The sequence below is a fragment of the Bradyrhizobium amphicarpaeae genome, from assembly GCF_002266435.3.
Lineage (GTDB): Bacteria > Pseudomonadota > Alphaproteobacteria > Rhizobiales > Xanthobacteraceae > Bradyrhizobium > Bradyrhizobium amphicarpaeae.
In genome coordinates, this window is the sequence record NZ_CP029426.2 from 3455793 (window position 1) to 3680800 (window position 225008).

At 64.4% G+C, this 225008-nt stretch carries 218 protein-coding genes, 5 tRNA genes and 2 pseudogenes (2 of these 225 cut by a window edge); 142 read left to right on the plus strand and 83 right to left on the minus strand.

All coding sequences use genetic code 11. The features are described from left to right. Window positions 1-798: the 5' portion of a LytTR family DNA-binding domain-containing protein gene (locus tag CIT40_RS15935; RefSeq protein ID WP_094896896.1), read on the minus strand. Its footprint begins 153 nt before the window's first position; only the first 798 of its 951 coding nucleotides appear in the window; it begins with the start codon at window positions 796-798; the stop codon falls past the left edge of the window. Between the two features lie 44 nt (window positions 799-842). Between CIT40_RS15935 and CIT40_RS15940 the strand changes: the two genes are divergently transcribed. The 9 genes from CIT40_RS15940 to CIT40_RS15980 all read left to right on the plus strand — a co-directional run bounded on the left by CIT40_RS15940 (window position 843) and on the right by CIT40_RS15980 (window position 9808). After that, complete coding sequence (locus tag CIT40_RS15940; RefSeq protein ID WP_094896897.1) at window positions 843-2039, plus strand: acyltransferase family protein; 1197 nt, start codon at window positions 843-845, stop codon at window positions 2037-2039. A gap of 51 nt (window positions 2040-2090) precedes the next feature. Next, the gene (locus CIT40_RS15945; RefSeq protein ID WP_094896898.1) at window positions 2091-3230 is read left to right on the plus strand and encodes a cysteine desulfurase family protein; all 1140 of its coding nucleotides are present in this window, start codon (window positions 2091-2093) and stop codon (window positions 3228-3230) included. Window positions 3231-3355: 125 nt separating this feature from the next. Then, window positions 3356-4852 (plus strand): Fe-S cluster assembly protein SufB, encoded by a 1497-nt coding sequence (sufB, locus tag CIT40_RS15950; protein WP_094896899.1) that lies wholly within the window; start codon window positions 3356-3358, stop codon window positions 4850-4852. A 132-nt stretch (window positions 4853-4984) separates the two neighbouring features. Continuing rightward, window positions 4985-5737 carry a Fe-S cluster assembly ATPase SufC gene (sufC, locus tag CIT40_RS15955; RefSeq protein ID WP_094896900.1) on the plus strand — a complete coding sequence of 251 codons (753 nt, stop codon included), beginning with the start codon at window positions 4985-4987 and terminating at the stop codon, window positions 5735-5737. Between the two features lie 11 nt (window positions 5738-5748). Continuing rightward, window positions 5749-7053 carry a Fe-S cluster assembly protein SufD gene (gene sufD / locus CIT40_RS15960; protein ID WP_094896901.1) on the plus strand — a complete coding sequence of 435 codons (1305 nt, stop codon included), beginning with the start codon at window positions 5749-5751 and terminating at the stop codon, window positions 7051-7053. Then, window positions 7050-8297: a cysteine desulfurase gene (locus CIT40_RS15965; RefSeq protein ID WP_094896902.1), complete on the plus strand. Its 1248-nt coding sequence runs from the start codon at window positions 7050-7052 to the stop codon at window positions 8295-8297. Before sufD ends, CIT40_RS15965 begins: the two co-directional genes overlap by 4 nt. Continuing rightward, a complete protein-coding gene (locus tag CIT40_RS15970; protein ID WP_018323035.1) occupies window positions 8294-8665 on the plus strand; it encodes an SUF system Fe-S cluster assembly protein in 372 nt (123 codons plus the stop codon). The genes CIT40_RS15965 and CIT40_RS15970 overlap by 4 nt, the downstream gene beginning before the upstream one ends. A 63-nt stretch (window positions 8666-8728) precedes the next feature. After that, window positions 8729-9139 (plus strand): HesB/IscA family protein, encoded by a 411-nt coding sequence (locus CIT40_RS15975; RefSeq protein ID WP_094896903.1) that lies wholly within the window; start codon window positions 8729-8731, stop codon window positions 9137-9139. 189 nt (window positions 9140-9328) lie between these two features. After that, window positions 9329-9808: a TfoX/Sxy family protein gene (locus tag CIT40_RS15980; RefSeq protein ID WP_094896904.1), complete on the plus strand. Its 480-nt coding sequence runs from the start codon at window positions 9329-9331 to the stop codon at window positions 9806-9808. A gap of 54 nt (window positions 9809-9862) precedes the next feature. Here the strand turns inward: CIT40_RS15980 and fabA are convergent, their stop codons facing one another. The 4 genes from fabA to CIT40_RS16000 form a co-directional block, all read right to left on the minus strand. Further along, a complete protein-coding gene (gene fabA / locus CIT40_RS15985; RefSeq protein ID WP_094896905.1) occupies window positions 9863-10393 on the minus strand; it encodes a bifunctional 3-hydroxydecanoyl-ACP dehydratase/trans-2-decenoyl-ACP isomerase in 531 nt (176 codons plus the stop codon). 97 nt (window positions 10394-10490) lie between these two features. Continuing rightward, window positions 10491-11558, minus strand: coding sequence for a GGDEF domain-containing protein (locus tag CIT40_RS15990; protein ID WP_094896906.1), 1068 nt, complete (start codon window positions 11556-11558; stop codon window positions 10491-10493). A gap of 167 nt (window positions 11559-11725) precedes the next feature. Then, window positions 11726-13261, minus strand: a complete 1536-nt coding sequence (locus CIT40_RS15995) for a DEAD/DEAH box helicase (protein WP_094896907.1) — start codon at window positions 13259-13261, stop codon at window positions 11726-11728. Between the two features lie 297 nt (window positions 13262-13558). After that, window positions 13559-14518, minus strand: coding sequence for a helix-turn-helix transcriptional regulator (locus CIT40_RS16000; RefSeq protein ID WP_094896908.1), 960 nt, complete (start codon window positions 14516-14518; stop codon window positions 13559-13561). A 206-nt stretch (window positions 14519-14724) separates the two neighbouring features. On the opposite strand from CIT40_RS16000, the gene CIT40_RS16005 reads away from it, so the two are divergent. The 3 genes from CIT40_RS16005 (at window position 14725) to CIT40_RS16015 (ending at window position 19661) form a co-directional block, all read left to right on the plus strand. Beyond that, complete coding sequence (locus CIT40_RS16005) at window positions 14725-16239, plus strand: caspase family protein (RefSeq protein ID WP_094896909.1); 1515 nt, start codon at window positions 14725-14727, stop codon at window positions 16237-16239. A gap of 1231 nt (window positions 16240-17470) precedes the next feature. Then, window positions 17471-18718 (plus strand): FAD-dependent oxidoreductase, encoded by a 1248-nt coding sequence (locus tag CIT40_RS16010; protein WP_094896911.1) that lies wholly within the window; start codon window positions 17471-17473, stop codon window positions 18716-18718. A gap of 178 nt (window positions 18719-18896) precedes the next feature. Further along, a complete protein-coding gene (locus CIT40_RS16015) occupies window positions 18897-19661 on the plus strand; it encodes an outer membrane protein (RefSeq protein ID WP_094896912.1) in 765 nt (254 codons plus the stop codon). Window positions 19662-19772: 111 nt separating this feature from the next. Here CIT40_RS16015 and CIT40_RS16020 read toward each other — a convergent pair whose 3' ends face one another. The 4 genes from CIT40_RS16020 to parE all read right to left on the minus strand — a co-directional run bounded on the left by CIT40_RS16020 (window position 19773) and on the right by parE (window position 24333). Next, window positions 19773-20543 (minus strand): SDR family NAD(P)-dependent oxidoreductase, encoded by a 771-nt coding sequence (locus CIT40_RS16020; RefSeq protein WP_094896913.1) that lies wholly within the window; start codon window positions 20541-20543, stop codon window positions 19773-19775. Window positions 20544-20564: 21 nt separating this feature from the next. Beyond that, a complete protein-coding gene (locus CIT40_RS16025; protein ID WP_028144810.1) occupies window positions 20565-20750 on the minus strand; it encodes a hypothetical protein in 186 nt (61 codons plus the stop codon). Window positions 20751-21074: 324 nt separating this feature from the next. Further along, window positions 21075-21857 (minus strand): outer membrane protein, encoded by a 783-nt coding sequence (locus tag CIT40_RS16030; protein ID WP_094896914.1) that lies wholly within the window; start codon window positions 21855-21857, stop codon window positions 21075-21077. A 430-nt stretch (window positions 21858-22287) separates the two neighbouring features. Further along, entirely contained in the window at window positions 22288-24333 is a 2046-nt protein-coding gene (gene parE, locus CIT40_RS16035) for a DNA topoisomerase IV subunit B (protein ID WP_094896915.1), read from the minus strand. 272 nt (window positions 24334-24605) lie between these two features. Between parE and CIT40_RS16040 the strand changes: the two genes are divergently transcribed. The 5 genes from CIT40_RS16040 (at window position 24606) to CIT40_RS16060 (ending at window position 28757) form a co-directional block, all read left to right on the plus strand. Then, entirely contained in the window at window positions 24606-25136 is a 531-nt protein-coding gene (locus CIT40_RS16040; RefSeq protein ID WP_094896916.1) for a DedA family protein, read from the plus strand. Window positions 25137-25359: 223 nt separating this feature from the next. Continuing rightward, on the plus strand, window positions 25360-26025 hold the full coding sequence (locus tag CIT40_RS16045) for an FMN-binding negative transcriptional regulator (protein WP_094896917.1): 666 nt from the start codon (window positions 25360-25362) through the stop codon (window positions 26023-26025). Further along, window positions 26022-27002 (plus strand): N-acetyl-gamma-glutamyl-phosphate reductase, encoded by a 981-nt coding sequence (argC, locus tag CIT40_RS16050; protein ID WP_094896918.1) that lies wholly within the window; start codon window positions 26022-26024, stop codon window positions 27000-27002. Before CIT40_RS16045 ends, argC (CIT40_RS16050) begins: the two co-directional genes overlap by 4 nt. Before the next feature lie 100 nt (window positions 27003-27102). Beyond that, on the plus strand, window positions 27103-28149 hold the full coding sequence (gene argC / locus CIT40_RS16055; RefSeq protein WP_094896919.1) for an N-acetyl-gamma-glutamyl-phosphate reductase: 1047 nt from the start codon (window positions 27103-27105) through the stop codon (window positions 28147-28149). Between the two features lie 14 nt (window positions 28150-28163). Then, the gene (locus tag CIT40_RS16060) at window positions 28164-28757 is read left to right on the plus strand and encodes a class I SAM-dependent methyltransferase (protein WP_094896920.1); all 594 of its coding nucleotides are present in this window, start codon (window positions 28164-28166) and stop codon (window positions 28755-28757) included. Between the two features lie 11 nt (window positions 28758-28768). Here the strand turns inward: CIT40_RS16060 and CIT40_RS16065 are convergent, their stop codons facing one another. Then, window positions 28769-29167: an MAPEG family protein gene (locus tag CIT40_RS16065; RefSeq protein WP_094896921.1), complete on the minus strand. Its 399-nt coding sequence runs from the start codon at window positions 29165-29167 to the stop codon at window positions 28769-28771. Window positions 29168-29231: 64 nt separating this feature from the next. Further along, window positions 29232-31040, minus strand: coding sequence for a PHA/PHB synthase family protein (locus tag CIT40_RS16070; RefSeq protein ID WP_162307513.1), 1809 nt, complete (start codon window positions 31038-31040; stop codon window positions 29232-29234). A gap of 253 nt (window positions 31041-31293) precedes the next feature. Here CIT40_RS16070 and CIT40_RS16075 point away from each other — a divergent pair, with 253 nt between their 5' ends. From CIT40_RS16075 to glpX, 4 genes are all read left to right on the plus strand, one after another. Continuing rightward, window positions 31294-31569, plus strand: a complete 276-nt coding sequence (locus tag CIT40_RS16075; RefSeq protein ID WP_094896923.1) for a hypothetical protein — start codon at window positions 31294-31296, stop codon at window positions 31567-31569. A 216-nt stretch (window positions 31570-31785) separates the two neighbouring features. Further along, entirely contained in the window at window positions 31786-33006 is a 1221-nt protein-coding gene (locus tag CIT40_RS16080; RefSeq protein ID WP_094896924.1) for an LL-diaminopimelate aminotransferase, read from the plus strand. A 29-nt stretch (window positions 33007-33035) separates the two neighbouring features. Continuing rightward, entirely contained in the window at window positions 33036-34352 is a 1317-nt protein-coding gene (locus CIT40_RS16085) for a homoserine dehydrogenase (protein ID WP_094896925.1), read from the plus strand. A 94-nt stretch (window positions 34353-34446) separates the two neighbouring features. Next, window positions 34447-35448 (plus strand): class II fructose-bisphosphatase, encoded by a 1002-nt coding sequence (gene glpX / locus CIT40_RS16090; RefSeq protein WP_094896926.1) that lies wholly within the window; start codon window positions 34447-34449, stop codon window positions 35446-35448. Between the two features lie 75 nt (window positions 35449-35523). On the opposite strand, the gene CIT40_RS16095 is transcribed toward glpX, so the two are convergent. Beyond that, a complete protein-coding gene (locus CIT40_RS16095; protein ID WP_334265255.1) occupies window positions 35524-36774 on the minus strand; it encodes a hypothetical protein in 1251 nt (416 codons plus the stop codon). Window positions 36775-36878: 104 nt separating this feature from the next. Here CIT40_RS16095 and CIT40_RS16100 point away from each other — a divergent pair, with 104 nt between their 5' ends. Next, complete coding sequence (locus tag CIT40_RS16100) at window positions 36879-37607, plus strand: haloacid dehalogenase type II (RefSeq protein WP_094896928.1); 729 nt, start codon at window positions 36879-36881, stop codon at window positions 37605-37607. An 85-nt stretch (window positions 37608-37692) separates the two neighbouring features. Beyond that, window positions 37693-38106: an ASCH domain-containing protein gene (locus CIT40_RS16105; protein WP_094896929.1), complete on the plus strand. Its 414-nt coding sequence runs from the start codon at window positions 37693-37695 to the stop codon at window positions 38104-38106. Between the two features lie 114 nt (window positions 38107-38220). On the opposite strand, the gene CIT40_RS16110 is transcribed toward CIT40_RS16105, so the two are convergent. Together CIT40_RS16110 and CIT40_RS16115 are read right to left on the minus strand one after the other, a co-directional pair. Continuing rightward, window positions 38221-39192 carry an MBL fold metallo-hydrolase gene (locus tag CIT40_RS16110; RefSeq protein ID WP_094896930.1) on the minus strand — a complete coding sequence of 324 codons (972 nt, stop codon included), beginning with the start codon at window positions 39190-39192 and terminating at the stop codon, window positions 38221-38223. A gap of 162 nt (window positions 39193-39354) precedes the next feature. After that, on the minus strand, window positions 39355-40020 hold the full coding sequence (locus tag CIT40_RS16115) for a GntR family transcriptional regulator (protein ID WP_193550920.1): 666 nt from the start codon (window positions 40018-40020) through the stop codon (window positions 39355-39357). A gap of 118 nt (window positions 40021-40138) precedes the next feature. On the opposite strand from CIT40_RS16115, the gene CIT40_RS16120 reads away from it, so the two are divergent. From CIT40_RS16120 to CIT40_RS16145, 6 genes are all read left to right on the plus strand, one after another. Next, on the plus strand, window positions 40139-40933 hold the full coding sequence (locus CIT40_RS16120; RefSeq protein WP_094896932.1) for an enoyl-CoA hydratase/isomerase family protein: 795 nt from the start codon (window positions 40139-40141) through the stop codon (window positions 40931-40933). Window positions 40934-40942: 9 nt separating this feature from the next. Then, window positions 40943-42202 carry a CaiB/BaiF CoA transferase family protein gene (locus tag CIT40_RS16125; protein ID WP_094896933.1) on the plus strand — a complete coding sequence of 420 codons (1260 nt, stop codon included), beginning with the start codon at window positions 40943-40945 and terminating at the stop codon, window positions 42200-42202. 51 nt (window positions 42203-42253) lie between these two features. Continuing rightward, window positions 42254-43246, plus strand: a complete 993-nt coding sequence (locus tag CIT40_RS16130) for a Bug family tripartite tricarboxylate transporter substrate binding protein (RefSeq protein WP_094896934.1) — start codon at window positions 42254-42256, stop codon at window positions 43244-43246. Window positions 43247-43423: 177 nt separating this feature from the next. Further along, window positions 43424-43906: a tripartite tricarboxylate transporter TctB family protein gene (locus tag CIT40_RS16135; RefSeq protein WP_094896935.1), complete on the plus strand. Its 483-nt coding sequence runs from the start codon at window positions 43424-43426 to the stop codon at window positions 43904-43906. Window positions 43907-43917: 11 nt separating this feature from the next. Continuing rightward, window positions 43918-45450, plus strand: coding sequence for a tripartite tricarboxylate transporter permease (locus CIT40_RS16140; RefSeq protein WP_094896936.1), 1533 nt, complete (start codon window positions 43918-43920; stop codon window positions 45448-45450). Further along, window positions 45447-46451 (plus strand): 4-hydroxythreonine-4-phosphate dehydrogenase PdxA, encoded by a 1005-nt coding sequence (locus tag CIT40_RS16145; RefSeq protein ID WP_094896937.1) that lies wholly within the window; start codon window positions 45447-45449, stop codon window positions 46449-46451. The genes CIT40_RS16140 and CIT40_RS16145 overlap by 4 nt, the downstream gene beginning before the upstream one ends. A 56-nt stretch (window positions 46452-46507) precedes the next feature. On the opposite strand, the gene CIT40_RS16150 is transcribed toward CIT40_RS16145, so the two are convergent. Then, window positions 46508-47251 carry an SDR family oxidoreductase gene (locus CIT40_RS16150; protein ID WP_094896938.1) on the minus strand — a complete coding sequence of 248 codons (744 nt, stop codon included), beginning with the start codon at window positions 47249-47251 and terminating at the stop codon, window positions 46508-46510. A 353-nt stretch (window positions 47252-47604) separates the two neighbouring features. Continuing rightward, the gene (locus CIT40_RS16155; protein WP_094896939.1) at window positions 47605-48681 is read right to left on the minus strand and encodes a methyl-accepting chemotaxis protein; all 1077 of its coding nucleotides are present in this window, start codon (window positions 48679-48681) and stop codon (window positions 47605-47607) included. A 277-nt stretch (window positions 48682-48958) separates the two neighbouring features. On the opposite strand from CIT40_RS16155, the gene recJ reads away from it, so the two are divergent. The 3 genes from recJ to CIT40_RS16170 all read left to right on the plus strand — a co-directional run bounded on the left by recJ (window position 48959) and on the right by CIT40_RS16170 (window position 52595). Beyond that, a complete protein-coding gene (gene recJ / locus CIT40_RS16160) occupies window positions 48959-50800 on the plus strand; it encodes a single-stranded-DNA-specific exonuclease RecJ (protein WP_094896940.1) in 1842 nt (613 codons plus the stop codon). 91 nt (window positions 50801-50891) lie between these two features. After that, window positions 50892-51701, plus strand: coding sequence for an SDR family NAD(P)-dependent oxidoreductase (locus CIT40_RS16165; protein WP_162307514.1), 810 nt, complete (start codon window positions 50892-50894; stop codon window positions 51699-51701). 96 nt (window positions 51702-51797) lie between these two features. Continuing rightward, the gene (locus CIT40_RS16170) at window positions 51798-52595 is read left to right on the plus strand and encodes an aldolase (protein WP_094896942.1); all 798 of its coding nucleotides are present in this window, start codon (window positions 51798-51800) and stop codon (window positions 52593-52595) included. 103 nt (window positions 52596-52698) lie between these two features. On the opposite strand, the gene CIT40_RS16175 is transcribed toward CIT40_RS16170, so the two are convergent. Then, window positions 52699-53928 (minus strand): lytic murein transglycosylase, encoded by a 1230-nt coding sequence (locus CIT40_RS16175; RefSeq protein WP_094896943.1) that lies wholly within the window; start codon window positions 53926-53928, stop codon window positions 52699-52701. A gap of 124 nt (window positions 53929-54052) precedes the next feature. Between CIT40_RS16175 and CIT40_RS16180 the strand changes: the two genes are divergently transcribed. The 3 genes from CIT40_RS16180 to CIT40_RS16190 all read left to right on the plus strand — a co-directional run bounded on the left by CIT40_RS16180 (window position 54053) and on the right by CIT40_RS16190 (window position 54888). Beyond that, entirely contained in the window at window positions 54053-54307 is a 255-nt protein-coding gene (locus CIT40_RS16180) for a hypothetical protein (RefSeq protein ID WP_094896944.1), read from the plus strand. Window positions 54308-54366: 59 nt separating this feature from the next. Further along, window positions 54367-54618: a hypothetical protein gene (locus tag CIT40_RS16185; protein WP_094896945.1), complete on the plus strand. Its 252-nt coding sequence runs from the start codon at window positions 54367-54369 to the stop codon at window positions 54616-54618. 84 nt (window positions 54619-54702) lie between these two features. Beyond that, on the plus strand, window positions 54703-54888 hold the full coding sequence (locus CIT40_RS16190; protein WP_094896946.1) for a hypothetical protein: 186 nt from the start codon (window positions 54703-54705) through the stop codon (window positions 54886-54888). Between the two features lie 7 nt (window positions 54889-54895). On the opposite strand, the gene CIT40_RS16195 is transcribed toward CIT40_RS16190, so the two are convergent. Beyond that, complete coding sequence (locus tag CIT40_RS16195; protein WP_094896947.1) at window positions 54896-55417, minus strand: MarR family winged helix-turn-helix transcriptional regulator; 522 nt, start codon at window positions 55415-55417, stop codon at window positions 54896-54898. A 53-nt stretch (window positions 55418-55470) separates the two neighbouring features. Here CIT40_RS16195 and CIT40_RS16200 point away from each other — a divergent pair, with 53 nt between their 5' ends. Together CIT40_RS16200 and CIT40_RS16205 are read left to right on the plus strand one after the other, a co-directional pair. Then, on the plus strand, window positions 55471-55950 hold the full coding sequence (locus CIT40_RS16200; protein ID WP_094896948.1) for a carboxymuconolactone decarboxylase family protein: 480 nt from the start codon (window positions 55471-55473) through the stop codon (window positions 55948-55950). A 21-nt stretch (window positions 55951-55971) separates the two neighbouring features. Next, a complete protein-coding gene (locus tag CIT40_RS16205; RefSeq protein ID WP_094896949.1) occupies window positions 55972-56475 on the plus strand; it encodes a cupin domain-containing protein in 504 nt (167 codons plus the stop codon). Between the two features lie 10 nt (window positions 56476-56485). Here the strand turns inward: CIT40_RS16205 and CIT40_RS16210 are convergent, their stop codons facing one another. The 3 genes from CIT40_RS16210 to efp all read right to left on the minus strand — a co-directional run bounded on the left by CIT40_RS16210 (window position 56486) and on the right by efp (window position 59776). After that, window positions 56486-57469, minus strand: coding sequence for a DUF808 domain-containing protein (locus CIT40_RS16210; protein WP_094897093.1), 984 nt, complete (start codon window positions 57467-57469; stop codon window positions 56486-56488). A gap of 85 nt (window positions 57470-57554) precedes the next feature. Then, window positions 57555-59177, minus strand: coding sequence for a peptidoglycan DD-metalloendopeptidase family protein (locus CIT40_RS16215; RefSeq protein ID WP_094896950.1), 1623 nt, complete (start codon window positions 59175-59177; stop codon window positions 57555-57557). 32 nt (window positions 59178-59209) lie between these two features. Continuing rightward, window positions 59210-59776, minus strand: coding sequence for an elongation factor P (gene efp / locus CIT40_RS16220; protein WP_028161298.1), 567 nt, complete (start codon window positions 59774-59776; stop codon window positions 59210-59212). A gap of 162 nt (window positions 59777-59938) precedes the next feature. On the opposite strand from efp, the gene epmA reads away from it, so the two are divergent. From epmA to CIT40_RS16235, 3 genes are read left to right on the plus strand one after another with little or no spacing between them, the layout of a single operon-like run. Then, on the plus strand, window positions 59939-61003 hold the full coding sequence (epmA, locus tag CIT40_RS16225; protein WP_094896951.1) for an EF-P lysine aminoacylase EpmA: 1065 nt from the start codon (window positions 59939-59941) through the stop codon (window positions 61001-61003). Next, complete coding sequence (locus CIT40_RS16230) at window positions 61000-62094, plus strand: lysine-2,3-aminomutase-like protein (RefSeq protein WP_094896952.1); 1095 nt, start codon at window positions 61000-61002, stop codon at window positions 62092-62094. Before epmA ends, CIT40_RS16230 begins: the two co-directional genes overlap by 4 nt. 43 nt (window positions 62095-62137) lie before the next feature. Continuing rightward, on the plus strand, window positions 62138-62398 hold the full coding sequence (locus tag CIT40_RS16235; protein ID WP_094896953.1) for a hypothetical protein: 261 nt from the start codon (window positions 62138-62140) through the stop codon (window positions 62396-62398). Between the two features lie 54 nt (window positions 62399-62452). Here the strand turns inward: CIT40_RS16235 and CIT40_RS16240 are convergent, their stop codons facing one another. The 6 genes from CIT40_RS16240 to CIT40_RS16265 all read right to left on the minus strand — a co-directional run bounded on the left by CIT40_RS16240 (window position 62453) and on the right by CIT40_RS16265 (window position 67883). Further along, window positions 62453-63538 (minus strand): 3-deoxy-7-phosphoheptulonate synthase, encoded by a 1086-nt coding sequence (locus CIT40_RS16240; protein WP_094896954.1) that lies wholly within the window; start codon window positions 63536-63538, stop codon window positions 62453-62455. Between the two features lie 233 nt (window positions 63539-63771). Beyond that, window positions 63772-64350 (minus strand): HdeD family acid-resistance protein, encoded by a 579-nt coding sequence (locus tag CIT40_RS16245; protein ID WP_094896955.1) that lies wholly within the window; start codon window positions 64348-64350, stop codon window positions 63772-63774. 69 nt (window positions 64351-64419) lie between these two features. Continuing rightward, window positions 64420-65460 (minus strand): PrsW family glutamic-type intramembrane protease, encoded by a 1041-nt coding sequence (locus CIT40_RS16250; protein ID WP_094896956.1) that lies wholly within the window; start codon window positions 65458-65460, stop codon window positions 64420-64422. Window positions 65461-65954: 494 nt separating this feature from the next. Next, window positions 65955-66212: a hypothetical protein gene (locus CIT40_RS16255; protein WP_162307863.1), complete on the minus strand. Its 258-nt coding sequence runs from the start codon at window positions 66210-66212 to the stop codon at window positions 65955-65957. Window positions 66213-66365: 153 nt separating this feature from the next. Next, window positions 66366-66992, minus strand: coding sequence for a PilZ domain-containing protein (locus CIT40_RS16260; protein ID WP_094896957.1), 627 nt, complete (start codon window positions 66990-66992; stop codon window positions 66366-66368). Window positions 66993-67208: 216 nt separating this feature from the next. Beyond that, the gene (locus tag CIT40_RS16265; protein ID WP_162307515.1) at window positions 67209-67883 is read right to left on the minus strand and encodes a hypothetical protein; all 675 of its coding nucleotides are present in this window, start codon (window positions 67881-67883) and stop codon (window positions 67209-67211) included. Between the two features lie 96 nt (window positions 67884-67979). On the opposite strand from CIT40_RS16265, the gene CIT40_RS16270 reads away from it, so the two are divergent. The 3 genes from CIT40_RS16270 (at window position 67980) to CIT40_RS16280 (ending at window position 71373) form a co-directional block, all read left to right on the plus strand. Then, window positions 67980-68261 (plus strand): hypothetical protein, encoded by a 282-nt coding sequence (locus CIT40_RS16270; protein WP_148667203.1) that lies wholly within the window; start codon window positions 67980-67982, stop codon window positions 68259-68261. Continuing rightward, window positions 68258-69703: a glycosyltransferase gene (locus CIT40_RS16275; protein WP_167443395.1), complete on the plus strand. Its 1446-nt coding sequence runs from the start codon at window positions 68258-68260 to the stop codon at window positions 69701-69703. Before CIT40_RS16270 ends, CIT40_RS16275 begins: the two co-directional genes overlap by 4 nt. 62 nt (window positions 69704-69765) lie before the next feature. Further along, window positions 69766-71373, plus strand: a complete 1608-nt coding sequence (locus CIT40_RS16280) for a hypothetical protein (protein WP_148667204.1) — start codon at window positions 69766-69768, stop codon at window positions 71371-71373. A gap of 16 nt (window positions 71374-71389) precedes the next feature. Here the strand turns inward: CIT40_RS16280 and CIT40_RS16285 are convergent. After that, window positions 71390-71464 (minus strand) — tRNA-Glu (locus CIT40_RS16285). A gap of 223 nt (window positions 71465-71687) precedes the next feature. On the opposite strand from CIT40_RS16285, the gene CIT40_RS16290 reads away from it, so the two are divergent. The 3 genes and pseudogenes from CIT40_RS16290 (at window position 71688) to CIT40_RS16300 (ending at window position 72418) form a co-directional block, all read left to right on the plus strand. Continuing rightward, window positions 71688-71942: a PilZ domain-containing protein gene (locus CIT40_RS16290; RefSeq protein ID WP_094896960.1), complete on the plus strand. Its 255-nt coding sequence runs from the start codon at window positions 71688-71690 to the stop codon at window positions 71940-71942. Window positions 71943-71998: 56 nt separating this feature from the next. Next, window positions 71999-72245, plus strand: a pseudogene (locus CIT40_RS16295) (hypothetical protein). 5 nt (window positions 72246-72250) lie between these two features. Continuing rightward, complete coding sequence (locus CIT40_RS16300; protein WP_094896961.1) at window positions 72251-72418, plus strand: hypothetical protein; 168 nt, start codon at window positions 72251-72253, stop codon at window positions 72416-72418. 126 nt (window positions 72419-72544) lie between these two features. Here the strand turns inward: CIT40_RS16300 and CIT40_RS16305 are convergent, their stop codons facing one another. Beyond that, complete coding sequence (locus tag CIT40_RS16305; protein WP_094896962.1) at window positions 72545-73183, minus strand: glutathione S-transferase family protein; 639 nt, start codon at window positions 73181-73183, stop codon at window positions 72545-72547. Between the two features lie 143 nt (window positions 73184-73326). Here CIT40_RS16305 and CIT40_RS16310 point away from each other — a divergent pair, with 143 nt between their 5' ends. Further along, the gene (locus CIT40_RS16310; RefSeq protein ID WP_162307304.1) at window positions 73327-73536 is read left to right on the plus strand and encodes a hypothetical protein; all 210 of its coding nucleotides are present in this window, start codon (window positions 73327-73329) and stop codon (window positions 73534-73536) included. A gap of 35 nt (window positions 73537-73571) precedes the next feature. On the opposite strand, the gene CIT40_RS16315 is transcribed toward CIT40_RS16310, so the two are convergent. Beyond that, a complete protein-coding gene (locus CIT40_RS16315) occupies window positions 73572-74024 on the minus strand; it encodes a VOC family protein (RefSeq protein ID WP_094896963.1) in 453 nt (150 codons plus the stop codon). A 181-nt stretch (window positions 74025-74205) separates the two neighbouring features. Further along, window positions 74206-74817 (minus strand): Rossmann-fold NAD(P)-binding domain-containing protein, encoded by a 612-nt coding sequence (locus tag CIT40_RS16320; protein ID WP_244611983.1) that lies wholly within the window; start codon window positions 74815-74817, stop codon window positions 74206-74208. 278 nt (window positions 74818-75095) lie between these two features. Here CIT40_RS16320 and CIT40_RS16325 point away from each other — a divergent pair, with 278 nt between their 5' ends. Together CIT40_RS16325 and CIT40_RS16330 are read left to right on the plus strand one after the other, a co-directional pair. Then, a complete protein-coding gene (locus CIT40_RS16325) occupies window positions 75096-75296 on the plus strand; it encodes a hypothetical protein (protein ID WP_094896965.1) in 201 nt (66 codons plus the stop codon). Beyond that, window positions 75296-75559, plus strand: coding sequence for a hypothetical protein (locus tag CIT40_RS16330; RefSeq protein ID WP_094896966.1), 264 nt, complete (start codon window positions 75296-75298; stop codon window positions 75557-75559). Before CIT40_RS16325 ends, CIT40_RS16330 begins: the two co-directional genes overlap by 1 nt. 45 nt (window positions 75560-75604) lie before the next feature. On the opposite strand, the gene CIT40_RS16335 is transcribed toward CIT40_RS16330, so the two are convergent. Together CIT40_RS16335 and CIT40_RS16340 are read right to left on the minus strand one after the other, a co-directional pair. After that, window positions 75605-75757 carry a hypothetical protein gene (locus CIT40_RS16335; protein ID WP_155525995.1) on the minus strand — a complete coding sequence of 51 codons (153 nt, stop codon included), beginning with the start codon at window positions 75755-75757 and terminating at the stop codon, window positions 75605-75607. A 58-nt stretch (window positions 75758-75815) separates the two neighbouring features. Then, on the minus strand, window positions 75816-76007 hold the full coding sequence (locus tag CIT40_RS16340) for a DUF3072 domain-containing protein (protein WP_094896967.1): 192 nt from the start codon (window positions 76005-76007) through the stop codon (window positions 75816-75818). Between the two features lie 98 nt (window positions 76008-76105). On the opposite strand from CIT40_RS16340, the gene CIT40_RS16345 reads away from it, so the two are divergent. From CIT40_RS16345 to CIT40_RS16355, 3 genes are all read left to right on the plus strand, one after another. After that, window positions 76106-76339: a hypothetical protein gene (locus tag CIT40_RS16345; protein ID WP_094896968.1), complete on the plus strand. Its 234-nt coding sequence runs from the start codon at window positions 76106-76108 to the stop codon at window positions 76337-76339. Then, window positions 76333-76560: a hypothetical protein gene (locus tag CIT40_RS16350; protein ID WP_094896969.1), complete on the plus strand. Its 228-nt coding sequence runs from the start codon at window positions 76333-76335 to the stop codon at window positions 76558-76560. The genes CIT40_RS16345 and CIT40_RS16350 overlap by 7 nt, the downstream gene beginning before the upstream one ends. A 180-nt stretch (window positions 76561-76740) precedes the next feature. Then, on the plus strand, window positions 76741-76950 hold the full coding sequence (locus CIT40_RS16355; protein ID WP_162307516.1) for a DUF2934 domain-containing protein: 210 nt from the start codon (window positions 76741-76743) through the stop codon (window positions 76948-76950). A gap of 117 nt (window positions 76951-77067) precedes the next feature. Here the strand turns inward: CIT40_RS16355 and CIT40_RS16360 are convergent, their stop codons facing one another. From CIT40_RS16360 to CIT40_RS16370, 3 genes are all read right to left on the minus strand, one after another. Further along, window positions 77068-77340 (minus strand): hypothetical protein, encoded by a 273-nt coding sequence (locus CIT40_RS16360; protein ID WP_094896971.1) that lies wholly within the window; start codon window positions 77338-77340, stop codon window positions 77068-77070. Window positions 77341-77563: 223 nt separating this feature from the next. Further along, on the minus strand, window positions 77564-77866 hold the full coding sequence (locus CIT40_RS16365; RefSeq protein ID WP_094896972.1) for a hypothetical protein: 303 nt from the start codon (window positions 77864-77866) through the stop codon (window positions 77564-77566). Window positions 77867-77978: 112 nt separating this feature from the next. Beyond that, a complete protein-coding gene (locus CIT40_RS16370) occupies window positions 77979-78470 on the minus strand; it encodes a hypothetical protein (RefSeq protein ID WP_094896973.1) in 492 nt (163 codons plus the stop codon). 352 nt (window positions 78471-78822) lie between these two features. Here CIT40_RS16370 and CIT40_RS16375 point away from each other — a divergent pair, with 352 nt between their 5' ends. The 3 genes from CIT40_RS16375 (at window position 78823) to CIT40_RS16385 (ending at window position 80933) form a co-directional block, all read left to right on the plus strand. Continuing rightward, a complete protein-coding gene (locus tag CIT40_RS16375) occupies window positions 78823-79119 on the plus strand; it encodes an HU family DNA-binding protein (RefSeq protein WP_094896974.1) in 297 nt (98 codons plus the stop codon). 451 nt (window positions 79120-79570) lie between these two features. Continuing rightward, a complete protein-coding gene (locus CIT40_RS16380; RefSeq protein ID WP_167443351.1) occupies window positions 79571-79708 on the plus strand; it encodes a hypothetical protein in 138 nt (45 codons plus the stop codon). 1027 nt (window positions 79709-80735) lie between these two features. After that, window positions 80736-80933, plus strand: coding sequence for a hypothetical protein (locus CIT40_RS16385; RefSeq protein ID WP_094896975.1), 198 nt, complete (start codon window positions 80736-80738; stop codon window positions 80931-80933). On the opposite strand, the gene CIT40_RS16390 is transcribed toward CIT40_RS16385, so the two are convergent. Beyond that, a complete protein-coding gene (locus tag CIT40_RS16390) occupies window positions 80930-81055 on the minus strand; it encodes a hypothetical protein (protein ID WP_283810108.1) in 126 nt (41 codons plus the stop codon). The two genes, CIT40_RS16385 and CIT40_RS16390, sit on opposite strands and share 4 nt — an antisense overlap. 71 nt (window positions 81056-81126) lie before the next feature. Continuing rightward, window positions 81127-81357 carry a hypothetical protein gene (locus tag CIT40_RS16395; protein WP_094896976.1) on the minus strand — a complete coding sequence of 77 codons (231 nt, stop codon included), beginning with the start codon at window positions 81355-81357 and terminating at the stop codon, window positions 81127-81129. 280 nt (window positions 81358-81637) lie between these two features. On the opposite strand from CIT40_RS16395, the gene CIT40_RS16400 reads away from it, so the two are divergent. Further along, window positions 81638-81931: a hypothetical protein gene (locus tag CIT40_RS16400; RefSeq protein ID WP_094897100.1), complete on the plus strand. Its 294-nt coding sequence runs from the start codon at window positions 81638-81640 to the stop codon at window positions 81929-81931. A 66-nt stretch (window positions 81932-81997) separates the two neighbouring features. Here the strand turns inward: CIT40_RS16400 and CIT40_RS16405 are convergent, their stop codons facing one another. Continuing rightward, the gene (locus tag CIT40_RS16405) at window positions 81998-82162 is read right to left on the minus strand and encodes a hypothetical protein (RefSeq protein ID WP_167443352.1); all 165 of its coding nucleotides are present in this window, start codon (window positions 82160-82162) and stop codon (window positions 81998-82000) included. 239 nt (window positions 82163-82401) lie between these two features. Between CIT40_RS16405 and CIT40_RS16410 the strand changes: the two genes are divergently transcribed. From CIT40_RS16410 to CIT40_RS16425, 4 genes are all read left to right on the plus strand, one after another. Continuing rightward, entirely contained in the window at window positions 82402-83163 is a 762-nt protein-coding gene (locus CIT40_RS16410; RefSeq protein ID WP_162307517.1) for a Sir2 family NAD-dependent protein deacetylase, read from the plus strand. Between the two features lie 198 nt (window positions 83164-83361). Beyond that, window positions 83362-84024, plus strand: coding sequence for a cold-shock protein (locus tag CIT40_RS16415; RefSeq protein WP_162307518.1), 663 nt, complete (start codon window positions 83362-83364; stop codon window positions 84022-84024). 135 nt (window positions 84025-84159) lie between these two features. Beyond that, window positions 84160-84645 carry a DUF192 domain-containing protein gene (locus CIT40_RS16420; protein WP_094896978.1) on the plus strand — a complete coding sequence of 162 codons (486 nt, stop codon included), beginning with the start codon at window positions 84160-84162 and terminating at the stop codon, window positions 84643-84645. 95 nt (window positions 84646-84740) lie between these two features. Next, window positions 84741-84817: transfer RNA gene (locus CIT40_RS16425), tRNA-Pro, on the plus strand. A gap of 283 nt (window positions 84818-85100) precedes the next feature. On the opposite strand, the gene CIT40_RS16430 is transcribed toward CIT40_RS16425, so the two are convergent. Beyond that, window positions 85101-85256, minus strand: a complete 156-nt coding sequence (locus CIT40_RS16430) for a hypothetical protein (RefSeq protein WP_167443353.1) — start codon at window positions 85254-85256, stop codon at window positions 85101-85103. 318 nt (window positions 85257-85574) lie between these two features. Here CIT40_RS16430 and CIT40_RS16435 point away from each other — a divergent pair, with 318 nt between their 5' ends. Then, complete coding sequence (locus CIT40_RS16435; protein ID WP_018323121.1) at window positions 85575-85769, plus strand: hypothetical protein; 195 nt, start codon at window positions 85575-85577, stop codon at window positions 85767-85769. Between the two features lie 91 nt (window positions 85770-85860). Here CIT40_RS16435 and CIT40_RS16440 read toward each other — a convergent pair whose 3' ends face one another. Both CIT40_RS16440 and CIT40_RS16445 read right to left on the minus strand, forming a co-directional pair. Beyond that, complete coding sequence (locus CIT40_RS16440) at window positions 85861-86259, minus strand: translational machinery protein (protein WP_094896979.1); 399 nt, start codon at window positions 86257-86259, stop codon at window positions 85861-85863. 167 nt (window positions 86260-86426) lie between these two features. Next, window positions 86427-87602, minus strand: a complete 1176-nt coding sequence (locus tag CIT40_RS16445) for an OpgC domain-containing protein (protein ID WP_094896980.1) — start codon at window positions 87600-87602, stop codon at window positions 86427-86429. A 253-nt stretch (window positions 87603-87855) separates the two neighbouring features. Here CIT40_RS16445 and CIT40_RS16450 point away from each other — a divergent pair, with 253 nt between their 5' ends. The 4 genes from CIT40_RS16450 to CIT40_RS16465 all read left to right on the plus strand — a co-directional run bounded on the left by CIT40_RS16450 (window position 87856) and on the right by CIT40_RS16465 (window position 90550). Further along, window positions 87856-88161, plus strand: coding sequence for an ETC complex I subunit (locus tag CIT40_RS16450; RefSeq protein ID WP_014495449.1), 306 nt, complete (start codon window positions 87856-87858; stop codon window positions 88159-88161). Window positions 88162-88456: 295 nt separating this feature from the next. Then, window positions 88457-88993, plus strand: a complete 537-nt coding sequence (locus CIT40_RS16455) for a TetR/AcrR family transcriptional regulator (RefSeq protein ID WP_244612006.1) — start codon at window positions 88457-88459, stop codon at window positions 88991-88993. 71 nt (window positions 88994-89064) lie between these two features. Next, window positions 89065-89925, plus strand: a complete 861-nt coding sequence (locus CIT40_RS16460) for a DMT family transporter (RefSeq protein ID WP_094896982.1) — start codon at window positions 89065-89067, stop codon at window positions 89923-89925. Between the two features lie 133 nt (window positions 89926-90058). After that, window positions 90059-90550: an Lrp/AsnC family transcriptional regulator gene (locus tag CIT40_RS16465; RefSeq protein ID WP_094896983.1), complete on the plus strand. Its 492-nt coding sequence runs from the start codon at window positions 90059-90061 to the stop codon at window positions 90548-90550. A gap of 4 nt (window positions 90551-90554) precedes the next feature. Here the strand turns inward: CIT40_RS16465 and CIT40_RS16470 are convergent, their stop codons facing one another. Next, a complete protein-coding gene (locus tag CIT40_RS16470; RefSeq protein WP_094896984.1) occupies window positions 90555-91583 on the minus strand; it encodes an AraC family transcriptional regulator in 1029 nt (342 codons plus the stop codon). Window positions 91584-91705: 122 nt separating this feature from the next. Between CIT40_RS16470 and CIT40_RS16475 the strand changes: the two genes are divergently transcribed. Genes CIT40_RS16475 through CIT40_RS16490 form a run of 4 tightly spaced genes read left to right on the plus strand, consistent with a single transcriptional unit; the run spans window position 91706 to window position 97437 of the window. After that, complete coding sequence (locus tag CIT40_RS16475) at window positions 91706-92878, plus strand: isovaleryl-CoA dehydrogenase (RefSeq protein WP_162307519.1); 1173 nt, start codon at window positions 91706-91708, stop codon at window positions 92876-92878. A gap of 24 nt (window positions 92879-92902) precedes the next feature. Continuing rightward, window positions 92903-94507 carry a carboxyl transferase domain-containing protein gene (locus CIT40_RS16480; protein WP_094896985.1) on the plus strand — a complete coding sequence of 535 codons (1605 nt, stop codon included), beginning with the start codon at window positions 92903-92905 and terminating at the stop codon, window positions 94505-94507. A gap of 4 nt (window positions 94508-94511) precedes the next feature. Further along, entirely contained in the window at window positions 94512-96515 is a 2004-nt protein-coding gene (locus tag CIT40_RS16485; protein ID WP_162307520.1) for an acetyl/propionyl/methylcrotonyl-CoA carboxylase subunit alpha, read from the plus strand. 1 nt (window position 96516) lies between these two features. Then, window positions 96517-97437: a hydroxymethylglutaryl-CoA lyase gene (locus CIT40_RS16490; protein WP_094896987.1), complete on the plus strand. Its 921-nt coding sequence runs from the start codon at window positions 96517-96519 to the stop codon at window positions 97435-97437. A 102-nt stretch (window positions 97438-97539) separates the two neighbouring features. Here CIT40_RS16490 and CIT40_RS16495 read toward each other — a convergent pair whose 3' ends face one another. Genes CIT40_RS16495 through CIT40_RS16505 form a run of 3 tightly spaced genes read right to left on the minus strand, consistent with a single transcriptional unit; the run spans window position 97540 to window position 100468 of the window. Further along, on the minus strand, window positions 97540-98898 hold the full coding sequence (locus tag CIT40_RS16495; protein WP_094896988.1) for a TRAP transporter large permease: 1359 nt from the start codon (window positions 98896-98898) through the stop codon (window positions 97540-97542). Further along, entirely contained in the window at window positions 98895-99449 is a 555-nt protein-coding gene (locus CIT40_RS16500; protein ID WP_094896989.1) for a TRAP transporter small permease, read from the minus strand. Before CIT40_RS16500 ends, CIT40_RS16495 begins: the two co-directional genes overlap by 4 nt. Next, entirely contained in the window at window positions 99446-100468 is a 1023-nt protein-coding gene (locus CIT40_RS16505; protein WP_094896990.1) for a TRAP transporter substrate-binding protein, read from the minus strand. The genes CIT40_RS16500 and CIT40_RS16505 overlap by 4 nt, the downstream gene beginning before the upstream one ends. Before the next feature lie 336 nt (window positions 100469-100804). On the opposite strand from CIT40_RS16505, the gene CIT40_RS16510 reads away from it, so the two are divergent. Then, the gene (locus tag CIT40_RS16510) at window positions 100805-101050 is read left to right on the plus strand and encodes a pentapeptide MXKDX repeat protein (protein WP_094896991.1); all 246 of its coding nucleotides are present in this window, start codon (window positions 100805-100807) and stop codon (window positions 101048-101050) included. Between the two features lie 126 nt (window positions 101051-101176). Here CIT40_RS16510 and CIT40_RS16515 read toward each other — a convergent pair whose 3' ends face one another. Beyond that, window positions 101177-101524 carry a DUF6481 family protein gene (locus tag CIT40_RS16515; protein WP_094896992.1) on the minus strand — a complete coding sequence of 116 codons (348 nt, stop codon included), beginning with the start codon at window positions 101522-101524 and terminating at the stop codon, window positions 101177-101179. Between the two features lie 266 nt (window positions 101525-101790). Here CIT40_RS16515 and CIT40_RS16520 point away from each other — a divergent pair, with 266 nt between their 5' ends. From CIT40_RS16520 to CIT40_RS16530, 3 genes are all read left to right on the plus strand, one after another. After that, window positions 101791-102027, plus strand: coding sequence for a hypothetical protein (locus CIT40_RS16520; RefSeq protein WP_094896993.1), 237 nt, complete (start codon window positions 101791-101793; stop codon window positions 102025-102027). An 81-nt stretch (window positions 102028-102108) separates the two neighbouring features. Then, entirely contained in the window at window positions 102109-102339 is a 231-nt protein-coding gene (locus CIT40_RS16525; protein ID WP_094896994.1) for a hypothetical protein, read from the plus strand. Window positions 102340-102513: 174 nt separating this feature from the next. Further along, complete coding sequence (locus tag CIT40_RS16530) at window positions 102514-103290, plus strand: hypothetical protein (RefSeq protein ID WP_094896995.1); 777 nt, start codon at window positions 102514-102516, stop codon at window positions 103288-103290. A 348-nt stretch (window positions 103291-103638) separates the two neighbouring features. On the opposite strand, the gene CIT40_RS16535 is transcribed toward CIT40_RS16530, so the two are convergent. Beyond that, window positions 103639-103797 (minus strand): hypothetical protein, encoded by a 159-nt coding sequence (locus CIT40_RS16535; protein WP_094897113.1) that lies wholly within the window; start codon window positions 103795-103797, stop codon window positions 103639-103641. A 260-nt stretch (window positions 103798-104057) separates the two neighbouring features. Here CIT40_RS16535 and CIT40_RS16540 point away from each other — a divergent pair, with 260 nt between their 5' ends. After that, entirely contained in the window at window positions 104058-104207 is a 150-nt protein-coding gene (locus CIT40_RS16540) for a hypothetical protein (protein ID WP_167443354.1), read from the plus strand. A gap of 294 nt (window positions 104208-104501) precedes the next feature. Beyond that, the gene (locus CIT40_RS16545) at window positions 104502-104720 is read left to right on the plus strand and encodes a hypothetical protein (protein WP_094896996.1); all 219 of its coding nucleotides are present in this window, start codon (window positions 104502-104504) and stop codon (window positions 104718-104720) included. A gap of 124 nt (window positions 104721-104844) precedes the next feature. Here the strand turns inward: CIT40_RS16545 and CIT40_RS16550 are convergent. From CIT40_RS16550 to CIT40_RS16560, 3 genes and pseudogenes are all read right to left on the minus strand, one after another. After that, window positions 104845-105044: pseudogene (locus tag CIT40_RS16550) on the minus strand (DUF2171 domain-containing protein). A 136-nt stretch (window positions 105045-105180) separates the two neighbouring features. Then, on the minus strand, window positions 105181-105408 hold the full coding sequence (locus CIT40_RS16555; RefSeq protein WP_094896997.1) for a hypothetical protein: 228 nt from the start codon (window positions 105406-105408) through the stop codon (window positions 105181-105183). A gap of 139 nt (window positions 105409-105547) precedes the next feature. Beyond that, window positions 105548-105624 (minus strand) — tRNA-Arg (locus CIT40_RS16560). A 404-nt stretch (window positions 105625-106028) separates the two neighbouring features. Here CIT40_RS16560 and CIT40_RS16565 point away from each other — a divergent pair. The 6 genes from CIT40_RS16565 to CIT40_RS16590 all read left to right on the plus strand — a co-directional run bounded on the left by CIT40_RS16565 (window position 106029) and on the right by CIT40_RS16590 (window position 117190). After that, a complete protein-coding gene (locus CIT40_RS16565; protein ID WP_094897117.1) occupies window positions 106029-111233 on the plus strand; it encodes an alpha-2-macroglobulin family protein in 5205 nt (1734 codons plus the stop codon). Window positions 111234-111260: 27 nt separating this feature from the next. After that, a complete protein-coding gene (gene pbpC / locus CIT40_RS16570) occupies window positions 111261-113399 on the plus strand; it encodes a penicillin-binding protein 1C (RefSeq protein ID WP_244611984.1) in 2139 nt (712 codons plus the stop codon). A gap of 50 nt (window positions 113400-113449) precedes the next feature. After that, a complete protein-coding gene (locus CIT40_RS16575) occupies window positions 113450-115192 on the plus strand; it encodes an ArnT family glycosyltransferase (RefSeq protein ID WP_094896998.1) in 1743 nt (580 codons plus the stop codon). 1 nt (window position 115193) lies between these two features. Next, on the plus strand, window positions 115194-116039 hold the full coding sequence (locus tag CIT40_RS16580) for a phosphatase PAP2 family protein (RefSeq protein WP_094896999.1): 846 nt from the start codon (window positions 115194-115196) through the stop codon (window positions 116037-116039). Between the two features lie 84 nt (window positions 116040-116123). Then, window positions 116124-116855, plus strand: coding sequence for a glycosyltransferase family 2 protein (locus CIT40_RS16585; protein WP_094897000.1), 732 nt, complete (start codon window positions 116124-116126; stop codon window positions 116853-116855). Continuing rightward, window positions 116852-117190 carry a lipid-A-disaccharide synthase N-terminal domain-containing protein gene (locus tag CIT40_RS16590; protein WP_063194420.1) on the plus strand — a complete coding sequence of 113 codons (339 nt, stop codon included), beginning with the start codon at window positions 116852-116854 and terminating at the stop codon, window positions 117188-117190. Before CIT40_RS16585 ends, CIT40_RS16590 begins: the two co-directional genes overlap by 4 nt. A gap of 9 nt (window positions 117191-117199) precedes the next feature. Here CIT40_RS16590 and CIT40_RS16595 read toward each other — a convergent pair whose 3' ends face one another. Continuing rightward, on the minus strand, window positions 117200-118891 hold the full coding sequence (locus CIT40_RS16595) for a Na/Pi cotransporter family protein (protein WP_094897001.1): 1692 nt from the start codon (window positions 118889-118891) through the stop codon (window positions 117200-117202). A 155-nt stretch (window positions 118892-119046) separates the two neighbouring features. After that, complete coding sequence (metC, locus tag CIT40_RS16600) at window positions 119047-120231, minus strand: cystathionine beta-lyase (RefSeq protein ID WP_094897002.1); 1185 nt, start codon at window positions 120229-120231, stop codon at window positions 119047-119049. 386 nt (window positions 120232-120617) lie between these two features. On the opposite strand from metC, the gene CIT40_RS16605 reads away from it, so the two are divergent. The 8 genes from CIT40_RS16605 (at window position 120618) to CIT40_RS16640 (ending at window position 132756) form a co-directional block, all read left to right on the plus strand. After that, entirely contained in the window at window positions 120618-121634 is a 1017-nt protein-coding gene (locus tag CIT40_RS16605; protein WP_094897003.1) for an amino acid ABC transporter substrate-binding protein, read from the plus strand. A 25-nt stretch (window positions 121635-121659) separates the two neighbouring features. Then, entirely contained in the window at window positions 121660-122865 is a 1206-nt protein-coding gene (locus tag CIT40_RS16610; protein ID WP_094897004.1) for an amino acid ABC transporter permease, read from the plus strand. Beyond that, window positions 122862-124382: an amino acid ABC transporter permease gene (locus CIT40_RS16615; protein WP_094897005.1), complete on the plus strand. Its 1521-nt coding sequence runs from the start codon at window positions 122862-122864 to the stop codon at window positions 124380-124382. The genes CIT40_RS16610 and CIT40_RS16615 overlap by 4 nt, the downstream gene beginning before the upstream one ends. Window positions 124383-124393: 11 nt before the next feature. Next, the gene (locus CIT40_RS16620) at window positions 124394-125131 is read left to right on the plus strand and encodes an amino acid ABC transporter ATP-binding protein (RefSeq protein WP_094897006.1); all 738 of its coding nucleotides are present in this window, start codon (window positions 124394-124396) and stop codon (window positions 125129-125131) included. Between the two features lie 99 nt (window positions 125132-125230). After that, window positions 125231-127471, plus strand: a complete 2241-nt coding sequence (locus CIT40_RS16625) for an O-linked N-acetylglucosamine transferase, SPINDLY family protein (protein WP_162307522.1) — start codon at window positions 125231-125233, stop codon at window positions 127469-127471. 112 nt (window positions 127472-127583) lie between these two features. Continuing rightward, window positions 127584-129848: an O-linked N-acetylglucosamine transferase, SPINDLY family protein gene (locus CIT40_RS16630; RefSeq protein ID WP_162307523.1), complete on the plus strand. Its 2265-nt coding sequence runs from the start codon at window positions 127584-127586 to the stop codon at window positions 129846-129848. A 105-nt stretch (window positions 129849-129953) separates the two neighbouring features. Further along, window positions 129954-132191, plus strand: a complete 2238-nt coding sequence (locus CIT40_RS16635; RefSeq protein WP_109862226.1) for an O-linked N-acetylglucosamine transferase family protein — start codon at window positions 129954-129956, stop codon at window positions 132189-132191. A gap of 136 nt (window positions 132192-132327) precedes the next feature. Continuing rightward, window positions 132328-132756, plus strand: coding sequence for a DUF805 domain-containing protein (locus CIT40_RS16640; RefSeq protein ID WP_193550921.1), 429 nt, complete (start codon window positions 132328-132330; stop codon window positions 132754-132756). Between the two features lie 31 nt (window positions 132757-132787). On the opposite strand, the gene CIT40_RS16645 is transcribed toward CIT40_RS16640, so the two are convergent. Continuing rightward, window positions 132788-133822 carry a cysteine synthase A gene (locus tag CIT40_RS16645; RefSeq protein WP_094897008.1) on the minus strand — a complete coding sequence of 345 codons (1035 nt, stop codon included), beginning with the start codon at window positions 133820-133822 and terminating at the stop codon, window positions 132788-132790. Between the two features lie 731 nt (window positions 133823-134553). Here CIT40_RS16645 and CIT40_RS16650 point away from each other — a divergent pair. From CIT40_RS16650 to CIT40_RS16690, 9 genes are all read left to right on the plus strand, one after another. Next, window positions 134554-136038 carry an efflux transporter outer membrane subunit gene (locus CIT40_RS16650; RefSeq protein WP_094897009.1) on the plus strand — a complete coding sequence of 495 codons (1485 nt, stop codon included), beginning with the start codon at window positions 134554-134556 and terminating at the stop codon, window positions 136036-136038. Further along, complete coding sequence (locus CIT40_RS16655) at window positions 136028-137425, plus strand: efflux RND transporter periplasmic adaptor subunit (protein WP_094897010.1); 1398 nt, start codon at window positions 136028-136030, stop codon at window positions 137423-137425. The genes CIT40_RS16650 and CIT40_RS16655 overlap by 11 nt, the downstream gene beginning before the upstream one ends. 37 nt (window positions 137426-137462) lie before the next feature. After that, window positions 137463-140612 (plus strand): efflux RND transporter permease subunit, encoded by a 3150-nt coding sequence (locus tag CIT40_RS16660; protein ID WP_094897011.1) that lies wholly within the window; start codon window positions 137463-137465, stop codon window positions 140610-140612. Further along, on the plus strand, window positions 140612-143716 hold the full coding sequence (locus CIT40_RS16665; RefSeq protein WP_094897012.1) for an efflux RND transporter permease subunit: 3105 nt from the start codon (window positions 140612-140614) through the stop codon (window positions 143714-143716). Before CIT40_RS16660 ends, CIT40_RS16665 begins: the two co-directional genes overlap by 1 nt. A 37-nt stretch (window positions 143717-143753) precedes the next feature. Further along, complete coding sequence (locus tag CIT40_RS16670; RefSeq protein ID WP_094897013.1) at window positions 143754-144488, plus strand: tRNA-uridine aminocarboxypropyltransferase; 735 nt, start codon at window positions 143754-143756, stop codon at window positions 144486-144488. Window positions 144489-144630: 142 nt separating this feature from the next. After that, on the plus strand, window positions 144631-145404 hold the full coding sequence (locus CIT40_RS16675) for an ABC transporter permease (protein WP_244611985.1): 774 nt from the start codon (window positions 144631-144633) through the stop codon (window positions 145402-145404). Between the two features lie 7 nt (window positions 145405-145411). After that, the gene (locus tag CIT40_RS16680; RefSeq protein WP_094897014.1) at window positions 145412-146173 is read left to right on the plus strand and encodes an ABC transporter ATP-binding protein; all 762 of its coding nucleotides are present in this window, start codon (window positions 145412-145414) and stop codon (window positions 146171-146173) included. Between the two features lie 97 nt (window positions 146174-146270). After that, a tRNA-Cys gene (locus tag CIT40_RS16685) sits at window positions 146271-146344 on the plus strand. Between the two features lie 189 nt (window positions 146345-146533). Next, window positions 146534-146680 (plus strand): hypothetical protein, encoded by a 147-nt coding sequence (locus CIT40_RS16690; RefSeq protein ID WP_167443355.1) that lies wholly within the window; start codon window positions 146534-146536, stop codon window positions 146678-146680. A gap of 81 nt (window positions 146681-146761) precedes the next feature. On the opposite strand, the gene CIT40_RS16695 is transcribed toward CIT40_RS16690, so the two are convergent. Beyond that, complete coding sequence (locus CIT40_RS16695; RefSeq protein ID WP_094897015.1) at window positions 146762-146959, minus strand: hypothetical protein; 198 nt, start codon at window positions 146957-146959, stop codon at window positions 146762-146764. Window positions 146960-147219: 260 nt separating this feature from the next. Between CIT40_RS16695 and CIT40_RS16700 the strand changes: the two genes are divergently transcribed. The 6 genes from CIT40_RS16700 (at window position 147220) to CIT40_RS16725 (ending at window position 154684) form a co-directional block, all read left to right on the plus strand. Next, entirely contained in the window at window positions 147220-147480 is a 261-nt protein-coding gene (locus CIT40_RS16700) for a hypothetical protein (RefSeq protein ID WP_015686208.1), read from the plus strand. A 405-nt stretch (window positions 147481-147885) separates the two neighbouring features. Beyond that, complete coding sequence (locus CIT40_RS16705; RefSeq protein WP_094897016.1) at window positions 147886-148803, plus strand: ABC transporter substrate-binding protein; 918 nt, start codon at window positions 147886-147888, stop codon at window positions 148801-148803. A gap of 107 nt (window positions 148804-148910) precedes the next feature. Further along, on the plus strand, window positions 148911-150533 hold the full coding sequence (locus CIT40_RS16710; protein WP_094897017.1) for an amino acid ABC transporter permease/ATP-binding protein: 1623 nt from the start codon (window positions 148911-148913) through the stop codon (window positions 150531-150533). A gap of 43 nt (window positions 150534-150576) precedes the next feature. Continuing rightward, window positions 150577-151818, plus strand: coding sequence for an acetamidase/formamidase family protein (locus CIT40_RS16715; protein WP_094897018.1), 1242 nt, complete (start codon window positions 150577-150579; stop codon window positions 151816-151818). Between the two features lie 134 nt (window positions 151819-151952). Continuing rightward, a complete protein-coding gene (locus CIT40_RS16720) occupies window positions 151953-154286 on the plus strand; it encodes an acetamidase/formamidase family protein (protein WP_162307524.1) in 2334 nt (777 codons plus the stop codon). A 14-nt stretch (window positions 154287-154300) separates the two neighbouring features. Continuing rightward, window positions 154301-154684: a RidA family protein gene (locus tag CIT40_RS16725; RefSeq protein ID WP_094897020.1), complete on the plus strand. Its 384-nt coding sequence runs from the start codon at window positions 154301-154303 to the stop codon at window positions 154682-154684. A gap of 51 nt (window positions 154685-154735) precedes the next feature. Here the strand turns inward: CIT40_RS16725 and CIT40_RS16730 are convergent, their stop codons facing one another. The 5 genes from CIT40_RS16730 to CIT40_RS16745 form a co-directional block, all read right to left on the minus strand. Continuing rightward, the gene (locus tag CIT40_RS16730; RefSeq protein ID WP_109862227.1) at window positions 154736-155287 is read right to left on the minus strand and encodes an NUDIX hydrolase; all 552 of its coding nucleotides are present in this window, start codon (window positions 155285-155287) and stop codon (window positions 154736-154738) included. Next, entirely contained in the window at window positions 155274-155903 is a 630-nt protein-coding gene (locus tag CIT40_RS16735; RefSeq protein WP_162307525.1) for a histidine phosphatase family protein, read from the minus strand. Before CIT40_RS16735 ends, CIT40_RS16730 begins: the two co-directional genes overlap by 14 nt. Beyond that, entirely contained in the window at window positions 155900-156544 is a 645-nt protein-coding gene (locus CIT40_RS32925; protein WP_094897022.1) for a NeuD/PglB/VioB family sugar acetyltransferase, read from the minus strand. The genes CIT40_RS16735 and CIT40_RS32925 overlap by 4 nt, the downstream gene beginning before the upstream one ends. A 9-nt stretch (window positions 156545-156553) precedes the next feature. Beyond that, complete coding sequence (locus tag CIT40_RS16740) at window positions 156554-156988, minus strand: hypothetical protein (protein WP_094897023.1); 435 nt, start codon at window positions 156986-156988, stop codon at window positions 156554-156556. Between the two features lie 299 nt (window positions 156989-157287). After that, complete coding sequence (locus tag CIT40_RS16745) at window positions 157288-157779, minus strand: NUDIX hydrolase (protein WP_094897024.1); 492 nt, start codon at window positions 157777-157779, stop codon at window positions 157288-157290. A gap of 1040 nt (window positions 157780-158819) precedes the next feature. Here CIT40_RS16745 and CIT40_RS16750 point away from each other — a divergent pair. The 10 genes from CIT40_RS16750 to CIT40_RS16795 all read left to right on the plus strand — a co-directional run bounded on the left by CIT40_RS16750 (window position 158820) and on the right by CIT40_RS16795 (window position 170012). Continuing rightward, window positions 158820-159983 carry a PspA/IM30 family protein gene (locus tag CIT40_RS16750; protein ID WP_094897025.1) on the plus strand — a complete coding sequence of 388 codons (1164 nt, stop codon included), beginning with the start codon at window positions 158820-158822 and terminating at the stop codon, window positions 159981-159983. 10 nt (window positions 159984-159993) lie between these two features. Further along, window positions 159994-160656, plus strand: a complete 663-nt coding sequence (locus CIT40_RS16755) for an OB-fold-containig protein (RefSeq protein ID WP_094897026.1) — start codon at window positions 159994-159996, stop codon at window positions 160654-160656. Window positions 160657-160675: 19 nt separating this feature from the next. Further along, on the plus strand, window positions 160676-162370 hold the full coding sequence (locus CIT40_RS16760; protein ID WP_094897027.1) for a flotillin family protein: 1695 nt from the start codon (window positions 160676-160678) through the stop codon (window positions 162368-162370). A gap of 207 nt (window positions 162371-162577) precedes the next feature. After that, a complete protein-coding gene (locus CIT40_RS16765) occupies window positions 162578-162946 on the plus strand; it encodes a hypothetical protein (RefSeq protein WP_094897028.1) in 369 nt (122 codons plus the stop codon). A 136-nt stretch (window positions 162947-163082) separates the two neighbouring features. Next, a tRNA-Asn gene (locus CIT40_RS16770) sits at window positions 163083-163157 on the plus strand. A 217-nt stretch (window positions 163158-163374) separates the two neighbouring features. Beyond that, window positions 163375-163548: a hypothetical protein gene (locus tag CIT40_RS16775; protein ID WP_094897029.1), complete on the plus strand. Its 174-nt coding sequence runs from the start codon at window positions 163375-163377 to the stop codon at window positions 163546-163548. 137 nt (window positions 163549-163685) lie between these two features. Then, complete coding sequence (locus tag CIT40_RS16780) at window positions 163686-164348, plus strand: protein-L-isoaspartate O-methyltransferase family protein (RefSeq protein ID WP_094897030.1); 663 nt, start codon at window positions 163686-163688, stop codon at window positions 164346-164348. Window positions 164349-164554: 206 nt separating this feature from the next. Further along, on the plus strand, window positions 164555-165940 hold the full coding sequence (locus CIT40_RS16785) for a TolC family outer membrane protein (RefSeq protein ID WP_094897031.1): 1386 nt from the start codon (window positions 164555-164557) through the stop codon (window positions 165938-165940). Window positions 165941-166243: 303 nt separating this feature from the next. Then, window positions 166244-167011 (plus strand): PopZ family protein, encoded by a 768-nt coding sequence (locus CIT40_RS16790; RefSeq protein WP_162307526.1) that lies wholly within the window; start codon window positions 166244-166246, stop codon window positions 167009-167011. A gap of 124 nt (window positions 167012-167135) precedes the next feature. Further along, on the plus strand, window positions 167136-170012 hold the full coding sequence (locus tag CIT40_RS16795; protein ID WP_094897033.1) for a valine--tRNA ligase: 2877 nt from the start codon (window positions 167136-167138) through the stop codon (window positions 170010-170012). A gap of 2 nt (window positions 170013-170014) precedes the next feature. Here CIT40_RS16795 and CIT40_RS16800 read toward each other — a convergent pair whose 3' ends face one another. Then, window positions 170015-170617 (minus strand): DNA-3-methyladenine glycosylase, encoded by a 603-nt coding sequence (locus CIT40_RS16800; RefSeq protein WP_094897034.1) that lies wholly within the window; start codon window positions 170615-170617, stop codon window positions 170015-170017. A 130-nt stretch (window positions 170618-170747) separates the two neighbouring features. Here CIT40_RS16800 and lipA point away from each other — a divergent pair, with 130 nt between their 5' ends. Next, window positions 170748-171704, plus strand: a complete 957-nt coding sequence (gene lipA, locus CIT40_RS16805; protein ID WP_094897035.1) for a lipoyl synthase — start codon at window positions 170748-170750, stop codon at window positions 171702-171704. Window positions 171705-171722: 18 nt separating this feature from the next. Continuing rightward, on the plus strand, window positions 171723-172202 hold the full coding sequence (locus CIT40_RS16810; protein WP_094897036.1) for a type II toxin-antitoxin system RatA family toxin: 480 nt from the start codon (window positions 171723-171725) through the stop codon (window positions 172200-172202). A 160-nt stretch (window positions 172203-172362) separates the two neighbouring features. Here the strand turns inward: CIT40_RS16810 and CIT40_RS16815 are convergent, their stop codons facing one another. From CIT40_RS16815 to CIT40_RS16840, 6 genes are read right to left on the minus strand one after another with little or no spacing between them, the layout of a single operon-like run. Further along, a complete protein-coding gene (locus CIT40_RS16815; protein ID WP_162307527.1) occupies window positions 172363-173178 on the minus strand; it encodes a c-type cytochrome in 816 nt (271 codons plus the stop codon). Continuing rightward, window positions 173178-174800: a b(o/a)3-type cytochrome-c oxidase subunit 1 gene (locus CIT40_RS16820; RefSeq protein ID WP_094897038.1), complete on the minus strand. Its 1623-nt coding sequence runs from the start codon at window positions 174798-174800 to the stop codon at window positions 173178-173180. The genes CIT40_RS16815 and CIT40_RS16820 overlap by 1 nt, the downstream gene beginning before the upstream one ends. Next, a complete protein-coding gene (locus tag CIT40_RS16825) occupies window positions 174787-175353 on the minus strand; it encodes a cupredoxin domain-containing protein (protein WP_094897039.1) in 567 nt (188 codons plus the stop codon). Before CIT40_RS16825 ends, CIT40_RS16820 begins: the two co-directional genes overlap by 14 nt. Then, on the minus strand, window positions 175350-175526 hold the full coding sequence (locus CIT40_RS16830) for a hypothetical protein (protein ID WP_167443356.1): 177 nt from the start codon (window positions 175524-175526) through the stop codon (window positions 175350-175352). The genes CIT40_RS16825 and CIT40_RS16830 overlap by 4 nt, the downstream gene beginning before the upstream one ends. 8 nt (window positions 175527-175534) lie before the next feature. Continuing rightward, entirely contained in the window at window positions 175535-176788 is a 1254-nt protein-coding gene (locus tag CIT40_RS16835; protein WP_094897040.1) for a c-type cytochrome, read from the minus strand. An 8-nt stretch (window positions 176789-176796) separates the two neighbouring features. After that, on the minus strand, window positions 176797-177504 hold the full coding sequence (locus CIT40_RS16840; RefSeq protein ID WP_094897041.1) for a c-type cytochrome: 708 nt from the start codon (window positions 177502-177504) through the stop codon (window positions 176797-176799). A 355-nt stretch (window positions 177505-177859) separates the two neighbouring features. On the opposite strand from CIT40_RS16840, the gene CIT40_RS16845 reads away from it, so the two are divergent. Continuing rightward, on the plus strand, window positions 177860-178639 hold the full coding sequence (locus tag CIT40_RS16845; RefSeq protein ID WP_094897042.1) for a mechanosensitive ion channel family protein: 780 nt from the start codon (window positions 177860-177862) through the stop codon (window positions 178637-178639). A 5-nt stretch (window positions 178640-178644) separates the two neighbouring features. Here CIT40_RS16845 and CIT40_RS16850 read toward each other — a convergent pair whose 3' ends face one another. Both CIT40_RS16850 and CIT40_RS16855 read right to left on the minus strand, forming a co-directional pair. Beyond that, a complete protein-coding gene (locus tag CIT40_RS16850) occupies window positions 178645-179256 on the minus strand; it encodes a CinA family protein (RefSeq protein WP_094897043.1) in 612 nt (203 codons plus the stop codon). 4 nt (window positions 179257-179260) lie between these two features. After that, window positions 179261-180442 carry a bifunctional 2-C-methyl-D-erythritol 4-phosphate cytidylyltransferase/2-C-methyl-D-erythritol 2,4-cyclodiphosphate synthase gene (locus tag CIT40_RS16855; RefSeq protein WP_094897044.1) on the minus strand — a complete coding sequence of 394 codons (1182 nt, stop codon included), beginning with the start codon at window positions 180440-180442 and terminating at the stop codon, window positions 179261-179263. Window positions 180443-180725: 283 nt separating this feature from the next. Between CIT40_RS16855 and dusB the strand changes: the two genes are divergently transcribed. From dusB to ntrC, 3 genes are read left to right on the plus strand one after another with little or no spacing between them, the layout of a single operon-like run. Then, on the plus strand, window positions 180726-181727 hold the full coding sequence (gene dusB, locus CIT40_RS16860; RefSeq protein WP_094897138.1) for a tRNA dihydrouridine synthase DusB: 1002 nt from the start codon (window positions 180726-180728) through the stop codon (window positions 181725-181727). After that, window positions 181724-182899 (plus strand): two-component system sensor histidine kinase NtrB, encoded by a 1176-nt coding sequence (locus CIT40_RS16865; RefSeq protein WP_094897141.1) that lies wholly within the window; start codon window positions 181724-181726, stop codon window positions 182897-182899. The genes dusB and CIT40_RS16865 overlap by 4 nt, the downstream gene beginning before the upstream one ends. A 9-nt stretch (window positions 182900-182908) precedes the next feature. Beyond that, on the plus strand, window positions 182909-184351 hold the full coding sequence (gene ntrC / locus CIT40_RS16870) for a nitrogen regulation protein NR(I) (RefSeq protein WP_028144677.1): 1443 nt from the start codon (window positions 182909-182911) through the stop codon (window positions 184349-184351). A gap of 187 nt (window positions 184352-184538) precedes the next feature. Here the strand turns inward: ntrC and CIT40_RS16875 are convergent, their stop codons facing one another. Beyond that, complete coding sequence (locus CIT40_RS16875; RefSeq protein WP_155525996.1) at window positions 184539-184685, minus strand: hypothetical protein; 147 nt, start codon at window positions 184683-184685, stop codon at window positions 184539-184541. Between the two features lie 195 nt (window positions 184686-184880). Between CIT40_RS16875 and CIT40_RS16880 the strand changes: the two genes are divergently transcribed. The 4 genes from CIT40_RS16880 (at window position 184881) to hflX (ending at window position 190576) form a co-directional block, all read left to right on the plus strand. Beyond that, window positions 184881-187298, plus strand: a complete 2418-nt coding sequence (locus CIT40_RS16880) for a sensor histidine kinase (protein ID WP_162307528.1) — start codon at window positions 184881-184883, stop codon at window positions 187296-187298. A 17-nt stretch (window positions 187299-187315) separates the two neighbouring features. Further along, window positions 187316-188686 (plus strand): nitrogen assimilation response regulator NtrX, encoded by a 1371-nt coding sequence (ntrX, locus tag CIT40_RS16885; protein WP_094897047.1) that lies wholly within the window; start codon window positions 187316-187318, stop codon window positions 188684-188686. A 247-nt stretch (window positions 188687-188933) separates the two neighbouring features. Further along, window positions 188934-189182 carry an RNA chaperone Hfq gene (hfq, locus tag CIT40_RS16890; RefSeq protein WP_007591126.1) on the plus strand — a complete coding sequence of 83 codons (249 nt, stop codon included), beginning with the start codon at window positions 188934-188936 and terminating at the stop codon, window positions 189180-189182. An 11-nt stretch (window positions 189183-189193) separates the two neighbouring features. Beyond that, the gene (hflX, locus tag CIT40_RS16895) at window positions 189194-190576 is read left to right on the plus strand and encodes a GTPase HflX (RefSeq protein WP_162307529.1); all 1383 of its coding nucleotides are present in this window, start codon (window positions 189194-189196) and stop codon (window positions 190574-190576) included. A gap of 80 nt (window positions 190577-190656) precedes the next feature. Here hflX and mazG read toward each other — a convergent pair whose 3' ends face one another. Beyond that, entirely contained in the window at window positions 190657-191493 is an 837-nt protein-coding gene (mazG, locus tag CIT40_RS16900; RefSeq protein WP_094897051.1) for a nucleoside triphosphate pyrophosphohydrolase, read from the minus strand. 126 nt (window positions 191494-191619) lie between these two features. Here mazG and queC point away from each other — a divergent pair, with 126 nt between their 5' ends. Beyond that, window positions 191620-192333: a 7-cyano-7-deazaguanine synthase QueC gene (gene queC / locus CIT40_RS16905; protein ID WP_094897052.1), complete on the plus strand. Its 714-nt coding sequence runs from the start codon at window positions 191620-191622 to the stop codon at window positions 192331-192333. Between the two features lie 1374 nt (window positions 192334-193707). Here queC and CIT40_RS16910 read toward each other — a convergent pair. The 3 genes from CIT40_RS16910 to nthA are packed head-to-tail and all read right to left on the minus strand — an operon-like array spanning window position 193708 to window position 195376. Beyond that, window positions 193708-194085 carry a nitrile hydratase accessory protein gene (locus tag CIT40_RS16910; protein ID WP_162307530.1) on the minus strand — a complete coding sequence of 126 codons (378 nt, stop codon included), beginning with the start codon at window positions 194083-194085 and terminating at the stop codon, window positions 193708-193710. Next, window positions 194085-194744 carry a nitrile hydratase subunit beta gene (nthB, locus tag CIT40_RS16915; protein WP_094897058.1) on the minus strand — a complete coding sequence of 220 codons (660 nt, stop codon included), beginning with the start codon at window positions 194742-194744 and terminating at the stop codon, window positions 194085-194087. Before nthB ends, CIT40_RS16910 begins: the two co-directional genes overlap by 1 nt. Continuing rightward, window positions 194741-195376: a nitrile hydratase subunit alpha gene (nthA, locus tag CIT40_RS16920; protein WP_094897059.1), complete on the minus strand. Its 636-nt coding sequence runs from the start codon at window positions 195374-195376 to the stop codon at window positions 194741-194743. The genes nthB and nthA overlap by 4 nt, the downstream gene beginning before the upstream one ends. A gap of 121 nt (window positions 195377-195497) precedes the next feature. Between nthA and CIT40_RS16925 the strand changes: the two genes are divergently transcribed. From CIT40_RS16925 to CIT40_RS16955, 7 genes are all read left to right on the plus strand, one after another. Then, window positions 195498-196304 carry an enoyl-CoA hydratase/isomerase family protein gene (locus CIT40_RS16925; RefSeq protein WP_094897143.1) on the plus strand — a complete coding sequence of 269 codons (807 nt, stop codon included), beginning with the start codon at window positions 195498-195500 and terminating at the stop codon, window positions 196302-196304. A 110-nt stretch (window positions 196305-196414) separates the two neighbouring features. Next, entirely contained in the window at window positions 196415-197887 is a 1473-nt protein-coding gene (locus tag CIT40_RS16930) for a DASS family sodium-coupled anion symporter (protein WP_094897060.1), read from the plus strand. 233 nt (window positions 197888-198120) lie between these two features. Further along, window positions 198121-199245 (plus strand): methionine ABC transporter ATP-binding protein, encoded by a 1125-nt coding sequence (locus CIT40_RS16935; protein ID WP_162307531.1) that lies wholly within the window; start codon window positions 198121-198123, stop codon window positions 199243-199245. Continuing rightward, the gene (locus CIT40_RS16940; RefSeq protein ID WP_094890254.1) at window positions 199235-199900 is read left to right on the plus strand and encodes a methionine ABC transporter permease; all 666 of its coding nucleotides are present in this window, start codon (window positions 199235-199237) and stop codon (window positions 199898-199900) included. The genes CIT40_RS16935 and CIT40_RS16940 overlap by 11 nt, the downstream gene beginning before the upstream one ends. A 247-nt stretch (window positions 199901-200147) precedes the next feature. After that, window positions 200148-202388 carry a TonB-dependent siderophore receptor gene (locus CIT40_RS16945; RefSeq protein ID WP_479686349.1) on the plus strand — a complete coding sequence of 747 codons (2241 nt, stop codon included), beginning with the start codon at window positions 200148-200150 and terminating at the stop codon, window positions 202386-202388. Window positions 202389-202398: 10 nt separating this feature from the next. Beyond that, window positions 202399-203688 carry a siderophore utilization protein FsrB gene (fsrB, locus tag CIT40_RS16950; protein WP_094890256.1) on the plus strand — a complete coding sequence of 430 codons (1290 nt, stop codon included), beginning with the start codon at window positions 202399-202401 and terminating at the stop codon, window positions 203686-203688. Window positions 203689-203775: 87 nt separating this feature from the next. Further along, the gene (locus CIT40_RS16955; RefSeq protein ID WP_094890257.1) at window positions 203776-204591 is read left to right on the plus strand and encodes a hypothetical protein; all 816 of its coding nucleotides are present in this window, start codon (window positions 203776-203778) and stop codon (window positions 204589-204591) included. Here the strand turns inward: CIT40_RS16955 and CIT40_RS16960 are convergent. Genes CIT40_RS16960 through CIT40_RS16970 form a run of 3 tightly spaced genes read right to left on the minus strand, consistent with a single transcriptional unit; the run spans window position 204583 to window position 207356 of the window. Then, window positions 204583-205482, minus strand: a complete 900-nt coding sequence (locus tag CIT40_RS16960; protein ID WP_094890258.1) for an SMP-30/gluconolactonase/LRE family protein — start codon at window positions 205480-205482, stop codon at window positions 204583-204585. The genes CIT40_RS16955 and CIT40_RS16960 overlap by 9 nt on opposite strands. Then, window positions 205479-206648, minus strand: coding sequence for a M24 family metallopeptidase (locus tag CIT40_RS16965; RefSeq protein ID WP_094890259.1), 1170 nt, complete (start codon window positions 206646-206648; stop codon window positions 205479-205481). The genes CIT40_RS16960 and CIT40_RS16965 overlap by 4 nt, the downstream gene beginning before the upstream one ends. Window positions 206649-206696: 48 nt before the next feature. Continuing rightward, window positions 206697-207356, minus strand: a complete 660-nt coding sequence (locus CIT40_RS16970; protein ID WP_094890260.1) for a GntR family transcriptional regulator — start codon at window positions 207354-207356, stop codon at window positions 206697-206699. 224 nt (window positions 207357-207580) lie between these two features. Between CIT40_RS16970 and CIT40_RS16975 the strand changes: the two genes are divergently transcribed. The 10 genes from CIT40_RS16975 to CIT40_RS17020 all read left to right on the plus strand — a co-directional run bounded on the left by CIT40_RS16975 (window position 207581) and on the right by CIT40_RS17020 (window position 219299). Beyond that, entirely contained in the window at window positions 207581-208600 is a 1020-nt protein-coding gene (locus CIT40_RS16975; RefSeq protein ID WP_094890319.1) for a TRAP transporter substrate-binding protein, read from the plus strand. A 72-nt stretch (window positions 208601-208672) separates the two neighbouring features. Then, window positions 208673-209182, plus strand: coding sequence for a TRAP transporter small permease (locus CIT40_RS16980; protein ID WP_094890261.1), 510 nt, complete (start codon window positions 208673-208675; stop codon window positions 209180-209182). 55 nt (window positions 209183-209237) lie between these two features. Beyond that, window positions 209238-210518 carry a TRAP transporter large permease gene (locus CIT40_RS16985; RefSeq protein ID WP_094890262.1) on the plus strand — a complete coding sequence of 427 codons (1281 nt, stop codon included), beginning with the start codon at window positions 209238-209240 and terminating at the stop codon, window positions 210516-210518. A gap of 29 nt (window positions 210519-210547) precedes the next feature. After that, window positions 210548-211042 (plus strand): type II 3-dehydroquinate dehydratase, encoded by a 495-nt coding sequence (locus CIT40_RS16990; RefSeq protein WP_094890263.1) that lies wholly within the window; start codon window positions 210548-210550, stop codon window positions 211040-211042. 16 nt (window positions 211043-211058) lie between these two features. Continuing rightward, window positions 211059-211715, plus strand: coding sequence for a hypothetical protein (locus tag CIT40_RS16995; protein ID WP_094890264.1), 657 nt, complete (start codon window positions 211059-211061; stop codon window positions 211713-211715). Beyond that, window positions 211715-212533, plus strand: a complete 819-nt coding sequence (locus CIT40_RS17000; RefSeq protein WP_094890265.1) for a sugar phosphate isomerase/epimerase family protein — start codon at window positions 211715-211717, stop codon at window positions 212531-212533. Before CIT40_RS16995 ends, CIT40_RS17000 begins: the two co-directional genes overlap by 1 nt. Window positions 212534-212549: 16 nt before the next feature. Next, entirely contained in the window at window positions 212550-214292 is a 1743-nt protein-coding gene (locus tag CIT40_RS17005) for an FAD-dependent oxidoreductase (protein WP_094890266.1), read from the plus strand. Window positions 214293-214691: 399 nt separating this feature from the next. Continuing rightward, window positions 214692-215723 (plus strand): TRAP transporter substrate-binding protein, encoded by a 1032-nt coding sequence (locus CIT40_RS17010; protein WP_094890267.1) that lies wholly within the window; start codon window positions 214692-214694, stop codon window positions 215721-215723. Between the two features lie 15 nt (window positions 215724-215738). Continuing rightward, complete coding sequence (locus CIT40_RS17015; RefSeq protein WP_094890268.1) at window positions 215739-217628, plus strand: TRAP transporter large permease; 1890 nt, start codon at window positions 215739-215741, stop codon at window positions 217626-217628. Window positions 217629-217649: 21 nt separating this feature from the next. After that, window positions 217650-219299 (plus strand): acyl-CoA synthetase, encoded by a 1650-nt coding sequence (locus CIT40_RS17020; RefSeq protein ID WP_162307532.1) that lies wholly within the window; start codon window positions 217650-217652, stop codon window positions 219297-219299. 55 nt (window positions 219300-219354) lie between these two features. On the opposite strand, the gene CIT40_RS17025 is transcribed toward CIT40_RS17020, so the two are convergent. The 6 genes from CIT40_RS17025 to CIT40_RS17050 all read right to left on the minus strand — a co-directional run. Then, complete coding sequence (locus tag CIT40_RS17025; protein WP_094890270.1) at window positions 219355-220332, minus strand: TRAP transporter substrate-binding protein; 978 nt, start codon at window positions 220330-220332, stop codon at window positions 219355-219357. A 32-nt stretch (window positions 220333-220364) separates the two neighbouring features. After that, entirely contained in the window at window positions 220365-221678 is a 1314-nt protein-coding gene (locus tag CIT40_RS17030) for a TRAP transporter large permease (RefSeq protein WP_094890271.1), read from the minus strand. Between the two features lie 2 nt (window positions 221679-221680). Then, window positions 221681-222310 (minus strand): TRAP transporter small permease, encoded by a 630-nt coding sequence (locus CIT40_RS17035; protein WP_094890272.1) that lies wholly within the window; start codon window positions 222308-222310, stop codon window positions 221681-221683. Between the two features lie 129 nt (window positions 222311-222439). Continuing rightward, a complete protein-coding gene (locus CIT40_RS17040) occupies window positions 222440-223237 on the minus strand; it encodes an MBL fold metallo-hydrolase (RefSeq protein ID WP_094890273.1) in 798 nt (265 codons plus the stop codon). Window positions 223238-223250: 13 nt separating this feature from the next. Next, window positions 223251-224027, minus strand: a complete 777-nt coding sequence (locus CIT40_RS17045; protein ID WP_094890274.1) for a TatD family hydrolase — start codon at window positions 224025-224027, stop codon at window positions 223251-223253. Window positions 224028-224232: 205 nt separating this feature from the next. Beyond that, window positions 224233-225008 carry the 3' end of a hybrid sensor histidine kinase/response regulator gene (locus tag CIT40_RS17050; RefSeq protein ID WP_094890275.1) on the minus strand. 1279 nt of this gene lie beyond the right edge of the window, so only the last 776 of its 2055 coding nucleotides appear in the window; its start codon lies beyond the right edge, outside the window — the gene reads right to left on this strand; it ends in the stop codon at window positions 224233-224235.

Below are 225008 nucleotides of genomic sequence, written 5' to 3' on the forward strand. Positions count from 1 at the left end.
CCGGTGAACGCGTACGATGGCGAATCGGGCGAGTTCGTTTTCGGTCGCGGCAAGCGTGCCGCGGATCAGGTGCTGGGTGCCGCTGGCGAGGCTGTATTCGATGTAGTTGCCGGCGGAGGCAACCCACAGAATATCACGCGGTGCAACGCGAATGCGGGTGGTTCCGTCCCGGAGCCAGATCAGATCGGGAGATGGCTGCTCCTGCGGGCCGGTTGGCTTGGCGTGGGCTTCTCGCACGGCCTTGCGCAGTTCGCGGCGGCTGTCGATCAGCCAAAGCGTTGCCCCGATCAGCAATGAGGTCACCGCGTCCTTCCGAAACTCGTACAGAACTGACGCCACCGAGAAATGGAAGTCGTAAGCACTGCCCGCCAGCCAGAGCACTGACTTCCGCAAGCCCACCATGCCGGCGATGTGAAGGGCCGAGAAACCGAGCAGGGCGGCCGCACCGATTCCGATCGTCGCCGCCAGGTTTGTCGTCCGGCGCATGCGCCGGACTGACAGCATCAAGCCCGGCACCAGTACCAGGATCACGAGGATGCTGGTCATCTCCCAGAACATGCGCCGGCCGATGTCATAGCCGTCACCGCGCCAGGCGGCGTCCTGGGCGCCGGATAGTGCATTGACGATGCCACTGGCGAACGCGATGGCGGCGATCGCAGCGAACAAGGCCCAGTCGCCGCTGATCCCGCGAACCCCACCGCTCGTCCCCGAAGACGACGCCTTGTCCCCTGGCACCTGGTTCCGATCCCAAACCGTCTCGACGAACTCCGCTTCCGGAGCATTTTGGCGGTCAGCCATGGCGCCAAAACCGCTGATGTCGTCTCGTCAAGGAGCAGAAACCCATGTCAACTCCACAGCAAGCATCCAACCCGGAACGACGCATCGATCTGGATTGGGTGCGGATATTAGCCTTTGGGCTCCTGATCTTCTACCATGTCGGCATGCTCTACGTGTCCTGGGGATTTCACATCAAGAGCGAGCACCGGCTGACCTGGCTCGAGCCGGTGATGCTGGTGCTCAATCCCTGGCGCTTGTCGCTGCTGTTCCTGGTCTCCGGGGTCGCCAGCCGTTTCATGCTGGACAAGTATCGGCTCACAACCTTTGCCCGCGCGCGATCGACGCGGCTGCTGATCCCGCTGATCTTCGGCATGCTCGTGATCGTGCCGCCGCAGTCCTACCTCCAGATCGTCGAAAGCGTTGGTTACCCGGCAGGTTTCGTCGATTTCTATGTCCGCCACTATCTGGCGTTCAGCTCGGAATTCTGTCCAAGCCCCTGCATCGTACTGCCGACGTGGAACCATCTCTGGTTCGTGGTCTATCTCTGGGTCTACACGATGGCCCTGGTTGGCGTGCTGTGCTTGTGGCCAGAGGCAGCGGATTGGATCGGCGAGCGGTTGACGGCCGCGCTCGCCAGGCGATGGCTGCTGGTGTTGCCGTGCCTGTTGTTTGCAGCCTGGCGGCTATTTCTGTCGCCGGCCTTTCCGTCGACGCATGCGCTGTTCGGCGACTGGTACAACCACGCGGACTACGCGACCGCGTTCCTGATCGGCTTCCTGCTCGCACGCGAGGGCGGCTTCTGGCGCGACATCGAGCGGCAACGGTGGATGGCGTTGATGCTCGCAATCGTTTGCTTCACCGCCTTCATCCTCGTTTATGCCGGCTTGTTCCCGCGGTCGCCGGTGCTGAGATGGTTCGCCGGCTCGGCCTATGGCTGCTATCAATGGATCACGATGGTGGCGGTGCTCGGATTTGCGCGGCGCCATTTGACGGCCGATGATGGTCCCTTACGCCGCTATCTGACCGATGCGATCTTTCCCTATTACATCGTGCATCAGACCGCGATCATCGTGATCGCGCACGCGCTGCGGGGGAGTGGCCTGCCTGCCGGAAGCGAGGCCGCCATCGTGATCGGCGGCACCGCTCTTACCTGTCTGGTCAGCTACGAGGTCGCGCGGCGCATCGGCTGGTTGCGTCCGCTATTCGGACTGCGGCCGGTGTCCCGTTCAACGGCCGGGATCGCGCAGCAACAGCCGGCCTGATGTGCGGCGGCTCCCGATTGGCGCGATGGGGAAAGGTGCTAAGAGGGCGCTATGCCGAGCCGCGTCTACCTCGACTGGAATGCGACCACACCGCTGCGCCCCGAGGCGCGGGCTGCGATGCTGGCTGCCTGGGAGCTGATCGGCAATCCGTCCTCGGTCCATGCCGAGGGGCGGGAGGCGCGGCGGCTGGTCGAGGACGCCCGTGCCGTACTGGCGGCGGCCGTGGGCGCGCTGCCGCGGAACGTCGTCTTCACCTCGTCCGGAACCGAGGCCAATACGCTGGCGCTGTCGCCGGGTCTGCGCCGCCCGTCCGGAGAGCCGGCGCGGCGGCTCCTGGTCTCCGCGGTCGAGCATCCTTCGGTGCTGGCCGGTGGCCGTTTCCCGCCGGATGACGTCGGCCAGATCCGGGTCACGCGCTCCGGCGTCGTTGATCTCGATCACCTCCGAGACCTGCTTGCGGGTGGCCGGCCGGCTCTGGTCTCGATCATGGCGGCCAACAACGAGACCGGCGCGCTCCAGCCGGTCGCTGAGGCGGCGCGGATCGTCCACGAGGCCGGGGGCCTCCTGCACGTCGATGCGATCCAGGCGCTTGGGAAAATTCCAATCGAAATCAATGCGATGGGTGCGGATCTTGCGACTTTTTCTGCACATAAGGTCGGTGGCCCCAAGGGCGTCGGCGCCCTGATCGTGGCGGAGGGACTGACGGGATTGGAGCCTTTGCTGCGGGGAGGCGGCCAGGAGCTGAACCGGCGCGCGGGAACCGAGAATGTTGCGGGAATTGCCGGCTTTGGCGCCGTGATGAAGGCTGCGCTTCAGACTCTTTCGGAAGATGCGGAGCGGATGACAAGTCTCAGAGATCGCTTGGCAAATGGCATTCGCGCGATTGCCGGCGCGACCATCTTCTCGGATGAGGTGGAGCGGTTGCCAAATACCGTCCTGTTCACCGCGCGAGGCCTCAAGGCCGAGACCGCCGTGATCGGCTTCGACCTCGAAGGCATCGCAGTCTCCTCGGGTTCGGCCTGTTCCTCGGGCAAGGTCCAGCCGTCCCACGTGCTGTCGGCCATGGGGTACGATCCTGTCGTGGCCCAGGGAGCGGTGCGCCTCAGTCTGGGCTGGTCCACGGAACCGGATGACATCAACAGGGCGTTAGAGGCTTGGCGAAAGCTCGGTAATACCCTACTTAGAGCGTAGGCGACGAAACACGGCTTGAACGGTTCTAAGCCCGTGCTTTCCGCCAAAAAACATCGTAATAGACATCGTAATACTCGTCCGAGTTTGATCCACCGCGGTCCTTGAAACCGCGAGCGGAGGATAGAATGCCAGCCGTCCAAGAGACGGTCGAGCGCGTCAAGCGCATCGACGTCGACCAGTATCGTTATGGGTTCGAGACCCTGATCGAGTCCGACAAGGCCCCGAAGGGGCTGTCGGAAGACACCGTCAAGTTCATCTCGCAGAAGAAGAACGAACCCGCCTGGATGCTCGAATGGCGGCTGGAGGCCTATCGGCGCTGGCTGACCATGACCGAGCCGACTTGGGCGCGGGTCGATTATCCCAAGATCGACTTCCAGGATCTCTATTACTATTCGGCGCCGAAGCCGAAGAAGACGGTCTCTTCGCTGGACGAGATCGATCCTGAGATCCTCAAGACCTACGAGAAGCTCGGCATTCCCCTGCGCGAGGTCGCGATGCTGGAAGGCGTCGAGCCCAAGCCCGGCGAGCAAGACCCGAACCGTCGCAAGATCGCGGTCGACGCCGTCTTCGATTCGGTCTCGGTTGCGACCACCTTCAAGGCGGAGCTGAAGAAGGCCGGCGTGATCTTCATGCCGATCTCGGAGGCCATCCGCGAGCATCCCGAACTGGTGCAGAAATATCTGGGCTCGGTGGTGCCGACCTCGGACAATTTCTACGCGACGCTGAATTCGGCGGTGTTCTCCGACGGCTCGTTCGTCTACGTGCCGCCGGGCGTGCGCTGCCCGATGGAGCTGTCGACCTATTTCCGCATCAACGAGCGCAACACCGGCCAGTTCGAGCGCACGCTGATCATCGCCGACAAGGGCGCCTACGTCTCCTATCTCGAAGGCTGCACCGCGCCGCAGCGCGACGAGAACCAGCTGCATGCCGCCGTGGTCGAGCTGGTCGCGCATGACGACGCCGAGATCAAATATTCGACGGTGCAGAACTGGTATCCCGGCAATTCGGAAGGCAAGGGCGGCATCTACAATTTCGTCACCAAGCGTGGCGATTGCCGCGGCAACAATTCCAAGATTTCATGGACCCAGGTCGAGACGGGTTCGGCGATCACCTGGAAATATCCGAGCTGCATTCTCCGCGGAGATAACTCCCGCGGCGAGTTCTATTCGATCGCGATCTCGAATGGCTATCAGCAGGTCGATAGCGGCACCAAGATGATCCATCTCGGCAAGAACACGTCGAGCCGCATCATCTCCAAGGGCATCGCCGCCGGCAAGTCGCAGAACACCTATCGCGGCCTGGTGACGGCGCACCGGAAGGCGACCGGCGCGCGCAACTTCACGGCCTGCGACTCGCTGCTGATCGGTGACAAATGCGGCGCGCACACCGTGCCGTACATCGAGGCCAAAAACTCGTCGGCAACGTTCGAGCACGAGGCGACGACGTCAAAAATCTCCGAGGACGTGCTGTTCTACTGCGTCCAGCGCGGTCTTTCGCAGGAAGAGGCGGTCGGCCTCGTCGTCAACGGCTTCGTCAAGGACGTGCTGCAACAGCTGCCGATGGAATTCGCGGTGGAAGCGCAGAAGCTGATCTCGATCTCGCTTGAAGGCAGCGTGGGTTAGCTCCGACCTCATCCTGAGGAGGCCGCGCAAGCGGTCGTCTCGAAGGATGGTTACGGAAAGATTGTTGGCCTCAATCCTTCGCGATGCGCCTTCGGCGCTCCCTGGGATGAGGGGATAGATGGAAAAACATCAATGGCTTTGCTTGAAGTGAAAGACCTCAAGGTTCGTGTCGAGGAGCGTGAGATCCTCCACGGGCTGAATCTGACCGTGAACGAGGGCGAGATCCACGCCATCATGGGGCCGAACGGCTCCGGCAAGTCGACGCTCTCGCACGTCATTGCCGGCAAGCCCGGCTACGAGGTCACCGACGGCCAGATCCTGTTTCGGGGCGAGGACCTGCTGGAGATGTCGCCGGATATGCGTGCGGCCAAGGGCGTGTTTCTGGCGTTCCAGTATCCGGTCGAAATTCCCGGCGTCGCCACCATGAACTTCCTGCGCACGGCGCTGAACGCGCAGCGCAAGGCGCGCGGCGAGAGCGAGTATTCGACGCCGGACTTCCTCAAGAAGGTCCGCGAGGTCTCGAAGTCGCTGAACATTCCGCAGGACATGCTCAAGCGCGGTGTCAATGTCGGGTTCTCCGGCGGCGAGAAGAAGCGCAACGAGGTGCTGCAGATGGCGCTGTTCGAGCCCAGCCTGTGCATCCTCGACGAGATGGATTCCGGCCTCGACATCGACGCGCTGCGCATCGCCGCCGACGGCGTCAATGCGCTGCATTCGCCCAAGCGCGCGATGGTCGTCATCACCCATTATCAGCGGCTGCTCAACTACATCGTGCCCGACATCGTGCACGTGATGTCGAAGGGCCGTGTCGTGAAGAGCGGCGGCAAGGAACTGGCGCTGGAGCTGGAAGCGTCCGGCTACGCCCAGTTCGAGGATGCCGCGTAAGGAATTTTGCGATGAACGTTGCTGTGGCAAAGACCGGAAAGGGCCGCGCGGTGAGCGATCTCTTCACCAGCGCCGAGGGCCGCCTGCCGGGTTCGCCGGCGGTTGTTGCGGTGCGCCGCGAGGCGTTCGAGACCTATGAGCGTCTCGGCCTGCCGCACCGCCGGATCGAGGAGTGGAAATACACCGATCTGCGTGCGTTGGTCGGCGAAGTGCTGCCGCTGGCGGCCAGTCCCGATGCAGCCGCGCTGAAGCGCGCCGCCGAGGCAGTGAAGGTGCATGCGATCGCAGGTGCCCGCAAGCTGGTGCTGGTCGACGGCGTGTTCGCAGCCGACCTCTCCGACGTGAAGGCGCTTACTGCCGAGACAGGCTTCAGAACGCTGCGGGAGACGCTGGAGAAGGACGCAGGCCTGCTGAAGACCGCGGCCACCGATGCCGTGATCGCGCTGAACGCGGCGATGGCGACAGATGGCGTGGTGCTGTCGATTGCCGACGGCGCGCAGCTGTCCGCTCCGATCCAGATCATCCATATCGCGACCGCGGCATCGGCTTCGGCCTTCACCAGGTCGCAGATCGCGGTCGGGAAGGGCGCGCGCGCCACCATCGTCGAGACCTTTGTCGCGGCGGGTGCCAGCGCCTACCAGGTCAACGACGCCGTGCTCGTCTCGGTCGGGGACGATTCCGACGTCGCGCATATTCGTTTGATGGACGATGCGCCTGATGCCGTGAACGTGACCTCGCACTTCGTCACCGTCGGCGCCAATGTGAGGTTCAGGTTCTTCAACATGACCACCGGCGCTGCGGTGAGCCGTCTGCAGGGCTTCATCAAGATGGCGGGTGAGGGCAGCGAGCTCTCGGCCAACGGCGTCAACCTGTTGCAGAAGACCGAGCATGGCGACACGACGCTGGTGGTCGACCATGCCGTTCCGAACTGCGTCAGCCGCGAGATCTTCCGCGCGGTGATCGACGATCGCGCTCATTCGGTGTTCCAGGGCCGCATCATCGTTCGCCCCGACGCGCAGAAGACCGACGGCAAGATGATGACCCGCGCGCTGCTGCTCTCGGACGAGGCCGAGGCCGACAACAAGCCCGAGCTCGAGATCTTCGCCGACGACGTCTCCTGCGGCCACGGCGCTACCGCCGGCGCGCTCGATGACAGCCTGTTGTTCTATCTGAAGGCGCGCGGCCTGCCGGAGAAGCAGGCCCAGGCGCTGCTGATCCAGGCCTTCGTGGGCGAGGCGATCGAGCAGATCGCCGATGACGGCTTGCGCGAGCATGTGATCGGCATCGCCGAGCGCTGGCTGGAGCGCCGCCAATGAGCACGCATCCGGCAGTCAAGAACGGCACCTACGACGTCGCGCGCGTGCGCCAGGATTTTCCGGCGCTTAGCCTGCAGGTCTACGGCAAGAATCTGGTGTATCTCGACAACGCCGCTTCGGCTCAGAAGCCGAGTGCCGTGCTCGACCGCATGACGCAAGCCTATACGAGCGAATACGCCAACGTGCATCGCGGCCTGCATTACCTCGCCAATGCCGCGACCGAAGCCTACGAGGGCGGTCGCACCAAGGTGGCGCAGTTCATCAACGCGCCCCGCACGGAAGAAGTGATCTTCACCCGCAACGCGACCGAGGCGATCAATCTGGTCGCCTCGTCCTGGGGCGGGCCGAACATCAAAGAGGGCGACGAGATCGTCCTCTCGATCATGGAGCACCATTCCAACATCGTGCCCTGGCATTTCCTCAGGGAACGTCAGGGTGCCGTGATCAAATGGGCGCCGGTCGACGACGAGGGCAATTTCCTCATCGAGGAGTTCGAGAAGCTGCTGACGGCGAAGACCAAGCTGGTCGCGATCACGCAGATGTCGAACGCGCTCGGCACCATCGTGCCGGTCAAGGAGGTCGTGAAGATCGCGCACGCCCGCGGCATTCCCGTGCTGGTCGACGGCAGTCAGGGTGCGGTGCATCTGCCCGTCGACGTCCAGGACATCGGATGCGACTTCTACGTCTTCACCGGCCACAAGGTGTATGGCCCGACCGGCATCGGCGTGCTCTGGGCCAAGTACGACCACCTCGTCGCGATGCGGCCCTTCAATGGCGGCGGCGAGATGATCCGCGAGGTTTCGCGCGAGATCGTTACCTATGGCGATCCCCCGCACAAATTCGAGGCGGGCACGCCCGCGATCGTCGAGGCGGTCGGCCTCGGCGCTGCCATCGACTACGTCAATTCGATCGGCAAGGAACGCATCGCCGCACACGAGCACGACCTCACCACCTATGCCCAGGAGAAGCTGCGCGAGATCAACTCGCTGCGGCTGATCGGCACCGCTCGGGGCAAAGGTCCGGTGATCTCGTTCGAGCTGAAGGGCGCGCATGCCCATGACGTCGCCACCGTGATCGACCGCCAGGGCATCGCGGTGCGCGCCGGCACCCATTGCGTGATGCCGCTTTTAGAGCGGTTCAACGTCACGGCCACATGCCGGGCGTCGTTCGGCATGTATAATACACGGGAAGAAGTCGATCATCTGGCACAGGCGCTGTTGAAGGCGCGGGATTTGTTCGCATGAGTGACACGGCCGAAATCAAAGCTAGTCCAATGGAAACCCATTCGGCGCTGCCGCCGGAGGAAACCGAGCGTCTCACAACCGAGATCATCGCCGGTCTGAAGACCGTGTTCGACCCGGAAATCCCCGCCGACATCTACGAGCTCGGCCTGATCTACAAGGTCGAGATCAAGGACGACCGCTCCGTCGACGTCCAGATGACGCTGACGACGCCGAACTGCCCGGCCGCCGGCGAGCTGCCGACCATGGTCGAGAACGCGGTCGCCAGCGTTCCCGGCGTCGGCGTGGTCGACGTCAAGGTCGTCTGGGAGCCGCCGTGGTCGCCCGAGCGCATGAGCGACGAGGCCCGCCTCGTCCTCAACATGTGGTGACGCGTAACGCTTGCTTTGAATCCTCGGCATTGAATTCGCGCCGCAACGGACCACATCATTGACATGACCCAGATATCGTCAGGCTCGACACCAGCATCCCCCCCGAAGCCGCGGCGGCCGCGCCCGCAGGTGATGCGGCTGACAGACGCTGCCGCCCAGCGCATCAGCGAACTGACGAGCCGCGCGGACTCCGAGATCGTGGGCCTGCGGGTTGGCGTGAAGAACGGCGGCTGCGCCGGTCAGTCCTACACGGTCGAATACGCCCATGACGTCCGCCCGACCGACGAGGTCGTCGAGGACAAGGGCGTCAAGATCCTGGTCGACCCCAAGGCCGTGTTGTTTCTGCTCGGCACCGAGATGGACTACAAGGCCGACAAGATGCAGGCCCAGTTCGTCTTCAACAATCCCAACCAGATCTCCGCCTGCGGCTGCGGCGAGTCGGTCGAGCTGCGCCCGGCCAAGATCGACGGGTAGCGTCTCCCCCAATACTCTCGTGTCCCGGACGCGCTGCAGCGCTCTTGCGCTGCTGCGCAGAGCCGGGACCCACGCTATAGTCGTCGGTGCAGAAATCTGGGCCCCGGCTCAGCAGCGCCATAGCGTGGCGAAGACGCGCGTAAACGCGCTTACGCCACGCTGCGCTGCGTCCGGGGCACGAGGGTGCCCATGGACCGCGAATTCCTGACCGACCTGTTCGCCGATTTCGGCCCCGTCACTATCCGGAAGATGTTCTCGGGCTATGGCATCTCAGCCGACGGCATCAATTTCGCGCTCGCCTTGCGGGCCGGCCTGTTCTTTCGGGCCGACGAGATGACGATCCCGGACTTCGAAACCGAAGGCTCGAAACCATTCCAGTATTCGACCCGCGCCAAGACCGTGGTGGTCAACTCCTATTGGGAGCTGCCTGCGCGCCTGTTCGACGATTCCGAGGATTTCGTGCAGTGGGCGAGGGCGGCGCTCGCGGCCGCCCAGCGCGCCAAGGTGAAGACGCGGCCGAAGGGGAAGAAGGTCGCGAAGAAGAAGGTCGCGCCGAAGAAGTCTCTTGCGAAGAAGGCTGCCAAGACGACGGAGCGCAGGGTGGGCAAAGCGACTTGTCCGCCAGAGCGCGAAGAGCGACGGCGGAAGCGTGACCACCGTTCGAAATAGTCATGACGACATCGTGGGCACGGCGTTTTGCGCCTTTGCCCGCCCTACGAGCGTTCAATCCACGGCCTTCGTCAGGCCCACTCTCATGTCTTTGGCCGTGAACACGCAGACGCCGTCCGCGAGCACACGGCCGTCGGCAATTCCGAGTACCAGCTTGCCGCGCCGGACCATACGCATGGCGACCTCGTAGCGCACGTGCCGCGTCCCCGGCGTGACCACTCCGGTAACCTCTACCTCGCCGACGCCGATCGCCCGGCCCTTGCCGGGTGAGCCCGACCAGCCGAGCCAGTAACCGACCATCTGCCACATCGCATCCAGCCCCAGCGTTGGTGGCATCACTGCGTCGCCGCGGTAGTGGCAATCGAAGAACCATTGAGAAGGCGCAATATCCAACTTGCCAACGATATGGCCCTTGCCGAACTCACCGCCGTCCAGGCTGATGTCCGTGATGCGGTCCATCATCAGCATCGGCGGCGCCGGCAATTGCGCATTGCCCGGCCCGAAATAGCCGCCGTCGCTCGATCTCAGCAGTTCGTCCCTGGTGTAGGACGGTTGCGGCGTGTGGAAATCGTGGGGATTGGGCACGACGACAATTCCTCGGTGCTCGCAGTCTGGCGGCGCGGAGGATGTCGGTCGTCAGGTTGGAATGTCAAGCGCAGCCGTCCGGCATGCCGCAACCGCGTCACGCCACGCGGCTGTGGGTCTCGACCGCGTATTCCGGATCGGCCTCGCAGATCACGCGGTTGCGGCCGTTGCGCTTGGCGGCGTAGAGGCAGGCATCGGCGCGCTCGATCAGCGCATCGGTGTCGTCGCCCGGCTTGAGCATGGAGACGCCGACGGAGATGGTGACGCGGCCGAGGATCTCGCCGGTGGACTTCTTCTTCAATTCCTTCGCCATCACCGCGCGGCGGATGTGGTCGGCCACAGTGAGGGCCTGGCGCAGGGCGGTGTTGGGCAGCACGACCGCGAATTCCTCGCCGCCATAGCGCGCGGTGATATCCTGGCCCTTGATGGTCTGCTTCAGCGAAAGGCCGACGAGCCGGAGCACCTGGTCGCCGGTGAGATGGCCGTAGGAATCGTTGAACGACTTGAAGTGATCGATGTCGAACAGCAGCAGCGACAGCGGCTCGCCCGAGGCAAGCGCGCTCTGCACCGCCATGTCGATCATGCGGTCGAAATATTTGCGGTTGCCGAGTCCTGTGAGCGGATCGGTCAGGCTTTCGGCGCGGATCGCCTCCAGGCTCTGCTGGAGATTGCTGATCTCGTTCTTCGACAGCGTCAGCCGATCTTCCAGCGCCTTGTTGGTCTCGCGCATCTCGCTGGTCGAACGCAGCAGCGTTTCGACGATCGACTTGATCTGCTCGCGGCTCTTGGCCGAGGCCAGTTGCTGGGTGGCGCCCGACAGGCTGGCATCGTAGGAGCCGGTCACGCCGAGTGCGTCGCTCAAGACCTTCATCACGTCGTCGATCTCGCCGATGACGCGCGCGCCGACCTTGTCGATGCGGTCGGTGGTCTTGATGTGGGAGAGGTAGGTTTCGTAGATCTGCTCGAGATCGCCTTCGGTCAGTTTGCCGCTGCGCGCCAGCGTCTCGTTGACGATCTTGTTGAGCGGCGCGTTGTAGCCGGTGGCGTAGACGTACCAAATTTCATACGTGCGGGGAATTGCGGTCTGCCGCAGCGATCGGATCTGACCGAGCGCTACCTCGGCGAACGCCATCGTGCGTTCATGTTCGTCGAGAACCTTGACCACAGAACATACCCCACAGCGGTCGAGGTGCGCCATCGACCGCAGCAATGCTTAAATTATGTTCGTAGGCTAACGGACGATCGTGAACACCCCGTAAATATACGTCCATGGATGCTTCTAAAAAATTGTGCAGCGGCTTTGCTCAACCGAAACCTGGGGCGCCTTGCGCCTCAGGCTCCGGCGGGGGAGCGAACCGGCCGCAGCAGAAACGCCGGCAGATGCGAGTGATCGCCGGGCTCGCTGTCGGCCTCGCGCTGGCGGCGGGGCTCGGGCCGGCCGATCGACGGCACATGCGACGGATTGGCCGGCTGGCGCGCGCCATGACGCGGCTCGGACGATTGTCGGGCTTCCCGCGGGGGCCTCGGCTCGCGTGCAGGCCTCGCCTCGGGGGCGGGCCGCGCTTCGGCCGACGGCGTTGTCTCGGAAGCGTGCCTCGCTTCGCCACGCGGTTCGCGCGGCTCGTGGCTGCGCTCACGGTCGCGACCGCCGCGCTGCGGCTTGCCGCGTCCGCCACGTGAACGCTCGCGGCCGCGCGACTCGCGCGGGCGATCACTATGTTCGCCAGTGTCGGCACTCACTGCGTAGTCGCCTTCGGCGCGCGGAATGCTCTGGCCGATCAGCTTCTCGATCGCCACCATCGACTTCTGGTCGAGCGGCGTCACCAGCGAGATCGCGGTGCCGGTGCGACCGGCGCGGCCGGTGCGGCCGACGCGATGGACGTAATCGTCGGGATGGTGGGGAACGTCGAAATTGAAGACGTGGCTGACTTCGGGGATGTCGAGGCCACGGGCGGCGACGTCGGAGGCGACCAGCAGAGGCAGCTCACCCTTGCGGAACTGTTCGAGCGCCGCCGTGCGGGCCGACTGGTCCATGTCGCCGTGCAGCGCGCCGACACTGAAACCGTGCTTCTGCAGCGATTTGTGAACGATCGCGACCTCGCGCTTGCGATTGCAGAAGATGATCGCGTTCTGGAGATCCTTGGCCTCGCGCAGCAGGCGTCGCAGCAATTCGCGCTTCTCATGCGCTTCGCGCCCGGCCGGGACCTGACACTGCGTGACGGTCACGGCGGTGGTAGCGGGCTTGGAAACTTCGACCTTCTGCGGGTTGTGCAGGAAGGTCTCAGTGATGCGCCGGATTTCCGGCGGCATGGTCGCGGTGAAGAACAGGGTCTGCCGCGTGAAGGGGACGAGCTTGCAGACGCGTTCGATGTCGGGGATGAAGCCCATGTCCAGCATGCGGTCGGCTTCGTCGATGACGAGCAACTCGACGCCGGTGAGGAGCAAACCGCCGCGCTCGGTATGGTCGAGCAGGCGGCCGGGGGTGGCGATCAGCACGTCGACGCCACGCGTCAGCTTGGCATCCTGGTCGCCGAAGGAAACGCCGCCGATCAGGAGGGCGACGTTGAGTTTCTGGCCGGCGCCGTAGCGGTCGAAGTTTTCCTTGACCTGCGCCGCGAGCTCGCGGGTCGGCTCGAGGATCAGCGTGCGCGGCATGCGTGCGCGGGCGCGACCCTTTTCGAGGATGGTGAGCATCGGCAGCACGAAGGCCGCGGTCTTGCCGGTGCCGGTCTGGGCGATTCCGAGCACGTCCTTGCGTGCGAGGACGTGGGGGATCGCCTGTTCCTGAATGGGGGTGGGGGTGGTGTAGCCGGTGGCCGCGACTGCGGCGAGGACTTTTTCGGATAGTCCGAGATCTGAAAAGGACATTGAGCCTCTGGTCGAAACCGCCGTTCGGAATCGAGGGTAATAAGGCTGTCGCGTTCCACCCCGAAACGGCGCGCTCTCAAAGAAGCTGGGGGTGCTGACTCACGCGAACAAAGCGCCAGGCTCAGGAATCGCTCTTCGATACCGAGCCGCGTCGACCCGGAACATAGGCGGGAATCGGCCAAAGTCAATGGAGCGGCGCGGGAAGGTCCTAAAAAACCTGAGGTTTTACCAAATAGCGGGCGCGGCTGGGTTTTTCCGCCCAGCCGCACGCCCAGGCCGGGGCCGCCAAAATGGCGGCTAATGCCCATCCGAGCCCCGCGCCCGGAAGTCACCGGGGGCCATGCCATAGGCGGCATTGAAGACCCGGTAATAGGTCGCGAGGCTCTCGAAGCCACAGGAGGTGGCGATGTCGGCGATCAGCCGCTCCGGTGCCTCCCGCATCAGGCGGCGGCTCTGCTTCAGGCGTTCGTCGGTCACGGTCTGCGAGAAGGTCTTCGCCGCGGTCTCGAACAGCATGTGCAGGTGGCGCACGGACACGCCGAGCTGGTCGGCCACCATCGTCGGCGCCAGATCCGGGTTTTGCAGGTGGCCCGCGATCAGGCGCCGGGCCTGCGAGAGGCGGGCGGTCCGCAGCGCAGCCTGTCCGCGCCGGCTGCCGGGCCTGACGATGCCGCGCTCGATCAGCGCCAGATGGGCCAAAGCCTGGACGAGCGAGGTCGCATCGACGGCGCTACCATCAGCGGCCTCATCGAGATCGGCAAAGCAGGCGCCGAGCAGCGGCGCCAGGCTGGGATCGCTGAAGGTCCGGGGCGCCAACTCGCGCATGCGCCTGTCCTGCGTCGGAATGCTGCCGAGCGGGATCTTCAGGATCCGCAAGTGGAAGCCTCCGGCGCCGAGCGGCGCGGTGCGGTAGGGTAGGTCGGTATGGCTGGTGGCGAAACTGCCGTTGGCGATCGCGAAGTCGTTTCCGCGCATGCCGCCGAACCAGCCGCCGCTGCCGAGCTGCTGGTAGACGCAGATGCTTTCGCCGGGTGCGTCGGCGATGTCGGAGCTGCTGCGTTCGACCGTATATTGCGAGGCCTTCAGCTCGACGAGGCCAGCGCCGCCGAGCTGGCGCAGCGAGAACTCGCCGAAGAAATCCCCGCGCCGTTCGCGCTCGAGTTCGGCGGTAACGCCGAACAAACCCTTGGAGCGCACCTCGCGCCAATAATCGAAGCGATCCTTCGGCTCCACCTCTTCGGTACACCAGCGGTACACGGCAGCCCCCTCGCTTCCAGTGCGTTGCCCGATGCCAAAGAAAGAGCAGATTCCAGCGCAATCTGCCATAGGCAGATCGTGGAACCGGGGCCCGGGCGCTTGAACCCTCGCTACGTCTGGGCCGACTATCACACAGCGGCAGGGGGGCCAATGAACTGCCGTTCGAGGGAAGCGGCGTGGCGCCGTTCTGCAACGGGAATTTTGCGATGACGCGTCGGCTTTTTGGAATTTTGGCGGCCCTTGGCCTGGCGGCGAGCCTGAGCGGCTTCGTCGCGCCCGCCCATGCCGAGAAACGTGTCGCGCTCGTCGTAGGCAACAACGATTACAGGAACGTCCCGAAGCTGCTCAAGGCGGTCAACGACGCCCGCACCATGGGCGATACGCTGAAGCAGCTCGGCTTCTCGGTGATGGTCGCCGAGAACCAGAGCCGGCAGCAATTCTCCGAGACCCTGCTTGCCTTCGACAAGGCGATCGAGCCCGGCGACACCGCGTTCTTCTTCTACGCCGGCCACGGCTTCGAGATCGCGGGCCAGAACTATTTGCTGCCGACCGACGTGCCGGCGGCGACCGAAGGTCAGGAAGAGCTGGTGCGCGACGCCTCGATCCTGGCTGACCGCATCGTCGAGCGCCTCCAGAACAAGAAGGCGCGGACTTCGATCCTCGTGTTCGACGCCTGTCGCAACAACCCGTTCGAGCGCAAGGGAACCCGCGCAGTCGCCGGTGGCGGCGGGCTTGCTCCGATGGTGCAGTTGCCCGAAGGCGTGTTCTCGGTGTTTTCGGCCGGTCCCCGCCAGACTGCGCTCGACCGCCTCTCCAACGACGACGCCAATCCCAATTCGGTGTTCACGCGCACTTTCGCCAAGGAGTTGCTGCAACCCGGCGAGAACCTCGTGCAGGTGGCGCAGCGCACCCGCCGTCTCGTCAGCGCGATGGCCGACACCGTCAAGCACAGGCAAGTGCCGGTCTATTTCGACCAGATGGTTGACGACGTCTTCCTCAGCGGCACGGCGAAAGATGCCGTCGCGCGGCCGGCCGATCCGCCGCCGCAGAAACTCGCGGCGCTGCCGCCGGTGTCGGTGCCGCAAATGCCGAAGGAAGAATCCATCAACGCGCCGATCGCGAGCTTCTCGCGGCACAATGGCGGCTGGAGCGTCGTGTTCTCCTTTGCCGACCCGACGCTCGGCATTTCCTGGCGCATGGCCGGCAAGGGCGATTTCCGCGAGACCGGCTTCATCGACACGCTCGATCCGCGCACGCGCAAGCGGATGCCGAACCCGTCGATCGAATTGCCGCCGGATGCTGCGGCAGGCACCATCGAGGTTCGCTATGTCGATCAGTCCGGGGACATGCAGGGGCCGTTCCCGATCCGGTTCGATCCCGAGGCCGCACTGATCCGGGACCAGCGCAAGATCCTCGACATGACCGCGACGAGCTGGCTGTCGTTCCGCGAGTTCAACGGACTGCTGGTCTACTACACGCACCTCGTGTCCTATCGCTGCGCCATTCGCGAGGTGCGCATCGGCATCGACAGCGCCGTGCCCAACCAGGTGCTGAAGATGCCCGCTTGCGACATGCGCGATCCCAGTGCGATCACCGCCGGCATGCCGCTCTACATGAAGCTCGCGCCAAGCACGCAGTCCATCTCGGTGGAACTGACCTATCGCGACGGCAGCGTCTCCGAGATCAAGAGTTTTCGGGCCGCGAACCGCAGCAACAATTGAGGCCGTGTTGATCGGGCGGGGCGTGACGGGGTGGACGAAGTTTAATCGGACAAGCCAGGGGTGGAAGTGTTAGAGGCGGGGATGATAAAATTCATTATCGTCGCGCTGCTCACGACGCTTCCGGCATTGGCGCAAACTACTCCAATCCCCACGCCGCCAGTCACCGACAGGGAACGCGTCCAGGCGGACCGTGCGAAAGCCGCCGAGGATGAAAAAGTGGCTCCGGCCGCGCGTCCGTGGGATCGCGACGCGGACGGCAAGCGTCCGTGGGAACGGAAGTCGTCAAAGCCCTGAGCCGAGCAAAGAGCCGTTCGCCGCAGGCGAAAGGAACAACTCCTCGGTCACCTGGATTGTCCACCAAACCAGGGAGACGATCCATGATACGCAAGTCCATCCTCGTAGCCTTCGCATGCGCTGCGCTTTCGACGACCGCTTTTGCTCAGGGAGGCGGTGGCGGAGGAGGTGGTGGTGGTGCGGGTGGCGGCGCCGGCGCGGGATCCGCGGCCAGTTCGGGTGCGGGAACAGGCACGTCATCCAGCAGCGCCAATTCGGGGCCGTCGGCTCCGTCGGGGATGGGGACCCATGGCACCACCACGGGGGCCAACGTCAACACCAACAACAGCCAGAACAATCCGAACGTTCAGTCGCCGACTGCGAATGGTACGTCCCCGACAGCCGCGCAAGCTGAGCGGAACGCTGGGGTCGGTCATGCGCCCAACGGGCTGCCGATCGGCAGCCCGGGCACCGGGACCAGCAATGAGGATCAGAAATAGTTTGGCATCCGTTCATGAAAGGCCCGCAGTGCGGGCCTTTCTGTCTCCGCGACGGCCTGTCTCGGGGCGGCCGGCGGCCTGACGCGCACGGCAGATGCAGGTGGCTCCTGCCGCAGACAACGCTAGGCACCCGGCTCTAAACCCGCGGCTCGCTCTCTTCCGCATCGCGGCTTCGGCGCGTGCGCAGATAGACGAGCGCGATATTGATGGCCAGCCAGGCTGCCACACATGTCAGCAACCATGCCACGTTGAACATTCCCTCTCATGCTCTTCTTGGTCGTATATCCCATAACAACCCGGAGCCCCCGTTTATTCCCGGGACGCGAAGGGCCGGCGTGATCCGGGCTGCCGGCCGGTCCGAACATGGCGCATCCAGATTCAGGCTCAGCCCGGCCGGAATCGGCGTTATATTGCCCGCCATATCTTGACCGATACTCGCATCGCGGATCGTGGCTGCCATGACCACCGACCGACAACCGAACCGGACGAAAAAAGTCCGCTGCTGCATCGTCGGCGGCGGCCCCGCCGGGATGATGCTCGGCTATCTCCTGGGGCGCGCCGGCATCGAGGTCGTGGTGCTGGAGAAGCATGCCGATTTTTTCCGCGATTTCCGCGGCGATACCGTGCATCCCTCGACGCTTGAAGTGATGGACGAGCTCGGCCTGATCGACGGCTTCCTGAAGCTGCCGCATCAGCGCCTGCAGAAGATGGACGGCCTGTTCGGCGGCACGCCGGTGCGCATCGCCGATCTTTCCCGGCTCCACACCAAATACCCCTTCATCGCCTTCATGCCGCAATGGGACTTTCTGAATTTCCTGCGCGAGGCCGGCCGGCGCTTTACCTCGCTCGAGGTGATGATGAGCACCGAGGCGGTCGATGTGATCCGCCGCGGCGAGACGATCGCCGGGGTGCGGGCGAAAACGCCTGACGGCATCGTCGACATCGAAGCCGATCTCACTATCGCCTGCGACGGCCGGCATTCGACGGTGCGCGAGCGTGCGGGCCTCGGCGTCGAGGAGATCGGCGCCCCGATGGACGTGCTGTGGTTTCGCGCCGGCCGCAGACCCGACGAAACGGAAAACGTGTTCGCGCGCGTCGAGCCCGGCAAGATGATGATCACGTTCGATCGCGGCGACTATTGGCAATGCGCCTATGTCATCGCCAAGGGACAGTATCAGGCGGTGAAGGCGAGGGGCCTGCAGGCGCTGCTCGACGACGTCGTACGCATGGCGCCGATGCTGAAGGGCGGCATCGCCGACGTGAAGAGCTTCGACGACGTCAAGCTGCTGACCGTCGCCATCAACCGCATGGCCCGCTGGACGCGGCCGGGCCTGCTCTGCATCGGCGATGCCGCGCATGCGATGTCGCCGGTCGGCGGCGTCGGCGTCAATCTCGCCGTGCAGGACGCGGTCGCGACCGCCAATCTCCTGGCGGACAAGCTGCAGCGCGGCTGCCCGTCCGAGAACGATCTCGATGCCGTACGCCGTCGCCGCGAGTTCCCGGTGAAGATGACGCAGCGGATGCAGGTGGTCGTGCAGAACAGGATCATCAGCGGCGCCCTGCAGGGGAACGACCGGCCGCTCCAAGTGCCGCTGATCGTGCGCCTGATCACCGCGCTACCGTGGCTGCAGGGCATTCCGGCGCGCCTGCTTGCGCTCGGCGTGCGGCCCGAGCATGTGCATTCGAAGGCTGCGCCGGCATCGTAGCGCTGCAATTCGGTAGGGATAACGTCGCGTTAAATCGCGCATGCGGCGTTGCGCGCGTGCAACAGCGCCGACGGATTTGCGGGCCAGTGCGTGCCATGCGCCGCGTTAACTCTGTTGATTCGAATTTTAGTAACACCCGTCTGTGACCGTGCGTGCATCAAAGGACACGGGGTGTACCATGCGTAACAAGTTGATTGCCGCCTTTGCCTGCACGACAGCTCTGGTTTCGACCGGCGCGGCCTCCGCCGCCGATCTCGGCGCGCGCTACACGAAGGCGCCCGCCTACGTGGAGCCGCTGTTCAACTGGACCGGCTTCTATGTCGGCGGCCACATCGGCGGCGCGTGGACCAACGAGCAGTTCATCAACAACGGGATCGGCGCGCCGTTCGGCGATCTCGTCCCGGGCCAGGGCTATCGTCAGCGCAGCGCAGGCATCATGGGCGGCGCCCAGATCGGCTACAACTGGCAGGCCAACAACTACGTGTTCGGCATGGAAGGCACGATCTCCGGCCTCGACAACAAGGGCTCGTTCACGAACACCGCGTTCGGTGCAGGGGACGACGTGTTCTCCTGGCGCGCCAACGTGCTCGCGACCGTGGTCGGCCGCGCCGGCTTCGCCGTGCAGAACAACCTCTTCTACATCAAGGGTGGCTATGCCGGCGTGAACAATCGTCTCTCGGTGACCGACACGGTTGGTCCGGCGACGGGCTCCGGCGGTCAGACTCACTGGGCCAACGGCTGGACCGTCGGCGCCGGCTGGGAATACGGCGTCACCCGCAACTGGATCGTCGGCCTCGAATACAATTACGCGGCCTTCGGCAGCCAGACCTATCAGCTCGGCGGCACCTCAGGGAATTACACCTTCGATGCCAAGCCGCGCGACATTCAATGGGCCGTCGTGCGCGCGAGCTACAAGTTCGACGCCCCGACCATCCGTTACTGAGCAAGTCGACCGCAACGCGACCAACGATCAAAAAAAGCACTGCCAAAATTCAAAGCCCCGGACTTGTCCGGGGCTTCTTTTTTGCGTCGTCGGATCTCGTGCGGTCCGGCCTCAGGCCATCACCGAGAAGCCGCCATCGACGGGGATCGCGGTGCCCGTGACGAAGTTCGATGCGGGCGATGCCAGGAACACGGCGATGCCGGCGAAATCGTCGATGTCGCCCCAGCGCCCCGCAGGCGTGCGCGCCAGCACCCGCTCGTGCAATCCCGATACCTGTTGCCGCGCGCCGCGGGTGAGGTCGGTGTCGATCCAGCCCGGCAGGATCGCATTGACCTGGATGTTGTCGGGCGCCCAGGCATTGGCGCAGGCCCGCGTGTACTGCACGATGCCGCCCTTGCTCGCAGCATAGGCGGTGGCGAAGCTCGCGCCGAAGATCGACATCATCGAGCCGATGTTGATCACCTTGCCGTTGCCTGACGCCTTCAAGGCCGGGTAGGCGAGCTTGGAGCACAGGAAGGCGCTGGTGAGGTTGGTTTGGATCACCGTGTTCCACTCGTCGAGTTCGAGCTCGTGCGGCGGCTTGCGGATGCTCATGCCGGCGTTGTTGACGAGGATGTCGATGCGGCCGAGATCCTTCACCACGCGCGCGATCATGGCCTCGATTGCTGCCTTGTCGGTGACGTCGGTCGCAACCGCGATCGCCTTGATGCCGCGCTGCCTGAGATCTTCGACTGCTGCCTTGGACTTGGCTTCGTTGCGTCCGACCACGGCGATGTCGGCGCCGGCATCGGCAAGGCCGCGCGCCATCCCGAGCCCGATGCCACCATTACCTCCCGTGACGATCGCGACCTTGCCGCGGAGATCGAACCGGCTGGATGTCATGCTTGTATTCCCTGGTTTCTTTTATTGGTTGCTCTGCCAGATCAGCACCAGCCCGAAGCCGGCCATGGCGGCGCCATAGCCGGCCCAATGCAGCTGGTTGACCATGAAGCTCGATCGCGGCCAGGGAACCGTACCCGTGCCCTGTCCGATCCAGAGCAGCCCGACGGCGAGGGCAAACAGGCCTGCTACAAGCAGAAATCTGCGCATGCATTCCTCCCCGTCGGTCCGCTTCCCTCGCGACTCGCGGCATGAACGATTGCCGTGGCCACGAAAGCTTGGGGCGCACAGTAACCGCAGCTTCGGTTCGGATACAATGGCGCGGCCGGCAGAGGCCAACGCGGCGAAGCCCGGCGCATGTCGCGATACGCGGGCGCGCGATCACCGAATTCTGGTGAGTGACCGATGTCCGGCTCGCCGCTGCGTATGGCGCCGAAATCGAGCTTAGGTCGTCGACCAATCCATAACGAAAAAGCCCCGGCGATGGCCGGGGCTTTGACGTCTGAACTTGCGTTCGGATCAGTCCTTGGTCGCTCAGTACTTGGCGACGACCGGACCGGTCCAGTTGAAGCGGTAGACCAGCGAGGTCGAGATCGTCTGGTTCCAGCTGTTGGCGCGGATGTCGCGGCCGACCAGGGCGTTGGTGCCGTCGAACAGCTCGTTCTGGGTCTTGGTGTTGTAGAAGGCCGAACGATACTCGGTCTTCATGAACCAGCCGGGCGAGGAGACGCCGAAGATGTTCAGGCTGTTCTCGACGCCGCCACCGACGAACCAACCATTGCGGTTGTAGCTGTTCAAGTGGATGCCAGCCGGAGTGCCCACAACGTTCGTAAAGTTGGTCTGGCCGAAGTGAGCGCCGGAGTAACCGCCGTTGACGTAGGAGAGAACGTTCGGGGCAACCAACCAGCCGAGGCGAACACCAGCGGCCCAGGAGGTTTCAAGCTTCTGGTTGCCGGTGAGGCCGCCGATCGGATCCTGAATGGTGGCGCGGAGGCTGCCGAACTGACCGTCAGCGAACACGCCGGCGACCCAGGTGCCGCTGAACTGCCAGTCGTAACCGGCGCCGACCGTGCCGAACCAACCGGAGCCACCCTGGCGCTGGTCGATCGTCAGCGCGGTGTTGGTTCCCGTGGTCTGGACGTGCTGGTCGGCGTTGGAGAGGCCACCGCCGCCGCCGCCGAACACGTAGAAGCCGGTCCAGTTGGCGACGGGCGCCGGCATGGGGGCCTTCACGTAGGGACGGGCACCGAGATCAGCGGCCGAGGCCGAACCGGTCATCGCGGCAACCGCGGTCAGAGCGAGCAAAATCTTCTTCATGTCAAAATCCCCAACCTTGGTCTGTGTAGCAGGCGCGAGCGCACTGGAGTTCGTGTCAACTGATGCCCGGACTATAGACGTTTCCTGCCGAAATGCTGTTGCCGGGCAAGCACAGTCGCCGGAAAACGCCGGTGCGCGGGTATTTCGGCGGCAATTGCCGAAATCTGAAATAATTGCATATAATCAATAACTTGATCGGATTCCCCAATTTCAAATTCGGGTAGGATTTCGTTAGGAAATTCGACCTTGTCCGAAATAGAGGCAGCCGTGCCTCGGCTTGAGCGCCGTGAGTCGTTGGCCGAGTCGCAGCGACGGCCCTGCGAGTCGCTCAATGCCATGCCGGCCGCGGCGACGTTGTCGCGCCCCCTGAACGCAAAAGAGCCCCGGCTTTTCGCCGGGGCTCTCGACGGAGCGCTACTGCGCCGCAGACTCAGACGTCCAGCAGCTCGTCGCTGGCGAATTCGGCCTTGTCCGTGATGAAGGCGAATCGCGCCTCGGCCTTGGTACCCATCAGGCGCTCCACCGAATCCGCGGTGGTATCGCGGTCGTCGGCGAGCAGCACCACCTTGAGCAGCGTGCGCTTGGCTGGATCCATCGTGGTCTCCTTGAGCTGCGCCGGCATCATCTCGCCGAGGCCTTTGAAGCGGTTCACCTCGACCTTGGCGTTGGCATTGAACGCGCTCTTGATCAGCGCTTCCTTGTGCTTGTCGTCGCGCGCGTAGACCGACTTGGTGCCGTGGGTGAGCTTGTAGAGCGGCGGCACCGCGAGGAAGAGGTGGCCTTCGTCGATCAGCCGCGGCATCTGCCGGTAGAAGAAGGTGATCAGGAGCGAGGCGATGTGGGCGCCGTCGACGTCGGCGTCGGTCATGATGATGATGCGTTGATAGCGCAGATCCTCTTCGCGGTATTGCAGGAGCTGGCCGCAGCCGATCGCCTGCACGAGGTCGGAGAGCTGCGCGTTCGCCGTCAGCTTGTCCTTGCCGGCGGAGGCGACGTTGAGGATCTTGCCGCGCAACGGCAGCACCGCTTGCGTCTTGCGATCACGCGCCTGCTTGGCACTGCCGCCGGCCGAGTCGCCTTCGACGATGAAGAGTTCGGAGCCGTCGGTGCCGGCGTCGGTGCAGTCGGCGAGCTTGCCGGGCAGGCGCAGCTTCTTGCCGGCGGTTTTCCGCGCGGTCTCTTTCTCCTGCCGCCGCCGCAGCCGTTCCTCGGCGCGGTCGATCACGAAATCGAGCAGCCTGTTGGCCATGTTCGGATTGCCCGACAGCCAATGGTCGAACGGATCCTTCATCGCCTGTTCGACGATGCGCTGCGCTTCCGCCGTTGCGAGACGATCCTTGGTCTGGCCCTGGAATTCGGGCTCGCGCACGAACACCGAGAGCATCACGGCGGCACCGACCATCACGTCCTCCGACGTAATGGAGGAAGCGCGCTTGCCCTGGCCGACGCGCTCGGCGTGATCCTTCAGGCCGCGCAGCAGCGCGCTGCGCAGGCCGGATTCGTGCGTGCCGCCATCGGGTGTCGGGACGGTATTGGTGTAGGAGGACAGGAAGCCGTCGGCATCCGCGGTCCATGCCACCGCCCATTCGCAGGCGCCATGGGCGCCGTTGCGGCCCGACTTGCCGGAGAAGATATCCGGGTGCACCAGCGTGTCGGCGTGGATTGCAGCCGCAAGATAGTCCTTGAGGCCGCCGGGGAAGTGGAACGTGGCTTCGGCCGGTACGTCCTCGATGCCCTTGAGCAGCTCGGGCGCGCAATTCCAGCGGATCTCGACGCCGCCGAACAGGTACGCCTTCGAGCGCGTCATCTTGAACAGACGCTGCGGCTTGAACGCAGCCTTGGCGCCGAAGATGTCGGTATCGGGCTTGAAGCGGACCCGCGTGCCGCGGCGGTTGTTGATCTTGCCGAGGTCCTCGAGCTTGCCCTTCGGGTGGCCCCGCTCGAACGTCATCCGGTAAAGCTTCTGGCTGCGCGCGACCTCGACCTCGAGCAGCGAGGAGAGGGCATTCACCACGGAGATGCCGACGCCGTGCAGGCCGCCCGAGGTCTCGTAGACCTTGCTGTCGAACTTGCCGCCCGAATGCAGCGTACACATGATGACTTCGAGCGCCGACTTTTTCGGGAACTTCGGATGCGGATCGATCGGGATGCCGCGGCCATTGTCGGTGACCGTGAGGAAACCATCCGCGGAGAGCTCGACACCGATGAAGGTCGCGTGTCCGGCCAGCGCCTCGTCCATCGAGTTGTCGATGACTTCGGCGAACAGATGATGCAGCGCCTTCTCGTCGGTGCCGCCGATATACATGCCGGGCCGCCGCCGCACCGGTTCCAGGCCTTCGAGCACCTCGATGTCGGCCGCGGTGTAGTCAGCTTCGCCGCCGGTTCCGCGCGGCGCCGCCTTGGGGGCGCCGCGGGGTTTCGGCTCGTCGCCACCGAAAAAATCGTCTTTTGCTTTTGGCTTCAACTGCTTGGACATATATCTTGATACGCTTTGAGGGCCGCATCAGCGGCGAATCGGTTGGGCCGACTATGCCACTTCTGACTTGGAAAGGTTACCGCGAGGCGGGCCGGGCGGCGTGGTTGGAAGCCAATCCCGGCGAATTTACGCCGCAGGCCCTGCAATTGCCGGCAATTTGACCGGTTGTCCGGGCCCAGCCGAGTTTTGTGACTTGATGTCACACAAGCCCTTGGCTTACCAGTCTTTTTCATCGAGCAGCACCTTGAGACGGGGCGGGAAGGCTTTTTTAGATGGAGCAGTTTGCGCACGCCCTGGCCGATTTCGTGCGCGCTCACCAGGCCTGGGCCGCTCCGATCGTGTTCGTGCTCGCCTTCGGGGAGTCGCTGGCCTTCATCTCGCTGCTGATCCCGGCCTGGGGCGCGCTGGTCGCGATCGGTGCGCTGATCGGGGTGAGCGGCATCAGCTTCTATCCGGTCTGGATCGCTGGCGGCCTCGGCGCGGCGCTGGGCGACTGGGTCTCGTACTGGTTCGGCTACCGCTACAAGGAGAAGGTCGCCCAGATGTGGCCGCTCTCGCGCTATCCGGAACTGCTGCCCAGAGGCGAGGCCTTCGTGCGCAGCTGGGGCATCCCCAGCATCTTCATCGGCCGCTTCTTCGGCCCCTTGCGTGCTTCGGTGCCGCTGGCGGCCGGCATCTTCGAGATGCCTTATTGGAGCTTCCAGGCCGCCAATTTCGTCTCGGCCCTGATCTGGTCGGCCGTGCTCCTGCTGTTCGGCGACGTGCTGGCCAAGATCATGGAATGGATCTGGCGGGTGATCTGACGCCGAAACCTTGACGAAAGCCTGATCTAGCCTTATAGCCGCGCGCCATGATCAACGCCGCGACCATCCTGTTCGCCCGTCGCCGCCGCCGCAGTCTTGCGGTTTGGGCGGTCGATCGCGTTTGAGATCATCGTCTTTGCCGCTGGATCCGATCCGCGGCATTCTCTCTCCTGTCAGCGCGATCTGATCCGGCGGCCCCCAAAGAGGCTAGCAGGAGACCACGATGTACACGCCACCCTTTTTCAAGCAGGACCGCGCCGCGAGCCTGAAATTCGCCGAAGAGCGCGGCTTCGGCACCATGTGTGCCTTTGACGGCAAGAAGCCGGTGGCTTCGCCGCTGCCGTTCTATCTGACCTACGCCGCCGACGGCACGCCGCAGGCTGCCTTTCATGTCGCCCGTCACAATCCGCTGCTAAAGCTCGCAAGCGGCGATGCGTCCTGGCTGCTCGCGGTCAACGGCCCCGATGCCTATGTCTCGCCGGACTGGTATGTCTCGCCGGACCAGGTGCCGACCTGGCTCTACCAGTCGGTGCATCTGAGCGGGCCGGTGCGGATGTTGTCGGATGACGAGCTGGCGGTGCAGATCGACACGCTCAGCGACAAGTTCGAGAACTGGCTGTTGCCGAAGACGCCGTGGACGTCGGACAAGATGACGGCCGGACGGCTCGAGGCGATGAAGAAGGCGATCGTGGGCCTGGTTATGAATGTTGAGGAGGTCGAAGGCAGCTTCAAGCTCAACCAGCACAAATCCGACGCCGACTATACGGCGATCGCCAATGCGCTCAGTGCCGGCGATGCCGACGCCAGGCAGATCTCACATTTGATGCGGCAGGCAAGGCCGCAGGTTTTCGCAGACGACACGAACATGCTCGAAGGGAGCGCGCCATGAGCCTCGCTGACATCAAACAGGCCCCGAAGGGCGCTGCCACCAACCCCGCAACCGTCTTCGTCGACGGCGGCTCCGGCACCACCGGTCTCGGCATCAACGAGCGACTGAAGCACCAGAAAGACGTCGTCGTGAAGACGATCCCTGACGACAAGCGCAAGGACCCCGCTGCCAAGAAGGCGCTGATGGAGGAGGTGGACCTCGTCATCCTCTGCCTGCCCGACGATGCCGCCAAGGAGACGGTCGCGCTGGTCGACAGCATGGGCGGCTCGGGCCCGAAGGTGCTCGACGCCTCGACCGCCTACCGCGTCGCGCCCGATTGGGCCTACGGCTTTCCGGAACTGACGCCGGACCAGGCCGGCAAGATCAAGGCGGCGAAGAAGGTCTCCAATCCCGGTTGCTATCCGACCGGCGCGATCGCGCTGCTGCGGCCGATCGTCGATGCCGGCCTGCTGCCATCAGACTATCCCGTCACCGTCAACGCGGTGAGCGGCTATTCCGGCGGCGGCAAGTCGATGATCGCAAGCTTCGAAGACGGCAGTGCGCCGTCCTTCGAGCTCTACGGCCTCGGCTTCGAGCACAAGCATCTGCCGGAGATGCAGCTCTATTCGAACCTGACGCGGCGGCCGATCTTCGTTCCGTCGGTCGGCAACTACCGGCAGGGCATGCTGGTCTCGGTGCCGCTGCAACTCGACACGCTGCCCGGCAAGCCCGGCGGTGCCGATCTCCAGGCTGCGCTCGCCAAACGCTACGACGGCTCGAAATACGTCAAGGCGATGCCGCTGCAGAACGAAGCATCGAAGGGCGGGCGGATCGAGCCGGAAGCGCTGAACGAGACCAACATGCTCGAGCTCTACGTCTTCGCCAGCGACAAATATCACCAGGCGGTGCTGGTCGCCCGGCTCGACAATCTCGGCAAGGGTGCCTCCGGTGCAGCCGTGCAGAACATGCGGCTGATGCTGGGGCTGGCAGAGGAGTAGCTGATCGAACGTTGCTCGCGGCGCCAACCCGTTGGACGGCGCGATGCTACGATTTTCTGCCCCGGCAAGACCGATCAATGACGCCTAAAAGGGACGCGTGATGAGCTCGAAGAAGATCGGCATTCTCGGCGCCTCCGGTTACACCGGGGCGGACGCAGTGCGCCTGTTGGCGCGGCATCCGAATGCCGAGATCGTCGCGCTGACCGCCAACACCCACGCCGGCAAGTCGATGGGCGACGTGTTTCCGCATTTCTTCATGCTGGACCTGCCGACACTCGTTGACTGGGAAAAGGTCGACTGGAGCAAGCTCGATGCGGTGTTCTGCGGGCTGCCGCACGGCACCACCCAGGAAATCATCGCCGCTGTCCTCAAGGCAAATCCTGAAATCAAGGTGCTCGACATGTCCGCCGATTTCAGGCTGCGGGACAAGGACACCTATGCGCAATGGTACGGCCATGAGCACCGGGCGCTCGAGCTCCAGGGAGAAGCGGTCTATGGACTGACCGAATTCTATCGCGAGCAGATCACATCGGCGCGGCTGGTCGCCTGTCCCGGCTGCTATCCCACGGCGGCGCTGCTCGCGCTGGTGCCGCTGGCGAAAGCCGGACTGATCGACGTCGACGACATCATCATCGACGCGAAATCGGGCGTGACCGGCGCCGGCCGCGGGCTGAAACAGAATACGTTGTTCAGCGAGGCGGGCGAGGGGCTGTCGCCCTATTCGGTCGGAACCCACCGGCACGCGCCCGAGATCGAGCAGGAGCTCGGCGTCGCCGCAGGCTCCGCGGTGACGATCAACTTCACGCCGCATCTCATTCCGATGGCGCGCGGCGAACTCTGCACGTCCTACGTCAAGCTCACCGGCGCGACGCCGGACGATCTGCGAGCCGCGCTGGAACGGGCCTATGCCAACGAGCCCTTCGTGCATGTCGCGCGGAAGGGCGTGCTGCCGCAGACCCAGAATGTACGCGGCTCCAACTATGTGCAGATCGGCGTCGTCGCCGACCGTATCAGGAACCGGGCGATCGTGATTTCCACGCTCGACAATCTGGTGAAGGGTTCGGCCGGGCAAGCGATCCAGAACATGAACCTGATGTTCGGGTTGCCCGAGACGACGGGACTGGAGCAGATCGCGCTGTTTCCGTGAAACGAGGTGCTGCGGTGGACGAAGCGACCTTGCAATTCTACCGGAGCAACGCCGAAGCCTATGCCCAGCGCGAGATCACTTCGCGCAAGGCGCGGCTGACGGCGTTTCTGTCCCGGCTCATGCCGGGCGCTTCCATTCTCGAACTCGGATGCGGGGCCGGTGGCGACACGGCCGAAATGCTGGCGCGTGGCTTCGCGGTTCGCGCCAGCGACGGATCGCCGGAAATGGCGGAAGTCGCCTCACGCCGCCTTGGGCGCCCCGTCGAGACCCTGTTGTTCGACCAGCTCGACGACACCGAGGCCTATGGCGCCGTCTGGGCCAATGCGTGCCTGCTGCACGTGCCGAGACCCGAGCTCGCGGGCGTTCTCGGGCGCATCCGGCGTGCGTTGAAGCCCGGTGGCTTTTTCTACGCCAGCTACAAGACCGGCGAGGTCGACGGCCGCGACACGCTGAACCGCTACTACAACTATCCCTCGCCGGACTGGCTGCGGGCGACCTACGCAGAGGCGGGCGACTGGAGCGAGGTGTTGATCGACACCGGCGAGGTCAAGGGCTTCGACGACAAGCCGGCATCGATGCTGTTCGTCGTCGCCCAGAAGAGCGGCTGAGCGCCGCTCGCTCACACCAGCTTGAAGATCGCCAGCGCCAGCACGGCCTGGGCGAGGAAGCCGACGGTGAAGGCCAGCGTGCGGAACACGGGAATCCCGAGCGCGTAGACGATCAGATGCGCGACGCGGGCCCAGAAATAAACGGCGCAGGCGAGCACGGTCCATTTCGAGGAATAGTCGATCGCATTCAGGATCAGCACGAGCGGTGCGAATACGATCAGGTTCTCGACCGCATTGTCGTGCGCGAACATCAGGCGGTTCGCCCATTCCGACTGCGGCTTGTCACCACGCGAGGGGTTGGCCATCGCGCCGGAGAGACCGCGGATCTGGCACCGGTTGATGGTGTAGGGAATCCAGAGGATCCCGGTCAGGATCACCGTCAGTGTCAGCCAGAACAATTCGCGCGTCATGGTTCGATCCCCTCTGTCGTCGCTGCGTTGAGCGCGAGTCTATACAAAAGCGTGGAAGATTCCGCTATGCGCGAACCCTGACATAGCTGCCGGGCGCGTCCTCGATCGGCGGGAAGGCGTTGCCGCCCGGTATGCGGGCGGGGACCTGCTCCGGATCGAGCTCGCCCAGCCACTGCCGCCAGTCCGGCCACCACGAGCCCTTGTGCTCGACCGCGCCCTTCAGCCACTCGGCGACGTTGACGTCCTTGATGTTGTCGTTGGTCCAGTACTGATACTTGTTCGAGGCGGGCGGATTGACCACGCCGGCGATGTGGCCCGAGCCCGACAGCACGTATTTCACGGGACCGCCGAAGAACTGCGAGCCGTACAGCACCGATTCAGCGGGCGCGATGTGGTCCTCGCGGGTGGCGAGGTTGTAGACGGGCACCTTGACCTTGGAGAGATCGAGCAGCGTGTTGTCGAGCACCATCGTGCCGGTGGAGAGCCGGTTCTCAAGATAGCAATTGCGCAGATAATAGGAATGGTTCGATGCCGTCATGCGTGTCGCGTCGGAATTCCAGTGCAACAGGTCGAATGCGCTCGGCTGCTTGCCCTTCAGATAGTTGCTGACGACGTAGGACCAGATCAGATCGTTGGAGCGCAGCATGTTGAAGGCCATCGCCATCTTCGAGCCTTCGAGCACGCCGGCGGCCTTCATGTCCTGCTCCAGCGATGCGATCTGCTCCTCGTCGACGAACACCAGGAGGTCGCCGGCATGGCTGAAGTCGACCTGTGCCGCGAAGAACGTCGCCGACGACACCCGCTGGCGGCGCTTCTCGGCGAGCCAGGCCAGCGTGGTCGCGAGCATGGTGCCGCCGACGCAATAGCCGGCGGTGTGCACCTTCATCTCGCCGGTGACCTTCTCGATCACGTCCATGGCCGTGAGCGGGCCTTCCTTCATGTAGTCTTCCCAGCTCTTGTTGCCGAGCCGCTTGTCGGGATTGACCCATGAGATCACGAACACGGTGATGCCCTGGTCGACGCACCATTTGATGTAGGATTTCTCCGGCTTGAGATCGAGGATGTAGAACTTGTTGATCCAGGGCGGCACGATCAGGAGCGGGGTGCGCAGCACCGTCTCCGTGGTCGGCGAATACTGGATCAGCTGCATCAACTCGTTCTGGTAGATCACCTTGCCCGGCGTCGTCGCCATGTTGACGCCGACGACGAGATTGTCCGGATCGGACTGGCGGATCTTCAGCATGCCATTGCCGGCGGCGATGTCCTCGGCCAGCATCTTCAGGCCGCGCGCCAGATTCTCGCCGCTGCTCGCCATCGTCTCGCGCAGCACTTCCGGATTGGTCAGCACGAAGTTGGAGGGCGACAGCGCGTTGGTGAGCTGCTGCATGTAGAACTCCGCCTTGCGGCGGGTCTGCGGATCGAGCCCCTCGGCGTCGCGCACCAGCTCCTGCGCCCATCTGGTCGTGAGCAGATAGAGCTGCATGACGAAATCGAAGAACTGGTTTGATTTCCACTCCGGGTCGGCAAAGCGCTTGTCGCGCGGCGAGGGCGCGATTGCGGGCGCTGCGTCCTGGCCGGCCATGCGGCGCGCCGCCGAACCCCAGAGGTCGAGATAGTCCTTGGCGAGCTTGATCTGCAGATCGGAGGAGCGGGACGTATCCGACAGCCAGTACTCGGCAACCGACGTGAAGGTCTTGACGACTTCGGTGAGTTCGGCCGGCGGGCGATCCTGCACCTCGCCGCTTTCGCGCGGCTTCAGATAGGCGGCGAGCGCCTTGCCGCCGTTCTCCATCGCCCGCGCGACATTCATCGCAAAGGCTTCCGCATCGAACTTCGGCTCGGGTTTGGGCGTATCGGTCGTGGCCATACTCATGAGCAGAACAGTAACGATTCATTCCGTATTCGTCACCGCGAAGCTCGCATGTTTGACGTTAAACCCTCTCGAAGATGTGTTGCACTGCGACAAATCTTCTCGGTTCCGTCACATTCGGGCCGCACGGCTCGGTTTGGTGGGCAATGGCTGTTTTCTCGCTCGCACCATTTGGGCAGCAATGGTTTGAGCTTGGGCGCGGTCTTGGGTAAGATTGCCCGGGGCCGTGCTTTGGGACGAGTAGGGGATTTCCCAGGTGTTGGCGTTATGGGACCTGCAAAAGACGCTGCCGATCCGCGGCGCGCTGCTGATCGCGGCGCTCGCCGTCGGCGGTTGCTCGAGCCAGCTCGCGGATATGACCCCGACGGACGCGCAGGCGCATCCCAGGGAGCCCGGCACCTATCTGCCGGTGCACGACCTGCCGCCGGATCGCGATCAGGCGGTCATCACGCCGGAGCAGCGCGCCAAGATCGAGGCCGAGCTCGCCGCCGCGCGCGATCGCCAGGCGGTCGCCGGCAAGGATGCGAAATGAGCCGCTCCAACGTAATCGCTGGCGCCCCCGCCTTGCCGTGCTAAAAGATCCCGGTTCAGCCGAGAGTCAGGGCGAACGACTTCAGTCTTCGTCGTCGATGATTGCTCTAAGCATTTGATTTTGAGTAATTTTCTCGACGAGGATGGACGCCTTTCCGAATTGCCGTCCCGGCCTGTCGATTCTGTCCTGACCGGTTGCCCCGGAGCCCAGAGAGCCATGGAAGAATTTTACCGCATCCGCCGCCTTCCGCCTTACGTGTTCGAGCAGGTCAATCGGGCCAAGGCGGCCGCGCGGAATGCCGGCGCCGACATCATCGACCTCGGCATGGGCAACCCGGACCTGCCGGCCCCGGCGCATGTGCTCGAGAAGCTGAAGGAGACGCTGGGCAAGCCGCGGACCGACCGCTACTCGGCGTCCCGAGGGATCAACGGCCTGCGCAAGGCCCAGGCCGGCTACTATGCCCGCCGCTTTGGCGTGAAGCTCAACCCGGACACCCAGGTCGTGGCCACGCTGGGCTCCAAGGAAGGCTTTGCCAACGTGGCGCAGGCGATCACCGCGCCCGGCGACGTCATCCTCTGCCCGAATCCGAGCTATCCGATTCACGCCTTCGGCTTCCTGATGGCCGGCGGCGTGATCCGCTCGGTGCCCTCCGAGCCGACGCCGGAATTCTTCGAGGCGGCCGAGCGGGCGATCGTGCATTCGATCCCGAAGCCGCTCGCGCTCGTCGTCTGCTATCCGTCGAACCCGACCGCCTATGTGGCGAGCCTCGATTTCTACAAGGACCTCGTTGCGTTCGCCAAGAAGCACGAGATCCTGATCCTGTCCGACCTCGCTTATGCCGAGGTCTATTTCGACGAGAACAACCCGCCGCCCTCGGTGCTCCAGGTGCCCGGCGCGATCGACGTCACCGTCGAGTTCACCTCGATGTCGAAGACCTATTCGATGGCCGGCTGGCGCATGGGATTTGCGGTCGGCAATGAGCGCGTCATCGCAGCTCTTGCCCGCGTCAAATCCTACCTCGATTACGGTGCCTTCACGCCGGTGCAGGTCGCGGCGACCGCCGCACTGAACGGCCCGGACGATTGCATCAGGGAGATGCGCGATACTTACCGCAAGCGCCGCGACGCGCTGGTGGAATCGTTCGGCCGCGCCGGCTGGGAGATCCCGCCGCCGGAGGCCTCGATGTTCGCCTGGGTGCCGCTGCCTGAAGCCTTCCGCAGCGTCGGCAGCATGCAATTCGCAACCCTGATGGTGGAGAAATCCGGTGTCGCGGTCTCGCCCGGCGTCGGCTTCGGCGAGCATGGCGAAGGATATGTCCGCATCGCCATGGTGGAAAACGAGCAACGGATCAGGCAGGCCGCACGCGGCGTGCGACGCTTCCTTGAAAGCGGCATCGAAACGTTGCACAACGTCGTTCCGCTCGCCAATCGGCGTTAAGTTCTCTTCGGCAGGTTTTCTAAGTCATCATGGTTGCACCCCTGAAAGTGGGCATAGCGGGGCTCGGCACCGTGGGCGCCGAAGTTGTCCGTTTGATTGAAGCGCAGGCCCGCGTGCTCGCAGGCCGCAGCGGCCGCGGCATCCGCGTCGTCGCCGTCACCGCGCGCTCGAAGGCGAAGAAGCGCGGCATCGACCTGCGCGGCGTCGAATGGGTCAGGGATCCCATGGCGCTGGCCACGCATCCGGACGTCGATTGCTTCGTCGAACTGATGGGCGGCGCCGGCGACCCGGCACTCTCCACCGTCGAGGCCGCGCTCAACGCCGGCAAATCGGTCGTCACCGCCAACAAGGCGCTGCTGGCGAAGCACGGTTTGAAACTGGCGAAAGCCGCTGAAAAGCACGGCGGTGCGCTGAATTACGAGGCAGCCGTCGGCGCCGCGATCCCCGTCATCAAGACGTTGCGCGAGGGTCTCGCCGGAACCGGCATCAACCGCGTCTACGGCATCCTCAACGGCACCTGCAATTACATCCTGACACGGATGGAGCAGGAGGGCCTGTCCTTCGCCGAATGCCTCGCGGATGCGCAGCGGCTCGGTTATGCCGAGGCCAACCCGTCCTTCGACGTCGACGGCCACGATACCGCGCAGAAACTCGCCATTCTCGCCAGCCTCGCCTTCGGCACGAAAGTTGCTCAAAGCGCTGTGTATGTCGAAGGCATCTCCTCCATCGCGCCGGAAGATCTGCGTGCGGCGGCCGATCTGGGTTACCGCGTCAAGCTGCTCGGGGTTGCGGTTCGCACCGCCAAGGGCATCGAGCAGCGCGTGCATCCGACCATGGTGCCGAAATCCTCCTCGATCGCGCAGGTGATGGGCGTCACCAATGCGGTTACGATCGACGGCGAGGGCATTCCCCCGATCACGCTGGTCGGCCCCGGCGCGGGCGGTGCTGCGACCGCATCCGCCGTCGTTGCCGACATCGCCGATGTCGCGCGCGGCATCCGGGCCAACCCGTTCGGCCGGCCCATTTCGCAACTGCGCGACACCAAGAAGGCGCCGATGGAGCGGCACGAGGGCGGCTATTACATCCGCCTGCTGGCGCGCGATTTCCCCGGTACCGCGGCTGCGATCGCGACCCGGCTTGCCGAGCAGAAGATTTCGATCGAGTCGATCGTGCAGCGCCATCCCAATGGCGGCGCTGCGCCAGCCGACGGCAAGGCGGTCCCCGTGCCGGTCATCCTGATCACTTACGCCACGCACGAAGACGCCGTGCGCCGCGCGCTCGCGGCCGTGCAGAAGGACAAGGTCATCAGCGGACGGCCGCAGGTGATCCGGATCGAGAAGAATTAGAGCTTGAACAGACGAGCGGTTCGAACGAACCGTGGGTGTTGCGAGTTGATGCGGACGGAGATTTCCGTCCCAAACGTTTCGAAGGAGTGAGCCGATGTCGACCCATATTGAAGTCCCTCCGCACGCATTGCTCGAGCGTATTCTGACGCTGGAGATCGTGCGCGTGACGGAGCGGGCGGCGGTGTCGTCGGCGCGCCTGCGCGGGCACGGTAACGAGAAGGCGGCCGACCAGGCCGCGGTGGATGCGATGCGCCGCGAGCTCAACAAGCTCCCGATCGAGGGCACCATCGTGATCGGCGAGGGCGAGCGCGACGAGGCGCCGATGCTCTTCATCGGCGAGAAGGTCGGCATGAACGCCGGCCCGCAGGTCGACATCGCGGTCGATCCGCTCGAAGGCACCACGCTGTGCGCCAAGAACATGCCGGGCTCGATCGCGACCATGGCGATGGCCGACGGCGGCACGCTGCTGCACGCGCCCGACGTCTACATGCAGAAGCTCGCGATCGGACCGGGCTACGCCAAGGGCGTCGTCGATCTCGACGCGACGCCGGCCGACAACGTCCGCCGTCTCGCCAAGGCCAAGGGTGTGCAGCCCGACAACATCACGGTTCTCGTGCTAGATCGGCCGCGCCACGCCAGCATCATCGAGAGCGTGCGCTCGACCGGCGCTGCCGTGCGCCTGATCACCGACGGCGACGTTGCCGGCGTGATCCATTGCGCCGATCCTGACAACACCGGCGTCGACATGTATCTCGGCACCGGCGGCGCGCCGGAAGGCGTGCTGGCGGCCGTGGCGCTGCGCTGCATCGGCGGCCAGATGCAGTGCCGCCTGATCCTGGATTCCGCCGAGAAGATCGAGCGCGCGGCCAAGATGGGCGTCAACGATCCCAAGATGATCTACGGCATCGAGGACATGGCGCGCGGCGACTGCCTGTTCGCAGCCACCGGCGTCACGACCGGTTCACTGCTGTCGGGCGTCAAATTCCGCAAGGATGGCGTGATCGAGACCGAGACGGTGGTGATGCGCTCCGTCACCGGCACCGTGCGCTACATCAAGGCCGAGCACCGCGAGCTGGCGAAGTTCCATCTGGACTGAGACTGCGGGCCCGCGCGCGATCGTTCGGCTTATCCGATCGGACGCGCGCCGCAGACGTGACTCCACGCTTGTCTGCTATGGGCTGCGGAGCGGCGCGGGGACGAACAGGAACGCGTCGCAAACGGTTAGGGCGACCTTGAGGGCCAATTGAATCTTTCCAACTTCGTCGGCCCAGGGCTGGAGCATGGCCCTGGCGGACGCCGGATCTCCATTCGCTAGAGCGCGGCGTGCGTTTGAATCTGCCTCGGCATAGCCTTCCGTTGCGATCATGCAGGACAGGGCCTGCGAAAGTGCTCGGTCGAAGCCCTCGAGGCGGACCTCCGATTGATAATGATCCGGCCTGAGCCTGATCAGGTTCTGAACCTTTGCCGGATCGAAAAGCCCGACTTTGCCAAGCATGACCAGCAACGGATGATCTCGGGCGATGGTCGAGGGAATGATCGGAAAGGTTCTGACTCTCCCGGATCGATCATCAAAAGACTCGAACGAAATGACGGGCCCGATGTTGAAGCGGGAGTTGCGGTAAAACATCTCGACGCGATGATCAATTTCGAAGTCGGCCTCGAACACGGTGCCGCTCTTGGGCCAGTCGTCCAGGCCGCGGGCAATCAGGTTGGATGAAAGCTGGGCGACACGGGAGGTGACGGTGCGTTGATCGAGCCCATCCACCTCGAATTCGATCTCTCGTCCCGTGAATGCGGACAATCCGATCGTCAAGGCTCCCAGGGTCTTGCCCGCAAGATAGGGGACGATCTCGATCCACAATGCGAAGGGTTGATCTGGATAGGGAGCAAAGGCGTTAAGTGACTGGTCCAGCCACATCTCGGGCGAGCGGCCGACCTTTCCCTGCCAGACGACAGCAGCAACATCCGGCGATGCCGCGACCACGGCCCCGGCAAAAGCGGTCGTGAGCTGTGTTTTCTCAGTATAATTCAGCGCCTTCGTTGCCTTATTGCTTTCGGCAGTGCCCATCGTCGCCACGATCAGGTGCGCACGATGCCGGCCAACGGCGTGGAAAGCTTCCGGCCAAAGCCAGGAAGCCCGCTGCCACAATTCCTGATCGTAAGGTATCGGCGCCGGCATCATGAGGATCGTCATGAGATGATCGCCGGCGCGGATGAACATCGGATGGTCAGCATCGTGGCTGCGTAAGACCCCGCCGGGGCTCCACTGCACGTCGGGATAACGAGTGCGCAATGTCTGAATCAACGCCTCCTCATCCGGAAGGTGGGCATGATCGAGCAGAACGTATGCGACAGGGAAGTCTGTCATGACAGATGCATGCGCACGCTGGGGCGAAAGATTTTGCTCGTCGCGGACGAACAAGGTCTGGCGGACAACTGCTATTGTTGCATGGAAAGGATCATGCTTTAAAGCCCTCGATCTCAGCCGGAGCCAACCGGGCGCAGGAAAAATCCGCGGAGCGAAACATGACGCGAGCATCCGATCTCACCGTGGTCAAAGCCCTTGTCTTCGACGTGTTCGGCACCGTCGTGGACTGGCGCACCAGCCTGATCACCGATTTCATGTGGTGGAGCAAGCAGCGCGGCATCAGCGCCGACTGGACCGCCCTGGTCGACGGCTGGCGCGGCATGTACATGGCCTCGATGGACGACGTGCGCAAACACCCCGAGCGCGGCTACGTCATGCTGGACGATCTGCACCGCCGCTCGCTGGAGAAGCTGGTTGCGCAGTTCGCGATCAAGGGTCTCACTGACGCCGATCTCGATCATCTCACCAAGGGCTGGCACCGCCTCAACCCCTGGCCGGACAGCGTCGCCGGCCTGACGCGTCTCAAGACTAGGTTCGTGATCTCGCCGCTCTCCAACGGCAACGTCGCGTTGCTCACCAACATGGCGAAGTTCGCCGGCCTGCCGTGGGATCTCATCATGTCGGCCGAGCTGTTCCAGCACTACAAACCGGATCCGGAGACCTATCTCGGCGCAGCAAAGCTGCTGTGTCTCAAGCCGGAAGAAGTGATGATGGTCGCCGCCCACAATGGCGATCTCGCCGCCGCGCAGAAGAACGGTCTCAAGACCGCATTCGTGGCGCGGCCGACGGAGTACGGACCGCTCCAGAAAGTCGACTTCGAGGCCACCGGCAACTGGGACATCGTCGCCAAGGATTTTGGCGGGATCGCCGACAAGCTTGGCTGCTAGACTGCGTCTGGTGAGGTGCTAAGGCTCCGGTTTCGATGCGTTACGCCGCCAGCCGGCGCCGACACGATAACAAGGCGTGGAAACGATGAGCAAACCGGTTCCCGAGCGCTATCGACACCTCCGGACATTTGCATTCGGGGATAATCCCGCGCTTGCGGATGAATTGGTCGAACTCGTCATCAAGGGTGTCAAGACCGCGACGTGCAGCACCGAGGACGAGCCGAACACCTCGGCGCCCGGTGAGCGCTGGGTCGTCCTCGACGGGCGAGCGGAGCCGCGCTGCGTCATCGAATCCATCGAGGTGACATATCGTCGCTTCAACGAGGTGGACGATGCGTTTGCTTATGACGAGGGAGAAGGTGACCGTAGCCTGGCCTATTGGCGCCGCGCCCATCAGACCTACTTCGGCAGACTTGGACGCTATAGCGACGACATGATGCTGATGTGCGAGCGTTTTCGCTTGGTTGAGGTCTTCGGCAATGCTCCGGCGGAGCCATAGCTACCAAGCCGTGATTGGCGGTGCCGGCTTGTTCATGCGATCGCTCTGAGGGTCGTCCTGCGCGCTGGCGCATGGTCCGGGCGGCTCGCGCCGCCCGAACCTGATCGCGAGAACCTACAGCGTCATCTGCATCGGTTCGGGATAATAGTGGAAGCCGTCGCCGGCCTTGGCGACATGGCCGTAGCCCGGCCAGGCGAAGTGATAGGACATCACCGGCGTCTTGTTGGCCGCGAGCATCGTCAGTAATTTTACGCGCGATTCCGCTGCCTGTTTCGGGTCGGTGTCGTAGGAGAATTCCATCCGCGGCCGCTCGAGCAGCAGCACGGAATGGTGCGAGAGGTCGCCGAGGAAGGCGAACGATTTGCCGGCCGACGACACCATGAAGATGGTGTGGCCGACGGTATGGCCGGGCGCGGAGATCGCCTGCACGCCGGGCAGGAATTCCTCGCCGTCCTTGAAGAACTTGATCCGCTCGCGGACCGGCAGCAGGTTCTTGCGGGCGTGAACGACGAAGTCTTTGGCCGGGCTGCCGAGCTTGCCTTCGTCGGTCCAGAAGTCGAAATCGGTCTGGGAGATGTAGATCTGGGCGTTCGGAAACAGCGGCTTGTCGTTGGCATCCACGATGCCGCCGATGTGGTCGATATGGGCATGCGAGCAGACCACGGCGTCGATGTCTTCCGGCTTGATGCCTGCCTCCATCATGCTCTTCTGTTGCCGCCCGGTGCTGGCGCCGAACATCTTCGATGAGCCCATGCCGGTGTCGAACAGGATCAGCTTGTCGCCGGTGTTGACGATCGGCGAGTTCTGCTCGAGCACGACGTTGTCCGGCGACAGGAAATTTTCCGCCAGCATTTTCTTCACCTCTTCCTTCGGAACGCCGGTGAAGGTTCCGGAGGGATCGCCGAGCGGAAGCGGGCCGTCGGAGACGACGGTGATCTCGGCATCGCCAAGTACGAAGCGGTGCCAGTAGGGCGTCTGGGTGCCGAGCTTGGGAGCCCGCGCCAATGCGCTGGTGCCGAGCATGGCGCTGGCACCGAGGCCTGCGCCGAGCGTGAGTAGGGATCGACGTGTGACATCGACGGTCATTCGTTTCCTCCGCTTTGTTTTAAACCTTGCGCAATTCTTTGCGCGTTGCGGCCGACCAGAAGCAGCCAAGCGCCTGCGATCGGCATGGCGTATGCTGCGCCGGTTCCGATGAGCTCGCAAGTCAAATTGGTCCGTAGCTGCAATCGGCCGTGGATTCGCGCGTTACGCAATTCTCCGCGCGAGGTCGGCGCCTTCGGTCTCCGCAAAACCTGCCTGCAAGACTTCTTCGCGCTTGTGCCGTAAATGCGCCCGCAAGATGTGGGAGAGGCCCGCGCCATCGCGGCGCTGAAGTGCATTCAAGATGCCTTCATGCTCCCGGACTGCGACCGCCCAGCGCTGCGGTGTCATCGGCGTGACATATCGCGCGCGGCGGATGCGGGCGGTCACGGATGTGTAGAGTCCGGTCAGCACGGGATTACCGGCCGCGCTCACGATGCCTTCGTGGATGGCGCGATTGCCGCGATAATATTGGATCAGGTCACCCTCACGATAATGCAGCACCATGGCCGCATGCGCCGCGGCGATCGCGTCGATCTCGGCGTCGGTGATGCGTTCGCAGGCGAGCTCGCCGGCGAGGGCTTCGAGACCCTGGCAGACTTCGAACAGGTCGCGCATGTCCTTGTCGGTCAGTTTTGCCGCGCGCGAGCCGCGATGCGGCAAAAGCTGCACCAGCCCCTCGGCGGCGAGCACCTTGAGCGCCTCGCGCAGCGGCGTGCGCGAGATCTCCAGCCGCTCACACAGCTCGCGCTCCGGGATCCGCGCACCCGGCGGGATTTCGCCGTCGAGCAGGATGGCGCGGATACGGCCGACGACCTCCTCGTGAAGCATGGACCAGCGCTCCAATTTGAATGCAAAACTGGGATAGACGACCGCTATTTTTCAAGTTCCAGCTTGCTAAACGCGAATTTTGCATTCAAAAATGTAAAAAACAAGAGGATATGGGGAAATGGACCTGGCGGTAGGGGCAGACGACCTCGTTTTTGAATGCAACGACGGCATCGGGCGGATCACCTTCAACCGCCCGCAGGCCCGCAACGCTTTCACTTTCGCCATGTACGAGCGGCTCGCCGCGATCTGCGAGCAGGCCAACAGCGATCATGCGATCAAGGTGCTGGTGCTGCGCGGGGCCGGCGACAAGGCGTTCGCCGCGGGCACCGACATCAACCAGTTTCGCGAGTTCAAGACGCTGCAGGACGCGATCGACTACGAGAAGCGGATCGATCGCGTCCTGACCACGCTCGAACAATGCCGGGTGCCGACCATCGCGGCGATCAACGGGTTCTGCACCGGCGGCGGCGCCGGTATCGCCGCGGCCTGCGACCTGCGGATCGGCACACGCAGCGCCCAGATGGGATTCCCGATCGCGCGGACGCTCGGCAACTGCCTGTCGATGTCCAATGTCGGCCGTCTCACGGCGCTCATCGGCGCCGCGCGCGTCAAGGACCTGATCTTCACCGCGCGTTTGGTCGATGCCACGGAAGCGGCGAGGGTCGGACTGCTCGGTGAGATCGTCGAAGATCTGGCTGCGTTGGAGCGCCGCGCCGACGAAGTGGCCCGGCTCGTCGCCAGTCATGCGCCGTTGACGCTGAATGCGACCAAGCAGGCGGTCGGCCGGCTGCAACGGCGGCTAACGGGAGACGAAGACGAGGACCTCATCCTGATGTGCTACACGAGCCAGGATTTTCGCGAAGGGCTCGATGCTTTCCTCAACAAGCGCGCCCCGCAATGGCGCGGCCAATAGGACGCTCCGATGCAAAGCGATCGATCGCAATCCGCCTCCCGCCGTGCGGGGCCGCTCGCCGGCCTCAGGGTCGTCGACCTCACCCATGTCATGGCAGGGCCGACCTGCACGCTGATGCTCGCCGACATGGGGGCGGACGTCATCAAGATCGAGAAATCGCCGAACGGCGACGACACCCGTCATTCGGTGCCGCCGAAGATCGGCGAGGAGGCGGCGTCCTTCCTGATGATGAACCGCAACAAGCGCGGCATCGTGCTGGACCTCAAGACCGAGGGCGGCAAACAGGTGCTGCGGCGGCTGATCGCGGACGCCGACGTGCTGGTCGAGAATTTTGCGCCGGGCGCGATGGAGCGCCTCGGCTTCGGCTACGAGGCGCTGCACCAGCAATTCCCGGCGCTGATCTACTGCTCGCTGTCGGGCTTCGGCCGCACCGGTCCCTACAAGGACCGCCGCGGCTTCGACCTCGTCGCGCAGGCCATGAGCGGCATCATGAGCTTCACCGGCGAACGGCCCGACGGTCCGCCCGTCAAATGCGGCCCGCCTCTCTCGGACATCACCGCCGGCCTGCTCGCCAGCATGGGCATCCTCGCCGCCTATGCGCACCGGCTCAAGACCGGGCAAGGGCAGTGGGTCGAGACCTCGCTCTATGAGGCCGCCCTGGTGCAGACCTATTGGCAGTCGACCATCGCGCTCGCCGCGGGCACCGCGCCGCGCGCGATGGGCTCGGCCCATCCGCTCAATGCGCCGTATCAGGCGTTCGAGGCCTCCGACGGCTGGCTCGTGGTCGGCGGCGCCAACAAGAAGCACTGGCTGTTGATGCTGGAAGCGCTCGGGGCAAGTGAGCTCGCCGCCGATCCGCGCTTCGTCAACGGCGCCGACCGCATGGCCAATCTCAAGGAGCTCGAAGCGGTCCTGAGCGAGCGTTTCCGCACGAAGTCACGGGCGCACTGGCTCGCGGCGCTGGACGAGAAGGGCGTGCCGTGCGGACCCGTGCACGACATGCTGGAGGCGCTCAGCGATCCCCAGACCCTGGCACGCGAGATGGTCGTCGAGGTCGAGCATTCCACGCTCGGCCCGGTGAAGACCATCGGTCTTCCCGTCAAGTTTTCAGAGACCCCAGGCAAAGTGCTTTCGGGTGCCCCGGTCTATGGTGAGCATACGAGCGAGGTTCTGGCCGAATACGGGTTCGACCAGAAGCAGATCGAAGCGCTCGAAAAAGAAGGCGCAATCGTCCTGGCATCGGGAAGACGCGAGGAACGCGTTGCCTGAGCGGACGTCGATACGACAACGATAAATCACAAAAATCAGCTGGAGGAAATCATGGGTCGGACGTCGATATTTATGCTCTCCGCAGCCGCGACGGTGCTCGCCGGCACGATGCCCGCGCTGAGCGCCTGGCAACCGCAGAAGCCGATCGAGTTCGTGGCCACCGCCGGGCCCGGCGGCGGGACCGACAACCTCGCGCGCGCGGTGCAGAACATCATCACCAAGCACAAGCTGACGGAGCAGCCGATCGTCGTCGTCAACAAGGGCGGCGGCAGCGGCGCGGAAGGCTATGTCTACGGCAAGGCCTCCGCCGGCGATCCCTACAAGGTGATCTTCGGCACCTCGAACGCCTGGCAGCAGCCGCTCGTCTCCAAGGTCGCCTTCAACTACACCGATCTCACCCCAATCGCGGCGATGGCGCAGGACGAGTTCCTGCTCTGGGTCAAGCAGGACGCGCCCTACAAGAATGCGGGCGACTATCTGAAGGCGGCCGGATCGGGCGAGTTCAAGATGGGCGGGGCGCAGTCAAAGGACACCGATGAGGTCTTGACGCGCATGATCGAGAAGGCCGGCAAGGTCAAGCTGACCTACATCCCCTTCAAGAGCGGCGCCGAGACCGCCGTGCAGCTCGCCGGCGGACATCTCGACTCCCACGTCAACAATCCCAGCGAAAGCCTGGGGCAATGGCGCGGCGGCACGCAGCGGCCACTCTGCGTCTTCAGTCCGAAGCGGCTGCCGCAGGGCGCCAAGGTCACCGCGACCGAAGGTTGGGGCGACGTTCCGACCTGCGTCGAGCAGGGGCTCGACATCAAGCAATATGAGCAGCCGCGCACGGTGTGGTTGCCCGGCAAGGTCACGCCGGATCAGGCTGCGTTCTATATCGACCTCATGAAGAAGGTGCAGGCGACGCCGGAGTGGAAGGACTACATCGAGAAGACCTCCCAGGTCGACACCTTCCTGACCGGTGCCGAGTTCGACAAGTTCATCAAGGAGGACCTCGATCACGTCAAGCAGGTCGCGGGCGAGCAGGGCTGGCTGGTCAAGTGAGGCGGGGGATGGGCTTCGATCGCGCCGCCGACTGCAGCCCTGGTCCTCATCCTGACGAGCCCGCCGTAGGCGGGCGTCTCGAAGGATGGCAGCGGATGCAATGTCGCCTGGAGCCGTTCTTCGAGACGCGCGCCAAGCGCGCTCCTCAGGACGAGGACTGTTTCCCCGGAGCTGCCAATGATCTCGCGCCGCGCGCTTGAACTTGCGACTGCAATCCTCACCAGCGCCTTCGGCGTGGCCGTCGTGGTCCAGAGCCTCGACAACGGCATCGGCTGGTCCAGCGCGGGCGTCGACGCCGGCACGTTTCCGTTCCTGACCGGGACCATCATCGTGCTCGGGTCCCTCTACAACCTGGTGCGGGGTGTGTTGCCGGTCGCGTCCCTGGCCAATGTCCCCATCGCGATCACGTCGATCGAGCTGCGCCGGCTGGCCGGCCTGTTCGTGCCGGCCGCGATTTTCGTGGCCGCTATCCCGCTCGCGGGGATGTACGTCGCCTCGGCGCTTTATGTCTTCGCGGTGCTGGCGATCCCCCGGCATCAATCGGTGCCGCGCGCGCTGGGGATGGCGGCGGCGACGGCGCTGGCGCTCTATGTCGTTTTCGAGCGCGCGTTCCAGGTCAGCCTGCCGCACGGCGCGCTCGCCGCCGCACTCGGCTTCTGAGGGCGGGTCCGATGGACAATCTCGGGGAGCTCCTGCACGGCTTCGGCATCGCGGTCACCGTGCCGCATCTGGTGCTGATGGTCGTCGGCGTGCTGCTCGGCATTCTCGTCGGCGTGCTGCCGGGGCTGGGTGCGCCGAACGGGGTGTCGCTGCTGTTGCCGCTGACCTTCGGCATGCAGCCGGTGTCGGCGATCATCCTGCTCTCCAGCATGTATTGGGGCGCGTTGTTCGGTGGCTCCGTCACCTCGATCCTGTTCAACATTCCGGGCGAGCCGTCGTCGGTCGCGACCACCTTCGACGGTTATCCGATGGCGCGCGACGGCAGGCCGACCACGGCGCTCGCCACCGCCTTCGGCTCGGCGGCATTCGGCGCGCTGGTCGGCGTCATCCTGATCACCTTCCTGGCGTCCTGGGTGGCGCAGGTCGCGCTCGCCTTCGGGCCGGCGGAATACTTTGCGGTCTATTTCCTGGCCTTTGCCAGCTTCGTCGGCATGGGCGGTGCCGCGCCGATCAAGACGGTCGTGGCGCTCGCGATCGGGTTTTCGATCGCCGCGATCGGCATCGACACCGTCTCCGGCAGCGTCCGCCTCACCATGGGCGTCGATGAACTCGTCAAGGGCGTGAGCTTCGTCGTCGCCGTGATGGGCCTGTTCGGGATCGGCGAGCTGCTGGTCGCGGTCGAAGAGGAATTCCATGCCCGCGCGGTGTCCTCGAAGATCGATTGGCGCGAGGTCTTTCGCGCGGTCGGACGCCTGCCGCGGCATGGCGTTGCCTTGCTGCGCAGCGCCACAATCGGCTGCTGGATGGGGATCACCCCGGGCGGGCCGACCGCGGCATCCTTCATGAGCTACGGCATCGCCCGCCGCTTCTCGCGCCGTGGCCGCTATTTCGGCACCGGAGAGGTCGAAGGAATCATCTCGCCGGAGACGGCCGATCATGCCGCCGGTACCAGCGCGCTGCTGCCGATGCTTTCGCTCGGCATTCCCGGTTCGGCGACCGCCGCCGTCATGATGGGCGGGCTGATGATCTGGGGCCTCAATCCCGGACCGATGCTGTTCGTCGACCAGAAGGACTTCGTGTGGGGCCTGATCGCCTCGATGTATGTCGGCAATATCGTCGCCGTCGTCCTGGTGCTGCTGACTGTCCCGGTGTTCGCCGCGCTGATGCGGATTCCCTTTGTCATCATCGCCCCGCTGATCGTGATCATTTGCGTCGTCGGCGCCTATTCGGTGTCGAACTCCTACCTCGACGTCGTCATGATGCTCGGATTCGGAATCGTCGGCTATCTCTTCAAGAAGCTGTTCTATCCGCTGGCGCCGCTCGTGCTCGCCATCGTCATCGGCGACAAGGCCGAGGATGCATTCCGGCAATCGATGCTGATGTCGAAGGGATCCCTTAGCATCTTCTTTGCCAACAAGCTGGTGACATGCCTGATCGTGGCCGGCATCGCGCTCTTGCTGCTGCCGCTCGTGCTGCAGCTTACGCGTCTCCGGCGCAAGCCCGCAGCCCCCGAAACCTCCGCCCAGGAGAAGGTGATCATATGACCGCAAAGCCGCTGATTGCGCTGGCCATGGGAGATCCCGCCGGCATCAGCCCCGAGCTGACGGCCAAGCTGACGGCGCAGGACGACATCCGCGCGAGCTGCCGGCTCGTCGTGATCGGCGACCGCCGCATCTTCGAGGAGGGCGCGCGCATCGCCGGTGTCAAGCCGGCGCTGAAGATGGTTGAGCAGGGGGTCGATCTTCGCGCGGCGGAGGGCGAGGCGCTGTTTCTCGATCTTCGTCACCTCGATCCCAAACAGGTCGAGCCGAAGACCGCAACGCTTGCCGGCGGCAGGTTCGCGCTGGCGAACTATCGGCACGCACTCGAGCTCGGCCGCGACGGCAATGTCGATGCGGTCTGCTTCACTCCCTTCAACAAGCAGGCGATGCGGCTCGCCCGCGCAGAGTACGACGACGAAATCGCGTTTTCGGCCGAAGTGGTCGGGCTCAAGACGCCGGCGAGCGAGTTCAACGTGCTGGACCGGCTGTGGAACGCGCGCGTCACCTCCCACATCCCGCTGAGGGACGTCGCTGCCAGGCTGTCCGGCGAACGCATCCACCGTGCGCTCGAGCTGACCGATGCCTGCATGCGCAACGCCGGCTTCGCGCGGCCGCGCATCGCGGTTGCCGGACTGAACCCGCACGCGGGCGACGGCGGCAATTTCGGCCGCGAGGAGATCGATGTCATCGCGCCCGTGGTCGCGGCCGGCCAGCGCGAGGGCATCGCGGCGGAAGGGCCGTTTCCCGCCGACACCGTGTTTCTGCGCGCCAAGGGCGGTGCCTTCGATGCGGTGCTGACGATGTATCACGACCAGGGCCAGATCGCGATGAAGCTGATGGGCTTCGATCGCGGCGTCACCTTGCTCGGCGGCTTCCCGTTCCCGATCTGCACGCCCGCGCACGGCACCGCCTACGACATCGCGGGACAGGGCATCGCCTCGATCGGCGCCAGCCGTGCGGCGGTGTTGCTCGCGGCGGAGATGGCGGCTCACCGCGCCGTGTAATCCTTCCGGGCTATCGCCTATGGGCGGCGCCGGCTCATTGACGCCGTGGCTTGGACTCAGTGGCTCGCGAGCCATGTTGCCAGCGGCGTCGACCCGAGGCGCGCCTCGCCCAGCGGGTTCAGCGACGTGTCGTCAATGGGGCCGCCGTAATATGCCGCCTTGGGGTCGCCGGTCACCGGACGGGTGTCGCCCGACGCCTTCAGGCGGCGTGCGATGAATTCGTTGAAGGGAGCCTTCTCGGGACCTGCGATGTCGATCGTGCCGTTGAGCGGCTTGCCTGTCGCGACCTCCGCGAGGCGAAAGGCGACGTCGTCGGCGGCGATCGGCTGAAACAAGGCCGAGGGAACGACGATCCTGCCGTCAACTGCCCCCATGTCGGCAATGGCGGCGAGGAATTCGAAGAACTGGGTGGCGCGCACGATCGAGTAGGGGACCGGGGAAGACTTGATGATCGTCTCCTGGGCGAGCTTGGCACGGAAATAGGCGTTGTCAGGCGACCGTTCGGTCCCGACAATCGACAGCGCCACGTGATGCTTCACGGCGGCGGCGGCCTCTGCCGCGACCATATTCCTGCTCGACCGCTCGAAGAACTCGAGCACGGCGGCGGGCTCCCAGGACGGCGCATTGGCGACGTCGACGACGACATCCGCGCCTGCCAGCGCCGCGGCGAGGCCTTCGCCGGTCACGGCATTGACGCCCGATTTCGGTGAAGCCGCCACGGCCTCGTGGCCTTGCTGCCTGAGCCGCGCCACCAGCTTGGATCCGATCAACCCGGTTCCGCCAATCACGACAATCTTCATGACCTGTCTCCTTGGCATGTGACGAGCGCGAGGTGCCGGTGCGGGTTGGCGCTCACGCCGGTGAACGTGATGCGAAGCGACTCTACTCGATCAATGAGGCGGGCTCTTGCCTGTAACGGGCGCGGCTTGCTGGAAAATGCTTCAGAAGCCGGGGTGCGATTTCACAAAGCCGCTAGGGGGCATTCCTCGTGCCGCAACACACTCTGCGATGATCGCAGATTGCCAGTGTTTTGCCCGTCGTGTCAAAACTTCGGGCGAGGGGGGCCAAAGGTTGGACTGAAAAGGCCAATGAAAACAACCCTCCGGCTACTGTGCATGGGGTTGTTTTCGCGTTTTTAGCCAGGCCTGCCGCTTTACGCCCCGCAGGCGATCACACCGTACCAGCCGAGCCCGCGATAGGTCTCATAGCCCGGCGTCGCGTGGAAGGCGATCAATGCCCCCGTGCGGTCGTGATAGAAGCCGGAGGCCTGGCCGTTCAGCGAGATCGAGATACGCTCGCTGAGGATGCCCTGGCCGTCCGACGCCGCGATCACGCGGAAATTCGAATCGACCAGCAGCACGCGTGCCTTGTCGCTGTCGCCGACGCGCACGCCCTGGACGATGGCGCGGGCCTGCGGCTCCCAGTCGAAATGGATGGCGAGCACGCCGATCGGGGCGCCATTGGCCTGGCCGCCGGCCCGGACGCTGGCGCAATAGGTCGCAACCTGCGCGTTGCCGAGCAGCGGCTGGTTCTCGACGTCGCCGGCAACGTAGTCGTCACCCGACCGCAAGCCCTTTGCCTCGCGAAACCATTTGGTATGGGCGACGTTCTGGCCGACAGCGCGGAAGCGGTCGGCGCGGCCGTTGGCGATGACGTTGCCGTCGAGGTCGCAGAGCCAGAGGTCGAGATAAACGGTGTAGGCCCCGAGGATGACGCCCAGGCGCTGCGAGGCGTGGGAAACGGCCGCAGCGCCGGGTGAGGCGGCGCAATCGACCACCGCGGAATCGGTCGCCCACCAGCGCACGTCGCAGGTGCGTTCATAAAGGTTGCGGTCGATCAGCTCGATCGCGTTCAGCGACAGGTCCATCATGCGCTCGCCGCGCGAACGCCGGCTCATGCGTTCGATCGAGGAGACGAGATCGCCCGTGCGCTTCGTCAACTGGCTTTCGAGCTCGCGGGCGATGGTCTCGACCTGCTGGCCGACGCCGCGCACCTCCTGGGCCACCACCGCAAAGCCCGCGCCTTGCGCGCCGGCGCGCGAGCTTTCGATCAGCGCGTTCAGCGCCAGCATCTTCATCTGGTTGGTGATCTGCTGGATCGACTTGGTCTTGTCGACCGCGATCTGGTTGACCTCCGCGGTCAGGCGGTTGATCAGCGCGGAAATGTCGGAATCATCGTCAGCGGGTTCGGTGGCGATCGGCTTGGCCTTCAGACCCAGCGCAGCAGACATCGGGAACTTCCCTTGGCAATGAGGTCTGATCTGCAACGAACCCGGACAATCGCTCACAGATCGAATACGATTCTTTTTCGAAGATTCCGCCTAACGCCCGCTTAATTTGCTGCTCGCCGGAATGCCCAAATGATAGTCAGTCGGCGCAGCAGATCGGCAATCCACCGCTTTGTGCGGCGCAGAGATTGCAAATCCCGGAGGATTCCGGGTCAATCGTCCTGCAAGCCGGACCGACGCGATACCGTCGATTGCGGGTTCCTCAAACCAACTGTAACCCATGACGCCGCCTGCAACCGCCTTGCCCGTCGAAGCGCCCCAGGCGTTTCTCGGCGTCGCGCGCTCGTTGACCGACAAGCTCTGGCGCGACCGGCTGGATGCCCGCGGGGCGGCCCAGGCGCTCGCTATCGTGCAGCGGCACCAGCTCCCCGAACTGCTGGCCCGGGTGCTGGCCGGCCGCGGCGTCGACATCGACGCGGTGCCCGACTTTCTCGATCCGACCATCCGCAAGCTCATGCCGGACCCCTTTACCGTGACGGGAATGGAGGCCGCGGCGAAGCGGATCGCGGATGCCGCGGTGAAGGGCGAAAAGGTCGCCATCTTCGGCGACTACGACGTCGACGGCGCGACCTCGGCGGCGCTGCTCACCTGGCACCTGCGCCATTGCGGGCTCGACCCGCTGATCCACATCCCCGACCGCATCTTCGAGGGCTATGGCCCTAATGTGGAAGCCGTTCGCGGGCTGGCGGCCAAGGGCGCCACGCTGCTGGTCACCGTCGATTGCGGCACCACCAGCATCGAGCCGCTCGCTGAAGCAAAACGGCTCGGCATGTCCGTGGTCGTGATCGACCATCACCAGGCCGGTACGGAGCTCCCGGAGGTCGACGCGCTGGTCAATCCGAACCGGCTCGACGATCTTTCCGGCCTCGGTCATCTCGCCGCGGTCGGTCTCGTGCTGGTGACGCTGGTTGCGGTCAATCGCGAGCTGCGCCAGCGCGGTTTCTGGAATGCGGAAATGCCCGAACCGGATCTGCTCGGCATGCTGCACCACGTCGCGCTCGGGACGGTTGCCGACGTCGCCCCCCTGATCGGTCTCAACCGCGCTTTCGTCGCCAAGGGGCTGATCGCGATGCGGCGGCGCGACCATGTCGGCCATACCGCGCTGATGGATGTGGCGCGGCTCAACGGGCCGCCGGAGGCCTGGCATCTCGGCTTCATGCTGGGGCCGCGCATCAATGCGGGCGGCCGCATCGGCCGCGCGGATCTCGGCGTGCGGTTGCTGCTTGAAGGCGACAGCGTCGAGGCCGCGCGGATCGCCGCCGAGCTCGACCGTCTCAACAGCGAGCGGCGCGTCATCGAGCAGGCGGCCGAAGCGCAAGCCGAAGCCGAGGCGTTGGCCTCGATCGGGCTGGAGGACAAGCTCAGCGTCATCGTCACGGCGTCCGAAGGCTGGCACCCCGGCGTCGTCGGCCTCGTTGCCTCCCGCCTGAAGGAAAAGTTTTCGCGACCCGCTTTCGCCATTGCGCTCGAGCCCGGCGGCATTGGCACCGGATCGGGGCGCTCGATCGCAGGCGTCGATATCGGCAAGGCCGTGCGGCAGGCGGTCACTGACGGCATTCTGCTGAAAGGCGGCGGCCACGCGATGGCCGCGGGCGTGACGTTGCGGAAGGAGAAGCTCGCCGAATTTCGCGCCTATCTCGAGAACGCGCTGGCGCGGGACGTCGCCGAGGCGCGCCACGTCAACGAGCTCTACATCGACGGCGCGGTCTCCGCGCGCGCCGTGACGACGGAGCTTGCGGCGACGCTGAACCGCGCCGGTCCGTTCGGCAGCGGCAATCCGGAAGCCGTGCTGGCGCTGCCGGCACACCAGCTCGTGTTTGCCGACGAAGTCGGGCAGGCGCATCTGCGCCTGCGCTTCAAGTCGGGCGATGGCGCCATCGTCAACGGCATCGCGTTCCGCTCGGTCGGCCAGAAGCTCGGCAACGCGCTGCTGGCCAATCGCGGCCAGCAACTGCATGTCGCCGGCTCGCTCTCGGTCGATCGCTACCAGGGCGCCGAGCGGGTGCAATTCCGCGTCATCGACGTCGCGCTACCGGACCAGGGGCCATCCGTGATTAGATAGAGCAGGATCCGACGCGACAAACGCGGAACGCGTTTGCGCGGAGATCATGCGCAAAAATAAGATCGCTCAAACAACAAAAAAGGGAGTGAACATGGCAGGGCAGGTTGAGGGCAAGGTCGCGCTGGTGACCGGCGGCGCCTCGGGTATCGGCGAGGCCATCGTCGAGCTGTTCGCCCGCGAAGGCGCGACTGTCGTCATCACCGACATCGATGAGCTGCGCGGGCCCGAGCTCGCCAAGCGCGTGACAAAAGCAGGCGGCAAGGCGATCTTCCTGGAGCAGGACGTCACCAGCGAAGAGCGCTGGAGCGAAATCGTCGGCGAAATCGCCAGGCGCTATGGCCGGCTCGATATCATGGTTTCCAATGCCGGCATCGGCATCGCCGTGCCCTCGATCACCGACATGACGCTCGCCGACTGGCGCAAGCAGAACGCCATCAATCTCGACGGCGTGTTTCTCTCGGTCAAGCATTGCCTGCCGCTGATGCGCAAGCATGGCGGCGGTTCGATCGTGATGATGTCCTCGCTCGCGGGCCTGCGCGGCGCGCCGGGCTTGTCGGCCTATTCGGCGACCAAGGGCGGCGTGCGGCTGTTCGCCAAGTCGATCGCGATGGAATGCGCGGCGGCCGGCGACGGCATCCGGGTCAATTCCGTGCATCCCGGCATCATCGACACGCCGATCTGGGGCAAGATCCCGACGGGTGCGACCGGCGCCGGCCAGAACGCGCCGATTGATCCCGAGGAGCGCGCCAAGGTCGCAACCCCGCTCGGTCGCGCCGGGCAGGCGGCCGAGATCGCTTCCGGCGTGCTGTATCTGGCCTCCGACGCCTCGCGCTATGTCACGGGCAGCGAGCTCGTCATCGACGGCGGCATGAACGCCGGCGGCGTGCCGCGGCGGGCCTGAGCCGCGCAGGGCAGGGCGGCACGCGCAGGGGCTGACGCGCAGGCGCAGCCCCTGTACAAGGCGGACAGCTTTCGACTGACAGAGGTGTCCTTCGCCATGGCGCACAGCCTTCACGCTTCCTCACCCGCGCCCGGCCCATTCCGTTCGAACCGGCCGGACCTCGCCACCGATGCGATCCGCACCGCGCGCGAGGATCTTGCCGCCTGTTTCCGTATGGCGGCGCGCAACGGTTTTGAGGAAGGCATCTGCAACCACTTCTCGGCTGTCGTGCCCGGCCATGACGATCTGTTTCTCGTCAATCCCTATGGCTATGCCTTTCGCGAGATCACGGCCTCAAGGCTCTTGATCTGCGATTTCCACGGCAACGTGCTCGACGGCGAAGGCGTACCGGAGGCAACCGCCTTCTACATCCACGCCGAGATGCACAGGTTGCTGCCGCGGGCCAAGGTCGCGTTCCACACGCACATGCCTTACGCGACGGCGCTGTCGATGACCGAAGGCGAGCCCTTGATCTGGGCCGGCCAGACTGCGCTGAAATTCTACGGCCGCACCGCTGTCGACCGCGACTACAACGGCCTCGCGCTCGACAACCGCGAGGGCGCGCGGATCGCCTCGGCCGTGGGGGATGCCGATATCGTCTTCATGAAGCATCACGGCGTGATGGTACTGGCCCCGACCATCGCGGAAGCCTGGGACGATCTCTATTATCTCGAGCGCGCCGCCGAGGTGCAGGTGCTGGCGATGTCGACGGGACGAAACGTGCTGCCGGTCGATCCCGCGATTGCGGCCGAGACCTACCGGCAGATGCGTGAGGGCGATTCCGAATCCGCCCGGCTGCATCTCGCCGCGATCCGCCGGCAGCTGGATGCGGAAGAGCCGCAGTACCGGCATTGACAACGGCCGCGTAGCCCGGATGGAGCGCAGCGTAATCCGGGGCTGCTACATGCGGAGGCAAGCGTCCCGGATTGCGCTCCACTCGGGCTACAAGCGCGAGCTATCATCCGCCCTGCCGCAGCTTGGCCAGCACCTTCAGCCCGCCATAGCCATCCGCAGGCGCGATCCCCGCGCGCTGCTGGAAATCCTTGATCGCCTTCATGGTGTCGTTGCCGACGCGGCCGTCGGTGCCGCCGGTGTCGAAGCCGGCTTTGGTCAATCGCGTCTGCATCTCCTGCACCTCGGCGAGCGTCAGCGCTCGCTCGGAGCCGGGGAAGGGCTGGATGAAGGGCGGCCCGCCGAGGCAGCGATCGCCGAGATGGCAGATCGCCAGCGCATAGTTCATGGAAGGGTTGTAGCTCTTCACCGAGTAGAAATTCGGTCCTAGCAGGAATGTCGGTCCGCCCGCGACCGGCGTCCACATTTGCGCGGATGCGTTCGGCTGCGGGAAAGGCTGGCCGTCGGCGCGGGTGACGCCGGAAGATGCCCAGGCCGCATAGGTGCGGCTGCCGCTGACATTGCCGGCCGCCCGCACTTCGTAGCCCCAATGCTCGCCGCGATGCCATTTGCCGCGATTGACGAGATATTTCGCGGTAGAGCCCAGCGCGTCGTCGGGCTTGCCGAAGGGTGAGACCTTGCCGTCGCCGTCATAGTCGATACCGACATTGAGCCAGACTTCCGGCATCCATTGCGAATGGCCCATCGCGCCGGCCCAGGATCCCTGCATCTGCTCCGGCGTGCTCCAGCCCTTGTCGACGATGCGCAGCGCGTTGATCAGCTCGGTCTCCCAATAGGCCTTGCGGCGCGGCTCGTTCCAGGCGAGCGCGGCGAGTGAGGGAAACACCGGCGTCATGTGGTTCTGTTGCACCAGGGGATCGCCATAGGCGGACTCGACGCCCCACAGCGCCAGCAGCGTGCCGCGTTCGACACCGAAATCCCGCTCGATGCGCGCCAGCAGCGCCTCGTTGTTCTTCAGCGCGATCTTGCCGTTGATGATGCGCCAGTCGGAGACGCGGCGGTTGATGTATTGCCAGACCTGTTCGTGGAATTCGGGCTGGCTGCGCATCTGCTTGAACACGCTCATGTCGGGCTCGACCCGTGCCATCGCGCGCTGCCAGGTCGCGGCCGAGATGCCCTTGGCCATAGCCCGTGCGCGAAAACTCTCGCGCCATTCGTCGAAGCCTGGAGGCGCGGCGAGTACGCCTGCGGGTGTCGCGAGGACAGTGCCTGCGCCGAGCATCGACTTCAGCAATGTGCGGCGGGTGTGATGGGCCGAGGAATCAGCTTGTTTCATGGATCCAGTCTAGCGGGAAACATGGCCGCTGTGAGCCGGTTCCGGGGACGCCGGAAGAGGCCGTGCATGCGGAACAAAGTGTCGCAGTCCCGCATTCTCTCCCCACGACAACGAGGAGGACAAGATGAGGAAATATCTGTTTGCTGCCGCCATGGTGACCGCCATCGCGGCTCCGGCGTTCGCCGATGAAGTTGGTGTTCACGTTGGCCCGGTCGGTGCCGGCGTCACCGTTGGCCAGTCGCCGGACTATCGCGTCCGCGAGCGTGACCGCACCACGGTCATCCGGGAACGCGAGCCGTCGAGCCGCACCACCGTGATCAAGAAGGAAGATGCGTACGGCAATCGCAGCAAGACCGTGATCCATCACGACAACGACTGACGGGAATTGGCCCCGGCCTGAGCGCCGGGGCCAATCATTCGTCGAGAATTCGGGGTGGAATGAAGATACGCGCGCATGCGGAAAGCCACGTCGTCGAACTCGACGACGGATCGCAATGGCAGATCTTTCCCGGCGATCTCGCGACCACGCTGAGCTGGCAGCCCGAGACTGATCTGCACCTGGAGCCAAGTGGCGACCGGGTGAGTTCGCATGTGCTGGTGAATACCACCGACAACAGCCGCGTCCGGGTGATCGCGGCGGACGGGACCTGGGTCGATGGTGAGGTTAAGAATGTGTTGAAGGACGGTTAGCCGGCTCCCGCGCTTTCCGGATATCCCTGACTTTTAGGCCTGTCGTTTTACGGTCGGTTCGTCTCCGTCTGCGCAAGATGCGGTATGCGGGAGCTTTTCGACCTCATCCGTGCCAATCCCTGGCCCTTCGGCGCCGGGCTTCTCGTCGTCGTCCTGATGATCATCGCCGAGAATTTTGGCCGCGGCATCCAGGGCGTCGATGCCGGAGGAGGCGGCGATTTCTTGGATGCAGCCGGCTGTGACGGCGGCGACGGGGGAGGCGGCGACTGATCCTCGCCTAGTCCTCCTGCAACTCCGTCGCGACGTTAGCGAGCCAGCGGCGAATGCTCGCCTCGGCCTTGGCGTCGAGCCCGCCAGCCAGACGCTTCTCCAGCGCGATCACGCGCTCCCTGCACGCCTTCAACAACGTCGCTCCCCGCTTGGTCAGTGTCCATTGCTGGATGCGGCCGTGGACGGGATGAGGCGTCATCAGGATCGCGCCGTCGCGCTCGAGGTTGCGGATGATGACCCCGACCGTCTGCGGGGTGAGGAAAGTGAGGCGGGCCACGTCGGCGCCCGACAGGCCCGGATAGGCATTCAGCATCGTCAGCACCGCAAATTGCGGCGAAGTCACGCCGAGGTCTGCGAGCGTCCGCTCCATCGTCAGGCGGACCGCGGCATGGGCCTGGCGCAGGAGATAGCCGAGATAGCCTTGCTCCCCGCGCTTGCCTTCGCCCGGGGCGGGTACCTGCACGGGACCTGGCTCGGCGGTTTTGCCCAGGGATTTCGATCTCGTGATAGTCGGTGTCTTGCGTAACATATAAGTGCTCTTATAAGATATCAGCAATCTTATAATAGACGAGGTGGACGGCAATGTCACATGCCCGCAGTGAATACGAGGAGTTCAAACGGATTGCGCCCGATGCGTATGATCTGGTGCTGGCGCTGGGCCAGCTTGCGGCCAAGGCCGGCCTCGACAAGCAGCTTCTCGAGCTCGTCAAGCTGCGCGCCTCGCAGATCAACGGCTGCGCCTTCTGCGTGCAGCACCACGTCCTGCTGTCGGAACGGATCGGCGTGCCCGTCGACAAGCTGCATCTGGTCGCGGTCTGGCGCGAGGCGCCGATCTTTTCGCCGCGCGAGCGCGCCGCGCTGGCCTGGGCCGAGGCGCTGACCCTGCTGCCCGACGGCGTCAGCGAGGACGTCTATGCCGAAGCTGCCCTGGAGTTCTCCGAGACCGAACTGATGTACCTGACCTCGGCGGTCGCCTCGATCAATGTCTGGAACCGTTTCGGCGCTGCGTTTCGCTGGACGCCGGCGCCGCGGCCGGTGGCCGCGAATGCGGCAGCATCCTGATCGGCACGAACGGAGGTTACGATGACAGCAATGAGTTTATCTGCCGTACAGCGGCCGGCGCCGTCACGTTCGACGGCGCTTGCCGTCGTCGCAGGACTTGCCTGCGCATTTGCGATCGGCAAGACACTGCCGCTGACGATGGACGCCGTCTCTGGCGCGCTGGCGCCGCTCTGCGCCACGGCGGCGGAGAGTTCGCCGCTCGACAAGGTCGAGCCGATCGGGTCCTACGCCTTGCCGAACGTGCCGGGCAAGCGCGTCACCATCGTGCGCGTGACCTATGGTCCAGGTGGATTCTCGCGGCCGCACCGTCACGCAGGATCGGTGACCGCCTACATCACCAAGGGCGAGATCCGCTCCCAGCTCGGCGGCGGTCCCGTCGAGACGTTCGGCGTCGGCCAGTCATTCTTCGAGCCGCCAGGCTCGACGCATCTGGTCTCGGCCAACGCCAGCATGACAGAGCCCGCGGAGTTGATCGCGGTGTTCGTGGCCGACGAGGGCGCGCAGCTCACGACGTTGCTTGAATAGCCGGCAGCCTTCAGGCTTGCCTCAAGCCCTTCAACCGCTTCCATGCCGGCGAGAGACCGTATTGGACTGCCGGAATTGCAAGTGCGCCGACGATCAATCCAACGATCCCTGAGATGGCCGCTTCGACCGACCATTCGATGACACCGCCAATGGAGGGAAGGGCGTGCGCTGCAGCCTCGGTTGCGGCATGGACCGTGCGGCCGACCACGGGCGGGCCGTATTTTTCGATGCCGTGCAGGATGATGCCGCCGCCAACCCAGATCATGGCGGCCGTGCCGATGGTGCTCAGCACTGCCAGGAAGGTAGGCATACCGCGGACCAGTGCGCGTCCAAGCGAGCGGACCGCGGCGCCAATGATGGAGGCGCCATCGTAGCGCGCAAGGGCCAGCCCGGCATCGTCCGCCTTCACGATCAGGGCCACCACGCCGTAGACCCCGACCGTGATGCCGAATCCGACCAGTGCCAGCACCAATGCCTGGGTCCAGACATTGCCTGCGGGGATAGCTGCCAGCGTGATCGCCATGATCTCCGCCGACAGGATGAAATCGGTCTTGATGGCGCTCGCGACCTTCTCGTCCTCGACCGACCTGGCATCCGCCGCCATCGGCTGGCGCTGGGCCTCGTGGTGCGCATGGTGCGGCATCACGGCTTCGAGCACCTTCTCGGCACCCTCGTAGCAGAGAAAGGCTCCGCCCAGCATGAGCAGCGGGGTCACCGCGGTTGGAAGGAAATATCCAAGCAGCAGAGCAACGGGAAGCAGAATCAGCAATTTGTTGCGCAGCGATCCGACCGCAATCTTGCCGACGATCGGCAGTTCACGCTTCGAGGCAAAACCGATGACGTAGTTCGGCGTGACGGCCGTGTCGTCGATGACCACGCCGGCCGCCTTTGCGCCCGCCTTGGCAGCCTGGCCCGCCACGTCGTCGAGCGAGGCCGCTGCCACCTTTGCAATTGCCGCGATATCGTCGAGAAGACCGATCAGTCCGACACTCATCAACCCGATCCCTTGTTCGTTCGAGCCGGCGGTGTCCGCGACTGCATGCACTTGCACCGCCCTTCATTTGGAAGCGAGCAAGCTCTCAATTCTCTTCGCCGCCTGACCCCTCGCGCAAGTCCGGCTTGATCGCGTCGTCGGGCAGCGCATGGGCCACCGGCTGCGCCGTGACTGCGATCTCCGGGCCGATCTCGCGGCCGCGGGCGCGGATCAGGCGTTCGTAGGCGGAGACCAGGGTGACGTAGGGGCTGACCCAGATCCAGCCGTCGCGCGTGAACACCTGCACGTCGAAATGCAGATGCATCGATGTTCCCGCGGGATGGTCGAGATAGTTCGAGATCACACCGATCTTCTCGCCTTCGGTGACGATGCGGCCATTGAGCACGCCATCGGCATTCATCGCCTGCGGATTCATGTGCATGTAGCGGAAGCGGATGTGCTCGGTGCGGCTGTTGACTTGAAGCGTCGCGGCCTGGTCCTTGGACGCACGGATCACGATGGCATCGCGCACGGCGACGACGCCGCGCTGCTTGGGATCGCAGGGCTCGCGGCCTTCTCCGGGCGGCGGGCAGTCGGCGGCGCGGATGTCCTCGCCCTGATGGCCGTAACCGCCTGCGCATTGCCAGACCTCGAAACTGCGTGACTCGCAGAAATTGTCGCGCCAGGGATAGGCGGTCGTGCTCTCCGTCTTGTCGCGCTTGGCATAGGATTGCGAGCGGACGAAGGCGGGCGCCTTTTCGAGCGGAAAGCGGATCTGTGCATAGGCCATCGCGTCCGGATGGCCGCCCTGCTTGCGATAGCCGGTGTTCGGGATGATGTCGCCGCTCGGCCGGTAACTGAAATCCGGTGAACGCCCGGCCGGACGATCGAGGACGTTGGAGGCGATATCCGTCAATGGCCGCATGCGCTGGCCGCCGGCGACGCGCAGGGCCTTCAGGAAGCGCTCAGCGACCGGAGAGGCTTCCTTGCAGGCGAGCCGCCGCGGCTTGGCGACGCTGTCGAGGCATTGGATCGACACCACATAGGCGGCGCCGAACCGAGTGAAAGCGTAACGGACATAGCCTTCCCGGATGAACCTGCGCAGGTCCGGGTAGGTTGTCGCGAGCGGTTTGACCGGCTCGCCCTTACCGCCGGCGGGATCGGCGATGTCGTAGACCAGCGCCGAGCCCGTGATCTGCACCTCGACCGGCCTCGTGAACACCCGGCTCGGCATGCCGTCGCCGGCGCCGGGCTCGAGCGAGAAGGTCGCGCTGTAGCCGGCGGGGCCGGCATCGAACATGTCGACGGGATTGAAGTCTGCCTGGTAGCGGGACAGCGCCAGCGTTGCCGTCGCGCCGCTGCGCTGCGCCTCGAGGTAAGCAGCGGCGTCGAACGGCAGCAGCACCGGCACCGGACTGCGGGTGATGCCGATGAAGAATCGCGAGGAAACCGCGTTGAGCTGCACCAAGGCGGGCATCGCGCGGGAATCGTAACGCGGCACCGAACGGCGAGGCGCGAAGATGAAATCGTCCGCGACCCGGGGACGGCCGTTGATCTCGGTGCGGAGCTGGTCGAGCGCCGCGCGCCAGTCGACGCGCAGGGCCGTGAGCGAAGGGCTGCGGAATTCATCCGCAGCGAGCGGAGTGGCAATGAGGAGCGAAAGCGACGCCAGAAACAGCGAGACGAAGCGGAAACCCTTCCCAACCACTGTCTCGCCCCCCGGCGGCACCTGCGCTCGCTCTGTTCCTCGTCAGCCCTTGATCAGTCCTTGGCGCGTTCGGAGTAGGAGCCGTCCTCGGTCATGACCACGATACGGGTACCGACCGCGATGTGTGGCGGCACCGTAGTGCGCACGCCGTTGGAAAGCACCGCAGGCTTGTAGGAGGACGAGGCGGTCTGGCCCTTGGTCACCGGCTCGGTCTCGACCACTTCCAGCGTGACGCGCTGGGGCAGCGCGAGCGAGACCACGTTGACGTCGTGGGTCGACAGCTTGACGGTCATGTCCGGTTGAAGATAGGAGGCCGCGTCGCCGACGACGTCCTTGGAGACCTGGACCTGATCGTAGGTCTCCGGGTTCATGAAGTGGTAGCCGTCGCCATCTTCATACAGGAAGGTGTAGTTGCGCTCTTCGATGGTGGCTTTTTCGACCTGGTCGGTGGTCTTGTAGCGTTCGGAGATCTTTACCCCGTCCGAGATTCGGCGCATTTCGATCTGGCTGACCGGGGTGCCCTTGCCGGGATGGATGTTCTCGGCGCTCACGACGACATAGAGCTTGCCGTCTTGCTCGATCACGTTGCCCTTGCGAATAGAACTGGCGATGACTCTCAAAGCTATATTTCCTGCTTGCTTGGCCCGGCACCGGCCAGGACGTGATCAAATTGATGGGGGACCTGGGGCCTCAAATCAGACCGCGGCACCCGTTTCGGGCCGCAACATACTGATTTTGCCGTTAGATGCCAGCATTTTGCTCAGGTTCGGGGCGGTCGGGTAATGGCTGGGGACAAGCCCATCTCACCATTCTGGTCGCCCGGGCGGCACCTCGACCGCCGGCCGTTCCTCCAGGCCAGAGGGGCCATTACCGGGTCTCTCAGGGGCTTTTTTGCCGAGCAGGGGTTCGTGGAGGTCGAAACCTCCATCCTCCAGGTCTCCCCGGGCAACGAGACCCATCTGCACGCCCCCCGGACCGAGATCATGCGGCCGGACGGCAGCCGGGCCAGCCGATATTTGCGGACTTCGCCCGAATTCGCCTGCAAGAAGCTGCTGGCGGCGGGCGAGACGCGGATTTTTGAGCTCGCGCGCGTGTTCCGGGATCGTGAGCGCGGTGACCTGCATCTGCCCGAATTCACCATGCTGGAATGGTATCGGGCAGGCGCCTCCTATGACGCCATCATGGCCGATTGCGTCGTCGTCATCGCCCGCGCCGCGCAGGCGACCGGCATCGGGACCTTCTCGTTCCGTGGCCGGACCGCCGATCCGTTCGCCGAGCCCGAACTCCTGACGGTCGCGGGCGCCTTCGAACGGTTCGCCGGCATCGACCTGCTGTCGACAATCGGGGACGGCGAGGGTAACCGTGCCGCGCTGGCCGAGGCGGCCAGCGGCAAGGTCCGTGTGGCCGGGGACGATACCTGGTCGGATCTCTTCAGCAAGGTCCTGGTCGAGCATGTCGAGCCGAATCTGGGGCAGGGGCGTTTGACCATTTTGTTCGAATACCCATCTCCGGAGGCGGCGCTGGCGCGGGTGAAGACGGGGGATCCCAGGGTCGCCGAGCGCTTCGAGGTCTACGCCTGCGGCGTCGAGCTCGCCAACGGCTTTGGGGAACTGACCGATGCCGAGGAGCAGCGCAAGCGCTTCACGGAATCGATGACGGAGAAGCAGCGCCGCTACGGCGAAGCCTATCCGCTCGACGAGGACTTTCTGGCCGCGGTCGCCGCAATGCCGGAGGCGAGCGGCGTCGCGCTCGGCCTCGACCGGCTGGTGATGCTGGCAAGCGGCGCATCGCGGATCGATCAGGTGGTTTGGACGCCACCTGCAAATGAAGCATCTTTCGAGACATGATGAAAACCAACCTTGCACGCACTCTGCGAGAGCCGGCTGAGCTCGTGGCCGAAGGGCTGGCGCCCGCAGCGGCGCTGCCGGCGCTTGAGCGCGTTGCCGCACGCTATGCCGTGGCGATCACGCCGGCGCTGGTCGAACTGATCGATCCGTCCGACCCCGACGATCCCATCGCACGCCAGTTCGTTCCGAGTGCAGCCGAATTGGAGATGCAGCCGGGCGAGAACGCCGATCCGATCGGAGATCATCCGCACTCGCCGGTCTCAGGCATCGTGCACCGCTATCCCGATCGCGTCTTGTTCAAGCTGGTGCACGTCTGCGCGGTCTATTGCCGCTTCTGTTTCCGCCGCGAGATGGTCGGACCCGGCAAGGAGAATGCGCTGTCGGACAGCGCCTATCGCGCGGCAATCGACTACATCCGTTCGCATCACGAGATCTGGGAAGTGATCCTGACCGGCGGCGATCCGCTGATGCTGTCGCCGCGGCGGATGGGCGAGATCATGGCCGAACTCGCGGCGATCGATCACGTCAAGGTCATCCGCCTTCACACAAGGGTGCCGGTGGCCGATCCCGCGCGGATCAGCGACGAGATGGTCGCGGCGCTGAAGGTCGAGGGTGCCACCACCTGGGTGGCCGTGCATGCCAACCATGCACGGGAATTGACGGGAACGGCGCGCGCCGCCTGCGCGCGGCTCGTCGATTGCGGCATTCCGCTGGTGAGCCAGTCCGTGCTCTTGCGCGGGGTCAATGACAACATCGCCGCTCTGTCGGATTTGATGCGAGGTTTCGTCGAATGCCGGATCAAGCCTTATTATCTGCATCACGGCGATCTTGCGCCGGGTACCGTGCATTTGCGAACGACGTTGGCGGAAGGGCAAGATTTAATGCGGCAGTTGCGCGGGCGGGTGTCAGGGCTCTGTCAGCCGGACTATGTCATCGACATTCCCGGCGGTGCCGGGAAGTCGCCGGTCGGACCGAACTACGTGTTGGCGGCGCAAAATACCGCACCTGACGCGCGTGATGCCGACACCGAAACGCGCTATCGTATCTTGGATTATTGCGGCGACGTTCATCTCTATCCGCCCGAGACCTGAGCGGTGAAGGCGGCGGCGCTGGTTTGAGGAATGGAGGAGAGACATGAAGAAGATCATCGTGGCAGCATCGCTCGTGGTCTTGCTCGGTGGCGCGGCGGTCGCGCAGACCGGGAGCAAGGGATCAACGTCGGGCGGCGCCACGTCGGGGCAGTCGGGCTCATTGCCGCCTGCACCCGTCGGTCATCGTCAGCCGCGCGCCGGCGACGTGCCGAATGAGAAGAATTTGAGCGATCCGAACGATCCGCTCAGCAAGGAAAATCAGGCGCTCGACAAGAAGATCAAGAGCATCTGCCGGGGCTGCTGATCGTCGACCGTTGCGGGCAGGGCACGACAGTCCGCCCCACCCGCGTTTGCCAGCTTACGCTGTCCGCTCGTGCAACCCAGCGCGCTGGGCGTTGCGGCGGATTTCGACCGCGTCAGCAAGCTGCTCGAGCGTGGTTTTGGTGGTTGCCCAGTCGATGCAGCCATCGGTGATGCTCTGGCCGTAGGTGAGCGGCTTGCCCGGCACGACGTCCTGACGGCCGGCAATGAGATTGCTCTCGATCATCACGCCCATGATGCGGTTCTCGCCGCCGGAGATCTGGCCGGCGATGTCGGCCATCACGAGCGGTTGGTTCTCCGGCTTCTTGCTCGAATTGGCATGGCTCGCGTCCACCATCACCAGCGGTGCGGCACCGGATTTGGTCAGCTCGTTGCAGGCGGCCGCGACGCTTGCCGCGTCGTAGTTCGGCTTGCTGCCGCCGCGCAGAATGACGTGGCAGTCCTCGTTGCCCGCGGTCGAGGCGATCGCCGAACGGCCGAGCTTTGTCACCGCCATGAAGTGATGCGGATGCGAAGCCGACTTCACGGCGTCCGCTGCGATCCGCACATTGCCGTCGGTGCCGTTCTTGAAGCCGACCGGACAGGACAGGCCCGAGGCCAGCTCGCGATGGATCTGGCTCTCGGTCGTGCGCGCGCCGATCGCGGCCCAGGAAACCAGGTCGGCGATGTATTGCGGCGTCGTCATGTCCAAGAACTCTGTGCCGGCGGGCAGGCCGAGATTGTTCACGGCCGAGAGCACGTTGCGCGCCAGCCGCAGGCCCTTGTTGATGTCGAAGCTGCCGTCGAGATCGGGATCGTTGATCAGGCCCTTCCAGCCGACGGTGGTGCGCGGCTTCTCGAAATAGACCCGCATCACGATTTCGAGCTGGTCGGCGAGCTCTTCGCGCAAGTTCGCCAAGCGCTCGGCATATTCCAGCGCGGCCTTGGGGTCATGCACCGAGCAGGGGCCGACCACGACCAGCAGACGGTCGTCCTGGCCGGCGAGAATGGCGTGGATGGCGTTGCGCGCCGCCATCACCACGCGCGTCGCGGTGAGCGTGCGCGGGACTTCCCGCATCACCTCTTCCGGCGTGCTCAGCTCTTTCAGTTCGCGGATACGAAGATCGTCGGTCGTGCTCAGCACGGCGGGCTCCTGTTTGTTTCGAACCTGCCGGCCAATAAAAAAGCCGCCAGGTCTGGCGGCTTGTTCGGACGTTTGCTGCAATTTTCAGATTGAGCGCGATCCTCCTGCCGCCAGCGAGCTGTCGTAGCTAAAGTACCAAAAATAGCTGGTGGCGACGGTGATCATGGAGGGGCATATAGCGCGCCATCGGCGGATTGTCACCCCCCAATCGCCGCGGCAGGTAACGAGGCGCCTCAGGTGTTGCTGTTGCGCGCCGCCAGCGCCAAGCCGATCAGGCTGGCGCCGCCGAACAGCAGGTTGATACCGACGAGGACGCCGATCGCCCATTCCGCCGAGCTCGGCAGTCCGGTGATCACCATAAACGAGATCGCGATGTCGACGAGGCCCGAGATCAGAAGCCACGACCAGCGGCTGCTCAGCTCGCGGCGGTGCTCCAGCGCGTACATGATGGTGGCGACGCCCTCGGCCAGGAAGTAGGCGCCGACGACGATGGTCAGCGTCAGCACGGCCTGCATCGGCCGGGCCAGCAGCAGCAGGCCGGCAAGCACGGCGAGCGCAGCCGAAATCAGCGACCACCAGAAGCCCGGGGTGCTGCGCGCCCAATAGGTCACGATCAATCCGCCGATACCGCTGATCAGGAACATCCAGCCGAGGAAAATCGCGATCGCGAGGCTTGCGAGCGGCGGCAGGATCAGCGCCGCGACGCCGAGAATGGCGAGCAGAATGCCCTCGAACAGGAAGGCCTTCCAGTGGGCCTTGACCGTCTGGTTCATCATGGATTGCAGCCGTGAAAAATCTTCGGGCGACGTCATCGGCAGGCTCCAGATCGAAAGGTCAGCGCTCAATCTAGTATGCGCGCGGCGCGCTTGCCATCCCGCGGCTCATCCGCCGCCGGGGGCCGAGGAAAAACCTTCTGCGCTGGTGCGGATGCGGTTGCGGCCGAGAACATAGATCGCCGTTGTGACAATCAGAAGCGCCAGGCCGAGCAGGATCGAGACGAAACCGATCGGGATCAGGGCCAGCGTCAGATTGCGCTCGGGGTTGATGAGCCAGTGATGGATCGAGGTCAGCACGAAGGCGAGGCCGAGGAAACCGACGCCGCCACCGGCCAGCAGCAGCGCCCACATCCGCCGGAGCTGGCTGAGCCGCTCCCGTGCGACATCGGTCCGGGGGGCATGGTGGCGGGCGACGCGCCGGACCAGACGGATCGCGAAGGCGATCGAGCTGAAGCCGATCAGGAGGCTGGCGGCACCCAGCCACATCCGGAGCGTCGGATCGAGGTCGGGCATTCTTTGCAGGGTCAGCAGCGGAAAGTCGAAGGCCGAATGCAGCGCGAGCGGGCCGGCGAGCATCAGCAGGCGGCTGGAGAGGCGGGCCCAGTCGCGATGGTGGCGGTTCGCGCCGAGCGCCGTGCCGGCGCGCGCGATCGTCAGGTAAGCGCCCGCGATGATGCCGAGCGCGCCGTGGAACGGCACGGTCAGGACGCTGCGCAAGGCGGCCAGCGAGCGCCACATCTCGGCGTGCTGAACCAGATAAGCCAGGTTCTCGTAAGCGGCGAAGCCGAGGCCGACCGCGGCGCCGTAGACCACGGTATCCATCGGATTGGCAAAGGTCCGCCGCTTGGTCGAGGCGATCAGCACGATGGCGATCACCTTGACGGCTTCCTCAGGCAGCGCGACGCCGAAGATCGAATGCATCGCCAGCGCCGCCCAGGGGTCGTCGGGCGCCGCGACCATCTTGGCGAAGGGGGCGCGGGCGAGGCCAAGCAGCGAGATGCTGGCCGCCCCTAACAGAAACGCGGTCCAGACCTGGGCCGGCGGGCCAGGGCGCTCCTCGGCGGCGATGACAAGCCACAGCATCAGCAGCGCCGGGGCGATGGCGGCTGTTCCGATAACGGTGGGCAACGCTTCAATCAGGTACATCGGCGCCGAAAATAGGTTCCCTTGATCCGCTTATCTACATTCACCGATGCGACCATCTGTCATGCGCGCTGTCGGCTCGCTTAATGGACGCGATAGCTTGCGTTCACCTGCAGTCACCCGCGGGTGCAAAATACACGCGAAATCAATTGCATGACAGCACCCGTTCGTCATCCCTGACAACGACTGCCCGACCAAGGTCGGGACGCGATTGGCAAGCTGGATCAATGAAGTGCGCAAGTTTCTTCGATTCACCGCGCAGCGGCGCGCGAGATAGGCCAGCTAGCTGCGCTTCGTTGGTCCCCGACGGGGCGGTGAGGTGATCCGGCGGGTCCGCGTCTGCTCCAGCTCCCAGAAGGCGCGTACGAGGCACGTGCCGAGGCAGAAGACGATGAGCAACAGCAGGAAGGCCTGGTCCACGGCGGGGATGTGTATCATGGCGATGATAAAGCAACGCCCATGCCATGCGTTCCCGGAACGGCCGGCGTTTTTCGGCTTCAGTGCGTGGTGAACGGCGGCGGCGCCCCGGGAGCGACGTCGAAGGCGCCGAGATGGAATTCCTCACCGAGGGATGCGTCGGCCTCGCCCGGTTGCGTCAGCAGCGTGAACGCGGCCTGCGGGTAGAGCCTCCAGATCTCCAGATCGCCGGCGGTGATGGTGAGCCAGCCGAACGTGTACATGTAACGTCCGGGCTCCGTGACCCGGCCGACCCTGTCCCAAGTGATCTTGCCAACTGTGATTTTGTCCACTGTGATCTTGTCGACTGCCATTCGGTCCCCCGATCGCAAGTCTGCAAATGACGCCGGCCCTTGGGGCACGGGCGTTCAAAAACTGATCCCGCAATGGGGCCGCGATAGGGCGACGATGCGGAGGCAAGACGGCTCCAGCTGAGGTCGGGCAGGCCGGCTTCAGGCCGACTGCTGCAGCGGCGAGCGCACGATGAGCCGGACCAGGTCGTCCCGCGGCAGTTTTTCGGCGAATTTGACCGCAAAGCCGTTGTCGAATTTGCGGATGACCCGCCCGACGCAGGCGCCGACGGCAAGCGGGGTTCCCACCGGTGGGTCGTACTCGCAGGAGATCGCCACCCCCGCCGTAGAGACGTCGATGATGAAGCAGGCATAGGTGTGGCCATCGGCGAGCGTCAGGACAGTGTGCGAGACCTGCGGAACGAAACGTGCGTCGCGCCGCAGTTCCTTGACGCTGTCGTCCTTCTGCTTCTTTTCGAGCCAGGTGAGCTTTTCCGACATCCAGGCGCGCCGCGCCCGCGTCATGTCGAGCTCCATCAGGAAACCCGACTTCAGCGTCGCGCTGATCGTGCACTGGAATTCGCCGAAATCCTGGAAATAGGAGGTGAGGCGCTCCCCGACCTTACCGACGACGGGCACGTCCACGATCATGCGGAAGGGCGAAACGCGCTTGGTGCGGCAGGCGAAGCTGCGCAACTTGCCCTCGCAATCGTACCAGCGCGGCAGCGAGTAGCTGCCGCTCACCGTGACATCCACTGCTCGTTGCCTGAGGAACTCTGCGACGGACATGCGGGCCAATCGTGTTTCGGATCATTTCCGTAATTCCACGGTAGCGGTCAAATTCTAAGTAAATGATACCAGCGCTCAGGAGCAGGGGTAAATTTCCGGTAAATGCACGCCTCGGTCGCGTAGCCGAAAGCGCGGCAAAAGGAGCCGTTAGGCTGCAGGCCGTCTCACAACCTCGTCATTGAGGGCTCGGTGAAGCAACGAGGCGCCGCGGCACAGCTAGAGAAATCCGAACAGCACTAGTAAAGCCAGCGCGCCCACGGCCATGACGAACTGGATCGTCATCCATGTCAGGCCGTTCGGGCTGATCTCCAATCCCAGCGGCGGGAATGCACGCCGCATCGCCAGCGCCGTGGAGGCCTCGGCGGTGGCGAGCAGGAGGGCGATGCCGGCAGTGAAAGACCATGACTCGGCCGGAGGCATCCATGATGCGAGCCAGGTGGGAACGGAGCCTTTCAAGGCGGCGAGCAACGCGAACCAGCCGAACCAGAATGCGGAGCGCTTGATGATGGCGGGGCCGATCGTTTCGGGCTCGAGGCGGATACCGATCGTCGCCAGCGCGCTTTCGATGCGCTCGGCGTCGGTCAGGACGACGAACCCGCCGAGATAGAGCGGAATGCGCGACTGGAAGAGCAAAGCGAGGATGCCGAACACGATGGCGTAGCCGATGACATCGCCGAGAATATCCTTGGCGCTCCGGTCCGGCAGGCCAGGCGCGACCGGAGCAGATTCTGGCTGCGGCTGCGGAAGCGATCTGGCGCGCGCCAGATGCTCCAGCATTCTGGCACGCCGGTCCGGCGAATATGGCGCCGCGCGGCGCATCCATGCCGGTGGCGTGGTCGTCATCGCGGGGGCGGCGGAGTGGCCCTCCGGGGTCGATTTGCGCTGTTCCATGAGCCGAACCAGATCCATCCGTGACGCCATCGCTGCGCGCGAGGCGGTTTCTTCCGGACGTTGGTCGGAGGCAAGGGCCGGGGAGGTTCATGCGGAGTGACGGATATCGCCGTTCGTCGCCCAGGGCCGGGGGCGAGTTGGCGGCGGATTTCAGATTTCACCTTCCTGCCGAAGGTGCTCCGCGACCGGCGGCAATGCCTGGTCGACGATCTTCTTGTTGATCTCGTCCCACAGTTGCGCTTGAGTGCCGGGAGGTCTGGGGGGACCCCATTGATGTCTATTTTTTTGGCTGCGGCGTCTCGCGCCGCGGTATTGGATTTTGCAGTCAATTTCAGTTCGGGCAGGCTCAATGAAACCTGCATCTCGCCATGGACATGACCGTGATGTCCGGCGGCCTGTCGCCGCGGAAGGCAGGCGTTCTCGATCACGCGGACCGTATCGCCACGGATCGCGTGGCATGGCGCGCGAAGAACGGCTTTTTCCACGACGAGGATGAACGCTATCTCCGGTTTCTGATCCCGCCGGGAAGTCGCGTCCTCGACATCGGCTGCGGCATCGGCGATACGCTCGCGAGTCTCGCGCCGTCACACGGCGTCGGGGTCGATTTCTGTCGCAAGCAAATCGCGATCGCGCGGCAGCGCCACGCCGACCTCACTTTCGTCGAAGGCGATGTCGAGAACCCCGCGACGCTCGACGCGGTGCAAGGTCCGTTCGACTATATCCTCGTCCTCGATACGATCGGTTCGATGGAGGATTGTCAGAAGTTCATCGCCCAGCTGCATCCGTTCTGCACGCGGGATACGCGGCTGGTGATCGGGTACTTCTCGCATCTGTGGTACCCCCTGCTGAAGCTCGCCGAGTTCGTCGGGCTGCGGATGCCGCATCCGGACCAGAACGTGCTGTCTCCGTCCGACCTGCGCAGCCTTGCCGGGCTTGCGGATTTCGATCCGGTGAAGTCGGAGCAGCGCGTGCTCTCGCCGGTGCGGATGTTCGGGCTCGGGCGCTTTCTCAATCGTTTCGTCAGCGTGCTGCCGGGAATCCGCCAGTTGGCGCTTCGGCATTATCTGGTCGCACGGTCCAGCCGCAAGGCGAGGGAAGAGTTCGCCTCGGCCACCGTCGTCGTCCCGGCGCGCAACGAGCGCGGCAATATCGAGCCCGCGGTCCTGCGAATTCCCGACTTCTGCAGCGACATCGAGATCATCTTCATCGAAGGCCACAGCCAGGACGGCACCTTCGAGGAGATGGAGCGGGTCAGGCAGGCGTATCCGTCCAAGGACATCAAGGTGATGCGCCAGCCCGGCAAGGGCAAGGCCGACGCCGTCTTCACCGCGTTCGATGCGGCGCGCGGCGACGTGCTGATCATTCTCGACGCCGACCTGACCATGCCGCCGGAGCAGATTCCGAAATTCGTCGAGGCGCTGCTGGCGGGCAAGGGCGAGTTCGTCAATGGATCTCGCCTGGTCTATCCGATGGACGACGGCGCGATGCGCTTCCTCAATCTGATCGCCAACAAGGTCTTTTCCTATCTGTTCTCCTGGCTGCTCAATCAGCGCTATACCGACACGCTGTGCGGCACCAAGGTCCTGCGCCGCAGCGACTATCGGCGCCTGAAGGCCGGCAAGGCCTATTTCGGTGATTTCGATCCGTTCGGCGACTTCGACCTGATCTTCGGCGCATCGAAGCTCAACCTGAAGTCCGTGGATCTCCCGATCCGCTATGCCGCACGCACCTATGGCGAGACCCAGATCTCCAGGTTTCGCCATGGCTGGATGCTGCTGAAGATGGTGGCTTTCGCCTTCCTCAAGATCAAGGCGATCTGAAGCGCGGGAGCCACGGTTCGACGACGATGATGCCGGACGATTGCTGCTTCCCCGACGCGCACGTGAGCGGGAGGATCAGAACGCTGCTGATCCTCGTCGTGCCGTTGCTCTATCTGGCGGCGACGCTGCTCTATTCGGCCGACCAGGCCGTCTGGGGCGTCCAGGTCGATCCGGAATCGGCGTACACCATGAACGGGCTGGTGGCGGCGGCAGGATACGGCTCACTGAAATTCGATCATCCGGGAACGACGACGACGCTGCTCGTCGAACTGATCGTCAGGGGCTGGGCCCTGTTCGCCGGGCCTAAGGATATCGTCGCGTTCGGGCTCGAACATTACGATGCGATCACATCGGCGGCGCGCGCCGGCGAGGCGCTGCTGCTCACGGCCGCGCTGCTGGCCGGCGGGATCATCGTCGGCCGGGCGACGCACAGCGCGATCGCTGCGATGCTGTTTCAGGCCGGCGCGTTCGTGCACGCGGACACGTTTCACTTCCAGATGGTTGTTGCGCCGGAAAGCCTGATGGCCGCGATCGCGCTGTTCGGCATGGCGATCGTGATCAAGGCCGCGCTCGATGCGCATCCGCCGTCGACGGGGCTCGGCGTCGTCTGCGGGGTCATCTTCGCGCTCGGGTTCGCGACGAAATATCTCTATCTGCCGCAGGCGCTGTTCGCCGTATGCCTGCTTGGAAACAGGCGCGCCTTCGTCGCCGCCACGGTCACCGGGGCGATCGGCTTCGTTGGCTTCAGCCTGATCTTCAATCCGGGAACGATCACGCGCGGGTTCGGATGGCTCGTGCAAATCGCCACCCACAAGGGAAATTACGGCGAGGGCGAGCCCGGCTTCATTGATTTCGGAACGTTCTGGTCGAACATGGCCGAGATCATCAAGGCGGCGCCGCTCGTGTTCGGCGTGTATGTCGCAGCGGCGGCCGCGGCGCTGGCCTGGTGCATCAAGAGCAGGAACTGGCGCGATCCGGTCAGCCTGACGCTCGGTGCCGCCGTCCTCATCCATGCAGCACATCTCGTGGCAACGTCGAAGCATTATGCGCTGCATTACATGATGGTGCCGTGGGTCCTGACCGGAGGCGTGCTGGTCCTGATCGTGGTGCAGGTCAGGCGGCTGCTCCCCGCCGTCCCTCCGGCCGCGCTGAGCCTGCTTGCCGGCAGCCTGTGTGCCGCCATGAGCGCGATGACGCTGATCGACGCCCGCGCCGCAGCGCTGCAGGCGTCTCAGTCGAACGCGATCGGGGCCCGGCTTTCGAAGGCCGTGGTCGCGGCGGGTCCGGCCTGCGCCAACGTCTCCGGCATGTTCGTGCGCGCGCCGGAGAACGACATGAACCACGGCTGGGACATGACGCTGCAGCTCTGGGGCGACCAGGCGATGCGGGACAGGTTTTCCGCGGCCTATGCGAGCGCTTTCAGGGTCCCGCTGCTGGACCACAATGGCTACACGCATGTCCTCAAGCAAAATTTTCGTCCGGACAGCTACGCCAGGCTCGGGGCGGACTATCCCTGCATCATCGTCCGCTCGGCGGTGGTGCTCGATGCCGAAAATTCGATCGGACTGCTGGCGCTCAACCCGGACCATTGCGTGATCGAGGGGATCCACGTCTATACCGTCGGGCTCGCCTGCGCGAAGGTGCGCGGCAGCTTTCTGGAGCAGAGGTGAGGGGAACCCGGGCTGCTGGCGCTCCCTAGCGGAATCGAACCGCTCTCTCCACCGTGAAAGGGTGGCGTCCTAACCGATAGACGAAGGGAGCAAACGCAGGGCCCTGCCGATTTTGCCGACACGACCGCTGCCGGCCGAGTCGGGCCCGGCGGCTTGCAGCGGGCGAACGTATAGTGTCCTTTCTGGCTCCCCGCAAGCCGTCCGGGACCGGTCTTTTGGGACCGGTGGACAGCGCCGGCCCGGGATGATCCTGAGGCGATTTCAACGGTTTCTTAGGGTTCCCTGCGTAGCGCTGGACGAGGAGATATTTGCCAATGCCACCGCCGAAAAAGCGCGCCAGCCGCAAGCTGCTGTCGCAGCAAGCCTGGATCACGCTCGACGGCGGCTTCGCCGCGCGGCAGTGCCTGGTCAAGGACATCTCGGATACCGGCGCCAAGATCACGCTGGACGAGGACGCGAGCCAGCTCCCGGGCATGATCCGGCTCGCCTTCGCACGCGATGCGCGCACCGGGCGGAGCTGCCAGGTGGTCTGGCGCCGCGGCAAATCCGCCGGCATCAAGTTCATCTGATCGCGACCGCAGCCGCCCCAATGGCGCGCGGCACCCGTCCGGGCTAGAACGCCGCCATGCGCGTGCTGCTTCCCATCCTGATCCCGTTGCTGGCCGCAAAAGCCGCGGCGACTGAGGCCGTTCGTCTGCCGCCCACGGAGCGGCCGCAGGCCGGCAAGGCGCTTGCCGCTGAAGGGCGCGGGCGGGAAGGCCCAATCAGGCTCCTGCGCCAATTACGGCCCGCGCTTCGTCATGGTCGAGGGCACCGGGACCTGCGTGAAGATCGGCGGCTCGATCAGCGTCGACACCACCGTCAGGCGCTAAAGCCGATGCCCCAGGATCTGCTGCGCCTCGACCTCGTCGTTCCCGTGCTGATGTATTGCGCGCTGCTGTGGTGGGTCGGCCGCGGCCTGAGCTGGACGGCACGGCTGGCGACCGCGGCGGTGACCTTGGTGCTGATCGTCTGCGTGCTGCTGGTCGAGCGGGGCTGGGGCTGAGCCAAAGTAAAAAACGCGAAAACAACCCCATGCACAGTAGCCGTCAAGTGCCGGTTTGGCGCCGGAGCATTGCGCCGAAACGCGGATTCGGCGCGCTCTTGCCGCAGCTTGCACCGCGCTTCCCGCTCATGACATCGGCGGAGCGACATGTTGTGCAAAACCGGGCCGCTTGCCGAGCTCGGCGAGCCAGCGCGTCAGATGCGGCTGCGCCGGCCGGGTGATGCCTTCGACGCCGAGCCAGCGCCGCGCATAGGAGCCGAGCGCGATGTCGGCGAGCGTGAACGCGTCGCCCTCCAGGAAGCGGCGCGAAGACAGCAGGCGGTCGGCGATCGCCCACACCTCGGCGGCGGCATCGGCATCGCGCTGCACCTGGATCATGTCGCGCTCGGCGGGCGCCGTGCGCACGATGCCCCAGAACACCGGGCGATCGACCGGCTGCACCGTCGACAGCGTCCAGTCGAGCCAGCGGTCGACCGAGGCGCGCAGCTTCGGCGCCTCCGGATAAATCGGCGTACCGCCCCCATGCGCGAGGCAGAGATAGCGCATGATCGAGTTGGACTCCCACAGCACGAAATCGCCCTCGACCAGCGTCGGGATCCGCGCATTGGGATTCATCGCGAGATAGTCGGCCTCGCGGGTCCGGCCGTAGCTCATGCCGGCGTCGATGCGCTCATAGGGCAAAGCAAGCTCGGTCAGGCACCACAGCACCTTCTGCACGTTGACCGAATTGGCGCGGCCCCAGATCGTGAGCTTGGTGTCAGGCATGAAGCGTCTCCCCCGCGTTTGTTCGGTGTCGTAGCCCGGATGAGCGCAGCGATATCCGGGATGTCTCGCGCGACCGTCCCGGGTATCGCTGCGCTCACCCGGGCAATGGGTCCTCACCGACGCGGGTGATAGCGGAATTTCGGATGGCCGAGGACGGCGATTGCGGCGCGCCTCTCATGCAAAAAGCTCCGCACGCGGCGGAGCTTTCGTTGCAAGACAGCCTGGTTGAACCCGCCGCTCAGCGGCCGAAGAACAGCCACAGCAGAATGATGACCGGAATCGGCACGCCCAGCATCCACAACAGAATTCCGCGTCCCATGATGTTCTCCTCCAATTGCATTGTCGGAGGGTGAACGCGGGCGGCGAGGGCTTGTTCCAGTGCTTTTGCCTACCAATGGCCGGTATTGGGCATCGACGCCCAAGGCTCCTGCGGCGGCTTCGGATCGCCCTTCTGCAACAGCTCGATCGAGTGCAGATCCGGCGAGCGGACGAAGGCCATGTTGCCGTCGCGCGGCGGGCGGTTGATGGTGACGCCGGCTTTCTGCAGCTTCTCGCAGGTGGCGTAGATGTCGTCGACCTCATAGGCGAGATGGCCGAAGAAGCGGTCCTCGCCATACTTCTCCTCGTCCCAATTCCAGGTGAGCTCGACCAGCGGCGCGCCGCGGCTCGAGGGCTGCTTCTTCAGCGCCTCGAGATCGTCCGACGAGCACAAGAACACCAGTGTGAACCGCCCCTTGTCGTTCTCGATCCGCCGCACCTCCTTCAACCCGAAAGCATCGACATAGAATTTCAGCGCGACATCGAGATTGCGCACGCGCAGCATGGTGTGGAGGTATCGCATTTTCTTATCTCCTTGAGAACGTTTTAGGACTTTGCGACCTTGGTGGTGCTATGGAGCATCAAATAGCAGTAAAATCCGCGGCCGTGCACTACCATACGTGCGGATTACGTGCGGGTCAGAGCCATTTTTGGTCTGATGGCCCGAATGCAGAATCTGGGGCCGGTATTTGGCTCGCACTGCATCACGCTCGAAGCAGCGCTGCCATCTCTTTCCAATGATAGGTTCGCACCTTCTCCGTTTGATGTCGCGCGGCTTTGACGATGGCGTGCGCGATGTCGTTGCCGGCGAGCCCGCGGTACCGGTCGACCGGACCAATGAGCAGCGGATTGAGCGCGCCCCATATCCGAATGATGAGGCGTTCACGCGGGCGGTCCTCCTCGCGCTCGCCGAGGATCATCGAGGGGCGGAAGATATGCGTGTGCTCGAAACCCAGCGCGAGAATGTCCCGCTCCACCTCGCCCTTGGTCCTGAGATAGAACACGCTGGAAGCGGCGTCGGCGCCGACGGCCGTGACCAGAAACACCGACCGCGCGCCGTTTGCCCTGGCGATCTCGGCCGCCAACAGCGGATAATCGTGATCGATCTTATAGTACTCAACCTCGTCGGGCGTGTGCTTGCGCGTCGTCCCCAGCGCGATGAAGATCTCGTCCGCAGCCAATTGCGGCTTGAGCGCGGGCAGGGAAGCTAGATCACCGATCAGCACCGTCAGCTTCGGATGGCTTACCGCCAGCGGCTTGCGGGCCACCGCGACAACCCGGGAATAGTCGGGACTGTCCAGCAAGTCGCGCAGCAAATGCGAGCCGATGAAGCCAGTCGCGCCGAAGACAAGTGCGGTTTTCATTCAAGCCACCGTTTGCGTTGATTGCCCGAGCGTTTGTTGAAAGTCTGGGGAAGTGGCGCCCGAAGGTCTTAGCCGAGGAATGTGCGTAAGCTTGTCGGATGGGCATTTGCGAAACCTATCATATTTCGTCACGCGAACAGGGCCAGTGCCTCGTCGTAGCGGCTCGCGTTTGGTCGACACCGCGATGACCGCCTCATGAACCCAACTGGCGGCGGCGCCGACCAAACGCCATGGCCGCATTCGTTGCAGAACTCCTGTTTGATCTCGTCAGAGCCATCGTTGGTCGCTGGCTGAGAGAGGCTGCGTTCGCCATCTGTGGGTGGCTCGATACGAAGATTCATAGCCGCGTTGCACGCATTTTCGTCGGCCTCCTGCTCGGGGCGGCCGCCTTTTTCCTCATTCCTGCTATCATCGGTGCGCTGGGTCTTTGATGCTCTCCGCGAGAACGAACCTCGTCATCGCATTGGCTGTGGGGGCGCTCATTTCGGCGGTGCTCCTTGTCCTGGAGCCGCTGACCGACTTTGCGTTTCTTTGGCTGGAGTGGCCGGGCATCAGCGCCGCGTATTTTTTTGGGGGAGCGGTCGGAGGATCCACCTCCCTTGGTATCGCCATTTGCTGGGTCGTGAACGCACTGATCTATGGTCTGAGCGCTCTCGTCATCCTCAGCGCCTTCAAGGTGCTGAGGGAAGCATGATGCGCCGGCTCCGACGTGAGTCACCGAAGGCGGATCAGACGAGCGTCACGCCGCCTTCTCCTCACCCTTCGCGATGATCTCGACTTCGAAATAGCCGATGTCGCGGAGCTCGGCGGCCTTCTTCTCGGCCGCTTCCCTGGTGTCTCGTTTCAAGATGATCTGGCCCGCTCCGTCGCGGGCGCAAACGAAATAAGGCATTTTCGATTCCCAATTTCGTTTGCATACACACGGCCGCGGGGTCCCGCAATCGCATGGGTCAGTGCTCCAACCCGGCTTTTTGCCGCATCTTGTCGATCAGCTCGGAAGCCTCGGCCTTGGTCAGGTCGTCCTCGGGCGGGCTCTCCTGGGCCTGCTCGGCGAGGGTCTTGAGATAGGATTCCTGGGCTCCGGTCATCGGGTCGCTGCCGGAAACCCAGTCTTTCGGGTCCTTCTCGGTGTTGTCGGCCATCGCGCATCTCCTTATTTCGGTCTCCGTACAACGTCGGACTCGACACGCCGTTCCGTTTTTGTTCTCATGCTGCCATCTTCAAATCGCGAGGCGGAACAATGCCGGACCTGGACTATGTCAGGCGGGAAATCGAACGGATGCGCATTCAGATCGGCAGGCAGCGCAAGGAGATCCTCCAGCTCCAGCGTGCGGGCATCGGCACGGCCTCGGCCGAGGCGCTGCTGTCGCGGATGGAAGCGAAGGTCGAGACGCTTTGCGCCGAGCGGGACACGCTGAAGGCGGCGCAGCCACGCGCGGCCAAGGGCAGGGTGCTCGGCGGGAGGACATGGTGAGCAGGCGATGGTTCGACGACGAACGAGAGCTGTCGCCTTTCCTGACTGCGCTCGAGGACGTCCGCCGCCGGGCGACGCGGGAAGGGTGGTGCTATGCCCACGTTCAGGCCATCATCGTGGCCATCGACCAGTACGCGGAAGCGGCGACCGGCAACCGTGAGTATTTCCTGAACAAGCCGGTTTCGATTGGTGACAGGCGGAAGGCCGCGGACATTCCGTGAGGGCGCCGGCCCCATGATCCACCGCGACGCGCGTGCCCGAGTTGCGTCGTCGCGTTCCGGTCGTCGGAGTGTCAAGTCCAGCCAGACTGCGATTGCGCGTTCCGAAAATGGAACGTCGATGGCTTGAGAGCTTGTTAACCGACCACCCTCAGGATGCCGCCCAAATTAGAGGAGACGGTGATGTCGGACCTGGAACAAGCGATCCGCGAACGTGCGTATCAGCTCTGGATGGAGAGCGGTGCGGAGCACGGCCACGCCGAACGACATTGGCTCGAAGCGCAGCGCGAAGTTCTCTCGGTCTCGTTGGGCGCCGTCGCGCGGGTCTCGAAGGTGAGCTCCGACAAGAAACCGAAACCGGCAGCTTCGCGAAAGAAGCGTCGCGCCGCCTGATTCGATAAGGCGCCGCAAGCCTCCTGTCGCCGACTCTTCCTTTAGCGCAGACACACGAAAAGCCGCGCCGCTCCGCAAGGGAACGACGCGGCTCTGAAGCCGTCTGTTGCGACGACCTTACTTCATGTTGCTGCGGGTCTTCGTGCCACCCTGGTCGCTGCCGGGGCCGGAGCCGCCCTGGCCGGAGGCGTCTGGCTTCACCATTCCGCCCTTGTTCATGCCGTCATTGCTCATGCCGGTCGTGCCGTGATTCATCGAGCCCTTGTCGGTGTTGGTCATGCCGGGCTTCTGCATGTTGTTGGACTGCGCGGCCGGGCCGGTCTGGGTCTGCGCAAAGGCGGAGCCGGACATCAGACCCAGGGCGGCGGCGGCAATCATGAACTTCTTCATCGCAAACTCCTCATTGGTTGTGGAGGGCCAACAGGAGCGTGGAAGTTATGTTCCTAAATGCGATGCGCGAAAGGAAGTTTTCCTGGGGAAGTTCCAACTTGGGCGCGAAGCGAATGATCACTCGCCATCGCGCCTCGAGTTGTCGTTGAAACGCAATCCCGGCACAAATGCGCTTCGCGTTCGTCGCGAGGGACAACCGCGGCGCGCACTTGCAGGATTGAGCTCAGGCCGCAATCCGTTGTTCGACCGGGGCCGTCAGCAGCTTGAGCGCTTGTGCATGTTGCAGGTCGGGGACTGCGATCGCCGTATGGCTGTAGACCGCGTGCGTCCTCGAGTTTGCAATCGTGTCCAGGATCTGGCTGCCCTTGATGACGTGAAGGCCCATGCCTTCGTCGGTGGGGAAGATTGCCAGCACCACGTCATAGGCCGCGATGACGGCTCTGAGCGCCTCGGCCTTGTCTTCGGCAACGTCGACGAAGACACGAACATCAGCCGCGAGTTCGCGCAGCTCGTGAAAATCCAGCACTGTGGGGTTACTCCAACGCAACGATACTGAATGGAGCTTGGCGGCGTTGGGTTACTGAAGTGTCAACAAGGCGTGCCGGGCCACAGGTTTCACGACGAGGTGACCTCAGGCTTTAGCGCTTCGCTTCTTCCTTGCGAAGCCGCGCCTCGGCGGCCTCGTCGACGAGATTCAAGGCGAGGCCGTCGTAACTCAGTTTGAGCCCACGGCCGACGATCCATGTCCAGCCCTCGCGCTCCCTGATGGCTTCCGCGTTGAACTGGTCGGAGATCGATTTGACGGCAGCGTCCTGTGCCCCCGGATTGTTCAACTCTGCCTTGACGCGCCAGATCGGGTGCCTGGCGTCGGCCTCGTCGCTGTCGACCGAAACCTTGGCGCCGTTGATGTCGCACTCGAAGGTATAGGAGTCGTGGCTTCGGCGGCAGAGATAGCGGCGTTGACTGACGAGCTTGATGGTCTCCTCGAACGTCATCCCGGGCGAGAAGCCGAAGATGTCGGACTTTTTCACCAAAGCGAGGGAGGCAGGCTTCAGGAAGCTGGGCTGGATCGCGACGAGGGCAGCGACGGCAACGACGATCAAGCCTGCGATGACGATAGCGACCTTCATGAACACCCCTCGGGAAACCTTCAGACCATTATAGGCAGACGGGGCGTTGTGCCATGCCCCCAAAAGCGAAAACCCCGCCTGGGGGAAGCGGGGCTTTCTGGTGGGGTGAAGCTTGGGGACTTCAATGATATGACGCGCCGGCCGCCAAATGGTTCAAACGGAAATTGCGTGTCGCTGCGGCATCTTGCACAGGAAGTCGGGAACCCCGCAGAACCCCTGCTTGCGTTTTTGGCCTTGATAGGCTCTAAGCCCGTCACTTCATGACCTCCGGGCATGAATCAGAAGCGCGCCTCCGCGGTCCGGCCGCGTCACAGCAGAGTTATTCGCGCGCACCCTTCAAAGGAATTCAGACATGGCGAAGATGACGAAGACCCAATTGATTGATGCAATTGCCGAGGGCACGCAGCTTTCGAAGAACGACGTGAAGTCGGTGATCGAATACATGGCGACGGTCGGCTACAAGGAGCTCAACGAGTCCGGCGAGTTCGTCATTCCCGGCTTCGCCAAGATGTCGGTCGTGAACAAGCCGGCGACCGAAGCCCGCATGGGCGTCAATCCCTTCACCAAGGAGCCGATGCAGTTTGCCGCCAAGCCCGCCAGCAAGTCGGTGAAGGCTTCGCCGCTGAAGGTCGCCAAGGACGCCGTCTAAGGCGATGTCGTTGCGGCCGGGAGATGCCGCAACGCGAGGACTGAAGACAAGGCGGTGTCCGGCGATCGCGATCCCGGACATCACCACGACGACCGGGACGAACCTCCGAGCCCGCCGCGCCTTTTCAGCCAGACACATCGCTTCGAAAGAAAAACCCCGCGCTTTCGCACGGGGCTCTTCTGGCTGACGACGTTGGGATTTCAGCGCCTGGCCGCCAGCCGTATTCCTAACTTAAAGTTGAAAATCCAAAAGGCAACCGCGCCGCGATGACGCATAGTTCGTCCACCGCGTCGCTGCGATAGCACTGGACGCTGAAATTCCCAGCTTCCATGGGTCCAAGCGGCGTTGAAGAGGTTCAACGCGACATGCCGGGAAAGCGCGCATGGGGCTGGACTTTTTGTTCTTATTTTGTTCTAGTGAGCCACCTTAGGGACCGCTTGGGAGGTGACTCATGACCGTCGAAAAGCAGCGCGAGGTGATCCGGCTCTGGAACGAACTCCGGAAGCTCGAGGGCCCGGCCGCCGAAGAGCTCCGCATCCAGATCCTGGAATGCTTCTCGGAGAAGGGCAGGGCGAAGCAGGCGGCTTGAGGCGCGCCGGCGGACGGCGACGACATCAGGCACACGGCAAGGCGGTCTCGATCGGACCGCTCGCGCTTGATCTGTGGTTGCCGCAGCCGCGACGAGGTTGAGCATTTTGAAGTGCGTCCCGGTTGGGGCGTTGCGGCGCAAGCATTCACCGCTGATGCTCCAGGAACGAACATGTGCCGGCAGCGTTCGGCCTGCATGACATGCCCGCGATACGCCAGGCCGATGATGGCGACGTCCGCCAACAGCTTTCGATGCGAACCCTGCCGCGAGATCGTCATCGTGTTCGCAGTCGTCTCGAAATTCCTGCCGCCGAAAAACGTGCCGACGGCGAGTCTCGTCGCCGAAGGAGTTGCATCGTGCGCTTTCATCGATCGTTAGGAATCGCTTCGCTCTGATTTTTCCGACTCCGATTCGTTCTTCGAGAACGAAATGGAGTCGGATGCAGAACATGTTGCACCTGCCGGCGACGGTGCGGTCGTGCGCATCATAACGAGACAGCGTGATGCTTCGCACAGTCGCGTCCCCGCCTCCTCCGTAAGCCGTAAGGCGAGGGAGAGCGACATGAATGCATGCTGGTTTCTTGCCGAGATCGCGAAAGTGTTCTGGTACGATCGGCACCCGCGCTTGCGGAAAGGCAAGCCGTCGGTGCCGCAAGTGCCGCCACCGGGATCGAAATCTCCCGATGCATCGTCTCCCGACGCGACGTAATCCGATCGTTGCGCGTACGTTTTGTTAATACCTGGTCCGCGCCGATTTCTTCGATTCCGATTCGTTCTTCGCGAACGAAATGGTGTCGAAGCTGGAACAAAGCCGGTCGGCGGAGCACGGCAGGTCTCAGCTTCACGCAAGACCCGTCGCTGCTCGTCGTGACGGAGGCGTCCTTCAATTCCTAACGAGAGTTTGCGCCGAAGCCGCTAACCCTATTCGGTTAGGTTAAAAGCCCAATTGCGTTGCGCCCGGCGCTCGTTGCGGTAGGTGTCTGGCAAGGACAAGCAAGAAACGACTTTTGCCAAGAAGCAATTTTGCCATGACACCTTTTTCAGAGCCGTCCTTTCACCAAGGCGACCGTCACACCTACCGGCGCGTCGCCATCGTCGGCACGCTGTTCTGTCTCGCTTTCGTGCTGATCAGCTTCTCGCTGCGGCCGCAGCTCGATGACACGCGCGTCGCGGTCAAAGCCGACAGGCTGGTGCGCACGGCGGGACAACCCGCGCACGCGAATTAGCTCTCATCGCGATGAATGCGATGGTCGGCCGGTGCCTCCAGGCCCGCGGCACCGCGCGAGGCGAACGCCACGAAGCCGGCATAGCCGGTCAAATTGAGCAGGATATCGAGCCACGCCGGCATGTCGGCCTCTTTCGCTGAGTGAAGACACACCCAACGAACGCGCGCGAAGCCCGTTCCGCTCCGTTGCGAACTCAGAGCGGAGAGGAGGGGTCGAGCCGGCGGCCGAGGGTCGCGACGGATGCGCTCGACGGCTGCTGTTTCAGGAACTCCGCGATCGCCCGCGCCAACTCGCCGTCGCTCATCGGCGTCGGCGGCGGGTGCAGCGTGCCGACGCCGAAGTTGCGAACGATCTCGTCGTAGTGCCGATCGTCGGATCGGGGAACCAGCCTGCGGATACGGGCCAGCAAAGCGGATAACGGCAAACTCTCCTCCTCGGTCGTTCGCCCCGCTGGCAGCAATCATCGACTGCTGCCATCTGCTCCCTTGAAACCGAAAACCCCGCCGGCATCGCGGAGATGCTGACGGGGTCTCGGTGCTGTCACCTCAACCGGATGGCAGAGGCTCCGCACTTGAGACTGCAATCTGCCACTGGCGGTTTCGTTCCGGCTGTATGGAATATTTTTGCTGTGGCCGGTTCCGCACCCTGTGCGCAACCATCGCAGGCGCTCGCCGTTATCTCTGCGAGACGTGAAGGAGAAGAGCATGAAGAAAACACTGGCAGTTCTAGCCACCGTCGCAGCCGTCGGCGTCACTGCGGTCGCGGCTCCTGCGCCTGCCGAGGCGCGCGGGCGCGGCATCGGCCCGGGCCTCGCATTTGGCCTCGCGGCCGGCGCGATCACCGCGGGCGCCGTCGCAGCGTCGCAGCCCTACGGCTACGGTTATGGCCCCCGCTACGGTTATTATGGCGGGCCCGGCTACTACTACGGTCAGGGACCCTACGCCTATTACGGCGGCGGACCGTACTACCGGCACCATCGCCATTGGCGCCATTGGTAGCCACTCCAAACGAAAAGCCCGGAGCGATGCTCCGGGCTTTTTTCATGCGCAGTGATCGGACGCGCGTTACGGCCAGAGCGAGGGCCGCTCGACCTTGCGGGCGTTCTGCAGCGTCGACACGAAATACTCTTCGCGTTCGCGTTTGAATTTTTCCTGCGTGGCACGGAAGGCGGCGACACGGGCGGCGATCTCGTCGCGCTCACGGGCTTTGCGTTCTTCGTCTTCGGTCATAGCGTTCCCCTCAAGTTTGCTACTGAACCCAAGCACTGCCGCCGCATCATCTTGAGTCGCATCGACACATCCATTGATGCTCCTGATTGGGGCGTCAATGGGGAGGAGGCATTGCAGGATTGTGATATGCGAGGGTCGGAAGAAATTGCCGAGCGCATCGCGTTAGCGCTTGATAAGAGCGTCAACAATCTTGCCGCTTGCGCTTGTTGCTGTCAGGCAAAACGAATCGGGAGTTGCGATTGATTGCATCGGATCTTCAGAGCGGCGTAGAACGGCTCGGCGAGATGATCGCCGGGGCGAGGGTCATCGTGCCGTTCACCGGCGCCGGCATCTCGACCGAATGCGGCATTCCCGACTTCCGCTCGCCGGGCGGAATTTGGACGCGCAACCGTCCGATCCCGTTCGACGAGTTCGTTGCGAGCCAGGAGGCGCGGGACGAATCCTGGCGCCGCCGTTTTGCGATGGAGGAGGTCTTCGCGGCGGCGAAGCCCGGCCGCGGCCATCGTGCGCTGGCGTCGCTGTACCGCGCCGGCAAGGTTCCCGCCGTCATCACCCAGAACATCGACAATCTCCACCAGGCTTCCGGCTTCGCCGGCGAGCACGTGATTGAACTCCACGGCAATACCACTTATGCGCGCTGCATCGGATGCGGGCAGGCCTATCCGCTCGATTGGGTGAGGCACCGCTTCGACGGCGACGGCTTCGCGCCCAACTGCACGGGGTGCGATGAACCGGTGAAGACCGCCACGATTTCCTTCGGCCAGATCATGCCCGACGATGAAATGCGGCGCGCGACCGCGCTGTCGCAAGCCTGCGATCTCTTCATCGCGATCGGTTCCTCGCTCGTGGTTTGGCCCGCGGCCGGCTTTCCGATGATGGCGAAGAATGCCGGTGCTCGTCTGGTGATCATCAACCGCGAGCCGACCGAACAGGACGACATTGCCGACCTCGTCATCCATGACGACATCGGCGAAGCGCTCGGGCCCTTTGTCGCCAATTGAGGCGTCAGTTTGATTCGCGGCTCTGCAAGCTGTTCATAGGTTCCGCCGAATCTCTTTTTTGTCTATGCCTCGCAACCGGGAGTGTTATCTTTTGAGTCGAAAGATTCGCGTCGCGTCCAATTGAGAACATTCTCTTAAGACGCGTGATTCGAGCGCCGCCGATGTGGCGGGTTGCATGGCAGTGTGGGGTCCGGGGTTATGGGGTCGTCGGACGGATTTGAGTCCAAGAAGCTCGGGGTTCCCGGGCAGGGAGTATCGTCCGGGCGGATCTCGCCGGGCGAACACGGCGATGCCGGTCGCGACAGCGCTCTCAGTCCGTTCAGCGGATTGGGGGAGGCCAGCGCCAATCTCGTCGAAGTCCACGGCGTCATCAAATGGTTCGACGCTTCCAAAGGCTACGGCTTCATCGTTCCCGACAACGGCTGGCCGGACGTACTCCTGCACGTTACCGTGCTTAGGCGCGACGGCTTCCAGACCGCCTATGAGGGCGCCCGCATCGTTGTCGAGTGCATCCAGCGCGCCAAGGGTTACCAGGCGTTCCGCGTGGTCTCGATGGACGAGTCGACCGCGATCCATCCGGCGCAGATGCTGCCGCCGCGCACTCATGTCACGGTCACCGCGACCAGCGGGCTGGAACGGGCCCAGGTCAAATGGTTCAACCGGCTGCGCGGCTTCGGCTTCCTGACCTGCGGCGAGGGTACGCCCGACATCTTCGTGCACATGGAGACGCTGCGCCGCTTCGGCATGACCGAGCTCAGGCCCGGCCAATATGTCCTGGTCCGTTTCGGGCCGGGCTCCAAGGGCATGATGGCGGCCGAGATCCATCCCGAGACCGGATCGCCGGGATTGCAGTCGCACTAAGTGCGGCGCAGCTCGGGCTCTGGCTTTCATTTCCCGCAATCGTGAGCAGGGGCGTTCTGGGAGGCCGGCGCGGCTCTGGCTTTTCCGGCGACTGCCGCGTAAGGACTGGTCCAGTCCCACGCCTCGAGTGCCCCCATGAATCCTGATCGTAAGGCTGTCTGGTCCGCTCTGAAGGGCTGGCTTGCTGCCGTCCTCGTCATCGCCGGCTGTGCCGTTGCCGGCGCGCCCGCCCGAGCCGCCAGCTTCCAGCCGCTCGAGATCGTCACCAAGAACGGCGTGCAGGTGTTCTCGGTGGAGATGGCGACGACCGAGGAGGAGAAGCAGACCGGCCTGATGTACCGCAAGGAGCTGGCGGACGGCAAAGGCATGCTGTTCGACTTCAATCCCGAGCAGGAGGTGTCGATGTGGATGAAGAACACCTATGTCTCGCTCGACATGATCTTCATCCGCGCCGACGGCCGCATCCTGCGCATCGCCGAGAATACCGAGCCGATGTCGACCAAGATCATCTCGTCTCGCGGGCCTGCCCGGGCCGTGCTGGAGGTGGTGGCGGGAACGGCGCAGAAATACGGCATCCGGCCCGGCGACCGCGTCGGCCATCCGCTGTTCGGCAGCAAATAGCGCGGGCTGGCGACCGCCTTGGAGCCTTGATGGCGCCGGTTTGTAAGCTTGCTGGCGCCTTTGGAAGCGTGTATCGACGGGGCTCGCCGGACATTCGGGGTATAGCGCAGCCTGGTAGCGCGGCAGTTTTGGGTACTGCAGGTCGTTGGTTCGAATCCAGCTGCCCCGACCAGTCCCGACGTTGAATCTCCTGAGCTTTTTCCCTGCGATTCTGACGTGATTCTGACAGCCCGCCGCTTGTGTCGTCGAGCGAGTTCTCCGCGATGTTTCAAGCCGTTGCGCCTGTTGGACCGGAGGCAGAATTACCAACGCCGCATCGAACCTTTGGCTGTCGCCATAGACATATGTCTGTTGGGGATTTCAGCGCCCAATGTCTAAACGGACGCCGCCAAGCGATGATATTCCGCTTGCGCGGCGTTGCGCTTTTCCAGGTATCGCTTTTCGAATCTGGCCGATCAGTTCGAGGCGTACCAGCCGAGTGGAAACGGCAGCAGCGGCCATATCCCGTGATTGTCGTTGGCGGCTGTCGGCTCTTGCGCCGGCGTCCTTGTGATGGGCGCAGGAGGTGTCGATGCCAGCGCCAGGCGCAGGCGTTCACATTGCAAATTCATTGTGGTCGCCCCAACGAGTCGTCTCGAAATTCAACTTGGAAAATTAGACGTCAGCTCAATCAAATAACTACGCGTCCCGATGACGCGGCATTCTCAAATCGTGAGCGCATTCTAGTTAATTCGGCGGCAGCTTTCAACTGATCTCGGCTCGAGGCCGGGAGAGGTAAGGTTGACCGGTTAGGTTAAGGGAGAGCGGTTGTTGCGGCCGCTTCGGCGTTCGTTATCAGATCGATTCCGGCTCGCGATGGGCTGCCTGAAATTCTTGCTCACACAAGGTCACGGTTCGTCGTAGCGCGCGTATCCTGTGAGTTCTGCGTCATGTCCTTCGATCGCAACTTCAAAACCGCCGGTCCGCAATCGAGCTGGAGCGAGATCTGGCACCTCTGGACCGTGATCGTGCCCCGCCGCTCGATCAACGGGCAGCTCGTGGTCGGCAAGGTCTGGCGCCGCCACGACGGCCGCGACTGGATCTACAAGAAATTCACCGAGTTCGACGGCGAAGAAGCCGCCTGAAGCGCGATGCGCTTGGAATGAGCCATCATTGCGCCCCGCGCTATTTGCGAGGCCGTGCGGCCCCCCAACCCGCGTGCCGTTCGCCCGCAACCTATCCGGGCGCCTGGACGCGCGGCAGCGGCAGCTTGAAGTGACGTTTCGCATAGGCGACGATTTCGGCGTCCGAGGGATGATCGGCGGCTTCCACCGCGGCAATCCGCTTGGCGACATCGGGTGCGCTCGCGCGAATGTGGCTGGCAAGCTCGGTCTTCGCGCTGGCCGGACCGATGATGAGGATCTCACCGGCGTCGGCCAGGGCTTTGGTCACCTCGCCGTAGAACGCCTTGTCAGGGGCGGCATGGCCGCTGCCGATTGCGTTGGCCTTGTGATGAAGGTGGCGCGTCGCCAGTTGCGGATGCAACGTGATTTCGTCCGAGCCGCTCAGGCCGAGATGGAAGATCCTGGCCTGCGAATGGTCGATCCATACCACGGCGTGAAAATGAGAGGGCATGTGCTTTTAGCCTTGTCCGAGGGAAGGCCGCCGGTGCGGCGGCGCGTGTCGCAACGACACTAGGCCGACCGCCGCCGCCTTTGGTTGACCCAAGTCAACCGGTCTTTGTCAATCGATCTCGGCCATGGCGATTGAAGGGGGAACTCCAACCGGCAAGCGCTCCCGGCTCAGGCCGCTTTCGCCGCGGCTGCCGCTGGCTTGGGGGGCGGTGGCTTGAGCGGCTTGTCCTGCTTCTTCGACCACGAAATGTAATAGGCCACCGTCGTCATGATCGCGATGCCGGCGATGCTGACGAAGATCTGCGCGAGCAGCGAGCCGGAGCTCATCGACAGCTCGAAATGGCCGACGAAGGACAGGAACACGCCGACGCAGAACACGGCGAGTGATTGCTGGCCGCAGACGATCAGGGGATCGAACACCTTCCATTCCAGCCCCGGCCATTCCTTCGGAACGAAGCGGATCACCAGGATCACGATCACGACGAAGTGGATGAAGCGGTAGGGCGCGAGGTTGGTCTTGTCGTTCGGGTTGAAGGCCGAGAACAGCCACTCCGGGAACATGCCGCCGAACGCGGGGAAGCGGCCGGCCATGGTCATGACCAGCGCGAACAGGAGATAGCCGAGACACAGCCACAACGTGATCGGCGAGTTGATCACCGCTCCGGAGCGCCGCGCCCCGCCCATCGCGCACCATGCGCCGAACACGAACAGCACCTGCCAGCAATACGGGTTGAAGTACCACTGGCCGGCCGGATAGGCGGTCAGATTCCAGCCGAAATGGCGCGCAGTCAGCCACAGCAGGATCGACAGCCCCATCGTCAAATCGGGCTTGCGCAGCATGAACCACAGCACCGGCGGAAACAGGCCCATCAGCACGATGTAGAGCGGCAGCACGTCGAGATTGAGCGGCTTGAAGCGAAGGAACAGGCCCTGGCGCAGCGTCTCGGTGGCGTTGTCGACGAGGCCGGCGACGTTGAACTCGTTGATCATCTCGCTATCGCCGAAGCGCAGCGCCAGATAGCTGATCGAGGCGATATAGATCACGAACAGGATGATGTGGGCGACGTAGAGCTGCCAGACCCGCTTGGTCAGCCTGGTGGCGCCGACCAGGAAGCCGCGGTCGAGCATCATCCGGGCATAGACGAACGAGGCGGTATAGCCGGAGATGAACACGAACAGGTCGGCGGCGTCGGAAAAGCCGTAATTGCGCGTCGTCACCCAGTTCACGACGTTGTCGGGAATGTGGTCGAGGAAGATCGCCCAGTTCGCGACGCCGCGAAACAGGTCGAGCCGGAGGTCACGGCCTTTTTCAGGAAGCGTGGCGTTGATGTTCAGGAAGGCCATGCGACGGAAGCTCTCGAAGGGGACGGGTACGCCGAGGTCGGCGAGGTGGTGCCGCCGGGCGGGACCCCGGCGCGGAAGGCGGGTACGCAATTGTCACGGTGCAGCATAATGACTATACCGTCGCGGAGGGTGCCGGGGCCGGAATCACCGATCAGTTCCCAACCGGTGTCTCTATACTATGCCCGCGGTTTCCACCAACTGCTACCGTGACGCAGCGAAATCGACGAAAAGACGAAAGAGGCCCGGATCATCCATGACCGCACGCATTTTCAAGCCCGCCAAGAACGCGATGCAATCCGGCCGGTCAAAGACCAAGGAATGGCAGCTGGACTACGAGCCGGAGCAGCCGCGCTCGGTCGAGCCGCTGATGGGCTGGACCTCTTCCGGCGACATGAAGCAGCAGATCACGCTGCGCTTCCACAGCAAGGAAGAGGCGGTCGCCTATTGCGAGCGCAAGGGCATCGCCTACCAGGTCATCGAGCCCCAGGATTCGATCCGCCGTCCGGTCGCCTATGCCGACAATTTCTCGTTCCGGCGCGGCGAGCCCTGGACGCATTGAGGGGCCGGCGCGCAGGCGCCCCTAGCCACGCGTGAAAGGGCCGAAAGGCCGAAATCCCGGTCGCTGGCAGATCGTCAGCCCCGGCAAGGAGCCTGGTCGCGGCCGACCAGGTTGCCGGTCTCATTCCCAAGAGAACAGCACCCCGACAGCCGACACCTGCTTCCAACCCAAAGGCGCTCTCTTGCGATATACAGACCGATTGGTCTATATATGAGCAATGAGGTCCCGAACCCCAGCGCAGTTGCCCCGTGGCCGGCCACGAGGTTTCGACTTGGACGCCGCTGTGGAACGCGCGATGGGCGTGTTCTGGTCGCGCGGATATCACGCGACGGCGCTTCCGGATCTTCTTCGTGCGACGAAGCTGTCGCGTGGCAGCCTCTACGCCGCTTTCGGTGACAAGCACTCGCTCTTCCTCCGTGCGCTCGATCGCTACATCGCCGATGCAGTGACACGGATGGATATCGAATTCGATCCCCACAACGAGCCGGTCGATGGCCTGCGGGCCTACCTTGCCGGCTATGTCGAGCGCACGAGCGGTGCCAATGGCAGGCGCGGATGCCTGCTCGTGGCTACGGCCATGGAGCTGGCCGGCCAGGATGCCGAAGTGGGTCGTCGCGTCGCGGGCTTTTTCAAAGCCATGGAGGCCAGGGTGGCGGATGCACTTTCCCGTGCGAAGGCGGCAGGCAAGTTGGCTGATGGCGTCGAGCCTTCAAGCGCCGCCCGAATCCTCGTCTGTTTCGTCGAGGGGCTGCGCGTAGTCGGCAAAACGGCGCCGACACGGATCACGTCGCAAGCAACCGTTGAGGCTCTTCTCGGTCGCTTCATCGAGTGAATAACCCGTGGCGTAGCTCCGCTACTGGCACGCCCATATCTGGACTGATCGGTCTTTAAAGGAGGGGTGCGATGTCTGCCATCCAGATCATTTGCGCGGTGGCCGTTCCCTTGCTCTGGGGTTACCAGTTCGTGGCGATCAAGGCGGGCGTCACGGAGTTTCCGCCGCTCTTCTTCCTCGCACTGCGCTTCCTGGCCATCGCGCTGTTGCTTGTTCCGTTCGTCAAGAGGCCCGCACGCGAGCAGGTCGGCCCTGTCGCCGCCATTTCGATCTTCCTTGGCGGTCTGAACTTTGGGCTGTTCTATATTGGCCTTGGGCTCGGCTCCGGAAGCATGTCGGCCGTCGCATATCAACTCGCCACGCCGTTCACGGTCCTGCTGGCATGGCCGCTGCTCTCGGAGCGGCCGTCACTCACCACGTCCGCCGGCGTGGTGCTCGCTTTCGTCGGCGTGGTTGTGTTGGCGGCGGGGCCTGGCCTGTCGGCAAACGCGCTTCCGCTATTGCTTGTGGTCGGGGCGGCCTTCGCTTTCGCGGTGTCCAACGTCCTGACGAAACGCTACGGCCCTTTTGATCCGTTGATGCTGATGGGGTGGTCGTCACTGCTCACGGTGCCGCAGGTCATGTTGATGTCGTTACTCATTGAGGATGGTCAAATGGCGAGCCTTGTCACGGCGGATGGACGCGGTTGGCTGGCACTCGCCTACACGATTTTCATCGGAGGAATTGTCGGGTTCGGCCTCTGGTTTTGGCTGATCGCCCGTTGCTCCATGAACCGCATCGCGCCCTTCGGCCTGCTCCTTCCGGTGTTCGCCCTGATTTCGAGCGTGTTGTTCCTTGGCGACCGCATGACCCCAAGGCTGATCGTCGGTGGGCTGCTCGCGATCGGCGGCGTCGCTATGACACAAGTCAGGCCGAGTGCTCGACCAGCTTGAATTCCTGTCCTGTTTCAGCTGCGATATCGGGCGCCCAACACAATCCGCCAGGATTCTTTTTACGGCCCTTGGCACCAATTCCGCCGCATGCTTCGCTGGTCTCGACATCACAGGACCACGACGGAGGTGGGGTATGGCCGGGCGTGACCAGCTCGACGGCATCGATCTGAAAATCCTCTCCGAGCTGCAGCAGGACGGACGTATTCGCAACAACGAGCTGGCGCTGCGCGCTGGCGTGTCGGCGCCGAACTGCCTGCGGCGGCTGAAATCGCTTTTCAGCCGCGGCGTGATACGGGCAGTCCGGGCCGTCATCGACGAGCGGCGGCTCGGCTACGAGGTGGTGTCGTTCGTCTCGATCCAGCTCGGCAGCCAGGCCCAGCCGGTACTCGAGGCGTTCGAGAGTTCGGTCGCTGCGATCCCGCGCATCCAGCAGTGCTGGCGGATTTCCGGCGACACCGACTATCTCCTCAAATGCGTCGCGCCGAGCGTCGAGAGCATGCGCCAGCAGCTGCTGCATTTCGCCGCGATGCCTAACGTGAAGAACGTCCGCAGCTTCCCGGTGCTCGGTGTTGCGAAGGATGTGCCGCTGCCGTTGCAGGAGGTCGTGCCAGCGTCGGCGGGATAGCGCCTCAGCGATACTGCCCGCGAAACTCGCGCGGGCTCGCGCCTGTCCAGGAGCGGAAGGCGCGGGAAAAGCTCTTCTCGTTGCGGAAGCCGGCGATCTCCGCGATGCGTTTGATCGGCGTGCGGCCGCGCATCAGCTCCTGTTTTGCCAGTTCGAATTTTGCCTCTTCCTTGAGGTTGCGCAGCGAGGTGGCTTCCTCGCGCAGGCGCCGATGCATGGTGCGGGTGGAGAGCGCAAGCTCGCTTGCGACATCCTCGGCACCGAGACTGCGTCCACGCGCATTGCGCAGCACGCGGCGAACACGCTCGACCAGCAGCCGGTCGCGCCGATAGGGCAGCACGGTCAGCCGCAACGCACCCTTGAGCATGTTGTCGAGGTCGGCGGCGCTGCGCGTCAGCGGCAGCGAGAGATAGTGCTTGTCGAAAGTGATCGTCGCACGGTCCGCGTCGAAGCAGATGTTGCGACAAAAGATGGTGGGATAGACCGAGACGTGGGGCGGCTCGGGATACGGAAACTCCGCGGCGCGCAATGCGATCCTGGAATCGACGGCCCAGCAGGAGAAGCCGAGCACGTAGCGGAGCAGGGTGACCAGGCAGAATTCACGCAGCGGCCCGAGATCGCGCAGTTCCCGGACGGATACCGAAGCGGTCTCCTCGCCGACCTCGAGATCGAGCAGCACGTCCTCGGTGAGCAGGCGATGATGCCGGCACCAGCGCTTGAGCGCCACCTCCAGCGTCGGCGCCGTGATCGAGGCGCGGCACAGCATGCCGTAGGTGCCGAAAGGCAGGCGGCGCGAGAACCAGCCGAGCGCCTCGTCGTCGAGCTCGCGCATGGCATGGCCCGCCAGCGCCTCGAACTGGGCGGCCGTGACCCGCCCGTCCGGAGAATTGACAAGGTCCGGCGCAACCTGACCCCGCTGCAATGCCTCGGCCGGATCCCGCCCGTATCGTGCATAGGCGGCAACCACGCCCCGCACGAAGGCGGCGGGGGTGACGGCGCGGCGCGGGATTGCGGTTGCGGCTTGAAAAGGCATTGCGACCTTTGGGAACTCCCTCGGGAAAATCCTCGCCAAGTTTGGCGGAAAATGCAACCTTTTCGACCGCAAGAGGGCGCCGACCCCGCTAGGTTCGGTCCCCAAAATACGGAGGAATCGCCTTGAACATCCCGAGCATCGACTTCGATCTGGGCGAAGACATCAGCATGCTGCGCGATACGCTCCGCGCCTTCGTGGAGGCCGAGATCACGCCCCGCGCCGCCGAGATCGAAAAGGCCAATCTGTTTCCGGCCGACCTCTGGAAGCGCCTTGGCGACCTCGGCCTGCACGGCATGACCGCGCCGGAGCAATATGGCGGCTCGAACATGGGCTATCTCGCCCACATCGTCGCCATGGAAGAGGTTTCGCGCGGTTCCGCGGCCGTCGGCCTGTCCTACGGGGCCCACTCCAACCTCTGCGTCAACCAGATCCGCCGCAACGGCAACGACGCGCAGCGCCAGCGCTATCTGCCGAAGCTGATCTCCGGCGACTTTGTCGGCGCGCTCGCGATGTCGGAGCCGGGCGCGGGCTCGGACGTCGTCTCGATGAAGCTGCGCGCCGACAAGCGCGGCGACCGCTACGTTCTCAACGGCTCGAAGATGTGGATCACCAATGGCGGCGATGCCGACGTGCTGGTCGTCTACGCCAAGACCGATCCCGAGGCGGGCCCGCGCGGCATGACCGCTTTTCTGATCGAGAAGGGTTTCAAGGGTTTTACCCACGGCCAGCATCTCGACAAGCTCGGCATGCGCGGCTCCAACACCTATCCCTTGTTCTTCGACGAGTGCGAGGTGCCGGAGGAGAACGTGCTCGGCAAGGTGGGCGAGGGCGTCAAGGTGCTGATGTCCGGCCTCGACTATGAGCGCACGGTGCTGTCGGGCGGTCCGCTCGGCATCATGGCGGCCTGCATGGACGCGGTGGTGCCCTACATGCATGAACGAAAACAGTTCGGCCAGCCGATTGGCGATTTCCAGCTGATGCAGGGCAAGCTCGCCGATATGTACGCGACCTGGCAGGCCACGCGCGCTTATGTCTACGCGGTGGGGAAGGCTTGCGATCGTGCCGACCACGCCCGCACGCTCCGCAAGGATGCGGCGGCCGCGATCCTTTATTCGGCGGAGAAGGCAACGTGGATGGCCGGCGAGGCGATCCAGGCGCTTGGCGGGGTCGGCTATACCAGCGAATTCCCCGTGGGGCGACTGTGGCGCGACGCAAAACTGTACGAGATCGGCGCGGGGACGTCCGAAGTTCGCCGCATGCTGATCGGCCGCGAACTGATGTCCGAGACGGCTTAAAACCTTCACCTCATTGGAATCAACATGCCGCTCCATTCCAGCATTGATCCGTCTTCGTCAGACTTTGCGCGCAACTCCGAGGCCATGCGCGGGCTCGTCGCGGACCTGCGCGAGAAGCTCAGTCAGGTCGCCGGCGGCGGTGGCGAGGTCTCGCGCAACCGCCACACGTCTCGCGGCAAGATGCTCGCGCGCGAGCGTGTCGACCTGCTGGTCGATCCCGGCACCTCGTTCCTCGAGCTGTCGCCGCTCGCGGCCTACGGCCTCTATGGCGGCGACGTGCATTCGGCCAGCGTCGTGACCGGGATCGGTCGCATCGCGGGCCGCGAATGCGTCATCGTCGCCAACGACGCCACCATCAAGGGCGGCACCTATTATCCGATGACCGTGAAGAAGCATCTGCGCGCGCAGGACGTGGCGCGACAGAACAATCTTCCCTGCGTCTACATGGTGGATTCCGGCGGCGCCTTCCTGCCGCTGCAGGACGAGATCTTTCCGGACGAGCGGCATTTCGGCCGCATATTCTACAACCAGGCGCAGATGTCGTCGCAGGGCATCCCGCAGATCGCGATCGTGATGGGCTCCTGCACCGCCGGCGGAGCCTATGTCCCCGCGATGTCCGACGAAAGCATCATCGTGCGCAACCAGGGCACCATCTTTCTCGGCGGCCCGCCGCTGGTGAAGGCCGCGACCGGCGAGGTCGTCAGCGCCGAAGAACTCGGCGGCGCCGACGTGCATTCGCGGCAGTCGGGCGTCACGGACCACTACGCCCAGAACGATGCCCATGCGATCGGCATCGCCCGGCGCATCGTCGGCACGCTGAAGCCGAAAGTCACGCCGAACCTCAACATGCATCCGCCCCGCGAGCCGCTGTTCGCGGCCGAGGAGATCTATGGCGTGGTGCCCGTCGACGGCAGAAAACCGTTCGACGTGCGCGATATCATCGCGCGCGTGGTCGATGGCTCCGAGTTCGACGAGTTCAAGAAGCTCTACGGCACCACTCTGGTGTGCGGCTTCGCCCATATCTGGGGCTATCCGGTCGGCATCATCGCCAACAACGGGATCCTGTTCAGCGAGAGCTCGCTGAAGGGCGCACATTTCATCGAGCTGTGCTGCCAGCGCGGCATCCCCCTGGTGTTCCTGCAGAACATCACCGGCTTCATGGTCGGCAAGAAATACGAGGCCGGCGGCATCGCACGTGACGGCGCCAAGCTGGTGACGGCGGTTGCGACCGCCGCGGTACCGAAATTCACCGTGGTGATCGGCGGCTCCTATGGCGCCGGCAATTACGGCATGTGCGGTCGCGCCTATTCCCCGCGCTTCCTCTGGATGTGGCCGAACGCGCGTATCTCGGTGATGGGCGGAGAGCAGGCCTCCATGGTGCTGAGCCAGGTGCGCCGCGACAACATCGAGGCCAAGGGCGAGAGCTGGTCGAAGGACGAGGAGGACAAATTCCGCGAGCCCATTCGCGCGCAATACGAGAGTCAGGGGCACCCCTATTACGCGACCGCGCGTCTCTGGGACGACGGCGTGATCGACCCCGCCGACACGCGGCTCGTGCTCGGCCTTGGCCTCTCGGCGGCGTCGAATGCGCCGATCGAGCCGACGAAATTCGGCCTGTTCAGGATGTGATGCGATGGACCGTACAAAACTCTACCGGCGTTTTCGCACGCTCCTGATCGCCAACCGCGGCGAGATCGCAGCCCGCGTCATCCGCACCGCGCGCGCCATGGGCTTGCGCACCGTCGCGGTCTATTCCGAGGCCGATCGCGACGCGATGCATGTCGCGCTCGCGGACGAAGCCGTGCTGCTCGGTCCGGCGCGGGCCCGCGACAGCTACCTCAACGTCGAGCGGCTGATCGAGGCCGCGCGCAAGACCGGCGCCGAGGCCGTGCATCCCGGCTATGGCTTTCTGTCGGAGAATGCCGAATTCGCACAAGCCTGCTTCGATGCCGGGCTGGTGTTTGTCGGCCCGACTGCCGACATGATGAATGCGATGGGCTCCAAGTCCGGCTCGAAAGCGCTGATGGAGAAGGCGGGCGTGCCGCTGGTGCCCGGGTATCACGGCGAGGCCCAGGATGATGCAACGCTGGCAAAGGCCGCCGAGAAGGTGGGTTTCCCGATTCTGGTGAAGGCCTCGGCCGGCGGCGGCGGCCGCGGCATGCGCATCGTACGCTCGGCCGACGAACTGGTGCCCGCGATCGTCAGCGCCAAGCGCGAGGCCAAGGCCGCGTTCGGCGACGACCGCATGCTGATCGAGAAATATGTCGATAATCCCCGACATATCGAGGTGCAGATCGTCGGCGACAGCCACGGCAATCTGCTGTCGCTGTTCGAGCGCGAATGCACCTTGCAGCGCCGCCATCAGAAGGTGATCGAGGAAGCGCCGTCGCCGACGCTCAATCCTGCCCAGCGCGAGGCGGTCTGCGCCGCCGCGCGAAAAGCGGCCGGAGCGGTGAACTATGTCGGCGCCGGCACCATCGAGTTCGTCTCCGACGGCAAGGACGTGTTCTTCATCGAGATGAATACCCGTCTCCAGGTCGAGCATCCCGTGACCGAACTGATCACCGGGATCGATCTCGTGGAGTGGCAGCTGCGCGTCGCTTTCGGCGAGGCGCTGCCGCTCAAGCAGGACGAGATCCGGCTCAACGGCCACGCGGTCGAGGCGCGGGTCTATGCGGAGAACCCGACCAAGAATTTCATGCCGTCGGTCGGCATGATCTCGACCTGGCGGCTGCCGGCGGAAGGCGGGGGCTTGCGGATCGATGCCGGCTATCGCGAGGGTGATAGCGTCTCGCCGTATTACGACGCCATGCTGGCAAAGATGATTGCGTGGGCGCCGACGCGGGATGTCGCCATCGAACGGTTGAACCGGGGGCTGGAGGAGTCCGACGTTCGCGGCATCGTCACCAACATCCCGTTCCTGTCGGCGCTGATGACGCATCCGAAGGTGCGGACCAATGCGATCGACACCGGCTTCATCGAGCGTGAGCTGGCGGTTCTGACACAGGTCTCGCCGGCGCCGGGCGAGCTGGAGCTCTGCGGGGCGGTGGCTGCTGTCGTCAACGACGAGCGGAGGGCCGCTCAAAGCGAGGCGAATTCTCCCTGGCAGACCTTCGGCTGGCAACCGGTCGGCCGCCGCCAGCGCAGCTTTGCCTTTCGCGTCGGGCACGGGCCCGAGCAGAAGGTCGTGCTGAACTACGGCAGCGGACCGTCGACGCTGGTCATCGGCGAGCGCGAATTGGCGTTCGCGGCCGTAGCGAAGGACGGCGGCTTCGACCTGACGCTCGACGGAGTCAAATCGAGCGTGGCGGCCGTGATCGACGGCCACGAGCTGTACCTGCGCACGCGCAACGGCCGCTTCGACCTGCACTGGGTGGATCCGTTCGGCGGCGAGACCGAGGAGCAGACCGGAGCGGACAAGATCGCGGCACCCTTGCCTGGCACGGTCGTCGCCGTGCTGGCCGAGGAGGGGGCAAAGCTGGAGAAGGGCGCGGCGATCCTCACGCTCGAAGTGATGAAGATGGAGCAGACGTTGCGTGCGCCCTATGCCGGCGTGCTGAAGTCCATCAAGTGCAAGGTCGGCGACATCGTGCAGGAGGGCGTCGAGCTCGCCGTGGTCGAACCGGCCGGAGAGTGACATGAGCGACCCCGTCCGCATCATCGAAATGGGGCCGCGCGACGGCCTCCAGAACGAGAAGACATCAGTCAGCGTCGAGGCGCGCATCGCCTTCATCGAGGCGCTGGTCGGAGCCGGGCTCGATACGGTCGAGGTCGGCGCCTTCGTCTCGCCCAAGGCGATCCCGCAGATGGCAAGCTCCGATGCCGTGCTGCGCGGCGTGAGCCACATCACGGGCGCCGAGTTCCACGTGCTGGTGCCGAACGAGAAGGGCTATGACGCCGCGCGCGCGGCGGGCGCGAAAGTGGTCTCGGTGTTCGCCGCGGCGTCCGAGGGCTTTTCGCGCGCCAACATCAATTGCACGGTCGCGGAATCCATCGAGCGCTTCAAGCCTGTGCTGGCGCGCGCCAAGGCTGATGGCGTCAAGGTGCGCGGCTATATCTCCTGCGTGCTGGGATGCCCGTTCGACGGCGAGATCAAGCCGAAGGCCGTCGCCGATCTCGCGGGCACGCTGTGGGATATCGGCTGCTACGAGGTTTCGCTCGGCGACACCATCGGCGTCGGCACGCCAACCAAGGCCAAGGAGATGCTGCGCGCGGTGGCCGCCAACGTTCCCGCAGCCAGGCTCGCGATGCATTTCCACGACACCTACGGGCAGGCGCTGGCCAACCTCTATGCCGGCCTGGAGGAGGGCGTGCGCGTCATCGACGCCGCCGCCGGCGGCCTCGGCGGCTGTCCCTATGCCCCCGGCGCGACCGGCAATGTTGCAACGGAGGACGTCGTCTACATGCTCGAAGGCATGGGCGTCAGGACCGGCGTCGACATGGAGAAGCTGCTCGCGGCCACCAATGCGATGAGCGGTGTGCTGGGCAAGCCGCCGGTCAGCCGGGTGGCGTCCGCGCTGAATGCGAAGAAGAAGCGGGCCGCTTCGCAGGTGCCGTAGGGTGGGCAAAGGCGCGTAGCGCTGTGCTCACGTTCTCGCCTTGATAGTCAACAGATGGTGGGCACGCTGCGCTTTGCCCACCCTACGGCATTGCAAGTGCCGCTACCTGCTCCCGTCGGGCCCCATCACAAGATCGGGCAGCCCGGTCGAGATTTCCGGCACGAAACACAGCAGCAGCACCGCGAGCATCATCAGCAGAACGAAGGGCAGCGTGCCCCAGATCACCTCGCGCAGGGGAATGTCCGGCGCGACGTTGCGGATGACGAAGATGTTGAGGCCGACGGGAGGATGGATCAGCCCCATCTCCATCACGATGGTCATGACCACGCCGAACCAGATGATGTCGAAATTGGCGGCGCGTAAGGGCGGCAGGATGATCGGCGCGGTCATGAGGATGATGGAGACCGGCGGCAGGAAGAAGCCGAGCACGACGACCATGACGAGGATGGCAAACAGCAACTCCCAACGCGGCAGGTGCATCGCGACGATGGATTCGGCGACCGATTGCGAGATGTGCAGGTAGCTCATCACGTAGGAATAGAGCAGCGACATGCCGATGATCATCATCAGCATGGTCGATTCCCGGATCGTCGACTTCATGATGGGGGCGAGGTCGCTCGGCCGCCACACGCTGTAGATCGCCGCGATCAGGGCCAGCGCCAGCAGGCCGCCGAGGCCGGCGGTTTCCGACGGTGTGGCATAGCCGCCATAGAGCGCGATCATGACGCCGGTCAGCAGCAGCACGAACGGGATCACGCGCGGCAGCACGCTGAAGCGTTCGGCGAGCGTGTATTCGTCGCGGGCGAGGATCGCCGCTTCCGGGCCGCCGTTCTTGTAGACGGCCTCGGCCGCCGCATATTCCCGGCGGAAGCGGTACACCGCATAGAAGCCAAACAGCGAGACCAGCAGCAGGCCGGGTCCGATGCCGGCAAGGAACAGCCGTCCGAGCGATTTTTCGGCCGCGACCGCGAACAGGATCATGGTGATCGAGGGCGGCAGCAGGATGCCGAGCGTGCCGCCGGCGGCGATGATGCCGGCTGCAAAGCCGCCGGAATAGCCGCGCTTGCGCATCTCGGGGATGCCGGCCGAGCCGATCGCCGAGCAGGTCGCGGGCGAGGAGCCCGCCATCGCCGCGAACAGCGCGCAGGCGAACACGTTGGCGACGCCGAGCCCGCCGGGCACGCGGTGCAGCCAGGCATGCAGCGCCGAATAGAGATCCTGGCCCGCGCGCGACTTGCCGATCGCCGCACCCTTCAGGATGAAGAGCGGGATCGACAACAGCGTGATCGAGGCCATTTCCTCGTAGACGTTCTGCGTCACCGTATCGAGGGACGCGGAGGGCATGTAGATGCCCATGAACACGATCGCGACCGCGCCGAGCGCGAACGCGATCGGCATGCCCGAGAACATCACGAGCAGCGTCGCAACGCCATAGGCGACGCCGATACCGAACACGCTCATGAACGCCTGGCTCCGGTGAGGGGCAGCGCAAGCTGCACGAGGATCTGGATGCAGAGCAGGCTCATGCCGAACGCCATCAGCGAATAGGGGATGGCGAGCGGCGGCGACCACATCGAGTTCGAGACCTGGCCGTCGACATAGGCCTCATGGGCCAGTGTCCAGGACTTCCAGGCGAAGAAGGCGCAGAACAGGAATGTGACAGCATCGACCAGCCAGAGCCGGATCTTGTTCGCCAGCGGCGACAAGAGGCCGACAAAGGCCTCGATGCCGATATGACCGCGGTTCTGCTGCACATAGGCGGCCGTCATGAAGGTCGCGCCGACCAGGAGGAACACGGCGGCCTCGTCCTGCCAGTAATTGGCGGCCTTGAACAGCGCGCGGCTGAGCACGCTGTAACTCAGGATCGCGCAGGCCGCGACCAGTGCGATCGCGGCGAATACGACGATGATGTTGTTGAGGATGGAGAGACCGCGATCGATCGCCGCCGCAGGGCCCGTGCCTGCGGCAGCGTCGGAGCGGACGTCACGATCCGGAATCGGACCGTGGCTCATGCCGCGACGTCGGTGGCGAGCTTGAGCAGGTTTGCAGCGGTCGCGGTCTTGGCGCTGTAGTCCTTCCAGGCGGTGTCCCGGGCGATGTCGCGCCACTTGCCGACGGTCGCGGCATCGAGCGCCGAGACCTTGGCGCCGGCCTTCTCGTAGACCTTGGCGACCTCGATGTCGTCGTCCTGCGCGCCCTTGCGGCCAAAGGCTTCGAGCTCGGTGCCGACCGCGAGCAGGATGTCCTGCTGGTTCTTCGGCAGCTTGTCGAAGATCGCCTTCGACATCATCAGCGGCTCGAGCATGAACCAGTAGGATGCGCCGGCCCCTGACGTCAGCGACTTCGCGACCTCTTCCAGCCGGAACGAGATCAGGCTGGTCGAGGAGGTGATGCCGGCATCGCAGGCGCCGGTCTGCATCGCCGCGTAGATTTCGTTCGAGGGCACCGACAGCACCGAAGCGCCGGCGGTCTGGAGCACCATGTCCATCTCGCGCGAGCCGCCGCGCACCTTGAGGCCCTTGGCGTCTTCCGGCGCGACGATCGGCTTGGAGCGGCTGGCAACGCCACCGGCCTGCCACACCCAGGTGAGCAGGATGATGCCCTTGTCGGCGAGGAAGTCGGTCAGCGCCTTGCCGACCGGCTCCTTCTTCCAGCGCATGCCCTGGTCGTAGGTGGTTACGAGGCCGGGCATCAGGCCGATATTGGTCTCCGGCAGCTCGCCGCCGGCGTAGGGCATCGGATAGAGGCTGATGTCGAGCGCGCCCTTGCGCATCGCGGAGAACTGCGCGTTGGTCTTGATCAGCGAAGAGTTCGGATAGATCTCGGCGGCGATGTCGCCGTTGCTGCGCTTGGCGACCTCGGCTGCGAACATGCGGCAGAGCCGGTCCCGGAAATCGCCCTTGTCGATAGTGCCGCCCGGGAACTGATGCGAGATCTTCAGCGTGGTCGCGGCATGCGCGGTGCCGATGCCGAAGCGGAGGATGGCGGGTGCAGCGACAGCGGTCGCGAGCAGATGGCGGCGCGTGAACATGGTGTGATCCCCTTGAGCGTTTCTTCGGACGGTTCTTGTTGGCGTGATTTGGGCGGGTCATTGTGACCGGTGCGTAGGCCCATCCTAGCCGGTCTTTCACCCAATATTCTCTCATCTGATAGTTCGAGACCGAAGGCGGGGGCAAGGGGGTGGCCGTGCTGCGCTGCAGCACCTGGGCCGCTTGCCATCGGTGCGGCTCGCGCGGACGTGATCGCGATGAACGGCAGCGGCTTCAGAAATTTATTGGCGAGGCCGTAACAAGGCCGGGCGTCAATCCGTCGAGATTGAATAGCGGCGTCCGTCGCTGGCAAACTCCATCCCGAAGGGAATTAACTTATGACCATTCGTACCCGCATCGTGCTCGGCGTCTCCGCTGCCGCCATCTCGCTTGGCCTCGCGCTCGCGCCGGCCGCCTTTGCCCAGGACAAGATGGGCAAGGATGACGGCATGATGAAAAAGGACACGATGTCCAAGGACGGCATGATGAAGAAGGACACCATGTCCAAGGACGACGGCATGAAGAAGGATACGATGTCGAAGGACGGGATGAAGAAGGACGATGGGATGATGAAGAAGCACTGATCTTCCATCGCCGGCGAAGCGTTTGCGACAGGCAAGCGCTCGCTAAAAGTCCTGGGGCGGTCACGTGGACCGCCCCAGAGTCATGTTTCAGTCCAAACCAGTCGAACGCGACCGCGCCCGCGAATGCTACTTGCGCTTCGCCTTGCGGGCGGCGTAGCGCGCGTCACGCTTGGCCTTTTGCTCGGCCTCGGCTTCAGCCGCCTTCGCGATGGCTTCTTCGGCTTCGCGGGCGATCCGGGCGGCCTCGAGCGCGGCAGCCTCTTCTGCAAGGCGCTTCTGCTCGGCCTTCTCGGCCTCGCGCGCAGCCTTCGTCTCGGCCCGCTTGGCCGCGAGGGCCTCGCGCTCGGCACGCTTCGCCGCGACCGCGGGATCGTCGGCCCCGGGCTGCGACTTGAATTTGTTTAAAAGGTTTTTGCGTGCGTCCTGCGCCGCCTTTTGCCGGTCTGCGAAACCGGGTTCCCTGAATCCACTCATCGACGAGCCTTGTCTTCCTCGCTTCCGATCCTACATCACTTCGATTGGTACGTCGGCTGGGCATAGCAGGCGCCACGCGACGAGGAAGCGTTTACATCGCCGCGCGTCGCGACGCCACCCATAATCGCAGCCGATCAGGTAGACGAAAAGTCGCCGCCCAGACGACCTCATCGTAGCCCGGAAAAACTGCCGAATTGTGATGTCCCTCATAAGGGACCACGAGGGCGACGCCTAGCGTCCGCCCCGATACGTGACGGAGCACGGGCATGACGATCTTCCACTTCCGCCTGAAGGCGCTCGCAATTGCGTTGGCTCTGGTCGCCGTGGCCGGCGCCGCGCTGCTGCTCGCTCGTCCGCAGCCCATCGAGAGTGCTGTCCTGGGGGCCGACTGGGAATGCACCCAGACCGCGTTCGTGCTCACGACCTGTGCACCGCGGCTCCAGCAGGCTGTCCCCGCGGTCGAAACCTCGCGCAAGGATGCGATCCGGGCGACCCGGGGCTGAACCTGACGAGTTGGGCTGTTCGGGATGTGACGGGACGTCGCACAACTGGTAAGTCGGCTCGCCCGCGCGGTAGGTAGCCATATGCCCACGTCCAAGCTCGAGTCCAAGCCCGAACCGGGCGAGAAGCCGAAATCCCGGCCGAAGCCTCAATCCGGTGACAACCGCCGCGGTGCGATCGCCGGCTTGATCATCGCAATCCTGATCCTCGGTATCGGCTGGTGGCTCGCGCGAGACCTCACCGCGGCCAGCAAGATGCAGGACTGCCTGATGTCCGGGCGACGCAATTGCAACGTAATCGAGCCGGCCCGCTAGAAGCGCTCCTGCACGGCCCGTCGAGCCGAAAAAATGCCGTGATCTTAATCATTTGTAACGCGACTTCGCCGACCAGGCGGGTCAGCTATATCAGCCGGCATCAAGCCAAGCGCGATTCGAATCGTCTGTCGCGCCAGGCACCACGGCAATCGGGAAAGTAGGGGTCAAGCACGCATGAGTGCGTCCAGCCGCATGAAGATCATCATTCCTTTGGTTTCGGCCGTGTCATTGCTCGCGCTTTCGGCGCAGGCCCAGGACGCCAGGCCACCGAGGGACGCCGGCCAGCCTCCGGCCCGCCCGGGCGCAGGGGCACCGCCTCCGGACGGTCAGAACATCCGCAAGGGCCCGCCGCCGCAGCAGGCGGCCCGACCCGCGCCGCAGCCCGGGGGCCAGCCCCATGCGGGTCCCGGTCCGCACGGCGCCGGCGGTCCGCCGCCGGGACGTTATGTCGCCCGCGGTCCCGCTCCGACGCGCGACTGGGGCGGACATGCCTATCGTGGCAATCGCTCCTGGGACGGCGGGCGCTGGCGCCACGAAGTTCACAACGGCCGCTCCGGCTGGTGGTGGGACGTTGGCGGTGTCTGGTATTATTATCCGCAACGGATGGCTGGCCCGCCCGGCTATATCTCTGAAGAGTATTACGACGACGTGCCGGTGGCCTATGCCCCGCCGCCGCCCCCGGTCGCCTATGCACCGCCACCTCCGCCTCCGCCGCCGGCTGATCCCGGCGCGAGCGCGCTGGGCGGCGCCATCGTCGGCGGCGTGTTGGGCGGACTGATCTCGGGCAACGCGACCGGGGCTGCCGCGGGCGCGGTCCTCGGCGGCGCGACCGGAGCCATCGCCGGTGCCACCGCAGCATCCCAGCCGGGCTACTACTGGTCACAGGGCAATTGCTACTACCGCTATCCGGATGGGCAGTACGTGCCGACCGATCCGCGGGCGTGCCGCTAAGGCACCGCTCGCATCCTGAGCTTGAAAAGAGGCGGGCGAATTGCCCGCCTCTTTTTCTACGCTGGTGCCGTCAACCGATTGTCTCGATGCGTATCTCGGGGCGGCGTTCGGCGCCGCACAACAACTGCCTCAAAAAAGCACTGGCTACCGGTGCCGCTTCACGCGATTCTCAAAAGAAAAAAATTGGGAAAGCGATTCGCGGGGACGTGGGACATGCTGGATGCAATCCAGATCAGCTTGGCGCTTTGGGCTATGATCGTTTGCGGCGGGATCAAGCTGGGGCAGGTGCTGCACTGCCTGTTCTAAAGCGGCGCGAGCCTGCGCGCCAACGCGACGGATCGCGCTGCGTCACACCAGCCAGTTGAAGAACGCAATCGCGCCCCAGACCAGGCCGGCGATCCAGGCCAGCATCACGACGCCGATGGTACCGAGATAGGCGATGCCGAGCAGGTCGGTCCTTTGTCGTTGCGTCGGGACGTTGGCCGGAGCTGCTGCTTCTTGTGTCATGACGGGAAATACCATCGGTGCCTCCGCGTGCTGCTGGGAGCGTCGAGATATGGTTTAACCGAGATACCGATCGCAGACTGTGACGCAATTCACAGATCGCCCGGATGAAGCCGAGCCAAATGGCTTCGCAATCAGCGCATGCATCGTGAGTCAATCGCGCCGGCGCGTTTGCCCCAGTCCGGCGGACGCAGCGTTACCCCGCAATCTTACGGACGAAATTGCCATGGGCTTGTCCAGATGGCCGGCTAGAGTTCGGTGTCATGTGTACCAAGTTCGACCCACAGCACGAAGCGGAAGCCGCAATGAAGCGGGCCGCGGCATCGGAAGGCGCCGACCGGCAGCGGCTGATCCAATTGGCCCTGGCCTGGTACGAGTTGGCCCGTGATCGTCGCGGTGAGCGGGCGGACTGAGGGCATTCGCAGGGGATTTTCGCGTCACACGATGCAGGTCGAGATCGGGTCTGACGGTTGATCTCGATGAGAAAGCCCCGTGCTCGGGGGACAAGCACGGGGCCCTTCAAAGCCGACCGGGGCAGGGAGGTCGGCACCACCTGATTTCATGCCATCCAACGTGCCGGTCGTGATCTCGTTCCGCGCCACTGCGCATTTTGTTGTGCCGTTCTCGATATGCCTGGCGTTGCGCGGGCGGCTCGGATTGCTCGCGCTCGAACAGGAACCTCCGTTCCTCGCGGACGTTTGCCGTTCATGACCGACCCCGAGTTACGCGCACAGTCCTTCGACATCGCCTGGAAATATCTAGACCGATCCGGCTTGCTCACAGGCCAGCGCGACGACTCCGCCCGCTTCATCCTGAACCGGATCGACAGGTTGATGCTGCGAGGGGAGCGGCGCAGGCTGCTATTGTCGAATGCCGCGATCGACGCTTACCGCTTGCGACCGATGCTCGTGTCCATGGCTACGTGATCGATCCATCGAAACGCGACGTTAAGACATGGGCCGCGCCGATTGTGCGGTTACGATTCGTGCTTTTGGAACGAAGCGGAGTCGGATCGTGAACAAACAAAAGGCCCTCGAAGGGGCTCGATGTTCAGGCGGCTTCCGTCTTCGGTACGGCGCTGGCATTCATTGAAGGCTTGGCGACATCGCCTTCGACGGCACCGACATATTTCGTGTCGATGTATGATGATGGTCCTTGTGACCTTCCGGGCTGTCCTTCCGCGTCAGCTTGATGCGGTTGGCCTCGACGCGGTCGATCGTGCCGACACGGGCGCCGTCCTTGCCGATGATTTTGAAGGTCCGTTTCGATCAACCAAGGCCTCGAGCTGTGGATACTTCGATCCAGCAAATGCGCATGGAGACCATTGAAGCCTGTCTCAAACGGAAGCAGGGAGAATTCAGGCTGTTGCGGAAGAGGGGGCCTCGATCAGTCGATCGCCAGGCAATGCTCCAGGACCGGCTTTTCGTTGTTGTCACGGCTGGGACGCGCCCAGTCCCGAACGGCGAAGGAAAGCTGATGCTGGCCCATGGCGGCACCAATGATCGACGCTTGAGCCACTTTGATGGGCCTCGTGACCACACTGGTGTTCACGACGCCTGCGTCGATTGCCAGATACGAGATCGCGACGATTGCCACCGCAGAGGCGATGGCCATTCTCGTCCATTCAGCTGGAAGCATCGAAGTCCTATAGGGCGCACTTCGCCCGGCGCTTACATAGGACTGATCGACGCCGTTCAAAGGCCGGCGTATGGTTACCCACGCGTTCGTGAAGGGCGGTGGTTTAGAGTGAGGCTGGCGATCCCGGCAGGAATCGAACCTGCAACCCTCAGAGTAGAAATCTGATGCTCTATCCAGTTGAGCTACGGGACCGTCTTGAGCCGCCCAGAGACGAGGCCGGCCGTTCATCTACCATGCCAAATATGAAAAATATCGTCTTTCGCCAAGTCTGAACCGAACCGTTTTGCTCAGAGCCGCGACAAAGCGAGACGGTGGCATGTCAGGGTGCCGGGTTGAGCGGCAGCGGACTGGACGATGGATCACATCGCCGGGAACGCTGGCCAGCTTCCGGGGCGTGGCCGCCGGTCGACGGGTCGGGTATTGCTGCGCCATCAGGACGGCGTGAGCGGCGGTATCTTGATCGGTCTCCTCTGGGCTTGCCTTTCCATGGCGAATGCGACGATCTGCACCTTTGGTTCCATCGCCTTGAGTCCGTCACCTTTCCGCGCATTTCATGCTGCCTGCGGGCGGCTGTCCGCGATTTCCGGGAGTCCATCATGATCGGTCTTGTTCGCGCCGTCACAATCTGCGCCACGCTGGCGCTCGGCCTTGGCGCGGCACATGCTGCCGACAAGGCGTTCAAGCGCGACGACCTCGCCGATTCCGCGATCAAGCTCGAGGCCCAGATCAAGAGCGAGGCGGGGCCCGTCGCCAAGACCAATGCGACTTTGAAGACGGACGCCGACGCCGCCTTCCGACGCAATGATTATCGTACCGGCCTGTCGGTCCTCGGTCAGATCGCGGCGACCACGCCGGAGGACGCCGGCAACTGGCTGCGGCTCGCCAAGGTCATCTTCCAGATCTCGCCGAAGAACTCGAGCGAGCAGACCTTCCTGCTGGAACGCGCCTCGACCGCGGCCTATATCGCCTACCAGCGCGCCGGCAATCCGGGCGAGGAGGCCGACGCGCTTGCGGTGCTCGGCAAGTCGCTGTCGGAGCGCAAGCTGTGGCGGCCGGCGCTGGATTCGCTGCGATTGTCGCTCGACATGCGCGAGGTCGCCGACGTCCGCGGCCAATACGAGAAGATGCGCGACGAGCACGGCTTCCGGCTGCTCGACTACACCGTGGACTCGGATTCGGCGAGCCCGCGCGCCTGCTTCCAGTTCTCCGAGGAATTGGCCAAGCGCACCGACTTCGCGCCGTACCTGGCGCTGGCGGGGCAGGACAAGCCGGCACTGTCGGCCGAAGGCAAGCAGCTCTGCGTCGACGGGCTGAAGCATGGCGAGCGTTACAACATCAATCTGCGCGCCGGCCTGCCGTCCACGGTGAAGGAGGGGCTGCCGAAATCGGCCGAGTTCAACGTCTATGTGCGCGATCGCAAGCCATTCGTGCGCTTCACCAGCCGGGCCTATGTGCTGCCCCGAACCGGCCAGCGCGGCATTCCCGTGGTCAGCGTCAATACGCCCGCGGTCAACATCAACGTCTTCCGGATCGGTGACCGCAACCTGATCAACACGGTGGTCGACAGCGATTTCCAGAAGACGCTGTCGAAGTACCAGCTCTCCGATCTCGGCGACGAGCGCGGCGTCAAGGTCTGGACCGGCGAGCTCGCGACCGCGATGACGCTGAACCAGGACGTCACCACGGCGTTCCCGGTCGACCAGGCGCTCGGCGAGCTCCAGCCCGGCGTCTACGTGATGACGGCCGCCGCCAAGGGCCCGGGCTCTGACGACGATTACCAGCTTGCCACGCAATGGTTCATCGTCTCCGATCTCGGCGTTGCCGCCTATTCCGGCAATGACGGCATCCACGTGTTCGTCAACTCGCTGGCTTCGACCGATCCGGTCGGCAAGGCCGAGGTCCGGCTGGTTGCCCGCAACAACGAGATCCTTGCCACCCGCAAGACCGACGACAGCGGCCATGTGCTGTTCGAGGCGGGCCTTGCGCGCGGCGAGGGCGGCCTGTCGCCAGCGATGCTGACGGTGACCGGCGAGAAGGCGGACTATGCCTTCCTCAGCCTGAAGTCCTCCGCCTTCGACCTGTCCGATCGCGGCGTCTCCGGGCGCGCGGTGCCTGCGGGTGCCGACGCCTTCGTCTATGCCGAGCGCGGCGTCTACCGCTCCAGCGAGACCGTCTATCTCACCGCGCTGTTGCGTGACGGGCAGGGCAATGCCGTCAGCGGCGGTCCGCTGACGATGGTGATCGAGCGCCCCGACGGCGTCGAATACCGACGCGCCGTGCTCGCTGACCAGGGCGCCGGCGGCCGTACGCTGTCAGTGCCGCTCAATTCGGCCGTTCCGACCGGGACGTGGCGGGCGCGTGCCTTCACCGATCCGAAGGGCGCCTCGGTCGGAGAGACCACCTTCATGGTCGAGGACTACGTTCCTGATCGGATCGAATTCGACTTGTCTACCAAGGACAAGCTGATCAAAGCTAACGCTCCAGTGGAGCTTAAGGCGTACGGCCATTTCCTCTATGGCGCGCCGGCCTCGGGCCTGCAGCTCGAAGGCGACATGCTGGTCGCGCCCGCGGCGGAGCGCCCGGGTTTTGCCGGCTATCAGTTCGGTGTTGCCGACGAGGAGACGACTTCGAACGAGCGTACGCCGCTGGAGAACCTGCCCGAGGCCGACGCCAACGGCGTTGCGACCTTCCCGGTGACGCTGGACAAGCAGCCGGCCTCGACCCGTCCGCAGGAGGCGCAGATCTTCGTGCGCATGGTCGAGACCGGTGGCCGCGCCGTCGAGCGCAAGATCGTGCTGCCGGTGGCGCCCAATGCGGCGCAGATCGGCATCAAGCCGCTGTTCGGCGCCAAGAACGTCGCCGAGGGCGACAAGGCCGAGTTCGACGTTCTGTTCGTCTCGCCCGAGGGCGAGAAGCTGCGCCGCGACGGCCTGCGCTACGAACTCCTGAAGATGGAGTCGCGCTATCAATGGTATCGCCAGAACAATTACTGGGAGTACGAGCCGGTCAAGTCGACCTCGCGCGTCGCCGACGGTGACGTGACCATTGCGGCCGACAAGCCGGCGCGGATTTCGCTCAACCCGCAACCCGGCCGCTACCGCCTCGACGTGAAGTCGAACGATGCCGATGGCCCGGTGACCTCGGTGCAGTTCGACGTCGGCTGGTATTCCGACGGCAGCGCCGACACCCCGGACCTGCTGGAGACCTCGATCGACAAGCCGCAATACGCCTCCGGCGACACCATGACCGTGTCGGTCAACGTCCGCAGCGCCGGCAAGCTCACCATCAATGTGCTCGGCGACCGCCTGCTGACGACCCAGACCATCGACGTCAAGGAAGGCACTGCCCAGGTGAAGCTCCCGGTCGGCAAGGACTGGGGCACCGGTGCCTACGTGGTGGCGACGCTGCGCCGCCCGCTCGATGCCGCGGCCCAGCGCATGCCGGGCCGGGCGATCGGGCTAAAATGGTTCGGCATCGACAAGCAGACCCGCACCCTTCAGGTGAAGCTGTCTCCGCCCGCGCTGGTTCGACCGAATTCGACGTTGAAGATTCCGGTCAAGCTCGACGGGCTCAATCCGGGCGAGGACGCCAAGATCGTCATCGCTGCTGTCGATGTCGGCATCCTCAACCTCACCAATTACAAGCCGCCGGCGCCGGACGACTACTATCTCGGCCAGCGCCGCCTGAGCGCCGAGATCCGCGACCTCTATGGGCAGCTGATCGACGGCATGTCGGGCACGCGCGGCCAGATCAAGTCCGGTGGTGACGCCGGTGCGGCGGAGCTGCAGGGCTCGCCGCCCACTCAAAAGCCGCTCGCGCTCTATTCGGGCATCGTGACGGCCGGCGCTGACGGCACCGCCGAAGTCAGCTTCGACATTCCGGAGTTCGCCGGTACTGCGCGCGTGATGGCTGTGGCGTGGACCGCGACCAAGCTTGGCCGCGCCAACACCGATGTCGTGATCCGCGACCCCGTGGTGCTGACCACGACCCTGCCTCGCTTCCTGCTCAATGGCGACCACGGCACGGTCAACCTCGAGATCGACAATGTCGAAGGCCAGGCCGGCGACTACGTCATCAACGTGAAGACCGGCGGCCCGGTGAAGATGACCGGCAGCCCCGCGACCACGGTCAAGCTCGCCGCCAAGCAGCGCAACTCCTCCGCGCTCGCGATCGACGCGACCGCGGCGGGGCAGGCGACGCTCGACGTCGACATCAAGGGACCGAGCGGCCTGACGCTGGCGCGCCATTACGCGTTCGACGTCAAGGCCGCGACGCAGGTGCTGGCGCGGCGCTCGATCCGGACGCTGGCGAAGGGCGAGAGCCTGACGCTGACCTCGGACATGTTCTCCGACCTGGTGCCGGGCACCGGCAGCGTCTCGGTCTCGGCCAGCCTGTCGACCGCGCTCGACGCAGCGACGATCCTCAAGGCGCTCGATCGCTATCCCTATGGCTGCTCGGAACAGATCACGAGCCGCGCCATGCCGCTGCTCTATGTCAACGACCTCGCCGCCGGTGCTCACCTCGCCATGGACACCGAAGTCGATCAGCGCATCCGCGATGCGATCGAGCGGCTGTTGGCCCGACAGGGCTCGAACGGCTCGTTCGGCCTGTGGTCGGCCGGCGGCGACGATGCCTGGCTCGATGCCTACGTGACGGACTTCCTGACCCGCGCCCGCGAAAAGGGTTTTGTGGTGCCGGACGTGCTGTTCAAGAACGCGCTCGACCGTGTCAGAAACTCCGTCGTCAACGGCAACGAGCCGGAGAAGGACGGCGGGCGCGATCTCGCTTACGGCCTCTACGTGCTCGCCCGCAACGGCGCAGCTCCGATCGGCGATCTTCGTTATCTCGCCGACACCAAGCTGAACAACCTCGCGACCCCGATCGCGAAGTCGCAGCTCGCGGCGGCGCTGGCCCTGGTCGGCGACCGCAACCGCGCCGAACGGGTCTATGGTGCCGCGCTCGACAGCCTCGCGCCAAAGCCCGTCCTGGAGTTCGGCCGCACCGACTACGGCTCGCAGCTCCGCGATGCCGCAGCGCTGGTGTCGCTGGCCAGCGAAGGCAACGCGCCGAAGGCGACGCTGACGCAGGCGGTGTCGCGGGTGGAGACCGCGCGCGGGCTGACGCCTTACACCTCCACGCAGGAGAATGCGTGGCTGGTGCTGGCGGCGCGCGCGCTGGCCAAGGAAAACCTGTCCATGGACGTGGACGGCCAGCCGGTCAAGACCGCGCTCTACCGCAGCTACAAGGCTGCGACGCTGGAGGGCAAGCCGCTGAAGATCACCAACACCGGCGACGCGCCCGTGCAGGCGGTGATCTCGGTGTCGGGCTCGCCGGTGACGCCGGAGCCGGCCGCCTCCAACGGCTTCAAGATCGAGCGCAATTTCTTCACGCTCGACGGCAAGCCGGCCGACATCAGCAAGGTCAAGCAGAACCAGCGCTTTGCGGTGGTGCTGAAGATCACCGAGGCCAAGCCCGAGTACGGCCACATCATGGTGTCCGACTATCTGCCGGCGGGCCTCGAGATCGACAACCCGAGGCTGGTGTCGTCGGGCGACAGCGGCACGCTGGACTGGATCGAGGACGGCGAGGAGCCTGAGGACACCGAGTTCCGCGACGACCGCTTCACCGCCGCGGTCGATCGCGCCGCGGACTCCAAGTCGGTCTTCACCGTCGCCTATATCGTGCGCGTGGTCTCTCCCGGCAAATACGTGCTGCCGCAGGCCTATGTCGAGGACATGTACAATCCCTCGCGCTACGGTCGGACGGGCACGGGGACCGTCGAGGTGCGGGCGGCGAAGTGAGCGGTGGGCTCGAATCCGAGTGAAGTGATGAGCACAGCAGAGCCGCATGACGGCGTGGATGGCCGGGTCAAGCCCGGCCATGACGGGCGGAGAGGGTGGCTTGCCTTTCGGGTTCTGTCGGTGGCCGCGCTCACCCTCGTCCTCGCCATCATCGGCTTCGTCGGCTGGGTCTATTCCCTCGGACCTCTCCCGCTCGACGAAGCCCGGCACGTCTCCACCACCATCGTCGACCGCAACGGCAAGCTGCTGCGCGCCTATGCGATGCCGGACGGTCGCTGGCGGTTGCCCGTCGATGCCAAATCCAACGTCGATCCGACCTATCTGAAACTGCTGTTCGCCTATGAGGATCAGCGCTTCTACGCGCATAACGGTCTCGACCCGCTGGCGCTCGGGCGTGCCGCCCTGCAGCTCGCGACACGCGGCCACATCGTGTCGGGCGGCTCGACCATCAGCATGCAGCTGGCCCGGCTGATGGAGCCGCGGCGGCAGCGTTCGCTCTACGCCAAGCTGCGGCAGATGGTTCGTGCGATCGAGATCGAGCGCAGCATGAGCAAGGCGCAGATCCTCGATCTCTATCTCGCGCTGGCGCCTTACGGCGGCAATCTCGAGGGCATTCGTTCCGCCTCCATCGGCTATCTCGGCAAGGAGCCGAAGCGCCTGTCGCTGGCCGAGGCGGCGCTGCTGGTCGCGCTGCCGCAATCGCCGGAGACGCGGCGCCTCGACCGCCATCCCGAGGCCGCGCGCAAGGCGCGCGACCGCGTGCTCGACCGCATGGTCGAGGAGCATGTGGTCAGCGTGGACGACGCCAGGCAGGCCAAGGCCGTGCCCGTGCCAAAGCTGCGCAAGCCGATGCCGATTCTGGCGCCGCATGCCTCCGATACCGCGCTGTCGACGGTCAAGGACACGCCGGTCATCAAGCTGACGCTGGATGCGAATCTGCAGAAGGTTCTGGAGCCGCTGGCGCGAGATCGCGCGATCGCGCTCGGCCCGAACATCTCGGTCGGCATCATCGTGGTCGACAATGACAGCGGCGACGTGCTGGCGCGTGTGGGGTCGGCTGATTATTTCGACGAAAGCCGGGCGGGGCAGGTCGATATGACCCGCGCGATCCGCTCGCCGGGCTCGACGCTCAAACCCTTCATCTACGGGCTCGCCTTCGAGGACGGCTTCGTTCATCCGGAGAGCCTGATCGATGATCGTCCGGTCCGCTTCGGCTCCTACGCGCCGGAAAATTTCGACATGACCTTCCAGGGCACGGTACCGGTCAGGAAGGCGCTGCAACTCTCGCTGAACGTGCCGGCGATCGTGTTGCTCGATCGCGTCGGCTCCAGCCGGCTGGCGTCCCGGCTGCGGCAGGCCGGCGGCAATCTGGTTCTGCCCAAGGACGAAGCGCCGGGCCTCGCCATGGGGCTTGGCGGCGTCGGTGTGACGCTGCAGGATCTCGCCCAGCTCTACACCGGCTTCGCCCGGCTCGGCACCACCAAGCCGTTGCGCGAGGTGATGGCTGACAAGGACGACCGGGAGCCGCTTCGGCTGCTGGATCCCGTCGCGGCCTGGCAGGTCGGCAACGTTCTGCTGGGAACGCCGCCACCGGAGAATGCCGCACACAACCGCATCGCCTTCAAGACCGGCACCTCCTACGGCTACCGCGACGCCTGGTCGGTCGGGTTCGACGGCCGGATGACCATCGGCGTCTGGGTCGGTCGTCCCGACGGTGCGCCGGTTCCGGGCCTGATCGGCCGCGTCGCCGCCGCACCGATCCTGTTCGATGCCTTCGCGCGCACCGGCAAGACGCTGGCCGCATTGCCGAAGCCGCCACGGGGAACCCTGGTTGCCAGCAATGCCAAGCTGCCGTTGCCGCTGAAACGGTTCCGGCCGGTGGGAGAGCTGGTACGGACCGGCCGCGAGCAGGCGCTGCACATCCAGTTTCCGCTGAACGGGTCGCGGATCGATGTCGATCGCTCCGGGGGCCAGGAGAGTGCAGCGATGCCGGTCAAGGTCGCCGGCGGCGTGCTGCCCATGACCGTCATGGTTAACGGTACCGCGCTCGGCGAGATCGACGGCCGCCGCCAGCGCCTGATCGATCCACCGGGTCCCGGCTTTGCGCGGCTCACCGTGATCGATGCCACTGGCGCCGCGGACACAGTCGTCATTCGAATTCAATGACCCCGCCTCAAGCGGTTGTGGCGATGGCGGTTTCGGCGTAAGCGGAACCAATGGCCGAGACCTATCCTACCCCCCGTTTTGGAGCGCCCCGCGAGCCGAAATCGCCCGCGAATCCGGGCAGCCGGCTCGTGAGCATGCTCGATGTCGTCACGGCCAGCCATGCCCGCGCCGTCGCCTTCCTGCTGGTGTGCGCGCTGCTGTTGTTCCTGCCGGGCTTCTTCACGATCCCGCCGGTCGACCGCGACGAGGCGCGGTTCGCCCAGGCCACCAAGCAGATGGTCGAGAGCGGCGACTATGTCGATATCCGCTTCCAGGAAGACGTCCGCTACAAGAAGCCGGTCGGCATCTACTGGCTGCAATCGGCGGCAGTCGAGATCGCCTCGGCGTTGAAGCTGCCCAAGGCCGAATTGCGGATCTGGGTCTACCGGATTCCGTCGCTGATCGGCGCGGTCGGCGCTGTGCTCATGACCTATTGGGCCGCGCTCGGTTTCGTCACGCGACGCGCCGCGGTGCTGGCGGCGCTGATGATGTGTGCGTCGGTGCTGCTCGGCGTCGAGGCGCGGCTCGCCAAGACCGACGCGATGCTGCTGCTCTGCGTGGTCGCCGCGATGGGCGCGATGGCGCGGGCCTATCTGTCGTGGCAGCGCGCCGAGGACGAGACACATCCGCCCTGGAGCTGGCCCGCGATCTTCTGGACAGCGCTTGCGGTGGGCATCCTGATCAAGGGCCCGCTGATCCTGATGTTCGCAGGCCTGACCATTGTCGCGCTCGCGATCCAAGACCGCGATTCCTCCTGGTTGTGGAAGCTGCGTCCGCTCTGGGGCCTGATGTGGATGCTGGTGCTGGTGCTGCCCTGGTTCATCGCGATCTTCTGGCGCGCGGGCGATGCCTTCTTTGCGGACTCCGTGGGCGGCGACATGCTGAGCAAGATCGGCGCCCAGGAATCCCATGGCGCGCCGCCCGGATTGTACCTGGCGCTGTTCTGGATCACGTTCTGGCCGGGCGCGCCGCTCGCGGCGATGGCGGCGCCCGCGGTGTGGCGGGCCAGGCGCGAGCCCGGCGCGCAGTTTCTGCTGGCCTGGCTGATCCCGTCCTGGATCGTGTTCGAGGCGGTCCTGACCAAGCTGCCGCATTACGTGCTGCCGCTGTATCCGGCGATCGCGATCCTCACCGCCGGCGCGGTGGAGCGGCGGGTGCTGTCGCGCTCCTGGCTGATGCGCGGTTCGGCCTGGTGGTTTGCGATCCCCGCGGCCGCCTCGTTCATCGCGGTGGTGGGTGCGGTGATGCTGACGCGGCAGCCGGCCTTCGTGGCCTGGCCGTTCATCGCGGCGGCGCTGATCTTCGGCCTGTTCGCCTGGTGGCTCTACGACAACAATCGCGCCGAGCGCTCGCTGCTCAATGCGCTGGTCGCGGCCCTGATGCTGGCGGTGGTGGTGTACGGCATCGTGCTGCCGTCGCTGACGCCGCTGTTTCCGAGCATCGAGGTCGCGCGCGCGCTTCGCAACGTCACCTGCGTCGGGCCGAAGGCTGCGGCTGCCGGCTATCACGAGCCGAGCCTCGTGTTCCTGACGGGCACCCAGACCGTGCTGACGGACGGCTCCGGCGCCGCGGATTTCCTGCGGCAAGGGAGCTGCCGCTTCGCGCTGATCGAGCAGCGTTCGGAGCGGAGCTTCGTGCAGCGTGCCGAGGCGATCGGGCTGCGCTACAAGGTCGGTGCCCGCATCGACGGCTATAATTTCTCGCAGGGACGCGCAATCTCGATCTCGATCTTCCGCTCCGAAGGCACCGATTAGGATGCCTGTCACGACCAGCCGCTCGCCGCGCCCGTTCTATCCCGCGCAGTTGCTTGCCGTGTCGGGCCGCGCACTGAAGCAGCTCGTTCGCACGCCCTCGCATTCGCGGCGGGCAGAGGCCGCGCGAAAACTGGCGCGGCATTCGCTGTGGCTCAGCGCGGCTGGCGCAGCACTCGTCATTGTGCTGATGGTCGCGTTCGACCAGACCGAGATCCAGCTGATGCCGGCGCGCGGCACGCCAAGCCTGTGGCCGATCCGTATCCTGACCGATTTCGGCAAGGACGAGTATTTGCTCATCGCGCTGGGAGCTGCGCTGGTGGTGCTGGCGTTCGTTGCGGCAGGGCTTCACGGGACACGCCGCACGCTTCTCCTCGGTCTCGGCACACGGCTGCAGTTCATGTTTCTGTCGATTGCCGTCTCGGCATTCGTTGCCGAGATCCTGAAATATGTCATCGGCCGCGGACGTCCGTTCGTCGGCGGCAAGGCCAATCCGTTCAACTTCATGCCGTTCGAGGGGACGGGGGCTTACGCCAGTCTGCCGTCGGGCCATGCGGTGGCGGCATTCGCGCTGGCGTTTGCGGTGTCGGCATTGTGGCCGCGGCTGCGCGTGTTCATGTTCACTTACGCAATCGTGATCCTGTTGACGCGGTTGGTGCTGGTCGCGCATCACCCGAGCGACGTCGTGGCCGGCGCCCTGATCGGCACGGTCGGCGCCATGGCGGTCCGCTATTGGTTCGCGGCCAGGCGGCTGGGTTTTGCCATCCGCGCCGACGGCACCATCGTGCCCCTTGCCGGGGCGATCCCGGGCCATCTCAAAAGGGTTGCCCGCGGGGCATCCGCCCCATAAAAGCGGCTGCCTGACGGGGCCGCCGGTTCCCCGGCAACGCCCATTCCAACCACGAGCCTCGATTTGTCGTCGTCCCAGCCTCCGGTGTCCCAGCCCTCGGTTTCCATCGTCGTTCCCGTGCGCAACGAAGCCGACAACATCGCGCCGCTGATCGCGGAGATCGGCGCGGCGCTCGACGGCCGCTGGGCCTATGAGATCATCTACGTCAACGACGGCTCGACCGATGCCACCGGCGAACGCCTCGCAGCCATCATGGCGCGGCGGGACAATCTGCGCCAGCTTCGCCATGCCAGATCAGGCGGCCAATCCGCGGCGGTGCGCAGCGGCGTGCGCGCGGCGCGCGGCGCGATCGTGGCGACGCTCGACGGCGACGGCCAGAACAATCCGGCCTTCCTGCCCGATCTGCTTTCGGCGGTCGAGAAGGGGGCAGGGCGCGTCGGCCTCGCCGCAGGGCAGCGCGTCGGACGCAAGGATACCGGCTTCAAGAAATTCCAGTCGCGCGTCGCCAACGGCATCCGCAACGCCATCCTGAAGGACGGCACGCGGGATACCGGCTGCGGGCTGAAGGCATTCCGCCGCGAAGTCTTCCTGATGATGCCCTATTTCGACGGGCTGCATCGCTTCCTGCCGGCGCTGGTCCGACGCGAGGGCTACGACATCGCCTATGTCGACGTGATCGACCGGCCGCGCCATTCCGGCGTTTCGAATTACGGCTTCTTCGACCGGCTGTGGATCGGAATCATGGATCTCGCCGGGGTATGGTGGCTGATCCGCCGCAAGAAGCCGACCCCGGAAGTGACTGAGGTGAACGCATGATCATCCAATACGGTCAGGCGCTGAGCAACTATCTCTACGACGTCTTCGTCGCCAAGTTCGATTTTTGGCTGGCGTTCGGCCTCGTCGCGCAGCTGTTCTTCACCGCGCGCTTCCTGGTGCAGTGGATCGCGAGCGAGCGCGCCGGCAACAGCGTGGTGCCGATGGCGTTCTGGTTCTGCTCGATGGGCGGCGGGCTGATGACGCTGGTCTACGGCGTCGTGAAGCGCGAACCGGTCATCATCCTCGGGCAATCGCTGGCGACGGTGATCTATATCCGCAACATCATGCTGATCATCAAGAATCGCGGCAAGGCGTCGAAGACGCTGGAGCGCTAGTTAAAACAGTCAGCGCGGCATGGCCGAGGCCGTGCCCGATGCCGGCAGCGCGGCTGTCTCAGCCTCGGTCCTGCGATACGGCACGCCGGCCGCGTCCAGCACGGGATAGGCGACCGAGCAGATGTGCGAGTGGATGCGCCTGAGGTCGCGCAGCACGTCCAGATGCAACGAGGTCGTTTCGATGGTTTCGGGGCGGCCCTCGCGCAGGCGGTCGAGATGCCGCTCGACCGCGGCAAGCTCGGTGTTGCGCAGCGCGGTTTTCTCCACCAGCAGCTTGCGCGCCTCGTTGGCGTCGCCCGACATGAAGACGCCGAAGGCGATCCGCAGCGAGTCCATCGTGCGCTTGTGGAAGGCAGCGAGTTCGTCCGCCCCTTCCGCCGAGAACTGGAAGCGTCGCTTGATCTTCTTGGTGGCGAGTTCGCTCAGGCTCTTGTCGATGATGTCGCCGATATGTTCGAGATTGATGGCGAAGGAGATGATCTCCATCGCACGCCGTCCTTCGCTCTCGTCGAGGCTGCCCCGCATCAGCTTGGTCACGTAGAGCTTGATGGCCTCGTCGAGGCCGTCGACGAAATTGTCCATCTTGGAGACCTGGTCGACCAGCGCACGGTCGCCGGTCATCATCGCCGCCATCACCTTGCGCAGCATGACCTCGACGAGGTCGCCCATCCGCAACGTCTCGCGAGAGGCGTCGGCGAGCGCCAGTGACGGCGTCTCCAGCGCGGTCTCGTCGAGATAGCGCGGACGGGCCGGATCTGCCTCCTGCACACGATCGGGCAGGAAGCGGGTCAACAGGCGCGACATGGTGTCGAGCAGGCCGATGAAGATCACGGCGGTGCCGACGTTGAAGGCAATGTGGAAAGCCGCCGTCATCCTGGCGAGATCGGGCTGCCAGGCTTGCATGTGCCCGGCGATCGCGCCCAGGAAGGGCAGGACCAGGGCAATGCCGATCATGCGGTTGACGAGATTGCCGACCGGCAGGCGATAGCTCGCGGGATCGTCACGCCTGGCGCCTTCGAATACGGGATTGATGGCACTGCCGAGATTGGCCCCGAGCACCAGCGCCAGCGCCGCCTCAGGCATGATGAACTGCGAATAGGCCAGCGACATGATCAGCAGCACGCTGGCGACGCTCGAATGCACGGCCCAGGTGACGAGGGCGGCGATGACGATGCACAGGATGGGATCGCCCGTGATGGCCGACATCACGATTCGGACGCCCGGTGCGTTCTCCGCCGGCGCCAGCGTATCGAGCAGGATGTGCAGCGAGAGCAGCATCAGGCCGAGGCCGATGCAGACGCGGCCGATGTCCTTGATCCGCGATCGCGGGCCGGAGCGGAAGGCGACGAGGCCGAGCACGAACAGCACCGGCGCAACGGCTGCGATGTTGAACGACAGCACCTGCACGATCAGCGTCGTGCCGACATTGGCCCCGAGCATGATGGCGAGTGCAGCGGCGAGACTGACGAGGCCTTCGGCCGCGAACGAGCTCGTGATCAAGGCGGTCGCGGTGCTGCTCTGGAGCAGCGCGGTGAGGCCGAGGCCGGCAGCGAAAGCGCTGACGCGGTTGCTCAGCGCCTTGCCGAGCAGCCGCCTGAGGTCAGGACCGAAGGCGCGCAGGATCCCGCTGTGGACCATGTGCAGGCCCCACAGCAACAGCGCAACGCCGCCCATCAGATCGAGAAGAACCAACGTTCCCATGCTCCGTGTCCGGATTGGAGTCGATTGGTGAGGCTAGCGCCAAATGCTTGAGGTTCAAACCTTTTGTTGGCGCAGCGGCGTTAACGTTTGCGCCAGCTGCACGTTCCCGCGGCGCGCGTTGGCGCGTCCGCAGGCGTTGTGCCTTGTGAGCAAGCTCACATTGCCGCCTTGAGGGCAGCAAAGCCGCGATCGAGATCGGCCTTGAGATCATCGACGCTCTCGAGCCCGATGTGGAGACGCAGCGTCGGGCCGCCGGGCGACCACTTGGTCGCGGTGCGATATGCGTCGCAATCGAAGGGAATCGCGAGGCTTTCGAATCCGCCCCATGAAAAACCCATGCCGAACAGCTTGAGCGTGTTGAGCATGGTGTCGACCGCTTTCTGCGGCGCCGGCTTCAGCACGATGCTGAAAAGGCCGGACGCGCCAGTGAAGTCGCGCTTCCAGATCGCGTGACCGGGATCGGTCTCGAGCCCCGGATGCAGGACGCGCGCGACCTCGGGCCGGCTGGCCAGCCAGCGCGCCATGTCGAGCCCGGAACGATGATGTTGCGCCAGCCGCACCGACAGCGTGCGCAGCCCGCGCAGCGCGAGGAAGACGTCGTCGGGACCGGCGCAGACGCCGAGCAGGCGGATGCCTTCCGCAACCTGCGGCCAGGCCTTGGCGTTGGCCGAGATCGTGCCGAACATGATATCGGAATGGCCGCCGATATATTTGGTGGCGGCCTGCATGCTGATGTCGACGCCCTGTTCGAGCGAGCGGTGATAGAGCGGCGTCGCCCAGGTGTTGTCGTCGATGACGAGCGCGCCGCGCCCATGCGCGACCTCGGCGATGGCGCGAATGTCGGGCATCTCGAACGACTGCGAGCCCGGCGCCTCCACCAGCACCGCGCGGGTGTTCGGCTTGAACAGCTTGTCGATGCCAGCGCCGAGCATCGGATCGAAATAGGTGGTTTCGACGCCATAGCGGGTGAGCATGCCGTTGCAGAAATTGCGCGAGGGCCGATAGACGTTGTCGCAGACCAGGAGATGGTCGCCGGCCTTGAGCACCGAGAGCAGGGTGGTGGAAATCGCCGACAGCCCCGACGGGACGATGCCGACGCCGGCGCATTGCGGTCCCTCCAACGCCATCAGCGTCTCCTGGAACGCCTTGGTGGTGGGGGAACCGTGGCGGCCATAGGTGAACTCGCCACGATGGGCGTGCAAATCCTCGGCGGTCGGGTAGAGCACGGTCGAGCCGTGAAAGACCGGCGGATTGACGAACCCCTTCTGCGCCTTGGTGTCGCGGCCGGAGGTGACCAGCCGGGTCTCGGCATGCTGCTGGGAGGGGTGCGAGGAATCCATGCGTCTGCTTTCAAAACCGCGTTTCCGCTCGGGCCTGGCGCCTGACGGGCTGGCCGAAAGGCCGCTGACTTTAATAACAGAACACAGAAGAGTCCCGTCAACCCCTTGACCCGGCACGCCAGCCACCCTCCAATGCGCAGGTGCTGTTCAGTCGCCGCATGTTGAGGGGCCTGCCGCGACCTTCGTCCATCGTCTGACCGAACCTTGCGCCACAGCCATATCGGCGGGCGCCGCGGCGGGGACTAGGGTATGGCCTCCCGGGATCGGCGGGTGTTCGGCAAGGTTTCCAGCATGACTCTTGCAGGGCTGGCCTTGATAGGCCTGGCTCTGGCAGAGATGATCCTGAGACAACGTTCCCTAAGACGACTTTGAAAGGCCCAAAGCCCATGAAACGCGTAACCCTGGCTCTCACCCTTGCTCTCGCCGCCGGCCTCTCCGCCCAGGCGGCCGATGCGCAAACGCTCAAGACCATCAAGGACCGCGGCATGCTGTCCTGCGGCGTCAGCCAGGGCCTGCCGGGCTTCTCCTCGCCCGACGACAAGGGCAACTGGACCGGCCTCGACGTCGACGTTTGCCGCGCGATCGCCGGCGCGATCTTCAACGATGCGACCAAGGTCAAGTACGTGCCGCTGTCCGCCAAGGACCGCTTCACCGCGCTGCAATCCGGCGAAATCGACGTGCTCTCGCGCAACACCACCTGGACCATCTCGCGCGATACCTCGCTCGGCGCCAACTTCACCGGCGTGACCTATTATGACGGGCAGGGCTTCATGGTGAAGAAGTCGCTCAAGGTGAATTCGGCGCTCGAGCTCAACAGCGCCTCGGTCTGCGTGCAGACCGGCACCACCACCGAGCAGAATCTGGCCGACTATTTCAAGGCCAACAACATGAAGTACGAGGTGATCGCGTTCGGCACCAACGACGAAACGGTCAAGGCCTACGAGGCCGGACGCTGCGATGTCTTCACCACCGACCAGTCGGGCCTCTACGCCAACCGTCTCAAGCTTGCCAATCCCAACGACCACATGGTGCTTCCCGAGATCATCTCGAAGGAGCCGCTCGGCCCGATGGTGCGTCATGGCGACGACCAATGGTTCGACATCGTGAAGTGGACGCTGTTCGCGATGGTCACCGCCGAAGAGCTCGGCGTGACCTCGAAGAACGTCGACGAGAAGGCGAAGCTGGAAAATCCCGAGTTGAAGCGCGTCCTCGGCACCGACGGCAATTTCGGCGAACAGCTCGGCCTGACCAAGGACTGGGTGGTGCGGATCGTGAAGGCGGTCGGCAATTACGGCGAAGTGTTCGATCGCAATGTCGGCGCGGGCTCGCCGCTCGCCATCAATCGCGGTCTCAACAATCTCTGGAACAAGGGCGGTCTTCAGTACGCGCCGCCGATCCGCTGATCGCCTCTGACCCGCTGGCAGCGGCATGAGCACCGAGGCCCGAAATCCGCCGCCCCAGATCGCGCTGAAGATCAGGCGCATTCTGGGCGGCAAGGCAGGCTGGAACGGCGTTGCCGTCCAGTTTGCCTTCGCGGCGATCCTGGGCTGGATCGGTTATGAGATCGTCTCCAATGCCCGCGCCAATCTGGAGAACCAGCATATTGCCGCCGGTTTCGGTTTCCTCAGGAACAATGCCGGCTTCGACGTCAACCAGACCCTGATCTCCTATACCGGCTCCGACACGTTCCTGCGCGTGTTCGTGGTCGGGCTCCTGAACACGCTCGTGGTCTCGGTGGTGGGCATCGTCTTCGCCACGCTGATCGGCTTCATCATCGCGCTGTGCCGGCTGTCGCCCAACTGGCTATTGTCGCGCGTCGGCGAGATCTACGTCGAGATCATCCGCAACCTGCCGGTGCTGTTCCAGATCCTGTTCTGGTACCTCGCGGTGCTCGCGGCCCTGCCCAATCCGCGGCAGAGCATCTCGCTGCTCGGCATCGCCTTCATCAGCAACCGTGGCCTCGTCATTCCAAGTCCGATCGGCGGCAGCGGCCTGGAGCCGTTCATGGCGATGCTGACGCTCGGCATCGTCGCCTCACTGGCCCTGCGTTTCCATGCGCGGCGCGCGCTTTTTCAGGAAGGGCGAATGATCAGGATCTGGCCCACTGTGCTGGGTTTGCTGGTCGGACTGCCGCTTGCCACCATGCTGGTGTTCGGCTTGCCGTTCACCTTCGAGCTGCCGCAGCTCAAGGGTTTCAACTTCGCCGGCGGCTCGCGGATCATCCCGGAGTTCGTGGCGCTGACGCTGGCACTGTCGACCTATACCGCCGCCTTCATCGCCGAGATCGTGCGCGCCGGAATCCTGTCCGTCCACAAGGGGCAGATGGAGGCGGGGGCCTCGCTCGGCCTCAGCCGCGGCGCCACGCTCCGGCTGGTCGTCGTGCCGCAGGCCATGCGCGTTATCGTGCCGCCGTTGACCAACCAGTACCTCAATCTCACCAAGAACTCGTCGCTGGCGGTTGCGATCGGCTACCCCGACCTCGTCTCCGTGTTCGCCGGCACGTCGCTGAGCCAGACCGGGCAGGCGATCGAGATCATCGCCATGACGATGGGCATCTATCTCCTGATCTCGCTGCTCACCAGCGCGATCATGAGCGTCTACGGTTGGCGCGTCAGCCGGAGTCTGGGCGCATGAGCGACATCGTCTCGAGCAGCTTCGTCCGGAAGGATCTGCTCGCCGAACGTCCGGCGCCGGTGAAGACCACGGGCTTCGTCGGGCTGATGCGCACGCGCCTGTTCAACTCGCCGACCAACATCCTGCTCACGATCGTGGGCGTCTTGCTGTTGTGGTTCACCATCATTCCCGCGGTCAAGTTCCTGATGGTCGATGCGGTCTGGAGCGGCAAGGACCGCGCAGCATGCCTCACGGAGAATGCCGGCTTTGCGGTCGGCGCCTGCTGGCCCTACATCCAGGCCAAGCTGCCGCAACTGATCTACGGCTTTTATCCCGAGGCCGAGCGCTGGCGGGTCGACCTCACCTTCATCCTCGCGGTGGCCCTACTGGTGCCGCTGCTCGTACCGCGTCTGCCGGCGAAAGCGCTCAACGCCAGCCTGTTCTTCTTCGCATTTCCTGTGGTCGCGTTCTTTCTGCTGCACGGTGGCGGTATCAAGGGCTTCGGCCTCAGCTGGACCGCCGGCGTGCTGGAATTGTTCGACGACAGCATCATCGGCGCCGGGCAGGCCGTGCTCGGTGTCAGCAAGACATCCGCCGTCGCGCCGTTGTTCTGGGTGGTCGGGAATTTGATCGTGCTGGTCGGCGTGACGATCTCCTGGCTGATCCTTCCGCTCACATGGCTGCGCGATCAGATCCAGGGGGCGGGCCAGCCGGTCTGGGGCGATTTCGCCGTGACGGCCGTCATCGTCTCCTCGATCGCCTTCGGCCTCGGCGGCGGCTTGCGCACCGGTTGGCGCGCGCTCGCCTCGAGCATCGCGACCTTTCTCGCCATCGCGCTCGTGATCAAGCTGATGGGGCTCGATCGCGGTGGACTTCCGGTCGTCACGACGAATTTGTGGGGCGGCCTGCTGGTGACGCTGGTGGTTTCCGTCACCGGCATCGTCACCTCGCTGCCGATCGGCATCGCGCTGGCGCTCGGCCGCCGCTCCACCATTCCGCTGATCCGGATCTTCTCGATCGCCTTCATCGAGTTCTGGCGCGGCGTGCCGCTGATCACCGTGCTGTTCTTTGCCACCTACATGTTGCCGCTGTTCCTGCCCGGGAATTTCACCGTCGACGGTCTCGTCCGCGCGCTGATCGGCATCGCGTTGTTCACGGGGGCCTACCAGGCCGAGAACGTCCGCGGCGGGCTCGCAGCGATCCCGCGCGGGCAGGGCGAGGCGGCTGCCGCCCTGGGGCTGTCGTGGTGGAAGACGACCTCGCTGATCGTGCTGCCGCAGGCGCTGCGCCACGTCATTCCGAACCTCGTCAACAGCTTCATCTCGCTGTTCAAGGACACTTCGCTGGTCTCGATCGTGGCGCTGTTCGACCTGCTGGGATCGCTCAGGGCCTCGTTCTCGGACCCGAAATGGTCGACGCCGTCGACCGCGTTCACCGGCTTCGCCTTCGCCGGGATCATCTATTTCATCTTCTGCTTTGGAATGTCGCGTTACTCGCTGTTCGTCGAGCACCGCCTCAACGCCCACCGTCGCAACTGATCGAGGTCACCATGTCCGACCCCATCGTCAAGATTTCCGGCCTCAACAAATGGTACGGCGATTTTCACGTGCTGCGAGACATCGACCTCACGGTCGAGAAAGGCGAGCGCATCGTGATCTGCGGACCCTCGGGCTCCGGCAAGTCGACGCTGATCCGCTGCATCAACGCGCTGGAGGAATTCCAGGAGGGCAAGATCGTCGTCGATGGCATCGCGCTCGGGCCCAACCTCAAGCACGTCGACGCGGTGCGCCGCGAGGTCGGCATGGTGTTCCAGAGCTTCAACCTGTTCCCGCATCTCACCGTGCTGGAGAACTGCACGCTGGCGCCGATCTGGGTGCGCAACATCCCGAAGAAGGACGCCGAGATCAACGCGATGAAGTTCCTGGAGCGGGTCAAGATCCCGCATCAGGCCAACAAGTTCCCGGGGCAGATGTCCGGCGGCCAGCAGCAGCGCGTCGCGATCGCGCGGGCTCTGACGATGAACCCGAAGGTCATGCTGTTCGACGAGCCGACCTCGGCACTCGATCCTGAAATGGTCAAGGAGGTGCTGGACACCATGGTGGACCTTGCCGAGGAAGGCATGACCATGCTGGTCGTCACCCACGAAATGGGCTTTGCCCGCGAGGTCGCCAACCGCGTCGTGTTCATGGACGCCGGGCAGATCATCGAGGCCAACACGCCGAACGAGTTCTTCGCAGCGCCCCAGCACGCACGCACAAAGCTGTTCCTGAGCCAGATCCTGCGCTGAGCACCTGCCTCCTGAAGCCGCGCCGGCCTGACTGCCTCGCCAGCCTGGCACCAGCGAATCAGCTTTGCCTCTCTTCGGACCATCCTCCGGAGAGAGACCTTGCAGAGCAGTGTCGGCGCGCGCGCATACCAGAATGCGCGATTGCATAAGAAGTTGAGGAAGCAGGCAGACGCCGTCATGTCCCTCGCGGTCGAGGCTCTCCGGCAGGGCAGATTTGCGGAAGCCGAGACGCTCTGCCGCGGGATCGTGGAGGAGGTTCCGGACCATTTCCACGCCACGCATTTGCTCGGCCTGCGCGCCTATGAGGGCGGACGGCTGCAGGAGGCGCAACAACTGTTCGAGCGCGCCGTTGCGCTCGATCCGCGCTCGCCCGATGCCCATGGCAATCTCGGCGCCGTCTATTTCGACCTCCAGAAATTCCAGGACGCCCGCGCGTGCCAGGAGAAGGCCATCGCGCTGAAGCCGAATTGTCCGATCACCCTGACCAATCTCGGCAATACCCTCCTGAACATTGGCCTCGGCGAACAGGCGATCGGACTGCACGAGCGCGCTCTCAGGCTGCGGCCAGACTACGCCGATGCATTCTGCAACCGCGGCATGGCCGAACTGATGATCGGCCGATCCGAGCGCGCCAAGGAGAGTTTCGACCGCGCTCTCTCGTTTCAGCCGCGTCATGCCGAAGCGATCGCCGGCAAGGGCATGGTGTGCATCGCGCTCCGCCACTACGAGGAGGCGGAAGCCGCCCTCGCAGCAGGCCTCGCGATCAAGCCGGGTTCACCGCGAATTCTGGCGCAGCGCGGACGGCTCAATTTCGATCTCCACCGGCTGGAACAGGCGGCGGCGGACTTCGATGCGGCTCTGGCGCAATCGCCGCGGCTCGAGCTCGCGCTCCGTGGCAAGGCGCAAGTCAACCTTCTGCTGGGGAACACGACGCAGGCGATTGCGGCCGTCAAGACCCTGCTCGAGGACAATCCGCGGTCCGATTACGCTATCGTGCTGCTTGGCGCCTGCTATGCCAACCAGGGAGACGTCGCCACTGCGCTCGAGCACCTCGACGCGGCACTCGAGATCACGCCTGACTATGCGGATGCCATCGCGCGCAAGATATTCATCCTGGATTATTGGCCCGAGGCCGACTTCGCGGTCCAGCAGGCGGCGCGAAAATCCTGGTGGGATGCGATCGGCGCCAGACTGCCGCAACGGACATTGCCGCCCCGGGAGCTCGATCCGGACAAGCGGATCGTCGTCGGCTATGTCGCCTCGGAATTCAGGAACCACTCGGCAGCATTCGCGCTGTTGCCGGTGCTGCGCCATCACGATCACACCAGGTTCGAGATCGTCTGCTATTCCTGCTGGCCGTTGCAGGACGAGATCACCGGGAAGTTCAGGCCTCTCGCGGACGTCTGGGTCGACGCCGCGCAGCTTTCGGACGACGAACTGGCCGATCGCATCCAGGCCGACAAGATCGATATTCTGATCGATGTATCCGGACATACGGCCGGCAACAGGCTCCCCGTCTTTGCCCGCAAGCCGGCCCCGATCCAGGTCACGGGTTTCGGACACGCCACGGGAACGGGCCTTCAGACCATGGACTACGTGCTCGCCGACCCAGTCTTCATTCCGCAACCGGCGCGGCATTTGCTGGCCGAAAAGGTTCATGATCTGCCGTGCCTGATCACGATCGATCCCATCCTGGACGTGCCGCCCTCGGAGCTCCCCATGCTGCGCAACGGCCATGTGACCTTCGGCGTGTTCAACCGCATCTACAAGATATCGGATGAGGCAATCCGGGTTTGGTCGAAGGTGATGCGTGAGGTGAGGGGTTCGAAGATCATCATCAAGCACGGGCTGCTTGACGATCCCTTGCTGCGCGACGGCCTGGTTGCGCGGTTCGTGGCCCAGGGCATTGCCGAGAACAAGATCACTTGTCTTGGCTCGACCACGCGCCACGAGCATCTGCTGGCCTTTGCGCAAGTCGACATCTCGCTCGACACCTTCCCGCAAAATGGCGGCATCAGCACCTGGGAATCCCTCTATGCGGGCGTTCCGGTGGTCGCCAAGCTCGGCAACGGCTCTTCGGCGCGCGCCGGCGGCTCGATCGTGGCGGCCGTCGGCCTCGACGACTGGGTCGCCGAGGATGACGATGGCTACGCCGCGATCGCGTGCAACTATGCGACGCAGCCCGCTCGTCTGGCAAAATTGCGGGCGGATCTGCCGGCTCGGATCGCAGCCTCGCCTGCCGGCAACGTCGAACTCTACGCGCGTGAGGTCGAGGCGGCCTATCGCCGGTTCTGGCGCGATTACTGTGCCGGCGCTGCGGAACGCGGCGAGTCGGGATAGTCGCTGCTGCGCTGCCCCCGGGAAATCCCGGGGCTGCTGCCGGTCGGGTGACCGGCCGGCCGGGCCCGCGAATCAGTTAGACTCGCCTCAAGGCATCCTCCGGAGAGACACCTTGCAGACCAGCGGCGGCGGTGCGCGCGCATACCAGAACGCGCGATTGCAGAAGAAACTGATGAAGCAGGCCGACGCCATCATCGCCGTTGCGGCGAACGCCTATGGCCAGGGCCGCTATGCCGAGACCGAGGCGCTGTGCCGTGACATCCTGAAAGCAATTCCGGATCATGTCGACGCCGTGCACCTGCTCGGCATGTGCGCCCATGACGGCCGGCGCCTGGAGGAGGCGCAGCAGCTGCTGGAGCGCGTGATTGCGCTCGATCCACGGCTGCATGATGCCCATAACAACCTCGCGACCGTGCATTTCGACCTCGGCAATTACGAGGAGGCGCGGCGGTGCCAGGAGAGGGCGATCGCGCTAAAGCCGAATTTCGCGGTCGCGCTGACCAATCTCGGCAACACGCTGATGCATCTGGGGTTTTACGAACAGGCGCTCGAGATGCACGAGCGCGCCATCAAGATCAAACCGGATTATGCCGATGCCCTCTGCAATCGCGGCATGGTCGAGATCGTGCTCGGGCAGATCATGCGCGCCAAGGAGAGTTTCGATCGCGCCCTGCTGTTTCAGCCGCGTCATGCGGAGGCCATCGTCGGCAGCGGCATGGTCAGCATGGAGCTGCGGCACCACGAGGAGGCGGCAGCCAAGTTCGCCACGGCGCTTGCGATCAAGCCGGGCGCGCCGAGGATCCTCGCCCAGCGCGGGCGGCTCAGTTACGAGCTGCAGCGCCTGGAGCCCGCGCTTGCGGATTTCGATGCGGCGCTTGCGATCTCGCCCAAGCTCGAACTTGCGCTTCGGGGCAAGGCGCAGGTCTGCCTCGTCATGGGAAGGACCGCGCAGGCGATGGCGGCCGCGACGACCCTGATCGAGCGAAATCCGCGCTCCGAGATGGGGTTGGCGCTGATGGGCTTCGCTTATTCGAACCAGGGAGACATGGACTCCGCGATCCAATACCTCGACCGGGCGCTTGCGCTCCGACCTGATTACGGCGATGCGATCAGGGGCAAGATCTTCTTGCTGGACTACCTCGCAGACGCCGATTTCGCGGTCCAGCAGGCGGTGCGAAAGTCCTGGTGGGATGCGATCGGCTCGAAGATTCCGCAAAGGACGCTGCCCGAGCGGCCGCTCGATCCGGACAAGCGGATCGTTGTCGGCTATGTCGCCGCCGAATTCCGGCAGCACTCGGCGGGACTGACCCTGCTGCCCGTGCTGCGCAACCATGATCACACCAAGTTCAAGATCATCTGCTATTATTCATGGCCCGGAGAGGACGAGTACACCGCCAAGTTCAAGGAGTTGGCGGACGTCTGGGTGGACGCCTGGCAGATGTCGGACGACGAGCTCTCGGATCGCATTCAGGCGGACAATGTCGACATCCTGATCGACGTGTCCGGCCACACGACCGGCAACCGGCTGCAGGCTTTCGCGCGAAAGCCGGCGCCGATCCAGGCCACGGGATTCGGACACGCGACGGGCACGGGCATGCAGACCATGGACTATGTGCTCGCGGATCCTATCTTCATTCCGCCATCGGCTCGGCATTTGTTTCCGGAAAAGATCTACGATCTGCCGTGCCTGATCACGATGGAGCCCGTCACCAATCAGCAGCCGTCCGAGCTGCCGATGCTCCGCAACGGCTATGTCACCTTCGGCGTGTTCAACCGCATCTACAAGATCTCGGATGATGCCATTCGTGTGTGGTCGCGCATCATGCGGGAGGTGCCGGGATCGAAGATCGTCCTCAAGCATAGTCTGCTCGATGATCCCTTGCTGCGCGACAGTCTGGTCGCACGCTTCATCGCGCAGGGCATTGCGGAGGAAAACATCACCTGCCTCGGCACCACCTCGCGCGACGACCATCTGAAGGCCTTTGATCAGATCGATATTTCCCTCGACACGTTCCCTCAGAACGGCGGCATCAGCACCTGGGAATCCCTCTACAAGGGCGTTCCGGTCGTCGCCAAGCTCGGTATTGGAGCCTCCTCGCGTGCCGGTGGCTCGATCGTGGCCGCTGTCGGTCTCGGCGACTGGGTCGCCGAGGATGATGACGGCTACGTCGAGATCGCGCGCAAATTCGCCTCGCAGCCCGAGTTTCTGGCGAAGCTGCGCGCGGGATTGCCGGCCCAGATCGCAGCCTCGCCGGCCGGCAATGTCGAGATCTACACGTGCGCGCTCGAAGCCGGCTACCGCCAATTCTGGCGCGACTATTGCGCCGCGGCCTCGGAAAGCCAGGGTGCTCGCGCCACCGAGCCGATCGGCTCTTGAGCGTAACAATAGCGATCTCCGGGATATCCCGGAGCGATTTCCATCCCGACGGCCCGTTGCGCGAATCAGTTAGACTCGCGTCGGGCCATCTTCCGGAGAACCGCCTTGCAGAGCAGCGCCGGCGCGCGCGCATTCCAGAATGCGCGATTGCAGAAGAAATTGAAGAAGCAGGTCGATGGCGTGATCGCCGCCGCGGCGAACGCCTATGGCCAGGGTAATTATGCCGAGACAGATGCGATCTGCCGCCAGATCCTGCAAGCTGTCCCGGATCATTTCGACGCCATGCATCTGCTCGGCCTGTGCGTGCAGCACGCCGGACGGCTGGAAGAGGCGCAGCAACTGCTCGAACGTGCGATCGCTGTCGATCCGCGTTCGCACGAAGCTCACACCAATCTGGCGTCGGTCTATTTCGCCCTTCAGAAACCCGAGGCGGCTCGGGCCTGCCAGGAGAAGGCGATCGCACTGAAGCCGAATTTTACGCCGGCCCTGGTCGGCCTCGGAAATACCTTGCTACAGCTGAACCAGCCTGCGCAGGCCATCGAGATGTACGAGCGGGCGATCAAGCTGAAGCCCGATTATGCCGACGCGCATTGCAATCGCGGCGTTGCGGAGATGGCGCTGTATCGGTTCGAGCGCGCCACGGAGAGCTTCGCTCGCGCGCTGTTGTTCCAGCCCCGCCACGTCGAAGCTCTCGTCGGCAAGGGCGTGGCGAGCATGGAGCTCAAGCGCTATGGCGAGGCGGAAGCCGCGTTCGCGGCTGCGCTTGCGCTGAAGTCCGATTCCGCGAAGATCTGGGCGCAGCGCGGACGTCTCAACGCGGAATTGTTGCGGCTGGAAGAGGCGGCCGCGGATTTTGATGCGGCGCTCGCACTATCGCCCCGGCTCGAGGTGGCCTTGCGCGGAAAGGCCGAGGTTTCTCTCACGCTGGGGAATACCGCACAGGCGATCCTGGCCTGCACGACCTTGCTCGAGCAAAATCCACGTTCGACGATCGCATTGGCGTTGCTGAGCTCCTGTTTCGCAAACCAGGGAGAGATCGCCTCCGCGATCGAACATCTCGACGCGGCGCTGGCGATTTCGCCGGATCCGGACTTGATGGCGCGGAAGATCTACTTCCTCGACTTTCTCCCTGATGCCGATTTCACCATCCAGCAGGCGACGCGCAAGGCATGGGGTGACGCGATCGGCGCCAGGGTACCGCAAAGGGGACTCGCACCCCGGCAGCGCGATCCCGACAGGCGGATCGTGATCGGCTATGTCTCCTCCGAATTCCGCTACCACTCGGCGTCGTTCGGCCTGCTGCCGGTGCTGCGCCATCACGATCATGGCAATTTCGAAGTCGTATGTTATTCGTGCTCGCCGACCCAAGATGCGGTGACAGCCGACTTCAGATCGGCGGCGGACGTCTGGGTCGATGCCTGGCAGATGTTCGACGACGAACTGGCCGAGCGTATCGAAGCCGACAAGGTCGATATCCTGATCGACGTCTCCGGGCATTCGTCGGGCAACAGGCTCCAGGTCTTCGCCCGCAAGCCGGCGCCTATTCAGGTCACGGGCTTCGGACACGCGACCGGTACCGGCCTTCGGACGATGGACTACGTGCTCGCGGATCCCGTCTTCATTCCGGAATCGGCCCGGCATCTGCTGGCCGAAAAGGTCTACGACCTGCCGTGCCTGATCACGATCGATCCCATCCTGGACCTGCCGTCTACGGATCTTCCCATGCTCCGCAACGGCCACGTGACCTTCGGCGTATTCAACCGCGTCAACAAGATCTCGGATGAGGCCATCCGCGTCTGGTCGAAAGTGATGCGCGAGGTGTCGGGATCGAAGATCGTCGTCAAGCATACTCTGCTCGACGATCCCCTGGTGCGCGATGGTCTCCTCGCACGATTTGTGGCGCAGGGGATTCCGGAAGAAAACATCATTTGTCTGGGCGCGTCCGAGCGCTCCGAGCATCTGCGTGCCTTCGCCAACGTCGATATCTCGCTCGATCCATTCCCGCAGAATGGCGGCGTCAGCACCTGGGAGTCCCTTTATGCGGGCGTTCCCGTGGTTGCCAAGCTCGGTCACGGCGCATCGTCGCGCGCCGGCGGCTCTATCGTGGCGGCCGTCGGTCTCGATGACTGGGTCGCCGAGGATGATGAGGGCTATGTCGAGATCGCCCGCAAGTTTGCCTCGCAGCCCGAGCATCTGGCGAAGTTGCGTGCCGAGTTGCCGGCTCGGATCGCGGCCTCAGCCGCCGGCAATGTCGAGGTCTACACGCGCAGGGTCGAGCAGGGGTATCGCCAGTTCTGGCGCGACTATTGCGTCGCGGCTTCGAAAGGCGGCGAGGGTGCGTGATGCTGGCCGCCGGGGATAAAGGCCCCGCATTGCTGGGACCGGCTTAGTCGTCCGGAAACCATGAGCCGGCTCGCAGCCGCCCGCTTCACCGGTCCGAAAGCTGTTTGTAAGCATGTGGCACCAAAAGGGTGTGCCAATGCTCGACCTCGTATTCGGCCTCAATACCCGGCTGGGACGCTTGCAGTTCTTCCTGGCCACGATCGTGCTTGCGGTGGTGACGACCGCGATCTGCTTTGCAGTCGCGATGTCCGTGCTGCGCGACATCACGCCGGCCAATGTTCGTCCCGCGGATCTCCTGAAGAGTTGGGGGATGATCGCAGCGATCGCATTCTTCGCGCTGGCGACCGTGACGCTTTACTCGATGCGCTTCCGGGACATCGGATGGGACCCGGTTTGCGTGGTCCCGGCCTGGATCGCGCTCATGATCATCGACTATGTCGTCGCGACGCGGTTTCCCGCCTATGCGATCGGCCAGGATCATACCGGCACGATCGTCGGCGGCATCGCCAATCTCGTGCTGACGCTGGCGCTGTTGTTCTGGCCGAGCGGCGACCGTCACGACTGACGCACGATGAGATGAGGTGCCGCTCGACTTTCTAGACGAACGGCAGCTTGATGTTGCTGCGCTTCTCCAGCCATTCGGGCACGGGCAGGTTTTTGGCGCGCATGAAGTCCGCGTTGAACAGCTTCGACTGATAGCGGCTGCCAGAATCGCACAGCACGGTGACGATCGTCTTGCCTGGTCCAAGCTGCCTGGCGAGGCGCATGGCGCCCACGACGTTGACACCGGTCGAGCCGCCGAGACACAGGCCCTCGTGCTGGAGCAACTCGTAGATCACGCTCACGGCTTCGGCATCAGGAATGAGATAGGCATCGTCGACCTTCGCGGTCTCGACGATCGCGGTTGCGCGGTTGAGGCCGATGCCTTCCGTGATTGAGCCGCCCGGCGTCGCCTTGGCGTCGCCGGTCCTGAAGTACTCGTACATGCCGGCGCCGTGCGGGTCGGCACAGGCGATCCGGATGTCCTTGTTCTTCTCCTTCAGATAGCGGCTGGTGCCGGCGAGCGTGCCGCCGCTGCCGACCGAGCAGACGAAACCATCGACCTTGCCGCCGGTCTGCTCCCAGATTTCGGGTCCCGTCGACTCGTAATGCGCCTTGGCGTTGTCGAGGTTGTTCCACTGGTCCGCGAACAGCACGCCATTGGGTTCGGTCTTGCGTAGCTCGTCGGCGAGGCGGCGGCCGACATGCTGGTAGTTGTTGGGATTGGAGTAGGGCAGCGCCGGCGATTCCAGCAGCTCGGCGCCGCACAGCTTCAGAAAGTCCTTCTTCTCCTGGCTCTGCGTCTCCGGGATGACGATCAGGGTGCGATAGCCGCGCGCGCTCGCGACGACCGCAAGGCCAATGCCGGTATTGCCGGCGGTCGATTCCACCACGAGACCGCCGGGTTTGAGCTCGCCGCGCTTCTCGGCCTCGAGGATCATCCATTTGCCGGCGCGATCCTTGACGGACTGGCCGGGATTCATGAACTCGGCCTTGCCGAGAATGGTGCAGCCGGTCAATTCCGAGGCGCGCTTCAGCTTGATGAGCGGGGTGTTGCCGATGGCTTCGACAACGTCGTTTCGAATGATCATGTCGGGGAAATCGCTACCAAGGGGGTTGAACTGGTTGGCCAGAACGTAGTGCTTGGAAAGCCAAAGGGGAAGGCTTTTGCGTTGCGGCGAAATTGGCTGAAGCGCTTGTCCGAACAGTAAAATTCCCGAACCGCGCGACCGGCGACGATGCGCTTGGCCGCGAGGCGGGATATCGGTAGGAGGAAATGACTGAACTCCGTCGGAGCACGGAAGATGCCGGTCGCCACCAGGCCCCTTCACGACCGCTTTTTTCCAAAAGCGGGCCGAGCAGATATCGAGGGGGTGAGATAGTGCCAGGACGGCCGAGATCATATCTGGATTGGAATGGTAGCCTCGTCGCAATGGACGGCCTTGTGACATGGTCCGATCCGATGTCCGGCCGCGGCCAACCCGCCCGGGGGGCCGTGGTAGGGTCGAAAGGAAAGGCCATTTCGTCGGTGTGGCGGTAATATCACATGAAATCTTGGTAAGCTTGTTCGCGTCTCCCAGTTTTTGAGAGTGAAAGAAGTCACTGCCGCACAGGCACCTTCTGCATTCCCATTGATCGAAATTCCGACTCTTTGGCAGGCCATCACGCAACTGCGGCACTGTCCCGCTCGTCGGCGCCCGGCTAGGATGGATTTCAAGGTCCAGAAAGCATCACTTGTGAACGAGTTGTCCAAAGCCCCCCGTTTGTCCCGCCGCGAATCGGTTAATCCCGTTGCGCGGGGGGGTGATCTGCCCGGTGGGGGGTGGATGTGACACAGGTTGTTCCGGCGATCGCCATACGGCGGTCTGGAAGTGCCACATTCCGGACACAGCGCGCGGCGCGCTGGCTTGCGGTGGTGTGCCTCGCCGCCGGCTCCGGCGCTTGCGTCCTGACCCAGGACCTTCCCGATCCCGCGCTCGATGTTCCCGCGCAGTACAAATATGCCGGGAAGGCGGATGCGCCGCCGTCGCTGGATTGGTGGCGCAGCTTCCGATCCGCGGAGCTGACGCAGCTGATGGAGGAGGCGCAGACCGTCAATCTCGACATCGCCGCCGCAGTGGCGCGCATCGTCCAGGCTGACGCCCAGGCACGTCAGGCGGGCGCTGCGCTGCTGCCGAGCCTGTCCGGAACCGGGCAGGAGACCTATTCGCGCACCTCCGGCTCCTCGGCGTCCGGGCTCTCCATTGGCGGGCGCGAGGTCGTCAACTACCAGGCATCGCTGAGCGCGAGCTACCAGCTCGACTTCTGGGGGCAGAACCGCGATGCGCTGCAGACCGCCGAGGAGACGGCGAACGCCAACCGCTTTGACCGAGACACCGTCGCGCTGACGACGCTCGCGGCCGTCGCCAATGCCTATTTCCAGGTGCTGGCCTCGCAGGACCGCATCCGGACTTCACAGCGCAACATCGCCAGCGCGCAGCGGATCCTCGATGCCGTCAGGGAGCGGCGCAAGGCCGGCACCGGCACCGATCTCGACGTCGCCCAGCAGGAGAGCGTGCTTGCCAACCAGAAGGCCCTGGTGCCGCCGCTGCGCCAGACGCTGGACCAGAACGCCAACGCGCTTGCCGTGCTGGTCTCGCGCCCGCCGGAAAGCGTGCGCGTGCTAGGCGGCTCGCTGGACCGGATCGCGATCCCGCGCGTGACGCCCGGCCTGCCCTCGGAGCTGCTGACGCAGCGGCCCGACATTCGCCGCCAGGAGGCGCAGCTCGCCTCGGCGACGGCGAATATCGGCAACGCCCGCGCGCAGTTCTTTCCGACCATTCAGCTCACCGGCAATGGCGGCTATCAGAGCTCGGCCCTGGTCTCGCTGTTCCAGCCCCATGCGGCCTTCTTCCAGCTTGTCGGCAGCGCGACGCAGCCGATCTTCGACGGCGGCAGGATCCTCGGCAATTTCGAGTTCGCCAAGGCGCGCCAGGACGAATTGCTCCAGACCTACCGCAAGACCATCATCCAGTCGTTCACCGACGTCGACAACGCGCTGTTCTCGATCAAGCAGACCACGATCAAGCTTCAGCTGCAGCGCGATGTCGTCACCGCCTCGCGCCGCGCCTTCGATCTCGCCGAGCAGCAATTGCGCGCCGGCACCGCCGACATCGTGACCGTGCTCAACACTCAACTGACCCTGTTCCAGGCGGAAGACGCGCTGTCACAGGCGCAACTGGCCCGCTTGCTCGCCATCGTCAGCCTGTATCAGGCGCTCGGCGGTGGCTGGGAGCCGCGAATGGAGAAACCGGTCAATGCTCTTTAAGCCGGACAGCAAGCAGGGCGTAGAGCAGGGGACGGCAAAGAAATCGCGCGGCCGCGGCTTCATCATGACCCTGATCACGCTCGCGATCCTCGGCGGGCTCGGCTATTACGGCTGGACCGTCTGGCATCAGCAGCCGCAGCAGGCGAACGGCCGCAACCAGCGGCCCGATCTGCCGGTCCCGGTGCTGGCGGCGACGCCTCGCGTCCAGGACGTGCCGGTCTATCTCGACGGCGTCGGCGCGATCCGCGCGCTCAACACCGTGACCGTGCGCTCGCAGGTGGACGGCAAGCTCATCGCCGTGAATTTCACGGAAGGCCAGGACGTCAAGAAGGGCGACGTGCTCGGCGAGATCGATCCCGCGCTCTACCAGGCCACATACGACCAGGCGGTCGCCAAGAAGGCGCAGGACCAGGCCCAGCTCGCCAACCAGCGCATCGACCTGACACGGTACGAGCAGCTCGCTGCCTCCAATGCCGGCTCCAAGCAGCAGGCCGACACCCAGCGCGCGCTGGTCGCGCAGACCGAGGCGCTGGTGAAAGCGGACCAGGCCGCGATCGACAACGCAGCAGCGACGCTGAGCTACACCAAGATCGTGGCGCCGATCTCGGGGCGCGCCGGCCTGCGCCAGGTTGACCAGGGCAATATCGTCCACGCCTCCGACACCACCGGTCTCGTGGTGATCACGCAATTGCAGCCGATCGCGGTGTGGTTCAGCCTGCCGCAGCAACAGATCATGCGCGTCAACGCCGCGGCCGCCAAGGGGGCGCTCGCAGTCGACGTCTTCGGCAACGACGGGATCACCGTGATCGACACCGGCAAGCTCACCGGCATCGACAACCAGGTCGACCAGACCACCGGCACGCTCAAGCTCAAGGCGGAATTTCCAAACGCCAACTACCAGCTCTGGCCGGGCCAGTTCGTCAATGTCCGCCTCAAGGTCGAGACGCTGATGCAGGCGCTGGTGGTGCCGACGTCAGCCGTGCAGCGCGGACCGATCGGGACCTTCAGCTATGTCATCGGCGAAGACAATATCGTCTCGGCCAAGCCCGTGACGGTGACCCAGCAGAACGAGCACGACGCCGTGATCGCCAGCGGCCTGACGGCGAACGACAGGGTCGTCACGACCGGCTTTGCCAATCTGTCCGACGGCTCCAAGGTGACCATCGGCCGCGACGACCAGACCCCGTCGGCCGATCTCGCCCCGCGCAAGCGCGCGCGTGGGCCTGATGCCCAGAAGAAGGATGGTGCCAAGGAAGGGCAAAAGGACGGACAGGGTAAGGACGGCGAGTTCCGCGCCAAGCGCAAGAGCAGCGAGGGCGACCAGAAGGGACAGACCGGGCCGGCGCCAGGGCCTGGTGCATCGGGAAATGGAGCCAAACAGCCATGATCCCGACAACAGCCGCTTGACGCGGCAGGCAGATCCCATGGGTGTCTCCGAACCCTTCATCCGCCGTCCAATCGCGACCTCGCTGCTCGGTATCGCGCTTCTGATCGGCGGTCTGCTCGGCTATTTCGCGCTGCCGGTCTCGGCGCTGCCGCAGGTCGATTTCCCGACCGTGCAGGTGACGACGCAGCTTCCGGGCGCGAGCCCCGACGTGATCGCCTCGCTGATCACGGCGCCCCTCGAGCGGCAGCTCGGCCAGATCCCGTCGCTGTCGGCGATGAACTCCACGAGCTCGTTCGGCGTCAGCCAGATCTCGCTGCAGTTCGATCTCAATCGCGACATCGACGGCGCGACCCAGGACGTGCAGGCCGCGATCAATGCGGCGGCGGGCGTGCTGCCCAAGACGCTGCCGTATCCGCCGACCTACGCCAAGGTGAATCCGGCCGACGCGCCGGTGATGACACTGGCGCTGCGCTCGGACACCATCTCGCTGCGGGCGATGAGCGACATCGCCGACACGCTCCTGGCGCAACGGCTGAGCCAGATTTCCGGCGTCGGTCGCGTCTCCGTGCTCGGCGGGTTGAAGCCGGCCGTGCGCATCCAGGCGGACCTTGCGCGGCTCGCCGCCTACGGCATCGCCATGGAAGATCTGCGCACCGCGATCGCCAATGCCAATGTCTCCGGGCCTAAAGGCTCGCTCGACGGCGCGCAGCAATCCTACATCATCGCGGCCAACGACCAGATCGCAGCCGCCGACGCGTACAAGCCCGTCATCATCACCTACCGCAACGGCTCGCCCGTCACCATCGGCGACGTCGCGCAGATCGTCGATGGCCTGGAAAATGACCGCACCGGCGGCTGGTACCAGGGCACGCCAGCCGTCATCATCGACATCCAGCGCCAGCCGGGCGCCAATGTCATCGACGTCGTCAGCCAGATCCGCGCAGAAATCCCCAAGGTGCAGCGCGCGATTCCGGCCGGCGTGAATCTCACCATCGTCTCCGATCGCACTGTCACCATCCGCGCCTCGGTCCACGACGTGCAGTTCACGCTGGTTCTCAGCGTCGTGCTGGTGACGCTGGTGGTGCTGCTGTTCCTGCGCTCCCTGCGCGCAACCCTGATCGCCGGCGTGGCGCTGCCGCTGTCGCTGATCACAAGCTTCGGCATCATGTATTTCGCCGGCTTCAGCCTCGACAATCTGTCGCTGATGGCGCTGACGATCGGCACCGGCTTCGTCGTCGACGACGCCATCGTCATGATCGAGAACATCGTCCGCCACATGGAGAACGGCGACAGTGCGATGGAGGCCTCGCTGAAGGGCGCGAGCGAAATCGGCTTCACCGTGATCTCGCTGACGGTGTCGCTGATCGCGGTCTTCATCCCGCTGCTGTTCATGTCGGGCCTGGTCGGGCGCATGTTCCGCGAGTTCGCGCTGACCTTGACGATCGCGGTCGTGACCTCGGCCGTGGTCTCGCTGACGCTGACGCCGATGATGTGCTCGCGCCTGCTCAAGCACGCCCATGAAGAGCTGGCGGTGCCGGGCCTGGCCGCCATCAGCCGCTTCATCGACCGCACCGTCGAGGCCTATCACCGCACGCTGCTGGTGGTTCTGCAGCACCAGCGCATGACGCTGGTCGTGACCTTCGCAACTCTGGTTGCGACCCTCGTCCTTTACGTCGTCGCGCCGAAAGGCTTCCTGCCGCTGCAGGACACCGCCTCGATCACGGCGGTGACGGAGGCCGGGCCCGACGTGTCGTTCGCGGAGATGCAGAAGCGGCAGGCCGAGGCGGCCTCCGCCATCAAGGCCGACCCCGACGTAACAGGCGTGGTCTCGGTGATCGGTGCGGGCTCGGTCAATCCGACCACCAATGTCGGCCGTCTCGTCATGACCTTGAAGCCGCGCGGCGAGCGGCACGACGATGTCAGCGCGGTCATTGTCCGGCTGAAGGAGCGGGTCTCGGGCATTCCCGGCATGACCGTCTATTTCCAGCCGGTGCAGGACGTGCAGATCTCGACCCAGTCGAGCCGCTCGCAATATCAGTACACGCTGACCGGAACCGATGCGACGCTGGTGTCGGAATGGGCGCGCAAGCTGGTCGCAGAGATGCGGCACGATCCGTTGTTCCGCGACGTCTCCTCGGAGGCGCAGGAGGGGGGGTTGCGGGCGCAGCTCGACGTCGACCGCACCCGCGCCGGCCAGCTCGGCGTCAGCCTGCAAGGCATCACCGATACGCTGAACGACGCCTTCGCGCAGCGGCAGATCTCGACCATCTACGGCCAGGCCAACCAGTACCGCGTGGTGCTGGAGGCGCTGCCGATGTACCAGCGCGATCCCTCGATCCTGTCGAAACTCTATCTGCCGGGGGCCGCGAGCGCGACCGCCGGCGCGCCCAACGCGCAGGTGCCGCTGTCGGCCGTGGCGACGCTGAAGCGCACCACCGCGCCGCTCGCGATCTCGCACCAGGCGCAATTCCCCTCGGTGTCGCTCAGCTTCAATCTCGCGCCCGGCGCCGCGCTCGGCGATGCCGTCGATGCCGTCAAGACGATCGAGACCCGGATCGGCATGCCCAACAGCATCAGCGGCGTCTACGCGGGCGATGCCGCCGAATTCGCCAAGGCGCTCGCCGGCCAGCCCTGGCTGCTGCTCGCCGCCGTGATCACGATCTACATCGTGCTCGGGGTGCTCTATGAGAGCTACATCCACCCGATCACGATCCTGTCGACACTGCCTTCGGCGGGTGTCGGCGCCATCCTGGCGCTGCTGCTGTGCGGACAGGACCTCTCGGTGATCGGCCTGATCGGCATCATCCTGCTGATGGGCATCGTCAAGAAGAACGCGATCATGATGATCGACTTCGCGCTCGAGGCCGAGCGCAGGCAGGGCATGTCGCCGAACGAAGCCATCGTGCAGGCCTGCCTGTTGCGCTTCCGCCCGATCATGATGACGACGCTGGCGGCGTTGTTCGGCGCGCTGCCGCTGGCGATCGAGAGCGGCACCGGCGCCGAGCTGCGCTTCCCGCTCGGCGTCTCCATCATCGGCGGCCTGCTGCTCAGCCAGCTCCTGACCCTCTACACGACGCCCGTGATCTATCTCGCGCTTGACCGCATCAACCGTCGCCTCGAGCAGGCGCTGCCGCCGGCCGAACCCGGCGGCCCGCCGGTCGCGGGCGCGACCGAAGGGATGCAGTGATGGCATCGATCTCGGAGCCGTTCATCCGCCGCCCGGTCGCCACCACGCTGCTGTCGATCGGATTGTTCCTGCTGGGTGTGGTTGCCTACGAGTTCCTTCCCGTCGCCTCGGTCCCGAACGTCGACTTCCCCGCCATCTTCGTCTCGGCCAGCCGGCCCGGCGCCGACCCGTCCGTGATGGCGGCAACCGTGGCCTCGCCACTGGAGCGGCGGCTCGGCGAGATCTCGGGCATCAACCAGATCACCTCGACCTCTTCGCTCGGCACGACCAGCATCCAGCTCCAGTTCGACATCGGCCGCAACATCGACAAGGCCGCGCGCGACGTGCAGGCGGCGATCAACGCCGCGATGGTCGATCTGCCGAGCGACCTGCCGACGCTGCCGCGCTTCCGCAAGGCCAATACCGCCGGCGCGCCGGTCTTCGTATTGGCGCTGACCTCGAAAACCCTTGCGGCGAGCGCGATCTACGATGTCGCCGACACCGTGCTGGCCCAGCGCATCTCGCAGGTCCCCGGCGTCGGCAACGTGACGATCAGCGGCGCGGACCAGCCGGCGGTGCGGATCCAGCTGAATCCGGTGGCGTTGTCGAATGCCGGCATCGCCACCGACGACGTCCGAACCGCGATCATCAACGCCAATCCGCTTGGCCCCGTCGGCATCTTCAACGGCGAGCGCCAGAGTGAGACGCTGTCGCTGAACAAGCAGATGCGCACGGCCAAGGAATTCCGGGACATCATCATCAAGAGCGCGAACGGCAGCTTCTTGCGGCTGTCCGACGTCGCCGAGGTCGAGGATGGGGTCCGCAATGCCCGTTCGATCGCCTGGTTCAACAAGCAGCCGGCGGTGCTGATCCAGATCACCAAGCAGGGCGACGCCAACGTCATCGATACTGTCGACCGGGTGAAGGCGCTGATCCCCGAATTGAAGCAGTGGATCCCGGCCGGCGTTGACGTTTCCACCCTGGTCGACCGCACCAGCACGATCCGCGCCAGCGTGATGGACATGCAATGGACGCTGCTGGCGACCGCCATCCTGGTGATGGTCGTGGTGTTCGTATTCCTGCGCCGCCTGACACCGACGATCGCGGCCGGCATCTCGGTGCCGCTGGCTCTGGCCGGCACCTGCGCCGGCATGTGGATCGCGGGCTTCTCGATCGACAATCTGTCGCTGATGGCGCTGGCGATCTCGGTCGGCTTCGTGGTCGACGACGCCATCGTCATGATCGAGAACATGTACCGCAATCTCGAGCACGGCATGCGGCCGTTCCCGGCGGCGGTCGAGGGTGCCCGGCAGATCGGCTTCACCGTGGTCTCGATCAGCCTGTCGCTGATCGCGGCCTTCACGCCGCTGATCTTCATGGACGGCATCGTCGGCCGCCTGTTGCGCGAGTTCTCGCTGACGCTGACCTTTGCGATCGTGGTCTCCACCCTGGTGTCGCTGACGGTGACGCCGATGATCTGCGCCCATTACATCCGGCAGACGACGTCCGGCACGGCAACGATGTTCGATCGCATCATCGAAGGCTCGCTGTCGCGCATCGTCGCATTTTATGCCCGCACCCTGCGTACCGTGCTGGATTTCCCGCTGCTGACGCTGCTGGTATTCTTCGCCACCATCGGCCTTACCGTGATGCTCTATATCAAGGTTCCCAAGGGCTATTTCCCGACCGACGATTCCGGCTTCGTCATCGGCGCGACGCGGGCCTCGGCGGACATCTCGTTCCAGTCCATGCTCAGCCTTCAGCAGCGGCTCGCCGACATCGTCATGAGGGATCCCGCCGTGGCCGGCATCGGCTCGACCGTCGGTGGCGGAGGCGGGCCGGGGGGAGCGACCTCGAACCGCGGCACCATGTTCATCAGCCTGAAGCCGCCCGAGGAGCGCGACCACGTTTCGACGGAGGTTGTGATCGACCGTCTCAGGCGCGCGCTCTACCCCGTCCCGGGCATCCGCCTCTTCATGTTCGCAGCCCAGGACGTTCGCGCCGGCGGCCGGCAGAGCGATTCCAGCTTTCAGTATACGCTGAGCAGCACCGACCTCGGTCTCCTGCAGAAATGGGCGCCGATTGTCGCCAAGCGGATGGAAAGCGTCGAGGGCATCACCGACGTGTCCAGCGATCGCGATCCCGGCGGGCTGCAACTCACTCTGAGCATCGACCGCCAGAAGGCCTCGGCGCTCGGCGTCAGGGTTCAGGACATCGACAATGCGCTGAACAACGCGTTCTCGCAGCGGCAGATCTCGATCATCTACACCCAGCGCAACCAGTACATGACCGTGCTGGAGATCGACCCGAAATTCCAGGTCGATCCCTCCAACCTCGATCGCATCTACGTTGCCGGCGCCGGCGATGCGCAGGTGCCGCTGTCGGCCGTGGTGCATGCGACGCGCGGGCTCGCCGCGCTCGCGGTCTATCATTCGCAGTCGTTCCCTTCGACCACCGTGTCGTTCAACCTGCTGCCGGACGTGCAGCTTCAGGCGGCGACGCAGAACATCCAGCGCGCGGTGGAAGAACTGCACATGCCCGAAGGCATTCGCGGCAGCTTCGACGGCAATGCCGGCGACTTCGCCAAGACCAGCGGTCGGCAGCCGCTCCTGATCCTCGGCGCGCTGGTGGCGATGTATATCGTGCTCGGGGTGCTCTATGAGAGCCTCGCCCATCCGCTCACGATCATCTCGACGCTACCCTCGGCCGGGTTGGGTGCGCTGCTCGCCCTGCAGCTCACCAACACGCCGCTGACGGTGATCGCCTTCGTCGGCATCATCCTCCTGATCGGCATCGTCAAGAAGAACGGCATCATGATGGTGGATTTCGCGCTCGAGGCCGAACGCCAGCGCGGCCTGTCCTCGGCGGAGGCGATCTTCGAGGCCTGCCAGGCGCGCTTCCGCCCGATCCTGATGACGACCATGGCGGCGCTGTTCGCCGGCATTCCGCTCGTGGTGGCGACCGGGCCCGGCACGGAGCTGCGCCGTCCGCTCGGCATCACCATCATCGGCGGCCTGTTCGTCTCGCAGATCCTGACGCTCTACACCACGCCCGTGATCTACCTGCTGATCGACCGCCTGCGGCGGCGGTCGGAGCCGCGTCCGGTGCCTGCGCCGGCGGAATAGGTTGTTGAAGCGCCGCATCAAGCGTATAGCGGCGCCCATGTCGAACCCACCAGATATAGCCGCCGCCGACCCGATCCCCGAGTGCCCGCATTGCCAGAAGCCGATGCCGCTGTGCATCTGTGACAGCATCACGCCGATCGAAAAGAGCCGCCTCGGGCTCCTGATCCTCCAGCATCCGCAGGAGCAGGACAGGGCGCTCGGCACCGCGCGGCTGCTGGCCAGGCATTTCGCCAAGGCAACGGTGCGGGTCGGCCTGTCCTGGCCGAGCCTGTCCAAGGCGCTGGGCCATCACGTCGAGAACGCCTCGCACTGGGCCGTGCTTTATCTTGGTTCGGCCCGTGCCTCCGATCTCGAAGCGGAAGCCGAGATCGTCGCGCTCAACCGCAAGGGCGAGGTCGCGGACAACCAGCGCGCCATCCTCGGCAAGCTCGAAGGCGTGGTGCTGCTCGACGGTACCTGGAGCCAGGCCAAGGCGCTGTGGTGGCGCAATCCCTGGATGCTCAAATGCCAGCGCGTGATCCTCAACCCCGCGCATCCCTCGCGCTATGGGCGCCTGCGCAAGGAGCCGCGCAAGGACGGGCTCTCCACCATCGAGGCCGCGGCGACGATGCTGGCCGGCCTCGAGAAGCGCCCCGACATCGCCGACACCCTGAACGCCAGTTTTGAACGGCTGTTAACGCGCTACCGCGAGGTCCAGGCCGAGATGCCGGAACTGGCGCCCAAGCCTGCCCCGAAGGGCCGGCGCGACTTCCGGCGGCGCAAACGAGCCTGACTTCGGCCCAAGTCATCTGTACGGTCGATTGCACCGCGAGGCGCGGGCGGCTAGAGGACGTCGGCCGGCACAGGTCGCGATCTGCGGTCCAGTTGCGGCGTCAGAGAGCGGCAACCGAAGGGGCAGTCGAATTCAGCTCGCGGTGAAGGAAATCCTGACACAGGCGGCGCGGCCCGACCGTTGGGGCACGCTCGCGCTGATGGACATTTCGCTGCGCTACCGGCGGACCGTGATCGGCCCGCTCTGGATCACGCTGACACTTGCCGCGACGATCGCAAGCGTCGGCACGGTCTATGCGGCCCTGTTCAAGCAGGACATCGCTGCCTTCCTGCCGTCCTTCGCGGTCGGGCTGATCGTCTGGACCCTGATGGCTGCGACGCTGCAGGAGGGCTCCAACGTTTTCGTGGCGTCCGGCCATCTCATCAAGGCGGTGCCGGCGCCGCTGATCGTTCACGTCCTCCAGATGATCGCGCGCAACGTCCTCATCTTCGCGCATCATCTGGTGATCGTCGTGCTGCTCTACGTCGTGATGCCATGGCCGCTGCACTGGAGCATGCTGCTCGCGCTGCCCGGCTTTGCGATCCTGTTCCTCGCGCTGCTCGGCGGCGCGGTCGCGCTCGGCATGCTCTGCGCGCGTTTTCGCGACATTGGTTCGGCGATCGTCAGCGGCCTGCAATTCGTCTTCTTCCTCACGCCGATCATCTGGACCGAGGACAGCGCGCGCGGCACCGCGTTTCACTGGCTGACATGGGTCAATCCGTTCGCGACGCTGCTCGATCTGGTGCGCCGGCCGCTGTTGTCGCAGCCGACCGATGCGGAGCAATGGCTGTTAGGGGCCCTCTATGCGATCGTCTTGGCCGTCATCGGCCTCGGCTGCTACGCAAAATACCGCCATCGCGTGGCGTATTGGCTGTGATGTGCGGATGACCAACACGGCCCACATCGCGCTTCGGGACGTCTCGGTCACGTTTCCGGTGCTGTCGTTTCACGACCGCTCGCTGCGCAGCCGGTTCGTCAGCGCCGTGACGCTGCGGCGGAAGCCCGCGGCTTCGCATATCATCACGGCGTTGAACGAGGTCAGCCTCGACATCCGCGCCGGCGATCGCCTCGCCATCATCGGCGCCAACGGCGCCGGCAAGACCACGCTGCTGCGGGTTCTCGCCGGCATCTACCATCCGACGGCGGGGCGCATCGACGTATCCGGCCGCTGCCTGTCGCTTTTTGATTTGCAGGCCGGCTTCGACGAGGAGGCGACCGGCTACGAGAACATCATGCGGCGCGGCCTCGTGATCGGCGCCCGGCGCGCCGAGATCGACGCGCGGCGGGCGGAGATTGCCGAGTTCACCGAGCTCGGCGACCGGCTCGACCTGCCGTTGCGCACCTATTCCAGCGGGATGATGCTGCGCCTGATCTTCGCGGTCGCAACCGCGGTCGAGGGCGAGATCGTGCTGCTCGACGAATGGATCGGCGTTGGCGACCAGCAATTCCGCAGGAAGGCGCGGCAGCGGCTCGATGAGATCGTCGCCCGCGCCGGCATTCTCGTGCTCGCCTCGCACGATATCGAGCTGATCCAGAGCACCTGCAACCGGGCGATCCTGCTGGAGCAGGGACGGATCATCGCGGCCGGGGCAACCGATACGATTCTCGCGCAATATCTGGCGGGGTCCGGTGCGAGGAAGGCGTAGCGGTTCGAAGGTCTCCCGGACCGGGCGGTCTCCGGCCAAAATCGGACGAAGGCGGTTGCCTAAATCCTTCATCCCCTATATTGCTCCGCCCTTACGGGGCCACGTGGCGGAGTGGTTACGCGCCGGTCTGCAAAACCGTTTACTCGGGTTCGAGTCCCGACGTGGCCTCCATCATAGATATCTGATTTTCCTATTGAATTCAGCTCCGCGCGTATTCCGGTGAGCGCGCCGGGGTGGCGCACCGCGCGGTGTCCCCCGGGTTTGCCCGGGGCTCGCTGGAAACCCTGGATTCACGCCCGTTGGCATACACTTCGCATCTGCGAAGTGATGCGACTGACATCAACGAGCGCTGGAGCACCCGTGGGCGACATCGTCCGATTTGTCCCGAAATCCGAGCTGGAGCGGGCTCGCCTCATCCGCGAGGCCCGCGCGATCTACGACAGCATCTTTCCATCGTCTGCACCCGACCGGGCGCCGCAGGATGGCGAGGAGCGCGTCAAGACCTGATCGTCGCGGCGGCGGCTTTCACACAGCGCCTACGGCAAAACGCCGGCGAGGCGGGCGGTACGGTTCATCGCGAAAGCAGCCTCAGCAGGCTGCGTACCAGCCGTCGGGGAACGGCAGGAGGGGCCAGGCGCCCTCATTGTCATTGGCCGCTTTGGGCGTCGCGTCGAAACTCCACGAGCGGGGCACGAATTCCTCCTCCGGCGCGTGAGCGAAATCTTCAATGACCATGGCGTCCCGGACGGCATCCAGCAGCAGATTGAATTCGGCTTCGCTTCTCATTGCACCCTCGCAGAACGCGGACGGCGCAATGTCGCAAAGCCGGTTTGTTACCCGGTTGAGCCGATCGTTCGCATTTTAACGATCCGGCGATCGGGTCGCGATTGGTTAGCGATGTCTAAAAATCCCCGCGGAAACTCTAGGTTCCTCCGCTGCGCCGGCAGTGTGAAAGAGATCACATCCTCGGCGGTTTATTTCTCCTACCCCTTCGCCCACCGGGCCAATGCAGGCCGGAACGGGCAGGGCGAAACGGGAGACTGGTCATGAAGGCGAGGTTCTTGCGGTTTGCGGGTGTGAAGAGCCGGGCGCGCCGCGCCTCCACGGTCGGGCTATTCCTGACGCTGTTTGCCTCCGCCGCCCACGCGCAGGGGACGGCTGAGCAACGCCGGGCCTGCACCCCCGACGTCTACCGGCTCTGCGCCGGCGAAATCCCCAATGTCCGCGCCATCACGGCCTGCCTGCGCCGTAACCGGTCGAGCTTGAGCGAGGCTTGCCGCAGCGTGTTCGACCAGGCCGGCGGCTGACATACCGGCTCTGTGCATTTGTGCGCAGCAAGTGCCCCGCCAGAGCTGGCGAATCCGGCAGAGTCGGCCTGTGGATATGCTGCGGACAGGCTGTGGATATCGCGGCGTCGGCGGGCAGATGCGTCCACCGCCCGTCATATCTCCGTCAAGCGGCTTCATTGAATGAGGCTTCGATCGTGCAGATCTCTCTGCCAATGGAAACCATTTGATTCCTCCGAATTCGATAATTGCGATCGCGCCCAGCGCGCCCCGAACAGTTTTTGGGCAACCGCCTGCCCAAATCGCGGGCCCCTCCATCCAATTTTTTGTACGCCCGCGGACAAGCTTTCCCGTTGGCTCTCCTCCTAGGCTCGCTTCCGAGATCTGGAACATGGCCTTTGCCATGACAATTCGAAGGAGCGGGACATGGAGAGACGGGTATTGCCCCAGGTGCGGAGGGGAACGGCGCGCACAAGGGCTTGGCGCAAGCTCGCGCTCGGCGCCAGCGTCGCCCTTGGCCTGGTTGCCGCAGCACCGCTGAGCGCACAGGCCGCAGCACCCGCCGCCTGTGCCGCGCTCCAGGAGAAATATCCGGACTGGAAGGGCAAGACGCTCGTCAACGCCATCAATCCGCACACGCCGGGCTATGAGACCATCGATCCGAAGGATCCCAGCAAGTATATCGGCTTCGACATCGATCTCGGCGAAGCCATCGGTGAATGCCTCGGCTTCAAGCTGACCTACAAGCCGGTGACGTTTGCGGCTCTGCTGACCACACTGGCCGCGGGCCAGGCCGACATCGTCATCTCCGACATCTACGCCACCAAGGAACGCGCCAAGGCCGCCGACTTCATCACCTATTCGAAGGTGTTCGACGGTGTGCTGGTCGCCAAGGGCAATCCGAAGGGAATCAACGGCATCAACATGTCGATGTGCGGTGCCGCCGCCGCCGAAAACACCGGCTATGTCGAGGTGCCCCTGATCCAGGCCTTGGTCCCGGAGTGCAAGAAGGCCGGCAAGCCCGAGCCGACCATCCAGCTCTACGACAACAACGCCAACTGCATCCAGGCGATCCTGGCCGGCCGGGCCGACACCTATGTCAACGACGTCAACACCGTCGACAGCGCGGTGAAGGCCTATCCCGACAAGCTGGAGAAGGCGATTGCGGTGACGATCCCGTATTCCGTCGGCATCGCCGTGCCCAAGGACAAGCCGAAATTCCGCGACGCCGTGCTGGCAGCGCTGATCGAGGTGCAGAAGGCCGGCACGCATATGGAGCTTCTGAAGAAGCATGGGCTCGACGTGAACAACTTCAAGGAGCCTGACATCCTCGTGGCTGACTAAGTGATGGTCGGCCACCGCGGGCTCCACCTCTCCCCGGCGGGGAGAGGTGGATCGTGTGCACGGCCTGCAATGCTTCGCATGGTTCACCACGTTCCGATTGACGGCTGATGTCGCTGTTCCTGCACTATCTGAGCATGCCGTATCTGCTCGAGGGCATCGAGCTCACCCTCGAGGTGACCGCCCTCGGGCTCGGCGGCGGATTGATCCTCGGATTGATCCTCGCCGGCATGCAGCTCTCGCGCTTCTGGCTGCTTGCGGCAATCGCCAGGGCCTACACCGTGATCTTCCGCGGCACGCCGCTGATCCTGCAGATGGTGTTCGCCTACGACGCGCTGCCGCATATCGGCATCAAGCTTCCGGCGGTGCTGGCCGCCGGCCTCGCGCTCGCCTGCAACGAGGCGCCGTTCATCGCGGAGATGCTGCGCGCCGGCGTCCTCGGCGTCGACCGCGGCCAGGTGACGGCGGGGCAGGCGCTCGGCATGACGCCGCGGATCCTGATGTGGCGCGTGATCGCGCCGCAGGCGATCCGCACCATGATCCCGGCCTTCGGCAACGAAGCCGTGAGCGCGCTGAAGAATTCCTCGCTGGCGTCCGTCGTCGCAGTCCAGGAGCTGACACTGCGTTCGACCCAGCTGGCGTCCTCGACGTTCGACTTCTTCTCGATCTTCTTCGCCTCGGGTCTGCTGTATCTCGTGCTGACCTTTGCCATCAGCATGATCCAGCTGTTCGTCGAATGGCTGCTCGATCTCGATCGCGCCAAGGGACGTCAGCGCAAGCTCGCCGATTACCTGCCGTGGCGCCGCGTCGATCTCGCCACGAAACTCGAACTTGCCGAAGCCACGGCGGGTGACCCGGAGCCGGTGCAGGCAGAGCCTGCCGACGCGCCGCCGCTCGCGTTGACCCGCGAGGAGCGCACGCGGCGCGCCTTGACGATCGCGCGCAACAACATCGCGGTCGAAACCAAGGACCTCACCAAGAGCTACGGCGCGCAAAAGGTGCTCGGCGCTGTCGATCTCACGGTGCGAGTCGGCGAGGTGGTCGCGTTGCTCGGGCCCAGCGGCTCCGGCAAGAGCACGCTGCTCCGCTGCATCAACCATCTCGAGAGCTGGGACGGAGGCACCGTACGCGTCGGCGGCCGCCGTCTCGGTTTCGACGACAACGGCAAGCTGCTGTCGCCGCGTGCAATCGCGAACGAGAGGGCTACGGTCGGCGTCGGAATGGTGTTCCAGCAATTCAACCTTTTCGCTCATCTGTCGGCGAAGGAGAACATTGCCGGCCCCTTGCGCTGGGTGCACGGCATGACCCGCATCGACGCCGACCGCCGCGCCGCCGAGCTGCTCGACCGCGTCGGTCTCTCGCATCGCGCCGATGCGCTGCCGCGGCATCTCTCCGGAGGCCAGCAGCAGCGCGTCGCCATCGCACGCGCGCTGGCGCCGAACCCGAGCGTGCTGCTGCTCGACGAGCCGACCTCCGCGCTCGATCCCGAGCTCGTCAACGAGGTGCTGGAGGTGATCCGCCGCCTTGCCATCGACGACGGCCTCACCATGATCATCTCGACGCACCAGATCCGCTTCGCCGACGAGGTCGCCGACCGCGTCGCGTTCCTGAGCGGGGGCGCGATCATCGAGGAGGGGCCGGCGCACGAGGTGCTCACCAATCCCCGCAATCCGCTGACGGCGCGCTTCCTCAACGTGATGGAAGCCGACAAGACGCCGGAGTCAGTGCGATGAGTGCCGCCACCGCAAGATTCAAGACTCCCTAAGAGGCTATTGCATGAAGCATGTCACGCTGCCGGTTTCGCCGAAGACGGTTCACTGGGGCTATTTCTCCAAGGCGGTCGCACCGGCCCTGACGCTGCGTTCCGGAGATCGCGCCACGATCGAGACGCTGACCCATCACGCCAATGACGATTACGAGCGCATGATCCAGGGCGATGCCGGCGCCGAGAGCGTGTTCCAGTGGACCCGCGAGCACAAGGCGGTGGCGCGCCGCGGCTCCGGCCCCGTCGAGGGCCCGTTCATCCGCGGCGCAGGCGAGGGGATCGGCGTGCATCTCCTCACCGGTCCGGTCGCAATCGAAGGCGCCGAGCCCGGCGACATCCTCGAAGTGCGCATCCTCGATATCCGGCCCCGGCCGAGCTGCAGCGCCTGCCACGCCGGCCGTTGTTTCGGCTCCAACGTCGCTGCGAATTGGGGCTTTCACTACCACGACCTCATCGAGGAGCCGAAGCCGCGCGAGGTCGTCACCATCTTCGAGCTCGACACCTCCGGCGAGCCCTACGCGAAGGCCGTCTACAATTACGTCTGGACGCCGCAGACCGACCCCGACGGCATCGTGCATCCGACCATCGACTATCCCGGCGTCCGCGTGGACCACGCCACCATCAGGAAGCGCGAGAACATCCTCTCCAGCGTCAAGGTGCCGGCGCGCCTGCACTTCGGCACCATGGGGCTTGCGCCATCGGAGGCCGATTTCGTCAGCTCGATCCCGCCGGGCTACACCGGCGGCAACATCGACGACTGGCGCATCGGCAAGGGCGCGCGGATGTTCTATCCGGTCGCGGTCCCCGGCGCCTATTTCTCGGTTGGCGATCCCCATGCCGCACAGGGCGATAGCGAGCTCGGCGGCACCGCGATCGAGACCTCGCTGACCGGCGACTTCGAATTCATCCTGCACAAGAAGGCCGATCTCGCCGGCACCAGCCTCGAAGGTCTCGACCACCCCATGCTCGAGACCGACCATGCCTGGTCGTTCTACGGCTTCACCTATCCGAACTATCTCGCCGCGCTCGGCGCCGATGCACAAACCGAGATTGCCAATCACGCGAGTCTCGACCGTGCGATGCGCGATGCGTTCAGAAAACTCCGCCGGTTTCTGATGACAGTGCACGGTCTCAGCGAGGACGAGGCGATCTCGCTGCTGTCAGTTGGCGCCGATTTTGGCGTCACCCAGGTCGTCGACGCCAACTGGGGCGTCCATGGCACGATCCGCAAGAACATCTTTCGGTGCGACTAATGCATTGATGTGAATTCGATATTCGGAATGACCACGTGAAGGAGAACCCGCATCTGCGGCCCGTCGCTGCGAGTGATGACCGCGCACGTCTGGCACAGAGGTTGCTTCGATCCACTGCAATTTGGGTCGATCCGATGAGCTTCCGCCCGTTCACGAGCGAGTCCTACGCGCATGACGACCGCCCTGAGGCCTGGCGGGACGTGCTGGCCGCGGTCGGCCTGCAACCGGCGGGTGGTCACGGCCTGTTCGACGGACACGCGACCGCCTCGCACCGGAACGCCGCAGGCGTCGCGTTGACGCGCATGGCTGCGGGTGCGCAGAGCGTCGGTCCGCTCTCGCGAGCGAACGAGGACCTGCCCATCGCCCTGATGCCGGTCGAGGACGGCATGGTGCTGAAGAGCGCCGGCAGTCATCGTATCGTTCCCGTCGGCCACCTCGTGCTGCTGCCGCGCAGCGGTGATTGGACCATCGTATTCCAGCGCGACATGCGCGCCATCGTGCTGTCGGTGACGTCGGAAGCGCTGCACGGGCGCCTTTCGGGCAAGCCGCGGCTCGGCGAGCCCCGGGTCGTGCCGACCACCGGCTTTGCCGACGTGTTCTCACGCCTGCTGGACGCGGCCGCGCGCACGCTCGACACGCTGAGCGATGCCGAATGGAATTCGCTCGCGCAGTCGCTCGTCGATCTTCTCCTGACGCTCGCGCACCAGCTGGCGGCGTCGACTTCCGATGCCGGATCCAGTGCGGCGCAGGCTGCGCTGCTGCACCGGATCTGCCAGACCATCGAGCGTCGCCTCGACGATCCCGACATGGTGCCAGCCCGCGTCGCGCAGGCCGAGGGCATTTCCGAACGCTATTTGCAAAAGCTGTTCGAGACGGTCGGCGACAATTTCACCCATTACGTTCGCGAGCGACGGCTTCAGCGTGCCTGGGCCGACCTGTCCAATCCGACCGAGGCGCATCGTTCGATCTCGGAGATCGCCTACGCCTACGGCTTTGGCGACTCCGCGCATTTCAGCCGCGCCTTCCGCCACCGCTTCGGCCTGCCGCCGCGCGAGTTTCGGCAGCAGGAGGCGGAGCGCGCGACGGCACAGCACGGAATCATCGGTCAGCGCGGCTGGCCGCAGGACGCGCTGGCACAGCTTCGCGCGCATCAGACCGGTGCGGAGGCGCGCAGCAATGTCTGCCTCGCCGACTTCGACGAGCCGAGAGTGGCGGGTCGCAAGCACCATCATCTCCCGATCGAAGCCAACCGTGTTCACTGGGGCTATTTCAGCCGTTCTCTGCAACCGCAACTCGAGATCGCCTCGGGCGATACCATCACCATCGAGACGCTGACCCAGCATGCCTCCGACGATCCCGAGCTGATGATCGCGGGCGATGACGCCGCTGAAAGCGTGTTCGGCTGGACCAAGGCCAGGAAGAACGTGGATCGCCGCGGTGCGGGTCCGATGGATGCCAGCGTGTTCGGTCGCGGCGCCGGCGAAGGTTTTGGCGTGCACATCTGCACGGGTCCCGTGGCGGTGAAGGACGCCCAGCCCGGCGACGTGCTGGAGGTGCGGATCCTCGACATCGTGCCGCGCGCGAGCCGTCATCCCAAACATTCAGGCCGCGTGTTCGGCTCCTCCGTCGCAGCCTGGTGGGGATATCACTACAACGAGTTTCTCGCCGGCCCGAAGCCACGCGAGGTCGTGACGATCTACGAGATCTTCGACGACACCGACGCGCCGCACGCCCGCGCGCTCTATTCCTACCGCTGGGCACCGCAGACCGATCCGTTCGGGGTGGTGCACGCGGCCTATGATTATCCCGGCGTTCCAGTGGCGCCCGGCACGGTCAAGCGCCGGCATGCCGTGCTCGACGGCATCAAGATTCCCTTGCGGCCGCATTTCGGCGTGATCGCCGTGGCGCCGCGCGAGGTCGATTTCATCGACTCGGTGCCGCCGTCCTATTTCGGCGGCAATCTGGACAATTGGCGGTTGGGGAAGGGATCGACGGTCTATCTCCCGGTTTCGGTCCCCGGTGCGCTGTTGTCGGTCGGTGATCCCCATGCCACCCAGGGCGACGGCGAGCTCAGCGGCACCGCGATCGAATGCTCGATGACCGGCACATTCGAGGTGATCCTGCACAAGAAGGCTGATCTCGCCGGCCGGCCCTTCGCCGATCTCTCTTATCCCCTGATCGAGACTGCGACCGATTGGGTGCTGACCGGCTTCAGTCATCCGAACTACCTCGCGGAGTTCGGCGCCCAGGGGCAAAGCGAGGTCTACGCGAAGTCGTCGCTCGATCTCGCCATGAAGGACGCGTTCCGCAAGATGCGGCGCTTCCTGATGAACGTCAAAGGCCTCAGCGAGGACGAGGCGATCGCGCTGATGTCGGCCGCCGTCGATTTCGGCGTCACGCAAGTCGTCGACGGCAATTGGGGCGTGCACGCCATCCTCAGCAAGCGCCTGTTTCAGGACGCACCTTAACAAGGACATTTCTGGTGAAATTCCACATGATCAGCGGCGGCCCAAAGCCGGTCGCGCCCTTCAGCCACGCCGTGGAGACCGATGGCTTCGTCTTCGTCACGGGCCAAATGCCGGACACGCCTCAAGCGCCGGGCGTGTTGCCTGATGGCATCGTCGCGCAGACCCGCGCGGTGATGGAGAATTTGAAGGTCGTGTTGGCGGGGCTTGATCTCGGCCTCGAGCACGTCGTGATGACGCGGATCTATCTGACGCGTTTCAAGGAAGATTATGCGGCGATGAACGAGACCTACCGCACGTATTTTCCCCCGGATCGCCTGCCAGCCCGCACCTGCGTCGGTGTCACCGGCTTGGCGTATGACGCATTGATCGAGATCGATCTGGTCTGCCGGCGGCCGTGAGGCCTTAGGTCAAGCAATGGCACAAACGGTTGCTACGGATTTTCTGAACATTCAAAGATCACGAAAAAAGAGATTTAACAACTCCTTCAAGCGGACGTCGCCGTCATAATCTAGCGACAGAAACATGGAAGTGGCCATTAGGGAATGCATCACAAGGAGCGGCCTCCAGCGCTGTTTGAAGGCCGTCAAGTCTGTGAGGATGAGTTCACTGCCCACTTCAGGGTGCGCACCTACGTTCCGAGCCGAATGACACGCAAATGTATAGCACAAATTGTCCTGTAGCGCGGCGTTTGGCCTGTAGCAGCAAATATCAGACCAGTGTTCTGATATAAGCCCGGTTTCCTCGACAACCTCTTGTTTGATTGCATCTAAAGGAAGGCTTCCTTGCTCGATCAGCCCTCCTGGAAATTCGATCGTATAGTCGTCAATGCCATGACGATACTGCTTTACCAGCGCCAGCAAATTATCGCTTGTGAACACAATGGCGTTGACCCAATTAGGGCACTTCAGAGTATGAAATTTCGCAGGGGTTCCGGCCGCAGTATTGACCGTACGAGTGTGCACCGAAAATACATCGAAGTTGTAGACTTCAGATTCCTTCATATCTTTCAGCTTGCTGCTTAAGCCAATCGATCTGTGTCGGCGAAAAATTCAATTCGATCAATTGAGCATTCTCGTAGTGTCGAACACGATATCCCTCACCGCGCTCAGGGCCTTTCATGTCAAACAAGTTCTGCAGGAGGATTAATATTGACGTCGTTGCTACGATCAAATTGACCCGTTGCTCGCCGGTACATTCTAGCAAATAATGTATCCCTCGACCGTAGAACGACCGGGGATCTTCCATGCCGTCTATATCTACGTCACATAGCTCAATCTCACCAGCGCGCCATTCATCCATAGACTTACTAGACGTTGGATAAAGGCGTCGAGCCTCTACAATAGGAACGCCTGCCAGAACACCCAAATGGATCGACTTTAGCTCGTCTCCAATAGTCATAGGAACGTCCAACGCGGTAGCCAAAATCTGTGCTGTTTCGATCGTTTGTGCCGTTGGGCAAGCAATCACTTGGTCAGGCAGGCGATCGAAGCTACGAATGTTCTCAGCCAGTAGTTCAGCTTCCAACCTGCCGGTCGGAGTTAAAGCCGCTCCTGGTCCGCCAGGAATACCTACAAGATTCTTCTCGCATTCAGCATGTCGGGCTACGAGGAGTTTCACGTGGGGCGCTCTTTTTTGACTTTCCCGGGACTGCCCACAATCAATGATCCAGGCGGAGTATCGCGACGCACGAACGAGAGCGCTCCGATGGTACACCAATCCCCGATATGGATCTGCTGTGCCACCGCCGATCCCATACCAAAATACACCCCCGTGCCGATGACAGTATCAGAACCTAGATTGACCCCCGGTGCGATAGACACGAATCCACCCAGCCTTGTTCCGGCACCTATGGTAGAGTTAGCGTTGAGTACGGAGGACAGTCCAACATGGGATCCTGGGCCCAAGACAACCCCCGGGAACAGGATACTCCCATCGTCAACTCTCGCGTCGCCTAGGAGGGTGGCGCGTGGGTGAATGATAGTGGCAAAGCGTATTGTCGGAATCGACCGCACGATGCGGTTGTAAACTGCATATCGCGAGCGACAGTCGCCAATGGCGACGATAACTGCATATCCATCGACCTGCGCAAAGAGAGGAGCAAGAGTGTCTATGGGTCCTAAAACGGGCACTCCGTCGACAATAGATGCTCTCCCCGGATCGTCATCAACGATGCCAACAACGGAGAATTTGCCCTGCGCACGCGCCACGGCAATTGCATCCCTTCCTAAGGTCGAAGCCCCGACCACTATCAAATCCATTCCGCGCTCTTAGGGAATTGAGTTGGCACCAATGATTTCGGATTTGATGCACTTGTGTTCAACGAAGTCGAATTTAAGAAAAGCAAACAGATCTTGTTTGATGTGGGGCTTTAAGGTCCGAGCGAGGTGCGCGTTTGCCGTGATGGCTTTAATCGCTTGCTCTGTTCCGTGCCCGTGCAATCCAAACACCACCAGCGCGGGTTTGGCATCCGGACCATTCCTGTCCAATTTGAGCAATCGAATAATCAGTCCGTAGTCTTGTGTAACCAGCCCTGATGGACTGTAAGCCGCCCGAAACTGGCCGCCACCGAAGAAGAAACAGCCCTCCGCCGCGTCGTAGCGAACGGGAAGGCGATCTGCCAGCCTTGAAAGCACGTGGTCGGAAACTCCATTGGCTTTGGGCCCGCCCAGAGAAACGAAGCTGTCCTTCTGTAACTGGTCCATGTCAGCCGAGGACCCGGATTTGATTTCTACGTTACGGCCGAGCGATGCTAAGACACTTCGTACATCCGAAAACGCTTGGACGTCGGTCAGACTTATCTTTCGAGGACTCCTAGGTTGGGCGCCGGGCTTGTCGGTGAGAACTACGGCAAGGGTACCTTTTCCCTTCAAGAACGGGCGCCAGAATTGTTTGCTGCCATACGTCTTTATAAATTGTAGTGCTCTGGTCGTCCCTAGTCCGAGCACGTACCAAATGGCGCTCGCCAGAAGATTTATTCCCAAATCCCCCATGTTCCTTCCCGCTAATACTTTGCAGTAATCGACAACACCGCAGAAACGGTAGGGGCGTGAGTGATGACACCGGCTCGAACCATTTCGATGGCTTCTTCAACAGGCACATGCCTGACCTTGAATTCCCCCTTCAATGCGCTGGGGCGGCCAACTGCTCGCGCTTCAAACACGTGCGTTCGATGAATTGTTGTCGAAAGATCGAGGTCAAGCTTGAAGAGAAAACGAGTGTCGCACAAACCTAGTCCAGTTTCTTCGCCGAACTCTCGTTGAGCGCATTCAAGAGGAGACTCGCCCGTTCTCAGAGTTCCTCCGGGAAGCTCCAACGTGCTTTGTGCGATGGTCCGCCGAAGTTGTTCTACTAGTATGAGCGCGCCATCTACGTCGAGCGCAGCGATACAAGCAGAATCAGGGAATACGTAGGTTGTCCCTTTTTGGATATTGACGCTGTTCGGGCTCAAACGATCACTTCCCTTTATAGCTACGATCGGCTCGACCTCGCTCATAAAACTTCTACTTTTCTACATCATGCTGCGCGAATTCCTGGATGAGTGCAACCCTACTAAATGATCTGCTATTTGGGAAAGCGTAGCAGGGTTCGCAGGTTCATGTCTGGTGCGACCCTGGGAGTGGTCCCGAAGAATGCACGGTCGCGCACGCGCTTGCCTCGGGAAGTTCGGATCCTACAATCCCTTGCGGTAACTGACGGGCGAAACACGCTAGTTGTGGGGCAATGCGTTTTCGCAAAAAATCGCCTTTTACCGAATTTCGGATTGGCCGTACTGTCTCGCCACCTCATCCCCAGTCAGAGGGGCGCATCGCGATCGTCAAGAAACGCGCGATGAGCCGTGGTGGACGCAGCCCACACCGGCGCGAAGGCTATCGCAGGGCGGGCAACCGTGAGTGATAGCCTCCGCGCACACGACCGCTGTGGCTTGCGTACGGCAAAACCGTGTCGTCCTGACGCCCGGGGTCTGGCGTCAAGTCTTGCGATGTGGCGGCCCGACCGGGCACGCACATCGATCGTCCGCAAGGCGACGGGGGCAATAGTGCATCGCTCCCCGGGGAGAACTCGGCATAACCGTCAAACCACTGCGCAGGGAAGGCCGGTTGTTCGGCTTCACCTGTATGCCGCTGTGCAGCCTCTTGTATCGCAACCTTCGCACAGTGGACCGCGGGTGCCCAGCCGGCATCCGGTCTTCCTTGCACCCTCCGACAAAAGGGGGGGTGACTCAAGCAAAGCTCGGGCGAGATCAGCCGCGAGGACGCGGATCTGTGCGTGCGAGAGATTCGCGTCACGAGGGAGAGGTGGTTGCCTCCAACTCTGTCAGTGCGAGCGGAGCGGACGAAGTCGTTGCCGAACGCTGCCTGCGTTTTGCTTCAAATTGCAACCCGCACGTGCAAGAAGTCTTGATTGGCGGTGATCTAGAGGAGATGGCCCGCCTTGAACGCGGCCCCGGGCGACAGCGACTAATCCCTGGAGTGCACAAGGATCAGTGGAACGTGATCGTAGTTCCTCTTCCTAAAGTACCAAAATGGTGCTTTAGTGCTTTTCATGAGCCCGTCGTCCCGAAATGCGCCGTCCGCGCTGCGTTACAGGCTTGCCCCTGATCCGGCCGCCAAGGCCGCGCTGGAGGCGACGTTCAGGGCTTATGACCGCATGATGGAGATCCTCGATGAGGTCGCGCGGAGCCACAATGTCGGCTCCAACGTCGTGCTGCTGCATGCCCACGCCTATGACCCGATCCGCAAAGCGACCGCGCTGCCCTCGCGCCTGGTGACGCTGGGCTTGCGTGACCGCACCGAGTATCGCGCGGCGCAGGGCCGCCGCCTGCCGCTCGACGACAAGCTCGCCAAGATCAAGGGCCCGGCCACCATTTCGATTGCGACCGTGCAAGGGCGCATCACTGTGCCGTTCGATTATGCCGGCTATGCCGAGGGCTGGGGGCAGAGCGTGCCCGCGCGCCTGATCCGCACCGACGACGGCTTTGAAGTTCACTACGGCGTCACGCCGAACAACCTGCCAGAGGAGGAGAACGCCATGGATACCATCGCTGCCGCTCCCGAAAACTTCCTGTCCCGGGTCGGGCGCCTGATCGCCGGCATTGCCTATGACGCGATCGAGCAGGCGGAAGGCAAGAACAAGCTGAAAGTGGTCGGACAGGCCATCCGCGAGATCGAGCGCGCCGAGAGCGAGGCGCGCGATGCGCTCGCCGCCGCGCGTGCCGAGGAATACCGCCTCAACGCGCGTCGCACCGAGATCGAACGCGAGATGGCCGATCTCGCGCCCAAGATCGAGGGGGCGATCGCCGATAGCCGCGACGATCTCGCCCGCGCCGGGATTGCGCGCCAGATGGATCTGGAGGCGCAGTTCGACGTGCTCTCCCGCGCCATCGACGAGAACAACGAAAAGATCGAGCAATGCATCACCTCGCTGCGCGCGGTGCTGTCCGCGCTCCAGGACGCCGAGCAGCGCCGTGCAGATCTCGAAAAGAGCGAGGCGGCCGCAAGCCATCAGGGCTCGAATTCCTCCCGAAAGCAGGCCGCCGGCTCTGCGGCAGCGAAGGCGCTGCGGGCGGGCAGGGCGGTGGCACGCGCCACCGGCGTGCCGCCGGGCATTCCCTATTCGAGCGACATCGACGAGCTCAGCACGCTGCATCGCGACAAGGAAATTGCGGCGAGGCTCGCGCGGTTGAAGTCGCGCTCCTGAGTGCCGCGCCATGAGCGCATTGCTCGAACATGTCATGTCGCCGGAGGTCAGGCCGTTCGCGATCGCGGCGGCCATGATCGTCATCGTCGGCTCGATCGAAGTGGTCTCGATGCTGGTCGGGGCGTCCTTGAGCGAGATGCTCGGCACCAACATCGATTTCGCTCACCCCAGCGACAATGGCGTCATCAATGCCATTTCCTGGATCAATGTCGGCGGCGTGCCGCTGCTGATCTTCCTGCTGCTGCTGCTCGGCGCCTTCTCGATCACCGGCTTCCTGATCCAGGACATCGCGCGGCTGGTGGCCGGGCCGTTGCCGGCGACGCTCGCCTCGGTCGGAGCGATCGCGGTCTCGATTCCCTTGGTCCGCGCCACCAGCCGCGCCATCGCGCGGGTGATCCCCAAGGATGAAAGCTACGTCGTCGGCCTCGGGGATCTCGTCGGCCGCATCGGTGAGGTCGTCATCGGCCCGCTCGACCAGGGGCCGCCCGGCAAGGTCAGCGTCGCCGACATCCACGGCAACCGCCATTTCGTCTGGGCGGTTGCGGCGCCGGCGTCGGCACCTTTGCCGCAGGGGACCATGGTCCTGCTGGTCGATCGCGACGGCACGCGTTTTGTGGCGGTCAAGGCCGACGATGAACTCAAACCGTCCAAGCCCAGTCTAAGCAGCAGCTGAGTCATTATCGGAGAAAGTCATGTTCGACATCGCAGTTCCGGCCATCATCGGCGTCGCGCTGATTGTCGCGCTCGGGATCGTCTTCACCATCCTCTACAAGCGCGCCACCCGCGACGAGGCCTTCGTGCGCACCGGCCTCGGCGGCAAGAAGGTCGTGCTCGACGGCGGCGCCATGATCCTGCCGATCTTCCACTCCTATGCCAGCGTCAATTTGAAGACGCTGCGGCTCACCGTGGAGCGGAAGGAGCGGGAGTCCCTCATCACCAAGGACCGCCTGCGCGTCGACATCGTCGCCGAATTCTACGTGCGCGTCCGCCCCGACGACGAGAGTATCGCGCTTGCAAGCCAGACGCTGGGTGCGCTGACCAATGACGCCGAAGCCCTGCGCAACCAGGTCGAGGCGAAATTCGTCGACGGCCTGCGCTCGGTGGCGGCGACCATGAGCATCCTCGAACTCCAGGAGAAGCGCTCGGACTTCGTCAAGCATGTGCAGGCAACGGTCGAGTCGGACGTCAAATCCAACGGCCTGGAACTTGAATCCGTGTCGCTGACAAAGCTCGACCAGACCGACGTCAAGTTCTTCAACCCGGAAAACTTCTTCGACGCCGAAGGTCTGACCCAGCTCAAGACCGTCACCGAGACCCGCCGGCGTGACCGCAACTCGATCGTGCGCGACAACGAGGTGGCGATCGCGCAAAAGGACCTCGAGGCGCGGCAGCAGACCCTGACGATCGAACGGACCAAAAAGGAAGCCGAGCTTTCGCAGGAGCGAGACATCGCCAACAAGACGGCCAGCACCCGCGCCGAAGTCGCAACCGCGACGCAGACCGCGCGCCTCACCGAGGAGAACGCCCGCATCGACACGGACAGGGCGGTTGCCGAGAAGGAGGCCGGCGCCAAGCAGGTCAAGGAAACCGCGGTGATCGAGTCGGATCTGGCGATCAACAAACGCAAGACCGACGCCCAGCGCGAGATCCAGATCGCGACGCAAGAGAACGAGATCCAGATCGCGGCCAAGAGCAAGCAGACCTCGGAAGCCGTCGCCGAGGCCAAGACCGCCGAAGCGCTTGCGGTCTCCGCCGAGGAAAAGGTCGTGACCGCACGCGCGGTCGAGGTCGCCGATCGTGCCCGTCTCACCCAGGTGCTGGAAGCGCGAACCGAGGCCGAGCGCAAGTCGACCGAGCTGATCGTCGCGGCCGAGGCCGAGAAGAAGGCCTCGCTCGATCGCGCCGAGGCCGTGAAGACACTGGCCACGGCCGAAGCCGAGTCCAACAAGATCAAGGCCGTCGGCGTCCGCAACATCGGTGAGGCGGAAGCCGCCGTCATCACCATGAAGAACGAGGCGCAGAACAAACTCGGCAGCAACGTCATCGACTTCGAGATCGCCAAGAAGCGGATCGAGACGATGCCGTTGGCGTTGGCCGAGATGGTCAGGCCGATCGGCAACCTGAAGGACGTCCGTATCCTGCACACCGGCGGCGCGTTCGGCGGCAACGGCGCCGGCGGAGGCAATGTCGGTTTCGGCGAGGGGCTCGCCGGCGAGCTGCTCAAGGTGCACGCGCTGCGTCCGATGATCGACGAGATCCTGCGCCAGAGCGGCTTTGCGCCCGGCGATGATCCCGTCAAGGCGCTGGTCGGCGCCGTGACCGGGAAGAGCAACGGCGCCGCCGTACCGGCGCAGGCGCCGGAGAAGACGAACACCGCCGATCTATGAATGCCCGTTCATTGCTGCGGAGAATTCGAATCGATAAAAAGGCTGAGCGCGTCTCGCGTCGCGCGACGTCCCGGAGTGCCGATCGATCGTCTTGAACCTTTCGATCGCACTCCGGACGAATCTCCTGAGGCAACGCCATTGGTTGCCGCGGCGCCTGCGCCGATCGACGCCAGGCGCTGACGCCTGTTTCGATCGGGGAAATTTCATATGAGATATTTTTTGTCTGGACTGATCGCGATCGGCCTTTCGATCGCCGCCATGCCCTCGTTCGCGGCCGACGCCCGCAACGTCACCGTCGTCAACGAGACCGGCTATGCCATCAAATTCCTGGGCTTCAACGCGCCGGACGATGGCCTGGACGAATGGGATAACGAGCTCGACAAGGTGTTGCAGAACCAGGCGAGCACCTATGTCGAGTTCGACGAGGACGACGACGGATGCGTCTGGAACATCCGCGTCGACTGGAAGAACTACGACGAAGCCGTGCTCTGGAAAAACGTCAACCTCTGCAAGATGACCGCACTTCGGTTGCGCTACGATCCCGGCACCAAGACCACCTCGTTCCTCGCGGAGTAGCCTTCGGCCGACATGACCCGGAGGAGGGGGCGTCCCAACCTTCCTCCGGCGCGTTGCGGATGATGACGAATTCGTCCTTTGCAAGCGCAAGCGGCTTTGTTATACGCAGCCGCGCGCGAACGACTGGTTCGCCTTTTCCTCGGTAGCTCAGCGGTAGAGCATCCGACTGTTAATCGGATGGTCGCTGGTTCGAATCCAGCCCGGGGAGCCAAATCCTACCGCAAATTCAACAGGTTATGAGCGGGCTCTCGCGTATTACACGATCTCGTTGCTGTGGCTTCTGAACGAAGCCTTGCGGGCTCCAGGCCGGGAATCGCATTCAAGCAGATGTGTTGTGGACTGGCCCGGTCACGCCATGCAGACGGCGCCAAATCGACTCAATTGAAATCGAGCTTCGCGATCGCCGGATCTTAACGGAGCTGATTCCCATGCCAGACATCCAGGTCGACCCTATGGCCCCCTCGATTCTGCCCGCCGAGATTCCCGAGCTCAGCGACGACCAATGCCTGGCCTGTCTGGCCCGTGCGGTCGAGACGCCCGATTCGGCACGGCTGGACGAGGTCGCCGCCCTGATCGGCCGCCTTGCAGTCGCGATCGAATAATCCGGCCCGACCCCGATGCGGTAAGATGCGGAAGCCTTAGCCCAGCGGGCTAACGGCCATGTTGCGTTTTGGCCTTGCATGCTCCAAAGATGCCGCGAATTTCGTCCGCGGCATCGTCCGCCTTGCAGGGTCCGCAAATGTCCGGTTTCTCGACCGCGCGCCTCAAAATGGTCGATGGCCAGGTGCGCACCAATGACGTCACCGACCGTCGTGTTATCGATGCCATGCTCACGGTTCCGCGCGAGGCCTTCGTGCCGGCCGACCGGCAGGCGCTGGCCTATCTCGATCTCGACCTCGATGTGAGCGAAGGCGCCGCCAAGCGCTTCCTGATCAAGCCGCAGTTGACCGGCAAGCTGCTCCAGGCCGCCGAAATCGGCGAGGGCGACAACGTGCTGGTGGTCGGCTGCGCCACGGGCTACCTCGCCGCGCTGACCGCCAGGCTGGCGCGGCAGGTGACCGCGACCGAATGCGATTCGGCTTTGGCCGCGAAGGCCAAGGCCGCCTCGGCCGCGCTGAACCTTGCCAACGTCACCTGCAAGGCCGCGGCCTGCGCCGAAGGCGATCCGTCCGCCGCTCCCTATGACGTAATCGTCCTCAATGGCGCCACTGAGGTGACGCCGGAAGCGCTGCTCGGGCAACTGAAGGAGGGCGGGCGTCTGGTAGGGGTGTCCGCCGAATCCAGGCCGCCGCGGGCGATGATCGTGACCCATACCCACGGCGAATTCGGCCATCGCCCCCTGTTCGATGCCGCAGCCCCGGTGCTTCCCGGGCTCGAACGGGCGGCCGCCTTCGTCTTCTGACGGCCCAAAGCCCGTTAAAATCCCGTTCTGAATCAGAAGTGTGGCCGGGATGCTGCACGTGAAGAGTTTCCACCGGGAACTACGCTCAGGTAGTTCCGTCGCGCCAATCCGCATCCTATGTTGCGGCGGGGCAACGACTCCACTCGGTAGACGGTAACCCAGCTCGCGGGCACGAGCCGGGCGTTAGAATGAACGGAATTTCAGGGATGCATGGGGTGAAGCTCTTCACCGGAGCTGCGGTTTCGGTCCTGCTGCTCGCGCTTGCCGGGCCGATGCCTGTCTTGGCGGACACGATCGAGTCCGCGCTGGTGCGCGCCTATCAGAACAATCCGCAGCTCAACGCACAGCGCGCCCAAGTGCGCTCGACCGACGAGAACGTGCCTCAGGCCTTGTCCGGCTACCGGCCCAGGGCCTCGCTCACGGCGAGCGGTGGCTATCAATATCAAGATCTGCAGAGTGGCGTGGGTAGTAACGCGATCCATGGGACCACCTTGCCTCGCAGCGTTGGAATCACCGCTTCCCAGACGCTGTACAACGGTAACCAGACTGCCAACCGGACACGCGCCGCGGAGAGTCAGGTGTCCGGCTCGCGCGAAGCGCTGCGCAGCCTCGATCAAAGCGTCCTGCTCCAGGCCGCCACGACTTACATGGACTATCTGCGCGACTCGGCCACGCTCGAAGTCCAGCGCAGCAACGTTCGGGTGCTCGAGCAGACGCTCAAGCAGACTCGTGACCGCTTCAATGTCGGTGAAGTGACGCGCACCGACGTCGCACAATCGGAAGCACAGCTGGCAGCCGGCAGGACGCAGGCGCTGACTGCTGAAGCGAATCTCAACACGACCCGTGCCACTTACCGCCGCATCATCGGCAACGAGCCGACAAACCTTGCGCCGGGTTCGCCGGTCGACCGTTTCCTGCCCCCGTCGCTCGCCGCCGCGGTGGAGCTCGGCTTGATTGAGCATCCCAACGTCACGGCCGCCATGTTCGGCATCGACGTCAACTATCTGCAGGTCAAGGTCGCCGAAGGTGCGTTGCTGCCCACGCTGACGATCCAGGCATCGGCCACGCAGGCCAACGAACAGTCCATCATTCAGTTGCGGTCCTTCAACGCCGCCGCGACTGCTCAGCTCTCGGTGCCGATCTATCAGGGCGGCACGGAATATGCGCTGATCCGCCAGTCCAAGGAAAACCTGGCGCAGCAGCGTCTCAACCTCGAAACCACGCGCGACCAGACCCGTGCGACCGTGGTGCAGTGGTGGGGGTCGTTGCAGGCCGGCAAGGCGCAGGTGCAGTCGGCGCAGGCGCAGGTGACGGCGTCCGAGATCGCGCTGAACGGCGTTCGCGAAGAGGCCAAGGCCGGTCAACGCACCACGCTCGACGTGCTCAACGCGCAGCAGGCGCTGGTCAATGCGCGCGTCGCGCTGGTGACCGCGCAGCACGACCGCGTCGTCGCGTCCTATCAGGTGCTGGCTGCCGTCGGCCGTCTGGCGCCGCAGGTCCTGGGCCTTGCGACCACGATCTACGATCCCAGCGTTCACTACCATCAGGTCCGCGACAGCTGGGCCGGCGTGCGCACGCCTGACGGGCGCTAGTCCCCGTAGTCGTCCGGCCGGCCTCGCGAATAGTCGAAGCCGACCGGCGCTTTGCTTGCAATCATCAAAATCCCTGACATAGCCTTGCCAGGATGATGCGGGTCGATTCGGCTCGCATCGATGCTGTGTGCGTAAAGCTTGAGTGCCGGGGGCAGGGGCGCACCGCTGCACGTTGAGCCGTGATCTGGGGACAAGTCGGGCTGCCGCGACGAAAATGTCGGGCCACCCATCCGGAACCGGCCAATCCTGTCGTGCTTGGTGTAAAACAACGCATGCGAGGGCGTTGATGATGTGGAGTCGGAGATGACGCAGCCTGCAAAGGTCACAGAACCCTCGATGGAGGAGATTCTGGCCTCGATCCGGCGCATCATTGCCGACGATGAAGCCAAGCCGCCGCCGGCTGAAGCCGCCAAGCCTGCGCCCGCCGCGGCTGCGCCGAAGCCGCAGGCGATGAACGACATTCCGCCTTCCAAGGTCGCCCCCGCCAAGCCTGTCGCCGAAAAGCCCGCGCCGCCGCCGGCTGCAAAGCCCGCTCCAGCGCCGCCGCCACCTGCGGCGGATGCATCCAACAACCAGGACGATATCGACGCGCTGCTGGCAGGGCTGGACGCGGCCACGCCTGCGCCCGAGGTCCGCGCGCCGGAACCAGAGCCCGAGCCTGAGCCGGAGCCGGAGCCCGACGTGCTCGAACTGACCGACGAGATGGCGATGGACCCGACGCCGCCTCCGCCGCCGCCGAGCTTCCGCAAGGTCGAGCCGCGCGACGATCTCGAATTCGCCGAATCGCCACCGCGCCCGACGCCGCCGCCGTCCTACGCGCCGGTGGACTTCGACGCACCTCCGGTACCGCCGCAGCAGCCGATCCTGGCGCAATCGACCGTCTCGGCGGTCGAATCCGCCTTCAATTCCCTGGCCCATACGGTGCTCAGCAGCAATGCCCGGACGCTGGAGGATCTGGTCAAGGAGATGCTGCGTCCGATGCTGAAATCCTGGCTCGACGACAATCTGCCGGGCATGGTCGAGCGTATCGTGAAGGCCGAAATCGAGCGGGTCTCGCGCGGCGGCCGCTGATACGGCCCTGCGGCCCCGATAAAGCCCTGCTCCCGTGGCATATTCGGCCTGCGGATCAGGCCGGAAAGCCGTTGCCGCCGAGCTTCCCGTTGACTTGCCCCGCACACGCGGCTTTCTAGCGCCCATGATCGAGAAAAATTACCAGCCCGCCGATATCGAAGCCCGCATGTCCGTGGTGTGGGAGGACAGCCTGGCCTTCAAGGCCGGCCGTCCTGACCGCCGCGACGCCGTGCCCTTTACCATCGTGATCCCGCCGCCGAACGTGACGGGCTCGCTGCACATGGGCCATGCCCTCAACAACACGCTGCAGGACATCCTGTGCCGCTTCGAGCGCATGCGCGGTCGCGACGTGCTGTGGCAGCCCGGCACCGACCATGCCGGCATCGCCACCCAGATGGTGGTCGAGCGGCAACTGACGGAGCGCAAGCAGCCCGGGCGCCGCGAGATGGGCCGCGAGAAATTTCTCGAGCGGGTCTGGCAGTGGAAGGCCGAGAGTGGCGACACCATCATCAACCAGCTCAAGCGGCTCGGCGCCTCCTGCGACTGGTCGCGCGAGCGCTTCACCATGGACGAGGGCCTGTCGAAGGCCGTCGTCAAGGTGTTCGTCGAGTTGCACCGTGACGGGCTGATCTACAAGGATAAGCGCCTGGTGAATTGGGACACCAAGCTGCTCACCGCGATCTCGGATCTCGAAGTGCAGCAGACCGAGGTCAAGGGCCACCTCTGGTATCTGCGCTATCCGATCGAGGGCAGAACATTCAGCCCCGAGGATCCCTCGAGCTTCATCGTCGTCGCCACGACGCGGCCCGAGACCATGCTCGGCGATACCGGCGTTGCCGTGCATCCCGAGGATGAGCGCTATCTGAAGCTGGTCGGCAAGAACGTGATCCTGCCGCTGGTGGGCCGCAAGATTGCGATCGTGGCAGATGACTATTCCGATCCGGAAAAGGGCTCGGGCGCGGTCAAGATCACGCCGGCCCACGACTTCAATGATTTCGAAGTCGGCAATCGCCACGGCCTCGCCCGCATCAGCGTGATCGACCGGGAAGGTTGTCTCGATCTCGTCGACAACGAGGATTATCTGCGCGACCTGCCCGAAGGCACCGCGCAATTCGCCGAGGAATTCCACAAGGTCGACCGCTTCGTCGCGCGCAAGCGCATCGTCGAGCGTCTGGAATCGTTCGGCTTTATCGAGCGGATCGAGCCGCATACCCACATGGTGCCGCACGGCGATCGCTCGAACAGCGTGATCGAGCCGTATCTGACCGACCAATGGTATGTCGACGCCAAGACGCTGGCAAAGCCGGCGATCGCGGCGGTGCGTTCGGGCGAAACCAATTTCGTGCCGAAAAACTGGGAAAAGACCTATTTCGAGTGGATGGAGAACATCCAGCCCTGGTGCATCTCGCGCCAACTCTGGTGGGGCCACCAGATCCCGGCCTGGTACGGCCCGGACGGCAAGGTGTTCGTCGCCGAGACCGAGGAGGAGGCCGTCAGTCACGCGCTCGGCTATTACGTCGAGCAGGAGGTCATCACGGCCGAGCAGGGCCGCGAGATGGCGCTCGACCGCAACAAGCGCGAGGGCTTCATCACCCGTGACGAGGACGTGCTCGACACCTGGTTCTCTTCGGCGCTGTGGCCGTTCTCGACGCTCGGCTGGCCCGCGGACGCGCCCGAGGTGCAGCGCTACTATCCGACCAATGCGCTGGTGACCGGCTTCGACATCATCTTCTTCTGGGTCGCCCGCATGATGATGATGGGCCTGCACTTCATGAAGGAGGTGCCGTTCTCGACCGTCTACATCCACGCCCTCGTCCGCGACGAGAAGGGCGCCAAGATGTCGAAGTCGAAGGGCAACGTCATCGATCCGCTCAACCTGATCGACGAATACGGCGCGGACGCGCTGCGCTTCACGCTGGCCGCGATGGCGGCGCAGGGTCGCGACATCAAGCTGGCCACCAGCCGCGTCGAGGGCTACCGCAATTTCGCGACCAAGCTGTGGAATGCGTCGCGCTTCGCCGAGATGAACCATTGCGCCGTGCCCGACGGTTTCGAGCCGGCGAAGGTCAAGGAGACGCTGAACCGCTGGATCGCGCATGAGAGCGCGCACACCACGCGCGAGGTGACCGAGGCCATCGAGGCCTATCGCTTCAACGACGCGGCAGGCGCGATCTACCGCTTCGTCTGGAATGTCTATTGCGACTGGTATGTCGAGCTCGCAAAACCCGTTCTGCTCGGACCGGACAGCCCGGCCAAGGACGAGACCCGCGCCATGGTCGCCTGGGCGCGCGACGAGATCCTGAAGCTGCTGCATCCCTTCATGCCCTTCATCACCGAGGAGCTGTGGGAAGTGACGGCCAAGCGCGATGGTCTGCTCGCATTGGCGCAATGGCCGCTGAAGCCGGCCGAACCGACCCCGGAGCAGCTCGCAATGCTTGCTGCTGCGGCCGGACCGACCGATCCGCTGGTGTCCCCGATGCTGATCATGCCGATCTTCGACCACGCCGACTTCACGGACCCTGCGGCGGAAGCCGAGATCGGCTGGGTGATCGACCTCGTCACGCAGATCCGTTCGGTGCGCGCCGAGATGAACATACCGCCGGCGACGCTGACGGCGCTGGTGCTCGTGGGCGCATCGACTGAAACCAGCGAGCGCGCGCCACGCTGGGCCGAAATCGTCAAGCGCATGGCCCGGCTGTCGGACATCTCCTTCGCCGATCGCGCGCCCGACGGAGCGGTCCAGCTGCTCGTGCGCGGCGAAGTCGCGGCACTGCCGCTCAAGGGCGTGATCGACGTCGCCGCCGAGCGCGCGCGTCTCGACAAGGAGATCGGCAAGGCCGACGCCGATATCAAGCGCGCCGAGGCCAAGCTCGCGAACGAGAAATTCGTCGCCAACGCGGCCGAGGAGGTCGTCGAGGAGGAGCGCGAAAAGCGCGAGGCCGCGCTGGCCCGCAAGGCCAAGCTGCTCGAGGCGCTGGAGCGGCTGAAGCAGGCCTCATAAAGCTATTTCGGGAACGGCTTGCTCAGGAACTTCGAGCCCCTGACGCCATAGCGCCAGGGGAGCTCGACCGCCTTGGTGATGCCGATCCGGATGCCGGCCACCACCTCGACATCTTCCGTCCGCGCATGCAGCGCGATCGGCGGCCGGTCCAGCGGCAGGGTGTTGTGCGCGATGGTGATGCCGAGCGCCTCGGTCAGCTTGCCCGGGCCCGAGCACAGCGCGTGCACCTCCTGGAGATGACGACGGCGGCGCATCGCGGCAAGGCCATGCGTCGGCTCCAGCGCGCGGATCAGCACGGCGGCCGCGGAGCCAGCCTCCTCGCAAACGAAGTTGACGCACCAATGGATGCCGTAGGAGCGGTAGACATAGGCAAAGCCGGGCGGGCCGAACATCACCTGGTTCCGCGGCGTCGGGCCGTTATAGGAGTGCGCCGCCGGTTCGGTATGATGATAGGCCTCGACCTCGACGATGATGCCGCCGACGCCGTCCACGAGCATGGTCGCACCGATCAGGTCCGGCGCGACCTCGCGGACGTCGCGGGCGAAAAAGGCTCGCTTCAGGACCTTGCCGAGCCGAGGTGTGGAAGTCTTCGAGACTGGAGCCATTCGAGGAGAGAATCGCTTGAGAACAGAGCAGGATATTGCCCATATCTGCCATGTTCCCTGAAGCGGCGCGAGCCGGGTTGCGGCTGGCAGGCAGACAGACTAGGTAGGACCTGAACAGACCGGACAGACCATGGTCGTTATTGTCGATACCATCGCGAACCCGCTGCGCCCGCGTCACCCCGAAAAGGTGAATCGCCCTGACTCCGCTTCGCCGCCGAAGCCGGACTGGATCCGCGTTCGCGCGCCCAACACCCGCGGCTATGCCGACACCCGCAACATCGTGCGTGCCAACGGCCTGCACACGGTGTGCGAGGAGGCGGGTTGCCCGAATATCGGCGAGTGCTGGGACAAAAAGCACGCGACTTTCATGATCATGGGCGACACCTGCACCCGCGCCTGCGCCTTCTGCAACGTCAAGACCGGCCTGCCCAATGCGCTCGATGCGGCCGAGCCGAAAAACGTCGCCGAGGCCGTGGCCAAGCTCGGGCTTGCCCATGTCGTCATCACCTCCGTCGACCGCGACGATCTCACCGACGGCGGCGCCGAGCACTTTGCCGAGACCATCCGCGCGATCCGCGCCGCGTGCCCCTCGACCACGATCGAGATCCTGACGCCCGATTTTCTCCGCAAGGAGGGGGCGCTCGAGGTGGTCGTTGCCGCCAAGCCCGACGTCTTCAACCACAATCTCGAGACCGTGCCGTCGCGCTATCTCACGGTGCGGCCGGGCGCGCGCTACTTCCATTCAATCCGGCTGCTGCAGCGGGTCAAGGAGCTCGATCCCACCATCTTCACCAAGTCCGGCATCATGGTCGGTCTCGGCGAGGAGCGCCACGAGGTGCAGCAGGTGATGGACGATCTGCGCTCGGCTGACGTCGATTTCCTGACCATCGGCCAGTATCTGCAGCCGACCCGCAAGCACCACGCCGTGATGCGCTACGTGCCGCCGGACGAGTTCTCGTCCTACGAAAAGGTCGCCTACACCAAGGGCTTCCTGATGGTGTCGGCGAGCCCGCTCACGCGCTCGTCGCATCATGCCGGCGAGGATTTTGCGAAACTGAAGGCCGCGCGGGCCGCAACCGTCCGCTGAACCGCCATCTGAGTCACCATGCCCAAATTTTCGAGCAAGCGCCGTGTCAATCACAGCGCCTCCGAGATGTTCGATCTGGTCGCCGACGTCGAGCGCTATCCGGAATTCGTGCCGCTCTGCAGCGCGTTGAAGGTGCGCCAGCGCATAGCCAAGCCCGACGGCACCGAGGTGCTGGTCGCCGACATGACGGTGTCGTTCAAGCTGGTCAAGGAATCCTTCACCAGCCGCGTGAGCCTCGACCGCGCCAATCTGAAAATCCTGGTCGAATATCTGCAAGGTCCGTTCAGCAATCTCGAGAATCGCTGGACGTTCGAGCCCAAAGGCCAGGAGCAGGGCAACGGCGTCTGCGACGTCGGTTTCTACCTCGCCTACGAATTCAAGAGCCGCATGCTGGCGCTGCTGATGGGCTCGATGTTCGACGCCGCCTTCGCGCGGTTCTCGACCGCGTTCGAGAAACGGGCGGATGCGATCTACGGCCGGAAGCTCGCGTCGTCGTAGGTTATCACAACTCTCGTGTCCCGGACGCGCTGCGACGCGGAGCGTTGCTGCGCAGAGCCGGGACCCAGAGGCAACACGGCAACATGCGGAGAGATGGGCCCCGGCTCTGCAGCGCACCGCCGAAGAGGCGCTGCGCTGCGTCCGGGGCACGAGACCGTTCCTAATCCACCGCCTTCACCACATCCGGCGGCTGCGAGGCGTAATACGCCGCGGCCGCCTCGATCTCCTGCGGCGTCATTGCGCGCGCGATGTTGCGCATCTGCTGGCTGATGTCGTTGCGGCGCTCGCCGGAGGCGAAGGCGTGGAGCTGCGCCTTCATGTAGGCCTCCGACTGTCCTTCCAGCCACGGGCTGCCGGTCTTGTTGTCGAGGCTGCCATGGCAGGCGCCGCAGGGCGCGATGCCGCGCATCGGCGCGCCGTAGATCACGATGTTGGGCTTCGGCAGTTGCGGCGTCGGATGATAGGCCGGCAGCCGCGGCAGATAGGCGTAATAGTTGGAGAGATCGGCGATCTCCTGGTCGGTGAGGTTGACCGCGAACGGTGACATCACGGCGTTGGTGCGTGCGCCCGAGCGGAAATCGTGCAGCTGCTTGTAGATCACGGCCGCATACTGGCCGGCGAGATTCGGCGAGTCCGCACGGCTGACGCCGGTCGGGCCATGACAAATCGCGCAGCGCTGCGCCAGCGTTGCACCGCGGCCGATCGCTTCCTGGCTCGGGCGCGCCAGCGTGTTCGAAGTCAGCACGACCTCGGACAGGCGTTTTGCCTGTTCGGGCGCCGTGACATCGGGCGCGCGCTGCGTCACGCCGGCGGCGCTGCAGATTGCGTCCCAGACATTGGCGAACTGCACCCAGGGCTGCGCGAATGGTAGTACGATGAAGCCGGCCATCGCGGTCACGATCAGGATCGCGGCGGTGACGCCGACGCCAATCCTGAAATGGCTGTTACGGAGGGTGAAGAGGTCGCGCGTGCTCATCACTGCGCTCCCACATAGACGGCAGGCACCGAGGTGCCCGAACTCAGCGCCAGATTCAGGATCGGATAGCCGTAATTGGTCAGCGTGAGACCGATCATCAACGCGACCCACAGCGCGTGGGTGTTGAGCGCGACCGGCACGGTCGTTGGCTGGTGCACGGCCAGCGCGAAGCGATAGGGCCCGGCATCGACCTGCGGCGCGCGCATGCCGCGCGCCAGGATGACGATGAACATGATGCCCGACGCCAGCAGGATGAAGCCGCCGATCGCCGAGAGGGTGACGGAAAGGGCCTGCGGCGCGATCGCGGGATCGCCGAAGTCGAAATAGGCCATGCGGCGTGGCATCCCGAGAATGCCGACCCAGTGCCACGGGAAGGTGGTGACGATCATGCCGATGAACCACAGCCAGAGCTGGGTGCGGATCAGGCGGACGTCGATCAGCTCGCGTCCTGTCAGATGCGGCCACAGATCATAGGCGATCGCGAAATACATGATCACGATGGCGCCGCCGAAGATCAGGTGGAAATGGCCGGTGATCCACTGCGTGTTGTGGATGGAGGCATCGAGCTGATAGCTCATGTTGATGAGGCCGCCGGCGCCGCCGAAGCCGAGCATGACGAAGGAGAACGCCAGCGCCAGCATCATCGGGTTGTCCCAGGGCAGGGCCCTGATCCAGCCGAACATGCCGCGGCCGCCGCGCAGCCGCGCCGCGATCTCGACCGAGGCGCAGATCGTGAACACCGTCAGCAGCGTCGGCAGCGCCACCAGCGCCGTAAAGGCGGAATGGATGAACTTGAAGCCGGCGCCGACCTGCGGGTCGGCAAAGGTGTGGTGCATGCCGATCGGCATCGCTACCACCAGGAACAGGATGAAGGAGATCCGCGCCATGCCGTCGGAATAGACCCGGCCGCCGATCGCGCGCGGCACGATGGTGTAATAGGCGATGTAGGCGGGCATCAGCCAGAAATAGACGATGGCGTGCAGTGTCCAGGAGAAGAAGACCCGGGCGAGGCCGGCATCGATGGTGTTTTTCACGCCGGCCGCGACGGGAATGATCTGCAGCAGCAGTTCGAGCGCGGCGCCGACCGCGGTCCAGGCCCACAAATACGAGCCCGCGACATTGGCGAACATGGCGAGCGGCACCGGGGCGCCGGGATTGGCCTTGCGCCAGACGCGCAGGTTGACCGACATCAGCGCGACCCAGATCCACGAGCCGACCACGACCAGGACGACGCCGAGGTAATAGAAGACGTTGCCGATCAGCGGCGGGTAGAACGTGTAGAGCACCGAGGCGCGGCCGAGCGCGATCGGGATCACCGCCATGATGCTGCCGGCGACGATCAGCCAGAAACCGGTCCAGGCCCAACGCACCCCGACCAGCCGCTGCTGCAGTGCGGCTTCACTGATGGCGTAGCCGAAGCCCATCGCCACCAGCGTCGGGAAGACGTAGCCCATCACCGTGCCATGCGCGGTCAGCGAGCGGTAATAGAGCTCGGGATTGGACAGCCAGGTGCCGATCGGGCTGCGGATGAACATCTGCCAGGCGCCGAGCGTGAGCGCGATGCCGAATACGGCGAAGGCCAGCCAGAAATGGGCGAGGATGAGCTTCCTATTGACCAACACAGCTCAGCCTCCCGCCACCCTTCGCCCGATCGGCGAATTCGGCCTTGTCGATCACCTTGACCTTGCCCCACATGCCCTCATGGCCGAAGCTGCAAAACTCCTGGCAGGGCATCAGATAGTCGCCGGTCCTGGTGAAGCGCATCAGCTGCTCGGAGATATAGCCCGGCACCAGCATGGTGTTGACGTTGGTGGCCTGGATCAGGATGCCATGCACGACGTCGGCGCTGGTGGCCCGCAGCGTGATCGGCGTGTCGGCGGGAACCAAGATGCAGGCCGGCGTGAAGGAATATTGCTGGCCGATCGCGCGCACGGTCACGGTGCCATTGGCCTCGAGCACGCTGCCGAGATTGCTCTCGACGAATTCGCCCGAGAGATGAATGCGCGACGGGTCGATGGTCTCGACGCGCGGCTGCGGCATGGTCGCGCGATGAATGCCGGCGAAGGCCGCAAGCCCCGCCATCATCACGACGATGGCCACGGCGATGGTGGCCCAGCGCCGCTCGACACGGGCAGCGACCTCGGCGCTGGCGTGATGCGTTTCCTCTGCGCTCATTGCAGCGATCCGCGCGGCAGGAACACGAACAGATAGAAGGCGAACCACATCGCGACCACGCAGGCGGTGGCGACGCCGGCGAGCACGATCGCGCCGGACGGGCCCTGGGCGACGACCTCCTCGACGGCCTGGTCGGCTGTGGCCGGGCTGGTCGGCGGATCGGAGTTGAACATGCGGCCTCTCAGTTCAGCGGTGCGGAGCGCAGCTCGTTGGCCTCGCGCGCAGAGACCGGCGTGCCGCGATTGCCCCAGGCGGTGCGGATATAGGAGACGACGGCGGCGATCTCGTTGTCGGAGAGGAGCCCCGCGAACGGCGGCATGCCGTAGGGCATCGGATTGCCCTTGGTGCCCGGCGGATAGCCGCCATTGAGCACCATGCGGATCGGGTTGACCGCCGACTGCATCTCGATTGACTGGTTGTTGGCGAGCGGCGGCCAGTGCGGCGGCTTGCCTTCGCCCTGCGTGCCGTGGCAGCTCGCGCATTGCTTGTCGTAAACGGTCTTGCCGAGGCTGATCAGCAGGCTACTCTCGGTGGTCGGCAGCGCCGTAGCTGCCGGCGGCGGCGACGACCCCTCGGCGATGCCCTTGAGGTACACTGCCATTGCGCGCGTGTCCTCGTCGTTGAGATATTGCAGGCTGTTGTGCACGACCTCGGCCATCGGGCCGTAGACCACGCCGCGCATGGAAACGCCGGTCTGCAGCAGGTCGGTGATGTCCTTGATGCTCCAGTCGCCGAGCCCGGCCTCGCGGTTCGACGTGAGCGAGGGCGCGTACCAGTTCTGCATCGGGATCAGGCCGCCCTTGAAGGCATCCGACTGCGAGGTGCCGCCGAGCGCGTTGATCGGCGAATGGCACATGCCGCAATGGCCGAGGCCCTCGACCAGATAAGCGCCGCGATTCCATTCCGCCGACTTCTTCGGATCGGGCTTGAACTCGCCTTCGCTGAAGAACAGCGTGCGCCATCCCAGGATCAGCTGCCGGTTGTCGTAGGGAAAGCGCAGCTCGTGGGGCTTGTTCTTCTGGCTCACCGGAGGGATCGCACGCAGATAGGCGTAGATCGCGTCGCTGTCGGCGCGTGTGACCTTGGTGTAGGACGCGAACGGCATCGCCGGATAGATCAGCCCGCCATCCGGGAAACGGCCGCTGTGCATGGTCTTGTAGAAATCGTCGGCGCTCCATTTGCCGATACCTGTCTCCGTATCAGGCGTGATGTTGGAGGTGTAGAGCGTGCCGAACGGCGTCGGCATGGCGCGGCCGCCGGCGAACAGGCGGCCCTCCGGCGCGGTGTGGCATGCCGTGCAGTCGCCGGCTCGCGCCAGATATTCGCCGCGCGCGATGACGTCGTTGGCATTGTTCGGGGTCTTGTCCTGCGCCTGCGCGGCCGTCGTGAACGCGGCGAGAACGAGGAGACCGATCGACAGTTTCAAGCCCATCATCCGCCTCGTCAATTGGGCTGGCTGCCGCAGCCGAACGGCAGCGCGTAGGTGCCCTTCGGTACGGGGGCCGGGTTCGCGGGCGCCGGCCGTGTCGCGAGCCAGGCCGCGACAGCGGTGACGTCGGCCTCGGTCAAATGGCCGGCGACTTGCTGCATGCAGTCGGGCGACTTCGCCGTGCGCGTGCCGTAACGCCACGCGCCGAGCTGGGCGCTGATGTAATTGGCGCGCAGGCCCAGCAGGCCGGGGATGCCGGGTTGCATGCCCGTGAGTCCCGGACCGTGGCAGCTGACGCAGGCCGGAATGTTGCGGCCGGCATCGCCGCTGGTGGCGAGCAGCTCGCCTTGCGCCAGCACGTCCTTGCTGACCTCGGTCGGCGCCGGCTGCGGCAGCGGCGGATGTTCGCCGGCAAAATACTCTGCCATCGCCTCGAGATAGGGATCAGGCAGAAACTCCAGCAGGTAGTTCATCGGCGGGTATTTGCGGCGGCCGCTGCGGAAGGCGAGCAGCTGGTTGTAGAGATAGCCGGCAGGCTTGCCGGCAAGCCGCGGGAAATAGACGTCGCTGGTGCCTTCGCCCTTGTTGCCGTGACAGGGCGTGCAGGCCTCGACCCGTGCCGCCATCGTATCAGGCGGCTGGCTCGCCGTTTGTGCGGCCGCACCATCAAAGGCGGCCAAGGTGATGATCACGGCGACTGACGTCGCGGCGCGAGCGAACAATTTCGTCGCCCTCCACTGGGCTGGTCCGGTTGATTCCGGATCACAACGTAGAGCGGCATTATTGCGCCAATATATTCTCGCGCAAGATTGGACACGAGCGAAGACACTTGGTCGCGCCGTCTGCGTTGCGATTTCGATCGAATTCGACAAACTTGCGTGCTTTTTGGAAATTTGGGCATAACCGTGCAGCCCCGCGACAGTATGGGCGGATTAGCCGAAGGCGTAATCCGCCACTGTTTGCCACGACGAGCGATGCGGCGGTTTCCGCTCGGCTCATCCGCCTTACGGACCGTGTTCCCACCGGGATCAATTCGCGTCGCAGCGAGTTTGCAACGGATCGCCGTTTGGAGCCGCCATGACCATCAATTTCGACACACTGAAGGCCTCGCTCGTTCTCTACGGACTGAATGCGATCTACGCGATCCTGCTGCTCGCCGTCGGCTGGTATCTCTCCGGCGCCATGCAGCGCTTCGTTACGCGCCTGTTGAGCGTCACGCATCGCGTCGATCCGCTCGTCACGCTGTTCGTCGGCAGCCTCGTCCGTTATGGCGTGCTGGCGGTGGTCGGCATCGCCGTGCTTCAGCTGTTCGGCATCCAGACCGCGAGCCTGGTCGCCGTGCTGGGCGCGACATCGCTCGCCATCGGTCTGGCGCTACAAGGCACGCTCTCCAATCTCGCCGCAGGCGTGATGCTGCTGCTGTTCCGGCCCTTTCGCATCGGTGACGACGTCGAGGTCGCCGGCAAGGCCGGCAAGGTGAAGTCGCTGTCGCTGTTCATGACCGAGCTGGTCGCGGCCGACAACACGCAGATACTGTTGCCGAACGGACAGGTGTGGGGCGCTGCGATCGTCAATCACAGCGTCTATCCCGGCACTGGCGAGGTCAAGGTGGCGTTTCCAGTCCCCGCCGGCGCGGCCAACGCGCTCGCCGATCGGATCCTCAAGGAGCTACGCAACGATTCCCGCATCGACGGTCAGGCGCAGCCGACCGTCTCCGTCACAAAGGTCCTCGATGTCGGCAATCCCGCGGCGCCGATCCTGGAATTGACCGTCAGCGCGAAGGCTAAACCCTCGGAGGCCGGGGCGGTCAGGCAGTGTGTGCTCGACCACGCGAGCGCGCTATTGGCGGCAGCCTGAGGCGTTCAGCCGCGCGGCGAGCGCGGGGTCCGTCGCTTGGCGACATGCCGGCGCGGCGAGCGGGTGACGCGTGGCCGCAGGCGGGTGACTGCGGCGGCGCGTTTCGGCTTGGCTTGAGCCTGCGGGCCGCGGGCGAGATCCATCAGCATGCGCAGCGCCTCGACCACCGAGCGGGCGCGTACGGCGCTGCGGCCGATCGCACCGAACCGGTGCTCGCGGTGGATGATGCGGCCGTCGCGCGCCGCGGCGGCGAAATGCACGAGACCGACCGGCTTGCCGGGTGTCGCCCCGCCGGGGCCGGCAATGCCGGTGATGGCGACCGCGAGATCGGTGCCGGCGCGCTCCAGCGCGCCGATCGCCATCGCGGTCGCGGTCTCCTTGCTGACGGCGCCGAAATTGGCAAGCGTGCCGGCTTCGACGCCGAGCATCGCGCGCTTGGCGTCATTGGAATAGGTGACGAAGCCACGGTCGATCACGTCGGACGATCCGGGGATGTCGGTTAGCGCGCCCGCGACGAGGCCGCCTGTGCAGGATTCAGCCGTGGCGATCGTCAGCTTGCGCATCCGGCACAGATCGAGCAGCGAGCGGGAGAGGGCGCGTGCGTCGCTGCTGCCCATGATCCTACACGCTCCAGGGAAGGCGGATGGTGGCGCTCGCGGTGGCCGCGATGCCTTCCTCGCGTCCGGTGAAGCCGAGCCGTTCGCTGGTCGTCGCCTTCACCGCGATGCGGGAGATGTCGATGCCGGAGATTTCGGCGATGCGCGCGCGCATGGCATCGCGCAACGGGCCGATCTTCGGTCGCTCGCAGATCATGGTGACCTCGAGATTGGCGATGCGGCCGCCGCGCGCCGCGACGCGCTCGATGGCGTATTTCAGGAATTGGTCGGAGGAGGCGCCCTTCCACTTCGCATCGCTCGGCGGAAAGTGCGAGCCGATGTCGCCGTCGGCGAGCGCGCCGAGGATGGCGTCGACCAGCGCATGGAGGCCGACATCGCCGTCGGAATGGGCAAGAAAACCCCTTGTGTGCGGCACGCGCACGCCGCAGAGCATGAGGTGGTCGCCGTCGCCGAAGGCGTGGACGTCGTAACCGGTGCCGGTCCTGATGTCGCCGAGCTGGGCGGCCAGGCGCGCTTCCTCGCGCACGAAATCCTCGGGGGTGGTAAGCTTCATATTGGCAACATCGCCTTCAAAGGTTGCAACCGTCAATCCCGCCCATTCGGCAATCGCGGCATCGTCGGTGAAATCGCTGCGGCCGTCCTTTGCGGCACGACGATGCGCTTCGAGAATGATTTCGAAACGAAAGGATTGCGGCGTCTGCGCGATGCGCAGGCGCGCGCGGTCCGGCGTGCCCTCGACGTTGCCGCCATCGCCGGTGAGCTTGACGGTGTCGGTGACGGGAATGGCGGGGATCGCGGCGCCGGTGCGGCTCGCCGCTTCGATCGCGCGCGAGATCAATCCTTCCGAGACGAAGGGGCGCGCGGCGTCGTGGATCAGCACGATGTCGGGCTTGTGCTTCACCAGCGCTTCCAGGCCTGCCAGCACCGAGGCCTGCCGGGTCGCACCGCCATGGGTCGGCGGCTCATGCTCGAGCCCGGCGACGGCGGCCGTGAACATGGCGCTGTCATCGGGGTTCACCACCGGCTGCACCGCAAAAACGTCGGCGTGGCGGCTGAAGGCCTCCATGGCGCGGTAGATCACGGGCACGCCGCCGATCTCGCGATATTGCTTCGGACCACCGGCGCCTGCACGCAGTCCACGCCCGGCTGCGACGAGGACGACTGCGGTGCGCTGTGATTTCGCCATAGGACTCGAATACTCAGTTGGTGATGGAAAGAGTCGGGGAGTGGGGTGATTGCCGCATGCCTCTAGCACGGCAGGCCCGCAAAAAAAGGGGGTTTCCCCGGATTGTTGGAGCCAGCATTTTGCTGCACTGCACTTGAAAGATTTGCAGAACTGTCTAAACTGTAGGCATGACGCTTGACTGCACAAGAATTGTGCGCAAGATAGATCATGGCAGGCGCGATGAGGCCCCTGCCCAGTCCACGAGACCCCTGTGACCGGTTCGGCAGTATTCGGCTCTAAGCCGCTGAAAATAGGCGATATTGACGTCGCCACCCCGGTCTTCCTGGCGCCGATGTCGGGAGTGACGGACTCGCCCGTCCGCCGGCTGGCCGCCGAGCTTGGGGCCGGTCTCGTCGTCTCCGAAATGACCGCCAGTGATGAACTTGCCAATGGCCACCGGATGTCCCGGTTGCGCTGCGAAGCCACCGGCATCGGCCCCCACGTGGTCCAGCTCGCCGGCTGCGAGCCCCATTGGATGGCCGAGGGCGCCCGGATCGCCGAGGCCGAGGGCGCCGATATCATCGACATCAACATGGGCTGTCCGGCCCGCCACGTCACCGGCGGCCAGTCCGGCTCGGCCTTGATGCGCGACCTCGACCATGCCGTCAGCCTGATCGATGCCACCATCGCGGCGGTCGAGGTGCCGGTGACGCTGAAGATGCGGCTCGGCTGGGACGACCAGACCCGCAACGCCCCTGAGCTGGCACGGCGCGCGGAAGCCGCCGGCGTCAAGCTGGTGACGGTCCACGGCCGCACCCGCAACCAGTTCTACAAGGGCGAGGCCAATTGGGATGCCATCCGTGCCGTGCGCGAGGCGGTCTCGATTCCGCTCGTCGTCAATGGCGACATCACGACTTACGAGAAGGCGCTCGCGGCGCTCGAGGCCTCCGGCGCCGACGCGGTGATGATCGGCCGCGGCGCGAACGGCCAGCCCTGGCTGCCCGGCCAGATCGGCCGCCGCCTCAAGGGCGGGGCTGAGGAGGCCGTGCCCTCGCTGGAAACCCAGCTGCATTATGTCCGCACGCTCTATGAGGGCGTCTGCGCGCTCTATGGCCTGCGCGTTGGTCTGCGGCATGCCCGCAAGCATCTCGGCTGGGCCCTCGATGTCGCCGCGCAGGCGAGCGGCGCGCCGGTCGAGAAGTTGAAGGGCTGGCGCCAGAAAATCCTCACGTCGGAGGATCCGGGCCGCGTCCACCAGTCACTGCAAGACGCTTTCGACGACTTCGCATGGAGCGCTGCTGCATGAGCTCAGCTGCTGACCATCGTCGGCCGGTTCCGTCCGACAGCGACGCGATCCTGGATGCCTTGCCCAATCCCGTGCTCATGATCGGGCCGGACGGCAAGATCGTCGCCGCCAACATCGCGACAGAAGCCTTCTTCGACATTTCGACGCAGTTTTTGAAGCGGCAGTCGCTGAAAGAGCTGGTGCCGTTCGGCAGTCCGTTGCTGGCGCTGATCGACCAGGTGCGCTCGTCGAACGCGCCGGTCAACGAATACAAGGTCGATCTCGGCACGCCGCGCATGGGGGGCGACCGCCAGGTCGATCTTCACGTCGCGCCGCTGACCGAGCGGCCCGGCCATATCGTGGTGATGCTGCAGGAGCGCTCCATCGCCGACAAGATGGACCGCCAGCTCACCCATCGCAGCGCGGCGCGCTCGGTGATCGCGCTGGCTGCGATGCTGGCGCACGAGATCAAGAATCCGCTCTCGGGCATCCGCGGCGCAGCGCAGCTTCTCGAGCAGCAGGCCTCGTCCGAGGACCGCATGCTGACGCGCCTGATCTGCGACGAGGCCGACCGCATCGTGACGCTGGTCGACCGCATGGAGGTGTTCGGCGACGAGCGCCCCGTGTTGCGCGGCCCCGTCAACATCCATTCGGTGCTCGACCACGTCAAACGGCTGGCGCAGTCCGGCTTTGCCCGCAACATCCGCTTCATCGAGGACTACGATCCCTCGCTGCCGCCGGTGCTGGCGAACCAGGACCAGTTGATCCAGGTGTTCCTCAATCTGGTGAAGAACGCCGCCGAAGCGCTGATCGACGTTCCCGACGGCGAGATCCAGCTCACCACCGCGTTCCGCCCCGGCGTGCGCCTGTCAGTCCCCGGTCAAAAATCCCGGGTATCCCTGCCGCTCGAATTCTGCGTGAGGGACAATGGACCAGGCGTGCCGGACGATCTTCTGCCCAACCTGTTCGATCCCTTCGTGACCACCAAGCAGACCGGCTCCGGCCTCGGTCTCGCGCTGGTCGCCAAGATCATCGGCGATCACGGGGGCATCATCGAATGCGAATCTCAGCCGCGCAAAACCACCTTTCGCGTGCTGATGCCGATGTATTCCACATCGGTGAAACATGCCGATCACAGCAGTCGCGACGGCTCTGCCGGGAAGTCGTCGGCTGCATCTCAGGGGGCAAAATGAGGATTAACAATGCCCGCAGGTAGCATTCTCGTCGCTGATGACGACACCGCCATCCGCACGGTTCTCAACCAGGCACTTTCCCGGGCCGGGTATGAAGTCAGGCTGACCGGCAATGCCGCGACGCTGTGGCGCTGGGTCAGCCAGGGGGAGGGCGATCTCGTCATCACCGACGTGGTGATGCCGGATGAAAACGCCTTCGACCTCCTGCCGCGGATCAAGAAGATGCGGCCGAATCTGCCCGTCATCGTCATGAGCGCGCAAAACACCTTCATGACGGCGATCCGCGCCTCCGAGCGCGGGGCTTACGAATATCTGCCGAAGCCGTTCGACCTCAAGGAGCTGATCGCCATCGTCGGCCGCGCGCTCGCCGAGCCGAAGGAGCGCGTCTCGACGCCGGACGAGGACGCCGAGATGGAGGCGATCCCGCTGGTCGGCCGTTCGCCGGCGATGCAGGAAATCTACCGCGTGCTGGCGCGGCTGATGCAGACCGATCTCACCGTGATGATCACCGGCGAATCCGGCACCGGCAAGGAGCTGGTGGCGCGCGCGCTGCACGATTACGGCAAGCGTCGCAACGGCCCGTTCGTCGCGGTCAACATGGCGGCGATCCCGCGCGACCTCATCGAATCCGAGCTGTTCGGCCATGAACGCGGCGCCTTTACCGGGGCCAACACCCGCGCCTCCGGCCGGTTCGAGCAGGCCGAGGGCGGCACGCTGTTCCTCGACGAGATCGGCGACATGCCGATGGAGGCGCAGACCCGCCTCTTGCGCGTGCTGCAGCAGGGCGAATACACCACCGTCGGCGGCCGCACCCCGATCAAGACCGACGTGCGCATCGTCGCGGCGTCCAACAAGGATCTGCGCGTCCTGATCCAGCAGGGCCTGTTCCGGGAAGACCTTTTCTTCCGCCTCAACGTCGTGCCGCTGCGGCTGCCGCCGCTGCGCGAGCGCATCGAGGATTTGCCGGATCTGATCCGTCACTTCTTCGCGCTGGCCGAGAAGGACGGGCTGCCGCCCAAGAAGCTCGACGTGCTGGCGCTGGAGCGGCTGAAGCAGCATCGCTGGCCCGGCAACGTGCGCGAACTGGAAAATCTCGCCCGGCGCCTCGCCGCGCTCTATCCGCAGGATGTGATCACGGCCTCGGTCATCGACGGCGAGCTCGCACCGCCCTCGGTAAGCCCGGGTGCGGCGGTCCAGCAGGGCGTCGACAATCTCGGCGGCGCGGTAGAGGCCTATCTCTCATCGCACTTCCAGGGTTTCCCGAACGGCGTGCCGCCGCCGGGCCTCTATCACCGCATCCTCAAGGAGATCGAGGTGCCGCTGCTTACGGCTGCGCTCGCCGCCACCCGCGGCAACCAGATCCGCGCCGCCGACCTGCTCGGCCTCAACCGCAACACGCTGCGCAAGAAGATCCGGGATCTCGATATCCAGGTTTATCGCAGCGGAGGCTAGTCTTCCGCGACGAACGCTAACCCGATTGCGCGGACGGTGGCTCAGCTCCCCCTACCAGAGTGGAGCTGAGCCTGTCCGGATCGCGCGGGCCGTTTTGGCTGGCGCGGTGAGCAAAAGTCGGGGCGGGGCCGGAATGTTCCGGGGTCACATAAGGTTGAGACATTCGGCCACCTGAGACCGCGACCGATCACCTGGCCAAGCGCTCGGTCGACGGCACCAGGCGCGCGACTTGCGCCGTCGGGTCCTGCATGACCGGACCATTGACCAGCAGATCGGAAGCCACGATCAGCAGCAGAACGGCAGAAGCCATCATCGCGAGGAAGAACCTGTCCATGCGGGTCAAGCCCCGGCAGCGGAAATCCGTTCCCGCAGATGAGGTCTCTCCAAGCGACCGGCCATAATCCGCCTGTGGATGCGCCGGTCCGTCGCGGCGAAGGCGCCGCGGAATTGTCGCAATTCGGCAACAATGTGGTACGAATACATCAGTGCCCGCCCGTCGCGGACCGTTTTCAGCATCGCCATTGTCGGAATGACCAGCGCAGACACCTCGGCCGCACACTTTGACACGGCACCAGCGGAAGAGCCCCGGCGTTGGTCGGCGCGGCGCTGGCTGGCGCCCTTTGCCGTGGTGCTGGCGCTGCTCTCGGCCTTCCTGACCTTCCTGGTCCTGACCGGCCTGACCACGATCGAGCCGACGCCGGCGGTGGTCCGCTCGATCTACCTGATCAACGCGGCCACGATCCTGCTGCTGGTCGGAATCATCATCCGCGAGCTCTGGCAGCTGATCCTGGCGCGGCGGCGGGGCAGGGCGGCGGCGCGGCTCCATGTCCAGATCGTCAGCCTGTTCTCGATCGTGGCGGTGCTGCCGGCGGTGCTGGTCGCCGTGGTCGCCAACGTCACCATCGAACGCGGCCTCGACCGGTTGTTCTCCGGCCCGACCAAGGAGGTGATCCAGAATTCGCTGACGATCGCGCGGGCCTATATGCAGGATCATGCGCAGCTGATCCGCGGCGACATTCTCGGCATGGCCAACGACATCGCGCATGCCCGGCCGCTCTACGACCAGGATCGCCGCTCGTTCCGGGAGATGCTGAGCGCCAGCGCCGCTTCCCGCAACCTGCCGGGCGCGATGATCATCGACAAGGACACCAACATCCTGGAGTCCGCCGACACCGGCATGCGGCTCGCCTATTCGCCGCCCGCGCCCGACTTCCTCAGCAACGTCAACGAATCCGAGCCCGAGATCGCCATCCTTCCCGATGCGAGCTTCGTGGCCGCGGTGATCCGGCTGCGCGCCTTCAGCGACACCTTCCTCTATGTCGCCCGTCCGCTCGATCCGAACGTCGTCAATCAGCTCAAGCAGACCGAGGTCAGCGTCGCCGAATACGCCCAGATCGAGTCGCGCCGGCTCGGCATCCAGGTGGCCTTCGCCCTGATGTTCGCCGTGATCGCGCTGACGATCCTGATGGCCTCTGTGCTGATCGGCCTCAACTTCGCCAATTCGCTGGTCTCGCCGATCCGGCGGCTGATGAACGCGGCCCACACGGTCTCGACCGGCGACCTCCATGTCCAGGTGCCCGTGCACCAGTCGGAAGGCGATCTCGCCCAGCTCGGTGAGACCTTCAACAAGATGACGCAGGAGTTACGCAGCCAGCGCGATGAGCTCGTCAACGCCAGCGACCTGATCGACAGCCGCCGCCGCTTCATCGAAGCGGTGCTGTCCTCCGCAAGTGCCGGCATCATCGGCGTCGACGCCTCCGGCAGCGTCGGCATTTTGAACCGCTCGGCCGAGAAGCTGATCGGGCACTCCGAGGCGGAGACGCTCGGTCATCCGCTCTCCGACGTGCTGCCAGAGCTCGACGAGACGATGACGGCGGCGCGGGAAGGCAGCCAACGTCTGGTGCAGGGCCAGATCACGATCACCCGCGACGGCACCGAGCGCAATCTCTCGGTCCGCGTCAGCGCCGAGAAGAACCAACCGCACGACAGCTACATCATCACGCTCGACGACATCACCGAGCTGGTTTCGGCGCAGCGCACCTCCGCCTGGGGCGACGTGGCGCGCCGCATCGCCCACGAGATCAAGAACCCGCTGACGCCGATCCAGCTTTCGGCCGAGCGTATTCGCCGAAAGTTCGGCAAGGACATCACCGAGGCCAAGGATAAGCAGATCTTCGAGCAGTGCACCGACACCATCGTGCGCCAGGTCGACGACATCCGCCGTATGGTCGACGAGTTCTCGCGCTTTGCACGGATGCCGAAACCGGTGATGGAGGGCGAGGACGTCGCCGACGCGGTGCGACAGGCGGTGTTCCTGATGAAGGTCGCCCATCCCGAGATCGATATCGAGACCGAGTTCAAAGACGATCCGCTCCGCGCCCAGTTCGACCGGCGGCTGATCTCGCAGGCGGTCACCAACATCGTCAAGAACGCCACCGAGGCGATCGAGCAGGTCCCGGCGGAGGAGCTCGGCAAAGGCCGCATCGACGTCGTGGTGTCGCGCCAGGGCGAGGACGTGCTGATCGACGTCATCGACAACGGTATCGGCCTGCCCAAGGTCGCGCGCTCGCGGCTTCTCGAGCCCTATGTGACGACGCGCGCCAAGGGCACCGGTCTCGGCCTTGCCATCGTCGGTCGCGTGCTGGAAGACCATGGCGGACGCATCGAGCTGAAGGATGCTTCCGACTTCCGCGCGGGCCAGCGCGGCGCCTGGATGCGGATGCGCTTCGCGATCTCCGGCCAACCCGCGAAGTCCGAGGGAGCCGAACCGGCCCCGGCGGTCGCGGTCAAGGACGCAACCGGCGCGCAGGCCGGCGCTCCTGTCAAGGACCTCACGCAGAAAACAAAGGACTTGGCGCAGGAAACAAATAAGCCGGCGGCCGAAACCAAAGAGGCCGCTGAAAAGACCAATGATTCAACGAAAATCGAAGCCTCAACAGGCAGCTGACAAGACAGGCGCGACCCATGGCTAGTGAAATTCTGATTGTCGATGACGAAGCCGATATTCGCGATCTCGTTGCGGGCATCCTCGAGGACGAGGGTTTTGTGACGAGGACCGCACGCGACAGCGACTCCGCGCTGGCTGAAATCGGCAACCGCAGGCCGCATCTGGTGTTCCTCGACATCTGGCTACAGGGCTCGAAGCTCGACGGCTTGCAGTTGCTGGAGCAGGTCAAGAAGGACAATGCCGACCTGCCGGTCGTGATGATCTCCGGCCACGGCAACATCGAGACCGCAGTCGCCGCCATCAAGCGCGGCGCCTACGACTTCATCGAAAAGCCGTTCAAGGCCGACCGGCTGATCCTGGTCGCGACCAGAGCGTTGGAGAACTCGCGGCTCAAGCGCGAGGTCAAGGAGCTGAAGCAGCTCGCGCCGAGCGCAAGCCAGCTCGTCGGCCGTTCGCCGAGCATGAACCAGCTGCGCCAGACCATCGAGCGCGCGGCCAAGGCCAACAGCCGCATCCTGATCGTCGGTCCCGCCGGCGCCGGCAAGGAATTGACGGCGCGCACGCTGCACACGGCCTCGGGCCGCTCCGACGGTCCCTTCGTCGTCATCAACGCAGCCGCGATCACGCCCGACCGCATGGAGCACGAGCTGTTCGGCGTGGAGCAGTCCAACGGCGAGCAGGCGCGCAAGCCCGGCGCGCTCGAGGAAGCCCATGGCGGAACGCTGTTCATCGACGAGATCGCGGACATGCCGCGCGAGACCCAGAACAAGATCCTGCGCGTGCTGGTGGATCAGTCGTTCCAGCGCGTCGGCGGCACCGCCAAGATGCAGGTCGACGTCCGCATCATCTCCTCGACCGCGCGCAATCTCGAAGAGGAGATCGCGGCCGGCCATTTCCGCGAGGACCTCTATCATCGGCTCTCGGTGGTGCCGATCCGCGTGCCTGCGCTGTCGGAGCGGCGCGAGGACATTCCGGAATTGATCGACTATTTCATGGAGCAGATCTCGGCTGGCAGCGGCCTGCCCAAGCGGCAGATAGGGCAGGACGCGATGGCGGTGCTGCAGTCGCATGTCTGGCCGGGCAATGTGCGCCAGCTCCGCAACAACGTCGAACGGGTCATGATTCTCGCCGCCGGTGGACCGGAGGTCATCATCACGGCCGACATGTTGCCGCAGGACGTCGGTTCGATGGTGCCGGCGATGCCGACCAGCAACAATGGCGAGCACATCATGGGCCTGCCGCTGCGCGAGGCCCGCGAAGTGTTCGAACGCGACTATTTGATTGCACAGATCAGCCGCTTTTCAGGAAATATTTCTCGCACGGCCGAGTTCGTTGGCATGGAACGGTCGGCGCTGCATCGGAAGCTCAAGGCGCTCGGCGTCGGCTGATTCGACTGCGCTGCGGCGGCATGGTGGGAATACCGAGGAAAATCACCGACTTCCGGCGTATTTCGGACGATTGGGCGTAGGCTGCCGCGTGAAGCGGCTTGCCTAATAACCCGACCTGTCCTCTAATCGCACAGCTGTTCCTTCCGAGGGGGATCTCATGAGGAACGGCAACCGGGAGAGGCCCCGAACGTCACAAAGAGGGCCGCAACCGGCGCAATAAAAAGAAACTCAAAGCGAGAAAAAAACAATGGCGGCAGACCGCGCACAAAACCTACAGGACACCTTCCTCAACCACGTTCGCAAAACCAAGACGCCACTGACGATCTTTCTGGTCAACGGAGTGAAGCTCCAGGGCATCGTGACCTGGTTCGACAATTTCTGTTTGCTGCTTCGGCGCGACGGTCATTCGCAGCTCGTCTACAAGCATGCGATCTCGACCATCATGCCGGGTGCGCCGATCCAGTTGTTCGAAGGCGGCGAGGATCAGCCGGCTTGAGAGTGATCTGATTGGAACCCCGGAATTTCGACGGGGATGCCGACCGTCCGCGGTCGGCGGGGGGTAAGCAAACGGGGCGGGTGCTTGTCATCGGCCCCTATTTGCGGGTGCGCGCAGGCGGTGCCGACGCGCAATCGGAGAGTCACATCCAGCGCAATGCCGAGGCCCGGCTCGATGAAGCCGCCGGCCTTGCGCGCGCGATCGATCTCGTCATTGCCGATGCGATCATCGCGCCGATCAGCCAGATCCGCCCCGCGACCTATATCGGCAAGGGCAAGGTCGAAGAGATCGCCGCGCTGGCGAAGAGCCTCGACGTCGAGCTCGTGGTGATGGATTGCGCGCTGGCGCCGATCCAGCAGCGCAACCTCGAGAAGGAATTGCAGGCCAAGGTGCTCGACCGCACCGGGTTGATCCTGGAAATCTTCGGCCGCCGCGCCAAGACCAAGGAGGGCTCGCTCCAGGTCGAGCTGGCGCATCTCAACTACCAGCGCTCGCGGCTGGTGCGCTCATGGACCCATCTGGAGCGCCAGCGCGGCGGCTTCGGCTTCATGGGCGGTCCCGGCGAGACCCAGATCGAAGCCGACCGACGCCTGATCCAGGAGCGCATTTCCAAGCTTGAAGGCGAGCTGAAGAAGGTGCAGGCGACGCGGCGATTGCATCGTGCCGGCCGCCAGCGCGTGCCGTATCGCGTCGTCGCGCTGGTCGGCTACACCAATGCCGGCAAGTCGACGCTGTTCAACCGCCTGACGCGTGCCGACGTGCAGGCGGCGGATATGCTTTTCGCGACACTCGATCCGACCTTGCGCGCCCTCAACCTGCCGCACGGCGGCAAGGCGATGCTGTCGGACACCGTTGGCTTCATCTCCAATTTGCCGACCCAGCTCGTCGCCGCCTTCCGGGCCACGCTGGAGGAGGTGCTGGAAGCCGACGTCATCCTGCATGTGCGCGACATATCCCATGAAGATGCCGAGGCCCAGCAGAGCGACGTCGACGCCGTGCTGCGCCAGCTCGGCATCAATCCTGATGACTCAGGCCGCATCATCGAAGTCTGGAACAAGATCGACCGCTATGGTTCCGAGCAGCGCGAAGAGCTCCTGAACATCGCAGCACGCCGGCCGGAGGATCATCCCGCGATGCTGGTCTCGGCCGTGTCAGGTGAGGGCGTCGATGCATTGCTCGCCGCGATCGAGGAGCGGCTCGCGGCAAAGCGCACCACGCTCGATCTCTCGATCGACGCCGCCGACGGCGCCGGCATCAGCTGGTTGCATCGCAATGCCGAGGTGCTGGCCAAGGAGCTGCATGACGGCCGCTTCGACATGACCGTGCGGGTGGACGAGACCAAGCGGGATATCGTGGTGAACAGGTTCGACGCGGTGCCACGCCTGTCGGCGTAGATGATCTCGGTATTGGCCGCGTCGTGCTGCGGATAGATCACGCGGTATGGGTCCCCGCCTTCGCGGGGACGGCAGCGGAGTTAGCGGCCTGACACCGGCTTCGTCTCGCCCTTCGCCGCATTCCACAGCGCGTCCATCTCCGCGAGCGACGCCTGCTCCAGCGTCCGGCCCTGTGCCTCCAGCGCGCGTTCGATATAGGCGAAGCGTTTTTCGAATTTTGCATTGGTCGCACGCAGCGCTGCCTCGGGATCGGCATCGACATGGCGGGCGAGGTTGACCAGCGCGAACATCAGATCGCCAGTCTCCTCCGCGATCTCCTGCTTGTCGCCACGGTCGAGCGCGGCCTCGATCTCGTCGGCCTCCTCGCGGATCTTGGCCAGCACCGCGTGCGGATCATTCCAATCGAAGCCGACGGTGGAGGCCTTGCGCTGCAGCTCCATCGCGCGGGTGAGGGCGGGTTGCCCGGCTTTTACGCCCGCGAGCAAAGATTTGTGCGGCGGCGTTTCCTCCGGCGGCCGGCGCGCGGCGCGCTCGGCTTTTTCCTCGGCCTTGATGCGGTCCCAGACTTCCTTGACGTGGGAGGAGGCGAGATTGCCGTCCTTGTCGGCGAAGACGTGGGGATGGCGCCGGATCATTTTTCGCGTGATGGCTTCGACGACATCGCCGAACACGAAAGCGTTCTGCTCGGACGCCATCTGGGCATGGAACACGACCTGGAGCAGGAGGTCACCGAGCTCGTCCTTGAGATCATCGAGATCGCCGCGGTCGATCGCGTCGACCACCTCATAGGCCTCCTCGATCGTGTAGGGCGCGATCGTCGCAAAATCCTGCTCGAGGTCCCAGGGGCAGCCGGTCACCGGCGTGCGCAGCGCCGCCATGATCTCGATCAGGCGGGAAATGTCGCGGGAAGGGGTCATTGCGGGGCGCTCTCCTGGCTCCAAAACCTTATGCCAAAAGCGGCCCGCCGTTCCCAGCGCGGCGGGCCGGAACAGGCCGATTTCCACCGATTGGCTGATACGTTCGGCAATGCTAAAGCGCGGCCCATGAGCGACGCATCTTCATCACAAACCACCCTGGTGCTGTTCTCCGGCGGCCAGGATTCCACCACCTGCCTCGCCTGGGCGCTGAGCCGCTTCGCGCGCGTGGAGACGCTGGGGTTCGAGTACGGCCAGCGCCATGCCGTCGAGCTCGACTGCCGCGACCGTCTGTTCGACGGCATCAAGGGCCTGCGCGCCGATTGGGCGGCAAAGCTCGGCGAGAGCCACACGCTGTCGATCCCGACGCTCGCGGCGGTGTCCGAGACGGCGCTGACCCGTGATGTCGCGATCGCGATGGGCGCCGACGGCCTGCCGAATACGTTCGTGCCCGGCCGCAACCTGGTGTTTTTGACGTTCGCCGCGGCACTGGCTTACCGGCGCGGCATCACCCACATCGTCGGCGGCATGTGCGAGACGGATTACTCCGGTTATCCCGATTGCCGCGACGAAACCATCCGCGCCATGCAGGCCGCGCTGTCCCTCGGCATGGCCCGCAAGTTCGAGCTGCACACGCCCTTGATGTGGATCGACAAGGCCGCGACGTGGCAGCTCGCGCAGGATCTCGGCGGCGAGGGACTGGTCGACCTCATCCGCGAGCATTCCCACACCTGCTATCTCGGCGAACGCGGCGCGCAGCACGCGTGGGGCTACGGCTGCGGCGAGTGCCCGGCATGCAGCCTGCGGGCGAAGGGGTGGCGGGAGTTCGTGGCGGGAAGGTAGCGCTACGCCCACCGTCGTCATCCTGAGGTGCGCGCTCTTGCGCGCCTCGAAGGATGGGCCGCAGGCGCGCCCCGAAGTCCATCCTTCGAGGCTTCACCTTGCGATGCGGCGCATCGCAAGCCTCGCACCTCAGGATGACGGCGGAGTGGCTGGCTGCGAGCTGGACAATCGCGAAGAGCTACCCAAAATCCTCCGGCCTGAGCTCGATCGGCTTGCCTTGCGGCGTCCTGTCCGCCGCATGGCTAAGCCCACCGTCGTCATCCTGAGGTGCGCGCTCTTGCGCGCCTCGAAGGATGGGCCGCAGGCGCGCCCGAAGTCCATCCTTCGAGGCTTCACCTTGCGATGCGGCGCATCGCAAGCTTCGCACCTCAGGATGACGGCGGAGTGGCTGGCTGCGAGGTGGACAATCGCGAAGAGCTAGCCAAAATCCTCCGGCCTGAGCTCGATCGGCTTGCCGTGCGGCGTCCTGTCCGCCGCATGGCTACGCCCACCGTCGTCATCCTGAGGTGCGCGCTCTTGCGCGCCTCGAAGGATGGGCCGCAGGCGCGCCCGAAGTCCATCCTTCGAGGCTTCACCTTGCGATGCGGCGCATCGTAAGCTTCGCACCTCAGGATGACGGCGGAGTGGCTGGCTGCGTGGTGGACAATCGCGAAGAGCTAGCCAAAATCCTCTGGCCGCAGCTCGATCGGCTTGCCATGCGGCGTCCTGTCCGCCGCATGGCGACGCCCACCGCCGTCATCCTGAGGTGCGCGCTGTTGCGCGCCTCGAAGGATGGGCCGCAGGTGCGCCCGAAGCCCATCCTTCGAGGCTTCACCTTGCGATGCGGTGCATCGCAAGCCTCGCACCTCAGGATGACGGCGGAGTGGCTGGCTGCGAGGTGGACAATCGCGAAGAGCTAGCCAAAACCCTCCGGTCTGAGCTCAATCGGGCTTGCCATGCGGCGTGCTGTCCGCCGCATGGCTACGCCCACCGTCGTCATCCTGAGGTGCGCGCTCTTGCGCGCCTCGAAGGATGGGCCGCAGGCGTGCCCGAACCCCATCCTTCGAGGCTTCAGCTTGCGATGCGATGCATCGCAAGCTTCGCACCTCAGGATGACGGCGGAGTGGCTGGCTGCGAGGTGGACAATCGCGAAGAGCTAGCCAAAATCCTCTGGCCGCAGCTCGATCGGCTTGCCATGCGGCGTCCTGTCCGCCGCATGGCGACGCCCACCGTCGTCATCCTGAGGTGCGCGCTCGTGCGCGCCTCGAAGGATGGGCCGCAGGCGCGCCCGACGCCCATCCTTCGAGGCTTCAGCTTGCGATGCGATGCATCGCAAGCCTCGCACCTCAGGATGACGGCGGAGTGGCTGGCTGCGAGGTGGACAATCGCGAAGAGCTAGCCAAAATCCTCCGGCCTGAGCTCGATCGGCTTGCCGTGCGGCGTCCTGTCCGCCGCATGGTCCCAGGCATCGCGATAGCGATGCAGCGTTTCCATCGACGCAACACCCTTGCGTGCAACCAGTCCTTCCAGCGTGGCGAGCCAGTGCAGGTAGTAGGTCTCGCCGGTATCGGGATCGCCAGCCGCCTGTGCACGCTTGATCTCGTCCGCGAGACTGGCGGCCCATTCCGGCCAGGTGAACACGCCACGTTCGTGCAGCGTCAAAGCCATCGCAAACGCGTGCGCTTCCCAGGGCGCGCGGAACACCGGGCCGTCGTCATCGCGGGGAATGCTCGGAATGGCCGCCGTCGCGACCGCCGCTGCCGCACTGCTCATCACGCCGGATCCAGATAGGGCTCGAAGGCATCGATCGAGACCTTCAGGGTGGGATCACCGTCCTCGCCCCAGAGATCGCGGCCCTCGAACACGACCGTGTAGAGCCATTGCGGATGTTCGCCGCGCTCCATCGCTGCCGTATCAGGAAACACGTGGCAGCCATGGTTCAACTCGACCACGCCGACATGGCCACGGACATAGCGCGGTAGCCGCGTGTGCGTGGCCGGATGGATGTTCCTGGCGCGCACGCGATCGCCGATGTTGAACCTGGCGGGTGCCGGGGCGGGGCGGGCGAACTTGCCGCGCACCATCACGCGCTCGACCTGGCCGAGATCGAATTTGCCGTGCTTGAGCGCCATGGCCGGCTGCATCGCATGGCCGGCAGCGACTTCCTCCCTCGACAGGTAGCCCTTCTCGATCAGCATCTCCTCGAGACCGAGAAACCATTTCTTGTAATAGGAGCTCGAGAGATAGACCTCCGGCGGCAGCGTCTCGCGATAGAAGCGCGAGGTGTCGATGTTGAAGGCGCCGGCCGCGCCCATCGCGCGCACCATCGCCAGCACACGCTCTTCCCAATGGGCGTGAAACATCGGCTCGTTCGGCTCCGGCTCGACCTTGCCGAACCCGTCCATGCCGCCCATGTCGTGCACGCCGTTCATGACGGAGCTCCCGGCTCCTTGGGAAAGCCGGTGCCGATCATGGAGTCGCGGGTGACAAGCTCGGCAAGCTGCTCCTCGCTCCAGCCCTCGGTGCCGGCGGGGCGCATCGGCAGCACCAGGAAGCGCGTCTCGGCGGTGGAATCCCACACCCGGATCTCCATGTCCTTCGGCAGGCTGACGTCGAAATCGGCGAGCACGCCGCGCGGGTCCTTCACCGCGCGCGAGCGGTAGGGCGCCGCCTTGTACCAGACCGGCGGCAGCCCCAGCATTTCCCAGGGGTAGCAGGAGCACAGCGTGCACACGACCATGTTGTGACGCTGCGGCGTGTTCTCGACCACGACGAGATGGTCGCCGACGCGGCTGACATGGCCGAGCGTGCCGATCGCCTTGGAGCCATCCTCCAGCAGCGCCTTTTTGAACGCCGGATCGGTCCAGGCCTTGGCAACGACGCGGGCGCCGTTATGCGGGCCGATCCTGGTCTCATAGGCCTGGATGATGGCGTCGAGCGCGGCCGGCTCGACATAGCCTTTTTCGGTCAGGATCGTCTCGAGCGCGCGCACGCGCAGCTCGGTCTCCGACAGCTCGGAATGGTCGTGATCGTGGTGGTGATGGTGGTCGTGATCATGGCTCATGGTGGCGAAGATTAAGCGCAATAGCCTCGGCCTGTCGAGTATGCGCCGCGGCGCAACCGGGTCCCATATTCGTGAGGCCGGATGTAGGCTAGCATCGCGGCAAAGCGGAGGGGAGATTTTGGTGACGGACTACGTGAAGATCGAAAAGGGCCTCGGGCCCGAGGGCCGGATTGCGGTGGTGCGATTCGATCGCGGCGACGGCATCAATGCCCTGTCGCCCGAGGCGTTGCGGCAGCTGACCGCGGCGGCGCGCAGCTTCGAGGACGATTCCGCGACGTCGGTCGTCGTATTGACCGGCAGCTCGGGCGCGTTCAGCGCCGGCTTCGATCTCAAGGACGCCGAAGGGCGCTCGCGCAAGGACATGGACCTCGGTACGCTGCGGCGCCATCTCAAGCTCGGGCCGCGCCTGACGCATGCCTGGCAGGAGATGGAGCAGATCACGATCGCGGCGATTGAGGGGTTTTGCGTGGGGGGCGGCGTCGCGCTGGCCGTCGCGCTCGACTTCCGCATCATGGGCCGCGATGCGCATCTGCGCGTGCCCGAAATCGGGCTCGGCATGAACATGAGCTGGCAGAGCATCCCGCGCATGCTGCATCTGATGGGACCGGCCCGCACCAAGCAGGCGGTCATCCTGGCCGACCACCGCATCTCGGCGGACGAGGCCCATGAGTGGCGCCTGGTGGAGGAGGTGGTCGATCCCGGCCATGCCTTCGAGGCCGCCATGGATCTCGCCCGCAAGGTCGCAGCCCAGCCGCCGCTCTCGGTCGCGATGACGAAGCTCACCGTCAACCGGCTCGCGCATGCGCTCGACGACCTCGCCAGCCACATGGACGTCGACCAGTTCGCGCTGGCCAGCTTCAGCGAGGATCACAAGGAGGGCGTCGACGCGTTCCTGGGGCGCCGCAAGCCACGCTTCAAGGGGCGGTAGATGATGCCAAGCCATTGATCGCACCACGGACAGTCCGTATAGGCGGCGCAGGGACAAGAGCAGGCTCGGCCCACGAGCCGCGCAGGCGACGACAATCGAGGGGATGGCCCATGGCCGCGAGTTCGCAGGCGCCGGGGGCGAAAGGCTTTCGCTGGAAACTGGTTGCGCCACTCGCGGTGTGGCTGGTGATCTATCTGTGGCCGGTGCCTGCAGGGCTCAACGTCAACCAGTGGCACTATTTCGCCGTGTTCGCGGCCGTCATCACCGGGCTCATCCTGGAATCGATGCCGGTCGGCGCGGTCGGCTTCATCGGCCTCACGGTCGCCGGCGTCGCCGGCTATATCGATTCCGATCCTGGAAAATCGCTGCGCTGGATGCTGGGAGGCTTTGCCGAGAGCACGGTCTGGTTGATCGTCGGCGCCTTCGTGTTCTCGATCGGCTATCGCAAGAGCCAGCTTGGCCGGCGCATTGCATTGGTGCTGGTGCAGCGGCTCGGCAGCAACACGCTCGGCCTCGGTTATGCGGTGGCGATGTCGGACTTCCTGCTCGCGCCGGCGACGCCGTCCAACACCGCACGCAGCGGCGGCATCGTCTACCCCATCATCAGCAACATCCCGCGCATCTACGGCTCCGAGCCGGGGCCGACCGCAGGCAAGATCGGCACCTACGTGATGTGGACCGCGTTCGCATCCACCGCCGTCACCAGTTCGCTGTTCTTCACGGCGCTCGCGCCCAACGCGGCGGCACTGGCGATCGCCAAGAAGACCGTCGGCGTCGAGGTCAGCTGGGGCCAGTGGTTTCTCGGCTTCGCGCCGCTCGGCATCCTCCTGATGGTGCTCGTGCCGCTGCTCAGCTATCTGGTGTGCCGGCCCGAGGTGAAGCGCAGCCCCGAGATCTCCGAATGGGCGGCGAAGGAACTCGTCGAGATGGGCCCGATGTCGCGCAACGAGTGGATCATGCTCGGCCTGATCGTGCTCGCGATGTTCCTGTGGATCGCGGGCTCCAGCCCGGACATCCACGTTCCCGTGCTCGGCTCGAACTTCGTCAACGCCACCACTGTCGTGTTCATCGTGATCTCGCTGATGCTGGTCACCGGCGTGATCGAATTCGCCGACATCGTCAGCGAGAAGAGCGCCTGGGAGGTGTTCTTCTATTTCACCTCGCTGCTGACGCTGGCCTCCGGCCTCAACGAGATCGGCTTCATCAAATGGTTTGCGACCGAATACGCGAAGCCGCTCGCCGGGTTGTCGCCGTCGACCGCGATGCTGCTGCTGGTCGCCCTGTTCTTCTGGATCCACTATTTCTTCTCGAGCATCACCTCGCACGCCGCCGCCGTGCTGCCCGTCGTGCTCGCGGTCGGATCGGGCATCCCCGATCTGCCGGTCGCGACGCTTGCCATGCTCTGCATGTACTCGCTCGGCCTGATGGGCGTGATCTCACCTTACGCGACCGGACCGGCGCCGATGTATTTCGGCAGCGGCTATATCGGAAAGGGCCAGTTCTGGGGTTTCGGCCTGATCTTCGGACTGCTCTATTTTGCGGGTCTTCTGCTGATCGTGCTGCCCTGGCTTCAGACACGATGATCCCCGGCGGAGGAATATTCTTCTCCGGAGAGAGATTGGGGAATCTTCGCCCATCTCGTCGCAAATATCTGAAATTGCAAGAATGACTGGAAAAGACGATGGTGCGTGCTCGCTGCAGCGCGTTGCGCCCCAGAGGCGCTTGCCGCAGGTCAATCTCCAGTCGCTGATGCGACCCGGCTCTCATTTGCCTTGTCGGGCAGCCGAGAGAACTATTGTGCGTGAAGGCCGTCTCCATGAACGCTCACCCATCGCTTGCCGTCGGACAGCCGATTGCGCCGCCACAAGCGATGTCACCTGCCGCAGCCGAGCCGGACGCCATGGTCCGCTTCGAAGGCATCTCGAAGACCTATCCGGCCTATCGCGGCAAGCCCGGCGTCAACGCGCTTGAGAATATCGATTTCGCCATTCCCCGCGGTTCCATCACCGGCGTGATCGGCCGCTCCGGCGCCGGCAAGTCGAGCCTGGTTCGGCTCATCAACGGGCTGGAGAAGCCGACCACGGGGCGCGTCATCGTCGACGGCAACGATATCTCGGCGCTGGCGGGGCGCGAGCTGCGATTGGCGCAGCGTTCGATCGGCATGATCTTCCAGCATTTCAACCTGCTGTCCTCGCGCACCGCCGCCGACAACATCGCGCTGCCGCTCGAGATCGCCGGCTGGGCCAAGGCCGACATCAAGGCCCGCGTCAGCGAGCTGCTCGCGCTGGTCGGCATCGCCGACAAGCATGACCGCTATCCGTCCGAACTCTCCGGCGGCCAGAAGCAGCGCGTCGGCATTGCCCGCGCGCTGGCGACGCGGCCGAGCGTGCTGCTGTCGGACGAGGCGACGTCAGCGCTCGATCCGCAGACGACGCGCGCGATCCTCGATCTGCTCGCCAACATCAACCGCGAACTCGGGGTGACGATCGTACTGATCACCCACGAGATGTCGGTGGTGCGCCAGCTCGCCAGGGAAGTGGTCGTGCTCGATGCCGGCCGCGTGGTCGAGAGCGGCCATGTCGCCGACATCTTCACCCACCCAAAACATCCGATCACGCAGTCCTTCCTCGCGGAAGTCATCGGCGACAGCCTGCCGGTCTCGCTGGCGAGCCGCATCATGGCGGAGCCGCCCGTTGGCGGGCAGGCCGTGATCCGCATCCAGGTGCGCGGGGCAAGGGCCGGGGACACCGTGGTGGCGCGGCTCGCCCGCGAGCTCGGTCTCGACGTCGCGCTGCTGTCGGCGCGCATCGACGAGATCGGCGGCCAGCATGTCGGCTCACTCGTGATCGGCATCCCCGGCCGCGGCGACGTACAGGCGCGGGTTCTCGCCTGGCTCTCTCAGCATCAATTCCCGGCGGAGCATCTCGGCCATGTCGCCTGAGCTCATCAATCTGATCATCCAGGCCACGGCCGAGAGCCTGTACATGGTCGGCATCGCGGCGCTACTCGGCACCGCCTTCGGCCTGCCGCTCGGCGTCTTCCTCGCGACAAGCCGGAAAGGGGAGCTGTTTGCCGCTCCCATCGTCAATCGCGTGCTCGGCGCCATCGTCAATGCGACGCGCTCGACGCCCTTCATCATCCTGGTCGTCGCCATCATCCCGTTCACGCGCTTCGTCGCCGGCACCTCGATCGGTTCGACCGCCGCAATCGTGCCGCTGACGATCGCGTCGGCGCCGTTCATCGCGCGCCTGGTCGAAGCTGCCATTCGCGAGGTCGATGGCGGCCTGATCGAGACGGCGTCCTCGTTCGGGGCCTCGCCGCTCCAGATCGTGCTCAAGGTGCTGATCCCGGAGGCGATGCCGGGACTTCTGCTGGCACTGACGCTCGCCGTGGTCAGCCTGCTCGGCTATTCCGCGATGGTCGGTGCGGTCGGCGGCGGCGGCCTCGGCGATCTCGGCATCCGCTACGGCTACCAGCGCTTCATGCCGGAGATGATGCTGGCCGTCGTCGTGGTGCTGATCGCGCTGGTGCAGCTCGTGCAGAGCGCCGGTGATTATCTGGCCTGCCGGGTCAACCGCCGGCTGCGGCATCACTGATCGTCAGACTGGAAATATTCCAATTCTAAAGCAGCGACGTCGCAGCGCGCGTGAGCGCATTCGTCGCACGCGCTGCGCACACGTCTGGAGAAATTCTAACGGCGTTCCTATCGCACTCCCAAACCGCCTGAGTTAGGGCGGGACATCAAAAACGATACCGGCAAAGCCGGCAGTGCGCGGGGCCTCGAACGACGTGACCAACTTCCAGATTTCTTCGCGTGAGCGCACGCATCGTCGACAGATTCGCATGCTGCTGCTCGGGGCTGTCAGCACAATCTCGCTCCTTGTTCCCTGCAACGCCGTGAAGGCGCAGACGCAAATTCCCGCCGTCACCGTCGACGCGCCAACTCAGCGCACCCGCCCTGCTGCGGTTGCTTCGTCGCGAAGGGCGGCGACACGCACCTCCCGTGCCGATCGTCGCTCTCCCGCGCAGCCGGCCACGCCGACCCGGTCGGCCTCATCGAACGGCGCGACGGGCGAACGTGCCAACGGTCCGGTGCGCGGTTTCGTTGCGACGAGAAGCGGCACGGCGACCAAGACCGATACGCCGCTGATCGAAACGCCGCAGTCGGTCTCCGTCGTCACCACCGACCAGGTCAGGAACCAGGGCGCGGTCTCGATCGGCGAGGCACTGCGCTATACCGCCGGCGTCAGCGGCGACGTCAATGGCGGCTCCGACACCCGCTTCGGCGCTCTGCAGATCCGCGGCTTCGACACCACCATGTCGGGCCTCTACGTCGACGGACTGCGGATCCCCTCGAGCAATTACGTGCACTTCAACGGCCTCGATCCCTACGGCGCCGAGCGCCTGGAAGTGCTCAAGGGCCCGTCATCGGCGATGTATGGCGGCAGCGGCACCGGCGGCATCCTCAACTACGTGACGAAGCTGCCGACCGCGCAGCAGTTCGGCGAGGTTTCGATCTCCGGCGGCAGCTTCAACCGCTACCAGGGCCAGTTCGACATGGGCGGTCCCGCCAACAAGGAGGGCACGGTGCTGTGGCGCCTCACCGGCGTCGTCCGCGACGGCGAGACCCAGGTCGACTTCACCAAGGACAACCGCGTCTTCATCGCGCCGGCCGTGACGTTCAAGCCGAACGAGGACACCACGCTCACGATCCTCGCCAATTACCAGCGCGACCGGGCAGGGTGGGGGCTGCAGTTCCTGCCGGCCTCGGGCACGGTGTCGCCGAACAACGGCCGCACCATCCCGGTCTCGTTCTTCGCGGGCGTGCCGAGCTTCGATGCGTTCAACACCGAGATCGCGACCGCCGGCTACCAGCTCTCGCATAATTTCACAGACAACATCACGTTCCGGCAGAACCTGCGCTACGCCTACCAGCACAACGAGGAGAAGGTGTTTTACGGCGCCGGCTATACCAATGAAGCGACCGGCGACTATGGCCGCGTCGGCAGCTACAGCAACTCCTACATCAACTCCTTTGCGGTGGACAATCAGCTCCAGGGCAAGTTCGCGACCGGGTTCCTGCAACACACCGTGCTGGCCGGCGTCGACTATCGCAACACCAGTTTCCGCGACACCGCCTTCGGCGTGACGACCTCGTCTCCGACGATCAACGTCTTCAACCCCGTCTACAGCTACGACTATGCCGTGGACACCACGCCCAACGATAATACCGGCGTCAAGCAATCGCAGACCGGCCTCTACCTGCAGGATCAGATCAAGCTCGGCCGGCTTTCGTTCCAGCTCGGCGGCCGCCAGGACTTCGTGACGACGCAGGTCGATAGCGGCATCGCCAACACGACGGTCGCGAAGGACGCGTCGGCCTTCACCGGCCGCGCCGCCGTGATGTACAATTTCGACAACGGTATCGCGCCATACTTCAGCTATTCGGAATCTTTCCTGCCGGTGCTCGCGACAGCCAGCGGCCAGCTGCTCAATCCCGAGACGGGCGTCCAATATGAGGTCGGCGTCAAGTACCAGCCGCTCGGCTGGAATGCGCTGTTCACCTTCGCGGCCTTCGACCTGACGCGCGATAACGTCGTCGTTTTCGTCCCCCCGACCTTTGCCGCCTCGCAGATCGGCCAGGTCAAATCGCGCGGCATCGAGCTGGAGGGCACGATGTCGCTCGCAGACGGCTGGAATCTGCGCGCCGCCTATGCCTATGTCGATGCCGAGCTGTCGCGGGATCCGGTCAATCTCGGCAAGGCGCCGACGACGGTGCCGCTCAACCGCGCGTCGCTGTGGAGCGACTATACGCTGCAGACCGGCCAGCTCGCCGGACTGCAATTCGGCGCCGGCATCCGCTATGTCGGCGCGACCTGGGGCGATGACGCCAACACCTTCAAGGTGCCGTCCGCGACCGTCCTGGATGCGCTGCTGGCCTATAGCAGGGACAATTGGCGGCTGTCGCTGAATGTCACCAACCTGACCGACCTGCACTATGTCGCGGCCTGCTACAACGCCACGTCGGGCTGCTTTTACGCCGAAGGCCGCAAGGCCATCGGCAAGCTGACCTACCGCTGGTGAGTGCAAGACGATGAGAGCGATATTCGGCAGGCTGCATCGTTGGGCGGGACTGCTCACGGCCGGATTCCTGTTCTTCTCCGGCATCACCGGAGCGATCATCTCCTGGGATCACGAACTCGACGACGTCCTGAACAGCCATCTGTTCGACGTCACCAGCAAAGGCCCGGCGATCCCCTCGATCGAGCTCGCCGGGATGATCGAGCAGCGTGATCCCCGTGCGCGCGTCGTCTATCTCTTCATGACGCCGGAGCAGGGGCATTCGCTGTGGTTCTTCGTGATGCCGCGGATCGATCCGGCCACCGGCAAGCGCTACGCGCTCGACTACAATCAGGTCTTCATCGATCCCAACACCGGCGCGGAGCTCGGCCGCCGCTATTGGGGCGCGGTCTGGCCTGTCACGCGGGAAAACTTCGTCTCGTTTCTCTACAAGCTGCACTACACGATGCACATTCCGGAGTTCTGGGGCAGCGACCGCTGGGGCATGCGCCTGCTCGGCGTCATCGCCATCATCTGGACCATCGATTGCTTCGTCGGCTTCTACCTGACACTGCCGTCGCGCCGGCGGGCCAAGGCGGCGCGGGCGCCTGCTGTCACGCGCCAGCTCGATCGCGGCTTCTGGGCGCGCTGGGCGCCGGCCTGGACCATCAAGACCTCCGGCAGTGCCTACCGGATCAATTTCGACATCCATCGCGCCTTCAGCCTGTGGACCTGGGGCGTGCTGTTCGTGATCGCCTTCACGGCGTTCTCGCTGAACCTCTATTTCGAGGTGTTCTCGCCGCTGATGAAGATGGTGTCGAACTACACGCCGACACCCTATGAGCAGCGGCCTTATCGCGATCTCGACGATCCCATCGAGCCCAAGGTCAGCTTCGCCGACATCGCCGCACGCGCCGCCGCCGACGGCAAGGCGCGGGGATGGACGATCCCGGTCGGCTCGGTCAATTACGGCCCGGCCCATGGCGTCTATGCCGCGGCCTTCTTCCACCCCGGCGACGATCACGGCGCCGGCAGCGTCGGCCCGGCCCAGCTCTATTACGACAGTGAGGACGGTCGCCCGATCGGCGAACGGCTGCCCTGGGTCGGCACCGCCGCCGACATCTTCGTGCAGGCGCAGTTCCCGCTGCATTCGGGCCGCATCGTCGGCCTGTTCGGCCGCATCCTGATCTCGATCATGGGGCTGGTGGTGGCCGCGCTCTCGGTCACCGGCGTCGTGATCTGGTGGCGCAAGCGCCGCGCCCGTGTCCGCGTGCGCGAGACCGCGGCGATGCGGTTGAGCCGGCAGCTGACGCCGGCAGAGTAGGGCACGGTGAAACCGTTGTGGTGATGAACCTTCCGGCTTCGCTGGGCCACAAAGATGGGAGATATCCCCCGGTCCCCGCGGATCCCCATGAAATCCTGTGCCTTGCTTTGCCTGATCGTCCTGGCGGCGCCCGTCCGGGCCGCAGCGCCCGAGCAGTCCTATCTCGACCTGCGCGATCGCTACATCGCAAGGTTCTCGAAGGCGAAGGAGAGCGACGCGCTTTCCAAACAGCATGACGCGGCTCTGAAAGATCTGACGGGGGTGTTGCGCGGCCTGATCGGTCCGGTCACGATCAAGGGGCTCCCGACAGACGGCAAGTCGAACGTCGACACGCTCTTCAGGGAGGACTCCGGCTTCGGCCATCTCGACGGGCTCGGCTTCGCCTCCGACGGCGACAAGATGCAGGCCGTGGTGACGACGACCGGGTTGCTCAGGCACTGGCTGCGCGAGCGCCGCGAGGACGGCCTGCCGCAGGAGATCGGTGCCGCGCTCAGGTCGGACCGTTTCTACTATTACGCCATCCAGGACGCCGCCTTCGCCAAATACGCCGAGTTGCCGATCACCAAGCCCGCATCTGCGAGCGCAGCGGTGGCCGTGCTGGGCGTGCGCGGTAACGGCGACCTGAAGGGCCCACCGAGCGAGATCGGCGTGGTCGCGATCCAGGGTGACAAGGTCTTCTTCCTTGCCGCAACCAACGCCGTGAAGACCGCCGAGATCCCTGCCTGCGAGAAGGTCTGGAAGCAGATGATGGCCAGGACAAATCCGCAGGATGCCATGGCCAGGGAAGACCAGGCGATGGACGCCTACACCAAATGCTTCGCCAAGGAAGCCCCCAGCCAGAGCTGGTACGGAGCCGCTGTGAAGAAGGCGCAGGGCCAGCTGGAGCTGCTGCCGCTACGGTAGAGTCTGAAAGCGATGTTCCGGTAGCCCTTGTGCGATGCCGTGAATGGCCAGGAGATGGCCGGCCTGAGGCTCGGCACCGAGTTGCTGATGGTCCAGGAATTTCATGGCCGTCGTCACGAACAGCGTCTTGAAATCGCGTCCGCCGAAGCACAGGCAGGTCGGGTTGGTCACGGGCAGCGGAATGACCCTGTCGATCCCGCCATCCGGCCGGTAGCGCACCACCCGGCCGCCGGAGAAGAACGCCGTCCACACCCCGCCATCGACGTCAACGCACGCGCCGTCAGGTCTTTCCCCGGACGCGCTGTAATCGGCGAACAGTCGCCCGTTGCGGATAGTGCCGTCGTCGAGGTCGAAATCGAACGCCCAGCTGCGGTGGCGCCGGGTGTCCGTGAAATAGAGCGTGCGATTGTCAGGCGAGAACGCGATCCCGTTGGTCACGATGACGTCTTCGAACAGGCGCGTCACCTTGCCGTCGCCGTCCACGCGATACAGCGCCCCGTTCCGCCGGTGCAGCTGATTGTCCATGGTGCCGATCCACAGGCGCCCGCGAGCATCCACGCGGCCGTCGTTGAGGCGATTGTCGAAACCGGTCTCGACCTCGCAGAGTTCAGCGAGAGGAGAGCCGTCGGTGGCACGGCGAAACAAGCGCAGATCGAGCGCGAGCAGATGCCCGCCGTCCGCGGTCAGGGCCTGGCTGCCGAGAAATCGGCAATCGTGGTGAGAAACCTGATGGTCACCCGTCTCCGGATCGAACGATTGATGCAGCTGGCCATCGATATCGATCCACCAGAGCTTACGGGTCCGCTCGCACCACAACGGCGTCTCGCCGAGAATGTCGGCGGCGGCGACCGCGGTCTCGACCCTGTTGGGAGAGATTAAATCGATGCTCATGACGGAATGCGATTCCAGCCGCGTCCGCTGTCACCAAAGGCCTGATATCCGCTCGCGGTGACGGCAATCGTGTCCTCGAGCTTGATGAAGCCGCGCGCGTGGGGCAGCGTCGTCTCGATCGAGACGACCATGCCGGCTTCAAGCGGCGCGTCGGCGTCGTCGGCCGGATAGGGGATCGGGCCGTTTGCGGTCAGGCGCGGCGCTTCGTGGCTGACGATGCCCATGCCATGGGCGACGAAGTGCATCTGCTTGCCGTGCGGAGATCGCGCCAGCGCTTCTTTAGCGGCACTATAGATCTCGCAGCCCGTCAAGCCTGCCCGTATTGGAGCTCGAGCAGCTTGTTGAATCACGTCGATCTCTCCCAGCAGATCGACAAGCTCGCTGTCGGGCGCCCCATGCACGGCCATTCGGCAGAGATCGCCGATATATCCGTGGTAGTTTCCTCCCGAGTCCAGCGAGACGATATTGCCGGGCGCGAGACGTTGTTCGGAGGGCGCTCGGTTAAGGCTCGTTCCCACGGTCACCAGGGCATATTCGAAGATCATGCCGCGTGACAGTTCCGCCCGGCGCAATTGATCGATGATCTCGCTTTTGGTCTGGCCCACGCGGGTATGATCGACCACGTCCATCATGGATGCGACGACGCGCTCGGACGCCTCGCGCAGGATAGTCAGTTCCGCGGCGGTCTTGACCGATCGCAACCTTTCGAGCGGACGCATCGCCTCGACAAGCCGGCAATTCGGGAGCGCCTTGCGCAACACCTCCGCCGCGTCCAACGGCAGGAAGGCCATCTCGACACCGATTCGAGGTGCCGGCGTCGCCACGGCCTTGATGTGGTCGAGTGCCAGCGTCATGGCCTCGACCGAGGTCGAAGAACCGAACACGGCCGGCGGCATCCAATGGCCGCCGGCAATTCTGTTCTGGATGCTATCCCGTTCATTGCGATTGGCGATGTACACCGATGCGTCCAGCGCGCCCTTCACATAGACGAAGATCGGCAGATAGCGGCTGATGCCGATCGCTTCCATGAAGGCGAACTGAAAGTGATAATACCCGCCGAGGAGGTACTGGGTGTTGTGCTTCGAGGTGACGATCAGAACGTCGATGCCGAAATCGTCGAGAAGGCCGTCCAGTCTGGCCGTTGAGAACGGAATGTTTGCGCTCATTGATCGTTCTTCCGCATTGGCTGCTTGACGAGCGGCGGGCGAGGGCGGTCAGCCCTCCTTCCAGGACGACAAGGCATGCGCGACGCAGCCGTTGATGTGATCGCTCAGGATCGCTTTTGCCTGCTTGACGTTACGCTCCAAGGCGCATTCCAGCAGCGCTTTGTGCTGGTTCACCGTCTCCGCGCCCCGATAGCGCAGGGCATAGCGGAAATATTTGTCGAACACGACCGAGTGGGTGTGCATCAATTCGCGCGATCCGCATGCGGAGATCAGCGCCTGGTGGAATTCGCCATCATAGCGCTTGCGTAGCTCGGGGTCGTCGCCCTCCTTGAGCACGGTGCGCTCGGTCGCCGCCAGCTTGTGATGCGCGGAGACGACACGGCCCTCCCATTCGACGTCGCCAGCCCGGAACGACTCGGCCATCGCGTGGTGCTCCAGCAGAATGCGCAGATCGGCGAGCTCGCGCAGGTTCTGGATCGAGATCGGCGCCACCTCGAAGCCGCGCTGCCCCTCGGCAACCACGAACCCTTCGGACGTCAGGCGATTGAGGATCTCCCGCAGAGTCGAGATGCTGACTCCGTAGTCCTCCTTCATCGCATCGAGCCGGAGACGTCCTGATGGCGTCAGCACACCGAAGATGATGTCGGATCGAATACGCTGATAGCCGCTGTCGCCTGCCGACAGGGGTCGTTCCTCAAGTGACGTCATGCGCGTAGTCCCGCCTGGGGATGGCCGGTCACGATCTCGCGGCCGAACCATCAATGTTGTCAGCACAATAGCAGAGTCGAACCACCTTATAAAAGGGCAAATCTCATATGAAAATGAATTCATCATTTGACATGGAAATATAATTATGTTGTCTGAATGAGCTGAGGGTATGGAAAATAATGGCTTAAGCCGTCGTCCGTACCCCGGTGAACAGGGAGGACGTGATGAGCTTGTGGGTACGAGCGCTGTCTGCGACGGCGATCTGCGTGGCGCTGACGGTTGGCGCATCCGCCGCGGATGAGATTCAGGAGCGGACGATCAGGTGGGGCCACCTGAACAATACCGACCATCCCGTCAGTTTCGGTGTGCAGAAGTTTGCGGAAATCCTGCTCGCCAAGAGTGGGGGCAAGATGAAGGTTCGCGAGTTTGCGGCCTCACAGCTCGGTAACGAATTGCAGCAGCAGTCGGCGCTGCGCGGCGGGACCCAGGAGATGCTGTCGGCCTCGACGACATCGCTCGCGACGGTGATTCCGGAATTCGGCCTGATCGACTTTCCGTTCCTCTTCAACACAACAGAGCAGGCTGACGCGCTGGCGACCGGCAAATTCGGCAATGCAATGCTCGACACCTTGCCATCAAAGGGACTGGTCGGTCTCGGCTATTGGGGCCTTGGCTTCCGCAACGTCACCAACAGCACCCGGCCGATCACCAAGGTCGAGGATTTCAGCGGCCTCAAGCTGCGCGTCATTCCGAACCCCGTCTATCTCGAAAGCTTCAGCGCCTTCAAGGCGAATCCCGTGCCGATGGCGTTCGGGGAGCTGTATTCGGCGCTCGAGACGCGCACGGTCGACGGGCAGGAGAATCCCTATACCGTGATCCTCTCCAACAAGTTCTACGAGGTCCAGAAATACGTCTCCGCCACCAATCACACCTTCACGCTGAATATCATCCTGGTGAGCAAGGCCTTCTGGGACAAGCTTTCGCCGACCGAGCAGCGTCTGATGCGGGAAGCCTATGCCGAAAGCCGTGGCTATCAGAAGGAGCAGACGCGCCTGCAGACGGAGAAGGCTCTGGCTGAGTTGCAGGCCAAAGGCATGCAGTACAATGCGATCGCGCCCGAGGAGACCGAGCGCATGCGAAAGGCGGTGCAGCCGGTCGTGGACAAGATCTCGGCCAATCTCCGGCCAGAGACTGTGAAACTCTTCAACGACGAAGTCGAGCGCATCCGCAAGGACGTGAAGTAATCGACATCGTCATCACGCAAGCGGCGGAGCCGGCCGTGGCCGGCTCATCCTCAATGGCCCGGACGTCACGATATGGCGCGAGCTCTCGACCTCTATTGCGCATTCCTGAAAGCCGTCATTGCCACGTGTCTCGTGGTCATGGTGGTGCTGGTATTCGGCAACGTCGTGCTGCGCTATGGCTTCAACTCGGGCATCACGATCTCCGAGGAGCTATCGCGCTGGCTGCTGGTCTGGCTGACCTTTCTCGGCGCGATCGTCGCGATGCGCGAGCACGCCCATCTCGGCGTGGACAGCTTAATCCGGAAGCTGCCGGCCTCCGGAAAACGCATCTGCTTCATCGTCAACTATTGCCTGATGCTGTTTGCCGATTGGCTTTTGCTGTCCGGCAGCTGGCGCCAGACCATCATCAACCTGGATGATCGCGCCCCGGCGACCGGCCTTTCGATGGCCATCTTCTACGTGATCGGCGTGATCTTCGGCGTGTCGACGGCCGTCATCCTTCTCCACGACTTGTATCGGGTGATCAGCGGGCAGGCGAGCGAAGAGGACATGGTCGCCGTCAGGGAATCAGAGGAGCAGTGATGTTTTTCGTCACAGCCGCACCCGCTCGCTTCGCTCGCGTCATCGGGATTGCGCCATGACGATCGCCGTGTTCACGTTCTCGCTGCTCGGCGCCATGGCGCTGGGCATGCCGATCGCGTTCGCACTGCTCATTTGCGGCGTAGCGCTGATGAGCACGATCGACATGTTCGACGCCCAGATCGTGGCGCAGAACGTCATCAATGGCGCGGACAGCTTTCCGTTGATGGCCATTCCCTTCTTCATGCTCGCGGGCGAGATCATGAACAAGGGAGGCCTGGCCAAGCGCATCGTCAATGTCGCGCTCGTTGCTGTCGGGCATTTCCGCGGCGGACTTGGCTACGTCACCATCCTGGCAGCGTGCATCCTGTCATCCCTGTCCGGGTCCGCGGCCGCCGACGCGGCCGCGCTCGCCGCGCTGCTGGTGCCGATGATGGTCGCCGCAGGCCACAAGAAGACCTACGCGGCGGGCCTCGTGGCCGCCGGCGGCGTCATTGGCCCGGTCATCCCGCCGAGCATTGGCTTCGTGATCTTCGGTGTCGCCGCCAACGTGTCGATCTCGAAATTGTTTCTCGCCGGCATCGTGCCCGGCTTGCTGCTCGGCCTCGGTCTCTGCATCGCGTGGTACGTGGTTGTGCGCAAGGAAGATCTGAAGCCGCCGCCGCGGGCGCCGCTGCGCGCCATCGTGTTCGCCGTCCTCGATGGCTTCTGGGCGCTCATGCTGCCCGTCATCATCATCGTAGGTTTGCGATTCGGCATCTTCACGCCGACCGAAGCCGGCGTCGTGGTAGCCGTGTACTCGCTGTTCGTCGCGACTTGCATCTATCGCGAGCTGAAATGGTCGGAGGTCTACGCCGTCCTGGTCTCGTCTGCCGTGACCACCAGCGTCGTCATGTTCCTTGTCGCGGCGGCGCTGGTGTCGTCCTGGCTGATCACCGTGTCCGAGATATCGGCTCAGGTCGTCGATCTCCTCAAGCCGTTCATGGGTAACAATATCATCCTGATGCTCGCGATCATGGTGGTCGTGGTGATCGTGGGAACGGCGCTCGACATGACGCCGACGATCCTGATCCTGACGCCGATCCTGATGCCGATCATCAAGGCGGCGCACATCGACCCCGTCTATTTCGGCGTGCTGTTCATCATCAATAATTCCATCGGCCTGATCACGCCACCGGTCGGCATCGTGCTCAACGTGGTCTGCGGGGTTTCCAGGATCAGCATGGAGGACATCATCAAGGGGGTCTGGCCCTTCATGATTGCGCAACTGGTCGTGTTGCTCGCGATGGTGCTCTTCCCGGGCCTCGTGACCATTCCGGCAAGATGGTTCGGCGGCTAGGCGGCAATTTTGGCAATAGAGGGCGAAGAATGACCGCACGGATCATGATTTTGAATGGACCCAACCTGAATTTCCTCGGCATTCGGGAGCCCCACATCTATGGCTCGACGACGCTGAAACAGATCGAGGACAGCTGCCACGCTTTGGCTGATCAGCTCGGCGTCTCGCTCTCGTTCCATCAGTCCAACATGGAAGGCGAGCTCGTTGGCCTGATCCAATCCGCCCATGGCAAGGAGGACGCGATTATCATGAACCCGGCGGCCTATTCCTTCACGTCGATCGCGCTGATCGATGCGCTGAAGATCTTCGAAGGCGTCAAGATCGAGGTGCATATCTCGAACATCCATGCGCGCGACGAGCTGCATCGTCACTCGATCACGTCCAGTGCGTGCACGGCGGTCATCTGCGGTCTCGGGCCCTACGGCTATCTTGCCGCGATGCTGGCGGCAGTTCAGCGGCTTGGGCGGCTGCCCGACACGATCCCGTCGGCTCTGCACGGGGTTGCAGCGGCCGGCACGGCTTGAACTTGAGGAGAGCGGGATGCGCGGAGCGGGATTTCTTGCCATCTGGAGCGACGTCGAGGCCCACGATCTCACGGATTACCGGCACTGGCTGACGCGCGAGCACACGACCGAGCGGGTGACGACCAGGGGCTTCCTGGCGTCGCGGGTCTTCCGTGCGGCAAGGGACGACATCAACCGCTTCTTCATCCTGTATGAACTCGAGGCGCCCGAGGTCCTCGACGGCGAGGCCTATCTGGCGCGCCTCAACGCGCCGACGCCGTGGTCGCAGCGCATCATGCCGAAGCTCGGCAATTTCATGCGTGGCGGCGGCGTGATGGTAGCGCGCGCCGGGCGAGGCGAGGGAGCCGCCATCACCGCGCTTCGGATCGAGACATTGCCCGCCAACCCGCAACAGCTCGCCGATGCGCTCGTGGCATGCGACGGCATCGCCGCCGCGCAGATCGGAGCGACCGACAAGGCGCGGACTTCGGTGCCGACAGCCGAGAAGGGCATGCGAACGAACGAAGGCTATTTCACCGGATTGTTGTTGATCGAGGCGCTCGACGGCGTCTCTTTGCAGATGGCCTTGCAGCAGGTCCGGATGGTTGCGCCGGAGGTCATGATCCGGGCCAGCGAACCGGAGGTCTATCAAGCCATATTTGCGCTGGACGCCCGCATCGCGGATGTCGATTGATGGCATCATTCTCGCTCGCAGCGCTGACCGTGCTCGAGCTGGCGCCGCCCGCCATGATCGAGGTGGCCGCCAGTTGCGGCTATGACAAGGTTGGGCTGAGGCTGCTGCCGGCGACGTCAGGCGGGACCGCCTATCGCCTCATGGATGATGCGGCGTTGTTGAGGGAGACGCTGCAGAGATTGCAGTCGACGGGCGTGAGCGTTGCCGATCTCGAGGTGGTCGCATTTCGACCGGATACGGATGTTGCGTCATTCTCACCGTTCTTCGAGGCGGGGGCACGCCTCGGCGCCAGCCACATCCTGGTCGCGGCTTATGACCCCGATCTGGTGCGGTTCTCGGACCGCTATCGGCAGTTCTGCGAGGCGGCCGCCGGATATGGTCTGACGTCCGATCTCGAATTCATGCCCTGGACCAGCGTGCCGGACCTGGCGACTGCGATGCGCATCGTCCGGGATGTCGACCATCCTGCGGCCGGCATCCTTGTCGACGCGCTGCATTTCGACCGGTCCCAAAGCAGCCTTGTCGATCTCAAGACCGTTCCACCTGGCAGGCTTCACTACTGGCAGCTCTGTGACGGCCCAGCCGTGCGGCCGGTCACGACGGAGCAGCTTATCCATGCAGCACGCGAGGAACGAATGTTTCCGGGCGAGGGCGGCATCGATCTCGTCAGCCTGACCGAGGCGATGCCTGACGGCCTCACTATCAGCATCGAGGTTCCGACCGCCGAACTCGCCAAGACCGTCTACGCCGAGACCCGTGCGCGCCGGGCGCTTGCGGCCGGCAAGTCTGTGGTCGCGCGGGCGCGCGCCGGCTCGTAGACGGGAAGGGCGCCGAATGGCACAGGTCAAGCGCTCCGAGGGCATCGAGACCGATCTGCTGGTCATTGGCGCAGGTGCTGCCGGCATGACGGCCGCATTGGTCGGCGCCCAGGAAAGCCTTCGCGTCATTTTGTGCGAAAAGACCGACATGGTGGGCGGCACGACCGCGACCTCCGCCGGGACCGTCTGGATCCCGGGCAACCGGCAAGGGCAGCGCGCCGGGACGCCTGATACGGTTCAGGCGGCGCGCAGCTATCTGAGCGCGATGCTTGGCGAGCATGTGCGCGACCCCCGCGTCGAGATGTTCCTGAAGGCGGGGCCGATCGTGCTCGACTATCTCGAACAGAAGACCAGCGTGTGTTTCGCCGCTCCACCGGTCCACCCCGACTACCGGGACCTCCCGGGAGCTGCGATCGGTGGCCGCGCGCTGGGAGCCATTGCATTCGATGGCCGCAAGCTAGGCCAGGATTTTTGCAGGGTGAGGCCGCCGCGCCGCGAATTCATGGTGCTGGGCGGCATGATGATCGGGAAGGCGGATATCCCAGCGCTACTGGCCCCATTCCAAAGCTGGGCAAACTTTCGGCACGTCGCCGGGATGCTCGTACGGCAAGCGCTTGATCGCATCCGTCACCACCGTGGGACACGTCTAATCATGGGCAACGCACTGGTGGCGAGGCTGCTGGACAGCGTTCGTCGCAGCGGTGTCGACCTGCGCTTTCAGACCGCTCTTCGTGAGATCATTTGCGAAGGCGGTGGTGTCACCGGTGCTATCCTGACATCACCGGGCGGAGAGGTGACCATTCGTGCCCGCAAGGGCGTCGTCCTGGCCACGGGTGGGGTCGGCTGGAGCCGCGAGCTCCGTGAACGCCTGCTTCCGGAGGCGGGGCGTCGATGGTCGTTGACGCCGCCATCGACCACAGGAGACGGTATCCTGGCCGCCGAGCGCATCGGCGGCGTCATCGCGCATGATCTAGAAAGTCCGGCCTTGTGGATGCCGAGCTCGGTCATGACGCAAGCTGACGGCCATGTCTCGGTGTTCCCACACATCATGCTCGACCGCGCCAAGCCTGGGCTGCTCGCCGTCAACAAGGAAGGCCGGCGCTTCGTCAACGAAGCCGATTCCTACCACGACTTCGTCGCGGCGATGCTGCGTTCAAACGCGTCGGCCACGCCGGCTTTCCTGATCTGCGACGGTGGCTTCATCCGCGACTTCGGTATCGGCCTGGTCCATCCAGGTACCAAAGACCTGACCAGGTTCGTGAAGGCAGGCTATCTGATCGAGGGCCAGACCATCGAACAACTGGCGCAGGAAATCGATGTCGATCATCACGGGCTACGTCAGACCGTCGACCGATATAATGCCTTCGCAGAGACCGGCATCGACGAGGAATTTGGCCGCGGCTCCAGCGAACTGAACCGCGTCAACGGCGATCCCCACTACAGGCCCAATCCGTGTCTGCGGCGGATCGGGCCGGGGCCGTTTTACGCGGTCGCGGTATGGCCTTCGGACCTCGCCAGCAGCGCTGGGCTCGCCACGGATTCGTACGGACGGGTTCTGTCGCGCGACGGCGCCCACATACCCGGATTGTACGCCGTCGGCACGGACGCATCCTCGATCTTCCGCGGCACCTATCCGGGACCGGGCACGATGATCGGTCCTGCGATGGTCTTCGGCTGGTGTGCCGCGATGGACGCGGCGGGGACATTGGGCAGCCATTGCGATCAACCTGAGCGCCAAGGTTCGACCTGCGCGGACTGACGTCGGCAAGCCAAGGTAACGTCGAGGAGGGCTTCTAACGGCATAAATCTGCCGCTGCTGATCCACAGGCAGCCATATCCGTGATTCGCATAAGGTATATTATGGAATATCTTTATCTACAATCAGATCAGTTATTTAGGCGAAACTCCTATCATTGCGCATCCGCTTCGGGCCGATTTCGGTCTTCCCCTCAATCGTCGTCTCAGCTCTTGACGGCTACTGTGCATGGGGTTGTTTTTCAAACTTTGCATCCGGCTCATCTCACCGAAAGCCGATATTGCCGTGACCTTGTCCGGCTGCAATAAGCGTGGCCTCGCGAGATCGCAGATGACCTTCAGGGCTTCCGTCCGTATAGGTTTGCGTCTCAGAACAACAACAAACTATCGAGGAAGCAGACCCATGGTCTTTTCAACGCGCTTTTCCCGCCGCTCGCTTCTCAAGGCCTCCGCCGCGACCGCGGTCCTGGGCGGCATCGGTGCGCCCCATGTGGCCCGCGCCCAGAGCGCCGAGTTCACCTACAAATACGCCAACAACCTGCCGGACACCCATCCGCTGAACGTCCGCGCCAAGGAGATGGCGGCGGCGATCAAGACCGAGACCAACGGCAAGTTCGACCTCCAGATCTTCCCGAACAACCAGCTCGGGTCCGACACCGACATGCTGAGCCAGATCCGCTCCGGCGGCGTCGAGTTCTTCACGCTGTCCGGCCTGATCCTGTCGACGCTGGTGCCCGCGGCGTCCATCAACGGCATCGGCTTCGCGTTCCCGGACTATCCCACGGTCTGGAAGGCCATGGACGGCGACCTCGGCGCCCATGTCCGCGGCGAGATCAAGAAGGCCGGCCTCGAGGTCATGGACAAGATCTGGGACAACGGCTTCCGCCAGACCACATCGTCCAGCAAGCCGATCACCGGCCCTGACGACTTCAAGGGCTTCAAGATCCGCGTGCCGGTGTCGCCGCTGTGGACCTCGATGTTCAAGGCGTTCGACGCGGCGCCCGCCTCGATCAATTTCAGCGAGGTCTATTCGGCGCTGCAGACCAAGATCGTCGAGGGCCAGGAGAACCCGCTGGCGATCATCTCGACCGCCAAGCTCTACGAGGTGCAGAAATACTGCTCGCTGACCAACCACATGTGGGACGGCTTTTGGTTCCTGGCCAACCGCCGCGCGTGGGAAAAGCTGCCGCAGGACGTGCGCGCGATCGTCGCCAAGAACATCAACGCCGCCGCGGTCAAGGAGCGTGAGGACACCGCCAAGCTCAATGCCAATCTGCAGCAGGAGCTCGCCGCCAAGGGCCTGACCTTCAATCAGCCCACGGTGGCGCCGTTCCGCGACAAGCTTCGCACCGCCGGCTTCTATGCCGAATGGAAGGGCAAGTATGGCGACCAGGCCTGGGACCTCCTGGAAAAGGCGGTCGGCAAGCTGTCGTAACCCGTTGGGGCCATCATGGCTCATGTCGAGGTCGAGGTGACCGCAGTGGTGGGCGAGGTGGCATTTCAGTCCCCTCGCCGACCTTCCGTGCTGGCTTCGTTCGAGCGCGTGCTTGGTCTCGTCGTCGAGATCCCGGCGGCGACCCTGGTCGTCGCCGAGATCGTGATCCTGTTCGCCGGCGTGGTCGCGCGCTACGGCCTGCACCGGCCGCTGATCTGGTCGGACGAGCTCGCCTCGATCCTGTTTCTGTGGCTTGCGATGCTGGGCGCGGCGGTTGCGTTTCGCCGCTCCGAGCACATGCGCATGACCGCGATCGTGGCCAGCGCCAAGCCGTCCATGCGGGCCTATCTGGATCTGGTCGCGACCTCTGCGGCGCTGGCATTCCTGGTCCTGATCGTCTGGCCGGCCTGCGACTACGCCTATGAAGAAAGCTACATCACCACGCCGGCGCTGCAGATCTCGAACATGTGGCGCGCCGCCGCGCTGCCGGTCGGCATCGGCCTGATGGCGGCGTTTGCCTTGCTGCGGCTGCTGCGCACGGCCGATCGGCGGACGGTCGCAGCTGCTGTCGTCAGTGTTGCCGTCATCATCGGCCTGTTCTGGCTGGCCGAGCCGTCGCTGCGGCCGCTCGGCAATCTCAACCTCGTCATCTTCTTCGTCGGCGTCGCCGGCTTCTGCGTCTTCGCCGGCGTTCCCATTGCGTTCGGCTTCGGCCTTGCGATCTTCGGCTATCTCGCGCTGACGACGCGGACGCCCGTGATGGTTCTGGTCGGGCGGATGGACGAAGGCATGAGCCACCTCATCCTGCTCTCGGTACCATTGTTCGTGTTCCTGGGGCTCTTGATCGAGATGACCGGCATGGCGCGGGCCATGGTGGCGTTTCTCGCGAGCCTGCTCGGCCATGTCCGCGGCGGCCTGCACTACGTGCTGGTGGGCGCGATGTACCTGGTCTCGGGCATATCGGGCGCCAAGGCCGCCGACATGGCAGCCGTCGCGCCGGTGCTGTTTCCGGAGATGAAACAGCGCGGCGCCAAGCCCGGCGATCTCGTCGCGCTTCTGGCGGCGACCGGAGCCCAGACCGAAACCATTCCGCCGAGCCTCGTGCTGATCACGATCGGCTCGGTCACCGGCGTGTCGATCGCCGCCCTGTTCACCGGCGGGCTGCTGCCCGGCGTCGTGCTCGCGATCACGCTGTGCATGCTGGTGTGGTGGCGCTACCGCCACGAGGACATGAGCCATGTCCGCCGCGCCACGGGCGGCGAGATCGGCAAGACCTTCGTCATCGCCCTGCCCGCGCTCGCGCTGCCCTTCGTGATCCGCTACGCCGTGGTCGAGGGCATCGCGACCGCGACCGAGGTCTCCACCATCGGCATCGTCTATGGCGCCCTGGTCGGCCTCCTCGTCTACCGCCGGTTCGACTGGTCGCGGCTGTTTCCGATGCTGGTCGAGACCGCGGCGCTGTCCGGCGCCATCCTGCTGATCATCGGCACGGCGACCGGCATGGCCTGGGGCCTGACCCAATCAGGCTTCTCGCGCTCGCTGGCCGCGGCCATGACCGGGTTGCCCGGGGGCGCTGCTACCTTCATCGCGGTGTCGATCCTGGCCTTCACCATCCTCGGCAGCGTGCTGGAGGGTATCCCGGCGATCGTGCTGTTCGGACCGCTGCTGTTTCCGATCGCCCGGGCCGTCGGCGTGCACGAGGTGCATTATGCCATGGTGATCATTCTGGCCATGGGTATCGGGCTATTCGCCCCGCCGTTCGGCGTCGGCTATTATGCGGCTTGCGCCATCGGGCGCGTCGATCCCGCCGAGGGCATCCGGCCGATCTGGGGCTATCTGCTGGCGCTGCTGGTGGGATTGATCATCGTCGCGATCTTCCCCTGGATCTCGATCGGATTTCTTTGAGGCGTTTGACGGAGGGTGTCGATGAGTGAGCGGCAGAGCCAGTACGATATCGGTCTCGACAAGACCTCCGCGAATTACGTACCGCTGAGTCCCCTAAGCTTCCTCGCGCGCAGCGCCGCCGTCTATCCCGATCACGTCAGCACGGTTTACGAGGGGCGCAGCTTCACCTGGGCGCAGACCCATGAGCGCTGCAAACGCTTTGCGTCCTGGCTCGCGCGCAAGGGCATCGGCGTCGGCGATACCGTGGCTGCGATGCTGCCGAACATCCCGGCGATGAACGAGGCGCATTTTGCCGTGCCCATGACCGGCGCGGTGCTCAACGCGCTCAACATACGCCTCGATGCGCCCTCGATCGCATTCCAGCTCGATCATGGCGGCGCCAAGATCATCCTGGTCGATCCCGAGTTTTCGGGCGTGATCACCGATGCGCTGGCGCAGATGACGGGCGCGAAGCCTTTGGTGGTCGATGTCGACGATGCATCGTTCAAGGGCGGCAGCCGCATCGGCGAGATCGAATATGAGGCGGCGGTTGCGCAAGGCGATCCGGATTTCGCGGCGATCCCGCCGAGCGACGAATGGGACGCGATTGCGCTGAGCTACACCTCGGGCACGACGGGAAATCCCAAGGGCGTCGTCACCCATCATCGCGGCGCCTATCTCAACGCGGTCAGCAACATCCTGGCAGGCCAACTCGGCCAGCATCCGGTCTATCTCTGGACGCTGCCGATGTTCCATTGCAACGGCTGGTGCTTCCCGTGGACCATCGCTGCGGCAGCCGGCATCAATGTCTGCCTGCGCAAGGTCGAGCCGACGAAGATATTCGAACTGATCAAGCAACACGGCGTCACCCACATGTGCGGCGCGCCGATCGTGTATAATGTGCTGATCAACGCCCCCGATGCGCCCAAAGGCAACGCCGCGCGCCGCGTCGTCGGCCTGATCGCCGGCGCCGCGCCGCCGGTCGCCGTGCTCGAAGGCGCCGAGAGCATCGGCATCAAGCTGACCCACGTGTACGGCCTGACCGAGGTCTACGGCCCCGCCTCCGTCTGCGCCGAGCAGCCCGGCTGGGACGAGCTCCCCGCGCCCGAACGCGCGCGCATGAAGCGCCGGCAAGGCGTGCCCTACCCGCTCGAGGAAGGCGTCACCGTCATCGATCCGCAGACCATGCGTCAAGTGCCGCGCGACGGCGAGACCATCGGCGAGGTCATGTTCCGCGGCAACATCGTGATGAAGGGCTATCTGAAGAACGAGAAGGCCACCAAGGAAGCGTTCGAGGGCGGCTGGTTTCACACCGGCGATCTCGGCGTGCTCGACGAGCACGGCTACGTCATCATCAAGGACCGCTCCAAGGACATCATCATCTCCGGCGGCGAGAACATCTCCTCCGTCGAGGTCGAGGACATTCTCTACAAGCACCCGGCCGTGCTGTTCGCCGCCGTGGTGGCAAAGCCTGATCCGAAATGGGGCGAAGTGCCCTGCGCCTTCGTCGAGCTGAAGGACGGCGCCAGCGCCAGCGAAGCCGACATCATCGCCTTCTGCCGCTCGCATCTGAGCGGCTTCAAGACGCCGAAGGCCGTCGTGTTCGGGCCGATCCCCAAGACGTCCACGGGCAAGATCCAGAAATTCCTGCTGCGCAACGAAGTCGGATCGGCGAAGGCGATCACGGCCTGAGCACGTCCTGGAATCTTCCGCCCGCACGCAGATGGCGGGCGGAAGACGTTGATCCTCACATCTTCTTGTAGGCGTCGACCACGGCCTGACCGTCGGGCCCTGCCTTCTTGAGCCAGTCGGTCGTGAGCTGTTCGCCGATCTTCTGGAAGCCGGCCTTCAGCGCCGGGCTCGGCGCCTCGACGGTCATGCCTTTGGCCTTGAGCTGATCGATGTACCAGGTGCTCTTGTCCTCCCAGGCCTTCCAGCCGCGGGTTTCCGCCGTTGCCGCCGCCTTGAGAATGGCCTCCTGGGTGGGCTTGTCGAGCGCGTCGAACGCGGCCTTGTTGACGAAGGTGTAGTCCTTGGGAATCCAGGCCTGCACGTCATAGAAATACTTCAGCGACTCCCAGGCCTTCGCGTCGTAGCCGGTGCCGCCCGACGACATGAAGGAATTCACCACGCCGGTCGCGAGCGCCTGCGGCAGTTCCGCAGCCTGGATCGTGACCGACTGCGCGCCGACCAATTCGCCGATGCGTGCGGTGCCGACGTTATAGGCCCGCCATTTCAGGCCCTTCATGTCTTCGATCGTGGCGAGCGGCTTGTTGACGTAGACGCCCTGCGGCGCCCATGGCACGACGAACAGCAGCTTGAGACCCTGCGCGTCGAGCTTCTTGGCGATCGCAGGCTTGGAGGCCTGGTACAGCTTCATCGCGTCCGGGAAGCTGGTCGCCAGGAACGGGACGACGTCGACGCCGAACAGCGGATCCTCGTTCTCGTGGATCGACAGCAGCACCTCGCCCATCTGCGCCTGCCCGGTCATCACCGCGCGCTTGATGTCCGGTGCCTTGAACAGCGAAGCGCCGGGGTGAACCGTGATCTGGAGCTTGCCGGACGTCGCGGCATCGACATCCTTGGCGAAGGCGGTGAGATTTTCGGAGTGCGGATTGTCCGCCGGGTACGCCGCCGGCAAATTCCATTTGGTCTGGGCCAAGGCGGGGGTCGCAATCGCCATCACGCCCGCGATCAGGGACGCGCGGAATAAACGAGACATCATCGGACTTCTCCTCACATTCGATTTGAATACGCTCAGTCTGGGAAAGCGAGCTTGGGCAGGAACATCACGATCTGCGGATACTCCGTGATGATGAACACGGAGGCGAGCAGCAGGACGAAGAACGGAAACGCTGCCCGCGCAACCGTGAACGTATCCCGCCCGCTCATGTTCTGCAGCACGAACAGGTTGAATCCGACCGGCGGCGTGATCTGCGCCATCTCGACATGGATGATGAGATAGACGCCGAACCAGACCAGGTCGAGACCGGCCTGCCTGACCATCGGCAGCACGATGACGGCGGTCAGAACGATCATCGAGATGCCGTCGATCAGGCAGCCGAGGATGATGTACATGATGCTCAGATACAGCGCGAGCATGCCCGGCGTGAGCTGCTGCCCCTGGACCCAGGTGGCGAGTGCGGCCGGAATGCCGGTATAGGCCATCGCAGCCGTGGTATAGGCCGCGCCCGCCAGGATCAGCATGATCATGCAAGTCAGGCGCGTCGCGCTCATGATGCTTTCGAGGAAGTTCTTGCGCGTGAGCGTGCCGCTCCACCAGGCCAGCAGCAGCGCGCCCGTTACACCCCATGCCGCGCATTCCGTGGCTGTCGCGAAGCCTAGCACCAGCGACAAGAAGACTGCCATGATCAGCAGCAGACAGGGCGCGAGCTTCGCCGACTCCTGCAGCTTCCGTCGGAATGGCATCGGCGGATCGCGCGGCGGAACCTTGTTGGGATTGAGCAGCGACCAGATGATGATGTAGCCCGAATAGAGCACCATCACGAGCACGCCGGGCAGGAAGCCGCCGAGGAACACCTGGAGCACGGAGACGTTCGCCGTGACGGCGTAGACCACCATCGGGATCGAGGGCGGGATCAGGAGACCGAGCGTGCCCGAGCCGGCGAGCGAGCCCAAGCTCAAGCCCTTGTCGTAGCCGCGCTTGTCGAGCTCGGGCAGCGCGATCTTGCCGATGGTCGCACATGTCGCCGCCGAAGAGCCCGACACCGCCGCGAAGATGCCGCAACCGATCACGTTGACATGGGTCAGGCGCCCGGGCAGCCACTGCACCCACGGCGACAATCCTCGGAACATCTCTTCCGACAATTTGGTACGAAAGAGGATCTCGCCCATCCAGATGAACAGCGGAAGCGCGGCCAGCGTCCATGACGAGCTGGCGCTCCAGGTCGTGGTGGCGAGCACGGCGCCGAGCGGCAGGCTGGTCGTCAGCGCCATCGCCACGAAACCGACGAGGCCGAGCGATACCGCGATCCAGACGCCGCTTCCCAGCAGCAGGATCATGACGCCGAGCAGGACGAACGCCAGCTCGATCATGCCGAGATTGGCCATGGTCAACCTCCGCCGCCCTGCGAAATGCGCTCGACGAACTCTTCCGGGGTCTCGTCCGGCGAGCCCTTTTCGTAGGTCGGCCGCTTGCCGCCGACGACCCCGACCATTTCATCGATGAGGGCGATCGACAGGATCGCAAGACCACCGGCGAAGCCGAGCTGCGGGATCCAGAGCGGAAGCGGGACGACGCCCTGCGCCACATCGTTGAAGCGCCAGGAATCGTAGGTCATCTGCACCGCGTAGCGGGTGAAATAGAGGATGAAGGCGGTGGCGATACCGAGCGCCATGATCTCCGCGATCTGCTTGGTTCGCCCGTGCAGACGCTCCAGCAGCAGGCCGACGCGGATCATCTCTCCGCGCTTGAAGGTGTGTGCGAGGCCGAGGAAAGCCATCGCGGCCATGCACCAGGACGCGAAATCATCGCCGGCGGGAATGTTGATCGCAAACTGGCGCCCGACCGACATCGCCATCATGATTACAAAGATCGCAACCATGAAGACGCCGGCGGCGTAGCCTGCCCCGAGATAAAGCAGATCCAGCGCGCGCCGCACCGGCCCCCCCGTCGTTACGTCGTCCCCTGCCACGCAATCCCCATCCTCAACCGAGGCATTCAGCCGACCCGGCGACCGCATATCGCGCGCTGCCGTTCCAGCCTCAATATCGCCCTTGCCCAACGCCTGTCTTTCAGACGTTAGATCAACATGATGCAGCCGATGCAAGCAAGGACTATGCCTGCCGGCGGCGGAATTTCTACCGCAGGTTCAGTGCGTCTCCAGCCGCAGCCCGTCAAAAGCGGGCACGACGCCTGCGGGCAGCGATTGCCGGATGACCTCGTAATCGACGTCGGCCGTCATGTTGGTGATGACCGCACGCTTCGGCTTGAACCGCTCGATCCAGGACAGCGCGTCGTTGATGCTGAAATGGCTGACATGGTTGGTGTAGCGCAGGCCGTCGACGATCCAGAGATCGAGGTTTTCCAGCGCACCCCAGCTCTCGTGCGGGATGTCGTTGAGGTCGGGCGAGTAGGCGGCGTCCCCGATGCGGTAGCCGAGCGCGGGAATGTTGCCGTGCTGTACCAGGAAGGCCGTCATCGTGACGGCGCCGCCTTTCCCCAGAACGGTCTGGCTTTCGCCCGCCTCGATCGAATGCCGGGTCAGGATCGGCGGATAGTCGCTGCCCTCCGGCGAGATGAAGCAATAGGAGAACCGCGACAGGATGTCCTTGGCCGTCGACTGGTTGAAATAGGTCGGGATCCGACGGCGCATGTGCATCACGACCGAACGCAGATCGTCCATGCCGTGGGTCTGGTCGGCGTGCTCATGGGTCAGAAACACCGCGTCGATGTGATCGACGTTGGTCGCGAGCAATTGCTCGCGCAGGTCCGGCGAGGTGTCGATCAAGATGCGCGTGGTGCCGTGCTCGGAGGTCCGTTCGACCAGCAGCGAGCAGCGGCGACGGCGGTTCTTGGGATTGCCGGGATCGCAGGCGCCCCAGCCCAGTGCCGGGCGCGGCACGCCGGCGGAAGACCCGCAGCCCAGGATCGTTAGCGTCAGCGTCATGCGGCTCCCAGTCCTATGCCTTCACCTTGGAAAACAGGCGGAAGAAGTTTTCGCTGGTCTGGCGCGAGATATCGTCGAGCGACACGCCGCGCGTCTCGGCCAGCACTTTGGCGACCTCGACTACATAGGCCGGTTCGTTGCGTTTGCCGCGGAACTTGCCCGGCGCAAGATACGGCGAGTCGGTTTCGACCAGGATGCGATCGGACGGCAGTTCGGCCGCCAGCGCCCGCAAGGTCTCCGATTTCTTGAAGGTCAGGATACCCGTGAAGCCGATGTAGAGGCCGAGCGACACCGCCTTCAGCGCCAATTCGCGTCCGCCCGTATAGCAATGCAGCACGGCGCGAAACGATCCCTTGGCCGTCTCGTCTTCCAGGATGCGCGCGCAGTCCTCGTCGGCTTCGCGGGTGTGGATCACCAGCGGCAGGCCGGTGCTGCGGGCGGCGGCGATGTGGGCGCGAAAGCCTCTCGCCTGCGCCTCCGGCGAGCCGTTGTCGTAGAAATAGTCGAGCCCGGCCTCGCCGAGCGCGACGACTTTGGAATGCTGCGTGAGTGCGATCAGCTCGTCCGGCATGATGCCGTCTTCCTCATCCGCGTGGTGCGGATGGGTGCCGACCGAGCAATAGACGTCATCATAGCGTTCGGCGATCGCGAGCAAGCCCTGCAGTCGCCGCACCCGCGTCGAGATCGTCACCATGCGGCCGATGCCGGCCGCTCGTGCCCGCGACACGAGCCCGTCGAGATCTTCCGCAAAATCCGGAAAATCCAGATGGCAGTGGCTGTCGACAAGCATTCTCTGGCGTCGCCTTCCAAAAACCTCGAGGTCTGCCATTCGCGGATCGCGACCCTCGACGGTGCTGGCTGCCAGTCGACGGGGCCCTCTTCTCACACAGGTAGAGGCAGGGTGAGGCAACGTCAACCGCACCGGCGACCTCGCGCCCCGACCGGTTCCTGCACATGTCGGCTCCGAGCGGCGCTGCGCACGGTCGGTCACAGGATCAGAGGTCCAGGACCTCGCGCACCTTCTGCGCCAGCTTGTCGCTCCTGTAGGGTTTTTGCAGCAGATGCACCCCGGCATCGAGCCGACCATGATGGACGATCGAGTTCTCGGTATAGCCCGAGGTGAACAGGACCCGAATGCCCGGGACGCTCTGTCTGATCCGCTCCGCGAGTTCACGTCCGGTCATGCCGCCAGGCATCACGACGTCCGTGAACAACAGATCGGGCGCACCGGAACGCGAAACTTCCAGGAGCGCTGACGGTCCGTCGCCAGCCTCCGTCACCCGATAACCAAGGCGGCGCAATTGCTGGACGGCAAACATCCGCACATGAGGGTCGTCCTCGACCACAAGGATGGATTCAGCGCCGGTAGCGGCGGGTTCCGGGGCCTGTGAAGATGGGACACCGGTCGTCGTGCCGGCTTGGGCGCGCGGCAAATAGATCTTGATGCACGTGCCGTGCCCGACTTCGCTGTAGACCTGGATGTGTCCTCCCGTCTGCTTGACGAAGCCATATACCATGCTGAGTCCGAGTCCCGTCCCCTTGCCGACCGGCTTGGTCGTAAAGAACGGCTCGAAGATGCGATCACGCATTTCCGGGGCGATGCCGCTGCCCGTGTCGGACAAGGCCATCATGACGTACTGGCCTGGATTGACCTCCAAATTGTGCGCGGCATAATCGTCCGAGAGATCGACATTGGCCGTCTCGATCGTCAGCTTGCCACCCTGCGGCATCGCATCGCGCGCATTGAGGACGATATTGAGAATGGCAGTCT

What these genes read in the sequence shown, in the direction of transcription:
- CIT40_RS16430 (WP_167443353.1), bottom strand. Translation starts at nt 85,256, where the DNA reads ATGAATTTGCAATGTGAACGCCTGCGCCTGGCGCTGGCATCGACACCT.
- CIT40_RS16115 (WP_193550920.1), bottom strand. Translation starts at nt 40,020, where the DNA reads ATGCTTCACGAGGAGGTCGTCGGCCGTATCCGCGCCATCCTGCTCGAC.
- CIT40_RS16785 (WP_094897031.1), top strand. Translation starts at nt 164,555, where the DNA reads ATGCATGGGGTGAAGCTCTTCACCGGAGCTGCGGTTTCGGTCCTGCTG.
- nthA (WP_094897059.1), bottom strand. Translation starts at nt 195,376, where the DNA reads ATGAGCCATGATCACGACCACCATCACCACCACGATCACGACCATTCC.
- CIT40_RS16260 (WP_094896957.1), bottom strand. Translation starts at nt 66,992, where the DNA reads ATGTCCGTCGCAGAGTTCCTCAGGCAACGAGCAGTGGATGTCACGGTG.
- lipA (WP_094897035.1), top strand. Translation starts at nt 170,748, where the DNA reads ATGGTCGTTATTGTCGATACCATCGCGAACCCGCTGCGCCCGCGTCAC.
- CIT40_RS16795 (WP_094897033.1), top strand. Translation starts at nt 167,136, where the DNA reads ATGATCGAGAAAAATTACCAGCCCGCCGATATCGAAGCCCGCATGTCC.
- CIT40_RS16065 (WP_094896921.1), bottom strand. Translation starts at nt 29,167, where the DNA reads ATGACGCGCGAATTGTTCTGGCTGACACTGACGGTGATCCTGACCGGG.
- CIT40_RS16105 (WP_094896929.1), top strand. Translation starts at nt 37,693, where the DNA reads ATGAGCAAACCGGTTCCCGAGCGCTATCGACACCTCCGGACATTTGCA.
- CIT40_RS16990 (WP_094890263.1), top strand. Translation starts at nt 210,548, where the DNA reads ATGACCGCACGGATCATGATTTTGAATGGACCCAACCTGAATTTCCTC.
- CIT40_RS16355 (WP_162307516.1), top strand. Translation starts at nt 76,741, where the DNA reads ATGTCGGACCTGGAACAAGCGATCCGCGAACGTGCGTATCAGCTCTGG.
- CIT40_RS16245 (WP_094896955.1), bottom strand. Translation starts at nt 64,350, where the DNA reads ATGACGTCGCCCGAAGATTTTTCACGGCTGCAATCCATGATGAACCAG.
- CIT40_RS16305 (WP_094896962.1), bottom strand. Translation starts at nt 73,183, where the DNA reads ATGCCTGACACCAAGCTCACGATCTGGGGCCGCGCCAATTCGGTCAAC.
- CIT40_RS16815 (WP_162307527.1), bottom strand. Translation starts at nt 173,178, where the DNA reads ATGAGCACGCGCGACCTCTTCACCCTCCGTAACAGCCATTTCAGGATT.
- CIT40_RS16170 (WP_094896942.1), top strand. Translation starts at nt 51,798, where the DNA reads ATGGCGCACAGCCTTCACGCTTCCTCACCCGCGCCCGGCCCATTCCGT.
- CIT40_RS16965 (WP_094890259.1), bottom strand. Translation starts at nt 206,648, where the DNA reads ATGAGCGCAAACATTCCGTTCTCAACGGCCAGACTGGACGGCCTTCTC.
- CIT40_RS16310 (WP_162307304.1), top strand. Translation starts at nt 73,327, where the DNA reads ATGGCCGAGGACGGCGATTGCGGCGCGCCTCTCATGCAAAAAGCTCCG.
- CIT40_RS16575 (WP_094896998.1), top strand. Translation starts at nt 113,450, where the DNA reads ATGGCCGAGACCTATCCTACCCCCCGTTTTGGAGCGCCCCGCGAGCCG.
- CIT40_RS15970 (WP_018323035.1), top strand. Translation starts at nt 8,294, where the DNA reads ATGAGTGACACGGCCGAAATCAAAGCTAGTCCAATGGAAACCCATTCG.
- CIT40_RS16415 (WP_162307518.1), top strand. Translation starts at nt 83,362, where the DNA reads ATGGGGTCGTCGGACGGATTTGAGTCCAAGAAGCTCGGGGTTCCCGGG.
- argC (WP_094896919.1), top strand. Translation starts at nt 27,103, where the DNA reads ATGAGCTCGAAGAAGATCGGCATTCTCGGCGCCTCCGGTTACACCGGG.
- CIT40_RS16515 (WP_094896992.1), bottom strand. Translation starts at nt 101,524, where the DNA reads ATGAGTGGATTCAGGGAACCCGGTTTCGCAGACCGGCAAAAGGCGGCG.
- CIT40_RS16975 (WP_094890319.1), top strand. Translation starts at nt 207,581, where the DNA reads ATGAGCTTGTGGGTACGAGCGCTGTCTGCGACGGCGATCTGCGTGGCG.
- CIT40_RS15980 (WP_094896904.1), top strand. Translation starts at nt 9,329, where the DNA reads ATGGACCGCGAATTCCTGACCGACCTGTTCGCCGATTTCGGCCCCGTC.
- CIT40_RS16470 (WP_094896984.1), bottom strand. Translation starts at nt 91,583, where the DNA reads ATGCCTTTTCAAGCCGCAACCGCAATCCCGCGCCGCGCCGTCACCCCC.
- CIT40_RS16825 (WP_094897039.1), bottom strand. Translation starts at nt 175,353, where the DNA reads ATGAGCGCAGAGGAAACGCATCACGCCAGCGCCGAGGTCGCTGCCCGT.
- CIT40_RS16015 (WP_094896912.1), top strand. Translation starts at nt 18,897, where the DNA reads ATGCGTAACAAGTTGATTGCCGCCTTTGCCTGCACGACAGCTCTGGTT.
- CIT40_RS16080 (WP_094896924.1), top strand. Translation starts at nt 31,786, where the DNA reads ATGGAAGAATTTTACCGCATCCGCCGCCTTCCGCCTTACGTGTTCGAG.
- CIT40_RS16590 (WP_063194420.1), top strand. Translation starts at nt 116,852, where the DNA reads ATGATCATCCAATACGGTCAGGCGCTGAGCAACTATCTCTACGACGTC.
- CIT40_RS16125 (WP_094896933.1), top strand. Translation starts at nt 40,943, where the DNA reads ATGCAAAGCGATCGATCGCAATCCGCCTCCCGCCGTGCGGGGCCGCTC.
- CIT40_RS16135 (WP_094896935.1), top strand. Translation starts at nt 43,424, where the DNA reads ATGATCTCGCGCCGCGCGCTTGAACTTGCGACTGCAATCCTCACCAGC.
- CIT40_RS16810 (WP_094897036.1), top strand. Translation starts at nt 171,723, where the DNA reads ATGCCCAAATTTTCGAGCAAGCGCCGTGTCAATCACAGCGCCTCCGAG.
- CIT40_RS16830 (WP_167443356.1), bottom strand. Translation starts at nt 175,526, where the DNA reads ATGTTCAACTCCGATCCGCCGACCAGCCCGGCCACAGCCGACCAGGCC.
- CIT40_RS16455 (WP_244612006.1), top strand. Translation starts at nt 88,457, where the DNA reads ATGGGCGTGTTCTGGTCGCGCGGATATCACGCGACGGCGCTTCCGGAT.
- CIT40_RS16130 (WP_094896934.1), top strand. Translation starts at nt 42,254, where the DNA reads ATGGGTCGGACGTCGATATTTATGCTCTCCGCAGCCGCGACGGTGCTC.
- CIT40_RS16540 (WP_167443354.1), top strand. Translation starts at nt 104,058, where the DNA reads ATGTGTACCAAGTTCGACCCACAGCACGAAGCGGAAGCCGCAATGAAG.
- sufC (WP_094896900.1), top strand. Translation starts at nt 4,985, where the DNA reads ATGGCTTTGCTTGAAGTGAAAGACCTCAAGGTTCGTGTCGAGGAGCGT.
- CIT40_RS16875 (WP_155525996.1), bottom strand. Translation starts at nt 184,685, where the DNA reads ATGGACAGGTTCTTCCTCGCGATGATGGCTTCTGCCGTTCTGCTGCTG.
- CIT40_RS16765 (WP_094897028.1), top strand. Translation starts at nt 162,578, where the DNA reads ATGAGATATTTTTTGTCTGGACTGATCGCGATCGGCCTTTCGATCGCC.
- CIT40_RS16375 (WP_094896974.1), top strand. Translation starts at nt 78,823, where the DNA reads ATGGCGAAGATGACGAAGACCCAATTGATTGATGCAATTGCCGAGGGC.
- epmA (WP_094896951.1), top strand. Translation starts at nt 59,939, where the DNA reads ATGGCTGGGGACAAGCCCATCTCACCATTCTGGTCGCCCGGGCGGCAC.
- CIT40_RS16300 (WP_094896961.1), top strand. Translation starts at nt 72,251, where the DNA reads ATGCCCCAGGATCTGCTGCGCCTCGACCTCGTCGTTCCCGTGCTGATG.
- CIT40_RS16700 (WP_015686208.1), top strand. Translation starts at nt 147,220, where the DNA reads ATGAAGGCGAGGTTCTTGCGGTTTGCGGGTGTGAAGAGCCGGGCGCGC.
- CIT40_RS16370 (WP_094896973.1), bottom strand. Translation starts at nt 78,470, where the DNA reads ATGAAGGTCGCTATCGTCATCGCAGGCTTGATCGTCGTTGCCGTCGCT.
- CIT40_RS16595 (WP_094897001.1), bottom strand. Translation starts at nt 118,891, where the DNA reads ATGGGAACGTTGGTTCTTCTCGATCTGATGGGCGGCGTTGCGCTGTTG.
- CIT40_RS16705 (WP_094897016.1), top strand. Translation starts at nt 147,886, where the DNA reads ATGGAGAGACGGGTATTGCCCCAGGTGCGGAGGGGAACGGCGCGCACA.
- CIT40_RS15940 (WP_094896897.1), top strand. Translation starts at nt 843, where the DNA reads ATGTCAACTCCACAGCAAGCATCCAACCCGGAACGACGCATCGATCTG.
- CIT40_RS16610 (WP_094897004.1), top strand. Translation starts at nt 121,660, where the DNA reads ATGAGCACCGAGGCCCGAAATCCGCCGCCCCAGATCGCGCTGAAGATC.
- CIT40_RS16390 (WP_283810108.1), bottom strand. Translation starts at nt 81,055, where the DNA reads ATGCCGGCGTGGCTCGATATCCTGCTCAATTTGACCGGCTATGCCGGC.
- CIT40_RS16985 (WP_094890262.1), top strand. Translation starts at nt 209,238, where the DNA reads ATGACGATCGCCGTGTTCACGTTCTCGCTGCTCGGCGCCATGGCGCTG.
- CIT40_RS16085 (WP_094896925.1), top strand. Translation starts at nt 33,036, where the DNA reads ATGGTTGCACCCCTGAAAGTGGGCATAGCGGGGCTCGGCACCGTGGGC.
- CIT40_RS17030 (WP_094890271.1), bottom strand. Translation starts at nt 221,678, where the DNA reads ATGGCCAATCTCGGCATGATCGAGCTGGCGTTCGTCCTGCTCGGCGTC.
- CIT40_RS16465 (WP_094896983.1), top strand. Translation starts at nt 90,059, where the DNA reads ATGGCCGGGCGTGACCAGCTCGACGGCATCGATCTGAAAATCCTCTCC.
- argC (WP_094896918.1), top strand. Translation starts at nt 26,022, where the DNA reads ATGAGCCTCGCTGACATCAAACAGGCCCCGAAGGGCGCTGCCACCAAC.
- CIT40_RS16005 (WP_094896909.1), top strand. Translation starts at nt 14,725, where the DNA reads ATGACGCGTCGGCTTTTTGGAATTTTGGCGGCCCTTGGCCTGGCGGCG.
- CIT40_RS16865 (WP_094897141.1), top strand. Translation starts at nt 181,724, where the DNA reads ATGAGCTCAGCTGCTGACCATCGTCGGCCGGTTCCGTCCGACAGCGAC.
- CIT40_RS16020 (WP_094896913.1), bottom strand. Translation starts at nt 20,543, where the DNA reads ATGACATCCAGCCGGTTCGATCTCCGCGGCAAGGTCGCGATCGTCACG.
- CIT40_RS16715 (WP_094897018.1), top strand. Translation starts at nt 150,577, where the DNA reads ATGAAGCATGTCACGCTGCCGGTTTCGCCGAAGACGGTTCACTGGGGC.
- CIT40_RS32925 (WP_094897022.1), bottom strand. Translation starts at nt 156,544, where the DNA reads ATGGATTTGATAGTGGTCGGGGCTTCGACCTTAGGAAGGGATGCAATT.
- CIT40_RS16665 (WP_094897012.1), top strand. Translation starts at nt 140,612, where the DNA reads ATGGCATCGATCTCGGAGCCGTTCATCCGCCGCCCGGTCGCCACCACG.
- CIT40_RS16945 (WP_479686349.1), top strand. Translation starts at nt 200,148, where the DNA reads ATGCTGCTGCTCGGGGCTGTCAGCACAATCTCGCTCCTTGTTCCCTGC.
- CIT40_RS16655 (WP_094897010.1), top strand. Translation starts at nt 136,028, where the DNA reads ATGCTCTTTAAGCCGGACAGCAAGCAGGGCGTAGAGCAGGGGACGGCA.
- CIT40_RS16100 (WP_094896928.1), top strand. Translation starts at nt 36,879, where the DNA reads ATGACGCGAGCATCCGATCTCACCGTGGTCAAAGCCCTTGTCTTCGAC.
- CIT40_RS16645 (WP_094897008.1), bottom strand. Translation starts at nt 133,822, where the DNA reads ATGATCATTCGAAACGACGTTGTCGAAGCCATCGGCAACACCCCGCTC.
- CIT40_RS16180 (WP_094896944.1), top strand. Translation starts at nt 54,053, where the DNA reads ATGAGGAAATATCTGTTTGCTGCCGCCATGGTGACCGCCATCGCGGCT.
- CIT40_RS16195 (WP_094896947.1), bottom strand. Translation starts at nt 55,417, where the DNA reads ATGTTACGCAAGACACCGACTATCACGAGATCGAAATCCCTGGGCAAA.
- CIT40_RS16780 (WP_094897030.1), top strand. Translation starts at nt 163,686, where the DNA reads ATGTCCGGTTTCTCGACCGCGCGCCTCAAAATGGTCGATGGCCAGGTG.
- CIT40_RS16995 (WP_094890264.1), top strand. Translation starts at nt 211,059, where the DNA reads ATGCGCGGAGCGGGATTTCTTGCCATCTGGAGCGACGTCGAGGCCCAC.
- CIT40_RS16800 (WP_094897034.1), bottom strand. Translation starts at nt 170,617, where the DNA reads ATGGCTCCAGTCTCGAAGACTTCCACACCTCGGCTCGGCAAGGTCCTG.
- CIT40_RS16605 (WP_094897003.1), top strand. Translation starts at nt 120,618, where the DNA reads ATGAAACGCGTAACCCTGGCTCTCACCCTTGCTCTCGCCGCCGGCCTC.
- CIT40_RS15995 (WP_094896907.1), bottom strand. Translation starts at nt 13,261, where the DNA reads ATGTCCTTTTCAGATCTCGGACTATCCGAAAAAGTCCTCGCCGCAGTC.
- CIT40_RS16150 (WP_094896938.1), bottom strand. Translation starts at nt 47,251, where the DNA reads ATGAAGATTGTCGTGATTGGCGGAACCGGGTTGATCGGATCCAAGCTG.
- CIT40_RS16730 (WP_109862227.1), bottom strand. Translation starts at nt 155,287, where the DNA reads ATGAAGGAATCTGAAGTCTACAACTTCGATGTATTTTCGGTGCACACT.
- CIT40_RS15965 (WP_094896902.1), top strand. Translation starts at nt 7,050, where the DNA reads ATGAGCACGCATCCGGCAGTCAAGAACGGCACCTACGACGTCGCGCGC.
- CIT40_RS16620 (WP_094897006.1), top strand. Translation starts at nt 124,394, where the DNA reads ATGTCCGACCCCATCGTCAAGATTTCCGGCCTCAACAAATGGTACGGC.
- CIT40_RS16010 (WP_094896911.1), top strand. Translation starts at nt 17,471, where the DNA reads ATGACCACCGACCGACAACCGAACCGGACGAAAAAAGTCCGCTGCTGC.
- CIT40_RS16835 (WP_094897040.1), bottom strand. Translation starts at nt 176,788, where the DNA reads ATGATGGGCTTGAAACTGTCGATCGGTCTCCTCGTTCTCGCCGCGTTC.
- CIT40_RS16420 (WP_094896978.1), top strand. Translation starts at nt 84,160, where the DNA reads ATGAATCCTGATCGTAAGGCTGTCTGGTCCGCTCTGAAGGGCTGGCTT.
- CIT40_RS16760 (WP_094897027.1), top strand. Translation starts at nt 160,676, where the DNA reads ATGTTCGACATCGCAGTTCCGGCCATCATCGGCGTCGCGCTGATTGTC.
- CIT40_RS16405 (WP_167443352.1), bottom strand. Translation starts at nt 82,162, where the DNA reads ATGACCGAAGACGAAGAACGCAAAGCCCGTGAGCGCGACGAGATCGCC.
- CIT40_RS16580 (WP_094896999.1), top strand. Translation starts at nt 115,194, where the DNA reads ATGCCTGTCACGACCAGCCGCTCGCCGCGCCCGTTCTATCCCGCGCAG.
- CIT40_RS16980 (WP_094890261.1), top strand. Translation starts at nt 208,673, where the DNA reads ATGGCGCGAGCTCTCGACCTCTATTGCGCATTCCTGAAAGCCGTCATT.
- CIT40_RS16330 (WP_094896966.1), top strand. Translation starts at nt 75,296, where the DNA reads ATGCTCTCCGCGAGAACGAACCTCGTCATCGCATTGGCTGTGGGGGCG.
- CIT40_RS16880 (WP_162307528.1), top strand. Translation starts at nt 184,881, where the DNA reads ATGACCAGCGCAGACACCTCGGCCGCACACTTTGACACGGCACCAGCG.
- CIT40_RS16775 (WP_094897029.1), top strand. Translation starts at nt 163,375, where the DNA reads ATGCCAGACATCCAGGTCGACCCTATGGCCCCCTCGATTCTGCCCGCC.
- sufD (WP_094896901.1), top strand. Translation starts at nt 5,749, where the DNA reads ATGAACGTTGCTGTGGCAAAGACCGGAAAGGGCCGCGCGGTGAGCGAT.
- CIT40_RS16385 (WP_094896975.1), top strand. Translation starts at nt 80,736, where the DNA reads ATGACACCTTTTTCAGAGCCGTCCTTTCACCAAGGCGACCGTCACACC.
- CIT40_RS16345 (WP_094896968.1), top strand. Translation starts at nt 76,106, where the DNA reads ATGCCGGACCTGGACTATGTCAGGCGGGAAATCGAACGGATGCGCATT.
- CIT40_RS17015 (WP_094890268.1), top strand. Translation starts at nt 215,739, where the DNA reads ATGGCTCATGTCGAGGTCGAGGTGACCGCAGTGGTGGGCGAGGTGGCA.
- CIT40_RS16140 (WP_094896936.1), top strand. Translation starts at nt 43,918, where the DNA reads ATGGACAATCTCGGGGAGCTCCTGCACGGCTTCGGCATCGCGGTCACC.
- CIT40_RS16235 (WP_094896953.1), top strand. Translation starts at nt 62,138, where the DNA reads ATGAAGAAGATCATCGTGGCAGCATCGCTCGTGGTCTTGCTCGGTGGC.
- CIT40_RS16935 (WP_162307531.1), top strand. Translation starts at nt 198,121, where the DNA reads ATGAACGCTCACCCATCGCTTGCCGTCGGACAGCCGATTGCGCCGCCA.
- CIT40_RS17035 (WP_094890272.1), bottom strand. Translation starts at nt 222,310, where the DNA reads ATGCGGTCGCCGGGTCGGCTGAATGCCTCGGTTGAGGATGGGGATTGC.
- recJ (WP_094896940.1), top strand. Translation starts at nt 48,959, where the DNA reads ATGACGCCGCCTGCAACCGCCTTGCCCGTCGAAGCGCCCCAGGCGTTT.
- CIT40_RS16190 (WP_094896946.1), top strand. Translation starts at nt 54,703, where the DNA reads ATGCGGGAGCTTTTCGACCTCATCCGTGCCAATCCCTGGCCCTTCGGC.
- CIT40_RS17040 (WP_094890273.1), bottom strand. Translation starts at nt 223,237, where the DNA reads ATGACGCTGACGCTAACGATCCTGGGCTGCGGGTCTTCCGCCGGCGTG.
- CIT40_RS17045 (WP_094890274.1), bottom strand. Translation starts at nt 224,027, where the DNA reads ATGCTTGTCGACAGCCACTGCCATCTGGATTTTCCGGATTTTGCGGAA.
- CIT40_RS16485 (WP_162307520.1), top strand. Translation starts at nt 94,512, where the DNA reads ATGGACCGTACAAAACTCTACCGGCGTTTTCGCACGCTCCTGATCGCC.
- CIT40_RS17025 (WP_094890270.1), bottom strand. Translation starts at nt 220,332, where the DNA reads ATGATGTCTCGTTTATTCCGCGCGTCCCTGATCGCGGGCGTGATGGCG.
- CIT40_RS16030 (WP_094896914.1), bottom strand. Translation starts at nt 21,857, where the DNA reads ATGAAGAAGATTTTGCTCGCTCTGACCGCGGTTGCCGCGATGACCGGT.
- CIT40_RS16855 (WP_094897044.1), bottom strand. Translation starts at nt 180,442, where the DNA reads ATGGCGAAATCACAGCGCACCGCAGTCGTCCTCGTCGCAGCCGGGCGT.
- CIT40_RS16535 (WP_094897113.1), bottom strand. Translation starts at nt 103,797, where the DNA reads ATGACACAAGAAGCAGCAGCTCCGGCCAACGTCCCGACGCAACGACAA.
- CIT40_RS16555 (WP_094896997.1), bottom strand. Translation starts at nt 105,408, where the DNA reads ATGGCCATCGCCTCTGCGGTGGCAATCGTCGCGATCTCGTATCTGGCA.
- CIT40_RS16740 (WP_094897023.1), bottom strand. Translation starts at nt 156,988, where the DNA reads ATGGACCAGTTACAGAAGGACAGCTTCGTTTCTCTGGGCGGGCCCAAA.
- parE (WP_094896915.1), bottom strand. Translation starts at nt 24,333, where the DNA reads ATGTCCAAGCAGTTGAAGCCAAAAGCAAAAGACGATTTTTTCGGTGGC.
- CIT40_RS16045 (WP_094896917.1), top strand. Translation starts at nt 25,360, where the DNA reads ATGTACACGCCACCCTTTTTCAAGCAGGACCGCGCCGCGAGCCTGAAA.
- CIT40_RS16445 (WP_094896980.1), bottom strand. Translation starts at nt 87,602, where the DNA reads ATGGCCTTCCTGAACATCAACGCCACGCTTCCTGAAAAAGGCCGTGAC.
- CIT40_RS16615 (WP_094897005.1), top strand. Translation starts at nt 122,862, where the DNA reads ATGAGCGACATCGTCTCGAGCAGCTTCGTCCGGAAGGATCTGCTCGCC.
- CIT40_RS16400 (WP_094897100.1), top strand. Translation starts at nt 81,638, where the DNA reads ATGAAGAAAACACTGGCAGTTCTAGCCACCGTCGCAGCCGTCGGCGTC.
- CIT40_RS16500 (WP_094896989.1), bottom strand. Translation starts at nt 99,449, where the DNA reads ATGAGCCACGGTCCGATTCCGGATCGTGACGTCCGCTCCGACGCTGCC.
- CIT40_RS16850 (WP_094897043.1), bottom strand. Translation starts at nt 179,256, where the DNA reads ATGGGCAGCAGCGACGCACGCGCCCTCTCCCGCTCGCTGCTCGATCTG.
- CIT40_RS16720 (WP_162307524.1), top strand. Translation starts at nt 151,953, where the DNA reads ATGAGCTTCCGCCCGTTCACGAGCGAGTCCTACGCGCATGACGACCGC.
- CIT40_RS15945 (WP_094896898.1), top strand. Translation starts at nt 2,091, where the DNA reads ATGCCGAGCCGCGTCTACCTCGACTGGAATGCGACCACACCGCTGCGC.
- CIT40_RS16025 (WP_028144810.1), bottom strand. Translation starts at nt 20,750, where the DNA reads ATGCGCAGATTTCTGCTTGTAGCAGGCCTGTTTGCCCTCGCCGTCGGG.
- hfq (WP_007591126.1), top strand. Translation starts at nt 188,934, where the DNA reads ATGGCGGCAGACCGCGCACAAAACCTACAGGACACCTTCCTCAACCAC.
- CIT40_RS16955 (WP_094890257.1), top strand. Translation starts at nt 203,776, where the DNA reads ATGAAATCCTGTGCCTTGCTTTGCCTGATCGTCCTGGCGGCGCCCGTC.
- sufB (WP_094896899.1), top strand. Translation starts at nt 3,356, where the DNA reads ATGCCAGCCGTCCAAGAGACGGTCGAGCGCGTCAAGCGCATCGACGTC.
- CIT40_RS16545 (WP_094896996.1), top strand. Translation starts at nt 104,502, where the DNA reads ATGACCGACCCCGAGTTACGCGCACAGTCCTTCGACATCGCCTGGAAA.
- CIT40_RS16200 (WP_094896948.1), top strand. Translation starts at nt 55,471, where the DNA reads ATGTCACATGCCCGCAGTGAATACGAGGAGTTCAAACGGATTGCGCCC.
- CIT40_RS16250 (WP_094896956.1), bottom strand. Translation starts at nt 65,460, where the DNA reads ATGTACCTGATTGAAGCGTTGCCCACCGTTATCGGAACAGCCGCCATC.
- CIT40_RS16490 (WP_094896987.1), top strand. Translation starts at nt 96,517, where the DNA reads ATGAGCGACCCCGTCCGCATCATCGAAATGGGGCCGCGCGACGGCCTC.
- CIT40_RS16530 (WP_094896995.1), top strand. Translation starts at nt 102,514, where the DNA reads ATGAGTGCGTCCAGCCGCATGAAGATCATCATTCCTTTGGTTTCGGCC.
- CIT40_RS16350 (WP_094896969.1), top strand. Translation starts at nt 76,333, where the DNA reads ATGGTGAGCAGGCGATGGTTCGACGACGAACGAGAGCTGTCGCCTTTC.
- CIT40_RS16185 (WP_094896945.1), top strand. Translation starts at nt 54,367, where the DNA reads ATGAAGATACGCGCGCATGCGGAAAGCCACGTCGTCGAACTCGACGAC.
- CIT40_RS16460 (WP_094896982.1), top strand. Translation starts at nt 89,065, where the DNA reads ATGTCTGCCATCCAGATCATTTGCGCGGTGGCCGTTCCCTTGCTCTGG.
- CIT40_RS16165 (WP_162307514.1), top strand. Translation starts at nt 50,892, where the DNA reads ATGGCAGGGCAGGTTGAGGGCAAGGTCGCGCTGGTGACCGGCGGCGCC.
- CIT40_RS16520 (WP_094896993.1), top strand. Translation starts at nt 101,791, where the DNA reads ATGACGATCTTCCACTTCCGCCTGAAGGCGCTCGCAATTGCGTTGGCT.
- CIT40_RS16480 (WP_094896985.1), top strand. Translation starts at nt 92,903, where the DNA reads ATGCCGCTCCATTCCAGCATTGATCCGTCTTCGTCAGACTTTGCGCGC.
- CIT40_RS16325 (WP_094896965.1), top strand. Translation starts at nt 75,096, where the DNA reads ATGGCCGCATTCGTTGCAGAACTCCTGTTTGATCTCGTCAGAGCCATC.
- CIT40_RS16495 (WP_094896988.1), bottom strand. Translation starts at nt 98,898, where the DNA reads ATGAGCGTGTTCGGTATCGGCGTCGCCTATGGCGTTGCGACGCTGCTC.
- queC (WP_094897052.1), top strand. Translation starts at nt 191,620, where the DNA reads ATGAGCGACGCATCTTCATCACAAACCACCCTGGTGCTGTTCTCCGGC.
- CIT40_RS16710 (WP_094897017.1), top strand. Translation starts at nt 148,911, where the DNA reads ATGTCGCTGTTCCTGCACTATCTGAGCATGCCGTATCTGCTCGAGGGC.
- CIT40_RS16510 (WP_094896991.1), top strand. Translation starts at nt 100,805, where the DNA reads ATGACCATTCGTACCCGCATCGTGCTCGGCGTCTCCGCTGCCGCCATC.
- CIT40_RS16380 (WP_167443351.1), top strand. Translation starts at nt 79,571, where the DNA reads ATGACCGTCGAAAAGCAGCGCGAGGTGATCCGGCTCTGGAACGAACTC.
- CIT40_RS16070 (WP_162307513.1), bottom strand. Translation starts at nt 31,040, where the DNA reads ATGAGTATGGCCACGACCGATACGCCCAAACCCGAGCCGAAGTTCGAT.
- CIT40_RS16930 (WP_094897060.1), top strand. Translation starts at nt 196,415, where the DNA reads ATGGCCGCGAGTTCGCAGGCGCCGGGGGCGAAAGGCTTTCGCTGGAAA.
- CIT40_RS17005 (WP_094890266.1), top strand. Translation starts at nt 212,550, where the DNA reads ATGGCACAGGTCAAGCGCTCCGAGGGCATCGAGACCGATCTGCTGGTC.
- CIT40_RS16120 (WP_094896932.1), top strand. Translation starts at nt 40,139, where the DNA reads ATGGACCTGGCGGTAGGGGCAGACGACCTCGTTTTTGAATGCAACGAC.
- CIT40_RS16755 (WP_094897026.1), top strand. Translation starts at nt 159,994, where the DNA reads ATGAGCGCATTGCTCGAACATGTCATGTCGCCGGAGGTCAGGCCGTTC.
- CIT40_RS17020 (WP_162307532.1), top strand. Translation starts at nt 217,650, where the DNA reads ATGAGTGAGCGGCAGAGCCAGTACGATATCGGTCTCGACAAGACCTCC.
- metC (WP_094897002.1), bottom strand. Translation starts at nt 120,231, where the DNA reads ATGGATTCCTCGCACCCCTCCCAGCAGCATGCCGAGACCCGGCTGGTC.
- CIT40_RS16440 (WP_094896979.1), bottom strand. Translation starts at nt 86,259, where the DNA reads ATGCCCTCTCATTTTCACGCCGTGGTATGGATCGACCATTCGCAGGCC.
- CIT40_RS17000 (WP_094890265.1), top strand. Translation starts at nt 211,715, where the DNA reads ATGGCATCATTCTCGCTCGCAGCGCTGACCGTGCTCGAGCTGGCGCCG.
- pbpC (WP_244611984.1), top strand. Translation starts at nt 111,261, where the DNA reads ATGAGCACAGCAGAGCCGCATGACGGCGTGGATGGCCGGGTCAAGCCC.
- CIT40_RS16360 (WP_094896971.1), bottom strand. Translation starts at nt 77,340, where the DNA reads ATGAAGAAGTTCATGATTGCCGCCGCCGCCCTGGGTCTGATGTCCGGC.
- CIT40_RS16640 (WP_193550921.1), top strand. Translation starts at nt 132,328, where the DNA reads ATGCTCGACCTCGTATTCGGCCTCAATACCCGGCTGGGACGCTTGCAG.
- glpX (WP_094896926.1), top strand. Translation starts at nt 34,447, where the DNA reads ATGTCGACCCATATTGAAGTCCCTCCGCACGCATTGCTCGAGCGTATT.
- CIT40_RS16205 (WP_094896949.1), top strand. Translation starts at nt 55,972, where the DNA reads ATGACAGCAATGAGTTTATCTGCCGTACAGCGGCCGGCGCCGTCACGT.
- CIT40_RS16110 (WP_094896930.1), bottom strand. Translation starts at nt 39,192, where the DNA reads ATGACCGTCGATGTCACACGTCGATCCCTACTCACGCTCGGCGCAGGC.
- CIT40_RS16845 (WP_094897042.1), top strand. Translation starts at nt 177,860, where the DNA reads ATGACCATCAATTTCGACACACTGAAGGCCTCGCTCGTTCTCTACGGA.
- CIT40_RS16340 (WP_094896967.1), bottom strand. Translation starts at nt 76,007, where the DNA reads ATGGCCGACAACACCGAGAAGGACCCGAAAGACTGGGTTTCCGGCAGC.
- CIT40_RS16435 (WP_018323121.1), top strand. Translation starts at nt 85,575, where the DNA reads ATGTCCTTCGATCGCAACTTCAAAACCGCCGGTCCGCAATCGAGCTGG.
- CIT40_RS16745 (WP_094897024.1), bottom strand. Translation starts at nt 157,779, where the DNA reads ATGAGCGAGGTCGAGCCGATCGTAGCTATAAAGGGAAGTGATCGTTTG.
- nthB (WP_094897058.1), bottom strand. Translation starts at nt 194,744, where the DNA reads ATGAACGGCGTGCACGACATGGGCGGCATGGACGGGTTCGGCAAGGTC.
- CIT40_RS16450 (WP_014495449.1), top strand. Translation starts at nt 87,856, where the DNA reads ATGACCGCACGCATTTTCAAGCCCGCCAAGAACGCGATGCAATCCGGC.
- CIT40_RS16145 (WP_094896937.1), top strand. Translation starts at nt 45,447, where the DNA reads ATGACCGCAAAGCCGCTGATTGCGCTGGCCATGGGAGATCCCGCCGGC.
- CIT40_RS16290 (WP_094896960.1), top strand. Translation starts at nt 71,688, where the DNA reads ATGCCACCGCCGAAAAAGCGCGCCAGCCGCAAGCTGCTGTCGCAGCAA.
- CIT40_RS16175 (WP_094896943.1), bottom strand. Translation starts at nt 53,928, where the DNA reads ATGAAACAAGCTGATTCCTCGGCCCATCACACCCGCCGCACATTGCTG.
- CIT40_RS16525 (WP_094896994.1), top strand. Translation starts at nt 102,109, where the DNA reads ATGCCCACGTCCAAGCTCGAGTCCAAGCCCGAACCGGGCGAGAAGCCG.
- CIT40_RS16155 (WP_094896939.1), bottom strand. Translation starts at nt 48,681, where the DNA reads ATGTCTGCTGCGCTGGGTCTGAAGGCCAAGCCGATCGCCACCGAACCC.
- CIT40_RS16660 (WP_094897011.1), top strand. Translation starts at nt 137,463, where the DNA reads ATGGGTGTCTCCGAACCCTTCATCCGCCGTCCAATCGCGACCTCGCTG.
- CIT40_RS16695 (WP_094897015.1), bottom strand. Translation starts at nt 146,959, where the DNA reads ATGAGAAGCGAAGCCGAATTCAATCTGCTGCTGGATGCCGTCCGGGAC.
- fsrB (WP_094890256.1), top strand. Translation starts at nt 202,399, where the DNA reads ATGAGAGCGATATTCGGCAGGCTGCATCGTTGGGCGGGACTGCTCACG.
- CIT40_RS17010 (WP_094890267.1), top strand. Translation starts at nt 214,692, where the DNA reads ATGGTCTTTTCAACGCGCTTTTCCCGCCGCTCGCTTCTCAAGGCCTCC.
- CIT40_RS16940 (WP_094890254.1), top strand. Translation starts at nt 199,235, where the DNA reads ATGTCGCCTGAGCTCATCAATCTGATCATCCAGGCCACGGCCGAGAGC.
- CIT40_RS16910 (WP_162307530.1), bottom strand. Translation starts at nt 194,085, where the DNA reads ATGAGCAGTGCGGCAGCGGCGGTCGCGACGGCGGCCATTCCGAGCATT.
- CIT40_RS16315 (WP_094896963.1), bottom strand. Translation starts at nt 74,024, where the DNA reads ATGCGATACCTCCACACCATGCTGCGCGTGCGCAATCTCGATGTCGCG.
- CIT40_RS16960 (WP_094890258.1), bottom strand. Translation starts at nt 205,482, where the DNA reads ATGAGCATCGATTTAATCTCTCCCAACAGGGTCGAGACCGCGGTCGCC.
- CIT40_RS16670 (WP_094897013.1), top strand. Translation starts at nt 143,754, where the DNA reads ATGTCGAACCCACCAGATATAGCCGCCGCCGACCCGATCCCCGAGTGC.
- CIT40_RS16970 (WP_094890260.1), bottom strand. Translation starts at nt 207,356, where the DNA reads ATGACGTCACTTGAGGAACGACCCCTGTCGGCAGGCGACAGCGGCTAT.
- CIT40_RS16790 (WP_162307526.1), top strand. Translation starts at nt 166,244, where the DNA reads ATGACGCAGCCTGCAAAGGTCACAGAACCCTCGATGGAGGAGATTCTG.
- ntrX (WP_094897047.1), top strand. Translation starts at nt 187,316, where the DNA reads ATGGCTAGTGAAATTCTGATTGTCGATGACGAAGCCGATATTCGCGAT.
- CIT40_RS16210 (WP_094897093.1), bottom strand. Translation starts at nt 57,469, where the DNA reads ATGAGTGTCGGACTGATCGGTCTTCTCGACGATATCGCGGCAATTGCA.
- CIT40_RS16335 (WP_155525995.1), bottom strand. Translation starts at nt 75,757, where the DNA reads ATGCCTTATTTCGTTTGCGCCCGCGACGGAGCGGGCCAGATCATCTTG.
- CIT40_RS16505 (WP_094896990.1), bottom strand. Translation starts at nt 100,468, where the DNA reads ATGTTCACGCGCCGCCATCTGCTCGCGACCGCTGTCGCTGCACCCGCC.
- CIT40_RS15975 (WP_094896903.1), top strand. Translation starts at nt 8,729, where the DNA reads ATGACCCAGATATCGTCAGGCTCGACACCAGCATCCCCCCCGAAGCCG.
- CIT40_RS16680 (WP_094897014.1), top strand. Translation starts at nt 145,412, where the DNA reads ATGACCAACACGGCCCACATCGCGCTTCGGGACGTCTCGGTCACGTTT.
- ntrC (WP_028144677.1), top strand. Translation starts at nt 182,909, where the DNA reads ATGCCCGCAGGTAGCATTCTCGTCGCTGATGACGACACCGCCATCCGC.
- mazG (WP_094897051.1), bottom strand. Translation starts at nt 191,493, where the DNA reads ATGACCCCTTCCCGCGACATTTCCCGCCTGATCGAGATCATGGCGGCG.
- CIT40_RS16265 (WP_162307515.1), bottom strand. Translation starts at nt 67,883, where the DNA reads ATGGAACAGCGCAAATCGACCCCGGAGGGCCACTCCGCCGCCCCCGCG.
- CIT40_RS16565 (WP_094897117.1), top strand. Translation starts at nt 106,029, where the DNA reads ATGATCGGTCTTGTTCGCGCCGTCACAATCTGCGCCACGCTGGCGCTC.
- CIT40_RS16275 (WP_167443395.1), top strand. Translation starts at nt 68,258, where the DNA reads ATGACCGTGATGTCCGGCGGCCTGTCGCCGCGGAAGGCAGGCGTTCTC.
- CIT40_RS16230 (WP_094896952.1), top strand. Translation starts at nt 61,000, where the DNA reads ATGATGAAAACCAACCTTGCACGCACTCTGCGAGAGCCGGCTGAGCTC.
- CIT40_RS16040 (WP_094896916.1), top strand. Translation starts at nt 24,606, where the DNA reads ATGGAGCAGTTTGCGCACGCCCTGGCCGATTTCGTGCGCGCTCACCAG.